Origin of the sequence: Bradyrhizobium sp. B039 (assembly GCF_038965675.1) — a bacterium.
In the GTDB taxonomy this organism is placed as follows: domain Bacteria; phylum Pseudomonadota; class Alphaproteobacteria; order Rhizobiales; family Xanthobacteraceae; genus Bradyrhizobium; species Bradyrhizobium diazoefficiens.
In genome coordinates this window covers 3518316-3749001 of record NZ_CP152416.1, presented here as the reverse complement: position 1 = coordinate 3749001, position 230686 = coordinate 3518316, and the positions used below count along the sequence as shown (strand labels likewise).

The window sequence follows — 230686 nt, the reverse complement described above, 5'->3', positions numbered from 1 at the left end:
TTCGACGGCGACGGCCACTGGGAGGTGCCCTCCGACGCCGCCACGCTGGCGACGCTTGCACTGATCCCCGGAGCCGACGCGCACCAGGACACGTTGGTGCTCAACGTCTCGGTCGCATCGATCGAAAACGGCCAACAGGCCTTCGCCTCGGGCCTGATGACGGTCAACGTCTCGGCAAGTCAGAGCGACTCCAGCGCCCGCGCGGTCGACGGCTACGTCGCCGGCGCGTTCGTGTTCGCAGACGCCAATGGCAACGGCACCTACGACACGGGTGAGGCTTCGGCCGTCACCAATGCCGATGGCAGCTTCACCCTGCACAACCCCCACGGCACCCTCATCATGTCCGGCGGGACCGACATTTCCACCGGGCTCGCCTTCTCGGGCACGCTCAAGGCGCCGGAGGGATCTACGGTCGTCACGCCGCTGACCACCCTGATCACGACCATCGCCGCGACCGGAGTCTCGACGGCCGATGCGACCAACCAGGTCGCAACCGCCTTCGGGATCGACCCGACCCATATCGACATCACGACCTACGATCCGGTCCCCGCCGCCGTCTCCGGCGACACGGCAGCGACCGCCGTGCTGTCGGCCGGCGTCCAGGTGCAGAGCACGATTGCGCAGATGTCCGCCGTCGGCGTTTCGTCGACGGATGTGGTCGCTGCGATCGCGGACGCCATCGCCAACCCCGGCAGCGTAACGCTCAATCCCGGCGAAACCATCCTGACCTCGAGCGCATCGGTCCAGTCGATCGCGACCAGCGCGGGCGTCAGCTCCGACGCCCTGACGACCGTGACCAGCGTAGTCCAGGCCGCCAACGCCAGCATCCAGGGCGCCCAGGACGTCACCACCATCGCCCAGGCGGCCCAGGTCGCCCAGGGCGACGCAACAGCCTCGCTCGCGGCCATCACCAACTTCGCCGACCCCAACCAAACCTCCGCGGTGACCCAGACCTATGTCGACAATCTGTCGACCCAGGTGAGCCAGGCGGTGGTCGCCAGTCCAGCCGGCCTCGTCCTCGGCACGTCGGGCAATGACGTCCTGACCGGAACGGCAGCCATCGACACCATCGACGGACGCGAAGGCAACGACCAGATCTCGGGCGGCGACGGTGCCGATCTGCTGTTCGGCGGAGCCGGCAACGACCGGATCGCCGGCAATGCCGGTAACGATCATATCGATGGCGGCGCTGGTTTCGATCGCGCGCTCTACACCGATGCGACCGGCGGCGTCACCATCAACATGGCCGCCGGCACCGCGTCGGGCGCGGGCGTCGACAGCGACACGCTCGTCAACATCGAAGGCATCGTCGGCAGTGCCTTCGCCGACACCTATGATGCGACCGGATTCACCGGGGTCTCCGGCATCCCGGGCTCCCCGATCGGCTACAACGAATTCGAGGGCGGCGGCGGCGACGATAGCATCACCGGCACCGTCAACGCCGAGGGCGCCTTCCTGACGCGGGTCTCCTATGTGAGCGCCACCGCCGGCGTGACCGTCGACCTCGCCGCCGGCACCGCCGACGGCGACGCGTCCGTCGGGCACGACACGTTCCACGGAGGCATCCAGTCGGTCTGGGGCTCGAGCCACGACGACATCTTGCGCGGCAGCAATAACGGCTTCGGCACCGTCGAAGTGTTCTCGGGCTTCGCCGGTAACGACACGTTCGACGGCCGCGGCGGCTTCGACCGCGCCGACTACAACCAGGATCCGACCACGACATCGGGCATCACGGTCCACCTGGCCGCCGGCACCGTCACGGGCGACGCCTCCGTCGGGACCGACACCCTGATCTCGATCGAAGCGGTCCGGGGTACCAATTTCGCCGACACCTATGACGCTACCGGGTTCTCCGGGACCAGCATCAATGCCGGATCGAACGGGACGTTCAACGAATTCACCGGTGGTGGCGGCAACGACACCATCATCGGCAACGGCAACACCCGCATCAGCTTCAACAATGCGACCGCCGGCGTGAGCGTGGACCTGCAAACCGGCGCGACGCCGGGCACGGGCACCGCCACCGGAGACGCCTCGGTCGGCACCGACACCTTCAGCGGCGTGAACGCTGTGCAGGGATCGATGTTCGACGACACGATCTACGGCAGCAACAACACGGCCGTGACCGAGACCTTCACCGGCAATGCCGGTAACGACTATATCGACGGCCGCGGCGGCTTCGACATCGCCAGCTACAACAACATCTACCTGTCGACCGGCAGCATCGCCGTCAACATGGCGGCCGGCATCGTCGTCGGCGATTCCTCGATCGGCACCGATACGCTGCGCTCGATCGAGGGCATCCAGGGCACGGTGAACGCCGACACCTACAACGCGACCGGGTACGGAGCGGCCGGCGCGTTCAACGTCGGCAACAACGGCACATTCAACCAGTTCGAGGGCCTGGGCGGCAACGACATCATCACCGGCAACGGCAATACCCGCGTGATCTACGCCAATGCCACGGCGGCGGTCACGGTGGACCTGTCGCTCGGCACGGCTCACGGGACCGCGGCGGGCGATCTGGCGGCGATCGGGACTGACAGCTTCACCGGCGTCTTCAGCGTAACCGGCTCGGCCTTCGCCGACACCCTGATCGGCAGCGCCGGCAGCGACATGTTCGTCGGCAACGGCGGCAACGACCAGATCAACGGCGGTGCCGGCGGCGACATCGCCATCTATTCCGGAACCAAGACTCAGTATTCGATTTCGACCGACGGCGCCGGCCACGCCACGGTGACCGACAACGTCGCCGGACGCGACGGCACGGATACGCTGACCAACGTCGAAGCGTTGCAATTCACCAACGGCACCGTCCTGATCACGTCGGGCAGCGCCGCGAACCCCGTCGACCTCTCCGACACCAGGCTGTACTTCAACGCGGCCACCAATCCGTTCACGTCGGCGACCGGATCGGCCGACGATTACGTCAAGATCAACCAGGGCCTGTCGGGCCACCTCATCGACCTCGGCGCCGGCGCGAACGACACCGTGATCCTCGGCGTCACCGGCGGCTACAACCTCAACCTCGCCAATGTCGAGTATCTCGTCGGTACCGCCGGCGACGATTTCGTCGGCTTCGCCTCCAACGTCAACGGCCTGACCATCGACATGGGTGGCGGCAACGACACCGTCAATCTGGCCAACGGCTCGAACTCCGTCAGCGCGAGCAATATCGAGAACCTGAACGGGAGCGACTTCGCGACCGGCAGCCTCTCCAACGACACGCTGAGCCTGCTCAACAACGTAACTGGACTGTCGGTCAACCTCGCCAACGGCATCAACACGCTGAACCTCGCCGCCGGCGCCAACGCCTTCGTCAACATCTTCAGCGTCGATACCATCAACGGTACGGCTTCCGACGATTCCTTGTCGATCGCCAATGGCCTATACTCGCCGAACAACGATGTATCGATCGATCTCGGCGCCGGCAACGACACGCTGACGGTCAGCTCGCAATTTGGAGGCTTCGCGCTCCACAATGTCGAGCATATGGTCGTCACGTCGGCCAATGCCTTCTACACCCTGACCAACGACCAGAGCGGCCTCGCCATCGACTTCGGCGGCGGCAATTCGGGCCTGCAAATCGCGGCTGGAAGCAACAGCCTCGCGCTGACCGGACTCCAGAACGTTGGCACCGGCGACTATATCGGCGGCACAGGCTCCGCCGCGTCCGACGACACGCTGACGCTGCTGAATGATGTCAGCAACCTGACCGTCAATCTGCAAGAGGGCAACAACACCCTGAACCTTGCGGCCGGGACCAATTCGATCACCGCCTTCAACGTCCAGCACATCTACGGCACGGCGTCGGACGACGTCCTGACCATGCTGAACGACGCCGGCGGCGACACCATCGACCTCGGTGCCGGCAACGACACGCTGAATCTGACCGGCTTCACCGGTGGTGTCACCGTCGCCAATGTCGAACACGTCAACGGCAGCAGCCAGACCGACTTCATCACCATCGCCAACGCGTCAGGCACCACGACCGTGACCGGCGGCGTCGGCAGCGACGTCATCACGGCGAGCGCCGCGACCGACATTATCCGCTACACCGATGCATCCGATTCCTCCACGATGACCGGCGAGGACACGATCAACAATTTCGATGCCGCGCACGACCAGTTCCTGCTGGACGGCGTCGCAGGTCTCGCAGGCTCGGTGCACTTCATGGCATCGGGCGTGCTCGACGGCTCGCCCGCGACACCGCATACCGAGGCGATCCTCGCCAATGTCGACGGCCAGACCCAGCTCCAGATCGACGTCGACGGCAACGGCACGATCGACGGCAGCGACATCGTGGTCGTCATGAACGGCCTCACCGGCTCGCTAAGCGATGCCAACTTCGCGGTGATCGCGCCGAACCACGCACCGACCGACATCGCGATTTCCAACGCGACCGTTGCGGAGAACAGCCCCGCCGGCACCGTCGTCGGCACGCTGTCGGACACCGACCCGGACGCCGGCGACGGCGCCGCCTTCACGCTGACGAACAGCGCGGGCGGCCTGTTCGCGATCTCGAACGGCAACCTCGTGACCACGGCACCGCTCGACTTCGAGCAGGCGGCCTCCTATCAGGTCGTCGTGCAGGTCGCCGATACCGCGGGTACCACCTTCAGCAAGACGCTTCAGATCGGCGTCACCAATGTGAACGAGGCTCCGACCGACGTCACCCTGACGAACGCGTCCGTTCTGGAGAATTCGCCCGCCGGCACCATCGTCGGTAGCCTCGCGGCAATCGATCCGGATGCGAACGATTCTGCCACCTTCACCCTGCCGAATGATGCCGGCGGCCTGTTCGCCATCGCCAACGGCAATATCGTCACCACTGCCCCGCTCGACTACGAACAGGCAGCCTCGCACCTGGTCACCGTCCGCGCCACCGATGCCGGTGGGCTGTCCTTCGACAAGACCTTCACCATCGCCACTGGCAACGTCAACGAGGCGCCGACCGCCGTGCTGCTGTCCAACGCCTCGGTTGCGGAGAACAGCGCGGCCGGCGCCGTCGTCGGCGCCCTGTCGGCGATCGATCCGGATGCGGGCGACAGCGCCACCTTCACGCTCACGGACAATGCCGGCGGCCTGTTCGCGATCTCGAACGGCAATCTGGTCACCACCGCCGTGCTCGACTTCGAGCAGGCGGCCTCCCACCAGGTCACGATCCGTGCCACCGATTCCGGCGGATTGTCCCACGACACGACGTTCACCATCGCGACGACCAACGTCAACGAGGCGCCGACCGCCATTTCACTGTCCAACGCCACCGTGCCGCAGGGAACGGCCAACGGCACGGTTGTCGGCACACTCTCGGCGGTCGACCCGGATGTGGGCGATAGTGCAACGTTCTCGCTGCTCGACAATGCCGGGGGCCAGTTTGCGGTCAGCGGCAACAGTCTGGTGGTTGCGGGCGCACTGTCCGCTGGCCCACAGCAGGTGGTCGTGCGCGACACCGATTCCGGAGGGCTCACCTTCGACAAAACCATCACGATCAGCGTCACGACGGGCGCACTCGTCGTCGGAGATGCCAGCAACAATAATCTGGTTGGCACGGCCGGCGACGACACCATCCAGGGCCTTGGCGGCAACGACAAGCTACAGGGGCTCGGCGGCAACGATACGCTGGACGGCGGCCAGGGCTTCGATCGGGCGATCTATACCGACGCCACCAGCGCCATCACCGTCAACCTTGCCGCGGGTACGGTGACCGGCGGATCAGGCTCGGACACGCTCGTCAACATCGAGGCCATCGTCGGCAGCGACTTCGCTGACACGATCAATACGTCCGGGTTCCTCGGCGACAGCGGTATTGCGGGAAATCCGCTCGGCCTCAACGAGATCGAAGGCCGCGGCGGCAACGACACCATTATCAGCGATGCCAACAGCCAGGGGGCGCCGATGACGCGCCTCTCCTATGTCAGCGCAGCCGCAGCCGTGACGGTCGACCTCGCGGCCGGAACCGCCCACGGCACCGCCGCAGGCGATACGGCGAATGTCGGCACCGATACCCTCGTCGGATCGGGCTTTGCTGCCGTGATCGGCTCCGCCTTCGCCGACACCCTCCTCGGCAGCAACAACGCCAGCGGCACGGTCGAGATATTCGACGGCCGCGGCGGCAACGACACGCTCAATGGGCGCGGTGGTTTCGACCGCGCCGACTATGCGCTCGACCCGGCAACGGCGTCCGGTATCACGGCCAACATGGCAGCCGGAACCGTGACCGGAGACTCCACGATCGGGACAGATACGCTCGTTTCCATCGAATCCATCCGCGGCACCAATTTCGTCGACACGTACAATGCCGTCGGCTTCTCGGGATCCGGTGTCAATCCCGGCTCCAACGGTACTTTCAACGAATTCAACGGCATGGGCGGCAACGACAGCATCACGGGCAACGGCAACACGCGCCTTGCCTTCGTCAACGCCACCGGCGGAGTGACGGTCGACATCGCGGCCGGAACCGACTCGGGTGACGCCTCGACCGGCAGCGACACCTTCTCCGGCGTCAACGCCATCCAGGCTTCGATGTTCGACGACACCCTGCTCGGCAGCAACAACGCCACCGGTACCGAAACCTTCACCGGTCTCGCCGGCAACGACTACATCGATGGCCGCGGCGGCTTCGACCTCGCGAGCTACAACAACATCTACTTCTCGACTGGTCCGGTGACCGTCAATATGGGCGCGGGAACAGCCACGGGCGATGCGTCCATCGGTAACGACACGCTGCGTTCGATCGAAGCGATCCAGGGCACCAATTTCAACGATTCATACGACGCCAGCACATTCGGCACCGCCGGAGCCCTCAATATCGGCAACAACGGCACGTTCAACCAGTTCGAAGGTCTCGGCGGTAACGACACCATCGTGGGTAACGGCAACACCCGGGTGATCTACAGCAGCGCTGCTGCCGGGGTGACGATCCACCTCGCCGCCGGCACTGCGACGGGAGATGCCTCCGTCGGAACCGATACCTTCTCCGGCGCCAACAGCGCGACCGGAAGCCAATTGGCCGACACCTACGACGCGACCGGATTCACCGATAGTGGCACCTTCAATAGCGGCACCTTCAACCTGTTCGAGGGCCTCGGCGGTAACGACACCATCACCGGCAACGGTAACACACGCATCGCCTATGCGCAGGCGGCGGCCGCCGTGACGGTCGACCTGTCGCTCGGGACCGCACATGGCACGGCCGGCGGCGATCTCGCCAATGTCGGTACCGACACCATCACCGGCGGCGTCAATTCCGTCCAGGGATCGAACTTCAACGACACCCTGATCGGCGGCGGCGGCAATGAGTTGTTCTTCGGCGGCGGCGGTAGCGACACGATCAATGCCGGCGGCGGCAACGACCAGATCACCGGCCAGGCCGGCGCCGACACGATCGATGGTGGTGCCGGAACCGACATGGCCATCTATACCGGTCCCTCCTCGGCCTACACCATCACGACCCTCGCAGGCGGACAGATCCAGGTCGCGGATTCCAATTCCGCCCGGGACGGCACCGACGTTCTCACCAATGTCGAGGTTCTCCAGTTTAGCGACGTCACCACCCTGCTCGCCTCGGGGACAGCAGCCAACCCGATCGACATCTCGAGCATGGGCCTCGGAGCCAACGGCAACGCCATCCACGGAACGGCAGGCGACGACTACCTTATGGTTGGAGGCAGCAGCTTCGGGCATCCGATCGATCTCGGCGCTGGCAACGACACCGTGATCCTGGCGACCGGTGGCGCCTCACTCACCTTGACCAACGTCGAAAACGTCCTCGGCAGCAGCGGCGACGACTTCATCAGCCTGACCAACAACGCCAACGGATTGTCGATCGATGGCGGCGCGGGCAACGACTTTGTCAGTCTCGCCAACGGCCTCAACTCACTCACCGTCCACAACGTAGAAAACGTGAACGGCAGCGATTTCTCCGGTAGCTCGGACGATACGCTGACGCTGCTGAACGACGTCACCGGCGTTTCGGTTAACCTGGGCAACGGCAACAACACGCTGAATCTCGCCGCAGGCGCCAACTCGCTGGTCGACATCTTCAATGTCCAGCACATCAACGGAACGTCATCCGATGACGTGCTGAAGGTGACTGACGGCGTCTTCGGGCCGAACAACAATTCGATCATCGATCTCGGTGCGGGTGACAATACTCTGAACTTCAGCTCTGGCGGCCTATCGCTGACCGTGTTGAACATCCAGCACATCAACGGCAACGCGCTGGACGACTTCGTGCAGCTCAACAACGATGTGTCGGGCATCGCCATCGATCTCGGCGGCGGTAACGACACGCTCATACTGGCCAGCGGCACCAACTCCGTTGCGGTCAGCAACGTCGAATCCATCAGCAGCAACGACTTATCGGGCGCGCCGTCCGACGACACACTGACATTGCTGAACGACGTCACCGGCGTCTCGGTTAACCTCGCACAGGGCAACAACACGCTGAACCTCGCCGCCGGCGTCAACTCGCTCGACAGCTTGTTCAATATGGCGCAGCTGAACGGAAGCGCTTCCGACGACACGCTGACCGTGACGCAACAGTCGTTCGGAACGGTGTTCGACATGGGCGCCGGCAACGACACCATCAACTTCCAATCGACCGCTGGCGGCGTCACGGTCGTCAATACCGAGACCGTCAACGGCAGCGCCGGCAACGACTTCATCACCATCGGCACCGGCGCGACCGCCACGACGATAACCGGCGGGGCCGGCGCCGACATGATCACCGTCGGGTCCTCGGCCGTGAACTTCAACTTCAACGCCGTCGGCGACTCGCAGACCGGCAATGGCGATACCATCGTCAATTTCGATGCAACCAGCGACACGTTCACGTTCAAGAACATGACCGGGCCGAATGGATTCACCGGAGCGGTTCACTTCGTCGGCACCGGGACGTTCGACGGAACGGCGCAAGCTCCGCAATCCGAGGCGCGCGTCGACAATGCAAGCGGGAATGCAACCCTTCAGATCGACGTCAATGGCGACGGCGTGTTGGATGCAAACGATGTCGAGATCCACCTGACCAACTACGTCGGAACGCTGCACGATTCGAACTTCATCCTGGCCTAGGGGACGCCGAACTTCCGCACCCTGCCCACACCTGATGTGCCTCGCCGAAATGCGGGCCGCGTAGAGATCGACGATGATCCGTCCTGCGGTTGCGCGGGAGGGTCAACGAACTCCGCGCTTCATTGATAAACTGCCTCCCTGCGCCCACCCATTGCGCAGCGGTTTCCAGCGCCTTAAGACGTCTGCGCTCATATGCTGTCGTAAGATTTTTCTAGATCTCCCGGTGCACGTCGTGCACACGCCGGCGTCTAACCAATTGTAAAACTTGAACTCTCGTTCCAATCCATCATCGGCGCGGTGGCAAATTTGCGGTCCAAGCTATTCATCTTATTGAGGTATTTTAACTCCGATCAGCCCTTTATGTGATTGGACCGACTGAGAATTCTCGTTTGACGAGGCTTCCGTAGATTGGCTCTTCTAGGACGATATCTGCATGAATTGGAAGCGGAAATCGCCTCTTCGGATTATCAGTGCACACGTCGCGTGCGCGGGAGCGGGAGTGCACACGTCACCCGAATGGCGTATGTCAGAGATCCTGGAGAGCGATGGCTTCGGTTATACTCATTCAGCGATGTGAGTATAAATCGCATGCATATGCTGCGCCCATTCAATCGCGGGCCATTCATTGACCGGCCAAACCCAGATTTTTGCCCCGATATTTGACCGCTGGCACGCTAATGCTAATGAAACACCGTTATGCGCCGAATGAATACGAACGAACTCGAAAGGCAGGCAAAGGGGGTGGCCGCCCTGATGCGCATGCTTGCCAATGAGCATCGTCTGCTCATCGTCTGCAAGCTCGTCGAATATGGCGAAATCAGCGCTACAAGTTCAACTGGGAGAGGCCGTTCCTCGACGGCGGCAAGAATTCCTATTTCGAGAACTCCTTCGTCAACATCGAGACCATCATGAAGCGGCTGGGCCAGGAGCACGGCGTGCGCTTCGCGTTCGAGTGCTACGACCTCGGAGCAGCGCTTTGAGGATGGCAAGCTGCACACCGTCAGAGAGGCCGGCATCGTTTGCGCATACGGTACCTGTCTCCCCGGCCACCGGCAATCTTTGGCCAAGCAGGGAGAGACGGCGCAGCAGCAAGTCTACCTGACCACGCCCGGTATCGGGCCGAGCGGGCCGCGGCATGCGCACGGCGCACCGGGAGGCGCCGGAGGAGCGCGGCAAACGATCGGAGGTGGTCCCGGAGGACCGGGAGGAAATGCCACGCAACGCAGGCGCATGGGCCTTGGCGGCGGTGGAGGCGGCGGCGATCCGAAGCCGGGCGGGCCAGGCGGCGGAGGCGGCGGCGGGAACGGTTGGGCCGAAACGCCGCTCGCCGCGCAGAACGCGATCATCAATGCCAAGGTCAGTCTACGCATGTCGTCACTCCTCGCGACTTCCGCCGCAGATTGCCACAAGCCTTCGTCCTCTCAAGCGTCCACACCTCTCGGGAAACATCGCGCAATGCTTTCGCAAGTACAGAAACATTTGCCCAGCCGAAGCCCGGCCGAACGCGACGATGTTGCAGCTTAGAACGACGTCCCTCCCCCGAATCTGAACTGCTGGACGGTGTCGTATTTTCCCTTGGTCAGCGGGATGGCGTAGTCGAAGCGCAGCGGACCGAAGGGCGATTGCCAGATCAACCCGACGCCGACGGAGCTTCTGATGACCTTGCTGTCGTCGTATTGCAGCCCGCAGGTGGGACACGCCGCCGAATTGACCTCGCCCGTGGCGCTCCAGGACGTCGGCCCCTGATAATCCCAAAGCGAGCCCGCATCGGCATAGACCGCGCCCTTCAGCCCCACCTCCTTCGGCAGGAACCAGAACGGCATTTGCAGTTCGGCCGATGCACCCCAGTATTTCGTTCCGCCGAGCGCATCGCCGGTCGCACCGAAACTGGCGTAGGAGATGTCGCGCGGGCCGATGCCATTGGACGCGAAGCCGCGGACGAGGTTCGGACCCATCTGGAAGTGATCCAGCATGCGGAGATCCTTGTCGCCGACTTTGTTGAGCACCCCGCCCTGCAGATGCAGGAGCCCGACGATCTCAGCCACCAGCGGCGCGTAGTATTTTCCGTCAACGGCGGTCTTGAGGTAGCTGACATTGCCGCCGACTCCAGCAAAATCCTGCCGCCAGTCGATCAGCAGTCCGTCCGTCGGGTTCTTGTTGTTGTCGAGCGTATTGTAAGTCAGCGTGTAGCCGACGGCCGATGTCCAGGACGCGCCGTCCGACAACTCCTTGCGCACGGGCAACGACGACTCGCCGTCGCCATAGCAGCCGTAGCCGTAATACGAGGAGTCGCTGGAATAGACGGGATCAACGCCGCCAAGCACGTTCTTGATGTAGGCGGGCGTCGGATTGTAGGCCAGCGAGGCATTCGACGCATTGTTGTTGCAGTTGTTGTAGGCGCTCGAAAGCTCGATGCGCTGCTGGTAGAGCGAGTAGCGCAACTGCAGCGACGTATCCTCGCGCAAGGCGAGGCCAACGCGCGGCGAGAGCCCCAGCGTGGTCACGCCGTAACTGGTGTAGCTGTTCGCCTTTTGCTGGCGATAGGACAAGTCGAGCCCAAGCGCGATCCTTTGCTCGAGCAAATAGGGCTCGACGAAGGAGAGCGTCACGCCCCGGGAATATTGGCCGTAGGTCACCGACGCCTTTCCGTAGAGCCCGCGCCCGAAAAGGTTACGTTCGGAGATGCTGACCTCCGCCAGCGCGCCGTCGGAGGTCGAGTAACCGCCCGAGATCGAGAAATCGCCGGTTGACTTCTCCTCGAGATCGACGATCAGGATCACGCGGTCGCTGGAGGAGCCCGGCTCCGTGGTGATCTTGACCGACTTGAAGAAGTCGAGGTTTTTCAGCCGCCGTTCAGCACGGTCGACCAGCGCGCGGTTGTAGGCATCGCCCTCGGAGAGGTCGAATTCGCGGCGGATGACATAGTCGCGCGTGCGGGTGTTGCCGCGAACGTTGATCCGCTCGATGTAGGTGCGCGGCCCTTCGTCGATGGAGAAGACAACGGACACTGTTTGGGCCTCGAAGTTGCGGTCGCCGGTCGGACGCACGACGGCAAAGGCAAAGCCTCTGCGCGACGCCTCGATCTGCATCTCCTCGACCGACTTCTCGAGCAGCTCGACATTGTAGAGCGAGCCTGCATTGACCCGGGAATAGGAGCGTAACGCGGCCGAATCGAAATTTGGCACGGTGGAACGAAACTCGACCGATCCGACGCGGTATTGCTGGCCCTCCTCGATCTTGAACGTGACGAGAAAACCCTTGCGCTCGGGATCGTATTCGGTGAGTGCAGCCACGACCTGTGCATCGGCAAAGCCGTTCTTCAAATAGAAGCGGCGGATCAGGTCGCGGTCGGCCTCCACCCTGTCCGGATCGAAAACGTCGTTGTTGCCGAGGAAGCTCAGGAGATTGCCCTCATGCGTCTTGATGACGTCACGCAGCCGTGCGGCTGAATAGCTGGTATTGCCGATGAACTCGATCGACTTGACGCCGGTCTTGCCGCCCTCCTGGACCGTGAAGATGAGATCGACGCGATTGTTCGGCTGCTCCACGATTTCGGGCGTGACGCGCACGTCATAGCGGCCGGAACGCCGATAGATCTCGGCGATCCGCAGCGTGTCCGACTGCACGATCGCGCGCGAGAACGTACCGCGCGGCTTGGATTGCACCTCCGCGGACAATTGCTCGTCCTTGATCTTCTTGTTGCCTTCGAAGGCAACGCGGCCGATGACAGCGTTCTCCACCACCGAAACCACGATCTGCATGCCCGCGCGCCTGATCTGGACGTCCTGGAAGAGCCCCGTGCCGATCAACGCCTTCAGGCCATCGTCGATCGCGGCCTGGTCGAGCCGGCCGTCCGGAGTGCTCTTGAAGTAGGAGCGAACGGTCTCGGCCTCCACGCGGCGATTGCCCTCGACGACGATACTCTGCGACACCTGAGCGCCCGCGGCTGTCGGCAACCCAACCATGACAACGCAGGCCGCCATCGCGATCCCGCAGATCGCGGCCGCGATCGCCCAATTTCGCCAAACCTTCATTCCACACCTCACGAGCAACTGACCGCTCTGAGACGAAAACGCTGTGGCGGTGGTGTGGCTCGAAAGTTGCTGGATCGTTGCTAACGATTTGGATTTATCGCCGCGACGGACACGCCCGAACAGGCCTGCACGAGGGCCCGCAGAACGCTCTTCAGCAGCAGAGGCGGCTGCAACGCGCGTCCTGCGCGATCGCTTGTCGGTTTGGGCGGGCAACGTCCCGCAACAAGTGAGCGATTTACTTGATCGCCCGCCGGTGCGAGAGGCCGCGAAGGCTTGGTCAATTCCGGAGAGACAAACGTGATCTCGATCGCACGCCCGACAAGAATTTCGGCCCTCATTGCTACGCTCGTCGCGTCGCTCGCGGCAATCGATGGTGCAACGGCAGCCGAGCGAAAGCAGCGGGAGAATGCCGATGTCTACGCCTACGGGCCTCGCGGCCCCAACCGCTCGTACCAGGCCGGACCGCACACGCGCATCTATGTCACCAAGAGATCCTGGCTGGACGGCGGGACCGAGGTGCTTCCCGGCGAGCGCAAGTTCACCGACTACGCATTTCCTCCGGGGATCTCATTTGCGCGCCAGAACAATAACCGGCCGCTCGACTGGCAGCCGCTCTATCCGGCTTTCGACCTCGGCGGCCTCTCCCCGGGATTTCCGTTCTAGGCAGCGGCGCAGAAGCAGCCGGCGAGGCCAGGCATGCGCCTCGTCTCGGCTCCGTACAAGTCGCAATCGCTGTTTACATTCAGCAACATTCCGCCTGCTGAAAGGCCATAGTGAGCGTGCTACTGGCCCTCATTCCGGTCCGGCAACAGGCCGACCTCGCTCTTCAAGCGCCAGAATGCGGTTCGATTTTCATCCGCATTCCCACGACATGGACGCCAGCCGTTTCGATGCCCTTTCAGCCGACCGCAACAGACTTGCCCTCGAGAAAGGAGCGGCATCAGCAGAGCGCCTGCCCGGGACTGACCTCGCCAACCAAGCGCTTGTGCGGCGCCGTCATCGTTACGAGCCTGCTCGCCGGCTGCGCCGTCGGGCCGGACTATATGGGGCCGCCTCGCGTGACGCTGCCGACCCAATGGGCCAACGCGCCCCGGCACCAAAGGGGCACCGGCGAATTCGGACGATGGTGGTTTCGTCTGCGCGACTCCCTGCTCACCCAGCTCATCGGCGAAGCAGTGGAAGCAAATCCGAGCCTCGCGAAGGCAAAGGCATCGGTCCGCGAGGCGCGAGCCACGGTTGCGCAAACCGCATCGGGCTTGTTCCCGTCGGTCACCGGGTCGGGTTCGGTGACTGACAACAAGACCAGCAGCGCAGGATCTTCTGGCGTCGCCATCGGAACGTCCCCCTACACCTTGTACCAGGCGGGTTTCGACGCGAGCTGGGAGCTCGATCTGTTGGGCGGCACACAGCGCAACATCGAGGCCGCGATTCGCTCCGAACAGTCGGCCGAAGACGAGCTGAGATATAGCCTCGTCACCCTGCTCGGCGACGTCGCCGCCTACTATGTCGATGCACGCGGCTATCAGGCGCGCATCGCGCTCGCGAGGCGAACGGCCGCTTCGCAGCGCGACACCGAGCGTTTAACGCGCACGAAATACGAGGCCGGCAGCGCCACCGCCGTCGATCTCGCCAAAGCCTCGGCCCAGGCGGCCAGCACGGAAGCCAACATTCCGACCTACGAGGCGGCCCTCGCCGCCGATACGCATCGCCTCGGCATCCTGCTCGGCCGCGCTCCGACTGCAGTATCGGGCCTCTTCGCAAAATCGGCGCCGGTCCCCGCGCCGCGCATGCCGCTACCGACGGGAGTTCCCGCTGATCTCCTGACCAACCGGTCGGACGTCGCGAGCGCCGAACGCAAGCTTGCGCAGGCCACCGCAAAAATCGGCGCCGCCGAGGCTGACCGCTATCCCAGCATCTCGCTGACGGGATCGGTGGGGACATCGGCGATTCGCGCCGGCGACCTCGCCAAATATTCCAGCGTGAGCTGGTCGGTCGGCCCCTCCATCACCGTGCCGGTGTTCGACGCCGGTAAGCGCTACGCGACCGTCAGGATCGCCGAGGCGCAGCGGGACCAGGCCTTTGCCACCTTCCATTCGACCCTGCTGTCCGCGCTCGAAGACGTCGAGAATGCGCTGGTGGCGCTCTCGCGCGAGAAGGCACGCGCCGGCAAGCTAGCGGAAGCGGCGAAAAACTATCGTGAGGCCGCACGGCTCTCGCGCTCGCTATTCGAGACCGGATCGTCGAACTTTTTGGATGTGCTTGACGCCGAACGCTCGCTCTATTCGGCCGAAGACTCGCTGATCCAAAGCCAGGTCGCCATCGCCAAGTACTATGTCACGCTGGCCAAGGCGCTCGGCGGCGGGTGGGTCGATCCGGTCGATGCCGCGACGCCGCTGATCGTCGACGCCAATACGGGGCCGCACGCCCGGGAGGCCCTGCGATGAACATCCTTGCCAGGGGATCGCGAACATGGCTCGCGCTGGCGTGCCTCCTCACCGCGATCGGCGTCGCCGCCGCCGTGCATTTCCGCAGCGGATCGGCGAAGACGACGGCGTATATCACCGCACCGGTGACGGTCAGCGACCTGCGGGAGGAAGTGCTCGGCAGCGGAACGCTGAAACCTCTGCGGCTCACGGCGGTCGGCGCCCAGGTGTCCGGTCGCATCACGTCCCTGAACGTGCGCGTCGGCGATACCGTGAAGGCGGGCGACGTCATCGCCCAGATCGACCCCGTCACCAAGCAGAACGACCTTCGCAATTCGGAGGCCTCGCTGAACAATTATCGCGCCCAGAAGGTCGAGAAGGAAGCGACGCTGGTCCTGGCCGAGGCCAATCTGGCGCGCCAGCAGGCCACCCTTGCGCAGCGCGCGACCTCCCGCAGCGATTACGACAACGCCGACGCCACCGCGAAGCAGACCCGCGCGCAGATCGCGGCGCTGGAGGCGCTGATCGCGGGCGCCCAGGCGGCGGTCGAGACCGCCAGGGTCAATCTCGACTACACCCGTATCACCGCCCCGATCGACGGAACGGTTCTTGCCGCCGTGGCTCAGGAAGGACAGACCGTCAACGCGGTGCAGTCGGCACCGACCATCGTCGTGCTCGGCCAGCTCGAGACCATGACCGTGCGCACGGAGATCTCGGAGGCCGACATCGTCAAGGTGCAGCCGGGACAGGCGGTGTATTTCACCATCCTCGGCGACCAGGACCACCGCTACGAGGCGACACTGGAGCAGATCGAGCCGGCGCCGGAATCGATCAAGAGCGATTCGAGCTTCTCCTCCAGCTCGACGAGTTCGACGTCGAGCTCGTCGTCGTCGAGTTCCACCAGCACCGCCATCTACTATATCGGCGTGTTCAAGGTGCCGAACCGCGAATTGCGGCTGCGCACCTATATGACCGCGGAGGTCCATATCGTCATCGGCGAGTCCAAGCGCACCAAGACGATCCCCGCGCTGGCGCTGACGCGGCAGCCTGACGGCCGTAACACCGTTCGCGTGCTGGACACATCCGGCGAGGTCCGCCAGCGCGATGTGAAGATCGGGCTCAACGATCGCACCACCGTGGAAGTCAAGTCCGGCCTCAGCGAGGGCGAGCACGTCATCACCGGAGAATCGTCGAACAGTGGGCCGACCTCCCGCGGCTTCCCGCAAGGTGGCCCGCCAGCGGGATCGTGACATGACCGAACCGATTCTGGCGCTCAGCCACATTTGCCGCGAGTTCATGACCGGCGACACCAAGGTCGCCGCGCTCGCGGACGTGACGCTGGACATCGATCGCGGCGAACTCGTCGCCGTCATCGGCTCCTCCGGATCGGGCAAGTCGACACTCTTGAATATCCTGGGCTGCCTGGATCACGCGACCTCCGGCAGTTATCGCGTCGCCGGCGAGGACGTCGCGGCGCTCGACGCCGACGCCTTGGCCGCGCTGCGCCGCGAGCACTTTGGCTTCATCTTCCAGCGCTACCATTTGCTCTCCGAACTGTCGGCGCTCGAAAATGTCGAGATCCCCGCGGTCTATGCCGGCGATACCGCGAGCGAACGGCAGGCGCGGGCCGAACGCCTGCTGGCCCGGCTCGGCATGGCCGAGCGGCGCGGTCATCGGCCCAACCAGCTCTCCGGCGGCCAGCAGCAGCGGGTCTCGATCGCGCGCGCCCTGATGAACGGGGCCGAGGTCGTACTCGCGGACGAACCAACCGGTGCACTCGATCGCCGCAGCGGCGAAGAGGTCCTGAAAATCCTGGTGGAGTTGCATCGCGAGGGAAAGACGATCATCATCGTCACGCACGATCCCGAGGTCGCCAAGCGTGCCAACCGCGTCATCGAGTTGCGCGACGGTCTTGTTGTTTCGGACAAGCGCACCGACGCCGCCGTGGCGACGGCGGCTGCCTCCCTCCCCGCTGACAAGCCTGACACAAGGTCCAGCCGTTGGTCCGGCCTCGCCTTCCGCTTCCGGGAGACGCTGCGGATGGCCCTACTCTCGATGGCGGCGCACCGGCTGCGCTCGTTCCTGACCATGCTCGGCATCATCATCGGCATCGCGGCCGTGTCCTCCGTCGTCGCGCTCGGCAACGCCTCGCAGAACAAGGTGCTGTCCGATATCTCGAACCTCGGGACCAACACGATCGAGGTGTTTCCCGGCAAGGACTTTGGCGACGCCCGAGCCGGCAAGATCAAGACGCTGGTCCTCGACGACGCCCGTGCGCTGGACCGCCAGACCTTCATCGCCGGCGTCACGCCGACCGTCTCGACCAGCACGACGGTGCGCTACCGCGACCGCGAATCCAACGTGCTGGTGAACGGCGTCGACCGCAGCTACTTCCAGGTCAAGGGCACCAAGATCGCGGCGGGTGCGCTGTTCGACGCTGTCGCCGTCCGCAACATCGAGCGTCAGGCCGTCATCGACGACAACACAAGAAGGACATTCTTCTCCGACGATCAGAACGCCGGCATCGGCCGCGTGATCTGGGTCGGCAAGGTGCCATGCCGCGTCGTCGGCGTGATCGCCCAGCAGCAGGGCGGTTTTGGCTCCAACCAGAACCTCTCCGTCTATCTTCCTTACACGACCGTGCAGGCCCAGTTCACCGGCGATCGCTCCCTTCGCAGCGTCCTGCTGCGCGTCAGCGACGAGGTCTCGACCGACCTTGCGCAGGAGGCGGTCACCACGCTGCTCACGCGGCGCCACAGCACCAAGGATTTTGTGATCCTCAATACCGACGACATCCGCCGCACGATCACCAGCACGACGCAGACCCTCGCCTTCCTCGTGGCGGCGATCGCCGTCATCTCGCTCGTCGTCGGGGGTATCGGTGTAATGAACATCATGCTGGTGTCCGTATCCGAACGGATCGGCGAGATCGGCGTGCGCATGGCCGTCGGCGCAAGACGGGAAGACATCCTCCAGCAGTTCCTCGTTGAGGCGACTCTGATCTCGTCGCTCGGCGGGATCGCAGGGATCCTGATCGCAGTCGCGCTGGGCGCGCTCCTCAACCTTCTCCTGCCGGGGTTCCAGGTCTCCTATTCGACCTTCTCCATTGGCGCCGCCTTCTTGACGTCGACGGCGATCGGGATCTTCTTCGGCTATTTCCCGGCGCGGCGCGCCGCATCCTTCGATCCGGTGGTAGCCCTCAGCCGTGAATGACCTTAAAACCCTCGCCGCGTGTGGTAGTTTGGCTCGAACGCGGTCTTCCGGCACCGACCGGCCGCCCGCATCGACGCCAAGCAACATCGCCATTCATGCCATGAGCACCCAGAGCATCCTCATAGTCGAAGACGACCAAGAGACACGAAATCTGGTCGCACGCTATCTGCGTGAGAACTCGTTCAACGTCGGCATGGCCGCGAACGGGCGTGAGATGGACCGCTACATCAGCCAGAACCGCGTCGACCTGATCGTGCTCGACCTCATGCTGCCGGGCGAGGACGGCCTGAGCCTGTGTCGACGCCTGCGCGTCGATACCACGACGCCCATCATCATTCTGACCGCCAAGGGCGACGACGTCGATCGGATCCTCGGTCTCGAAATGGGAGCCGACGACTATTTGCCAAAGCCGTTCAATCCGCGCGAACTTCTGGCGCGGATCAACGCCGTGCTCCGGCGGCAATTGGGCGGATCGGCGGGGCCCGCGGCAAAGACCTCGGCCCGCCTGAGATTCGAGGGCTGGATCATCGATTCCCGAATGCGGGAGTTGCGTGACCCGGAGGGCGCGCAGGTGCCGCTGACGAGCGCCGAATTCGACCTGCTGCAATCCTTCTGCGAGCGCCACGGCCGCATCCTGAGCCGGGACACGCTCCTGAACATGACGCGCGGGCGGCCGGGCGGCGCCTTCGGGCGCAGCATCGACGTGCTCGTGAGCCGATTGCGCGGCAAGCTCGACAGGACCGAAGGAACCTCGATGATCAAGACCGTCAGAACGGGCGGCTATATTTTCACGCCGCGGGTGGACGAAGCGTGAGCCGGCTCCGCAAGCTCGTAAGGCTCTTTACCCTGCGACGAATCAGCGGCCAGATCGCCGCGCTGATCCTGTCAACGCTCGTGCTGATTCACGCGCTGATCGCCGGCTATGTCCTGGTGAGCCGGCCCAAGCCCAGCCTGCTGACCGACGAGCCACTGCAGCAATTCGAGCTGATTGTGCGAATTCTCGACAAGACGCCGCGAAACGAACGTCGCGTTCTCGTTGAGAATATCGGTCGCGGCCTTCCTGACCTGCAACTTCGACTGACGGAGGGCGGGCCTCGCGCGTCCGCAACTCCGACGACGGCCATCCCCTCACCGTTCGATGGCCGCGTCCAGATCGTTCAGCGACGTCCGCCCGAACAGGACAGCGTCCTCTTCGATCTCGGGGACGGCGAAGTCCTCGATGCGACAGTGAGGACGCCGAGCATTCCCGGATTTATCACCGGCCTTTGGGCAAGCACGCTGTTGTTCCTGGTCATCAGCATTACGCTGCTCGGGGTATGGGCCGGCCGGGCGCTCAGCGCGCCCCTATCGGCCTTTGCCAGGGCAGCCGAGAGCTTCAGCCTGAGCCGGTCCTCGGCACCGCTCCCCGAGAGCGGGCCCGAGGAGATCAGGTCGGCGGCGAAGGCACTGAACCTGATGCGGAACCGGATCACGTCGCTAATGAACGACCGGACCCGGATGCTCGCCGCGATCAGCCACGATCTGCGCACACCCATCACGCGGCTACGGCTGCGCTCCGAATATATCGAGGACGACACCCAGCGCACACAGACGCTGCGCGACCTCGACCAGATGCAGGCGATGCTCGAATCCGTTCTCATCCTGCTGCGCGGCGGCAGCGGCGCCAGGCCCACGCTGGTGGACATCGCGGCACTCGTTCAGATGGTATGCGAGGAGTTTGCGGACTGCGGTCACGCGGTCCATTACCACGGCCCCTCGCGGCTCACGCTCACGGTCAAGCCGGATGAGATTAGGCGGGCGCTCGCCAATCTGATTGGAAACGCCATTCGCTTCGGCAGCGAAGTGAACGTCGCCCTGTCCGTCGCAGACGCGGTCACGACCATCGAGGTCTCGGACGATGGTCCCGGAATCCCGGACGACAAGAAGGCCGCGATGCTCGAGCCGTTCGTACGGGGTGACGACGCCCGCACGATGAACGAGACCAGCGGCTTCGGGCTCGGACTGTCGATTGCCAGCAGTATCGTCGAGGCACACGGCGGATCCCTGTCGCTGCAGGACAACCAGCCTCACGGCCTCAAGGTGGTTATTGTGCTGTCTGAACGCCGATGCCAAGCGTCTGCGAACGAGTAACAAGCTCATCACACTGCCGCAACTTTCGCGATCTCGGCTCACTCAGTTGGCGCAGGAAGCTGATTTCGGCTTGCTTCAACTATCTGAAATCCGCTGCCTTCAACCTTCCGCTTCGCAGCAACACACCTTTGGCCAGGCGCCAAATTGTTCGCTTCGTCAACTGCTGAAATATCTTGGATTGCTGCTCGCTAGTCACCCTGGAACGATAGCCGTCTGACACGCCCGCCTTCGTCGGACCCGCGCTCAGCGACTTTGCGCAACTATTTCAGATAGCTCGCGAGATTCATGCTCAGGATTTTTCCGAGCGCGGAATAGGAAGCGGTGAGCTGGGACTGATAGGTCGAAAGTTGCGCGGTGATCGCGGCAACGTCGACGCCGGTCAGGTCGCTCGACAGCGTCTCGGCAAAGCTCTTGTAGTCGCTCTGCCGCGTGCTCGCCGTTTCGATCTGCGAGGCCGCACCGGAGAGTCTGGCCTGCACCGCCACCGTGTCGTCCAGCGCCGTGCTCGCGAGGTCGAGCGCCTGGGTGATGTCAGAGGACGACAGCGAGGTGCTGTTGGCCACGAACTTCAGGACACGCATCACCTCCTCGAACGCCGAATTGTCGGCGGCGACGCCATAGGACACGGCCTGGTCGGCCGAGACGCGGACCGACGCGATTTCGCCGTCGCCGGAGTAATAGGAGGTGTCCGCGGTGGCGGTGGAGCCTGTGCCGGTGGCAAAACTCGTGATATCCACCGGCGCCGTCTCGGTCCTGCCGCCGGCAAAGACGTACTGGCCGTCATACTGCGTGTTCAGCAGCGACCCCATCTGCTCCAGATATTGCTGCGCGGTGGCGATCGCCGAATTCGCCTCGGTCGAGCTGCCGGTCGAGGCGGCGCTGAGCTGCGAGCGCAACTGCGTGACCATGTCGGTCATCGATCCCACCGCCGAATACATCACCTGCACCCGGCTGTCGGCGAGCGTCGCGGCGTCGACGTAGGATTGCGCCCGCGTCACCGAAACCTGCAGATTGACCACGTGCTGAGCAGTCGAGCCGTAGCCGCCGAAATCGCTCGAGATCTGGCCCGACGATTCCTGGATCTGCTCGTTGGCCATCACCGACTGAATGCGCAGCGCATCCGCGATCAAGGAGCTGGTCTGCGCGAAGGTCGCCACCCGCATTGCCATCGGTAACCTCCCGCCTCAGCCCGACTGCACGGCGTTGAGCAGCGCAGAGTACATCGTGTTGATGGCCTGGATCAGCGCCGAGGCCGCGGAATATTTGTTCTGCAGCGTGCTCAGCCGCGCCGATTCCTCGTCCAGGTTCACGCCCGACTGCGAGGAGAGCGAATCCGCATAGGTCGATTGCGCCGTCTCCTTCGCTGTATAGGTTGAGGAGGCCTGCGACGCCTTGCTCGCAACATCCGAGACGATCGTGGCGGCGTAGTCGGCGAACGAGCTGGTGGATGCGGCGAGGCCACCCGCGGATGCAAAGCTCCTCGAGCCCGTCAGGGTGTCGTAGAGATTGTTGACCACGGTGGCCGAGCCCGATGACAGCACCTGGCTGCCGACGGTCAACGTCGATGACGAATCCAGCGTGGCGAGCGGCAGCTCGTAGCTGCCTGAGAGGAAGCTGCTCTTGACCGCAATGTCGGCAGCGCTGGTTCCTGTGACGATGTCGTTCAGGCCGAAATAATCAGACAATCCCTCGCCCGAGCTGCCTACGGAGCTCGTCATCTCGTTGATCGCGACGCCATTGCCTGAACCGGTGGCTGAGACCATCAAATGGCCGTTCGCATCGACCGATGCCGACAGGCCGGAAATGCCGTTGATCGCGGTCACGAGATCACCGACCGTCGCGTAGGACGACAGGTCGAGATCGGCATAGGACACCAGATTGCCGCTCTGGTCGGTGGCGGCAATGCGCACCGTGCCGGTCGCCGAGAGCGCGTCCGTGCTCGCGACCGCCGTGGTCCCGGTCAGGCTGGTTGGCGGTGGCACCGACGAAGCGCTGTTGGATACGCTGTTCAGCGCGGAAGTGAGCTGCTGGGCCAGCTCGTCGAGCTGGGATTGCGCGGCCGGCAGCGTCTTGTCGCGCAGGGTGACGAGCGCGCCGATATCGCCGCTCGTGATCTGGGACGTGATGTCGACGCCGTTCACCGCGATGGCACTGAAACTCGTCGACGACGAGACGTTGGCCGCCGTCGTGTAGCTGATCGTATGCGCGGTGCTGTCGACCAGCGCCTGGCCGGAGGTGGTATAGACCTGAAGATCACCGTTCGACGCCGTGAAGTAGCTGACGTTCATCTTCGAGGCGAGATCCTGCAGCGCAGTGTTGCGCTGGTCCTCGAGATCCGCGGTCGACTGGCCGGACGCTGCGACCTGCTTGATCTCGGCATTGAGGTTGGCGATCTGCTTCAGATTCTTGTTCACGTCGTCGACCGAGGATGCGATGTCCTTGTCGGCATTGGAGCGGAGTTTCTGGATGCCGCTGGAGGTCTCCCGGAGCTGGCTCACCACATCGTCGAGCGCACTCACCGCGTTGGATTGCAGCGACGCGCTGCTCGGCGTGCTCGCGAGCGACGACAGCGCCGATTCCAGGTCGGCCAGCGTATTGGCAAGCGACGTACCGGTCGACGAGCTGTCCGAGGTGCTGGTTGAGCCATAGAGGCTTTGCAGCGAGGTCAGATAAGTGTTGGTGGTATCGGCCGCGCCAAGTTCAGAGGTTGCGCCGATCAGCGACTTCAGGAGCAGCTTGTCCACCGTCGAGGTGATGCCGGTCACCGTGACGCCGGTGCCGACGCCGTTGGTGACGCTGCTCGTCTGGTTCGCGGTCTTGGTCGTGTAACCGGTCGTGTCGGCGTTCGAGATGTTCGACGACGTCACGCTGATCTGGACCTGCGTGGCCGAGAGCCCGCTGAAGGCGATCAGTCGTGCAATATCGAGCGACACGGCGGCGACCTCCTCGTTGCGTCAGGCGCGCCGGCTGGTGCCGCTGGAGACGGTCCGCGCGGCGGCGACGTGGCCCGAGGCGCCATAGGGCGACACCGCCGCAATCTGCTCGCGGATCGCCTGCATCACCGCCTCGATCCGGCGGTTGCTGGCCTCGATCGCCGCGCGCAACCGCACCAGGTTCTCGTCCATCGCGGCACGCAGCTTCAGGATCCGCTCCATCAACTGCTCGCGCAGGATCATGTCCCTGACGTGCAGGCTGGTGCTGCCCCCGGCACATTCGGCGACCGTCCGCTCGAACAACTCGGCCAGCCGGTTCTTCTCGTCCACCTGCCTCAGGCGCGAGGCGGGCAAGCCCTTGGCGAGCTCCGCATTCTCCTCGGCAACCAGGGTGGTCAGGACGTCAATCAGCGCGATCAGCGACTTGATCCTGAGATCGCCGCCGGCGGCACTGGTCCTGGTAGGCTCTGCCTGTTTCATGTTCGTTGCCTTCACATCGCTCTTCTAATTCTGCGGCCGGCCGCGGCCGGCCTGCGAGCCGCGCAGATAGGCGCCGATCGCCGTGGTTCGCGCCGCCGTGCGCCGCATCTCGTCCTCGATATCCGCGCATTCGCGCAGCAGCGCGCGGCGCGTGCTCTCGACATCGTCGACCAGCGCAAGCAGCCGACCAGGATTCGCGCGGTCCACTGCACCGGCGCGCGACACCAGCCGCTTCAGGCGCAGCAGCAACCCCTCGCCGACGGCATGATCCCTGGCATCACGCATCACTCACCTCATCGCCGAGATCAGCGTGTCGTACATCTTGTTGACGGTCGAGATGACCTGCGAGGCCGCGGAATAGGCCTGCTGCGCCGAGATCATGCTGGAGAACTGGCTGCTGGTGTCTGTGGTCGAGGATTCCAGCTCGCTGCCGTAGATCGTGCCCGCGCCGTTCTCGCCCGAGGCCTGGAGAGCGGCGTTGCCCGACGTCACGGTTGCCGAATAGATGCCGTCGCTGCTTGCCGACAGACCGTTGGGATCGGCGAAGGTCGCCACCGCTATCTTGTAGATCGCAATCGTCTGGCCGTTCGAGTAGGTGGCATCGACCACGCCGTCCTTGCCGATCGAGACACTGGAGAGCTTGCCGTAAGACAGCCCGTCGGAATCGATGCTGGTGACGTTGACGGAGGGCGTGGTTTCGCCCGAGGCGTATTGCGTCAATCCATCGGTCTTGCCGACGGTGCCGAGATTGAGCGTGATCGAGCTGTCGGCGGCCCCATCGGTCCAGCCGGTCACCACGACGGTCGCCGGGCTCGGACTGGTGCTGGCGAGCGAGCCGTCGCTGTTGAAGGTGATGGCGATCGTGCCCGAGGCCGTCCCCGTCGCCGTCGTCGTGTCCGACGTGGAGGTCGGATTGGCAAAGCTCGCGCTCCAGGTGTTGGTGCCGGTCTTCGTCCAGGTGACCTGCATCGAGTTCGCCGCCCCCAGCGAATCGTAGACCGTCACCGAGCTGGTGTAGGTGTCCCCGGTCGCGGCGTCCGACGGCAAATTGGCCGCGACCGTCGTCTTGGTGGTGGCGCTGCCGCTGGTGGACGCGACCTGCGTGTTGATGGCCGTGAGGTTGCTCGCCGATTCATTGCCGACGACGTTGCCGTCGGCGTCCGTGCGCCAGCCTTCGAGATAGTTACCGTTGTTCTCCAGATAGCCCGCATTGTTGATGGTGAACGCACCGTTGCGGGTATAGGAGATCGTGCCGCCGGACGTGGAATTCGACACCGCGAAGAATCCGCTGCCCTGGATCGCGACGTCGGTGGCGTTCGAGGTCGCTGCAAGCAGACCCTGCTGGGTGATGTTGGCGCGGCCGGAGACGGTGACGCCGCCCGAGGCGTAGGAGGTCGCGTTGCTCGACGCGGTGACGAGCGCGTCGAACATCGCCGACGTCGTCTTGTAACCGGTGGTGTCGGAGTTGGCGATGTTGTCCGAGATCATCGACAGCGACTGGCTCTGCGCGCTGAGCGCCGAGATCGCCGAGGAAAGTGCGCCGGTGAGACTCATGATAAAACTCCGGATGAGATCAGGACGTGACGCCGATGATGTTGGCGGCGCTGACGGAGACGCCGCCGACCGTGAGCGACGGCGTCGAGGTCGAGGTGTCGATGCCGGTCACCGTGCCGGTGACGGTCGTGTAGTTGAGGACGGAGTTGCCGGCGCTATCGGTCGCGTTGACCGAGATCGTGTACTGGCCGCCGTCCGAGAGCTGGTTGCCGCTGGAGTCCTTGCCGTCCCAGGTGAAGCTGTTGGATCCGGAGTTGCCGGTGCCGGTGCCGGTCCACACCGTGTTGCCCGAGGAATCCTTGACGCTGATCGAGACGTTCGAGGCTGCAGAGGACAGCGAGTAACCGAACGTCGCGGAGCCATTGCTCAGCGACGCCGTATCGGTCTTGGCCTCGACGGTGTGGCCGATGTAGTTGACCGAATTCAGCGTCACGAGGCTGGAGAATGAGCTCGCCAGCGACGTCAGATTGCTGTTGATCGACTGCTGCGACGTGAAATTCGCGTAGGAGGTGAGCTGATTGATGAAGTCGGTCGTCGAAGTCGCGTTCAGCGGATCCTGGTTTTGCAGCTCGCTGACGAGCAGGCTCAGGAAGTCGCTCGACGTCAACGACGACGCGGAAGACGAGCTCGACGACGATGATGTCGTCGTCGTTGCAGTTGAGACGGAACTCGTCGCGGAAACGGTCATCGCACACCCCGGTTCTGGGCGACCGGCGCGCTCGCATTACGGAGCAGTTGCGCGCTGATCTCTGTGCAGATGAAACGGGACCGGACGGGAATTCAGGCGCGGATTTGCACACGCGCGATCACTGTTCGACTCGGCAAAATCTGCCGTGTGAAGACGTCAGGCAGAGATGAAGAACTGTGGGACGATCTCGATGCCGATGCGACGACGCGAGCGATCAGCCCCTCGCCGTCTCGCCCTCGGTAAGCGCCTCGGTGGCATCCGTGCCGCGCTTGGTCGCCGCGGCAACGATGCGGTCGGCGAGCCCCGCCGGCGCGCGCACCGGCGGCGCGGCCAGCGCCGCGCGGAGTGCCTGCGCCTGCGCGAGCAGGGCCTGCGCTTCAGCGGACCGGGACAGCAACTGTTCGGCGGACAGGCGGCGATCATCGGGCCAGCGCGAGACGTCCTCGCCCAGCCGATCGATCAGATCCTCAAACTCGGTGACGTCCATCGTCCGGATATCCGCCTCGCCAAGCCCGTCATAAAGCATTGCTGGCGCGCCGGAAACCGAATTCGCGCTGTGATCCGCGCCAAGCCGCGCCAGCACGGCCGGAACGGCCGCGAAAACAGCCGCCCGGACCCCCTCGCCCTGGTTATTCACGGGATCTATGAAACCGCCCGGCCGCTACCGCGACGGAGCCGAATCGGCCTTGCCGCCCCGGCTCGCCGCATCGACGAATTCCCACGCCTCGCGCATCTCGGCCAGGCCGGCGATGATCCGCCGAAAGCTCTCGCGGGCGTCCGGCCGACCATAGGCCCTCAGGCTCGCCAGGATGAGCGCGTTGTAGGTCTGGTAGAGCCGCTCGGCGACGTCCCGGCCATTGGTGAAATCGAGATTGTGGCTGAGCCCGCGCAGGATGGCGGTCGCCTTCATCAGGTGCTCATGTCCTTCCTCGAAGCGCCGCGACTCCTGGGCCACGAGTGCCTTCTGCAGGAAGATGGCGGCCCCGCCGAGCAGCATCGACACCGCCTTCAGCGGCGGCACCGTGGTCGCCGCTCCCCGATAGGCCTGGTTGGCCAAGTACGCCATCTGGTTATGCATCATCACTCACTCGGTTCCACGCTATCAATTGCTCGACGAGTTCAGCAGCGCCTTCAGATAGGTCAGCGTGCTGTTGGCGCTCTCGATCGCCGCCTGATACTTCGCATATTGGGTCTGGAGCTGGGACTGCAGCGTCGACGCCGCGCTGTTGATGTCGTCGACCTTCTGCTGCAGATCGTCGTCGCGTGTCGTCAGATTGGTGATCAGGGTTTGCAACGCACCGCTCGACGAGGAATAGTTCTTTGCGAGCTGATAGAGCTGCGTGGCGAGACCTGACGTCGACGTCACCGTGATCGACTGCGAGGTCGAGCCGCTATAGGTGAAGGCCATGCCAGCATAGATCGATCCGGACGCGCCGATGATCGTGGTGCCGCTGACCGTGAATAGCGAGGAATCGCCGCCGACCGAGGCCGAGGTCAGATTGCCGTCGGAATCCACCGTCAGATCCAGGGTGAAGGATTGCGGCGACGTCCCGGTGTTGACGACGCTGAGCTGGCTAGACGACGTCGTGGTCTGCGCCGACAGCAGCTTTGTCACGCCGCTCAGATTGGTGCTCAGGACATCCGACAGTGTCGAGGTGTCGAGCTCGAGCTCGTTGTTCTCGTTGAACGACAGACCGAGATCGGCCATCGTCAGTCCGCGGACGGTGCTGTTCAGGCTGTTCTGAAGCGCGTCCATGATGTTGCGCATGGTGCCGTCGCCGAACAGCACTGCACTCGAGGATGCCGTGCCGTCAGTGCCCGTCGCCTGCTGGGCGATGACCTCGTCACGAAACGCATTGTAGTTGGTGACGAAGGTCTCGAGCGCCGACTGGATCTGGCTGGTATCGGTCTCGATGCTGATGTTCAGCGACGTCCCGTCCGGCGTGGCCTGGAGCAGGTTGAAGGTGACCCCGGTCAGCACGTCGGAAATGTCGTTGGTGTCGCGGGTCATCGCGATGCCGTCGAGGGTGAATTCGGCCGACTGCGCCGCCTGGAGCACGTCGGTGAAGGCCCCTGAGCTGTCGGTTACGCCCAGCTTGCTGAGGATATCGTCGCCTGACGTGCTGGAATAGGTGATGTCGGCGGCGTCCGCCGTGCCCGTCAGCACCATCTCATAGGAGCCGCTCGACACCTGGACGATCGAGGCCTGTACATTGGTCGTCGAGGTCTGGGCATTGACGGCATCGACGACGTCCTGCAGCGACATCGTGCTGGTCACAGTGATATCGGATGTCGAACCGCCCGCGAGGCCGAGCGAGAAGGTGCCGGAATAGCCGAGCTCGGCGGTCTGGCTCGACTGCGAGGTGCCCACCACCTTGTGCGCGACCGCGAGCTGGCTGATGGTCAGCGTATGGTCGCCAGTGGCGGCCCCGCTCTTGATGCTCATGGACAGCGTCGACGATGCGCTGACGTCGCCGGTTGAGCTGATGCTTGCGGAACGGGTCGAGAAAGCGTTGGTGGCGAGTGAATTGACCACCGACGTCGCGAGCGACGCCAGCCCGGAATACAGCGTCTTCAGGTCGCTCTGCAGCGTCTGATAGGCCGAGATCTTGGCTTGGTTGCTGGTGATCGACGTCGAGATCGTCGTCGCCTGCGCCGTCTTGGCGTCAACGGCGGACTGGATCAGCGCCGACCAGTCGACGCTGCTCGAATTGGTCGTGCCGCTCGTGGTGATCGAGACCCCCGAGCTGGTCGTGCTGGTGCTGCTGGTGCTCGAACTGACGCTGGTCACGTTGCCTGGCGATCCCTGGAAGGCGCCGGGCCGGCCTCATGCCGGCCCGGTCAGATCATGATCAACGCGAACGCTTAGCCGAGCAGCTTGAGCAGGTACTGCGGCATCTGGTTCGCGGCCGCCAGCGCCGACACAGCAGCCTGGGTCTTCACTTCGGCCGACGACAGCTTCGACTGCTCGGACGCGATGTCCACGTCCTTGATCGCGGAGTTGGCGTTCTGCAGGTTCTGGGTCTGGGTCGAGATCGAGTCGGCGCTGAAGTTGAAGCGCGACTCCTGGGCGCCGATGCTGGCGCGCGCGGCCGAGACGGTGTCGATGGCGGTGTCCAGCGCAGTCAGCGCCGAGGTCGCGCCCGACTGGGTGCTGACGTCGAGCGAGGTGACGCTGAGCGAGGACGCCGTCAGGCTCGACAGCGTGATGGTGATGGTGTCGGAGCCGGACGAGCCGACCAGCACGGAGACTCCGGAGGCGAACACGCTGGAGCCATCGAGCAGGCTCTGGCTGGAATAGCGGGTGCCGCTGGCGATGGAATCGATTTCGCCCGTGAGCTGCGAGAATTCCGAGTTGATGTAGGCGCGGCTGGAGTCCGTGGTGGTGCCTGAGGCGGATTCGGAGGCCAGCGACTTCATGCGCGCGAGAATGTCGGAGATGTTGGAGGCGCCGCCATCCGCGGTCTGCAGGATCGCCGTCGCCTGCGAGGCGTTGGTTGCCGCCTGCTGCAGCGTGGTGACGTCCGACGAGATGCGCGTGGAGATCGCGAGACCGGCGGCGTCGTCGGAGGCGGATGTGATGCGCGAGCCGCTCGACAGTTTTGAGAGCGAGCTGGTTTCCTGCGCGGAATTGACGTTGAGATAGCGGACCGCGGCATTGGCGGCGGTATTGGTGTTGATCGCGGGCATTGGAAGCTCCTGTGCTGATGGGCATGACGTGCCGCATCGTGGAAAGACTTACGACGAAGCGGGCGCAGCCCCGTCCACCCGCTCAAACGAAGAGCGTCGGACGATCAGGCGAGAAATCTTTCGAGAGCCGAATTTTATGGTTACCAGTCGGTAAACGCGGTGCGGATGTCGCGTTCGTGCCGCCGCAGGAGCTGGCGCAGTTGCTGACGTCCGCGCTTGAGGAGCGATTCCACCGCGGCCACGGTAGAGTCCATGACCTCTGCGATCTCGCCGTTGCTCATGTCCTCATGATATGACAGGATCACCGCGATCCGCTGCTGCTCCGGCAGCCGCTGCATCGCCTCTTCCAGCATGCCGTTCAGCTCGTTGCGCTCGATCACGCGCGATGCATCCGGCTGTCCGTCGGCGACCTCGGGCACGGTATCGACATTCTCGGTGCGCGGCTTGCGACGGAGGTCGATGCAGCGGTTGGAGATGACGCGATAGAGCCAGGTCGAGAACTTTGCGCGGCCATGCTGCCAGCGGCCGCGATGACTCCAGATCTTCAGCATGGTGTCCTGCACCACGTCCTCGGCGTCCGCCGCGTTGCCGACGATGCGCAGCGCGATCGCATAGGCACGATCGATGTGCCGCTCGACAAGCATACGGAAGGCGGTCTCATCGTCAGCGGCAAGCCGATCGAGAAGCTCGCTGTCCTCGTCGAACACGACATCGGCCGCGACCAGCTCGCCGTCAGGCGCGATCGAAGCCGACGCGATCACCGGTGCGTTCGCTTCGCTCGCGATCGTCGTCGCGATCTCGGCTTCGGCGCGAGCAAAATCGTCCACCGCAAAACTCATCCCGCAATCTCCAACCCGCAATGCCGGCGGCGCATCTTCCGCACGGCTTCCAGGCGTTGAACGCGAGGCGAAAACAATCCAGGCGCATAATTTTTGTTATTTTTCAAGATGTTAGTTGGAAGCTTTTGCCGGCCGGCCGGCAAAGATTGCCGACGGCGTGCGGCGAAGCGCGCACTCGTTCTGCAATCATCGACATCGTCTCGCATCATCGCGGATCATTCATCTCGAACAGAGCTGCACAAAAACGCTGTGATTACGCGGCACTGAACTGATCGCACCCATCACGCGACACGCGTGCGAATGATCGATTGTTTCCGAGTGGAAACGAACGCGAGACAACTTTTTCACTCGGCAGTTTTTGCCGAATCACAATTCGAACCTAGCGGATTTTTCTATTCTGTCAGGCGCGAGATGCGCGATTTCGAATCGCACATCGATTATTTTCGCCATCGCACGCCTGAATTCGTCCGCACGCACGTTGATCGCTTCGATTGGCGGAGAATTTCGGGATGAACGTCGCAACGGTCGACGCACAGCGTCGCGCGCAAATTGTTTCTGCTTGGTCGTTCGATGTTTTCGATACGTTTCTGATGCGCGCCTGCACGACGCCGGATGGTGTGTTTGAAAGGACTTACGAGCTATCGGGCATTTCAAGAACTTGTCCGAATGTTTCCGCCAGTTTCGTTCAGCATCGCATGCAGGCCGAATCACGTGCACGCCGGACCGCGAAGGAGACGCGGGGGACCAGCGAAGTGCACATCGACGACATCTATTCCTTCTTTCCGTTCAGGCTGTTCGGCCTGAAGCGCGCACATCTGCGCGATCTCGTCGACGCCGAGTTCGAGGCCGAGCTCGAGCTCTGCCGCGTCAACCCGGACATGCTCCGGCAATATCTGGACATGAAGCATTTGGGCCATCGGGTCGGGTTCATCTCCGACACCTATTGGAACTCGGACCAGCTCGCGCGCCTGTTGCGCGCCTGCCGTCCGGGATTGTCCTGGGACTTCCTCTATGCGTCCTGCGACCACGGCAGCAGCAAGAGCGAAACGTTGTTCGCAACATACCTCACTGAGCAGAACGTTGATCCGGCAGCATCCTTTCATATCGGCGACAATGACCGCGCCGACATCAATGGCGCGAAGCGCCACGGCATCCGCCCGCGCTATTATCCGCAGGCCGGTCAGCAACTCGCGTCAAGATTCCAGCGCGAGACCGCGATATTCGAGCTGCTGTGCCCGGGGCAGCCTGCGCGGCTTGACCATGGAGCGCGTACGCTGCGGCGCATGGTGGCGGCGCGCAGCGCGGAGAGGCCGCCGGCCTATCACTTGGGGTTGACGGTCCTCGGCCCGATCATGACGGCGTTCGACGTCTTCGTTGCTGATCGCTGCGCGGAGCTCGAGGAGCCCGGCCGGCGGGTCGCCGTCGGCTTCCTCGGGCGCGACGGCTTTCTGTCGCACCGGATTTGGCACAGCGGTCGTGACGCCGCATCCGCCTATGTCGAAATCAACCGCCGCGTCAGCCTGATCGCCTCGGCTGACACCATGCAGCCGCTGCTCGACCTGCTCGGAAACGTCTTGAAGATCGACGCGCCGACCTTTCGCGACATGCTGAAAGTGCTGCCATCAGCAGTCGCGGACTTCTTCGCACAATGTCCCAACGGGATCGCGACCGGCGCTGCGCTGGCGGATGCCCTGCCCGAGCTGATGGACGCGCGGGAGATCACCAAGCTTGCCGCAGGCCAGCGCGCCCGGCTGCTTGCTTATCTCCGGCATGTCATCCCGGATTTCGATCGCTGCACCGATCTCGTGCTGGCCGATCTCGGCTATTCCGGCAGCGTCCAGAAGGCGCTGCGCCGCATCTTCGACCAGGAGGGCATCGCGATCCGCCTGCACGGCGCCTATTTGATCTCGCTTGACGACACTCTTGACGATCTTGCCGACTGCGATACCGCTAAAGGCTTCATCTCCGATCTCGTGGTCACCCCGCACGTCAAGCGCATGCTGATCCGCAACGTGGCCCTACTCGAGCAGATCTGCTGCTCTGCCGACGGCTCGGTGCGCGATTACGACGGCGCGCAGGTGCTGCGCGAGATCAATCCGCGACCGGGAGTCCAGATTGCTCTGGCCTCGGAGATCCAGGCGGGCGCGCTCGCCTATGCGGCAAACGCTGGCAAAATTGCTGCCGCCATCGGGCTCGAGCCCCATGCGGCGCCCGATATCGCAGCGCGCTGGAGCGCGGCGACGTTGGCGCGGCTCCTGCTGCTCCCGGACGACGACGAACTGGCGTTGCTCGGCGAGCTCAAGCACGACGTCAACCTCGGGACGCACGCGCTGGCGCCGATGCTCGACACGGGCTTCATCCGCGATCAACTCACCGCGCGAGGCCTAACCGCCGCGTGCACCTCGGCCGCGCCGCCGATGTGGATTGCGGGCAGCTTTGCTGGCTTGTCCCCGTCGCACGCCTATCTCTACGCCTTGTTCGGAGCGAACCGCTTGCCTGCCGATGTCTTCGAGGAGACACCTTGCGGCGCGTTGCAGGTGGGACTGTTCCAGGCGAATGGTGACGCCGCGGTCGAAACCGTCACCATGTTCCGCACCGGACTTGGCGAACTGCGCCTGCGCATCCCGGTATCGCGCGCCATGGCCATCGCCATGATCGCGCTGCCGCTGGCAAAGGCCGCGCGCGACGGTCAGCTTCACGGCGTGACCATGCAGCTCGGCGACAGCGTTCGCGACGCCGCCGAGAGCCAGGACGTGGCGGGCGTCCCGGCGGAACGGTTGACCTATGCGGGGCTGACGCTGACCGGCGCCTCCTATCACGCTACGGACGACGAAGGTTGCCTGCTGATCCCGGTCGGCCCGCTGGCACGCGAGATCGCGATCTATTCGGTGGCCATCACCCCACTCGGTCACGCGGACCATCGCGATTAGTGCGCCCGGATTAACCCCCTCGGCCGTTGGAGTGTACGGGCCGGCATGACGCAAGGGGGCACGGGAATTGACCGACGACACGCACGCAAAGCTCGACAACCTCCTGCGGTCGGCGAACATCCGGCTCGGCCGGATCCAGCGGAACCGCCTCGCCTGGCCGGTGGACCGCTACGGCGCTCCGACGCTCGGCGGCCATTATGAGGGGCTGCGTCACGGCGGGGTCATCGTCCTGACGGAGCCGCCGAGCGGTGCCGCGGCCGAGCTGTTCTATCGCTCGCTGCATTCCGGCTGCGCCGTCGTCATTCCCTTCGGCGAAAATCCCGGCTTCGACTTCCTCAAGTCGAAACTCACCGAGTTTGGCACGGTCAGCCCGAGCGCCGAGGGCCCGCACGAATTGTGGTGGGGCGGCATCGGCTGGTCAAAGCTGTCAGCGAGCGCCGATGGCGCCACGATCCGGCCGCGCATCGTCTCCTATTATCCATTCGGCAGCGATCCCGACGACATTCGCAGCCTGCGCCGATCGCTCGACGAGTTGGAGCTCGATTCGCATATCGAGCCGGTCGCGGCCGAGCTCGGCGAACAAGTGCTCTGTTTCGAGAAGGCCGAGTTCCTGGCCCGGATGTGGCAACGCTACAGCGAGCCGCTACTGTTCGTCGAAGCCGGCGCAACCCTGTGCGAGGCGCCCTTGCTGCCGTCGGCGCTCGGCTGCGACGTCGCGCTCCACAAATGGAACCGCTGGGAAATGTCGGCGCGCACGCTTTATCTCGGCCGCACCGCGCGCGCCGGGCAGTTGCTGCGGAGTTGGCACCATCTCGCGGCGTCATATCCGTCAATCTGGGACGGCTATCTGCTCGACCAGGCCTGGGGCCTCACCTCCTCGGAAGGGCCGCTCGACACGGTGTGGCTGCCGCGCTCCTACCACGCCATGAAAGGCGACCTCGCCGCCGCACGCGCCACCATCCTGCACAGCGAGCAGACCACGACGACCAGCCTCGGCCCCGATCCGGGCTTCGCCGGCCTCGTCCGCGCAGCGCGCCGTGCGGGCCGAACCGGCGCGCGCGACGCCTTCATGGTCATGACGTCGGAAGCCGCCAACGAGAACGGCGTCGCCGTGATCCTGCGCGACATCGAGGCCAATGACGCCCGCGCGGTGGCCGCCACGGTGGAGGCCGTAACCGGCGCCTTTGCAGCCGATTGCGGCGGATACAAGCGTTTCGAGCTATCGTTGTGCGCCCTGAAGGACGATCTCGGTGCTGCCCAGGCGGCGGCACAGCAGGCGCGCTATTGCATCCTTGAGATTGCGCCGGGCCAGTCGATCCCGCGCGATTTCTTCGCCGCGCATGCACATCACCCCGCCGATCACGCGGTCATGACCGCCCGCCATCCCTTTCCCTGACGGACATCAGCGCCATGCTCAAGACCATCATCCTGCTTACCCAGACCGTCCAGCAGCAGCGCCCGCTCGCAAATCTGCTGCGCGAGTTTAATCCGGATCTCGCCTTCTGCTCCGCGCTCTCCGCCCAGGATCTTGCCGCCATCGCACCCGACATCCTGCGTGACGCCCGCCTGGTCTCCTTTGCCAATGACATTCCCGTGTCCCAGAAATTCCTGCTTCGGCTCGGCCACGGCGCCTACAAATTCCATGTCGCGCCGGTGCAGTATCCCGGTCTTCCGGCGTCGCACGACGACAGCGAGGACCCGCGCTGCTTTTCGGCGATCGCGCAATCGATCGCGATCTGGCCGGACTGCCGCCACGTGGTCGGGCTCGAGACCGTGACCGTCCCTGACGACGCCACGCCCGCGGAGCGCGAGCGGTTGATCTTCACCCGGCTCGCGCATCTGTTCTGGCGGATGTCGAGCCTGATCGCGACGGACGCAGAACTTCGCGGTATCATCGACAGCACAAAGAGCAAGCCTACGTTTGCACAGATGAACTAAGTAGGGATCCAAGAGCTGAACCGATTGATCGGAGAAGCCTTGATCGTGGATGTGATGACGGAAAGATCTACGCAACTCGCGGCACGCCTATAACTGGGGCGCACACCGTCTCTTCATCCGCCAGCAGACTGCCGTCATCAACTTGATCCGCGCCTATTGTGTCGAGTTCGGGATTGTCGCCCGGTCGGTCACGGGGTTGTCGAGCAACTACTGGAAGTCGTCGCCAATATAGCGAGAGTCTTCTTGAAGGTGCCCTAGGCCTGATCACGTTAGCTGTGAAGAGATTTTTCTTGATCTCCCGGTGCACACATCGTGCACATGCCGCCCTCTAACCAACTGAAAATATTGAACTCTCGCTCCGATCCATCATGGGCAAGTTTGAGCTAGCTCCAGCAAATAAGGCCCGAGCCCGCCATATCGACAATCGTACCTCCGCACCTTCGGCTGCAAACTGCGCCGCCCGGGAATCGGTGGTTGTGAGAGCGCGCGACACCCGGCTCTTGTGCTTGCTTGAACGCGCCATTCCAACGCTGGCCGCGAAGAGTGACAATTGCCTCCGAAGGCAAAGGTCACACGTTCGACCCGTGTCCGGCGCGCCGGTAAAATCAGCTATTTACGTAATAGAACGCTTTCTAAGAATAACTCCGGGTAAGCGCCAACTGAGCCTCCGTGATAGATCCAGCCGCGATGCAGGGCAGCTGTAGCCCGAGGATCGAAACCCCCAATGCTAGAGGACCTGCCCCTGGCCGCCATGGCCGAGGCATTGGCCAAATCCTCCGACCATCGTGTGCTTCGGCGCTTGGTGCGTCGGGAAGCTTTCACTCCATCCGACGAGCAAGTGACCAAAACTGGCATCCTGATTGATGTCGAGACGACTGGCCTAGATCAACATGAAGACGAAGTCATCGAGCTGGGAATGGTCAAGTTCGACTACGTGCCCCGGAAAAGCCGGGGCACTAGAGGGGCACGTCCGCTCGGCGTGTTTGACGAAAATAGCTCCGCCGTGACCTACCGCACCCGCCGCTGCCGCGATCGTATGCAGTAAGACGACACGTCACTGTGTTGCTGCGCTTCGCTCGAACGCCCTATTTTCGACGATGAACCTCGCCGCCAGCACCAAGGCGCCCATCGAGAACTCTTTTCCGTGCGCGGCGATCATGCGCTCCGATAGTTCCGCCAGCTCTTTGAAGAACTGATCCTTACTTTCGGCTTCATTTAGCAATCGTGCTACTGTCATGGATTTCCTCCTGGTGCTCGCAAGGCTCTCCGCCCCGGTTCGCTGTTACTTGAAGATTTGCGGCGGAAACGTCACGATCGCCGCTTCTCCGCCGCACGTTCCGACTGCAAGATGCTGGCCATCGGCGGACCATCGAAGGGCCTGGACGGCGCCCCCACCGGGCGGTTTGACAACCAATTCGTCGGGATGTCCGATCCTCGCGACGACGACCCTGCCGTCGCTGTACCCTGCCGCGACCAGGGGACGCCCGGGGTGCATATCTACCGCCTTGACGAGGATGAATCCGCCACGACCGGTGCTGAGGCTCGTCGGCTGCTCGCTTCCGTCGTCGAGGCTGGAAACGTCCCACGCGATCAAGCGGTAGGCCCCGCTCGTAACAAGAACGCGCGAGTCTGCACTCCACGAAAGAGACGTAACGCCCGCAGGATAGCCGGACATCCGGACGGTCCGCGCATCGGCAAGGCGCAACAGCACGATGCCAACTTCTGCGACGGACATCGCCAACCAGCTTCCGTCGGGACTCCACGACAAGCTCGAGATTGAGCCCAAGGCCATTGAGACGGTGGGCTCAGGCCGCGGTCCGAAGGCACGCACGAGCAGGCAACCGTCAGCTCCTATCGCGAAGCTCCGACCGTCTGGCGAGACGGCCATCGCGGATGAACGGCCTCCCGCACGCTTCTGAAGCCATCCGACCTCGCCGTTGGAATCGCAGTATATGACCGACTCGCCGGAAGCAGCCAGAATGCCGCCGGCATGCACCGGGGCGACGAGATCAATCGGTGCCCCGAGCTTCGCGGCTTGTCGGGTGACACCGGATGCCGACACATGCAATAACTGGCTGCCATCGCTTGCGATGAAGCCCGAAGGCTCGATCGAGGCGAGATGAAGCGAAGCATCACTGATGACGACTTTCGTCAACGGCGGGACCGGATTCCGCCGCGGGGAGATCGTCGACCGGCCGCCGTCCAAGGCCATACGATAGCGATCTTTCGGCGGATCGCTATCGGCCAGCGGAGCGATGGCTAGAGAGCCGTCTGCAAGCGCGAACGCCACTGCCTGTCCCGCAGCGTCGAACGTCGCGTTCGTAACGAGCGCCCCCATGGTCCAATGCCGACCAAGCAGTTCATAGAGCGTAGCGGTCTCAGCTTCCATCGTGTCCATCGGTCGTCTCACCTGCCGGTCGCAATACACCTGTCGAGTTCTTCAAGGCGTCGTTCCAGCGCGGCGCATTGGGCGTCGCATGTTGCCATTCCGGCCTTTGCTTCTTTCAAGCGCTCGTGCGCTTCCTCGATAGCGTAGGCGAACGCATGCGAACCGCCTGTCGCCGCAATCTCCTGCTCAATCCTCTGAATCTCGAATTCTGCTCCACCAGCAAGCTGACGGTTCAGAAGGTTCCACGATTGAGCGGCCGATATCTGCTGAACGACGAACAACCGCTCCTTCAGCATTTCGACAAGGACTTCCGGATCGACACTCATGCGCTCGATTCGATTTGATCCAGGATCCGCTGGAGGCCCCGGGCATCGGATACGAAGTGTTGCTGCGCGTCATTAACGTGAGATTGCAGCGAGTCCCACAAATCGACCCTCAGCAACCGCGCAGGATCGCCCGCCATCGTCTCGATGGTCTGGAGGCCGAACTGATGCCGCAAGCCGATACCCTGCAATACGAAATCCGACAGCTCGCGTGCATGCGTTTCGACGAAAGGGCGCAGTAGCGGATGTACGCTGTAGCTCATGCCGCGCTTTGCGAGCTCGGTCTCGATGAACATGATGAAATGTCGCACCAGCAAGCTTTGGCTTTCGCCAACCAGGCGCATCACGAAAGTGACGTCGCGGTCGGCGCGCGCAAGGATCTGCGAGGCCAGCGTCGCCGCGGGGGCCGGACCTTCCCCGCCCTTTTGTTCATCCCAGACAGCCGCCATGCCAGCCCCCGATCGCTAGGTCCGGGAACGGTATTGGTGCAACTTGCGGTACAGCGTAGCGCGCGAAAGCCCCAGCTTTTCCGCGGCAGCGGCAATATTGCCGCCGGCGTTTGCGACGGCTCTCTCGATGGCACGACGTTCCATCTCGTCAAAGCGCGCGATCTCGTCACTCTCCGATCCCGTCGCGCTTTTCTCCGACTGCACGGAGATTGAGGGAGGTTGAGCCGGCGCCACCTCCACGAAATCCTCTGGCAGGTCCCTGGGAGTGACGATGCCGGTGATCGTCATCAGCACGAGGTTCTCAATCAGATTACGCAGCTCGCGAACGTTTCCCGGCCAGGAATAGCGGCGCAGCAACTCCATAGTGGCCGCCTCGAACCGCAGCGGCTGGGTGCTGTAGATCGTGGCGAATTGCCTGTTGAAGTGATCGATCAGGATCTCGACATCGCCCAGCCGATCGCGGAGCGGCGGGATGGTGAACTTGACGACGCCGATCCGGAAGTACAGATCCTTGCGGAAACGTCCCTCGGCCACTTCCTGCTTCAAATTCCGATTGGTCGACGCCACCAGCCGAACGTCCACCGGGCGCGCCTTGCTGTCACCCAGTCTGTACACCGCGCGCTCTTCCAGCACACGGAGCAGGTAGGGTTGCAGGTCCATCGGCATCTCGCCGATCTCGTCTAAGCTGAGCACGCCGCCATTGGCAAATTCGAACCGCCCGGGCCTTCCCTCGCGCGTAGCGCCGGTATAAGCGCCCGGCGCATGCCCGAACAATTCGCCGCCGAGCAACTCTTTCGACACCGCACCGCAATTGAAGGCAACGAACGGCTCCTTGCCCGTCTTCAGACTGGCGGCATGAACCAGGCGGGCGAACAGTTCCTTGCCGACGCCCGTCTCGCCCTCGAGCAGGATCGCGGTCCGGCCGAGGGCCGCCCGCTCAACTTTCTGCACCACGTCCAGCAGTGCCTCGCTGCATCCGACGATCGCTTCCTTTGCCGACATCAGGGCAGTGCGGGCTGTCGGCGACATCTCGGATGCAGCAGGATGGGTTCGCGGCTTCGAAGCAAGCACGAGCATTGCGCCCTTCACGACCCCGTCAACGATCAGTGGCTCGATCCGCTGCTCGCGCAGCTCCTCGGGCAACCCCTCGGCCAAGTCTTCGCCCAACAGGCCTTCGCGACTTGGAAGGATCTGTGACCCAATGCTCAACTCACGAGACTGCGTGATCCGCCGCCAGCGAGCCGACGCCATATCGTTGTGATGGACGACCCGACCAAACCGATCCAGGATCACCACGCCGTCGGCACTGCCCATCCCTGGCATTCGACAAATGCTTGCCTCGAGCAGGCGTATTCTTTCGAGCCGGATCTTCTCCGAGAGCGCAAGCTCAATATGATTGGCCGCGATCACCGCCAGCGCGACATTGTGACGATGAAAGATCGCCTGGGGGCCGGAAAAATCGATGATGCCTATGATGCTGCCGTCGATCGGGCTACGAATGGGGCTACCGACGCAGGTCCAGGCCTTGATGCCCTCGGAAAAATGCTCCGCGGCGTGGACATGAACCGGCTTTCCTGTGACGAGCGCCGTGCCAATGCCGTTGGTGCCGGTCACCGTCTCTCCCCAGGCGGCGCCGACTTCGAGGCGAATATCGTGCCCGGCATCGATCGTCCTCTGATCGCCCCCGACATCAAGCACGACACCATTCCTGTCGGTGATGACCAGCATTGTGGCCGCATCGCCAAGTACTTCCGCAACGCGGCGGAAAGTCTGGGCGCTGGAGCCTAGCAGATCATCGTTCTTCAGACGCAGCTCATAGAGATCGTCCGGCGAAGTCACGAAGCTGCTGCCCCTGCAATGGGCGTTGACCCCCGACTTGATGCTGCGCTGCCATGATTCTTCGATGATGCCTCGCACCAGAGCGCTCTCGCGCTTTGCATCTCCGAATGTCAGGAAGTTTTCCCACGCCTTGTTGGTCTCCCGTTCATCGTACGGCCGTCCCTGCTCCGCATCCGCGGCCTCCGGGATTTTGTAGCCTTCCAGGGAAAACGGCGGCTTAGCCATGAAGGTTTCCGTCAGCATTGGAGCACCAAACCTATATTGGCAAACAGCAGCTTGATCAGCAGAAACGACATGAGCCGGGCCAATGAGATCGTGCTCTCACCGGCTCGGCTTACGCAGATCATTCGACCGTTCTGGCGATCGCATCCAAACCGAGACGGCCTGAGATGATCTGCTCCAGGCGCGCTTCCGACGCCTCATCGGGTACGCTCACTCCCTCAAGGTCTATCAGGACCCTGCGCAATTCGACATCGAGCGGCTCGAAGATCCCATTCTCTCGCGTCGCCAGAGCGAAGTGTCGCGATTGCCCGCCGCCGCGCAATTCACCGACAAAATGGAGTTGCCGCCCTGACGCGAGATCGGCAATCACGACGCGGCCGTTATAGCTGATCCGAACATAGGGCTCGATCTCCCTCGGGCGAGCCCGAGGCGTGGACCAAAGCTTGCCCGACGGCTGAGGCTCAGAGGGAGGCGTCGGATTGCGCAACTCCTGCCAGCGCCCGAGCGTCAGATGATTGGCGAGCGAATTGATCTTCGTGCGGTTCTTCTGAAGGAAGTCCTTCGCCTTGAGCTCTTCGCGGTGCGGACCGTCGCGCTTGGAGATGATGTAGGCCATGTCCCGGTTCCTCCTGCCCCGGCTGGTCGGATGACCGTGGAGGCTTATGATTTGCCTCCTTCGGGCTCATGCCGAAGCTCGCAAGATTGTAGCTGTTTCCAGATCGTTGTCACCGTCCATTCATTCGATCGTGACGGTCAAGCCATCGCCGTATTTGGCGCGCCACGTCGGCCATTGACGCCCTGGCGGAACGCGAACCGCGTTCATCTGCTTCAGGCCCGCCCAAGCTTTTCTGCCCCGCCGCCCAACGCAGGACCCTGCGTCGGATCGACATACTCTGGCACATCGGCAACCAGCGTGTTGGTCGTCAGCACCAGCGTGGCCACGGAAGCGGCATTTCGAAGCGCGGTATACGTCACCCTGACCGGGTCGACGATGCCGGCAGATACCATGTCGATGAACACGCCGTTTGCAGCGTCGAACCCGACCCCGGCCCGCGAACTTTGCAGCTCGGCCACAACCTTCGCCGCATCATGGCCGGCATTTCGGGCGATGAAAGCGGCAGGACGCGACAGGGTCTCGCGCACCAGCTTGATGCCTTCACCCAGGTCTCCGTTGATGTTGCCGAGGGCGCGCACCACCACCGGCGCGCACTGCGCCAATGCCGTCCCGCCCCCCGGCACGATGCCCTCCTCGGCCGCAGCACGCGCCGCGCTGAGCGCATCGTCGATCAACTGGATCGTACGCTTCTGCTCGACCGGCGTGACGCCGCCCGCAAAGATCACGGCGGTCCCACCCGAGAGCTTAGCCAGGCGTTCCTTGAGCTTGTCCTGCTCGATGTTCGGCGGCGCCAGATCGTGCTGCTTGGCCACCTGCTGTCGGCGCGCGGCGATCGCCGCATCGTCCCCGCCGCCCCGGATGATCACCGTTTCGCGCGCACTGGCCCGAACCTGCCGCGCAGTGCCGAGGTCGGCAAGGCTCGCCTCTTCCAGCATGCCCCCGAGTTCGCGGGCGATGACCCGCCCCCCGGTGATGATGGCGAGGTCATCCATCATGGCCTTGCGCCAGTGGCCGTAGTCGGGCGGATTGACCACCAGAACCTTGCCGCGGTTGCCTTCGCCGAGCAGCGTGACAACCACTTCCGGGGCGATCTCTTCGGCGACAATGACAAGCGGCTTCCCGGTCTCCGCGACCCTCGCGCGCACCGCCACCAACTCGCCCGGCGCCTTGATTTTCAGGTCCGTCAGGAGAATGTAGGGCTGTTCCAGCACCACCTCCATCTTCTCCACGTCCGTTACCATGTGATGCGAAATGTAGCCACGGTCGAACGACATGCCCTCGACCACCTCGAGCGTCGTACTCGTGGTCAACCCGTAGTCGGAACTGATGATACCATCCTTGCCGACGCGCTCGACCGCCTCGGCGATTAGATCGCCCAGATGAGAGTCGGTCGACGCAATCGTTGCCACCGCCTGTAGCGTCCTGCGGTCCGAGACCGGAATTGCCGCACTCTTCAGGCTCTCGACGACGACTTCGACGGCGCGGTCGATCCCCTTGCAGAGGTCGACCGCCTTGGCGCCGCGCTCGAGGGCCGCGACGCCGCCTTGAATGAGACCGTTCGCGAGTACCATCGCCGTCGTCGTACCGTCGCCAGCGACTTCGTTGGTCTGCATCGAGACTTCGCGTACCACCTGGGCGCCCATGTTCTCGAAGCGATCCGGCAATTCGATCTCGGAGGCGATGGTAACGCCATCGCGCGACACGATGGGCGTGCCGATCGGCCTGTCGACCATCGCGTTCATGCCCTTGGGACCGAGCGTCGATTCGATCGCGGCGGCCAGCTTCTGGACTCCACGCGCAAGAGCGCGGCGAGCTTCTATGTCATGCAGCAAGACTTTTGGCATTGCGTTTCACTCCCACGTGATCGTTTCTCGGTCGTCAGGCCGGGCGAACTTGATGTCCGCTCCGTTTTGTCGGCACCCACAGGTCGCACGCGTATCAGCGCGACCTCACGCAAGCGCCGCGGAATGCTTGTTCATTGCAGGCGATCCGGAAGACCGCACGGCGCAGCCACTGCCGCAACCTCCGCACGGAGCTGGCGTCTGCTCCGCGCGATCCGCGTCCAGCTCGAGATAGCGCACCGCAAGAAGGCCCCGGCATAACGAGCTGTTGAACTCCATGTTGATGCGTACGCCTCGCAAGCGCTGCAAATACGACGCCATTTCGTGGCGCTTGATGGGGGCCCCATCGTAGGTAACAAAGGCCGGATCGGCCGGGAGATCGGCGAGGCGCCGCTCAACCAGAAGCTCGCGATAGCGCGGCTTCTGGCGCGCAACTTCTTCCGAGTCGAAGTTGATCGCGTCAAACGCGCTCAGACTCATGCGGCAAATCGCGGGATCCTCATAACCCAGCCCGCGCAATGCCAGGATCATGACCTCCTGGCGCCGCTCGAACGCCTTGCGGCGGAATTTCTCCCGCAGATCGTCAAGTGAACCGCCGCTTGCGAAATCCTTGAGCGCCTCGCCAAACGACCTACCCTCGCGGACGCCCCGGTTGATCTCCTCGGCGACCATATGGTCCCGAAGCTGCGGGCGGGCTTCGCGAACCCAAGGCAGCGAGGACACCGCCCGACGCATATCGTCGGCCATAAGGAACGCGAAGTTCGCCGAACACCAGTAGGTCGGCAGGCGAAAGACGATGTCGACTCCATCAACATGATCGACCGTGACCCGCTCGACGAATCCAAGCTCGGTGACCGGTTCGTCCAGCTCGGGATCCGTGACCAGCGCGAGGCGCTCCCACACCTCATTGGTCTTGCGATCATGCTGATGGAGCGCGTTCATCGGCTCTACTCCGCTGCCGTCGCGTGGATTTTCTGCCCGAGCTTCGCCTTCTGCGCCTCGACGTCGACTCCATAGAGACGTGCGGCGTTGAGGCCCAGAATCTTCCTCTTTGCCTGCGGGGTGAGGTCGACGCCGTGCTCCTGCTTCAAATCTTCCGGCAGCTCGAAATTCCAGAACTTCTCGACCAGCCAGCGCGGCGTCCAGATCGCGTAGTCGCTCCCGAAAAGCAGCTTGTCCTCGCCGACCCAGAACAGCAGTTCGCTGATCACTTCGGCAAAATAGCGCGGCCGTCCATGGATGAACGGCAACGCCACCGCGAGGCCGCCGTAGACGTTCGTCTCCTGCACCGCGATCCAGCAAAAATCATCGAGGCGCGGCAGACCGCAATGCTCAATGATGAAATTCAAGCCCTGGAAGTCCGTCGCGGCATGGTCGACGTCGTGAACATCGAACGCATCCTTGTCCAACGGAATGATCGTCGGCCCCTTATGGACATGGATGTTGGTGATGCCGAGCTTCTGGCAGAGCTCGAGGCAGCGATAGGCGTTGGGATCCGTGAGCTTCCACCCACGCGAGTCACCCTTCCACTCGGCGGTATAGAGCTTGACACCCTTGATGCCGAACGTCTCCTTCATGTAGTGGATGTACTCGAGCGCCCTCTCGCCATCCCGTGGATCGAAGGCGCCGTTGACGATGAAGCGGTCCTTGTACTTCTTCGCCATCTCGGCGTTGCGATCGATAGTGTTGAACCCGTTCTTGTAGAACTCTGTGAGGTAGGTCGACTGAACGACGGCCATGTCGTCAGGACCGTCGACGAACAGATCGTGGTACATCTGGTCGGCGCTGTATTTCTCGAACTGCTCCTTCGGCCAGAGCTTGTCCTTCGGGCTGAGCGAGGTGTGGTAGGCGTAGAAGCAGTCGATGAACTGCTTGCCGTGGACGTTGAGCTGATTCGCCGGACTTCCGTCCCAAAAATGGGTATGGCCGTCGATAACGAACACTTCCTCGCCGCTGGGAGTTATGAACATGTTGCTCTCCGGAAATTCCTGGTTGGCTCTAGTCGATCAAACGAAGCGCGGTGGTCGGGCGAGACTACTTCGAGAAGCGGCGGGGCCATAGCCGCTGGGGATGCGGCCCCGCCCAGTCAGGGAGGCGATGGAGACTCACTCGATGTATTCGAAGACCTCGTCCATGTTTCCGAACAGCGTCACCGTGTTGTCGTCGATACGCACCATCCGTCCGTAGTGGGTCGAGGTGTTAACTTCGAAGATCTCGGCCGTCATTTCCTTCCCGAGAATTTCGCTGATTTCATCCATCTTGAAAGTCAGCTTTCCCTCGCCGTCGATGCGGATCAGGGCCGGCTGATAGGTCACTGTCACGTTCGGCTTCTTCGCCATGAACTCGGCGATGGCGCGCGCCTCGACGCTGTCATTCATGGTGACGCCGCACTGATGGGAAATCGTTTGCTCGAAACGAAGGTCCCCCATCTTCTGGAAGATATTCTGGTTGGTCGCAGATCTGGAAACGACGGACATTGCAATTTACTCCTTGGGAAGGGTGAGGCCGAGCTCGCCGAGAATCTTCTTGATGCGTTCGACCGACTGCGCACGCGCATCGGCGTACTGCACCGGCTTCGAATGCGGCTGCGACCAGATCGGCTGCAGGCCGGCGGCCGCCTTGTTGGCGAGCGCAACATGCTTGTTCACCCACCCCTGGAACAGCTTCTTGTTGTGGGCGCCATGCTGATTATCGGTCACCAGAAGGTGCATCAGGTCGATCGTGTTCGCGAGATTGCGCTCATAGTCCGCTTCCGCGGACGAAATCACCGGCGGCGTGATGAAGTCGCCGTTAGACGAGGCTACCTGCATCAGGAAGCCGCTGCGAAACAGTTCGCCGACCAGCGGCTCGAACACGATGTTGGTGGCGAAGTACTGCTCGAGATAGTCGGCCGAGCCCATGATCGACTCGATCGCTTCCCGCGTTCCCTGCCAGCCCTTGTCTTCCAACCAGACGCGCTTGCCGGCCGTGTCGTCGAAGCCCGGAATGTCCATTCCGATCTCGGCGAGATACAGCGTAATATCCTGTGAAAGGCGAAGCTTGTAGGACGAGTTCGTCAGCGTCGCATTGTTGATCATCTGGGTGTAGCCGTAACGCTGAGCCTGCATCAGCGACGTGCCGAGACCGAACTCGGCGTGCTTCCACGCACCGAGATGGTTCTGCAAGATCTTGATCCAGGCCTTGTCGAAGCTCTTCGGTGCCCCGGACTTGCGACCGTTGGCAATCACGGCCTGGACCATGGCTTCGATCTTGGACTGGCGCTGGTAGTGAGTGCGCTCCCATTCCTGGTCGGGAGCACGGAACGCATGCCAATTCGAGCTGAGGGCCCCCGTGTTGTCCTTGGTGTATGCACCCTTGCCGTTGGGGAAAGAGATGATCCAGTCCTGCAACAGGTATCGTTCCGGATCCGGCTGCACGTCGACCGTCACGTCTTCGTAGTGCGTGGCTCGCTTGCTGCGGGGCTCGAAATAGCGGTATCTGCGGCTATCCGAATCCGGAAACACCGCAGAACCTGCTGCACCGGATTTGGCTGATACGGTTTGAACGGCAGTCATGGTCGTCTTCCTCCTCCTGTTGTTGGGCTCTAGCTCGTTGGGCGGTCGAGGCGTCTTAGTTGTTCGCCGGCGTGAACTTGTCGAAGAAGATGCGGTCCGACTCGACATCGCTCATCTGCAACACTGGCGTCAGCGCCTCGATCATTGGCGATGGTCCGCAGGCATAGACGTCGACGTCTTCACGATAGTCCGCACCGCGAAGGTGCTCTCCGACTGCCTCATGCACGAAGCCCTTTGCTCCGCACCAGGCCGTGTCGTCGGCCGCATGGGAGAGAACCGGGACGAAGGTGAACTCCGGATGCTTGGCGGCGAGCTCCGCGAAATGGTCGAGATAGAAGAGATCGTTCTGCGTCCTGGCTCCGTAGAAGAAGCGCACCGGACGAACTTCCCCGGAGCTGATGTGATCATGCAGGATAGACCACAGCGGCGACATTCCGGATCCGCCACCGACCAGGATCATGGCTCCCGTTTTGTTTTCTCGTCGGAAGCAGGTCCCGTAGGGTCCTTTGATTCCGACTTCGGTTCCGACGGCGAGATCTCCGTCGAGTCGTGAGGAGAAGCGCCCATTGGGGTACTTCTTGATGATGAACGCGAGATTTTGGCTTTCGCCCGGCGAATTTGCCATGGAAAACGAGCGCGTAATCGTCTCTGGTCCCGGGAGCGTGATGTCGACATATTGACCCGCCCAGAACTTCAGAGGTTGCTCCAGTGTGATTTCGAGGCGGCGGATGTCATGGGTCAGCGCAGAGACGCTCGTAACGGTGCCCGTGAAATCCTTGACGGGAATCGATTTCGACAGCACTTCCTCGTCATAGTTGAGGAGCTCCACCTCCAGATCCGAGTATGCCAAGGTCCGACAGAGCAGGATGTAATCCTGGCCTCGCTCCATCTCGTTCAGGGCAAACGTCGAGTATTTCTTCAACTCGACATCGCCTCCGGTAAGGACGCATTTGCACGCCGAGCACTGCCCCTCCTTGCAGCCATGCGGCAGCGCGATCCCTTGGCGAAACGCTGCGTCGAGAACAGTTTCGTTCTCCTCGACCTCGAACTCTATGCCTACCGGTTGCAGGCGAACGACATTAGCGGGCGCGCCCATAGGGGCCTCCTCAAACGAACGCTTTCATATCTTCCGGGGAGCGATCGGGAAGGAGCCGGCCGCAGCCGGCCCCTTCCGTCTCACTTAGTTGCAGGGATTGATAGTGAATCCCTTGCGATACTCGGCGAGATGCTTCTCGCGGTCGGCCGGGCTCATCTCCCGCAGCGTCTGTAGCGGGCTCTTGAGGATGTGGCCGCGGACATCGTCGAGCGTCCACATTTCCTTCTGGTCGAAGCGCAAATGCGGCTGCGCGACCAAGGTCTTGCCGTCCGTGCGCACGAAGCCGAGATCCTTGATGGCGTCGGCAATATCCACATTGTGGTAGACGCTTTCCCACTCGCGACGGCCGCTGAACCGCCCCATCGCCGGGGTCGGACGACCCTGGTACTCGCCGGCGAACGCTTCGACGGCCGTCCACCGATCGAGCTCATGGGCGAAGGTGTGCAGCTTGCCGTCGATCTCGTCGGTGACGATGTCCTCACGGATGAGGCACGGAACGAGGCACGACCAGCAACGATGCGGATAGACGTAGCCGACGTCGCTGTTGAACAGGATGTTGGTTTGACCCCGATGCGACAGCTTCTCGTACCATTTCCAGAACTCGCCGAACTGCGCATACCAGCCCGGATACTTGTGCTCGAACCACTCGAAGTCCTTTTCAGTCTGCGCCTCGATACGCCAGAAGTTCGCCGACCAGCCGACGGCAAAGAACTGGGCGACCTTGTGGACGTAGTGCTTCTCGGTCAGCCGCTTCCAGGCGGCCTGCACGTCGTCATGATGGATCTTGATGCCGTACTTCTCGAGCGGCAGCATATAGGTCCGGTAATAGTCCTCGAAGATCCAGCGGTGCCACATCTCCGCGTAGGACTCCTTGTTCTTGTCGCGGTTCGTGGTGCCGTATTCGATGAACGTCCCGATCGCCGCGTCGACGATGGCATGGTTCTGCCAGAAGGCATAGCGCATGTCGCGCTCGAGCAGCAGGTGATTCTCCGGCTCCTTCAGCATCGACATCAGCATCGAGTGGCCGTTGCCGATGTGGCGGCTCTCGTCCGACTGAACCGAGAGGAACACGGTTGGCAGCGCATAGTCGCCGTTGCGCGCCGCCTCCGACGGCATGGCGACGAACAGCGTGTTGGTGAACGCCGTCTCGGCGACGACGGTCAGGTAGACGTTCGCCGACGTGATGGCGTCACCGGTGATGAATCCTTCACCGAACTGGCGACCGATCGTGGTGGCGTAGCACTTGCCGAACGCCTCCTCCGTGATGTCGAAGCCGGCCGGGTCGATGTAGTTCTCCATGTACCATTTCTTCAGGTTCATCTGGATGGTCGAGTGACGGAATTCGTCGACCATCTGCATGGTGAAGCCAGTACGGAGATCTTCGCCAGGTGCGAGGCGCCCGACCATCGCCATGGAACGTGCCGCCGAGATTTCCGGGAACGGGATGATCGCCAGGAACAGCTTCATCCACTCGACCCAACGTGGCTCGACGTTGCGGAACATGTCGCCGCGAAGCGCGGCATCGAGGGCGCCGTAGACGCGGTTGTCCTTTTCCTCCTGCATCGGGAAATAGGAGCGAAGGACCTGCTTCATCGGATCCTTGGGCGCCTTCGTGATCTTGTAGTCGGTGGGGAAGGTCATCGCTTCCTGGACGTAGGACGGATTCCATCCGAGATCTGCAATCTTCTTTGCAGCCTCACCGACGGAAATGCCGCGCTGGGCGGTGATCCTGTTGAGTGTTAGCGTTCCAGACATCTCGTCTTTCCTCCTGATCGGGTCAGAAACCACATCGATATTCCGCCTGCCTGGACCTTCGCGGACCGAGCAGTGCTTACCCGTGCGTTACGGGCCACCTCGCGACCGTTTGCGCGGCCGGACGTTTGATATCGGCAAGGGTCTCAGGATGACTGTGGAACACCTCAGGGATGATCAGGAGCGATCTTCGGACCCAGCCGTCCTCCGACGCAATTGAGTGACCCCGCGCAAGGTTCGCCCTCAGCTCGACATCCCCTTCCCTCGTTCTTTTCGCGGCTCGCCCCGGACGGAGCAGTCAGCGTTGTTGTGCCAAACAGCTTTGCAATGGGCGTGCCAGCGCTCTCTTGCCCCGCCAAATTGATTTCTGATTGCCGGAGGTGAGGATCGGCGCTGACGGAGACTTCGCGGCTCCCAGTTAGCGACCTGCGGAAATGCAAACTGCGACAAGAGTTGCAAAATGAGAATCGGCGCAACGCGGAGACCGCTACTTCGCGGCGCAATGTTTGCGCTGCAACAGTGCCAGAAATTGCCCCGGGCAATACGTCGAGCGCTTTCGGAATCGAACGCGGTCTGCTCGATGCGACAGGCGTCTTTCACGTTGAAGGCCGCGCATACGAGACTGGTTCGTTGCCCGGTCCATTCGGACTAGCGATAGTCCTCGAAACCGGCCGACCGTTTTGATTGCCGAACCTTCTCGATCCAGCGCTCGGTGTACTGGGCGTAGCAATCGTGATCGCAGAAAGGGAGACCGGTACTGAATTCTCTCAGATAGTGAGCGTGAATGGGCTCGCAGCATGACATGCAGAACGTCTTCAGCCACGGTGTTCTGCCATTGACGAGGACGAACCTCATGCAGCGTTCCTAAGCGGTCTTGTCGATATGAGATTGACAACGATGCAAATTGAGACGATGGCGTACAATGAGACTCCGGAGATCAGACCACTCCTCCACCCTTGCGGTGTTTGCACTGCGATATGAGCTTGTGTGAAACCGATCTGATTGAACTGTTGCAGCGCGTGACCAGCATATGATCTCACGCAGCTGGGCTCCGGTGACGGCGTCAGACGACACCACACGGGCATGACGACGGCCGCTCGCTCGATCCATCGCGAGGAAATGCATGCTCGCGATGGATGATGCAGCTATCCTTCAAGGGATTAACACGGCCCGCCCATGAATTTCGCCTGCATTGAGATCGTGCAAGGCCTTGTTGGCGTCCGCAAGGCGATACTCGGTCGTGGCAAGTTCAACCAGATCTCGGTCCGCAAGGGCCATCAACTCGGTTAGTTCGGCCCACGTGCCGACCAGATTGCCGATAATGTTTTTCTCGGTTATCACCATGTCGACTGTCGGCACCCGAATGTCTTCGCCGTAACCGACGACGTAGTAGCTGCCCATCGGACGAGTCATCGCCAGGCCCTTCGACGTCGTGCCCTTCTCGCCGACGAAATCGATCACCGCTTCCGCACCGTTTCCGCCGGTCAGACCCAGAACGGCTTCCACTTCGTTGCCGTCAGCTTTCATGAGATGATTGGCGCCCGATTTTTCGGCTAGTTTCAGCGATGCTTCGGACTTGTCGACGACAATAATGTCGGCCGCACACATCGCTTTGAGGCACTGGATTCCGATGTGGCCCAATCCTCCCGCACCGATAACAACGCAAGATTCGCCTGGCAAAAGGTGACGCGTGGCCTTCTTGACAGCGCGATAGGCGGTGAGGCCTGCATCGGCGTATGGCGCGACATCCTTTGGCGCCAAAGTCCGTGGCAGCGGGACGATGTTGCGTTCTGAGGTGCAAAGGAACTCTGCATAGCCGCCGTTGCAATCGAGGCCTGGGAACGTTCCAGGACCGTGCATGTCGAATCCTCGGCGACAGGCGAGACACGTCCCGCCGCTGATCTTCGGATGGACGATGACAGGATCGCCCTTCTTTAGTCCCTCGACTTCCTTGCCAACTTCTTCGATCCAGCCTGCATTTTCGTGCCCCATAATGAGGGGAAGCAGCTTGTCACCGCTCGGATCCATGTGCGGCTTCCACACGCCTTCGACGATGTGAAGGTCGGTTCGGCATACGCCCGCACCACCTATGCGGACAATGACGTCGGTTGATTTCGTCAACTTCGGATCAGGCACCTTCTCTTCCCCGACCCAAAGGTCGTTGGAAAGTTTCTCGTCGTAGGCTCTCAATACTTGGGCTCTCATCATTTCCTCCGTCTCCCCGGCGAACTTCGGTGCGCCATCGGCGATTTCAGCCTCAGCATTTTTTGTGCCAGCGGATTTGTGTCGCGGCGCCAACAGCCACTGTTGGATACGCGCCAACAGTCCTGCTGCGGCGCAGCGCGAAGATGATAGATCACCGTGCTGAAACAGCCCGATACTACCAGGCACGGATCAGCGTTATCTAAAGTCCTCCACCATTGGGAGGATCGATGGTCAAGCTAAGCACGACAAAAAGGAGAGCAGCTGGACTTTGCTGCGCATTGCTTGCCGCGCAAGGAGGTTAACTGGATGGCCAAACCGGTCCACTCGATGATCCGCGTGGCCCACGAGGCGACTTCCACCGGCGCGCCTTCGATCTCGAGATCCCCAACCATCTGAGTGTGCCAATTTCGCCCTGATCTATTTGCGTCTCCGTCCTCGCCTTTCGAGCTGGAGCTGACGGTCATCGCAAGAAGCCGTATGCGCTCGACGTCCCGATCTTCTTACTGGATCTGTTCTCGAAAGGAGATGTCGTGAACCTGACCAAAGCAGAGCGGCAGCATGCCAAAGACGGGGCAAATCTTGACTTCAGCTTTGTCCATCTCACGCAAGGTCAGAACTGAGTCCTAGTATTCTCGCGCGCAGATCTACAATTCGCAGCAAGCCGGCATTATTGCTTATTCGTATCTGGCGTATGGGCTTCCTTGGTTGAGCGGGTGACGCTTCTGCCCGACGGGAACGAGCTAGGAATCGTGCTCAATGGCGATCTGGCCGCGATCTTGAGCTTTGCTGCGGGCAAAACGAAGCCCGACCTCCTTCCGGAGGCCGGGCTTCTTGGCGACTTAGTATCGATCGTTGGTTGCCGGGACAGGATTTGAACCTACCCAGACGTCTTGAACGCGACAGTCTGCGGGACTGCCGCAGACAAACCAGTCGTCACCAGCCCAGAAATTGGAGCGCTGTTGGCTCCCCAAATTGGGTGTCGGTAGATTTTTGTTGATCTCTCCGTGCACACATCGTGCACACGCCGCCTTCTAACTTATTGAAGAACTTGAACTCTCGGTCCAATCCATCATGGGCCAAGTTGAGCTAACTCAGGCTAGCCTAATCCAAGCTGATCCAAAATCGTCAGCTCTGCGCCATAGCCACGCCGGCGCGACGCGATCAATTAGATTGCCGTGTAGCCGCCGTCGGCATTGACACACGCGCCCGTGATGATCGAGGCCTTGTCGCTCGCAAGAAAGGCCACAACCTCAGCAATCTCCCAAGGCCGCGCCAAGCGCCCGATCGGCTGCCGCACCAGCATCGCCTGGCGGGTCGCCTCCGGCAACTTGGCCAGCAACGGCGTATCGACATAGCCCGGAGAAACGCAGTTCGCGCGAATACCCTGAAGCGCATAGGTCAACGCAACTGAGCGCGTGAGATTGACCACCGCGGCTTTCGCGGCCGAATAGGCGTTGCTGTTCTCCTGACCGACGTGAGCAAGGATCGACGCCATGTTGACGATCGCGCCACCACCGGTCGCACGCATGATGCCTGCGGCGAACTTGTTGCAGATCGCCACCCCGGTGAGATCGACGTCGATCACGCGGCGCCAGTCGACGAGATCGAGCTCGTGGATCGGCGACTTGCGCTCGGGAATGCCGGCATTGGCGACGAGGATGTCGAGCCGGCCGAACAGCGTGACGGCTGCCTGCATCAGCTCGGCAACTGAGGCCTCATCGGTGACGTCGACATGCTGGAAGCCCGCCGCGTGACCATCGGCGGCAAGCCCGGCCGCAAGCGCGGCTCCGCCTTCGGCGAGATCACCGAGCAAGACTTTCGCCCCCTCGACGGCAAACAGTCGCGCAATCGCGGCTCCAATCCCGGAGCCGGCGCCGGTGATGACGGCAACCTTTCCCTCGAGCAGCACCACACCCTCCCGTTCGACCCGATTTGCCGAGCTCAGCTCTTCTCGAAGCCCGGGCGCGGAATCGTGCCCATCAGCGTCCGGGTGAAGCCACCGTCCACGACGATCTCCTCACCGGTGATGTAGCTCGCGCGCCCGCTCGCGAGGAAGACTACCGCATCGGCGATGTCCTCGGGGCGGCCGATGCGCCGTGCCGGCACCAACGCCCGCCGCGCCTCGTACACGCCCTGGGTCTGATAGATGGCCTCGGTCATCGGCGTGCGGATCATGCCCGGGCTGACGACGTTGCTGCGTACGCCGCGCGGTCCCCATTCGACCGCGAGCTGGCGGGACAGCACGGCCACGCCGGCCTTGCTCACGCTGTAGGCGCCGCTGTAGCTCTGCGGAAATGAGGCCGAGATCGATGCGACATGGACGATGGCGCCTGCGCCGCGCGCCAGCATCGGCTCTCCGAAGGCCCGCGCGCAGCGCAGGTAACCGGTCAGGTTCAATGACAGAATGCGGTCCCAATCCGCCATGCTCGTGGTGTCGAGCCCGCCCGGCAACATCGTGCCAGCATTGTTGACGAGGATTGTGGCTTCGCCGACTTTCGCCGCCACCTCGCCGGCGGCGCGCGCGACGCTGTCATCGCGGGTGACATCGCAGGCTAGGAACTCCGCGCGGCCACCGCTTGCGCTAATCTCCGCCGCGACAGCCGCGCCGGCCTCGTCGCGGTCGAGCACGACGACGGTCGCGCCAACCGCCGAAAGGCCGAGCGCAATGCCGCGCCCGATGCCCGCACCACCGCCCGTGACGACGGCAACTTTCGCGGAAAGATTGATCCATGCCATGCGGGGCTTCCAAGGTTGGAAAGGCGATTGGCGCCTCAGGTGGCGAGGCCGGACAAGGACAGCAGCTCGATCCTGCGGATCAGCCGGTTCTCCTGCGCGACGATGAGATGCTCTGAGGCTTGCAAGTAAGCCGGCCAGTCGGGATCCTTGTCGCGCTCGGCGTGCCGGCGCTCGAACTCTCCCATGTCGGGGAAACCCCAGAGATGAACGATCTGGTTGAGCGGCCCGACCGCGCTCGTGAACATGCCAAGCGGACGCCCCAGATATTTGAGCTGGACCGGTATCGCGAGCCGGTCGAACACCTCGATGAACTCCGCCATCTTCCGCAGGCGGATGGTGTAGACACGCAGGTCGACAATGGCTTGCTCGGTCATCGGAGGATCTCCCGGTTGGCTCTCTCAGCTGCGCGCGAGCGCGCAGCTACCCTCGTCGAGGGGCCGGAACGCTTCGGTTGCGCTCAGCGTCGAGACCAGCTTGTAGACGTCGCCGGTCGACGTGCTCTCCGCGGGCTTCTTCACCTCGAAGAGATAGGCCGGATGGATCTTGCGCCCGTCGGCGCGGATCATGCCCTGACCGAAGCAGTCGTCGTCGGTCGGCATCTTCTTCATCAGCTCGACGACCTCGCGCCCGTTGCGCTTGGCCTGCTCGGCGCCGAGCTCCTTCACCGCCTTGAGGTAGTGCAGCACGCAAGCGTAGTCGCCGGCCTGGCTCATGTTGGGATAGACGTTTGCTGCCAGGCGCGGCTTCACCCGGTTCATGAAGGCGCGCGTTCGCTCGTTGAGATCCCAGTAGAAGGTCTCGGTGAGCGACAGGCCCTTGGCCGTCGACAGGCCCATGCCGATGACGTCGGTAACATAGCCGACCAGCGCCGCCATGCGCGCGCCGCCCTGGTCCAGACCGAACTCCTGGGCCTGCTTCAGACAGTTGATCAGCTCATTGCCGGAATTGGCAAAGGCGATCACATTCGCGCCGCTCGACTGAGCCTGCAGCAGGAAGGACGAGAAGTCCGAGGTCGACCCGAAGGGATAGCGGACCGAGCCGAGCACGGTGCCGCCGGCCGCCTTAACGAATTTCGCCGCGTCCGCCTCGGCCGCATGGCCGAACGCATAGTCGGCGGTGAGGAAAAACCATTTCGAGCCGCCGGTGCGCACGAGCGAGGTCGCCGTCGAATGGGCGAGGCACCAGGAATCCCAGGACCAGTGCACGAGGTTGGCGCTGCAGCTCTTGCCGGTCAGGTCCGACGATCCGGCGGTGGTGATCAAGGCAACCTTGTTCTTGTCCTCGATCAAGTATTTGGCGCCGAGCGCGATCGAGGAGTTGCCGACATTCTCGATCACGTCGACGCCATCCTGATCGAACCATTTGCGGATGATCGCAAGGCCGACGTCGGCCTTGTTCTGATGGTCGGCGACCAGGATCTCGACCTTGATGGAAGGGTTGGCCGCCATGAATTCGGCAGCCGCCTGCTGTGCGCAGGCGACTGTCGTGGGCCCCGACACGTCGCGATAGATGCCGGACATGTCGGTGATCACGCCGATGCGGATCGTGTTGTCGGACTGCGCCCGGGCGAGGCGCGGCGCCAACGCCGTGGCGAGGCCGGCACCGACGAAACTGCGGCGTGTCATGGTCATGTCGTTTCTTCCTCACCTGCCCTGCCTTCCGGCATGGACCGTTGTTGATCCCGTTTGGATGGTGTCGATCAGGCTTGCTGGCCAGCCAGATGACGGCCGGTGATGTAACCGAAGGTCATGATCGGCCCGAGCGTGATGCCAGCGCCGGGATAGTTGCCACCCATGATCGAGGCGCGATCATTGCCGACGGCATAGAGTCCGGCGATCGCCGTACCGTCGTGGCGCACCACGCGACCGACCAGGTCGGTAGTCAGACCGTCGAATGTGCCGAGATCGCCCATGATGAGCTTCAGCGCGTAGTACGGCCCGGTGCCGATCGGGGCCACGTTCGGGTTTGGCTTGTGCTCGGCGTCGCCGAGATAGCGGTTGAAGGCCGTCGAGCCGCGCTTGAACGCGCGGTCAATGCCATGGACCGCGCCTTCATTGTACTCGCGCACCGTTGCTTCCAGGCCGCCGGCATCGATGCCCGCGGCCGCGGCAAGCTCGCGCAATGTCGCGCCGCGGTTCAGATAGCCGTTGCGCACAAAAGTGCCGACCGGCACTGGCGCCGGCTTGGCATAGCCGAGGCCGTATTTGCGGATCGTGGCGTGATCGCAGATCAGCCAGGCCGCGGTCTCCCTACCGCCGGCGCCATCGGCAATCATCGCGGCGCCGACGTCGTGGTAGGACTCGGACTCGTTGGTGAAGCGCCGCCCTTGCCTGTTCACCGCGATCACACCGGGCTTGTAGCGGTCCACGAGATGCGGAAACACGCCGGTGCGATTGCCGAGCGGCACGCGCGACACCGGCATCCACGCCGCCGCACTCGGAAAGCGGATGTCGCAGCTGCCGCCGGCCACCTCTGCCATGCGGATGCCGTCGCCGGTGTTGGCCGCAGGTGTCGGCGACAAATGTTCGCCACCTCGGGCAAGATGCGGATAGGCGCGCGCAATGCGCGCCTGATCGTGCGGAAAACCGCCGCTCGCCAGCACTACTGCGCGGCGCGCCGTGATCGCGTACTCGCCCTGCGTATCGCCGACGATCGCGCCCGCGATGGCGCCGTTCCGGCTGATCAGCCGTTGCGCGGGCGTTGCCGTGAGCAGCGGAATCCCGAGATCGAAGACGGTCCTCGCAAGCCGCGCCGCCAGCGCATTGCCGCTGGTGATCTTGACCCCGCGGCGATAGCGGGCGAGATCCCAGAGGTGGCTGGCAAGCCGCCGGGCCACGTAGATTGCCGAAGCGAGCGAACTCGTGACGCGGAAGAAATGCTTCAGCTCGTCATTGGACGAGTTGAACATCATGCCGATGAAGGTGATGGTCTCGAGCGGCGGCCGCAGCCGGCGGATCTCCGTGCCGAGCCCGCGGGCGTCGTAGGGCGCCGCGGTCACCGAGCGGCCGAGCTTGGTGCCGCCCTCGACGTCCGGATGATAGTCGGGATAGGCCGACAGCACGAATTTCGCTTCGGTCTCCTTCTCGAAGAAATCGAGCATGCGCGGGCCGACATCGAGAAAGGCATCGATCGCCGCATCGTCGAAATGATGGCCGGTCTCGTGCTTGAGATAGGTGCGCGCCGCGTCGCGGCTGTCCGTGACGCCCGCATCGCGCGCATGGCGATTTCCGGGAATCCACAGCACGCCGCCGGAAAAAGCCGTGGTGCCGCCGAAGTACTCGTCCTTCTCGACGATGATCACGTCGAGCCCGCACTTCCGGGCCGTGATCGCGGCGGACAATCCGCCGGCGCCCGAGCCCACGACCAGCACGTCGCACGACAAATCACGCGCTTGTCCTGACATTGCCGTTTCCTCCCGTGGTCTCGCCGCGCCGTTGCTTTGTTTGGGTCTGACGACGGCTCGTATTCTCGATAGGCGCGACCGCGGGCGCCGCCAATGGACGAAACTCTTTTTGTATTGTACTTTTCATAAGTGCAGTGCAGCGACCGGAACTAACCGCCACTGCCGCGGAGGGAACCGCAAGCATGATTCCGCACTATTTTTTGTACGAGGAAGCGGCTTCGAAGGTCGAACCGTCGTTCCTCCATATCGAGCCGATCCCGGTGCGCAGCGGCAGGCACAATTGGACAATCCGGACGCACACGCATCCCGACCATCACCAGGTCCTGGTGATCAGCAAGGGCGGCGGCGCCGTCGAGGTCGAGGGCGTGAGCTGGGAGGTCTCGCCGCCGGCGCTGGTCATCATCCCGGCGCTGACGATCCATGCCATCCGCTTCAGACCCGGCACCGACGGCTATGTCATCACCGTGGCGCTGCCCTTCCTGCAATCCGCGCTCGATGACGATGCCGACCTCATCGACGGCTTTCGCGTACCGGTCCGCTTCCTGTCGCAACAGATCGGCCGCGACATCGACCTCGTCGGCCTGTTCGCCTCGCTCGAGCACGAATTCGTCTGGTCGGCACCTAGCCGCCGCACCGCCATCAAGGCCTATCTGCAACTGCTCGCAGTAACGGTTCGCCGGCTGCTCGAGCAGGAGCGTGTCCGTCCGATCTCCAGCGCACGGGAGGCGGAGACCGTGATGCACTTTCGCGAGCTGGTCGAGAAGCACTATCGCGATCACCCCTCGCTCGATGTCTACGCGCGCAAGCTCGGCGTCACGGCCGCGCGCCTCAACGCCTGCTGCCGGATGACGACAGGCAAGTCCTCGCTGGCGCTGATCAATGATCGGCTGCTCACGGAGGCCAAGCGCAACCTGCTCTACTCCGACATGACCGTGAACGAGATCGGCGCAGCACTCGGCTACGCCGATCCGGCCTATTTCAACCGCTTCTTCTCCCGCAATGTCGGCCTGTCGCCGGGCCGCTTCCGCGAGCGGCTGTTCTCCGACGAGACCCGCGCGGCTGCCAGCTGAAGCGGCATTGCGCGATCAGCCGGCGAGAGAAAAGGCCAGGCCCTGCCGCTTGAGTATCGCGGCGCCTTCGTCGATGTCCTTGAGCGGCTGGTCCGACAGGATCTCGAGCACGATCCTGCCCTCATAGGCTCGCTGCCTCAGCAGCGCAGCGATGGCCGCAAAATCGATCTCGCCCGAGCCGATCGGATCGTGTCGCCACTGCCCCTTCGGACTGTCCGATAGATGAACGATGCCGAGACGGGGCCACAGCGCCCTAAGACCCTCGACCGGATCCTCGCCAATCGCAACGGCATTGGCGACATCGTAGATCACCGGCATCCCGGCATAGCCTTCGGCATCGAGAAAGCGAGTGATGTCCGCGGCGCTGGCGAGCAGCCCCTGCGGATGGTTTTCGAGGATGACCGGCACGCCGGCGCGCTCCGCCTTGTCGTAAATGCGGGCGAAGGCGTCGCGAAAACTCACCATCAATCGGTCGTTGGCCTTGGCAAGCAGCGCGTGCCGGCGGCCGGAGCCGACGCAGATCCAGCGCGCGCCGAGCTCGGCGGCGCGGTCGATCGTGGCCACATAAGACGAAACCGCAAAATCGACCACGTGTTGCGACGGGCTTGCGAGATTGATGTCGCTGCTGGCGAGGTCGAGCGCCAGGAGCGACAGGCAATGCCGCTCGATCAGCGCGCGAATTCGCCGCGTGCGCGCGGCGTCCTGTACCCAGGGATCGAAGTGCGGCGGCGTCGCCATCAACTGGATGGTGCGATAGCCCGCAGCGGCGAGCCGCTCGATGGCGTCCTCCGCGACGCAGTCCCACGCGAAGCCGAAAGTGTGGGCGCCGAGCACCGGAAGCGTCATGGGGCCGCCCGGTAAAGCTCGATGGTGCGACGAATGCCGTCGCGCAACGAGGTCAAGGGCAAGCCGGGAAGCGCGCGCCGCAAGTCGCCCTCGCCGATGTCCTCCGCGAATGGAAGCACGGGACCATCGATCCCAATCTTCGCACCGGGGACGACGTCACGCACGGCCGCGACGACTTCGTCGTTCGAAACCACCTCGCCCGGCAAGTTGAAGACGTGCGCCCCATGAGGCTCGCGGCGAAGCGCGGCGTAATAGGCCGCGACGACATCGTCGACGAACACAAGGCCAGCCGTGCCGATATAGGGAATGATATAGGTCTCGCCACGCGCGGCCGCGCGGCAGGCCAGCGATGGGCCCGCAGTCAACCCGGTTTCGCGGCCATAGCCATAGACGATATAGGGCCGGAAGCCGATGCTGGCGATGCCATGGTCCTCCCAATAGGCCCGCGCGCTGCCTTCGCAGGCGAGCTTGAATGCCCCGTAATGGGTAATGGGCCGCGGCGTCGTCTCGTCGTCAGGGCCGTAGACGCCGGCGCTGCTCGTATAGACGATGCGGCGGATACCGAGCGCTTGCGCGGCGTTGAAGACGTTCAACGTGCCGACGAGGTTGATCATCGCGCCGCGCACGGGATCGGCCTTGCAGGCCGGCGTCAGCACGCCGGCGAGATGGACAATTCCGTCGCAGCCTTCGGCTGCGGCACGCACCGCCTGCCCATCCGCGATATCGCCGATGCGCCACTCCACGGACGCTGCGGCAGCTCCGACAATCCCGTTGAACTGCGCCGAGCGCTCGACCGACTCGAACACGCGCAGCCGATGACCATCGCCCGCGAGCCGTCGCGCCAGCCACGCTCCGATGAAACCGCCGCCGCCAGTGATCAGAATCTGCATAATGTCAGGTCTCCGCGCCGATCAGCTGCCAGCGCCGAAGAAGCTTTCGCCCGGCCGCGCGGCACGGCCGTAGAGACCGGGCGAGGCGAGCGTCGCCATCGACAGCTCCTGCGCCGTCTGCAGCAGCGCCGGCGCCAACTCGAGCATGCGCTCCTCGGTCAGCCGGATATGGGGACCGGCGATTACCACGGCCCCGGTCACCTCCTTGGACTTGGGATGACGGATGGGGGCCGCGGACGCGCTCATCCAGGGCGTATAGGTCTGCACGCAGATGCTGACGCCGCGCTTGCGGGACTGGCGCAGATATTTCAGCAGCGCCGGCCAACTCTCGGGCGCGCGCGGGCCATAATCCTTGCGCAGCCCATAGCCCTGCTTCTCGACCAGCGCGCGCGCGTCCTCGTCCGACAGGCACGACAGCCAGGCGTGACCGCTCGCCGAGCAGGACAGCCGTCCCACTTGGCCCATGTCCGGATCGTAGCGCAGGCCGGCGGGCGAGCCCTGCGCCTTAGCCACCCATACGAGCTCGCGACCATCGATCATGGCGAGACGTACCAGCTCGCCGCTCTCGCGCGCCAGGTGATCCAGCAGCGGCTGGGCGAAATCGGTGATGCCGCTGCCGGCGAGGAAGGTGAAGGCAAGCGAGGCGATCTTGGCGGTGAGCTGGTAGGCGCCCTGCTCGCGTTCCTGCTTGACATAGCCATGCTCGATCAGGCTCGTCAGCACGCGGTGCGTGGCACTGCGCGGAATGTGCAGCGAGTCGGCGATCTCGAATAACTGCATGCCACGGGCATTCGTCGCGAGCAGCTCGAGCACGCCGAGCGTGCGCTCCAAAAGGCCGCTGGGCGCATCGACGGGATCCGGGTTCTTCAGCATCAAGGCAGCATCCTGATTCACAATTCCATCTCCTGATCAGGCCGCACTATCTGACCGGTTTTGGCCGCTTTGTGAACTGCCATCGTGGCTCGCAGGGTCAGCATGCCGTCGCGGGCGGTAATCAGTGGCGCCTCGCTGCCACGGACCACCCGCGCCAGATGATCGATCTGCGCAAGGTAGGGATCGCCGCGTTCGACGCCAACCGAGTCGCGCGAGATCGGGGCAAACCAGCTCTTCGCCGACGAATAGTGCCAATAGTCGAGCGTCGGCAGCGCCAGCGCGCCTTCGGTGCCGCTGAGGAAATGCGTCTGCACCGCGGCCGGCTGCGGCGGATAGTTCAGGCTCTCGCCGCTGGCGAGATCCCAGCTCCAGGGGCTTGCCGCGGTGTCGCTGAGGCTCAGCGTCACCAGCGCACCACCAGCGAGCCGGAGCAGGATCGCCGCACTGTCCTCGACGTCGAAGCCTCGCACCGCGTTGGAGACGACAGCCTGCACGGAGGCGATCTCGCCGCAGAGGTGGCGCACCAGATCGATCTCGTGAATGAGGTTGATCAGCACCGACCCGCCGCCGGGCTCTCGTCGCCATGCCACCTCGAAATAATCGGCGGGCTTATAGAAGGTCGCAAGCACGGTCGCGCTGGTCAGGCGGCCGAGCGCGCCTTCGGCGATCATGGAACGGGCTCGCCGCGTGATCGGATTGTGCCGCCGATGGTGCCCGACCAGAACGGCCACGCCCGCGCGCTCCGAGGCAGCCGCGATCGCCGCCGCATCAGCGAGCGTGCTCGCGATCGGCTTTTCGACCAGTGCCACAATGCCGCGCTCGATGCAGGCGATCGCGAACTCGCGATGGGTCGCATTCGGCGTGGCGATGATCGCCGCATCCGGCTTCATTGCACCCAGCAGATCGCGCGCATCCGCATACCAGGGCACGCCGAGGCTCTCCGCGTAAGTCTTTCCCGCTGCGGCAGGTTCGGCGATCGCCGCGAGCCTGCAGCTCTCCGATCGGCGGATCGTCTCGCAATGGGCCCGTCCGATTGCGCCGGCCCCAATCACCGCCACGGCGACCCTGCTCATTCCGCATCCTCTTTGATTTGCGTTGCGCCCGGCGAGGCTTCTAGCACGAGCTGATCAGAATTGGAATTGGATTCCATTTTTCGATTTTTGATATTGGAATCCAATTCCAGTCATGGTAGGGCAAGCCCCAAGAGCCGCATGCACGGCCCGCCGGCAATGACCGGCGCAATGTCAGAAGGGGAGGTGAGACAATGACGGACCTGAAGAAGACACGAGCGGCAACCGGCCTGCGCATCGGCCGGCGCGGCCTGCTCTTGGGCGCAACGTCGCTCGCGGCATCGCGCCTCGGTATGCCGTATATCGGCAACGCGGCAGCCGCCGAGCCGATCAAGATCGGAATGATCTGGGCCAAGACGGGCTCGATCGTCGATCAGGCGGAATATCTCGCCCAGGGCGGCATGCTCGCACTGGAACAGCGCAACAACACGCTCCTGGGGCGGCCCGCGGAGATCGTCTGGCTCGACGAGCCCAATCCGCAGGGTGCTCAGCAGAGCGCGGAGCGCCTCGTCGGCGAGCAGAAGGTCGTCGGCATGGTCGGCGGTGCGCTCTCCTCCTTCGCGCTCGCGATCTCATCGGTCGCCAAGAAGGCCAAGATCCCTTACGTCGCGGCCAATGCCGCCACCGGCGACCTCACTGGCAAGTCCTGCAACAAGTACACCTTCCGCCTGCAGCCGCCGGTCGATGTTCATGCCCGCGTTCTCGCCCCCTACTGCGCTGCGATCGGCAAGAAGTGGTACCTCCTGACCGCGTCCTACGCTTTCGGTCAAGACATCAAGCGCGCCTTCACCGACTACATCACGGCCAATGGCGGCACCGTGGTCGGCGCCGACGAGGTGCCGGTCGGCACACCGGACTATTCGTCTTTCATCCTGAAGATTCGCGCCGCCAAGCCCGACGTCGTGATCGGCGGCATTGCTGCCAGCGACCTCACCACTTTCCTGAAGCAGTGGAACGAGCTCGGCATGAAGGGCAAGATTCCATTCGCCGAGATCTCTGTCGGCAACACCGACCTGTGGGGCGTCGGCCCCGAAGCCGCCGATGGGCTCTACACCATCACCTGGTGGTACAAGAATCCGAACAACTCGCCTGAAGAACAGGCGATGGCCGCGGCCTATGAGAAGAAATACCACAGGCCAGCGGCGGACAAGGCCTGGATGGGCTGGCTGGGCATGAAGAGCCTGCTCGATTCAATCGAGATGGCGAAGTCGACCGAGCCCGGCGCGATGGTGCGGGCGCTGGAGAACTGGAAGTATCGCCGCGGCAACCTGGATATCGGCTATCGCGACTTCGATCACCAGATGACGAGCCGCCTCCTGGTTGCCGGCATTCAGCCCAGGATATCAGACAAGTGGGACTATTTCGACGTCAAGGCCGAATTGCCGAAGACGCCGGACGACATCGCCAAGGCCTTCGGTTCGGCGGGCGACAGCGCCTGCAAGATGGACACGCTCTGAGGTTTGACCCCGGGTGAAACGCGATGACGCGGGCAAATCCGCTTGCGCCATCGCGCGGCCCAAATCCGAAAACGGATGACGCCATGCTCGACATGATCCTGTCGCAGGCCGTCAATGGCCTTGTGCTCGGCTTTCTCTACGTTCTGATCGCGATCGGCCTGTCGATCATCTTCGGCATGCTCGGCATCGTCAATTTCGCGCATGGCGCCTTCTTCGCCGTCGGCGCCTATCTCGCTTATGCCCTGGCCAAGGAGTTCGGCTGGTGGGGGGCGCTTGCCGCGCCGCTGTTGACCGGCGCGATCGGCGTCGTCGTCGAGATGGTCCTGATCCGGCACCTCTATGGCAAGGAACCGCTGCTCGGGCTGATCCTGACCTTCGCGCTCGCACTGCTGGCGGAGGCGGTGTTGCGGCTGATCTTCGGCGGCGCGCCCGTGCCCTTCGCTGCGCCGAAATTCCTGGCCGGCTTCGTCGAATACGGCCCGATCCTGATCACCAAATACAGGATGTTCGTGCTGCTCACGACCGCGCTGACGCTGGTCGCGTTCTGGGCCTTTCTCGCCTACACGCCTTACGGCCGGATCATCCGCGCCGGGTCGCGTGATCCGGAGATGGTCGGCCTACTCGGCATCAACCTGCCGATCGTCTTTAGCGGCGTGTTCGGCATGGGTTGCCTGCTCGCCGGCCTCGGCGGGCTCTTGGCGGCACCGCTCTGGACCATCACGCCGTCGATGGCGGCGGGCGCCATCATGCCGGCTTTCGTGATCGTCACCATCGGCGGCCTCGGCTCCTTCCTGGGTGCCGTCGTGGCCGGCCTCCTGGTCGGCATCACCACGGCGATGACCATCCAGTTCCAGCCGGAATGGTCGGGCGCAGCCATGTACATCCTGATGGCCGCCATTCTCCTCGTCCGCCCGCGCGGACTGTTCGGCGAACGCTGGGAGAGATTCGAGTGAAAAGTCTCGCTCTGTTGCGCCATCCGGCGTTTGTCGCCGCGCTCGTTCTCACCGCGCTCACCGCAGCCTGGGCGCTGCTCGGCGCGCCCATCTCGCTGATCACGCAGATCGCGATCTACACGCTCTATGGCGCCGGCGTGAATCTTCTCGTCGGCTACACCGGGCTCGTCCCCTTCGGCGCCTCGGTGTTCTTCGGCTGCGCGAGCTATGCGGCCGCCTTCTTCATCCTCGGCCGCTACGGCAACGATCTCGTCTCGCTGCTGCTGGCGACGGTGTTCTCCGCGCTGCTGGCGCTCGTGGTCGGCGCCATCATCCTGCGCCGCAGGGGACTGTACTTCTCGCTGTTGACGCTCGCGTTCTCGCAGATTGCCTTCGAGATCGCCTTCAAATGGACCGGCGTCACCGGCGGCGAGAACGGGCTGCAGGGCGTCTATCGCACGAGCTTTGCCGGACCGTGGTCGTTCCACGTCTTCGTGGTCGCTGTCACCGTGATCTGCATCTGGCTGATGTGGCGGATCGCCCACTCCCCGTTCGGCCGCGTTCTCCAGGCGGTGCGCGACAACGAGCAGCGGGCGAGCAGCCTCGGCTACAACGTCCATCGTTTTCGGCATGGCGCGCTGATCCTTACCGGCACCTTCGTCGGTTTCGGCGGCGGCCTGCTCACCCTTATGCTCGAGGGCGTCTATGCCAACAATCTGAGCTGGCAGCACGCCGGCGACTCCCTGCTGATGACCGTGCTCGGCGGCGTGCATCACGTGCTCGGGCCGCTATGGGGCGCCATCGCCTTCATTCTGCTGGAAGACCGCCTGTCAGCCATCACGGAGAACTGGTGGCTGGTTTTCGCACCCATCCTGATGCTGTTCGCGCTGACCTCTCCGGAAGGAATGCAGGGCCTGTGGCAGCGGCTCTTCGGCCGGCAGCGCTGGACGCTCGTGCGTCTCGACATCCCGCCCCGACCTGCCGCCATCGTTCCATTCGCAAGCAGCGCCGCCAAGGTCGACCGCGGCAAGCCGCTGCTGCAGACTATCGGCTTGAGCAAGAACTTTGGCAGCCTGGTGACGGCGAAAAGCCTCGACATCGAGATCCACAGCGGCGTGCTTCACAGCATCATCGGGCCGAACGGCGCCGGCAAGACCACGTTCTTCAACATGCTGTCCGGCGCACTGAAGCCTAGCGGCGGGCGCATTCTGTTCGACGGCAGCGACGTCACCCGGACGCCGATGCATGTTCGGGCCCGGCTCGGCATCGGGCGCTCGTTCCAGATCCTGTCGATATTCCAGAACCTGACCGTGTTTGAGAATGTCCGCGTGGCCGTGCAGGCTCAGCGCACGGGATCGGCCAAGATGCTCGCCGATGCCTATGCGATGGAGGAGGTCAACGCCAAGACCTGGTCGATCCTCGATGCCGTCGGCCTTGCCGACGTCGCGGCCGAACCATGCATCAATCTACCCCACGGCGCCAAGCGTCTCCTCGAGATCGGCATTACGCTCGCGATCGATTCCAAGCTGCTGCTGCTCGACGAGCCGCTGGCCGGGCTCGCCGAGGCCGACCGCGTCGTCGTGGCCGATCTCATCGGGAAGCTCGCGCAGACCCACGGCGTCCTCCTGATCGAGCACGACATCGATCGCGTCCTTGCGATCTCCGACCGCATCTCGGTCCTGCACCAGGGCCGGATAATCGCCGACGGCAAGCCGGCCGACATAGCCGCCAATCCCGACGTGGTCGCGGCCTATCTCGGGGCCGCCAAGGACGGCACGCAGTCGCCGCCGCCGTCGGTCGAGCGGATGGCCCATGCGAAAGCGCCGGTATTGCTTGCGGCCAACGCCGTGTCGGCAGGCTACGGCGGCAGCACGGTCCTTGAAGCGGTTGATCTTGCGGTTCACGCCGGCGAAGCCGTCGCCCTGCTCGGCCGCAACGGCGTCGGCAAGACGACGTTGCTGCGCGGTCTCAGCGGCACGCTTGCCATAAGTAACGGCAGCATCGCGTTCGAGGACAAGCCACTCGCGCGCCTCAAGCCCTACGAAATCAACCGCCTCGGCATCTCGCTCGTTCCCGAAGGACGCCGGCTCTTCCCCAACCTCACCGTCGTCGAGAACCTGCAGCTCGCCACGCGTCCCGGCGGTATCGCCCTGGACGAGGTGTTCGAACTGTTCCCGCGCCTGCGCGAGCGTCGTGCCGCCAAGGCCGAGAGTCTGTCCGGCGGCGAGCGGCAGATGGTCGCGATCGCGCGCGCCCTCGTGGTGCCGAGCAAGCTGATCCTGCTCGACGAGCCGTTCGAGGGCCTCGCGCCGGCCGTCGTCAAGGAAGTCATGGACGCCCTCGTCAAGCTGCGCGGCAAGGTCGCCATGGTGATCGTCGAGCATCACGCCGAGACCGTGCTGCCGATCGTCGACCGCGCCTATGTGCTGGTGAACGGCCAAATTGCCTTTGCCGGCGATGCAGCGATCCTCGAACGCGACCATGACCTGCAGGCCCGCCTGCTCGGCGTGGTCCAGGCCGAAGCGGCGCAGGCCCGCGGGGCGGCCTAGCCAAGAAGAGAAGAAGAATGATCAACCTCAACCTGACCGGCGCCACGCGCCTCAACATCATCGTCGGCGACCCCATCGCCCAGGTGAAATCGCCGGCCGGCGTCACGCAGGCCTTCATCGACCGCGGCTATGACGGCATCCTGGTGCCGGTGCAGATCAACGGCGCCCGTCTCAAGACGTTCCTGGCGGCCGCGACCGATGTCCGCAATCTCGACGGCATCATCGTCACGGTCCCGCACAAATTTGCCTGCTACGAATTCTGCGCAACCTCGACCGACCGCGCCCGTCTACTCGGCTCGGTCAATATCATGCGCCGACGCCGCGAAGGCGGCTGGCATGGCGACCACGTCGACGGGCTCGGCTTTGTCGGAGCTGTACGCGCCAACGGCTACGACCCGACCGGTAAGTGCGCGCTGCTGGTCGGCGCGGGTGGCGCCGGATCGGCGATCGCCATGGCGCTGGTCGAAGCCGGCGTTCGCTCGCTGGCCATTCACGACAATGAAGCTGCCCGCCGGGACCAGCTGATCGCGAAGCTGGCCACACTCGGCAAGGCTGGGATCGGGCCAGGCTCGGCCGATCCGTCCGGCTTCGAACTCGTCGCCAACGCAACGCCGCTCGGCATGAAGGCCGGAGACCCGCTTCCGCTCGACGCATCGAAGCTCAAAGCCAGCACGTTCGTCGGCTGCGTCATCACCAGCCCGGCGGTCTCGCCGCTCGTCGAGGCGGCGCGGCGCCTCGGCTGCAAGACGTCGACGGGCACTGAAATGTACAACGCACTGCAGAGCTCGATGGTCGACTTCCTGCTCGCGCACGACGGATCGAGGTGACGGCCATGTTCAAGAACATCGAAGCGATTTCCGACGATGCCCGCTACGATCTTATCGCGATCGGCTCGGGTGCGGCCGGCATGGCGGCTGCGCTGTTCGCAGCGATCGAGGGCCGCAAGGTCCTGCTGGTCGAGCGCACCGAATATGTCGGAGGCACCAGCGCGCTTTCGGCGGCGACCACCTGGATCCCCAACTCGCACCATTCGAAGAGCGTCAATCCCGATGACAGCCGGGAGAAGGTCCGCAAGTTCCTCGACGGCGTGGTCGGCAATCATTCTGCCCCGTCGATGCGCGAGGCCTTTCTCGACAGCGCGCCGGACGCGGTCGCAACGCTCGAAGCCAACAGCATCGTCAAGTTCCGCCCCTATGCGACCCATCCAGATTACGAACAGCAGTTCGAGGGCGCTACGATGCGCGGCCGCGCTCTCGAACCTGTGCCGTTCGACGGCCGCGACCTTGGCGCCGATCTCGGCAATATCCGTCCACCGATCCCGGAGTTCACGATTTTTGGCGGCATGATGGTCGACCGCACCGATATCGGCCACCTGCTCGCCCTCAAGAAGTCCGCGCGCTCGTTTGCCCATGCCATCAAGATCCTCGCTCATTATGCCGGCGATCGGCTTAAGGGCCGACGCGGGTCCCGCCTGGTGATGGGCAATGCGCTGATCGGCCGCTTCCTGGCCTCGCTCAATGCGCGCGGCGTCGATATCCTGATCCGCACCGAGGTGCAGGATCTCGTCACCGAGAACGGCACTGTGACCGGTGCGGTGCTCAAGTCCGGCACAACGAGCCGCCGCGTAGCGGCCACGCACGGCGTCGTGCTCGCCGCCGGCGGCTTCAATCGGCATCCGCAACGCCGCGGCGAGCTGCTGCCCAAGGGCGAGACATACAGCCCTTCCGCTCCCGGGCACACCGGCACCATGCAGGACATCGCCTTGCGGCTCGGCGCGCGCCTCGGCGAAGGCAATCTCGACAATGCGTTCTGGGCGCCGGTCTCGATCCGACGGCGCGCCGACGGCAGCACCGCGAGCTTCCCCCATTTCGTCATGGACCGCAGCAAGCCGGGCACGGTTTGCGTTGATCAGACCGGCCGTCGTTTCGTCAACGAATCCGTCTCCTATCACCTGTTCGGTCGCGCGATGTTCGAGCACGACAAGCAGGTGCCCTGCATTCCCTGCTTCATCATCACCGACGCCACGGGCCTCAAGAAATACGGCCTCGGCATGGTACGGATGGGCACGCGCAACCTCGCTCCCTACCTCGCCGACAGCTATCTGACCGAGGGCGCGACCATCAGTGAGCTCGCCGGCAAGATCGGCGTGCCCGCGACCAACCTCGAAGGCACGATCGCGGCGATGAACCGCTATGCCGCTGATGGCATCGATCCGGACTTCGGGCGCGGCACCACGCCCTATCACCGCGTCAACGGCGATGCGTCGATCGGACCCAACCCGACGCTCGGTCCGATTGCGACCGCGCCCTATTATGCCGTGCGACTCTATCCCGGCGACATCGGCGCGGCCACCGGTCTCGTCGTCAACGAATGGGCACAGGTCATGCGCGCCGATGGCAGCGCGATCGCGGGACTCTATGCCTGCGGCAACGAGGCGAATTCGATCATGGGCGGCACCTATCCGGGCCCGGGCATCACCATCGGTCCGGCGATCGCGTTTGCCTATCGCGCGGCGCGACATGCGCTCGGGGTGTCCCAGGCGCGTCGCGCCGCGTGAACCGGAGGTTGACGTGAGAAGCGACGAACATCTCGACTGCGATCTGCTCGTGATCGGCTCGGGCGCGGGCGGCTTGGCTGCAGCGGTTACGGGCGCCTCGCTCGGTCTCGACGTCATCGTGGTCGAGAAGGAGGCGCAGCTTGGCGGCACCACAGCGTGGTCCGGCGGCTGGATGTGGATCCCGCGCAATCCGCTGGCGAGAGCGGCAGGCATCGTGGAAGCCCCCGAGCAGCCCAAGCTCTATCTGCGGCACGAGCTCGCCGATGGTTACGACACAGCCCGCGTCGACATGTTCCTCGATCAAGGCCCGCGCATGATCGAGTTCTTCCAGCGCGAGACTCATCTTGCCTTCATCGATGGCAACCAGATCCCGGATTTTCACGGCAAGAGCCCGGGCGCGGTCACGGGTGGCCGCTCGCTCTGCGCGGCGCCGATCGATGGCCGTGAGCTCGGTCCACGCCTCCGCGATCTCAAGCCGCCGCTGGATGAAGTCGCCCCGTTCGGGATGGCCATCGCGTCGGGCGCGGATCTCCGGTACTTTCTCAACGCCCGTTCCTCGCTGGCCTCCTTCCGGCATGTCGCGCGCCGGCTCGCGCGGCATCTGGTCGACATGCTGCGCTTCGGTCGCGGCATGCATCTCGTCAACGGCAACGCGCTTGTGGCCCGACTGTTGAAATCCGCCGACGCGCTTGGCGTTCGCATCATGCCGGCGGCGCCGGCCCGATCGCTCCTGAGCGAAGGAGCCCGCATCACGGGCGCGCGCGTCGTTCATGACGGCGCGACGCTTGAGATTCGCGCCCGCCGCGGTGTCGTGCTCGCCTGCGGCGGCTTCCCGCACGATACGGCGCGGAAGGCAGCGCTCTTTGCCCACGCTCCAAGCGGCCACGAGCATTGGTCGGCGGCGCCGGCCGGCAACACCGGCGACGGCATCCGCCTCGGAGAGAGTGTCGGCGGAGAGCTGCGGACGGATCTCTCCGACCCGGGAGCCTGGGCGCCGGTCTCACTGGTCCCGCATCGCGACGGCTCGGTTGGCCACTTTCCGCATCTGATCGAGCGCGCCAAGCCGGGGCTGATCATGGTGCGCAGCGACGGCACGCGCTTTGCCAACGAGGCCAATTCCTATCACGACGTGATGAAGGCGCTGTTCGCCGCCACGCCCGCGGGCGCGCCCGCCGAGGCCTGGGCGATCTGCGACGCAAAATTCCTCAAGCGCTACGGCCTTGGCCGCGTCCGCCCGCCGCCCTTCCCAATCACGCCATGGATTCGCAACGGCTACCTGAAGCGAGGCGCGAGCATCGAGGCGCTGGCGCGCGCCTGCGACATCTCCGCCGAAGGGCTCAAGGCGACGATCGGGCACTACAACCGATTTGCCGCGCACGGCGAGGATCCCGCCTTCGGACGCGGTGACACGCCCTATAATCGCGTGCAGGGGGATACGGCTCATCTGCCGAACCCCTGCGTCGCGCCGGTCGATGCCGGCCCGTTCTATGCGGTGAAGATCGTCGCCGGCAGCCTCGGCACCTTCGCAGGTCTCAACACCGACGAACATGCCCGCGTGCTTGATGCGCAGGAGCGGCCCATCGACGGCCTCTACGCCGTCGGAAACGACATGTCGAGCATCATGGCCGGCCGCTATCCGTCCGGCGGCATCACGCTCGGTCCAGCCATGACCTTCGGCTACATCGCCGCGCACCACGCTGGCGGAATTCCGCTCAAGAACAACCGGTCGGCCGCCGCCTGACCGCAAGGAGAAGAAATATGCTCTATGAGATCGCAACGCTGACGGTGAAGCTCGGTACCGCCGCCAAGGCCGTGGCCGGGATCGGCGATTATGTCGGGGCGCCGGAGGCCAAGGGCACGCTGCTCGGCTGCTGGGCAAACGAGATCGGCGAGCTCAACCAGCTCCTGGTGCTGCGCTCGTTTGGCGATCACGAGGCATACCGCGGCGAGCGCGAGCGCGCGCTCCGCACCGCCAATCCCTTCAATGCCGGCGAGGCCATCACGCAGATGAGCTTCGACACCTATGTGCCGTTTCCATTCCTGCCGCCGGTCGTGCCGGGCAAGTACGGAAGCGTCTACGAGATCCGCACCTATCGCCTCAAGCATGGCGGCGTTCCTCCCACGATCGCCGCGTGGGAAGCCGCGATGCCCGAGCGCGGCAAGCTGTCGCCGCTCTCGATTGCGATGTATGCGCTGGACGGGCCGCCGCGCTTCACCCATATCTGGCCCTTCGCGAGCCTCGATGCCCGCGCCGCTGTGCGCGCGGAATCCGTCGCCAGGGGCGTGTGGCCGCCGAAGGGCGGGCCGGATTGGCTGACCGGCGAGATGCGCTCGATCATCGCGCTGCCGACCGCCATCTCTCCGCTGGCGTGAGGCGATCGCCATGACGCACATCTATTCGCTCGCCTATCTCACCTCGGCGCCGATGGCGCCTCCGGACGCGCTGGTCCTGGCCGAAAAGCTCGGCTACCAGGCGATAGGGGTCCGCATCGCGCCCGCCGCCCCCGGCGGCGACTTCTCGCCGCTCGCCACGGATCCCGCCCTGTTGCGCGAAACCATCCGGTGCATCGAGAACACCGGCGTGCCGGTGTTCGACGTCGAAATTGCACGGCTTGGCGCGTATTTCAAAGCGGACCACTTCGCAGCCTTCCTCGAAACCGCGGGCAGGCTGAAGGCGCGCGCGATCCTCGTCGCCGGTGACGATCCGGACGAAGCCCGACTGACGGAGTCATTCGCCGCATTCTGTCGCGCCGCGGCACCCTACGACCTCACCGCGGATATCGAATTCATGCCGTGGACCGCGGTGAAGAACGCCAGGGCCGCCCTTCGTATCGTGACCAACGCCGGCGAGCCGAACGGCCGCGTGCTGGTCGACGCGCTGCATGCCGCGCGCTCGGCTACCACCCTTGACGATATCGTAGGCCTGCCGCGGGAATTGCTGAGCTACGCCCAGCTCTGTGACGCGCCCGCAGGGATCCCCGCCAGCAACGACGAACTGATCCACACGGCACGGTGCGCCCGGCTTCTCCCGGGCGACGGCGGCATCGATCTCGCCGGGGTCGTCCGCGCCTTGCCGGACGACCTTCCGCTGAGCCTCGAGATTCCGAACGATGAGTGGCTGCCCAAGCTCGGCGCCGAGGAATGGGGACGACGCGCGCTGGCGGCGGCACGCAGCATCGTCGCGCGCGCCGCAGATAGACGAGCGACGACATGAGCGGCCTCGATCTCTCCGGGCGCATCGCCGTCATTTCCGGCGGCTGCGGCGGCATCGGCCAGGCCGTTCGCGAGCGGCTTGCCGCCTCGGGCGCGAAAGTCGTCGTCTGGGACGTCGCAGATGGCGCCGACCAGCGGATCGATCTCACCGACGAGGCCGCCGTCAATGACGTGATGACGGGCCACCTCGCGCGCTTCGGCCGCATCGACATCCTCGTCAATGCCGCGGGAATCACGGGCCCTACGGTCAACATCGAGCAGTACAGCCTTGCCGAATGGCGGCGCGTGCTCGATGTGAACCTCACCAGCACGTTCCTCTGCTGCAAGGCGGCCGTCGCACCGATGCGACGGAAGAACGCCGGACGCATCGTCAACCTGGCCTCGATCGCCGGCAAGGAAGGCAATGCCGGCATGACCGGCTATTCCGCTGCCAAGGCGGGCGTGATCGCGCTGACGAAATCTCTCGGCAAGGAGCTGGCCGGCACCGATATCCGGGTCAACGCCATCGCACCCGCCGTGATCGCCACCGATCTCGTCAAGCAGATGTCGGACGAAGCCTATCGAAACGTGCTGGCAAAGATACCGCTCGGACGTGCGGGACGACCGGACGAGGTAGCGGCGCTGGTCACTTGGCTCGCCTCCGACGAATGCTCATTTTCGACTGGCGCGGTTTTCGACCTGTCTGGTGGGCGAGCGACGTACTGAGCCACCTGCCGAAGTTCCCTCTCGAACTCATCGCCATTTGATGAGGGGCAAGCTGTCACAGCTTGGCAAGCCGGTGAAATAATTACGCGCGGCAAACCGCGTCTGTCGACGTGTGAAATCGTGTAAAATCATAGATTGGTGCACAAAATCGTGGCCCCTGGTAGTCGGGGAGCGACTCGCCCCCCGACATCAGCATTTTTCATTATTACGCCCTGACCAGCAGCCCCTGCCCCACCCAGCGACCCAACACTGGCCTGCTCACCATGCCGGCGAACAAGATCCGCTTCTCGGTCGAAGCCACCTGCACTGCTGGCTTGCGTCGAAGCTCGACTGCTCAAACTCGCTATCACTAGATTTTTCTTGATCTCCCGGTGCACACGTCGTGCACACGCCGCCTTCTAACCGACTGAAAGACTTGAACATTGACTTGATTCTCTGTCGCTTCGCTCATTGACGATCGCGTGACGCCGTCCGAGGAAGGGCCGCATACGTCGCCCGCTGCCATTTCGCGGCAGCTGCAGATCTCGCATGCCGAGAGCCCCATCGGCGCACGTGACTTGATATCGAGCGAAAAGTCGCGATCCGAGGCGAGATCTCATCATCTGCCGTCTGCTACTGTTCGTGGGTGCGTGGCGATCACGTGTACCTCGCCATCCCGACCCTCTTTGGTGAGGACGCCAGCACCCAAGCCCACGCCTAGGACGTACATCCATCCCTCTTGAAAGTCGAACAAGTGGGAATTGAGCAGTGAGCTGAAGATATTCTGTGTAACAACAAGAAACCCGAGCCAGCTTGCAAAGCCCCTCCCACGAAAGAGGAGCAGGTGACAAATCCAGGTTGCATATAGCACGGCAATGCCCAGCACGCCCCACTGAACCGCCATGTTCAGCGTTTGATTGTGAGGATTGCGCGTCACTTCGGCCTCCAGGCCCATTTTTCCCTGTGCCTTCTGGCTAAACAAAATCTCCGTGGATCCGGTACCGTGCCCAATGATCGGCGCTGCCGCAAAGAACGTCAGTGATTCCTGCCAGTAGTAGAGGCGCTGCCCTGTCGAGCGCGGGACATTCTCAAGATAAAGCTGATATTCACGCGAAACATCCGCGATTCTTGTTCGCAAGAACGATGGGGTTGTCCATAAGGCCGCGGCGGCCGTAAGGGCGGCAAGCAGCAGCGTCATCGATTGTCGGCGGGTTAGAAATTTAAGTGCGAGAACGCCCAACATAGCAGGGATATAGATTAGCGCTGTGCGAGCCGAGACGACAAAAATCATATTGGTGAAGAAGGCGGCTATCAAGGTCACAAGCCCGCCGAATATGGCGATCCGCCCTTGTTTGAATAACTCCATCGCGAGCGGCGCCGCTGCGATCATGCAAAGCGCAAATTCCTGACTTTGGTCGATGTAGTTCTTGACTGGTACGCCGGCATTCTTTGACGCCTCAAGTCTGATCGACGGCTCGACATACGACATCCATGAAAGCGCCATCAACAGAGAACAGGAGATGAAGAAAGCAGCAGGTGCCCAAGTCGCCCGTTGCGATCGCTCGAAATGGTAGGCGATCAAAGGCAGGGCGATAACCTTGGCGGTCGATTTGATGGTGTAGAGCGCCGTCAGCCAGGGTGCTTCGCTCCAAGCGGTGCCGGCGAGGGCAAGCACGAATATCAGCAGTGGAAACATGCAGTGAGGGCGACGCAAGTGCAGCAGGATCGCAGCGCCATCCTCTCGCAATGAGACCCCCAAGATCCCGGTCAGCCAGATGAGCAAGATGATCTGGAAGCCTGTAGTCGACCAAGGCAGCATCGTAAAAGTTGCCGTTCCGAGGAGATCATTGGTAAATTGCGTGCGGACTGGATATGACCACCAGCTCGGCTGCGAGTTTGTCGACGTTGTTTCAAGTGTATCCATTGGGCCCACAGGGTCGAGCGTATTCAGGTGCTTTGCCGCAGAAGTCACCATTTGTCTTCAGGATCTAGCGCGCGCCATCTCGCATGTTCTGTATCGGTTTATGGGCATATACGACGCGGGTCGGGCTGCTGGCAACGATGGAGCGCTCGCGCGACCTGATCGAAAGGTCATAGCCATCGCCAACAGGGGGCGAGCTCAAGTCTGCAGCTGGCCAGCGTATGCCAAGGCTGCCACCGGCCATGCACCAACGTTCACTGCCGACCATTAAGGATCGTTTATTTGCCAGGAACAGGACGTGCCCTCTCACTAGCTTGGTTACCAAGGCGCACTGTTTCCCGATGAGGCCAGACAGTCAGATCACGATAATCAGACCGCTCCGCCCGGTGCCTTGTGCCGCGCTGAGTGCGGCCGATACCGTCGGGCCTCGACTTTAGAAACATCGGGCGCCACGTGGCCCCGTCCGTCAATCGGCTTGCACAATTCGCAAGCCGATTGACAGCGAAAACGCAGCGCGCCGCATTTCAGGCGAGTGCATGAACGCCGATTGGCTCGACCTTGACGCCCTAGACGCGCCCGACGGCGATGCCGATCTCGATGCCGCGGACTTCTCGTCATTCAACGTGCCGTCCTGCTCGTCCTGCGACGGCATCCTCAAGCCCGACGTCGAGTTCTTCAGCCGACAGGTTACCGTAGCGGCCGCTGCTGATCACCGGCACCACGGCCTTGCCATCGGCCATAGCCGGGGTCTACTGCCGTTCCTCTCGAAAGCTTTGATTTGGCCGCATGAACCTGCTTAATCGCGGCCGCGCATCATTTTGGAGATATCGGGCATGGCCCGCGGCACCATCCAGGGGGCACTGCGAAGCGGTTCGGTCGTGCGAAGCACCGATCGCTCCGCCTTGGCCGCCGCGCGCGCTGATATCGTATGCGGGCTGTTACTCTGGCGGCTGTGGGGCCGTCTCGGCTGGAACGACATCCGGCAACGCTATCAGCGTTCGATCTTGGGGCCGCTCTGGCTCACGGTCAGCATGGGCATCCTGATCGGCTCCCTGGGTCTGCTCTATGCCAGGTTGTTCCAGCAGCCCGTCGAGGAGTTCCTGCCCTATTGCGGCATCGGGCTTCTGATCTGGGGCTTCATGTCGAGCTATTTGACGGAGAGTGGTACGCTGTTTTCGGGGGCCGAAGCCTATATCAAGCAAATCAGCCTGCCGTTCTCGCTGTATGTCTACCGGGCAAGCTGGGCCAAGCTCATCATGCTGGCCCACAATTTCATCATATATTTCGGCATCATCCTGTATTTTCGTATCTGGCCGGGCGCAGCTGCGCTTCTGGCGATACCCGCGCTCTGCATCGTCGCCTTCAACGGGATGGCCATCAGCCTGACGATCGGGATGATTTCGGCGCGCTTTCGCGATATCCCACAAGTGATCAACTCCGTCGTGCAGATCCTGTTCTTCGTGACGCCCTTAATGTGGAAGCCCGATGCGGTGAAGATTCCGGCCTATGTGACGGAATTGAATCCGGTCTATCACCTGCTGCAAATCGTTCGCGCGCCGCTGCTCGGGGAGGTTCCGACAGCCTCCAACTACGCGGCGGTCGGACTGGTCACGCTGATCAACGTTGCCTTGTCGGGACTGTTGTTCTCCCGTTATCGGGCGCGGATCGCGTATTGGGTTTGAGGGACAGCAATGCTTGACGGCCTTCGGGGCAAGCCGCTCGTGACGCTGGAGAAGGTCAGCGTGTCCTTCCCGATCTACCAGGGTGGATCTCGTTCGCTGAAGAAGCACCTGCTGTTCCACGGAACCGGCGGGCAGCTCGCCAGCGATGCGAACGAGCGGATCGTCGTCGAGGCGTTGAGAGACGTCTCCCTGTCGATCGCCGCAGGCGAACGCATTGCGCTCGTCGGCGCCAACGGCGCCGGCAAGACCACCCTGTTACGCGTGATGGCCGGCGTCTATGAGCCGACGCTGGGGATCGCGACGTCGTGCGGTCGCATATCGCCGATCTTCGATATCGCTGTCGGAATCGACGGCGATCTGAGCGGCTACGATAACATCCGCCTGCGCGGCATGCTGCTGGGGCTGAGTGCCGGCGAGATCGAATCCTATATCCCCGATATCGCCGATTTCACCGAGCTCGGAGACTATCTGGACGTTCCCGTGCGAACCTATTCCTCGGGCATGATGACGCGCCTGACCTTCGCCGTCGCCACCTGCTTCTCGCCCGAAATCCTCCTGATGGATGAGTGGATTATGGCGGGAGATGCGAGCTTTCTCGCGAAGGCGCAACGCCGGATCGAATCCTTTGTCGAGCGTGCCAACATCCTGGTGCTGGCCTCCCACAATCTCGACATCTGCCGGAAATGGTGCACCAAAGCCGTGTGGATGGAGCGGGGCCGTATTCGAGCGGCGGGTGAGATCGACGCTGTGCTGCAAGAGATGCAGCTCGACCTTGCGCGGCAGTCCTCCTAGGCTGAACGACGGGTTTCCTGGTCGATCGCCATTTGAAGCGCGCGACAGACGTGGTCGACCGCCTGCTCCGGCATGTTGGTGTGGAAGGGGAGAGCCAGCGTGCTGGCGGCGACCCGCTCGGTCACAGGAAACTGGCCGCGTTGGTAGCCGTAACGCTCGGCGAAGTACGGCTGAAGATGGATCGGCGGGAAATAATTTCGCGTCGGAATCCCGCGTTCCGCAAGCCGCGACGCGATATTGTCGCGCGACAGGCGAGCATCCAACCGCACGATGTACACGAACCAACTCATCCGCGTGGTGTTCGCAGCCGCACTGAGTGGCTTGACGCTCGCGATGCGCGCCAGGCGATCGTTGTAAGCCGCTGCCACCGCAGCTCGCCGGTCCAAGAGGTCGTCGAGGCGCGAGATCTGCGAGAGACCCAGCGCGGCACTGAGTTCATTGAGGCGGTAGTTGAACCCCAACTGATGATGTTGCAGCCATTCGTCGCCGGCGCGTCCGTGATTGCGCAAGGCTCGCAGCTCGCGATCCCATTGCGGATCGTCGGTGGTTACGATGCCGCCCTCGCCGGTGGTCATCTGCTTGTTGGGATAGAAAGCGAAGACGGATGCGCGCCCAAACGCGCCGACCTTGCGGCCGTCGAACTCCGCGCCGATCGCTTCGCAGGCGTCTTCGATCACGGCAAGCCCGCGCCGGTCGGCGGTGCGGCAGATCTGGTCCATGCGCGCGGGACGGCCGAAGACATGAATCGGAAGGATTGCGACCGTCCGGTCGTTCACCGCCGCGTCGATCGCATCCGCATCGATATTGAAACTGTCTTCGTCGATGTCGACAAACACCGGCGTTCCGTGCTCGTAGAGGATGCAATTGGCTGAGGCGACGAAGCTGAAGGGTGACGTGACGACTTCCGAGCCCTCCTTCACGCCGGCAAGCCGCATGCACAGGTGCAGGCCAGCCGTGCCGCTGGCGACCGCGACGGCATATCGCGTGCCAACATAGTCGCGTACGCGCTTCTCGAACTCTTCGATATAGGCTCCGATGCTGAGCCGGCCGCTTCGCAGCACCTGTGCGACGAGATCGATATCGCCCTCGGTGATATCGGGCTGCGACATCGGCGTGCTGATAATGCCTTTCTCATTCATCGCACTCTCCGTGCTGGCACTCCGACGACCGTCGCATGATCGGCGACATCCTCAGTTACGACTGCGCCGGCCCCGATGACGCACCAATTTCCGATGCTCACTCCCGGCAGGACGCGGCTGCCCAGCCCGAGAAGACTTCCCTCGCCGATTTTCACCTCGCCGCCCAGATAGCACCCCGGCGCCACATGAGCGTGATCGCCGATCTCGCAATCATGCTCGACAATCGCACCTGTGTTGATGATGACGTTCTGCCCGATTTTTGCATACGCATTGACGATGGCACCGGCGAACGCGACGATGCCGGCCTTCAACTCCGCCCAGGTGCTCACCGTCGCACGGGGGTGAACGATCGTGATCGCCTTTGCGTTTCGCGACGTCTCGCGCTGCATGATGTCGCGCCGAGCGCGATTAGCTCCGATCGCCGGGATGAGGCCATCGATATTGTGATCACGCCAGGCCGAAATCGGCCCCAGCACGGGAAGTCCCATGATCGAACGACCCGATAGCGACGGATTGTCGTCCAGGAATCCGACGATCTTATGCCCCGCAAGCGATAGAGCGGCGTCTGCAACCACCTTTCCGTGCCCGCCGGCGCCTACGCAAGCGATCCTAGGTACCGCGCCATTTGCGTTCAAATTTTCACTTGCTCCCCGGAGTCGGGCCGGAGCTGTACCCGAGCCAGTTGGAAACTTTTGGATGAATATTGTAGTGCTGAGTAATGGAAAATGACACAGTTGGCAACATGCCGCTTGTTCGCACGACGACTCTTGGTTCCGCTCGGCAAGCCGTCGAGATCGCGCATGGCCCGTCGGTCAAAGGCACGATGCCGGCTCCGACGACGAGGCAGCTCCGCGTCTGTCACATCGCGGCGACGACTGAAGGCGCGGCATGGGTGTTTGAGCAGGTGCGGGATCTCAGGGATCGTTTCGGGTACGACGTCAGCGTCATCTTGAACGGAACCAGCGGGGCGCTCGTCGACCGCTTCAATGCTGCCGGTATTCGCGTCCTTGCGAGCGATTTCCAGTTTCTCGGCGGTGGCGATTTGTTCGCACTGCCCAAGCGGATCCTGGACCTAGGGCGTATTCTGGAGCGCGAGCGCTTCGACATCATCCAGACGCACCTGTTCCATTCCATGGTGATCGGTCGCATCGCGGCCTGGCTCGCCGATGTCCCGGTACGCTTGTCGATGATCGCAGGCCCATTCCATCTCGAGGCTTATACGCCGAGCTGGATCGATGGCTCGACGCAGTGGATGGATACCGCGCTCATCCCGTCCTGCGAGTTCAGCCGTTCACTGTATCTGTCAATGGGCGTGCGCAAGCAGCGCCTCGAGGTCATCTATTACGGGCCGGACGAGACCAGGTTCGAGCCGTCGCGTGAGGTCGCCGCGGATTTGCGCGCCGAGCATGGCTGGGCAGCAGATACGCCGCTGATCGGGATGGTCGCTTATTTTTATCCCGAACTCGGCGTCAACCGATGGACGCCGCCGGCCGCGCAGGGGCGCCCGGTCAAGAGCCACGTCGACCTTATCAGGGCAATGCCTGCGGTGCTCGCCGAGTTTCCCAATGCCAAACTGTTGTTGGTCGGGTCGGGCTGGGAGGAAGGCGGCCGGCAATATATGACCAAGATGCAGGCTTTGGTCGCCGAACTCGGTCTTTCCGATAGCGTCGTCTTCACCGGCTACCGCACGGACATTCCCGCCGTGCTCAAATCGCTCGATGTCGCCGTTCAGGCCTCGGTTAGCGAAAACCTCGGAGGTTCGATCGAGGGCCTCTTGATGGAATGTCCGATGGTCGCGACGCGAGTTGGCGGCCTCGTCGATAGTGTCATCGACGGCCATACCGGCGTGTTGGTCGGCCCAGCCGATCCGGCCGAGCTTGCAAGGGGGATTCTCGAACTATTGCGCGCCCCCTCGCGCGCAAGGGAGTTCGGCCGTCACGGCCGGGCGCGCATGCTCGAGAGGTTTACGCTGCGAACGACGGTGGAGGACGAGCACCGGCTTTATCAGCGGCTGTATGCACGGGCACCGGCCGGCTACCGCTCCGTTCGCCGCGCATTTCGGTTGTTTTGTGGGGCCCTCGTCGGTGGTTACCTGGCGTTCCGCTATACGGTGTTCGACAGCAATCTGCTGCCAGCCTGGGATGCCGGTTGGCGGCCGTGGCACTTCCTCGCGTTGCGCCGGTTGATGCTGCGCCTGATCAACGCGGTGCTGCGATCCAGGACTGCATCTGCTCCTGCGCCTTACGCGGCCGCACCCGCGAACGAGCAGTTCATCTCTGTGACGATCGAGCCTCCAGCGCCGATTGCTCCGCGACTGAGGCTTGCCGGGCGGATGATGCTCTACCGCTTCTATGCATTCGTCGGTCGACAAAAGCTCGGCTGGGGTCTTCGCAGGCGTCTGCGTGCCAAGTTCCGTCGCCTGCTCGGCTCTGCTGCCGAGCCAGACAGCGAGGCGCGGGACCGATGACCATGCGAACAATCAATCGCGCATCTGGCGGTGGAGACAAGGTCGGGTCGTTGAGAGTCTGTCACCTCGTCTCGGCGACCAACGGCGCTCGCTGGGCCGTGGAGCAGTTGTCGTGGCTGCGAGACCGTTATGGACATGATGTCACGGCGGTCGTGGGCGGTTCGAACGGCTCCTTGATCGACATGCTGAAGGAAGCCGGTATCCGGGTTCACGCCGAGGAGGGCTTCGGCGCCTATGATAGCGTCGCTTCGGTTCTGCGGCTGCCGGCGGCGGTCTGGCGGCTTGCATGGTGGCTGCGCCGGGAACGCTTCGATGTCGTGCAGTCGCATCTGCTGTTTGCGATGATTGCGACGCGGTTCGCGGCCTGGTTTGCCGACGTCCCGGTGCGGCTTGCGATGTATGCCTCGCCTTTCCATCTCGAAGTGCCCCGGACGTTCTGGATGGACCGATTGACGTGGTGGACGGAGACGCGTCTCATCGCATCATGCAAGTACACCGACGACATCCTCGCCCGTCTCGGTGTCGCCTCGGCGCGCCGCGCGGTGATCTACTACGGCGCGGACAACGATCAGTACGATCCGGACAAAACCCCGGCCGTCGACCTGCGGGCGGAGTATGGCTGGCCATCGTCGACCAAGATCGTCGTGAAGGTCGCCTATTTCTATGCGAAAATGTCGGATAACGACTGGGTGCCCGCCGTCCTACGCGGAAAGAACCCGAAGGGTTTTGTCGACCTCGTTCGGGCCACGCCGGCTATTCTCGCCAAGCATCCGGAAACCAAGGTCGTGCTCGTGGGCAATGGCTGGGGGGAGCCTGGGACCGCCTACATGGAGGAGGTGCGGCACCTGGTGCAGGATCTCGGCCTTTCCGAGAGCATCATCTTTACCGGCTTTCGTCGCGACACGGCCGGAATCCTTCGCGGCGCCGATGTGGCGGTTCAGGCCTCACTCTATGAGAATGTGGGCGGGGTGATCGAATCCCTCATGGTAGAATGCCCGACAGTTGCAACTGCGGTCTGCGGCATGGTCGATTGCGTGATCGACGGCGAGACGGGCATTCTCGTGCGTCCCTCCGACCCTGCGGACCTGGCGCGCGGTATCAACGACATGCTGTGTGACCGGCCGCGCGCTCGCGCGCTTGCCGCGAGCGGTGGCCTTCTTGCCCGGGAGCGCTTCAGCCTGGCGCGCACATGCGCCGATCTCGATCAATTGTACCGGTCGGAACGATCGGTCCTACGCCGTCGCTTCTACAATCCGCTGGTGAGCCTTGCACGCTGTGCGATCGGCGTCCCGATCCTTGCCTGGTTCGTACTACGCGTCGCGCACAGGGATTTTTACATGACCTCGCACTGGCCGACGCATCGCAACCGCCTGAAGAGCATTCTCGATACGACCTTCAGCTTCGATACGTATTGGCGGTCAATCGCGAACCAGCTTCCGTACGGGCCTCCTCCCGGGACGTTGCTGCCGCTGCGAATCCGATGGGCCAATCGTCGCGTGACCGCTGGCTTGCACCTTGCGCGCTGGCACATCGAATTGCCGATGCATCTGCGAATGTACCGGCAACGGCTGACCTCATGGGTCAGAAGTCATCTTTCGACTCTCAGAGGTCAACTTGTCACCGCTGGCCTGCACGCGTCGCGTCGATGGGTCGAAGCGCCGATGTATTTGCGCATGTATCGCCAGCAGACGGTGTCCTGGCTCGGCAAACATTCCCCCGGTTGGGGCTTGATGCGGAAGCTTGCGGAACTGCGGCGCGGGTTGCAGCCGAATGGACCCGGACAAGCGGCGCTGCAGCAGACACCGATTGAGCCGCCCGTTTGCGACAGTGCCGAGTGAGGTTGATGCCGTGACTTCCGTGCGTCCGGCCTCCCTGCCCCCCTTCGCGCCCGACAGAAGCGAGAGCACTTCGTTTGCACGGCTGCCGGCACGCGGGTTGGCTGGTATCCCTCCCGATTGGCTTCCGCCGGGCAAGAAGGCTGCCGTCGTGTTCACCATCGACGACGTCCATCCCGGTACCTCTCGCGACAGCTATGAGGCTGGCGGCGACCTCGACCATGGGCAGCTTCGTTTTCTGATCCGCCTGCTGACCGCTCATTCGAAGCTGCGCGCTACTCTGTTCGTGACGGCCGATTGGCGCGCAAAACACCCATCCGTTTCGCACCCGCTGCTGATGCACATTCCCGGTGTGCGGCGTCTTTGGTGCGAATGGAATACGTTGCCCGAAGGCACGATGCGCATCGACAGGTTTCCGCGCTTCATCGAATTCCTCAAGAACCTGCCAAGGGTTGAAATCGGGCTGCACGGCCTCACGCACAACCGCGGACGGCACCCCACGCATCTCGAATATCTGGATGCGAGCGAGGAGGAATGCCGGCGCAGTTTGGCGGGGATCTTCCAAATCTTTCACGCCGCCAACCTGGCGTTCGTGCCGGGAATGTCGCCGCCCGGCTGGTACCTGAGCCATGGACTTGCGAGGGCAATGCGGGACGCCGGCCTGACCTTCGTCGGCTCCTCGCGCGACCTCGTGAGCGCCGTGCATCGTGAAGCGCGGAGCGGTATGAGCGGGCTCACCGGTACGTCACTGATCGCGCCACAATGGATATCCGGTGGATTGTTGAACTTCACGACCAACTATCAGGCGACGTCGACCATCGACCGGGCAAGGTCAATTATCGATCACGGTGGTCTGCTTGCGATCAAGGCGCATGTCATCAAGAGGGCCGGATCCTATGTTGCGCTGGATGGGCTCGGCGAAGAATATTGCGATCACCTGCATGCGGTGTTTGATTACCTGGAGACAGTCGGCGAGGACCTCTGGTGGACCAGCATGGGCGAGATTGCCGCGCGCTGCGTTGCGGCGCTGCCGCAGGCATCCATTGGCAAGGCGAATGATCTGTGAAGGTCAGCATCAACCCCGCAGGCTTTGAAGCCGAGCATCTCGCCGCCCTGAACCGATCGTTCGGCGATTGGGGCGACGGGCGCCGCTGGCGGTGGTGTTTTGCGCGGTCATCCTTGTCCGAGCCGGCCGATATCGTCGTCGCCGAGGTGAACGGTGCTGCGATTGCTGGAACGGGCATCTCCTATCGGCGAATGATCACGCCCGACGGCGGAACTCTGCTGGCCGGAATCCTGACGGCGGCGTGGTCGCTTCCGGTCAAGTCCGCCCGCGGCGCCTACATGCACGTGATATCGGAAGCGATGCGGCGGATTGCCGAGCGCGGCGGCGCCGTCGCGCTCGGCTTCATGCCGCAGAATAAGTCGAGCGGCCTTCAGCTCCTGCGCGCAGGCGCGATGGCGGCAACCACCGCCTATGTGTCCACGCCCGCTGGCTGGAATGACGGATTGCCGGGCGAATTGAAACCTTGCGTCCTGACGAGCAGTCTCATCGAAGAGCTGTTTCGTCGCGTGAACCGTCGCGCACAACGCGGTCTACGATTCACCTACCCGGATATCGGTGAGTTCGGTGGACAGTTTCTCGAGCGGCCGCATCCCGTCGAGGTGCTCGCGGATGCCAAGGGCGGCTATTTCATTCTCGAACGCTTGTCGCAAGCGATGAACCTGCTTGCGGTCCTTCCGGCCGATGGCGACGCGCGCGCGCCTGGACAGCATCTCATTGATGCGGCCCAGCTTGCCGCCGACCAGAACTCTAAGCTCCTTTCCTATGCATCGAACGAGCATGCTATCGCGGAGGCCGTCGCAGCGGGTCTGGTTGCCAAGCCCGGTTTCATCACCGTGACGATCGCAAACGTGCAAGCACTGTCGGCCGCCGTATCCAACGCGTTGGAAGTGGGCGCTGCAACGAGCGCCTGTCTTGCGATGCTGAGGGCTTTCCACGTCGAGAACGGCGATCGGATGTAGCCAGGCGACATTTGCCCGGTCAACGTCGTCCCCGCCTGCTCGGCAGTGCGTTGTCCGCAAGAAAGAACCGTTTGAAAAATCAGCTGCTCAAACGGTTTTGCTCGCCAAGCTATTGATTTGGTGGGCTCGAACCTGGGACCCTCTGATTAAGAGTCAGCCGCTCCAATCCCAGGTTTCCGCATCATTGATCTATTAAGCTGCAAGTTCTGCTGCGCGAATGCGGCGCCAGAAAGGGGCGCCCTACGCCCGCACTTCAGCACGCTTGCTCAGGTTAGATGTCGTAAGATTTTTCTTGATCTCTCGGTGCACACGCCGCGCTCTAACCGATTGAAAAACTTGAACTCTCGCTCCAATCCATCATGGGGACCGTGGCGAATTTTCGATCTAATTCATTCATTTCATTGATATATTTTGACTTCGACCGATCCTAAGCGTGATTGAAAAATCTGCTTTGATCAAGCTGTCGCCGATCGGTTCTTGTAGGACGATATGCACAAAATGGAAGCGGAAATCGGCTTTCGGAGTCTCGGTGCACACGGCCTTGCACACACATGCGAAATTGCACGCGACGCTCGCATAACGTGCATCCTGGATCTTCCTGGCATACCGGTTGACGAGATCGGCTCGGTTATACTCATCGAGCGATGTGAGTATAATTCGCGTTCTTATGCCGCACTTATGCGTCGGCCGTCTGCCTCCAATCGAACCTTCCCCAGCGATGATCGGCTAGCCAGATCGCCCTCTAGCGAGGCACCTCCGCCACGCGCTGCAGCTTCTGCAAGCAGCGCGTGGTGCGAACCACGGTCGGCATGTCCTCGTCAGGAAAATTAGTCTTCCAGTCGGTCACGCCGACCTCGCCGACATACATGTCGCCTTTGGAATCCAGCGCAATGCCATGCGGCGCGAGGAATTTGCCGCTCGCAAGACCGGGGCCATCCTCGCCGCCGAGGCGCGCGATACGCTTGCCCTTGGCGTCCACGATCGACAACCGCGGGCCGAGATTGGGTACCTTGCGGTTGACCGGCATGGCAGGGCCGAGCTCGCCGATCACGAAGGTCGGGCTCTTGCCGCCACCGCAACAGCACAGCGCGCACGGCCGGTGCAGATTGTTCCACTGCGCCTCGTATTTACCGTTGCCGTCGAACACCTGCACGCGATGGTTCTCGCGGTCGGCGACATAGACCCAACCATCGGCGTCGGTGACGATATTATGCACGATGTTGAACTGGCCGGGATCGGTGCCGGGCGCGCCCCAGCTCTTGATCAGTCTGCCGTCCGGCGTGAATTTGTGGATGCGGGCATTGCCGTAGCCGTCGGAGACGTAGATCTCTCCCTTAGGGGACAGCGCGGTGTGGGTGCAGCGATGGAACGGCTCGCCGCTCATGAACGGCGCGGGCTTTTCGGGAACACCGATCGTCAGTAGCACCTTGCCGTCAGTGGTGCACTTTCGCACGGTGTGGTCGCCGTCATCGGTGCAATAGAGGTTGTCGTCGGCGTCGATGTGCAGGCCGTGCGCGCGGGAGAACAGCCCCTCACCCCAGCTGCGCAGGAAATTTCCGTCGCGGTCGAGCACCACCATCGGATGGGCGCCGCGGTTGAAGACGTAGATGCGGTCGCGGCTGTCGACCGCGACGGAAGCGACGTCGGTGAGCTGCCAGCCATCCGGCAGTTTCGCCCAATTGTCGACGACGCGGTAGCGGTGCTCGCCCGAGCCGAGAATGGCTGACACTCGTTTTCCTGTTGTTACGCGCCTGCGTCGCCTGATCGCTCAGGCGAAGGTGCAGCCCTTGGATTCCAGCACCTTGCCGATGCCGGACAGCTCGAGGATGTTCCCGCCGGCCTTCAGCGCTTTCATCACGTCGGCTTCTTTGTCCTCGCGCGCCGCCGACTTGACGCAGACGTCGGCGATGTTCTCCTTCGGCACGATGACGACGCCATCGTCATCGGCGCTCACGATGTCGCCGGGGCGGACGGCGATCCCGCCGATGACGATCGGCTGATTGATAGTGCCGAGGGTCTCCTTGACGGTGCCCTTCATGCACAGGCCGTAGGAGAAGACGTTGAAGCCGGTGTCGCGCACGGCAAGGCCATCGCGAACGCCCGCATCCGTGACCAGGCCGACGATGCCCTTGGCGACGCAGGCCGTCGCCAGCACCTCGCCGAAGCCGCCCTGCTCGGGATGTTCGCCCGCGCTCACCACGAGCACGTCGCCCGGCTTTGCCAACGAAATCGCCGTGATCAACATCATATTGTCGCCGGGATGGCAGCTCACCGTGAGCGCCGGTCCGCAAGCGCGCATCCCGGAATAGATCGGCTTGATGCGGAAGGTCAGCGCACCCGATCGTCCCTGCGCTTCGTGAAGGGTGGACGGAGGAAACTTCTTGATGCGCTCGACAAGCTCGGCGGCGGGCCGATCGAATGTCCTGATTACATGCACCATGGTAACCTCCTTGCGGTCGCGATCTCCGTTACACCTCCATAACCAACCGCCTTTGGGCGGAAAATTCAGATTTTAGGATTGCCGCATCGTGTTTCGTTATGGCTCGTCCTTCGGCTCATCCGGAGGCGACGCTGGGCCACCCGAGGCGATGGCAACCGAGCCGAGCTGGGCCTCGAACGGCCCCCAGGTCTTGACGATGATCTCGAGCAGGATCTTGTAGACGGCGAATGCGGCGTCGGACAACGCGGCATTGTCGGAAATGCATAGCGACATCTGTTGCGAGGCCGACGGCGCGTTGATCCGCCGAATGCAGAGTTCGTCGAGGTTCGGCAACTCCTTTGCGATCGACATGGGCAGCACAGCCGCCCCCACTCCGGCTGCAATCGCCGAAGACAGGGTCGACTGGGAGTGGATCTCGGCGACGATGCGCGGGCGGAGGCCCACCTCGGCGCAGACGCGCTCCACGGTCTGTCGCAGGAAGGATTCCCGATATGGCAGAAGCAGGTCGAATTGTGCGACCTCCGCCGCCGAGACCTCCTCCGGCGGCATCTGCTCCGGATACATGCCGCGGGGCGCGACAAGATAGAAGTATTCGCGCATCAGCGGCTTGTAATCGAGGCCGGTCACCGGGCGCTCGCCGTAAAGGACAGCCATGTCCATGCTCCCCTTCAGCATCATCTCGCTGAGCATGACCCCGGAGCTGTCATAAATGTGCGGCACGATGCCGGGATAGCGTTCGCGGATCTGCGTGAGCAATGGGGTCGCCAGCAACGCCGCCGAACTGAGCGGGGCCAGACCGATCGTGACGTTGCCGGTCAGCTCCGGCTTGTTGTCCAGAATGGTGCGCCTGGCTTCTTCAATCTGCCGCTGGATCGACTTGGAATAGCGGTAGAGGATTCGTCCGGCCTCGGTGGGCTTGACCCCGCGGGCGCTGCGGTCGAGCAGCTTGCACTTGAAATCCGCCTCCAGGCTCGCAATGTGCTGACTCAGTGCCGGCTGCGCAACATTCAGCACCTTCGCCGCGCTCGTCATGCTGCCGAGATCCACGACCTTGATGAAGGCCTCCAAACGTTTCGTATCCAATACGGCCTCTCCGGATATCCAGGCAGGGAGCAATGCAGCAGCAATAGGCTGAAGCTATGGGATCAGAAGGAATTGTTCTTACCACTGGGAACCTGAGGGGCCTATAGCTAGTGCTGAACTCGTCCGCCGCTCGCGTTGCAGCCGACGCCACCAGCGGGTTGGACGGTAGCAGAGGAGCCCTCGCGGATGGGATTTTCGGACTATCGGACGGCCCTGGTGACGGGCGCATCCTCCGGAATAGGGGCTGCGACGGTTCGCCGCCTGAGTGCAGAAGGGCTCGAGGTCTACGCTGTGGCCCGCGACGCCGCTCGCCTCAGCGCCTTATCTGCGGAGACCGGTTGCCGCCCCTGCGCCGTGGACATCAGCGACCTCAATGCGCTTGCGGCATTGGCGAAGTCGGCTGAGTTCGACGTCCTGGTCAACAACGCCGGCCAGTCCCGCCGCGGCAATATTCTGGACACGACGGCAGAGGATGTCGACGCCCTCATCGACGTCAATTTGCGCGCGGTCCTGCATCTGACGCGGCTGATCGTGCCGGGCATGGCGCGCCGCGACCGCGGCCATGTCGTCAACATCTCCTCGATCGCAGGTCACTACGCTTTCGGTGGCGGAAACACCGTGTATCACGCCACGAAGGCTGGCATTCACTCGCTGTCGCAGCAACTGCGCGTCGACCTCTACGGGACCAGGGTTCGCGTCACCGAGATATCGCCGGCCCGGGTCGAGACGGAAGTGTTCGGACGGCTGCTGGGTGATCTGGCCGAAGCCAAGCGCCGCTTCTTTGACGATTATGATGCTCTCCAGCCCGAGGACATCGCCAATTCGATCGCGTTCGCGGTTGGGTCCCCGGCACGCATGAATGTTGCCTTCATGGAAGTCCTGCCGACCCAGCAGGTCGTCGGCGGCCTCAATTTTGCACAGAAGAGCCGGCCGCCGGCCGAGTGACGCATGAACGCCCCGAACTCGACAGGCCGTCAACGCGGAGCGTGACCGTGGACCTCTCCAAAATCGAACAACTGGTCGATCTCGTTACGCGTTCCTCCATCGCCGAGCTGGACCTCACGCAGAACGGCACCCGCATCCGCATCCTCAAGCGCGCGCCTGCGGCCCTGGGTCCGCCTGCAAACCGGGCAGCGGTCGAGGCCCCTGCTCTCGATCATCCGGACAGCCCAGCTCCCGAGGCTGCCGCCGACATCGTGGTGCCGGCGCCGATGCATGGCATCTTCTACCGGGCTGCGGCGCCGGACGAGCCGCCGCTGGTCGAGGTCGGCACGCGGATCGAGGCCGGGCAGAAGATCTGCATCATCGAAGCGATGAAGACCTTCATCGACATCGCCGCCGAGGCGCCCGGCGTCGTGCTTGCGATCCTCGCAGAGGATGGTCAGGAGATCGAGGCCGGGTGGGCTCTGTTCCGGATTGGGCCGGCGGGTTCATCCTGATGTTCGACAAGGTCCTGATCGCCAACCGGGGCGAGATCGCGCTTCGCATCCAGCGCGCCTGTCGGGCGATGGGTCTCAAGACGGTCGTCATTCACTCGGAGGCGGATCGCGACGCACGCTATGTCGCACTCGCCGATGAGGCACTCTGCATCGGGCCGGCGCCGGCAAGCAGCACCTATCTCAACGTTGCGGCGATCCTGCTCGCAGTCGAGGTCAGCGGCGCCCAGGCGATCCACCCGGGTTACGGATTCCTCTCGGAGAGTGCGGAGTTCGCCGATCGGGTCGCGCGCGCCGGCCTCGCCTTCATCGGCCCGCCGGCGGATTGTATTCGGACCATGGGCGACAAGGTCGCGGCCAAGCGCGCGATGCGGCTGGCGGGCGTGCCTTGCGTGCCCGGGCCGGACAGCGCCCTGCCGGAGGATCCGTCCGAGGTGCACGCGATCGCGCGGGACATCGGATACCCCGTCATCATCAAGGCCGCCGGAGGCGGCGGCGGACGCGGCATGCGGATCGTGCGCAGCGAAGGCGCGCTGGACGACGCGCTGGCGCTGACCCGCGCGGAAGCCAGCAAGGCCTTCAAGAACGCTGCGGTCTACATCGAGAAATTCCTCGAAAAGCCCCGCCATATCGAGATTCAAGTGTTGTGCGATCAGCATGACAATCATCTCTGGCTCGGCGACCGCGACTGCTCGCTTCAGCGCAGGAACCAGAAGGTGGTCGAGGAAGCCCCCGCGCCCGGCATCGATCGCGCTCTGATCGAGCGGGTGGGCGCAAGCTGCGTCGAAGCCTGCCGGCGGATCGGCTATCGCGGCGCCGGCACATTCGAATTCCTCTACGAGAACGGCCAATTCTTCTTCATCGAAATGAACACGCGCGTCCAGGTGGAGCATCCCGTCACCGAGGCCACGACGGGGATCGACATCGTCAAGGCGCAGATCCGCATCGCGCAAGGCGAGCCGTTGGGCATCGCGCAAGGCGACATCGCACGTGTAGGCCATGCCATTGAATTCCGCATCAATGCCGAAGACCCCACCACCTTCGCTCCCTCGCCCGGCATGGTGACGCGCTGGGATGTTCCCGGCGGCATCGGCATCCGCGTCGATTCGCATATCACCGCCGGCGCCACCGTTCCCCGGCACTATGACTCGCTGATCGGCAAGCTCATCGCTCATGGTGGCAGCCGCGAGGAAGCTATGGCGCGTGCGCGCGTCGCCTTGTCCGAGCTACGCGCCGAAGGCATCCGAACCAATGTGCCGTTGCATCAGGCGATCCTCGCCGATCCCGCGTTTTGCCGTGGCGGCTACGACATCCACCATCTCGAGCACTGGATGAATGCGCGGGCGGCCGCGCCATGACGGCCCCGGACCGACCGCGGATCAGCCTGCTCGGGACATCGGCCCTCCTGTTCGAGGCACCGGGCGCATTCGACCTGCCGCACCAGCGGCGCATCTGGTCGCTGGCGGCCACTGCATCGAAATGGCCAGGGATCCGCGAGGCCATTCCCGGCATCACCAATTTGATGCTGACCTTCGCTACCCCTCCGCGCGAGCTGGACGCCTTGATCGCCGCTCTCAACGACGGTTGGGACGCGGCGGAAGGCCTCACGATCAGCGGGCGCGAGATCAGGTTGCCGGTCACCTATGGCGGCGAGATCGGATCGTCTCTTCAGTCCGTCGCCGATCATTGCGGCCTGTCTGTCGACGACGTGGTCTCGATCCACGCCGCCCCGCTCTACACGGTGTTCGCGCTCGGCAGCCATCCCGGCTATTGCTATCTGGGCGGCATGGATCGACGCATCACCATGCCGCGCCGTCAGACGCCGCTGCAACGCTCCGCGGGCGGCTGGGTCTCGATCGGCGGATCGCAGACCGGTGTCTCCGCCTCCCCCGGGCCGAGCGGCTGGCACGCCATCGGGCATACGAGCTGGACCTTCTTCGATCCGTCCTGGCCGACGCCAGCCGCACTCGCGCCGGGCGATACGATCCGCTTCGAGATCGAACGGGTGATCCGGTGATCGAGATTGTGTCAGTCACGGGGCCCGCCAGCGTCCAGGATCTCGGCCGCTTCGATCAGTATCGCTTTGGGGTCGGCACGTCGGGTGCGATGGACGATGTCGCCCTGCGGGCCGGCAACATCCTTCTCGGCAACGACGAGAACTCCGCCGGCATCGAAATCCCGATGCTGCCGTTCAAGCTTCGTTTCGGCCGGGACATGGCCTTTGCGCTCACGGGCGCCGATGTCGAGGCGGAGATCGCCGGACGCGTGATCCCGCCATGGTGGCGGTCGCACGCCCGTACCGGCGATATCCTGACCGTCAAGGCAATGCCCCGCGGTGCGCGAAGCTATCTGACATTCGGCGGCGGCATCGACGTGCCCATGGTGCTGGGCTCACGCAGCACGCAGTTTCGCGGCGAGTTCGGCGGCTGGCACGGACGGCCGCTCCAGGCCGGCGACATCCTGTCCTGTACGGCATCCACCGCTACGATCGGTGAGCTCGGGGTCGAGCCCGCCGAGATCACGCTGGTGCGGCCGAACGCTACGCCGGACGAGACCGTCGTCAGGGTCGTGATTGCCGGCGAATATGACGGGTTCGACGCCACCACGCAGGCGCTGTTCTGGTCCAGCAGCTGGAAGATCACGCCGCAGAGCAACCGTTACGGCTACCGCCTGCAAGGCCCCACCGTGAAGCCGGAGGTGCCGATCGAGAAGCGCTCGCACGGCATCGTCCCTGGCGTCATCCAGATTCCACCGAACGGACAGCCGATCATCCAGATGCGCGACGCGCAGACGTCTGGCGGCTACCCGAAGATCGCAACCGTGATCCGGGCCGACTTGTGGCGTGTCGGGCAGGCGCGGCTCGGCGGCAAGCTGCGGTTCGAACAAACGGCTTACACCGATGCGCTGGCAGCCGAGGCCGAGATGTCGGCCTATCTCGATCGGCTCAGGACCAATGTTCACCTTGTCGAGGAGACCAGAACATGCCGATCGAGCTGACTGACATCGCGCGTCTGGCGCAAATCCTCGAAAAATCCGGCGTCGACACCATCGAAATCGAGGAGCCCGGCCAGTCCCTGAAGCTGGTCGTCGACACGGGTCCGCGGATGGCCGCGTCACCGACGCTTGCTGCCCCCGCTGCAGACCATTCCGTCATCGCCAAAGCCGACGTCGCAGGGCATTTCCTTGCGGCTCATCCCTGGCGGGACAAGCCGTTCGTCGCACAGGGTCAACGCATCGAGGCCGGCGCGGTCGTCGGCCTCGTCAAGATCGGGCTCTTGTATGCGCCCATCGTGGCACCGGCCGCCGGCACCGTCGATGCCGTGATCGCGGAGCCTGGCGCAACGGTCGGCTACGGCACGCCGATTGTGCGCATCCGCCCGCTGGCCGGGAGCAGCCCTATCAATTGAGCAGGACAGTTGCGGGCGTGACTTCGCCGCCGCCCTGCTCGATCACGCGGCGCACCGTGCCGGCGAGGTTGACCGATCCGGGCGTGTCGCTGTGGATCAGGATCGAGCGCGCCTCGACCTTGATCGACTTGCCTTCGATGGTCTGCACCGTCCCGCTGTCCAGGAACCGCTTGACCCGCTCCGCCACGGCTTCAGTCGAGGTGACGACCGAGTTGGGAAGCTTGCGGGACACCAGATGGCCGTTCTCGTCATATGCGCGATCAGCCAGGAACAGAGTCAGGATGCGCAGGCCTACCTTGCGCGCGGCGCGCACGATCTCGGCATCAGGCTGCGAGAACACGATGAAATCGCGATTGATGGTCGCGATCGCGCGGGCGACGACATCAGCCATATCGGGGTCCGCATTGACCATGTTGCCCATCGCAGCATGGAAGCTGACATGGGTCACGCGGTGGCCGGCATTGGCCGCGATCGCCTGCAACGCACCGATCTGATAGACCATGTGCTTCTCGAGCTCGGCGGCGTCCATCTGAATCACGCGGCGGCCAAATCCGAGAAGGTCGGGCAGGCCCGGATGGGCGCCGACCTCGACCCCCTTCTGCTTCGCCAGGCGAACCATGCGATCCATGATGATGGGATCGCCGGCGTGGAAACCGCACGCCACGTTGGCCGATGAGACGATGCTCATCAGCGCCTCGTCGTCGCAGATGCGATAATTGCCGAATCCTTCACCCATGTCCGAATTGATGCCGATTTTCATGTTCGTACCCTGCTCTTGTTATTGTTGACGTCCACTCAAAGCTCTCGATAGAGATCCGCGGTCGCACGCAACTTCGCGAGGTAGTCGTTGACCGGAGCCATGGCCGCGACCGCGTCCTGGTAGCTCACCTCGCTGAAGGCAATGAACGATCCCGGCGCCGCCTGGCCGAGGCGCCAGAGATCGGCCTGGATCACGGCCGCCATCTTCGGATAGCCACCGGCCGTATTGGCGTCGCTCATCTGGATGATCGGCTCGCCGGCCGGCGGCACCTGCACGACGCCAGCCACCACGCCGTGCGAGCGCATCTCGACCGGCGCATCCAATGTCAGCTTGCCGCCGGTGAGACGGTAGCCGCCCCGGTCGCTCTGGCCGCTGATCTTCCATCGCGTCGACCAGAACCTCGCCCGCATCTCCTCCGAGAACAGGTCGAACTCGCCGGCCCGCATGACGCGTAACCGCAGCCCACGGTCATCCGCCGGAGCGGCGCCTGGAATCGCGACATCCGGCGGCGCCACACCGAAGTCGAAGCGGCCCACGCTGCCGCGCGACGAACTCCCGATCGGCACGACGTCGCCCGCCTGCAAGGTACGGCCCTCGAGCCCGCCGAAGCCGCCGCGCAGATGAGTGCTACGCGAGCCCAGCACGCGCGGAACATCGATGCCGCCGCCGAACGCCGTGTAGACCCGCGCGCCACGTCGCGGCGCGGTGATCGCGAGAACGTCGCCCGCCCTTGCCTGCGTGCACCACCACGGCCGGACGGTTGATCCCGCCAGCGTCGAGTCGTGATCGGCGCCAGTGAGCGCAAACGTAGTATCTGTCTGGAAGCGCAGGCGGAACGGAAAGGTCTGAATCTCGATGCCGGCCGCACCATCTTCATTGCCGAGCAGCGCATTGCCGGCGGCGAGCGCGACGGGATCCATGGCGCCGGACGTGCTCACGCCGAAACGACGCGCGCCGTGGCGGCCAATATCCTGGATGGTGTTAAAGGCGGGGCTGGTCAATATCTCGATCACAGCTCGACTCGATCGATTATGAATCTGACGCGATCGCCCGGAAGCATCAGGGACGGTTGCTCACTCTGTGGATCGAACATGGTGACCGATGCCCATCCGATCGCGTTCCATCCATTCGGACTTGTCAGCACCGCGACGCCCGTCTGCATCCCGCCGATCGTCACCGAGCCCGCCCGCATGTTGAGCGACGGCACGGATTTGCGCGGCATGTGAATGCGCGGATCGAGACCGTGGAGATATCCGAAACCCGGCGAACTCGCGACGGCGCACACGGTGTATTCGCCTTCGCTGTGAATCCTGATGACGTCACGCTCGGACAATCCGGCGCGTCTCGCAACCGCCGGCAGGTCGAAGCCGAGCTCCCCGCCGTAGATCACGGGAATTTCGATGAGCTGGCCGTCGGCCTTTCGGCTCGGCACGCGATGCCACAGTTCGACGATCGAGGCGCCGAGCATGCCGATATCCGCCGGCGGCTGCTCGAATACGAGCATCACATTGGTGACGCCGATGACGGCCTCCTGGACGTTGGGCCAGGTAGAAACCGCATCCGCAAGGGCCCAGATGCGGCCCTGCTGGACCAGGTCGAAGTCACCCGGTGCCTCAACCAGCATTGCAAGTGTGCCGATCAGGCTGATCTTCGGACTTTTCTCGATCGTGCCGACAAAAGGGGCGTTGGGCTGATTAATCGACAAAAGGGCCTCGCTGATCGAACGCACGTGGCGCTGCCACCCCTAGATCTAGCCAAGCGGCGCAAGCCGATCCAAGACGATGTTCGTCTGCGGGTATAAGGGATGTCGATTGCCCGCGAGACGTCGCGTTCGTTCCGAGCTTCAGTGACGGGCAATGACGTGATTGCTCGGGGACTCCCATCGCGCGACAACCTCCTCGCCCACGGCGTATCGAAGTCCCGCTTGCTGCGATTGATTCTGCTCGAACACGATGATCTGGCCGCCGCTCGGCGTCTTGAGGTAGTAGTGACTGACAAACCCGCGATAAATGGCCTGGTCGACACGCGCCGTCACGCTATTGGCGCGTTGCGCCGTCGTGCTCTGGCCAACGCGCTCGACCACGATTGCCTCGGGCCTGATCGAGACCATCACGTCGCTTGCCGATTGCGGAATCTGGTCGACCTGGAGGCTCAATTCGGGCGAGACACGAATGACCGCTCCGCTTCCGTTTCGCTGCTCGATGAGACCCTTAAACAGATTTGACGCGCCGATGAACTGCGCGACGAATTTCGAGGCCGGACGCTGGTAGATTTCGGTCGCCGAGCCGACCTGCTCGAGCTTGCCATCGCGCATCACCACGATCTTGTCGGCCATCGTCAGGGCTTCGTCCTGGTCGTGGGTCACCATGATGGTGGTCAACCCGAGCCTGCGCTGAAGGGCACGCAGCTCGACCTGCATGCTTTCGCGAAGTCCCTTGTCGAGCGCCCCGAGCGGCTCGTCCAGCAGCAGCATCGCCGGCTCGATCACCAGGGCGCGCCCCAGTGCGACGCGCTGCTGCTGACCACCGGAGAGCTGCGCCGGATAGCGCTTCCCGAAGCTCGACAGCTGGACCAGATTGAGGGCTTCGCCCACCTTCCTTGCGGCAGCGGCCTTGGATATCCCGCGCATCTCGAGACCGAATGCGATGTTCTCCTCGACGGTCAGGTGAGGAAACAGCGCGTAGTTCTGGAACAACATCCCGACGTTGCGGCGGTGCACCGGAACGTCCGTCATCTTCTTGTCGTTCACGAAGACGTCGCCGGATGTCGGACGGATCAGCCCCGCGATCATGCGCAGGCAGGTCGTCTTGCCGCATCCGCTCGGACCGAGCAGCGCAACCATGTGGCCCGGCTCGATCGTGAGCGAGACATCGTCGACCGCGACGGTGCGGTTGTATTCCTTGCTGAGGCGGTCAAGCCTGACTTCGGAAGACCTCATGGCACCCTGCCTTAGCTCGTGAACACCTGATTGTAGCGTTCGAGCCACGGACCGCGGCGCGGAACGATGAACTTCCAGTCCGGCGTGAACAGCCCGAGATCGGTTGCCTTGGTGTCGGGATAGGCAAGGAACTTGGCCGTCTCCGGCTTGAAGTCGATACCGCCCACCGAGGGCGCGCTGAGAGTCTGCTCGGACAGCATCTTGGCGACCGAGGGCTCCAGAATGCGGTTGATCAGGGCACAGGCGAGCTCCGGCTCAGGCGCATTCTTGACCAGCGTCATACTGTTGATGCCGGTGAACGCGCCTTCCTTGGGGAAGGTCATGTCGATCGGCATGCCCTTCGCCGTGTGCGGATAGATCGCCTTCGAATATTCGATGCCGCCGATGGTCGCCTGCCCCTGCGCCACCTGAAGCACCTGCGCCTCGCTGTCGTAGATCGTCAGGACGTTGGGCTTGAGCATTGCGAGCTTGTCCCAGCCGCTATCGACCAGGTATTGCGCCTCCTTCAGCGGCTTGCCCGTCGTGAGCGCCGTCGCCACGATGAGCATCAGCACGCTCTGGGTGTTCTTGGGCGTATTCAGCAGGATCTGCTTGCGATACTTGGCGTCGAAGATCTGCTCGTAGCTCTCGAGCGGCTTCGTCACCTGCGGATTGATGAACATGGCCGCGCTCGAAATCGAGAAGCCGACGCCATAATCCTCCTCGAACAGATAGCGCGGATAGACCTTCGCAAGATTGGGAATCTTGCTCGCGTCGAGCTTGTCGATCAGCCCTTCCTGCTTGGCCTGGGGAATGCCGACGTCGTCCATCATCATCATGCTGAAGCGCGGCGTGTCGCGGGTCGCGCGAAGAGCGGCGATGTTGGAGAGCGTCGCACCTTCGATCGTGAAGACGCGGCACTTGAACTCGGCCTCGAACTTGGGAATGACCTCTTTCTGGATAAGCTTGCCGAGCGCCGAATTGTAGACGCCGACATGCAGTTGCTTGGCATCCTGCGCCGACGCCCGGCTGATGATCGTCGGGAAGGCGATCGCAGATGCACCGGCTTTAATGAGAGTCCTACGTGTCAGCTTCATGGGTCCAATCTCCATCTACCAATGCACATCAGGCGGCCAGCGCGCGGCGAAGGCCAACCAGCTTTTCAAGCAGCAGGACACCGACCATCGCCATGAGGATGATGATCGTCGACATTGCAGGCACGGAAGGGTCAAAGACGTTGACCAGTTGCCGCATCAGAACGAGCGGTACGGGCGAGTATTCGGAGTTCGCTAGCCACATCGTGACCGGGTAGTTGTCGAAGGACACCATGAAGGCGAACAACCCGCCGGCGGCGACGCCGGAGGCGATCTGCGGCAACGTCACCCGCCAAAAGGTCGTCAGCCGGTTTGCGCCGAGGGTGCGCGCGGCATCCTCCAGGTTCTCATCCACCAGCTGAAGGCTGGTGACGACGGTGCGGATGACATAGGGCGACGTCACGACCACGTGCCCAATCAGGAGATTGAGCCGCGCATCCTGCGAGCCAAGCTTGGTCAGGACCTGAAGCAGCGCCAGGCCCGTGACCAGCGCCGGGAAAATCAGCGGCGACAGCAAGAACCCCTTGATCGCCGCCAAGCCGAACAACCTGCCCCGCACCAGTGCAAAGGCCGCGGGCACACCGAACAGGAGCGAGCCCGCCGTCGTGCCGAGGGCGAGCAGAATGCTCAGCCTCATCGCCTCGAGGAAGTCGCGGTCCTGGAGAACCTTGGCGTACCATTTCAGCGTGAAGCCTTGCGGGGGGAAGGTCACGAAATAGGAATCGGAGACCGACACCGCCATGACGAGGAGCAGCGGCGCCAGGATGAACAGCATCATGCCGGCGGTGATGGTGTAGAGGATGAAGGCGCCGAAGCCTGAAAACCGCTCGTCCATCAGTCGGGCCTCCTGAGACGCCGGCCTTCCAGAAGCCACATCGAGACGCCATTCACCGCGAGGACGAGGCCGACGAGAACGACGGCAATCGCAGCGCCGAACGGCCAGTCGTAGACGACGAAGATCTGCTGTTCGATCAGATTGCCGAGCATCACCGCCGAGGCACCGCCCAGGATCGCGGGGATGACGAAGGAGCCGGCCGTGAGCGAGAATACGAGGGTAAAGCCCGCCACGAAGCCGGGCATGCTCAGCGGCAACGTCACCCGGAGGAACACCCTCCACCACGGAGCGCCAAGCATGCGGGCGGCATCTTCGAGATTGGGATCGATCTTGCCGAGCGCCGACGCCAATGGCAGCACCATCATCGGGAAGAACACGTGCAGCGATCCGATGACGACGGCCACTTCGGTGTAGAGAACCGATATCGGTGCGTCGACAACGTGCAGCGTCATCAAGATCCAGTTCAACATCCCTTTCGGGCCGTTCTGGAGCACCAGCTGCCAGCCGTATCCACGAACGACGACGCTGACGATCAAAGGCGCAATGACGATCAGCGTGATGATCCGCGTGACCATCGGACGGCTCTTGACCATCACCAGCGCAACCGGATAGGCGAGCACGGTCGCGAGCGCCGAGGTGATGATGCTGATCCGCAGCGTCGTCCAAAGCACGCGCGCATAGAGCTCGACGTTGATCAGACGCGCGTAGTGCGCGAGCGTGAACGGGCGCCCGATGATGCCGCGGCTGTCCTGCGTCTGGATGCTCGAGAGCAGCAGCCCCAGCGCCGGATAGAAGAAGAAGTATGTGAGAAATGCCAGCATCGGGACGGCAAGGAGCCCGACCGGCAAAGCCAGGCGCCACCGCGGTCGCCGCCGGGCTGCCGGAGGAGCTTCAACGCTCAAAATCGCCACCGCATCGTCGCTGGTGGTCATCGCTGGCCGTCCTCGACTGCGCGATACCAAGGCAATACCCCTCTTTGCACAAAGCTTATGCGTCGGCACCCTACAGGACCAAGAACATCTTCGTTTAGGGGCATCAGGAAGGATTATGACAATTGGTTCGGCAGACTGCTCCGATCTTGGTCGACGAATGCCGCTGGCTGCATCTTTGGTTCTCCGCCGAGGGCCGAGCCCCCTGACATATCGACGCGTCAGCGCAGGCTTTCGCAGAAGTTCGCGATACGCCGGCAGCCTTCCTTGAGCGATTCGGTATCGGTCGCGTAGGAAATGCGGAAGTACGGGCTCATGCCATAGGCGCCGCCCGGCACGGCCGCGACATGCTGCTCTTCCAGCAAAGCCGAGATGAAGTCGGCATCGGTGTCCAACCGCCGCCCGGCCTTGGTGGTCTTGCCGATACAGCCGGCGATGTTCGGGAACACGTAGAAGGCCCCTTCCGGCTTGTGGCAGGTGATGCCGGGGATCTGATTGAGCAGCTTGACCACCAGATCGCGCCGGTCGCGATAGATGTCCGCGCGCTCCTTCAGGAACTCCTGCGGCCCATCCAGGACCGCAACCGCCGCCGCCTGGCTCAGGGTGCAGATTCCACCGGTCGCCTGACCGTGGACATTGTTCATCGCAGCGATCAGGTCCTTGGGGCCGCCGCAATAGCCGACCCGCCAGCCAGTCATGGCGTAGGCCTTTGACGCGCCGTTCACGGTCACGACACGGTTCTTCAGTCTCGGTTCAACCTCCGCGATGGTGCAGAATTCGAAACCATCATAAGTGAGGTGCTCGTAGATATCGTCGGTGAGAATCCAGACGTCGGGATACTTCAGCATGACGTCGGCGATCGCGCGCATCTCGTCGCGCGTGCACGCCGCGCCGGTCGGATTGTTGGGAAAGTTCAGGATCAGCCACTTCGTCCGCGGCGTGATCGCCGCATCCAGGTCCGTCGGGCGGAGCTTGAACTGGTTGTTCTCCGGGCACGGCACGGCGACGGGCGTCGCCTCTGCAAGGAGAACGATGTCCGCATAGGTGATCCAGCCGGGCGCGGGAATGACGACCTCGTCGCCGGGATTACAGGTGGCAAACAGCGCGTTGAAGATGATCTGCTTGCCGCCGTTGGCGATCAGGATCTCGTCGAGGGCGTAGTCGAGATTGTTCTCGCGCTTGAACTTGCGCTGGACCGCGGTCCGCAACGCGACAGTCCCCGGCTGCGCCGGGTACTTGGTATCGCCGGCCAGGGCGGCCCGATGTGCGGCCTCGATCGCATGCGGCGGCGTCGGAAAATCGGGCTCGCCGGACGACAGGCCGACGATCTTGACACCTGCGTCGCGGAGCTCGCGCGCCTTGTCCGTCATCGCCGCCGAGGCCGACACCTTCACAGTCTTGAGGCGGTTTGCGAGTTCAGGCATTGTCAGCTCCACTTCTCATTTCTTTCAAACGCGCGGCCTCGGATCGGCTCGCAAATCGCAATTCGCCAACGACCTGGAACGTGGGTACGACCTCGATCATCGCGACGTTCATCCGCGCCGGCGATCCCACCGCGAACGCAATGGCATCGGCGATGTCTTCGGACTGGAGCGTCTCGAAGCCGCCGACGAACCGGGCATCCGGATTGTCGGTGGCGTTCTGGTTCTGGAAGATCCTCGTCGCCACACGCCCGGGCGAGACTTCGGTGACGCGAACGCCGGTGCCGTAGAGGTCGACGCGCAATTGCTGCGAGAGCGAATGAATGCCCGCCTTCGTCGCGTGATAGGCCACGGATGAGTTGAAGGTCGTGGCGTTTTCGCCGAAGGCGTAATGGCCCGCGATCGAGGAGACGTTGACCACGTGGCCACGGTTGCGCCTCGCCATGCCAGGTGCGATCAATCGCGTCAGGTGCAGGACCGCGCGCAGATTGACGTCGACCAGCGTGTCGACATCATCCGATGCCATCTCCAGGATATTGCCGCGCCGCGACTGGCCGGCATTGTTGACGAGAACATCGAATTCGGCCGAACCGGCAAGGCGCATCAAGGCGTCGTGGTCGTTCACGTCGACTGCACCGGCGCGGCATCCGGTCTCGGCCGACAGGCTGGCTAGCCGGCGAACATCCCGCGCCAGCGCGTGGACCTCGAGCCCCTCGGCACGGAGACGACGAACCGTCGCAGCCCCGATTCCCGAGGACGCGCCCGTCACCAACGCCGTTCGGTAGTCCGAAAATCCCATCCGCAGGGCTCTCTTGCAGTCAGGCCGAGCGGCGGGAAGTTACGTGCGGAGATCGACGCAGGCATACAGCGGATTTGTTCTGCCCTCATAAGGACATCCAATATCCCGGCCTTAACTCGTCGGGTGCACGAGCCATAAGCCCACCCGATGCAGGCAGAGTGAATTTCTCTTACTCGTCCTCGCGCGTATCGCCCTACATTTTGCAACGCTATTCTCACCCACGGGAAACGGACCAGAATGTTGGAAGTCGGCAATCGGATCGTCATGGTCTCCGGAGCTTCGCGCGGCATTGGGCGTGCGGTCGTCGACCGGCTACTGGCGTCGGGCTTCCGCGTATCGGCGGGGCTTCGCGATCCGAGCCGCCTCGCCGAGAGCGAGAGGCTCATGACGTACCGCTATGATGCCGAAGACGCCAGGAGCCCGATCTCCTGGGTCAACGCGACAGTCGCACGGTGGGGCGGGATCGACGCCATCGTCAACGCGGCCGGCATCAATCCGAAGGTCCGGGTCTCCGACGAGGGCGAGAACGAGCTCGATGAAATGTGGCGCGTGAACGTCAAGGGGCCCCTGCGCCTCGTCAGGGCGACCCTGCCCCATCTGGCCGTGTGCGGACATGGCCGGGTCATCAATCTGGGGTCCCTCGCCGGCAAGCGCGTGGGAAGCAATGTCGGCTATGCCATGACCAAGTTCGCTGTCGTTGCGCTCACCCACGGCATTCGCCGGGAGGGACGTGCGGCCGGCATCCGGGCGACGGTGATCTGCCCGGGCTATGTTGCCACCGACATGACGCTGAACGACGACGAGATTCCCCGCCACGAGATGAGCCAGCCGGGCGACATCGCCCGCCTGGTGGAAACCGCACTCATGCTGCCGAACAACGCGTCGGTCTCCGAGATGCTCGTGCACTGCCAGTTCGAACCGATGCTTTAAAACCCGGGCGCGACGATGACATTCGCAGCGGGTGAGCAAATCGCCGGCAACCCGGACAAGTCCGGCCCTGGGCCCTATCACCGCCCAAGCAATGTCTTGATGCCGGCCAAACCGATCCGCAGGAAGGGGTCTGAATGGATGTAGAAATATTTGACGCCCCGGTCGCGCCAGAACGGTAGTTCGTCAGACGTCACAAGTGTCCCGGCGATCTTGCCGGCGGCGCGGATCTTCCTGACCGCAAGATCGACCCGCTCGACGACGGCTTGGGGTCTCGGCTCTCCGAAGGGCGGAGCCGGCGGATAACCCATGTTCTGGGACAGGTCGCCAGGCCCGATGAAGAAAACATCAATGCCTTCCATCGCGAGCAAGGAATCGATGTCGTCAATCGCCCTCGGCGTTTCGATCATTGCAACGATCAACCGCTTTTCGTGGTCGGCAGGGCACGCGTAGCGCACGGCGTCGACGATCGCACGCGCCTGGTCGGCAGTATCGACCATTGGCACCATCAGGCCGTCGGCGCCGGCATTGAGATAACGGATCAGAACCGGCCGTTCATGCGAATGCGGACGGACGATGGCGGCGCCGCCCGCGCCGCGAATGGCCTGGGCCGTCACACGCACGTCCTCAAAGCTCCAGGTCCCGTGCTCGCAATCGACGAAGATTGCATCGGCACCGAGTTCGACCAGACGGACGGCCAGGCCCGACGAAGCGTGATGCGGTGTAAGCATCGTGACCGCCTCGCCCTTGGCAAGGCGCTCGCGCAGTTTGGCTCCATTCATGGGAGATCCTTCCCTGTCAGATCTTTGGCTTGTCGCTCAGCCCTTCTGGCGCACCGACCCACCGGGCCATCTCGATATCGGCCGAGGTGTCGCGCATGAAGGTTGGGCAGATGTGCAACTCGGGGATCACTGCGCCCTTCTGCAGGCTGGCGCAGAGCAGCACGGCGCGTGCAACGTCGTGCGGGTGAAGCATCACGGCCCGCTCGCCTTCGAGCGGCGGCCGGGCGCGATTGTCCATGATCGGGGTATCGGTCTCGCCGGGCAAGATCGTCGTCGCGCGAATGCCCTGGTTGCGATAGGTGTTGTGCAGGAAGGTCATGAAATTCTTCACGCCGGCCTTGGCCGCGCCATAGGCCGCGCCGCCGAGCAGGTTCGGATTGACGACCGCGAGCGACGACACCGTGATCACCGTGCCTTCCTTCCTCGCGATCATGTCCTCCAGCACGGCCTGGGTGAGATTGAACACGGCGGTGAGGTTGACGTTCACCGTGGCGTTCCACTCGGCCTCGCTGATGAAGCGCGCGTTCAGCACCTTGCTGGCACTGCCGGCATTGTTGACGAGAATGTCGATCGGTCCGACATTGCTCTTCACCCAGGCAACCGCCTCCAGGATCGCGTCCCGGGAACCGACATCGAACGCGCGGGCGATGGCCTTGCCGCCCGCCTTCTCGATCGACGTGACGACCTCCTCGAGCGGGCCGATCCGGCGTCCTGTCAGGATAACCCTCGCACCTTCCTGGGCGAGCAGGATCGCGGTCTCGCGTCCGATCCCCGTTCCCGCGCCGGTGACGAGCGCGATCTTTCCGTCGAGCAGACTCATGATTCTCCTATTCGGCGGCCGTCGCCGCCAGGCTTGAGCGCTGATGGCCGTAAATCTGCCTCGCGGCCTGCGGCGTGATCAACCCTTCCGCGAGATCGAGCTCGATCGCGGCCGCGGAGCGCTCCGACGTCTTGCCCCAGCCGCCGCCTCCCGGCGTCTCGACCTCCAGGCGGTCACCCGTCTTCAGGACGACCTTGCCCTTGGGAAATTGCGGCTCGCCGTTCTTGTGCACCTTGCCGGCGCTGCCGGGCCGGCCTCCGACGACCCCGAAGCAGGGATGACGCACCCGCTCGGAGGCAAGATAGATGTTCATCGGATTACGCCCGAGATTGCGCAAGATGACGCGCTGGCCAAGCCCGCCCCGGCTTTTGCCGGCGCCGCCGGAATCCGGAATCAGCTCCTTGCACTCGGTGAGCGCGGGGACGGCGATCTCGAACATCTCGATCGCGGTGACCCTGCAATTGGACGGGAAGCTCAGCGTGTCCAGACCGTCGAACTCGGCGCGGGCGCCCTGCCCGCCGTGAAAATTCTGCACCGAGCCGTATTGCGAACCGTCGTCGCGCCGGCCGACGCAGTTGGCGGCCCAGATCGGCGCGCCGCCGCTGTCGCCCATCACCTTGACCGGCACCACGCCTTCCAGCGCCTTGAAGATCAGCGAGGGAATGACGTGGCCGATCAGATTACGCGAATTGCCTGCCGTCCATTGCTCCGGATTGAGGATCGAGCCAAGCGGCGCCTCGTCGGTGATCGGGGTGATGCAGCCCTCGTTGTTCGGCGTATCCGGGTCGAGCAGGCATTTCAGTGCGTAGACCGAATGGGCGTAGCGGTAATTGGTCCGGCAGTTGATGGAATGGAGCACCTGGTCTGACGTGCCGGCATAGTCGACGTGGATGGAATCGTCGCGGACGATGACGGAGGCCTTCAAGGTCACATCCGTGTCGTAGCCGTCGAGCAGCACCTCGGCGGAATAGGTCCCATTAGGCCATTGCCGGATCGCCCGCCGCGTCTGCGCCTCGGATCGCGTATGGATGGCGTCGGCCAGTTCGTCGATGCTGTCGAGGTCGTATTCGTCGAGGAATTTCACCAGTTCGCGGCCCATCACATTGTTGGCTGCAACCATGGATTCGAGATCGCCCATCACCTCGGTCGGCAGGCGAACCGAGGCGGCGATGATGTAGAGCACGTCCTTGTTCGGAACGCCTGCCTTGTGCAGCTTCACGATCGGGAAGCGGATTCCCTCCTCGAAGATGTCGCTGGCTTCGGAATGCAGGGGAGCGCCGCCAATATCAGGCAGATGCGCGATCGAACCGGCATAGGCCACGACCTTGCCGTTCTTGAAGATCGGCGTGATCATCGTCACATCAGGCAGATGCCCGGTGCCGATCTCCGGATCGTTGGTGGCGAGCACATCGCCTTCTTCCAGAGTCTCAGCCGGAAACCTGGGCAGGAAATATTTTTGCGCGGCCACCGGCAGCGAGGTGATGAACACCGGAATCGACCAGGTGCATTGCGCAAGCGCGCGGCCGCGGCTGTCGAGCAGCACGGTCACATAGTCGTGGTTCTCGCGCACGATCGGCGAGAACGCGGTGCGGCCGAGCACGATGTCGGCCTGGTCAGCGATGAAGATCAATCGATTCCACATCACCTGGAGATTGATCGGATCGTTGAAATCGGCAGCGTTCACGGACATGGTGCGTCGTCCTCAGGCGATATTGATCACGAGATTGCCGTTGATGTCGACGTGAGCCGTGCCGCTCGGTCCGATGACCGCGGTGGACTCCCGCTGCTCGACGATCGCGGGCCCCTGGATCTCTTCGCCGACCGGCAGCTTGTAGTGGTCATAGACTGGCGTTTCGACGAAACCGCCGCGCTCGCTGAGATAGACAGAGCGCGTGCCCTTCCTGGCCTCGGCGGCATGTCGTGTGTGCGGGCGGGTCACCTGATCCTTTTGGCCGCTGGATCGCAGCCGCCAGGTGATCACCTCGACCGATGAGCCCGCAACGGTGCGGCCGAACAGCTCGCGATAGAGCTTGTAGAAATTGCCGAGCAATTCCTCGTGGAACTGCTTTGGCGGCAAGCTGCGATCCGGCAGCGCGACCGTGATCTCGTGCCCCTGGCCGACGTGGCGCATGTCGACCGTGTAGGTGTTGGTGATCGTCTCCGGCGCAACGCCAGCGGCACGGACCACCTCGGCGCCCTGGACCGCGAGATCGCCGAGCAGGCGATCCATCGCCGCGAAATCCCAATTGTCGACCTGCATCGGGAAGCTCGCGGACAGATCGACCGCGACCGGCGCGATCAGCAGGCCGATCGCCGAGGTGACGCCGGCGCCCGTCGGGCAGATGATGCGCTTGATGCCGAGCTTGCGAGCGATTCCATAGGCATGCACCGGACCTGCGCCGCCGAAGGCGACCATCGGCAGGCTGCGCGGATCGACGCCGAGGTCGGTCGCGTGCACCGCCGCCGCCTTGCTCATGGATTCGTTGACGAGATCGTGGATACCCCAGGCGCAGCGGGGAACGCTGACGTCAAGCGAGGATGCAAGCTTCGTCATGGCCGTGAGCGCGGCATCTTTCGACACCTTGAACGAGCCACCGACGAAGGACTCGGTGCCCATATAGCCGAGCAGGATATCCGCGTCCGTCACCGTCGGCTCGGTGCCGCCGCGCTGATAGGCGGCCGGTCCCGGCAGCGCGCCCGCCGAACGCGGTCCGACATCGAGCAGGCCGAGCGGGTTCTTCGCGGCGATCGAGCCACCGCCAGCGCCGATCTCGATCATGCGGATCGACTGGATCTTCAGCGGGAAGCCCGAGCCTTTGCGGAAGCGATGATAGTGCGCGACCTCCAGATCGGTGCCGACTGTCGGCTCGCCGTTCGGGATCAGGCACAGTTTTGCAGTGGTGCCGCCCATATCGAAGGACAGCACGCTGCCCTCGCCGGCGATGCGGCCGAATTCGGCGGCCGCGACCGCGCCCGCGGCTGGCCCCGATTCAATCAGGCGCACCGGCAGCTCAGCGGCGCGGATGCTCGGCACGAGACCGCCCGACGAGGTCATCCAGAGCACCTGGCGATTGATACCCCTGGCCGCAAACTCCCGTTCGAGATGGGCGACGTGTCCGGACATCTGCGGCCGCGTATAGGCGTTGACGACAGTGGTCGAGGCGCGGTCGAACTCGCGCACCTCCGGGCAAACCTCCGATGACAGCGACACGAAGACGTCCGGGTCTTCCTCACGAAGCAGCGCAGCGATTCGCTGCTCGTGATCAGGATATTTGTAGGCGTGCAGCAGGCAGACGGCGACGGATTTGATGCCCTCCTCGCGCAGCCGGCCGGCGATCTCGCGGACCGTCTCCTCCTCCAGCGCGGTGATGACCTCGCCATCGGCCGCGATACGCTCGACCGCGCCAAAGCTGTTGGCACGCGTCACCAGCGGATCCGGATATTTCAAGTTCAGATCGTAGAGGTCGTAGCGGCCTTCGTTGCGAATGCGCAGCATGTCCTGGAAGCCGGCTGTCGAGATGAAGCCGGTCTTGACACCCTTGCGCTCCAGCACCGCATTGGTGACGACGGTGGTGGCGCCAAGCACCTGCAGCCCGTTGAGATCGACGGCACTACCGAATTGTTCGAGCAGCTCGGACGCACCGCGAACCACGGCCTCGGCAGGGTTAGTTGGCGTGCTCAGCACCTTGTGGAGATGCAATTCGCCCTTGTCGTCGAGCAGCGCGAAATCGGTGAAGGTTCCCCCGGTATCGAATGCGAGCTGGGCCATCTGTTTCCTCGAAGCGATTGTCTTCGAGCGTAGAAAATGCGGTTGCGGCCGACCACCACAACTCCCGTCTGCCGCCATAGGTTTTGTTTATGGCCTGGCGAAACCGACGCGCTGCGGCTACTGCGCATGCAGGCGCGCGGCTTTGACGTTCGGCCGTGGCGCCTAGACCGATCGAATGCCCTGCGGATGGCTGCGCATTAGCTTCTCGACCACGGTTAGAAGCACCGATCGCGTGGCGAGCGCAGGCTCCGACAAGGGCAGATGGTCGGAGATGCACAGCGAGACGGTTGCCTCGATCGCAGGGCGAACCAGCCGCCGCACCTCGACACCGCCAAAGCTCGACGCGCTCGCGGCCACCGAGGCCGGCAGGATGGTCGAGCCGAGACCCTCGGTCACGGCCGCACCGAGCGCGGAGACGGATTCGATCTCGGAGACGACGTTCGGCGCCACCCGGGCCCGCGCCAGCGATTCGTCGATCAGCCGACGCAGGAAGTGCCCCTGGCTCGGCAGCAACAGCTTGACGTTGGCCAGCGCCGACAGTGGCAGCGGCTCGTCCGCCGGCTTCTTCGCGCCCGACCCAGCAGGCGAAACAAGAAACCGCTCCTCGCGGAACAGCGGCTGCAGCTTGACACCCTTGATCGGGCCGGAGCCATAGATCATGGCCATGTCCATTCTGCCGGTCATGATCAGCTCGCTCAGCACATGGCCGAAACTGTCGTTGATATGGACGATGATCTGGGGATGCAGCGTCGACATCTCCTTCAGGATCGGCAGCGACAGAATGCTTGACGCCGAGTAGGTCGCAAGGCCGATCGAGACGCGGCCGGCCAACGCCTTGTTCGATTGATCAATGTCGATCTGGGCCTGCTCGATCTGCTTCAGCAGCAATTGCGCATGACGGTAGAGGATGAGGCCAGCCTCGGTCGGGACGATGCCGTGATTGCTGCGCAGGAGCAGCTTGTGCTTGAAATGGCTCTCGAGCGCTGCGATCTGCTGCGACAGCGCCGGCTGCGCCGTGCGCAATAGGCCGGCGGCGCGCGAGACGCTGCCGGCGTCGACCACCTTGACGAAGCTCTTGAGCTTCCTGAAATCGACGCTCATCTGTGTCGAACGCTGGTCCTCAACCGAACGGGCAGCGCCCGCTCGGCCGTTCATGGAAACACGGTCTGGATCGATACTATCCTTTATCTAGCCTATTGATTTCAATCGGTTTCTTCGCTTGCGCGCCGATTTGGCAGGCAAGTCCGGCCTCGCACTCAGCGCAGCGCTCTGCAGGCCTTCTCGATGCGGTCGCAGGCGGCCTTGATCGCCTCCATCGAAGTTGCAATCGAGAGGCGGAAATAAGGTGAGAGCCCGTAGGCCGCGCCCTGCACGGCGGCGACACCGACATCATCGAGCAGATAGAGTACGAAATCGAGATCGCTCTCGATGACCTTGCCGCCCGGGGTGGTCTTGCCGATCACGCCGGCGCAGCCGGGATAGAGATAGAAGGCACCGTCAGGCACCAGACAGGACAGGCCGGGGATCGCATTGAGCCGTGCGCAGGCATAGTCGCGGCGCTCCTTGTAGAGCTTGACGCTGTCGCGAACGAACGACTGGTCGCTGGTCAGCGCATGGGCGGCCGCGGCCTGGCTGATCGACGATGGGCACGACGACATCTGCGATTGCAGCTTGTTGATGGCGGCGACCAGCGGCGCGGGACCGGCGGCATAGCCGATCCGCCAGCCGGTCATCGCATAGGTCTTCGACACCCCGTTGGCGAGCAGGACGCGGTCCTTGAGCTCGGGCACCGCGGCGGCAAGCGTCGTCGCCGGCTCGTCGCGGTACCAGATCTGGTCATAGATGTCGTCCGAGAGCACGAGGACGTCGGGATGACGCAGCAGCACGTCGCCGATCGCCTTGAGGTCTGCGCGGGAATAGGCCGCGCCGGTCGGGTTCGAGGGCGCATTCAGGATCAGCCAGCGCGTCTTCGGCGTGATCGCGGCTTCCAGCGCCTCCGCCGTTAGCTTGAACCCCTGGTTCTCGGAGCAGCGGACAATGACGGGCTTGCCGTCATTGGCGATCACCATGTCGGGATAGGAGACCCAATAGGGCGCGGGAACGATGACCTCGGCGCCCTCCTCCACGCTCGCCATCAGCGCGAGGAACAGGATCTGCTTGGCGCCGCCCCCAACGCAGATCTCGTTGTCGGCATAGTCGAGGCCAAGGCGGCGCTTGTAGTCGGCGATGATCGCCTTGCGCAGGGCGACAGTGCCGTTGACGGCGGTATATTTGGTCTCGCCGCGATCGATCGCCTCGTGCGCGGCCGCCTTGACGTGATCCGGCGTGTCGAAATCAGGCTCGCCGATCGCCATGTCGACGATGTCGCGGCCGGCGGCCTTCAGCTCGCGCACGCGGGCGGACGCCGCCGTGGTCGGAGATATCTTGATGCGCGAGACGCGCGCGGCCGGCACGAAGATCGTCACTGTTGTCGTCCTTTGCGTTGCGAATGCCGTCCACCTGCCGGGCGGACGCCTAGATCATTGTTCGACGTCGGTCTCACCGCGCATGCGGCCGGTGAGGAAGAGCTCGCCCAGCTCGTCATGGGTGATGTCGGCGGGACGCCCGTCCCAGATCACCTTGCCGAGCCGCAGGATGACGGCGCGCTGCGCCACGGCCATGGCCTTCTTGGTGTTCTGCTCGACCAACAGAATGGTCTGGCCGGCCGCGTTGATGCGCAGCAGCTCATCGAACACGATGCCGATCGCGGTCGGCGACAGACCGACCGAGGGCTCGTCGACGAGCAGGATCTTTGGCCGCTGCAGCACCGCCATCGCGACTTCGAGCAGCTGCTGCTCGCCGCCCGACATGTTACCGGCCAGCGTGTTGCGGCGCGTCTTCAGGATGGGGAAGAGGTCGTAGACATAATCCCGCTCCGCTTTCACCTTGCTGTCGCGCAGCGTATAGGCGGCCATCTGGAGGTTCTCGTCGACCGTCATGACAGGGAAATTGCAGCGCCCCTGTGGCACCCAGGAGATCCCTTCGGCGAGAATCGCGCGCGACTTGAGTGCGCTGATGTCCTTGCCCTGCCAGTTGATGCTGCCGCCCTTGACCGTGGTCATGCCATAGAGCGTCTTCAGAAGCGTCGACTTGCCGGCCCCGTTCGGCCCCATCAGCGCGACGAACTGTCCCTGCGGCACGTCGAGATCGACGCCGTTGAGGATGTCGAGCGAGCCGTAGCCGGCCCGCAGGCCCTTGATCGAGAGAGAGGGTTCAACCACCGAGATAGGCCTCCCGCACCGCCTGGTTCCGGACGATCTCGTCGGGCGTTCCTTCCGCGAGCTTGCGGCCCTGGTCGAGCACGACCACGCGCTTGCACAGGCTCGTGACGACGTCGATGTTGTGCTCGATGATGAGGAAGCTGACGCCGAACGAGATGTTGGCGAGGCGGATGCTCTCGACCACACGCTCGATCAGCTTGGGATTGATGCCGGCCATGGGCTCGTCGAGCAGAATGAGCTTCGGCTCTGGCATCAGCATCGAGGCGAACTGGATCAGCTTCTGCTGGCCGCCCGAGAGCTTGCCGGCCGGCTGGAAACGCACGTCCCAGAGACCGGCGATCCTGATCAGCTCGCGTGCCCGTTCCCTGAGCGCCGCGACGCGATTGCGCGCGGCGGCGCCGATCCCGAACGTCGACCAGATGCCGGGAAAGGTGAACATCTGGCCGGCGATCACGAGGTTTTCCTCGATGTCCAGCGCGGAGAAAACCACGGTCTTCTGGAACGAGCGCAGCATGCGGCCTTCACGGGCGATATCGTTGAGCGACCAGCCCGTGATGTCCTGACCGTCGAGCTTCACAGCTCCCGCGCTCGGTCTTGCGAGCCCGGTCACGCAATCGAAGAAGGTGGACTTTCCGGAGCCGTTGGGGCCGATCAAGCCGCAGATCTCGCCGCGGTCGACATGCAGATCCACCCAGTCCACGGCGCGCACGGCGCCGTAGGACTTGCAGAGGCCGGAGATATCGAGGATCGGCAGCCCGTTCATTTGCGCTTCTCCAGGAATGACCAGAAGCGGCCGATCAGCGGCGCGAATCCGCTGGGGAACCAGAACACCAGGCCGAGCAGGAAGAAGCCATAGGCGATCATGCGCAGCTCCGGGGCGACGCGCAGCGCTTCGGTGAGCCCGACGAACAGCAGGCTGCCGAAGATGACGCCCGAGATGGTCCCCGCCCCGCCGCCGAGCACGATGATCAGCATCGTCGTCGAATAGTACATCTGGAAGGTCAGCGGGCTGACCACGGTCAGATAATGCGCATAGAGACTGCCGCCGAGCCCCGCAAAGGCAGCGCTGATCATGAAGACGACGAGCTTGTAGTGCCAGGTCGGAATGCCAACGGATTCGGCAAGCGTCTCGTTCTCGCGAATGGCGATCATGTTGCGGCCCGCCGGCGACCGAACGATCAGGTAGACGGCCAGCGTTGCCAGCGCAGCGATGACGAGCGTCAAATAGTAGAAGGCGACGGTTCCGGAGACCGTGAACGAGGCGGGCCCCAGCGCGAAATAGGGTTTTGGGATCCCCGCCAACCCCATGTCGCCGCGCGTCAGGCTGATCCAGTTCTTAGCGATGGCTTGACCGATGATGACGAAGCCAAGCGTGCACATCACGAACGACGTCGTACGCAGCCTCAGAGCGGGAATTCCGAGCGGCGCCGCAATTGCGCCCGTCACAAGGCCGGCGGCGAGGAAATTCAGATAGAACGGCGTGCCGAAATGGACTGCCAGCAGCGCCGACGTATAGGCCCCAATGCCGAAGAACGCTGCCTGCGCCAGCGACAGCAACCCGGTGTATCCCAGCAGCAGGTTGAGACCATGGGCCGGCAGCAGGAAGATCAGCGCGATGATAATCGCGTGCAGCGGGTAATTGCCGAGGAATAGCGGTGCGACGCATGCCAGCGCGCCGAGCGCGAGGCCAAACGGAACGCGAAAATCCCGTCCCGTCGCCGCAACAGGGAGTTCGGCTGGTGCCATGGTCTGGTCTCGGACGATCTCAGTCATGTCACATCCATGGTAGTCAGAAGCGGGCCTGCGCGGAGAAGAGCCCGTGCGGACGCCACATCAGCACCAGCATGAGGGTCGCAAATCCCACGGTGTCGCGGAACTGCAGCCCGACATAGGTGGCAACCAGGCTCTCCGCGATACCGAGGATCATCGCCGCGACGAACGTGCCCCGGACGTTGCCGAGTCCGCCCATGATGATGATGGGCAGCGTCTTGAAGGTGATGAGCTCGCCCATGCCGCCGTAGACGCTGACGTTCACGGGCGCAGTCAACACGCCCGAGAGCGCCGCCAACCCAGCCCCGAGGATGAAGGTCCAGAGCGCGATGTGACGGACGTCGATACCGACCACAGCGCAGCACTCGATGTTCTGCGACACCGCGCGCATCGCCTTGCCCATCCGGCTGTAGGTGACCATCAGCTCGAGGCCGACGAACACGATGAGGCTGACGATGATGATCAGGATGCGCTGCTCGGCCAGTGTGAAACCGAACAGCGTCACCGGCTCGATATAGCCGCCGGAGAAGAACTTGTAGCTGCCACCGAACACCAGGATGACGGTGTTCTGCAGGATCAGCGCGACGCCGAGGGTCGCGAGCACGCCGGCCTCGGCCGGCGCTCCGACGATCCGCTGCATCACGAAATTGCCGACCACGACGGCGATGACGGCGGTGGCGACCACACCGATCACGACTGCTACCGGATAAGGCAGGTCGAAATATTCGATGGCGAACCAGGCCCCGAAGGTGCCGAGCATATAGTATTCGCCATGCGCGAAGTTGATGGCGCGCAGCACGCCAAAAATCATCGTCATGCCGACCGCAACGATCGCATAGACCGATCCTGATACGATGCCGTTAACGACCTGCTCTATGATCGTGTAGAACATGTGCGTGGCGCCCTATTTGGGATAATCGATCTCGGCCGAATAGGCTCCCTTGATGGCCGGCTTGCCGTTCTCGATCTCGAGCAGGATCATCGGCAGGCGCGCCTGATTGTGATCGTCGAAGGTCACCTCGCCGACCGCGCTCGCATAATGGATCTTGGACAGCGCGGTGCGGACCTTCTCGCGGTCGATGCTCTGGGCCTGCTCGATCGCCTCGGCCAGAAGATGCGTCGTCTCCCAGTGCACATAGGCGTGGTTGTTGGGGGCTTCACGGAACTCGGCAGTGAACTTGTCGACGAACGCCTTGCTTTTCTCCGACTCGTAGGCGGGAAGCCAGGCCGCCGCCTCGATCGCACCTTCGAGCGCCTTCGGCGCCGCCTTGATGGTCTTCTCGGTATTGAACTCGGCATTGCCGATCAGCGGAATCTTCCCTGCGATCCCGACCTCCATCATCTGACGCCCGACGATGGGCGTGGAATCGGCGTTGCCGTACATGATGATGGCCTGGGCGCCGGAATCGCGGATCTTGGACAGCACGCTGCGGAAATCCACCTCGCCCTCCTTGTAATAGTCTTCCGTCAGGATCTGGCTTTTGAAACGAGGAAGGTACTTCTTGGTGAACTCGATGGCCGCGCGCCCATAATCGCTGTCGACCGAGAGCACGGCGTATTTGGTAAAGCCCTTCTTCTCGGCGGCGTATTGCAGCACGATCAGGGCACGGTTTTCGTCGGTCGGATAGTTACGGTAGGTCCATTTGAAGCCGCCGACGCCCGCCTTGTAGGTGATCTTCGGATTCGACGACGCGGCATTGAGGAGAAGCACACCGGCATCCTCCACGACCGGCTGCATCGCGAGCGTCACCGAGCTCGATACGTCGCCGATGATGAAATCAACCTGGTCCTGGTCGATGAGACGGCGGGTTGCGGAGACACCCTCGACCGGCGTGCCCTGGCTGTCACCGGCCAGGACGTTGATCTTGCGCCCGCCGATGCCGCCGGCGCCGTTGATCTCCTTGGCCGCCATCTGGGCGCCACGCAGCGAGAACGCGCCATAGCGGGCATTCGGCCCGCTCATCGGCGCGACGAGGCCGAGCTTGACGGTGCCGTCCTCGGTTCGGGCGAAGGCACTGGAGGAGACGGCCTGAAGGCCGATCAGTGCGGTTCCCATGCAAAATCCGCGTCGGCTCAATTCGATTGTCATGTGACCGCTCCGTTGCCGCTACAAAATGATGCGCCCGCGATCTCCGCCACTTCCGTGGTCTTGCTCTTGGAATTTTCTTCTGCGGCCGACGGTAAAAAATAGATTTACGTTCGATGACAGGGGAAGCATGACTGCGGTCTGCCGCCATAGCGAATTCTTATGGCGCCCCTGCGCTTTCGATTTGTCGCTCGATGCAGCTAGCGCTGCGCGCGCGAGAGCGGCTGCCAACAAATCCCCGCTTGAATCGCGTTCGCCCTGCGCTCAGTTCCAAACGGCCTCTTGCGGGCCCGCGCAGACCGGCGCGGACGCCGCATCTGCTACCCCGCGCCTCGACCGAAACTGTCGAAAAGTGCAGGCGGACGACCAGTCGATCGCACCGAGGCGGCGCCATCTACATCGGAAGGCCCGATCACGTTAGCTGTGAGGAGATTTTTCTTGATCTCCCGGTGCACACGTAGTGCACATGCCGCCCTCTAACTATCTGAAAGATCTGAACTCTCGCTCCAATCCATCATGGGGAAGTTTGAACTAGGTCCAGCCAACAAAAGCTAGCTCGGGACATGAACCACTGTATGCGGGCTTTGTCGGCCTCGGCATGCTCACGGCCCGCCAAACGGCTTTGGTCTCTCCAGCGGGATGAAAGCGCTCAGATGGGCTGGGTATGTCGACGCGCCGCCGCCTATGGTCGTGCCGGTGCTGATGCTCAAGTAGACGTCCTTCACCCCCTTGGGCGTTTCCAGCAGGATCCAGTTCTTGCTCACATCGCCTATGCCGATTGTCGTAAAGCGCATCGACTTGCCGAACTGCGAACAGGAGATTGGCTTTTCAGTCGTAAACGAATTCCACGGGCCATGCAGGGTACCCGATCTACCGCCAGTTTTCGGAAGGCTTAAGCCAAAGCCCAGGCCGACCGCCGCATAGACGTAGGTGCACTTCAAATTGTTTTCCGTGTCCCATATGGAGAACAAGGCGCTGGCAAACGCAATCCCGGCTCCAGCCCTGCCCTTCACGATGCGCTTGATGGCCGCTCTCGCGGCGAACGAGATCGAACCGTCGACCTCAAGCAGCATGGCTATCTTGAAATTTCGACTGACTTTTGGCTTCGGCGGAACGGGTCGCGGCAAGTCTGGCTTTATGATCGGTTCGAAATAGACCTTCGGGAGCACCCAAAGGACCACTGATCTATCGCTGTCTTCGTCCAGCCTGTGATTTGCCGTCTGCGTATTGCCGATGGCGTGCGTCTGCATTTGCTCCGGGTGGATGCCCATCTCGGACAGAGACCGCGCGACTGTAATCACGCGGTTGGCCGACGTCGTCATATTCCAATCGGCCGCACCGATCCGGCTCGCGGAGCCCGTCATCCAGATCTGACCGGCGTCATCCTCGAGTAGGGGTACCACTTTGTTCTTCAGAAATTCGGAATGCTCTTTCTTCAAGCCCCGAAACTGGTAGCCGGCAAAGTCATCGAAATCGAAATTCCAGAGCCGCGCGTGCAGAACCCCCACTCCTGAAAAATCCAGATCGACGTCAACCCTGCCCGGACCAGTTTTGTGAAACATGTCTCTTCGACCTGCAGTGAACAGATAGCAACTCGTCGGCGATCGGCCGGACGGCGCAGGACCGCCTTGTTTTTAGTGCGGGCAAGAGAAGAGAAGTTCATGAAATCGGTAGCTACAACGAAGGTTGTGATCTTCTTCCCATTTCGATCTGGCGCCGAAGCAGTGTGCGCTGTGCAACGCGACATCATTGTCGCGATCGGAGCAGTGACGACCTAGGAGGGGTCGCGGTAGGACAGGCCGTGGAACTCGTACAGCACGACGACTTCGCGGAATTTCCCTAGACCTCGAAGCCCCTACCCGACCGCTGTCAAAGCGACAGCGCATCTAGATAGTACTTTTGCCGGCTTGCTCTGCGTCTGCCTGATCCCCAACAAAAACAAAGCGAAACGGTAGGCGTCGCCCAGCAGCCGCAGCGCAATATCGCGGAAGCACTTGGTGTGCTCGTTGGTGATTTGGCATTGCGTGTCAATTGCGGATGGCTTTGCGCAAAGCAGGCGAAGTGGTCACCGGTTCTGTGATCGCAATCATGGACTCTCGCGCTAAACGTCTGAGCTGGAGCGACGAGGTTCTCGCGAACAGGAACCTGGCGTCGTCTGCTCGATCTACTCTCACTAAGGCTGTCGCTGCCATGCGCGAAACGCAGTCATTCAGTTGCTTTTCGATTTCCGACAAGGGGCTCGCCAAGGGCTCCGCCTACGAGGCCCGGCGCGATGGAACTTGCCGCCTCGACGTCGGGCCGGGAGCACACGACTGCGTCGATTGCCACAATGTGATCGTTTGGCTGAATTCAGTGGAGACCGCCTCGCGCAGAGGACGTTCGGACCGTTTCGCGCGGACGCGCGACCTGCAGGACGACGGAGGCGACGACTTCTGCGGTCGGCCAACGACTTATCCACCAAATCGCTTGACCAGCTTTGAGCCCTTGGCTGCATCGATCTGCTGGCCAGTCAAGTCGGAGCCGGCGCTCAATCCTATCGTCATGAGGTTCTTGACGCGCTGCGCCGCCTGCTTCTCATTGGAATAATCGATCTCGACGTGATCAAGGCTCATCAGATGACCAAGCTCGTGAGCCCAGGCGCGTCCATTGGCGTGGTCATTGCCATACCACTGGACGAAGCTTGCCGGCTCGGGTTCGCTATTGGGGTATGAGCCTCCGCCAGCGGACAGATTTTCGATCGAATTGACGAGGTAGATGTGGATGGCATTGTCCGGATCGTGCCGAGAGGTAAGAACACCCAGCAATCGCTGATCATTGCTGCGTGCGCTCTTTGCCATGTCGAGCGGCTTCTCCATCAAGCAATCGCTGATCACGAACGCGATCTTGGCCTTTGACCAGATCGTATTGACCACGTCGAGCGCCTTCTTGGCCGTGTCGCTGCTCCATTGCCTGGGCTCAACGACCCCTCTCTCGGCAAATGGCGTGATGTAAATCCTCAAGGGAATAGGCATTAGCTTCTCCGAAGTTCGGAATTTGCGATTGTATCTCCGCGTGCTGTCCTCCGCAATTCGGAGGACTGATTTCATTTCGACTCTACCGAAGGAACAATGTCCGGGGGACATGACCCCGATGGAGATTCACCGCACCGGTTACACCGACATCCAAGAAGACGCCGATCTCGTGTTTCACCGTCGGGCACTGGCAGTATAGATAGGGCGAGCCGGCTATTTGCCGCGGGCTACCGCGTCTGTTTGCTTATCGACGCCCAGTCTGCTCGACGCGTCGGATCAGGCGACGTCGGGCTCGATGTGGCTCAAGCTCGTCATTGGATCGTGCTGCGCTCGGGAACTTGAAAATGACGGTCTTCATTTGGGGAGATGAAGAGTACAAAGGCCACAAGAACGTCCTCTCTCACGGAGGATCAGCTCCTGGAGAACTTCTACGGCTTCGTGGTCGCCAAGCCATAGCTCGATGGACGAGTCGAATTCTTCGCAAAGTCCATCACTGCCCGAAGCCGAACTGACGGCCTTGCTCCGCGCTGTTGACCTGATTGCAAGCTGCGACCAAGACGGTCGATCCGCGAGCCCGTCCTTGGACTTCACGTCCGCTCGATCGCCGTCAGCGGAACTTTCGTTTGAACCACGTCAGAGCCTTCTGGTGCGCTGCCGCGTGCAGGCCAGCAAGAATTAATAACTGTTTTACATCAACATCTTATACCGAGGTCGCACGACAGCACAACATTGGCGGGCGCCCATCATCCACATGAATCGGCGCACAACGCCCGGCCGCAATAATCCTCCGCACCTTTTGAACGCCTCCGCATTTCAAAACAACACATAGGAATGGATCGGGCTCGAGATCGGTACTGTATGCAGACAGGCAGCCGCCAGTAGCGTACGAATTCAGGAATTATTTCTTACGCGGCCGTCCTCGCGACGTCACCATTCTACGGGCATAGGTTGGGTGTTCGCCATGAGATTGTACAGGCACCTCCGGGTTTGTCTCCTTCTCGCCGCTTCGCTGTTCCTGGCCTCTCAGCCAGCCTGGGCGACAAAGCGCGTGGCTTTGGTGGTCGGCAATTCCAGCTATCAAAACGCCCCACTGCTTCCAAACCCGGCCAATGACGCTGCGGCCATCGCCGCGACCTTGAAGGGCGCAGGTTTCGATGTGGTTGACTCAAGGCTCAACCTCGCCGCGACCGACATGCGGCGGGCCCTGAGAGAATTCGCCGATCAGGCCCGCAATGCCGACATTGCCTTGGTGTACTATGCTGGCCACGGTATCGAGATCGACGGGACGAACTATCTGATCCCGACAGACGCCAGACTCGAGCGTGACACGGATATCTATGACGAAGCATTCTCGCTCGACCGTGTCCTGCTGGCGATCGAGCCTGCGAGGCAGCTGCGCGTTGTGATCGTCGACGCGTGCCGCAACAATCCGTTTGCCGACTCAATGAAGCGTACAGTTGCCTCGCGATCAATCAGCCGCGGGCTGGCCAGGGTCGAACCCGCCGTCTCCAACACACTGATCGCGTTTGCGGCGAAAGCCGGACTAACCGCACTCGATGGCAACAGCAAGAATAGTCCGTACGCGACGGCTCTCGTGAAGTATATTGCAAAGCCGGGGCTCGACTTGCGCAGGGCTTTCGGCTTCGTCCGAGACGATGTCTTGCAAGCCACGGGCAACCGACAGGAGCCCTATGTCTACGGCTCACTGGGCGGCGAGGACGTTGCACTTGTTCCGGCTGCCAAGGCCGAGGAACCGATACAAGCAGCCAACCCCCAGTCGGAAATTCGTCGCGATTACGAATTGGCCTTGCAGCTCCGCAACAAGCCCGCTCTGAACGCGTTCCTGACCCAGCATCCAGACGGATACTACTCAAATCTGGCGAAGCTGCAGCTTAATCAGCTCGAGGCCGAGGACGCACGCGTCGCGGCGACAGCGAAAGCGCAGCAGGCCGAGCAGCAACAAGCTCGCCTGATGTCCCAGGGCGCCCAGCGTGCCGAACAGGAGAAGGCGGCCGCGGATCTGAAGGCTGCGGAAGAGGCCCGGATTGCCGCCGAGAGGACGAAGCAAGCGGCGCAGGAGCAGGCCACCGAGGCGGAACGGAAACGGACTGCATCCGAATCTACAATCGTCGCTGCAATCTCCGGGAATAAGCCGGCTGTTGAGAGTACCGTCGCGGATAACCCTACGGCCGCTGCGCCCGGTGAGGACAGCAAGACGCCCAAGCTTGCGGCACTGAGCGACGAGCCGCGCCAGACCGATATCGCAAGAGCCGATATCGCCAAGTCCGTACAAGGCGAATTGAGCCGCGTCGGCTGCTTCGCCGGCCCCGTCGATGGCCAATGGAATGCGGCCTCGCAGCGCTCGTTGGCTCTCTTCAACCGGCACGCAGGCACCAAACTGGACGTCAAGCTTGCAAGTCTGGATGCTCTTGACGCGATCAAGCTTAGGCCATCGCGGGTCTGCCCGCTGATCTGCGATCGCGGCTACAGGCCCGACGGCGAGCAGTGCAGTAGGATCACCTGTGCCGAGGGTTCGTTCCTCAACGACGACAATGAATGCGAGAAGCGACGCGGGAAGAAACCGGTTGCGAAGCGCAACACGGACGAGCGTCCGTCACGTGCGGATCGTTCGGCCCGCGAGAGACCGGAGCCAACAGCCGACGTTCCGCGGCGGCAAGCAACTGTGAAGAACAGCGGCGGCGGCAGTGGTCAGATCGTTTGTGATCAATCTCTGTGCCGTCAGGTCAGTCGCGGCTGCCACCTCGAATACCGCGGCGGGGGCGGCCCCGGGGGCAACGTAGGTAATGTCGAGTCCTGCCGCTAGCAACGCGCAAGGCTGCCACGGCGTCATGGAAGGCCAGGAGGCCGCGCGGATTTTGGTGTCGAGAATGTGTGACGGGCAGCAGAGCTTAACACCAGGTCAGCCAGGTCCTTGCCTGGATTGGCCGAAGCGGAGCGACCTGTGTGGTTGCGTGTGAGCTTGAGCAAAAGGACGCCAACGCCTTTCCGGGGGTGACGCTCTTCACGAAGCGGCAGGCACCCGGCATGAAGCCGACGGCGGTTTATCTTCCGCCAAAGCACCCAACAGCTGCTACCAAGTTCGATGTCGTGATCTGGCTTCACGGCTTCTATGTCAAAAACCATGAATTCCTATTCCACAACGATCCAGCGCGGCTGCGCGAACAGGTCCGGGATTCCGGCAAGGACGTGGTGCTTATCGCGCCGTTCCTGGGCTACGAATATGCCGTTGGCGACACCTTTGCCGGAAACTACAACGTGTCTGACCTGGCAACCGCGAGCTGGGGCGAACGCTATCTCGAGGAGGTCCTTGGAGCTCTTGCCAGGTTCCTGGGTCTCTCCTCGACGTCCATTCCTCAGCTCCAGATCGGCAAGCTCATCATCGCATGCCACTCCGGCGGCGGTAACGGCATGCGCAATCTCGTCGGGAACCTTGGAAAGTATCAGGGCAAGCTGACGGCCTGTTGGGGATTTGACTGCCTCTACGGCGCCAATGCGCGGCCCGACGATGCGACCTTCTGGTATCAGTGGTTGTCTGGACAGAGCGGCCGCGCGCTCGAGATCGTGTATGGTCCATCAACTCTCCCGCAATCGGTGAAGCTGGACCTGATCGGGCGCGGGCTGGCGACGGCCGATGGCAATCAAGCGCAGCCACAACGCCCTGCTCTCAAGAACCTTAGCGTAAGGGTCGGTCATTACGACCTGTTCCCGGCATTTGGCCAGATGGTCAGGGTCAACGACCTGGACCCGGCTTACGTGGATCGCTTCATGATACCGCAGGTCGCTGACCAGCCGCGTCTGCACCACAAGCCGGCGCCACAGCACGGGGAATTCCTTCAGGGCGCGATTTCCAACGTTCGCAGCGCCTTTCCCTTTCCAAAGGACATTCATTACATGATCGCCCGGGGTGGCTTCTTCAGTCGGCTGAGCAAGCTTTAGCCTTCACAGGCCTTGGCCTTGCCGGGCTCACTTGATGGAATAGGATTTGACGTCGAACGACCAATTATTCGTCACCAGCTTTCCGCTGCCGTTGTCCGGCACGCGCAGCTCACTGGTCCAGGCCGTTAGATAGCTCAACGCCTCGGCCTGATCTTGTAGCTTGCGCGGCAAGTCCGGCAAATCGAGCAACTGCACCCGCCGCTCGCTCAGGATGGCGATCATCACTGCTGACCCAGTCGGCGGTGAGACGACATATTCAAAACCACGCTGCCGAGCCGCCGGGGTTGGAACGACAAATTCGACGCCGGGCCTGACGAGATTGATGTCGCGTCCGTCCGACTGCGCCAATAGCTCGGGAGTCGGAAAGATCTGGGACATTCGCCCTTCCGCGTCGACGTCGACGAGAATGAGATATCCCGGCTTCCTCGCGGTGACGCCGAACGTGACCTTGCCGCCGAGGTTAACGGTCTGACCCGGCAGGATCTGAAGGGACACACTCGCGGTATTGGCCTGCCTGCGCGCCGCTTGTACGGGCCAAAGCCAGGGTGCATACGTCGTGCCGACATTCAGCGATGCCGACGGCAACGGCGCTGCGGACGAAGCTCCGCTACCCGCCAGCAGCAGCAGGAATGCGAGCCATGGTCGCTCCCGGCGGATCGGCTGCGATGACGGCATGGCCTGCTCTCCCTAAAAGTCAGGGAGCACTGAAGAAGCCGATCGAGGCGATCCGCGCGTCCGCAGGCAAGTACCGCTCGAGGCTCTTGATCACCTGCCCCGAAGCGCGGCGCCGGTTGAGCTGCATCAGGACTGTCTCAAGATCGACCATGCGTTGCTGCGAGGTCACTGCAACGATCTGTTCCGCGCCGAACGGCTCGCCGACCCTGAGCGGTAGGCGCAAACTCGCCGATCGGGCCAGTGCCGCATCGGAACCCACCGGATACAACAATTGGATGGTGCCATCGCCAGACACATTGAACAGCAACACCGCTCTTGACCCCACATCAGACAGATCAACTTCGACAGTCTGGCCAGCACGCTGTTGGCGATCGTCCGGCCAGATGCGCATGATCTGCGGCGACCGGGTCGCAATGCGCTTCAGTTCACGAATTGCCGCTGTCCGGTCAACGACCGTCGGCAGGCTGGCAACGTCGATCCCGTAGGCGACTACGTCGCCCCACGCGATCACGTCGTGCGACACGGGATCCCAGATCAGGTCGGGATTGTCCGTCGGTTGAACAGCCTGCACGGGAACATCCTTTGGCACCACGCTCGCAAAATAGTTCGTCTTGCCGTCGAGCGCCGCCAGCCGGATTGGCGCAGCGAGACGGAGGGGGGCCGGCGCGTCGCCGGTCGGAAGTTCCTTGGTCGCCGCCGCGGCAAGGGTGGGAATGTTTGGTGCCTTGGCCGTGACAGCCGGCGGCGCGGGCGCTTGTCCCTCGACGGGCGCCCCGGATACGGCCGGGCCGGAGGCCGCTCTCGCGGCCGGCCCCTGAATCAGCACGACACCGCGCGTCAATTCGAAGGCGATGTCGGTATCCGGCGTCTGAGGCGGCGATGATATGGTCACGATGTTCTGGCGCTGGTCCGAGAGCTGATAGACCACCTGTCGAACATTGCTGAAGAGCTCCTTGAGCGTCACCTTCCCATCGTGATTGATGTCCGCGCTACCCTCCACCGCCCGTGCGACCGCATAGCTGAGAGCCCCGCGCAAGCCATCGATGCCAGGGATGCGGACTTCCGGCGCCTTGGTGTAGCGGTCCACCGCAGCCAGGAACGCCGTGTGGTCAAGATCGAGTTCTGACTTCGGATCGTTGCTGTCCGACACCGGCTTCAGTTCGTCAACCAGCAATGTGTAACGCGGCACCTGCCGGAAGCTCATCTCAGCGGCACGCGGATCGATATCGCGCACCATACCGCCGCCGTGGCAGGTATCAGCCACGAAGATCACCTTCGCTCCGCGAAGCTCGAACTGCCGGATGAAATGGTTGAACTCACTGCCCAGAACACGTTCAATGGACCCGGTTGGCGTGGTTTCAAAGCCTGGCAGCAGGAACACGTTTTCCATCCCGTCCGGCTCCGAGCCCTTGACGCGCTCCGGCTCCTGGGTTCCATGACCTGCGATCGACAGAAAGATGAGGTCGTTGTTCTTGGTCCGCTCCACCAGTGAACTGATCTCGCGCAAGATGCTTGCCCTGTCGGCCTGTGCGTTAGTCAGGACGACGACGTCGCCAACCCCCATGCTCTTCAAGCTGGTCACGATGTCAGTGGCGTCGGCGACCGCGCCCTTCAATTTCCGCACGTGCTGATAGTCATCGATCCCGATCACGAGCGCGCGCACCGCCGCCCCGTCCGGATTGCTGATCGACAATCCTCCTGTCGCATGCGCGTCCGGGGATATCAGCCCGATCAACGCAGCGAGCCCGATGGTGGCGCATAGCCGCTTGATCCCGCAATCAAGTTCCCTGGGCATCCGCATCGTGATCCACCTCGACATCCTTCCTATCCATTCTGTAGCGCCAGCGACACACCGGGTTCAGCGCCTTTTGCTCGCCGTCTTGCGGCCCGGCTGCGGTTCGGCCTCTTGATAGGCGCTCGCTGAGACTGTCGCCTGGTCATCCGCGAACGCCCGAAAGCGGACCGGAACGTAGCCACGCGAAAGCAGGCTCGCCAACGGGTAGACGTTGCGGCAGACGCGACCGTTGCAGCCACCGGTCGAGGATTCCATCACCTCGGCCTTGCGATCGGGCGTGAACCGCAGGAACAACATCACGTGCGAGCCCGGCTTGTTCAGCGCATCGCCGGGCCTCAGGTCCCAGGGATTTGCCACGGGGGCTGCGATCGCAGGAATAGCGGCAGTCGTGTAGTGGACAGAAAGTCCCCACGCGGCGCTGACGAATGCCGAACAGTCGACGCCAGCCACATCCGGCCTTGGCGCGTTGCGAGTGCACACATTGCCAGCCAGCGCTCCGCTGTCGATCCGCTGCCGGAAGTTCGCGAGCGAACCGTGGCAGCCCCAGCAATAGGGCACACCGCGCACCTCCTGGTTCACTTTGCCCTGCAGATACCACGGCCGCCGAATACGACTGAAGCCGCTGCATTGGCTGTCGGGATCGCTGCCGTAGTTCGACTGCGTCAGCTTCCACTGGATGCCCTCGAATGCAAACGCGGTCTCGATAGCCTGCTGGCGATTGGAAGGTCTCACAGCGGCCGATGCGTCGAATTTGACGCCGGATTGCGGTGCTGGCGCGGCTGCCGTTCGCGACGGCCGCACGTCGATAATGGAAGCGTTGGTCAGCGGCCGGAAGCCGACGCCAACCACTTCAATTCCGTCCGGCTTGGTCCGGAGGAAATAGACATCGCCATCGCCCGAAACCGTGACGAACCGCCGGGTCAGCGGCGTATTTTCCAAAGGAAGCTCATAGATTCCCTCGAGACGGCCGTTCGCAGCATAGCGTGCGACGAACGTGGAGGCGTTCTTTCCCGATGGCGGAACGTCCTCGGCAAGCACGTAGAAGCGGTCGCCGTTGTCGATCTCAAGAAACTCCACCGTTCCGAGCCGGTTGCGCACCCGCAGGCTTAGCTGTCCGATCGTCTCGTTGGTGACCATGGTCTGGATCTCGACCCTTACGCTGGCATTGCCCTTGTCCGGAACGATATCGGCGATCACCGAGCCCTTACTTCGAGAAGCCACATATTGCCGGTCGGGCTGCCGCGTCGTCTTGACGATGGCCGCGCGGGTATTCTGGTCGAGCAAGTCGGCCGCGCTGCCGGGCGCCTGCGATCCCATCTGGGCGAAAGCGGAGACGGCGACCTGATCGTCCGCGCTACGGCTCGAGACCTCCTCAAGCTGGATCACGTCACCACCGATTCCGCGCGTGGACTGCCCTGGCGCCGCCTTCAGCGTCCGTACGCCGCCGTCCCAAACCATGATGTCGTCGTTGTGGACCACGAGATCGGTCGGCTGGACGTCTTTCGGCATCTTGAGGACGTCAGGATCTGAGTTCGGCTGTTTCGGGTCAAACTGCAGGATGCGACCGTTGACCTGATCGAGCACAAACAGGTTGCCCTGCCCGTCGGCGCTGAGTGCTTGTGGTCCCGCGAGTTCCACGTCCTCGCTAGCCGGAACGATGCCGACCATGGAAGCAGCCAAACCGCTGGCAAAGCTGCGGACGACAGTATCGTCGGCATGCGCATTGGTTCCGAAAATGCCAGCGCCAACGATGAAGACCCAGATCCAACGATTTGGACGAAGCATGTTCGCCTCAATGTACCCCGAACCGATCGCCGCGTCGGATCGACTAATCCGAGATGCCGTTAATGCTGCGCGTCAATTAGTGGTGCGCAATCTCAATCACGTTCAATTCCATCACTTGACGGTGATAGTCCGAATTCTCTTCAGCTTGCGGTGCAAAACATGGCCCGGAATAGATTTGAGAAGGTGAGCGAAGTTCAGCCCGACGCGATCACGCTGCTCCTGAAACGCGACAATGACGGCGCCTCCGGATCAATCGTGCTGCCGGCCGCCGCGAGCCGGGGACGGCTGACCACCGACCAGATCAGCGCGCAATTGCCGGCGCAGGATGCTTTTCGCGGCGCGATCCGGCTGGCAAACGACGTAAAGCTGGCGCTGGTGGTGTGCGATCCAGACGGGGTCTGGAAGTGCGAGTGGGGCGATCTTTATCAGCCGATCGATTGACCCGCATCGGATGGAACCAGCATATGTTGCGACGCCGCATGGAGACTAGCTTGCCGAACGGAGCCTGCATCCGACCGTCGTTCCGGATACGGGCCTTGATGGCCGCGCTGCTGGTTGCGACGGGCTGGCCGGCACGCGCCAACGACTCGGCTGCGGAATTGTCGATCGGCGGGCTCCAGTTCGTACGCACCAATGACGTGGCCATGGAGAGCGAGAACCTTAGTATCGGGCTCGACAGAATCAGTGTTCGCTACCAATTCGCCAACGTCACTGCCAAGCCGGTCACGCTTACTGTTGCCTTTCCGCTGCCCGACATCGACCTGTCGGAGGCTGAGAACATTGCGCTACCTTCAAATGATCCGATCAACTTCGTCGACTTCGAGACCAGGGTCGACGGCAGCCCGGCGCCGCTGACCGTCGATCAGCGCGCCATGGTTGGCAACAGGGATGTCAGTGCCCTGCTCCGCGAACTCAAGCTACCGCTGCTGCCGATTGGTGGCCGCGAGATCCGGCTGAGCGACCTGCCCGCGGCGACTCGGACCCGGCTCGTGGACGACGGACTTATGATGCCTGCCGGAATGAGCGACAACGGTCGCCAGCAGTATGCGCCAGGCTGGGTTATCAAGACCTCGGCTGTGCGCCAGCAGGTGTTTCCGCCCATGCGCACCGTCACGGTCGAACACCGGTACCGGCCGAGCGTCGGCTCCAGTCCTGACACCATCCTGCGCCCGAGCCTACGCCGCAGCAGCGCACTGGGTCAGCAAGTCGCCCGTTACCGGAAAGAATACTGCGTCCAGGATACGTTCCTCGCCGAGATCGACAAGCGCGCGGGCAGTAACCAGATCAACAGCGCGAACCTGCAGGAGAGGCGCATATCATACGTGCTCAAGACCGGCGCGAATTGGGCCGGGCCGATCCGGTCGTTCAAGCTGACTATCGACCCAGGCGGCAACGACCGCTTGGTGAGCTTCTGTCCTGGGCGGCTCAAGGCATCGTCTGCTACCGGAAATACGCTTGAATATACGGCAAACGACTTCAAGCCGGATGCCGACCTGAAAATCCTGGTGATCGGAACATTCTGAGCGTGCCGGTCAATTGGTGAGCAGCACGTAACGCGCGGCCGCGATGATGGTCACCTTGTTGCGCTGAGCCTCGCTCAGCGCCTGGAGGAAGAACGTATCGGCAGCTATCGGTCGCGGCTGGCGCAATGAGTCCAGAACCTGCGGAACCGCCACGACCAACAGCAATTGCGGACCGCTCGCGCGCGCTGTCGGGAGCGTAAACGAAAGCGAGTCGATGCCCGGCTTCAGAAGATAAGACAGGCTCTGGACTTCGCCGCGATCCGACACCATGAGCAGCTCGACCACGCGGTTGGCAAAGTTCTCAATGGTCCCATTGAGGGCTTCACCACCCTTCAGCTCTGTCGCTGACAGGGTGATGCGTGGCATTCGCGCCTGATCGCTCCCGACCTGACTCAAGAACTTGACGGCTGGGCATTGCGCCTGGGTCACTTGCCTGACGCCGATCGAAGCCTCGAAACCCTGCTCACGCCGAAACGCTTTGTCGAAGGTGTCGAATGGGGCGGTCGAGGCACCGAACCCTTCGATGACAGCGGCATTTGGGCTCACGGCAATCGGCAAGACAAAGAAGCAGTCACCGCCAGAATACTGGGCCACGTATTTGCGGATGCGCTCAGCTCGCCCCGCCCCATCGAGTGCCGGAGACGGCGTCGCCGTCGGCTGCGCAGACAACTTCTCCGGCTCTTGGCGCCCGGGCTGTGGTCCAGCGGGCTCGACCTTCGGCGGCGCCATTGTTCCGGCGAGTTTTGGAGGTGGTGGCAAGACCGCGGTGCCGGGCGCTGACCAGACCAGCTTGTAGAAGGCATATCCACCACCGCCGACCAGCAGTAACAGAGCCGCCACGCCGGCCCCCAGCCAGCGGCCGCGCGGACTCCGCGCGGTCGACGGCATCCTGTCCTGCGGCACCGGCGCCGCGCCTTCCGGCCGCCGCAGCGGATCGAAACCATATAACGGCGCGGCCGGCGTCTGCACCAAACCGGTCGGCTTCCAGCGGGCGACCTCTCCCATGGTCGGGCGCAATGCCGGATCAGGCTGCAGCATCCGCTCCAGCAAAGGCCGGATGCGCATATCCACCGCACCGAGATCGGGAACACGCCGGCGCTTCTCCACCAGTTGAAACTGGCTGCCACCCATGTCGAGCTTCTGTCCGGTCAGCGCGTGAAACAGCACAAGACCGAGGCTGTAGACATCGGATTTCGCGGTCACGTCATTGCCGTACAACCCTACCTGTTCCGGCGATGCGTAGTTGTCCTTGCCAGCGAAGCCCGAGCCGATGATGGTCTTGTCACCCATCTGGGTCGACCGGGCTATGCCGAAGTCGATGATCTTAGCCCGCCTGACGTCGTCGAGCGGAACAATGATGTTGTCCGGAGAAACGTCGCGATGGATGATGCCGTGCTCATGGGCAGCCTCCAGTCCCGATGCGACGCGCAGCATCAGCTTGATCAGCGCCTCGAAAGTCAACGGTCCATCGTCGAGCATGTTCGAGAGCGAGCGGCCATTCACGAACTCCATCGCGAGATACGGTCGCTGCAGCACCGGCTCCACCGTAAACAGGAAGTAGCGAACGATCGCGTCATGCGGAAGATTGTGGAGCGCCGCGGCCTCTCGACGGAACAGCGCGAGCGCCGCCTCGTTATCGACCATGTCGGGCAATAGCATTTTCACGGCAACAGGCGATCCAGTTTGGATCTCTCGGCATTTGTAGACCTCACCCATGCCGCCCGCGCCGATCACCGCTTCGATCTCGTAGATACCGTTGAGACGGGTGCCGGGGGGCACGCCCTGATAGGACGGTCGGAACGGATCGTTCGGGGTCATGGTTGCGGCTCGCGATCAAGCGGAGATCTTGTCGCCTCCTGAGATCGTGGCGTCAGCAGTCGCACGATCACAATCGTTACGTTGTCAAGCCCGCCACGATCAAGAGCCAGCGCGAGCATGTCATCGCAAGCTGCCTGGGCGCGTCGCGTAGCCGCGTGCTGCAGGATCTCGTCGTCCCGCACGTGCCTCGTCAGGCCATCGCTGCAGATCACGAAGACATCCTCCGGCTCGGCCGGGCCTGTTACCACCTCAAATTCCGGATCATCGGCGACACCGACGGCGCGAGTAATGGCATTGCTCAGCCAATCATTCACGTCTTCGCGCGACAGCGCACCTTCGGCGATCAGTTCCTCCAGTTCGCTGTGATCATGCGACACTTGGCTAATTGCGCCGCGACTGATCAAGTAAACCCGGCTGTCACCCGCCCATATGCAGGCATAGTAGCTATCGCGAACGAGCAGAACCGCCGCTGTAGTCCCGACGGTGGCACCCTGTCGTTCACGACTAAGCGCCAGTATCTGCCGGTTTGCGCTGAATAGCCGCTCCTCGCATTCCGCCAGCAGGTCTGCGGCTGATTCTGGCGTGCCGATCGCGTCAAGCGACTGCACTACAATGCGACTGGCGAGATCGCCGGCCTCGTGACCACCCATACCGTCGGCGACGGCCCACAGGCCAACGTCGGTTCGTACCAAACATGAATCCTCGTTCCGCTCCCGCACCCTTCCGGCATGGGTAATGCTACCAACATCGAACAAGGATGGGGTATGCACCATCGTGCGTCATCCATTCCCGGATGCCGCGAGGCCGGGATCACCGGTCAGCAGCGTAATGTAGTGAAACGGATCTGGTAATCCTCGGCAACTCAGCGCCATTGGCGGAAAGCCTTCCCCTCCGGCGGTCCACCAGAAGCTAGCCGCGGCGTAGACCTGTGGGTTGGCGGCGCAAAGTGCTGCAAACGCCCCCGCGAAGGCGTCGACCGCCGAAGCCCTCCCCATTGCCGCAGTACCAAGCGACGTGATCGGCGGACCGCTGGCGATGGTCTCCTGCAGTCGTGGCACCGCAAGCCGGTCCAGTCCATCGGAGATCTGCTCGAAGGTCGCGGCCCGATCCAGGGTCGAAAGCAGGAACGCCTCCACTTGCCCGAACCATTCGTCCTGCGGATCAATGCTCGGCGGCGGCAGCGAGACGGCCTCGCCGGTCACCGCATGCAGGGTCAAGGGATAGTATCGCCCCACCCCGTCGAGCGAGGGCATAATCGCCCCCGCCACCGTCGTTCCGCAGATTGCGGCACCGAGCCAAAACCGCCAGACCGGCGCGGTCAGAAAGGCCTGCTGCCATCCTGGGCCAAGCTGGTGGCGACTTGCTGACAGCGCAGCCTGTACCCACGGCTCCCAAGCTTCCAGGAAGCTGCGCGGAGTTGCGATCGCGATGAAGTCACGCTTCGCGCCGATTTTGCCGAATAACCCGCAACGCATGGTCATATCCCGGTCGGGCAACGAAACTCACGCAGCACTGACAGATTCAGCGGGTTGCGCAACGATCCAGTCGAAATTTGATAGCTGAGCTCGCGCCCGGCGACGATGAAAGTCGCGCTGGCCGTTTCCGCTTTCACCACTAACGAGCCAGCCTCCAGCATCCGAAACAACGACCAGGGACCAATGCGCTCAAGCACGGATGGCGGGCCGGTGTCGTTGCTGACTGAAATTGCAGTTCGCGGCGCGGGGCCCGGCCATAGGACGGTCGTTGGCGAGTTGCTCTGTGGCTGTGGCGGTGGCGGTGGCGTAGGTTGCGGACCGCCGAACAAGGATGAGGTCGCTGGACCAGGTGTGGTTGGGCTTGTAATTGTGGTGCCGCCGATCTCGGTCTTGACGGTCACGCCTGGCCCGGCTGCCCCAGGCGGCCGGATCGCGAACGATACCGCCGGCAAACCGCCGCCGGTCTGGAAGAAGGCGTCGCGGATATAGGCCGCATTTTGGAATTGCTTGAGCGTATCCGGCGAGAACGACCGACCAACGGGGCTCTCCTTTCGCCAAACCCAGTCCGATCGCGACGTGTCGGCATAAGGTGCCAGATACTGGGTGAAGAACTTGTCCATAACGCCGTTCGGACTGAACAATTTGGCAAAATCCGCCAGCGGGACTTCCTGGCTGCTGCTGCGGATAAACGGGTAGCGGTTGGTCACGGTCTGTTGGCAGACCGGCGTGACCTGATCGCGCAACGTTTGAAGGATTTGCCCGGCGGTTGAAGCCGCAATGCTGCCTTCGAACTCCGCGGCTGCTGCTCGCAGCATGTCGGAGAATGGCGGCGGCATGCGCGAGGCATTGTTGCGGAGCGCTGCGACCTGGGTCTGAAGCGCAGCTGTGGCCTGTGCGGTCAGTTGGGGATTCTCGATGATCAGCGTCAGGTTCTGCGCGATGTCGTTCAGGTTCGCGACGGTCGAGTCGATCGGCCGGCGGGTGCTCTCGCCTTCGAGCGCCGCGTGGTAAGGTTTGAACTGCGCCTCGATCATCGCGCCAGGCGGTCCATCCTGGGCATTCGTGAAGAGTGCTGGCGCCGGTGCGGCGGCGGCTGCCGAAGCGCTCGCCGGCTTCGCCCGTTCCTTGGTTAGCACCGTCTCGTCGCGCACCGATTCCAGAATTTGCCGCATCGGCGAGGTCGGCGCCGAAAGCGCCCGCAGCACCTCATATTTCGGCTTGTCGGCGAGCAGCTTCTTCAGGCGCAGGCTCCCGAGCGCCGTTCGCCAGGTCGTCACGAAATCGTTGGAATAGATGCTGAGCAGATCGCCGGCCAGATTGTCGTACTGCTGGTCGATGGCCGACTGCTGGCCGGCATCCCCTAGAACCCATCGCTCCCGCTTCATCCGCTCAGACAATCCGGACAGCCGGGCAACGAACTTCTGATGGAAGCCATTATACGTGAAGAACTCGGGTACCCGCACGGCGTCCAAAGGCTGCCCCGTCGTGGTTTCGAACACGACACCCATGTCGGGTCCGCCATGGCGGCTGGCGATCCAGTCGCCAGCGGTCGATGCGCGAGCCTCCGACTTCAGAAACTCGTAGGCACGTTGCGACACGCTCAGGCGCGCCAAGGAGCTCTGGGCCTGCTTCATCAACCGGCCGTCGAGTTCGACCAGCGGCTGCTGTTCGGTCTCGAGGTCGAACATTGCCACGAGGTTCTCGTCGAGCAGACGCCGCCCTTCCGCGTTGGTGGCGCCAGGATAGAGGTTGTCCGCCCAGTCACGTTGCATCCAGGAGCGGATCAACTCGCGGTCCGGCGACTGCAGGCCGCCGACCATCAGATAGACCTTGAGCGCCTCGTAGACAAAGGCAGGCTCGTTTATGCGCGCATTGAGCTGCTCCTCCAGGCGATACAGCAGCCGCGGCCGGAACATGCGCTCAAGCGCCGTATGATAGGCCGCCTTCGAGGGCGACAACAGCCGGGCGTGCTGACTGAGCCCGTAGCGAGCCGACAGAGGCACCGACTCGCCGCGCGATCCGTAGCCTGCCGGGGCGTTGCGCAGCCGGTAGAGTAGCGGCAGCACCTTGTCTAGATCATGATCAGCAATCAGCGTCTGTTTGATAATTGGTGCGCCGGCGGCTGCATACTCGCTATCGGCCTGCAGGCTTTGCTCAATCAAATCGGAGTTCTGCTTGTAGCTCGTCAGCCAGGCTGCGATCAGTCCGATCGAGACCAGGCCGATCAATGACAGGGCCGCGGTTTTCAGGATTAGCGCGCGGCGCACCGCGGCACGGTCGGTCGAGACCCAGTCGGCTTCGCCGATGATGACTTTGGAAATCAGATCGGCGAGGAAAAAGCTCTTGCCCGTGCCCGAATAGGATCCGGAACCGACCTCCTCAGCGCCGAACGTACGTGCCAGCGACCCGATCAATTGGTCGATCGGCGTGCCCTGCTGCGTACCCGAGGTAAAGTAGAAACCGCGCAGGTTCGCGTTCACGTGATAGCGCGTCGGCTCGAAGATCAGGTTGAGGAAATCGTGGATCTGCGGCTTGAGCCGCGCCATCTGTGCCGGAAAGCCGAACAACTGCACGCGGTGCTGGGGCGTCGGCTCGTCCTGCAGACGGTCGAGCGTCTCCTCGCTCAGGCGCTCCAGCAGACGGTCGAACTCGACCGGGATCTGCCCCACCAGATTCTGGGTCTTGTCGGCGGTCTGGAACGTGGCCCCCCAGACCTGGCGGCGGCCGGCATCCCCGAGATAGGCGAAATACTCGGTGAAGCCGGCAACGAGATCGGCTTTGGTAAATAGCGCGTAGACCGGGAAGCTGACCTTGAGCCTCTGATGCAGCTCGAGCAGGCGCATCCTGATGGCATCGGCGTGAAGTGCGAGCTCCTGCTTCGGCAGCGTTAGAATGTCTTCGATACTGATGGCGACAAGGACGCCGTTGATCGGCTGGCGTGATCGACTTTTCTTCAGGATGTCCAGGAACGCCAGCCAGCTGTCCTTGTCGGCCTTGCTATTGGAGTCCTGGGTGGTGTAGCGGCCGGCGGTATCGATCAGCACCGCCTCCTCGGTAAACCACCAATCGCAGTAGCGGGTACCGCCGACCCCCGCGATCGCCGCGGGCGTCGCCCCGCGCGCGAGCGGAAATTTGAGCCCGGAATTGACCAGCGCCGTGGTCTTGCCGGCGCCGGGCGGACCGATGATGACGTACCACGGCAGATCGTAGAGAAAGCCCGATTTGTTGCCGCTGGCGGTCTTCAGCGTCGCGAGCGCATCCTTCATGCGCTCCTTGAGCACCGGTTCATCGCTGACGGGCTGGTCCGCACCAGCGATGCCATCGGCAATCTCCTTGGCACCCTTGCGCCGCTTGAACAGATTGAGGCCAACGATGCCTGCGACGATCGTGGTGAGCAGCAGAATAGCGATCTGCCGGACGATATGGTTCTCCAGCGGCCGCCAATCGCCGAACGCAATGAAGGGACCGGCGAAATAGATCACCGCTCCGAGCGAGCTGAGCCCGACCCCGTAGAGAACGATGCGAAGAATGTCCTTGGCAAGCATCTAACCGTACCTGTCGCAAACCACCTGACCCGGTGGAATCTGCCTATTCGCTGCGTTCGATAAAGATCTCGACGCGCCGGTTCTTGGCGCGTCCCTCGGGTGTCGTGTTGCTGGCGATTGGCGCATCTGCTCCTTTGCCCTCGACGTCGACGCGCGAACCATCGGTCAAGCCAGGCTTCAGTGCCGCGGCAACCGCCTTGGCGCGCTCGACCGACAACTCGAAATTTGTCGGGAAGCGGACTGTGCGGATCGGCGAACTGTCGGTATGGCCGACGACCCGGATCCGTCCCGGCTCCTTGTCGAGGGTTGCTGCGACGCGGAGTGCGATCGGCTTGAAACCGTCGAGGATGGTCGCCTGGCCCGATGCAAACAAGGCCAGATCGCAGACCCTGATCACGATGAAACTGGGGGTCTGGTCCGCGGTCATGGCACAGGCTGTGTTCTCCTTCGCGAGCGCGTTGCGGATGCGTTGCAACTGGGTGATGCTATCCGGTGGCGGCGGAGGCGGAGGTGGCGGCGGTGGTGCAACGACCTGGCGCTTGAGCTCGATCGGGCCGGCCGGATGGAGCGCGAGCGCCACCTCGGCAGCATTCTCTGCCCGGCCAGCGAGGAGCGTCCGCAGGACGAAATAGGACCCGGTCAGCAGCGCGGCGACGACGGCCGCCACGAGCCAGACCGGAACACGCAAACGCTGCCGGCGCCCCGCCAGCGCCTGCCCGCGCCAGTTGGGCGACAGGTCGGTCATCGTCTTCGGCCGGACCCGGCGCAGCAATTCATAGAGGTTACGCTGGATCAGCTGCAGGTTCGCAAGTCCGCCCCCTGACGTCCGGTGAATGCCCTGAAAACCAAGCGCCAAGCAGGCGTGCTGAAGTTCGAGGACCGGATAATTGACCAGTGGATCAATCTTCAAATGGTCGAGGATCTCAAAGAAACGGACGCCGCCGACACGCTCGCCGAAGAAGCGGCTCAGCATCGAGTATTGCGTCCAGACGTGACGCTCCTCGGTCGGGATGTGCTGCACGATATCGTCGGCAGTGGCACACAGGATATATTTCGCTGTGTTGGCCTGGTGCTCGGAAATGCCCGCTGAACGGATGTCCTTCTCAAAGAATTTGATAGCGTCTGCGACCTGCTCCATCAGGCTCGCGAATGACGCGCGCATGAGCGCCACCCGCAACCGACCGAGCAGTTGCAGCAATGGGCCCGCAGCGCGCATCACTGGATTGGCATTTGGCGCGACGAGATCGTCGACGCGCAACGGCGGCCCTGCCGGCAGCATGGGTTGCGGCACCTGGCCTTGCGCGGGTGTCGAGATCCATTCCTCGGTTGGATGGCTGGCCGGCGCGGAGGCGTAGTTCGAGCCCTGTGGAACGGGCGAAAAGGATGATGGTGGCGTTGGCGCGCCGGGAGAAGGTACGGGTGACGGCGAATAGGCCGGACGTGCTGCAGGCCCCTCGCCCGGCGGAGGCTGAGAGGTCGGCGCCGGCGGCAACTTCCCGCCGGGGTTGGGACGGATGATCGTCCGTTCGCCCCGACCGAAAGGATTGACCGGCTTGTCCCTGTCGCTCATGGCCTGTCTTCCAGGATAGCCCAAAGATACAGCTCAAGCTCCGGCCAGTCGCCGGAGAAGTGCATTCCGATCGAGGCCGCCGTGCTGAACTCGGGCCACAGCGGCGACTTGCGGTCGAGATAGAAATAGACGTGATCCGTGATGGCCCGGATATGCGGCGGTGGCGTCGGCAAATGCACCAAGGTCAGGCCCGGCAAGTTTGCGTGCACGATCTCGTTCATCTTGGTGTTCGGCCCAACCTTGAACAGGTGCGGGAAATCGTTCTGGATCTCCACGAGTGGCCGCCGTGCGGCAACCTCCAGCACCAGGGTCGCATTTCGGAATAGCGCTCGATCGCGGATCGGCGATACGAACGCATTCTGCGCGCGCTCGATGATCTCCAGACGGATCGCCCGCCGGCCCAGCCGCGCGCTCAAGAAGTCCTGGATGTCGCTTACCAATGGTGTGAAGACGCTCTCGAGATCGTCATGATCGTACGCCGGATAGTTGCGCGCCCGCCGTTCCGCCGTGGAAAAAGTCGCAAGTTCACCCGCGAACCTCAACAATTCCTCGTACAGGCGCTCGGGGTGCACGCTGCCGGAGCGTTGGAAATGAGTCAGCACGGGAATGGTACGGTTCAGCACTTGCAGGACCAGATAGTCGACGCTCTGCAACCCACCGCCGGATGACGGATCGACCGCGTAACGCGCCAGCTCGTCGAGTTTGGTCTCAACCCAGCCGATGATGCGGCTGAGCCAACCATCGATGATCGGATGCGCGGCGCAGACCAGCATCGGCGGCACGAACTTGTCGTCGAACAGGATGTTCTTGTCGCGCACTTCCAGAATGCGCGCGATGCCGAGGCCCATGTATCCGGGCTTGCTGGTCTTGCGCAGTTCGAACGACAAGCGCGGATAAGCGATGTCGATCTCTTCCTCGATGCGTAGCGCCGAGGTCGAGTCAATGAAGGTTTCCGAAGTACGAACATAACGACTGGCGCTGTCGGCGCGGTCCTCGTCGACCTCGCGGGTGTTTGGTGCCGCGACAGGCATCATCAGCCAGACGATCTGGCCTGCGGCCGTCTCCGGCACATCGATCGCTTCGGGAATTGGGCTGTCCGCAGGGATATCGAACGGCGTACCGTCCGGCATAACGCCGGACGCATTGCGCACCGCGAACTTGCTTTGTTCGGTAAGATCCTTATCGATCTCCAGCTGGGCAAAGCCCCAGGGGTATGGTGTCGTGTAGCGAACGCGCTTTTCCAGCAAGTGTTCGATGTAGCGGTCGTTCTGCTGCAGATGATGCGGCCGCAGAAACAGACCTTCCGACCAGAAAACCTTGCTGTACCAAGACATTCCTACATCCACTTAGAAAATGTCGGCGACCGCATGGTCGCCGACAGCTTACTTTGAACCGGGCTTGTCGCCGCGGTCGTAATAGTCCGAGAAGTGCAACATAAAGATTTCGATCGGCGCGCTGTTATCGCGGCCAAGATGCGCCTTCCAGCGCGTCAAGAACTCGTCCCAGAGTTTGCCCTTGTTCGTGCCGAGCCAGGAGCTTGCGCCACGCTGAAGCTCGAGCTCGCGCGCCATCAGCGTCGGATCTATGTCCGCAATCAGCTCATGGACAGCGTGCTGCATCGCCATATAGGTCTTCAACTGATGTGATTTGAGATCACTGAAGCCCTGTGCAAAGGCGCGCTGTGCGTCGAGGTAGCTACGCGTCGGCGGCCCAAAGAGAATGCGCATCGCCTCTTCCGCGGTCGGCGAGAATTTCAGCGGATTATTTTCGAGGGCTTGGACGGTGGTCTGGCTGGTGCTGCGGGTCAGCTGTTTGGCTTGGGTTCGCGCTTGCAGCAGCGCCATGAGATTATCCACGGTCATACGCAAGATGATGCCAAGCTGTTCGGCGAGTTCGGCGTCGGACTTGTTAGCAAAGAAATTGTCCGGCAATCCTGCAGCGCGCGCCACCAGTCGCGCGAACTCGGTACCGCCGACTGGCTTGGCCGTGACAGACCCCTCGCCTGCTGCTTGCGTTTGGCGCGGCGTCGCAACCTCTTGGTGTGATAGCGATGCCGGCGGCTGTGCACCGACTGGTTCATCATCGATCCACACCGACGGCCGGCGTGGGGTCGGCTTGACTGGGGGGCGCTCGACTTGCGGTTTCGGCGCGGTGACCGGACCCGCTGCCCAGTTCATGTCGTCGTCCTGCACGGACGGTTGGTACGGAGACGTCGGCGATGACGGCCGAAATGGGTCTACACCCGGCGCCGGGACGCTCGCCGCCCAATCCAGGAACCCCGGATTGACGGGCCGCGCAGCCTCGCGTGGCTTCTTCAACAGGTGCGGATCGATCGGCGGCGGAACGTCACGATCGGCCGTCCAAAGCTCTCCGTAATCGGCATGCTGCTGGACCGAGGGTTCGTGCAGTTGCGCCTCATGGTTTGGGCTGCGCCCGCCAGCCTCATCCTCCAGCGAAACTCCGATGATGTAGTGACCGATCGTCAGTCGGTCGCCGTCGCGCAAGCGGTGGGGCCCCCGCATGCGCTGGTCGGCACCATTGAGAAAGGTGCCGTTGGTCGAGACGTCGTGCAGCCAATAGCCGCCGTCGCGAAAGTGCACCTCGCAGTGCTTTCCGGAAATCGTCCGCGCCGGATCCGGCAGCGTCCAGTCGAGGTGACGATCCCGGCCAATATCGACCGAGCGCCTGCCGGTGACCGTAAACGACACAGGTCCGCCGTCCGGAAGGTTCGGTTCGTTCTCGATATTAAAGCGAAGCACCATCACATCGTCTCGTTAGCGCGGAGGGCGCGGTTCGCCGCGTGCCAATTGAATACCATCCTCCAGGCATGACGTCATTATCTGGTCCCGGGAGTCACGGGGGAGCCGGCAGAGGCCAATCAGCAGCGCTGCACGCACCGCCCGTGCGGCCTGATCTGGCTTGGCTTCCACGGGCGCAAATTCCGGGGGAACCACGCTTCCACCGGACCAGCCGGCCGCCAGCGCCAGCCATGTCGCTGGCTGCTCAGGATCGTTGGCATTGCCGACGGCCAGCGCCTTGTTCCGGGACTGCTCGTCCGGTTGCCGGACCCAGGTCTCCACAACATTCAGCGACCTGCTGTCGTAGGCGTCGAAATGGTCGAACATCCGTCGCAGAGAGCGGCATCCCCAGGCGATCGCCACGCGCCTGGGAAGCAGATAGGCGCAGTAAGATACGGCCTGGTACCAGTTGCGGGCATCGGCGGCCTCCTGAAGGAAATCCAGCGAAGGCTTGTCGGCATCGGCTTTGCCGACATCATAACGCGCCAAGGGATAGGCTTGAAACAGATCCCGTACCGTGCCGAACCGAACCTGCCCCATGACCGTCAGCCGACAAGAGTTGGAGTGCCGTGCGCGACCAGCGGACCGCCGGCTGCAAGCGCCATGCCGGCCTGCGCTGTCATGGCGATCGTCGGCGCGTTGATGACGATGCCCGCCGGGCTCAGGATAATCTGGCTGGGACCAACCTGTAGGGTGATATTGGCATTGGCCGTGAGCGTGATGCTGATGCCCGCTTTGACAGACTGGTCCATGGCCAGCGTGATGTGCTGACCGCCCAATTCGATATCGAGCTTATCATTGCCTTTCTTGAGCGTGGTCTTGCGGGTGTCGCCGCCGAATGCAGCTTCGCCGATGGTCCGTGTCTCGGTGTCGCGGACCGTCACGTCGTGGTCCTTCTCAGCATGCACCGTGATCTTCTCGGATCCCTTCTTGTCCTCGAAGTTCCACTCGTTGAAGCCGCCACCACCTTTGGTGGAGTCGGACTTCAATCCTGCAACCGTCTTCTTCGACGGCAAATCATAGGGCAGCTTGTATTCGTCGTTGTACACGGTGCCGATCACCAGGGGCCGGTCCGGATCCCCCTCCAGGAATTCGACAACCACTTCCTGTCCGACGCGCGGGATGATCTGACCGCCCCAGCGCTTGCCAGACCAAACCTGAGCCACGCGCAACCGGCACGACCGCTTCTTCTTCCGATCCCAGAAAAAGCGGACATAGATTTCGCCCAGCGATTCAACGTCGATTTCCTCGTTCGAATTATCGTCTTTGGTCACCACCTTGGCCGTTTGGATGCCGTTAATCCTTGGCTTCGGCGTCATCATCAGCGCTCGAAACGGCCGATCGCTTGGCAGAAACTCATAGCTACCGAAATAGACATGTTGCCCGGCGTCGCCGGGACCGCCGGTGCGGTAAGATTCGAGCGAGAACGAGTGCGTGGCTCGCACCACGAGATATTCCACGTTCTGCGAGTCCTTGGAGTGCTTTTCGAGCTTCGTCAGCCCACCGGGGAACAGGTTGACCGCGTCACCATTGCCGCGACGCCGCCGGTCCATCGCCTGCTCCGCCTGGAGCTGGATCTTCGCGTAGCGCTCGCCGTCGGACTTTTCCTTGAACTTCCCGGGATAGTCGTAATACTCCATCTCCGACCGAGTGTAATGCTCGGAGCCCTTGGCATCGCTGATCAACTGAGCGTTTGGCTTCTGGTAGTTGTAGTCGTTGAGTTCGATCTTGCCGGTGCGAAACCGGCGCTCCGACACCCATTCATAGATGTGTTGCTCGCCTCGACGATCGGCACCCGTCAGCGGGATGTAGGGAATCGTAGCAAGACCTTTGATCGGGCTGTGCGACGATTTGGAGTCCGCCAACACCAGCGTGTGTTTGCCGCCCTCATGCTTGAAGAAGTAGGAGATGCCGTGCTGCTCCATCAGCCGGCACACGAAATTCATGTCGGTCTCGCGGTACTGAACGCAGTATTCGAGCTTCGGACAGGAACCCTCTTCGGTCAGTTTGGATTCATAGTCGGTGAAGCCACGTTCGTTGAATACTTCCTTGATGATGTCGGGCGCCTTCTTGTCCTGAAAGATCCGGCAATCAGTTGTCCGCGACAACAGCCATAGCCAGGGCCTCAGAACGATCCGGTAGCTGAAATAGTCGTTCTTCACCCCGAGCCATTGGGCCTCCGTCAGAATGCCACTGAACTCGCGCTCCTTTTCATGCAGCTTTATGGTCAGCGTACACTGCTGACCGATGGCACGATCGAAGTCGAGGTCGGCATCCTCACTGAGACACTCGATGCGATACTCGAACAGTTCGCTGAGACCTTCCGAGCCTTCGAACCCGGCAAAAACCAGAACGTCCTTGCCAAGAGGCGTCTTGAGTTCGCAGAGGCGGGTATCCTGAGTAAGCTGGCCCATGTGGGCTTAAACTCCCTCCTTCGATCGAATGACCCGCTGCGAAGAGCTGATCAGACGCTATGCAAGAACCACGGAAATCCTGCCCGCCCCCGGCAGTGCCGGCAGGTCCGCCCCAGGGCTGGTCCGGACGTTCCACAACAGCGGTCCAAGGAACCGCCCCGGTCATCAAGTAGTCGGCTCCAAGAGCTTGCCGGTTCACGCGAAAATGGCATGATCTTCGGGAATGAACCAACACCAGCAGGCATCTGACCCATGGATATAGACTCGGATCATGGATCCCCCCGCGATCCGGCAGTCGCCACGGGCTCGGCAGCGGGGCCGTGACCGAGCAGATGGACGATCGTCGTATGCTTGATGTCGCCTCCCTGACGCACCCCATTGCCGCTGACGATCCCTGCGGGCCGGATCTCGACGCCATCGGAGACATCCAGTATCTGAACTTCTTCGCAGGTGCGGAATCGCTGCTGCCGATGTCGTTCTTCGAGGTCGTCAATGCCAACGGAGAGCGTGGACGCTTCGATCCAAAGGCAGTCGATTTTGCCGGCCAATTCGCCGCCGCGCAGCCCCTCCTGGAGCGTACCCGCGATCTGCGCCTAAACCTGCTGCTGGCCAAGTTTTCAATCCTCAACCGCGATCTCGACGGCTTTCTCTGCTGCCTGAAGGCGACCAACTTGCTGCTGCGCGAGCAGTGGGAGGCGGTGCATCCGAAGGGCGAGGACGGCGACTACGCACTTCGCGCCGTCACGGTCGAGGCAATCGACGTGTTCCCGACCGTGATCAACCCGCTCCAGTTCCTTCCCCTGATCGAGAACCGCAGACACGGCAACCTCAACTACCGTGCTTATCAGGTTGCCATGGGCGAAATTCCCGCCGGCGACGCCGACGCCGACGGACCTGATCTGGCGGCTATCGAGCGCATCGTCAGCGAGACGGATCTCGACACTCTCAAGGCAACCAGCGCGCGGTGCTCCGCGGTCGCGGCTGAAATCGCGGGTATCAAACAAACCTGGCACGAGAAGTTGAACGCGGGGCAACCGATCAGCCTCGACAGGCTCTCCGGCCTGGTTAACGGCATGGCTGCCTGGCTTGCGGGCCTTGTCGCGTTGCGCGATCCGGCCGCGATCGCTGCAACCGCGGAAGATGTCGGTCGTGTCGATACACAGGCGCCGTCAGACACGAGCGGGGTGGTGACTTCATCCGCACAGGCATCTGCAGCGCTTGCAGCGGCGGCCGACTATTTTGCCCGAATGGAACCATCCAGCCCGGCACTGTTGCTGGTGCGTCAAGCGCAGGAGATGGTGGGCAAGTCATTCATTGAAGTTATGCGGATGCTGGTGCCTGCGCACGTGGAGAGCGCTGCGATCAACATCGGGCGCGACAAGGTCTTCGACCTGCCGATCGAACGGATGGCGGAACTCGCTACCTCGCTCTCATCGACGGCAGAGAGCAGCGCTCAAGATATTGTATTTTCAATAGAAAACAGGGCGCAGGCCTTAGGCCTGCTGACGAAGGTGGCGTCGTTTTTCCGAACCGCGGAGCCGTCCAGCCCCATCCCCTTTTTGGTCGATCGCGCGCGCGACCTCGCGCAACGAGATTTTCTCAGCCTTTTGAATGATGTTCTTCCTGAGGGAGCCCTTAAAACAATCGACAGATCGCATTGAACCCAGCTTTCGCTCGAGGGCACTAATTGGACACAAGGATGTTTGCCGACCGCAGCAACTTGAAGCGCTCTAGCCAATCTGCGTCGCGCAAATTCGATGTCTTTTTCGATGTCTAATGCGATTTCGTAGTGAGGGAACCATGGCTACAGACAGCGGTCAAAAATTCATTCGGCGAAACCGCGCACCACGCGTGCACATCACATACGAAGATCCTTACGACGCCGAGCGGCTGATCGAACTGCCGTTCGTCATGGGCGTCCTCTCCGACCTCTCCGGCAATAACCCTGGCGTCGAGAAGACGAAGGTCGAGGAGCGCAAGTTCCTCGAGTTCGACATGGACAATTTCGACAACCGCATGGCGGCAATCCAGCCCGGCGTGACGGCGCGTGTCGCCAATCGCCTCAGCGATGGATCCGACGAAAAGATCTCGGTCAACTTGCGCTTCAACAAGATGGCAGACTTCACGCCGGTGGCCGTCGCCCGCCAGGTGCCGGCTACTGCCAAGCTGCTCGAGGCGCGCGAACAACTCGCCAACCTGCTGCGCTACATGGATGGCAAGGTGGCCGCCGAGGACCAACTCAAGAAACTTCTCGCCGATCCTCAACTGATGGCGGCGCTTCGGGAACGCGCGACAAGCCAGTCGACCGAACCTGGCACCGAGAGCTAAGGAAGGAATGGGGACCATGGCAAAAGAAGCTGTTCACAAAGAGAGCACCACCCAGGTCAAGACCGTCGAAGCTGACGAGTTTGCCACTCTGCTGAAGCAAAGCTTCAAACCGCGCACTGAACGCGCAGCGACCGAAGTCGAAAACGCGGTATCCACGCTCGTTCAAGAGGCGTTGAAGGACTCGAGCGTCATCAAGTCGGACGTCCTCGACACCATCGAGGAGATGATCGCGCGGATCGACCAGAAGCTGACCGCGCAAATGAACGAAATTCTTCACACACCTGAGTTCCAGTCAATCGAAAGTGCTTGGCGCGGCCTCCACTACCTCGTCTTCAATTCCGAGACCGACGCCAACCTCAAGATCCGGGTGATGAACGTCTCTAAGAACGAGTTGTATCGGAATCTGCGGCTTTACCCCGATGCGCGCTGGGACCAGAGTCCCCTGTTCAAGCAGATCTACGAGTATGAATTCGGCCAGCTGGGCGGCGAGCCGTTTGGCTGCCTGATCGGCGACTACTATTTCAGCCACCTCCCAACCGACGTACAGTTGCTCCGCGACCTCAGCAAGATCGCCGGCGCCGCGCACGCTCCCTTCTTCAGCGGCGCCGAGCCGACGCTGATGGGAATGGACTCTTGGACCGAGCTGTCCAACCCTCGCGACATCGGTAAGGTGTTCGACACGCCGGAGTATGCCGCATGGAAGGGGCTGCGCGATCAGGACGATTCGCGCTATCTCGGCCTGTGCATGCCCCGCGCGCTCGGCCGCCTCCCCTACGGCGCGAAATCGGAGCCCGTGGAAGAGTTCGCCTTCGAAGAGGAGACGGACGGACACACCGGCGATAAATACGGCTGGATCAACGCCGCCTACGCAATGGCGGTCAACATCAACCGCGCCTTCAAGGAATTTGGCTGGTGCACGCGGATCCGCGGCGTGCAGTCCGGTGGCGAAGTCATCAACCTGCCGACGCACACATTCCCGACCGATGACGGCGGCGTCGACCTGAAATGCCCGACCGAGATCGCCATCAGTGATCGCCGCGAGCACGAACTTGCAAAGGCGGGCCTCATCCCGCTGATCCATCGCAAGAACACCGACAAGGCCGCCTTCATCGGCGCCCAGTCACTCTACAAGCCGAAGAAGTACTTCGGCGAAAAGGGCGTGGATGCCACCGCGTCCGACAACTTGTCGTCACGACTACCTTACATGTTCGCAGTGTCCCGCTTTGCCCACTATCTGAAGTGCATGGTTCGCGACAAGATCGGATCCATGAAGGAGAAGGATGAGCTGACGATCTGGCTGCAAACCTGGATCAACGAATACGTTGATGCCAACCCAGCCCTCTCGTCAGAAGCTCAGAAAGCGCGCAAGCCACTGGCCGCTGCGAAGGTTGAAGTCATCGCAAACGAGGAGAATCCGGGATATTACAACGCGCGCTTCTTTCTTCGTCCACACTTTCAGTTGGAGGCGATGGACGTCGGCCTCAGCCTGGTTTCACGCCTACCCGGCCCCGCTTCCTGATGCCGCAACATCGCAACCGTAACCACGCAGAAATTTGAGAGGACTACGCTATGGCTGTCGACATCTTCTTGAAACTCGATCCGATCAAGGGCGAGTCGCTGGACGACAAGCACAAGGACGAAATCGATATTTTGAGCTGGTCTTTCGGCGAAAGCCAGTCAGGCACTTTCCACAGCGGTTCGGGCGGCGGCGCCGGCAAGGTCAGCGTCCAGGATCTCCACTTTACGCACTTCGTCGACAAGGCCACGCCGGAGCTTTTCAAGGTCTGCGCGAACGGCAAGCACATTGATACAGCGATCCTCACGGTCCGCAAGGCGGGCGAAAATCCGCTGGAGTATCTCAAGATCGAGATGAAGCACATCCTAGTCACCAGCGTATCGACGGGCGGATCGCACGGTGAAGATCGCCTCACCGAAAACGTGAGTCTGAACTTCGCGAAGGTCAAGATGACCTACAAGACCCAGACAGAAAAAGGCGGCGCTGGAGCTGCGCCGGTGTTTGGCTGGGACGTTCCCGCCAACAAGGAATGGGCCTGATTGTCGGCCCTACCTGGCGCCGGTTGCGATAAGCGCGAACCGGCGCCAGGCGATGCGATTGCGGTCGCAAGTCTCGACTTGACCGGTTGCGGGCCCGACCGCCTGCTGAGGCGACATCATCCCGGAGACCAGCTATTGCTCCGCGAAACAGCATAGCGAGCCGGACATCTTGGGGACAGTCAATGACCATTGCTCCAAAGAGGGATCGGCTCTCTCCCCCATTAATGCTGGCCTTTCGCTCCGCTCATGAAGCACGCGATGCGCGCAAGAAGCTCAATCTGCGCGATGAGTTCGGTGAGCGGATCATTGCCGGGCGGCGCAGCGCAGGCCGCTTTCCGATCTCGGAAACGTTGTTGCGGCGGGAGGTCTCCCATGACCTTGAAACGCTCCTCAATACCATTGCTCTGGAATCGACCTTGGATCTGAGCGGGCGGGATAGCGTTCGAACCTCGATCCTGAACTACGGCTTCCCCGATATCGCCCACCGTTCGATCGACGAGGTCACGGACGACGAACTCACCGGCGCCCTGCGCGAGACTCTGACGACGTACGAGCCAAGACTCGATCGCAAGACGATCCGGGTCCGTCGCGACGGCTCGGTCGGTCCTGAGCAGCTGAAGCTGCGCTTCATCGTTCACGCCGACCTCAAGGCTGAGCCGCTCAACGTCCCCGTGGAATTTGTCGCCGACGTCGACCTCGACAGCGGCGACATCCAAATCAATCGACTTTAGCATGAATCGCGAATTCCTCGATTTCTACAATCGTGAACTGTCATTGCTATACGAGCAGGCAGGAGATTTCGCCGAAGAATATCCTGGCATCGCAGAGCGCCTCGGCGGCCTCATCCGGGACCGCTCGGACCCGATGATCACGGGACTATTGGAAGGCGCCGCGTTTCTTGCCGCCCGCGTTCAGCTCAAGCTCAAGCACGAATTCCCGGAATTCACTGCAAACCTGCTTGAGCAGCTGGTACCCAACTATCTTGCGCCCACACCGTCGGCGATGCTCGTCGCGGCACGGCCACCTTACGCTGACCCAGCGCTGCGCGACGGCAAGAAGATTGTACGCGGCGCCTATTTCGACGCGACCTACCGCGAGAGAGAACGAAGTCTTTCCTGCCGATTTCGACTTTGCCGCGACATCGTGCTCTGGCCGTTCGACGTCACCAGCGCAGAGTATTTCTCCACAGCGGGCACTCTGCAGGCGCTCGGGATCCCGGTCGGAGGCGACGTTATCGCGGGGCTGAAGCTGTCGCTGACCCATCGTACCGCAGCCCGGCTCGACGAGGAACTACCGGACGCAGAGGCCCGAGCCAAGCCGGAAACCTGGTTCGCAGGCTGCCGCGTGAGCGAACTTCCGATCTACCTCTCAGGCGCTGAATCCGACGCCATCGCGCTCTACGAGCAATTGATCTCGAATTGCAAGGGAGTCTACTTCCGGCATCTCGACGACTTCGGCGATCCGGTGGTGACTCGTGCGCCCCATGATTGCGTGCAGCAAATTGGCTTCGACGAAAACGAGTCGCTGTTCCCTAACGACAATCGGATATTTCGCGGCTCGGAGCTGCTGCGAGAATATTTCATGTTTCCACGCAAGTTCCTCGGCATAAACCTAACGGGACTACGCAGCGTGATGTCGCGACTGCGCAGCAAATCGATCGATATTGTCTTCGCTTTCGATGAACACAATTCGCGGCTGGCTGCCTCGGTGCGCCCCGAGACCTTCAGGCTCTATACTGCACCGGCGATCAATCTGTTCGAGAAAACGAGCGATCGCATTCCTGTCAAGTCGAATACTTACGAGTACCATGTGGTGCCAGATCGCAGCCGCTATCTGGAATACGAACCGCACCAGGTGCTCGAGGTCTACGCGCACCTGCCGGCAGAGAAGGATAAGCGGCCCGTGCGCCCGCTCTATTCGGCCGCCGTCGACCGGACCAGCGGATCGGTCGACGGGCTCTATTTCACCGTCCGCCGCTTACCCCGGCGCCGCACAGTAGAGGAGAAGACATACGGTACTTCCTCAGACTACACCGGAACGGACATGTTCCTGTCGCTGCTTGAGCCCGGCGAATTGAGTGGCGGAGGCTCCGTCGCCGAACTGAGCGTCCGGGCTCTGTGCTCCAATCGCCATCTCACCGAGCACTTGCCGGTCGGCCAGGGCGGCGCCGACTTTCGGCTGCTGGACGATACCTCCCTTGATCTGATGTGTGTCGCTGGTCCCACGCCACCGCGTGAGCCGGTGGTTGCCCAACTGCGCAGCCGCAGCGAAATCGCCAACAGTGGGATTGTCAGCTGGCGGCTGATCAACATGCTCAGCCTCAACTATCTTGGCCTCGTCGAACGCGGTGGCGGCAAGAACGCCGGAGCGCTGCGCGAGATGCTGGCCTTGTTCGCCGATCAGTTCGACGACGCCACGGAGCGCAAGATCCGCGGCGTGCGCAGCATAGAAAGCCGACCTGTCGTACGGCGCGTGCGCGAGCGCACGGGTAGCGGCGCAGCACGGGGCCTGGAGATTACCGTTACGCTCGACGAGAAGGCATTTGAGGGCAGCGGCGTGTTTTTGCTCGGGGCAATACTGGAGCGCTTCTTCGCCGACTATTCGGGCTTCAACACCTTCACTCAGACGGTCATCTCGACGCCGGAGCGCGGCGAGATCATGCGGTGGCCACCGCGCATGGGCACGCGGAGACCGCTATGACGCTGATCGACCAGATGAAGGCCGAGCCCTGGCGCTTCGATTTCTTCCATACGTTACGCCAGTTCGAGCGCGCCAACCCGGATCGACCGCGGATCGGCGACAGTGCCGCGCGTCGCGACGAATATATCGACCTCGGCCAGGTGCCTTATCTGGAGTTCCCCGCCTCGAACCTCGCGGCGGTGGACGACCAGGGTGCCCGGCTCAGGATACTCGTCAAATTTCTCGGCCTCCTGGGCCCGCAGGGCGCCCTGCCCCTTGCCACCACCGATGAAAGCCTCAGCTGGTGGCTGATGCGGGATGACGCCTTCCCCCGCTTTCTCGACCTCCTCAACGGACGCTTCCTGCAACTCTTCTTTCGTGCCTGGGCCGACGCGCGCCCGATCGCGCAGCATGACCGCCCGGCGGACGATCGCTTCATTGCCTATGTCGGCTCCTTCGCCGGCTTGGGCTCTGATGTTTTCGCCGATCGCGATGCGGTTCCGGACATGGCGAAGCTCAGCTTCGCTGGACTGGTCGCGCCCAGGGCGAAGTGTGCATCACGGTTGACGCGGTTCCTGCAAGGACTGTTCGACGTCAAAGTCGAGATCGACGAATTCGTCGGCACCTGGCTCTCATTCGACCCAAGTCACTGCAGCCGGCTCGGCGGAACGCATGCGAGGCTCGGCCAGGACGCCCTTCTCGGCTCGCGTGTGTTCAGCGTCGAGGACAAGATCAGAGTTCGGGTCTTTGTCAGAACTTTTGCTCAGTACGAACAATTCCTGCCGACCGAAACACCCAACCTGTCGGCGCCGCTGGCCGACGCCGTTTTCTTCTATATCGGCGACGAATTGGAATGGGAGGTCGAGCTCGCCATTCCGGCGGGAGAGGTCGTCCCGGTCAGGCTTGGACAGAGTGGGCGACTTGGATGGACCACCTGGGTCTCGCCGAACTGGGCCTCCACGGAAGAATATCGCCGCGATGCCCGCTTTCAGCTCGGCGAACGATTGAGAGCCCGCCGGAGTGCCACAGCGAATGCCGCGGCGATTTGAACCTATCCATCGCGCTGATCGCCTAATGCTATGGAATTTGAGGCAATTTCCGCATGATGGCACGCATCCGCGGAGGAATTGAGCAGGAGGAGCCGCCGTGACCGACATCAGCATTGAAGCTGTAACGGGCAAGCTGAACCGGGCCGGCTATGATGCCTTCTTACAGGCCCTGCGCCACGCAAAGAGCGCCGGCAATCGCAACGTCGAGCTTGCGCACTGGCTGTTTCATATCCTGCAGCAGGAACGCAACGATCTCAGCCTCTCGGTCGATCATTACAAGCTCGACCGCGCACGCTTGTTGTCGGACCTTGCCGGCGTGATCAATGGCTTTCGTAAGAACGAAACCGACATGCCGGGCGTCGCCAATTCGGTCATCGATCTGCTCGATCGGGGCTGGCATTATGCCACGCTCTTCTTTGGCGAGACCCAGATCCGCACCGGTCATCTGCTTGTGGCAGGCCTGAAATCGAACGATATTCGTCGCACGCTGAACAACCTCTCGCAGGAATTTTCCAAGGTCAACGTCGACGCACTGGCCGCGGAGCGTCGCGCCGTCTGGGCCGGCTCCGACGAGGAGACCATGCGACCGATGGACGGTTCGGGCCTGGTCGGCGCCGTCACGGAAGGCGCGGCCCAAGCGGGTCCCAAGGGGACGACGCCGCTCGACCGGTTCTCCCAGGATCTCACCGCCAAGGCCAAATCGGGCGAGATGGATCCGATCCTTGGTCGGGACGAAGAAATCCGCCAACTGATCGACGTGTTGATGCGTCGGCGGCAGAACAATCCAATCCTCACCGGCGAGGCTGGCGTCGGCAAGACCGCAGTTGTCGAGGGCTTCGCCCAGCGTATCGCCGCCGGCGACGTGCCGCCACCGCTCCGCGGTGTAAGGCTTTGTGCGCTCGACATCGGCCTGATGCAGGCCGGTGCCTCCATGAAGGGCGAGTTTGAGCAGCGCTTGCGGTCGGTGATCGACGAGGTCCAGAGCTCACCCACCCCCATCATCCTGTTCATCGATGAAGCCCACACACTGATCGGCGCCGGCGGCGCGGCCGGCACCGGTGATGCAGCCAATCTCCTGAAACCTCCCCTTGCGCGTGGCACGCTGCGCACGATCGCCGCCACCACGTGGGCAGAATATCGCCAGTATATCGAGAAAGATCCCGCGCTCACACGACGCTTCCAGCCGATCCAGATCGATGAACCCGATGTGGAAACCTGCTGCATCATGCTGCGCGGACTCCTCGGTCCGATGGAGAAGCACCACGGCGTTCGCATCTCGGATGCCGCGATCGTCGCAGCGGTCAACCTGTCCCACCGCTACATTCCTTCACGGCAGTTGCCCGACAAGGCGGTCAGCCTGCTTGATACCGCCTCGGCGCGCGTGGCGATCAGCCAGAGCGCGACTCCGGCCCTGATCGAGGATGCACGCGTTGCGATTGCCGCCCGTGAAGCTGAGCGATCAGCACTCGTCAGCGACAGCGATCTTGGGATTGAGGACGACGAGCGCATCGTAGCGATCGACAACGACATCGCAGCATTGAAGGACAAGCTGACGAACCTCGAAGCCGATTGGGCCGCAGAGCAGGAGCTCGTCAAGGACATCCGGAGCATTCGGGAGATCCTGTCCGAACCCATGGAAGGCGACGATCCGGCTGCCAGGCGCGCGGAGCTGCGCGGCAAGTTCGACACGCTTGAGAGCATCAATCCGGAAAAGCGGATGGTCTATGCCTATGTGGACCAGCAGTCGGTGGCGTCCGTTGTCTCTGACTGGACTGGCATCCCGGTCGGCCGGATGATGCGCGACGAGATCGAAACCGTGCTGAAACTACCGGAGATCCTCAACCGCCGCGTCGTCGGCCAGTCCCATGGGCTGACGATGATCGCCAAGCGAATCGAGACCAGCCGCGCCAAACTGGACAACCCGTCGAAGCCGATCGGCGTGTTCATGCTGGCTGGTCCATCCGGCGTGGGCAAGACTGAAACCGCCCTGGCGCTTGCCGAGACCCTCTACGGCGGCGAGCAGAACATGATCACGATCAACATGTCGGAGTTCCAGGAAGCGCACACCGTCTCGACCTTGAAGGGAGCGCCTCCCGGCTATGTCGGCTATGGAGAAGGTGGACGCCTCACCGAGGCTGTCCGGCGCAAGCCCTATAGCGTCATCCTGCTCGACGAGGTCGAGAAAGCTCATCCCGACGTCCACGAGATCTTCTTCCAGGTGTTCGACAAGGGAACCATGGAGGACGGCAACGGGCGGCGGATCGACTTCAAGAACACGTTGATCATCCTGACCACCAACGTCGGCACCGATCTGATCATGGGCCTCTCGCGAGATCCAAAGTATCGCAGCGAACCGGAAGAGCTCGCCAAGATGCTGAGGCCGGAATTGCTGAAGGTGTTTCCGGCAGCGCTGCTCGGACGCATCGTCTCGATACCGTACTTCCCGCTATCCGACGAAATGCTCGCCGGGATCGCTCGGTTGCAGCTCGACCGGATCGGACGACGCCTCCGTGACAACCATAACGCGGCATTCAGCTACGATGACGCGGTCGTGGAGCACATTGTGTCACGTTGCAACGACCCGGACTCTGGCGGGCGAATGATTGACAACATCATCACCAACACCCTGCTCCCGGAGCTGTCACGCGAATTCCTCAGCAAGTCGCTTGCCAAGGAAGAAGTCAAGCAAGCGCGGGTCTCGATCGAGAACGACAAGTTCGCATATTCGTGGAATTGAGGACGATGAACATTCAAACCGAGCATCGCCACCCGAGCACCGGTCCCACGCCATACGACGAGGTCTACTACCCTGGCCACGTCTACGGGCTCACTCATCCGAACCATCTCGCTACCATTGCTGCCGTCTACGGCATGCAGGCGGCTCCGGTCGAGCGTTGCCGGGTGCTCGAGCTTGGCTGCGGCGTTGGCGGCAACCTGTTGCCGATGGCCTTTCAATATCCAAACAGCGAATTCGTCGGTGTCGACCTGAGCGGCGTGACGATCGAGCGCGGCCAGCGAAATATCGCCACATTGGGCCTCAGCAATATCAAGCTCCTGCACTGCGACATCATGAATGTCGACGAAAGCTTCGGGCAATACGACTACATCATAGCGCACGGCGTGTATTCCTGGGTTCCGCCGGCGGTGCGCGAGAAGATGATGATGATCTTCAAGCAGAACATGGCTCCGCGCGGGGTCTGCTACGTCAGCTACAACGCGCACCCGTTCTCGCATCTTCGCGACCTGGTCCGCGACATGATGCGGTATCACACCCGCCGTCTCACCGACATGAGGGAGAAGGTAGGACAGGCCCGCGCGATCTTGAAGTTCCTGAGCGACGGCTCGAAGGCCAACTCGGTGCACGGCGCAGTTATGCGCGACCAGTACAACCGCGTCCTCAAGTCCCCCGACGAGCTCTTATTTCACGACGATCTCGATGATGGCGCCGAGGCCTTCCTGCTGCATGAGGTTGCCGAAGACGCAAGCCGCCACGGCTTGCAATATCTGAGCGACGCTGATTTCTCACGACGCTATCTTGCCGGCTATTCCGAGGAGGTTCGCGCGACGCTGCAGCGCTTCCCGGAGAGCGAGTTCATGGCGCGCGATCAATATCAGGACTTCATCGACGGCAACGGCTTTCGGCGCACATTGCTCTGCCACGACAGCATTTCGCTATCCCGCCAGATCGACCTCGATTTCATCACCAGGTTCCATTTGCTGAGCACGACCAACCCGGTTGACCCCGACGCCTGCGTGACCGACGATTCCGCGATGGAATTCGAGAACCAGGACGGCAGCAGGGTCACGGTAACCAATCCGCTCTTGAAGGCTGCGTATCTATGTCTCGGCCGGGCCTGGCCGCGCGCATTATCATTTGGCGAGCTGCTCGATGGCGCCCGCGCGCTGCTGGGCGGCCGGCACACGGATGATGCCGAAAAGGTGCTGACGGAGGCAATGTTCATCCTGGCTTGCAGCGGCGAGGTCTCTTTCCTGCTGTCGCGCCCATTTCTGTTGAAGGAAGCTACCGAGCATCCGCAGGCGAGCCTGCTCGCACGAAGACAAGCGCAAACAGGTCCGCTCGTCACCAACCTCCTCCACCAGACGGTACAGTTGGAGGACGACCGGACCAGGGATTTCCTGCAATTGCTCGACGGTGCGCGGACCATCGACCAGATCACGGCCGAAATGACCGAAAAATTCGGCCCGACCATCCAGGTAGACCAGAAGGATAGTGCCGGGAAGCCTGCCGATCCGTTGTTGCTGTCAACGCGAGAAAGTGTTCAACGCTCGCTTGCGATGGTCGGCAAGCTGGGCCTGCTGGTCGCATGACGCGCTCAAGTGCGTCGGCTCCGTTGGCGATGCACGGCAGGGGTTGGAAGCTCCTGCCATTTCCTGAAGCGGATGCGGCCCCCGTCACTCTAGCCGTCGTGGGTATATTGTTGGCCGAGGAGCCATCCCGTGAGAATACCGCCGGGTCCGCTGGCATAGACCGGATCGAGGCCAACACCTGCACGCAGCATCTTCCATTCATGCTCGCCGACCCAGGGAATCCCGGGATCGCCCTTCTGATACTGGGACAGCAGCGTTCGGGCGACCTCTGCGGCATTGGCGTAGATCGGCCCGTTGGCCCAGCGCGGGCGGGGCAGGCCTGTCATGCGGCAATAGAGCGCCGTGCAGACGTACGCAGACGCCTCTTCCGCATTGGCATCAAGGCCGGTACGCAACAGATCATATGCCGCATGCAGGCTTTCGTGGACGATATAGGCCTCGTCCAGCCGCCCCGTCGCCGACACGACCTCCAGCGTGTTCGCCGCAACCGCTGTGCCGTCCGCCCTGGTTCTCGCGACATCGTTGTATTGTGCAGCAACGCCTGCCGCGAGATCCGTCGGAGGTCTGACGGTAACCTGCCCCAACCGGATAGCGCGGGCGACGTGATGGAACGTTTGCGGCGCAATCGTCACATGGCTGCCGCGGATCGGAAACCGGAACCGCATGCGTGCGACGGCCGGGCCACTGAGTACGTCTAACACCCTGCTCCGCAGTGACATTTGATCGTCCTCGTTGTTCACACTACCCCACGGATGGTGGTCGCCATCTCCGATCGGCAGGTTCAAACAGTCACTGCGCTGGCGCGCCAGGAATTCGAATGACCTGGGCCGGGCGGCAGCTTGATCGAGCGAGCCGGCATTGAACCCGAGCCCGTTCGGGTGAGACCAATCTGAGGCAAGGATTGGCTCGGAGGGCGTTCCATGACGACGACTGATCCGACGACGACCGACACGTACCGGAAGATCGCGGCGCGACTGACCATGCTTCGGCCGCAGATCGATTTGAAGAATTACTTTGCCGGCCCCAACCCGGATGTGCGCCTTTATGACGAGAAGCCCTACATCCGACACCAACTCGAGAAGTATGGTGTCGCTGCCGCGACGACCACGCTCGATGGCGTCACCTTCCTGCCCAAGGACTGGGAAGAGTTGATCAAGAAGCTGCGCATTGCCAAGACGACGGACGGATTCGACGCATTCGCCGAAGGGCAAAGCCCGGAGAAGGCGTCGCATTGGGCCCTCGATCTGTCGATGGCGGCAACGATCGGCAAGGGGTTTCGGGAGATCTGGCGCCCAAAGCTGTCCGACAAGCCACTCTCAACGCGGGATCTCCCGGGCCGCCACGGCTTCGGGCTCGGGCGCGACCGCGGACAATGGAGCGACGCTTACAGCTCGCAATTCGGCAAGGACCCGCAGCCCCAGGACATCACCTCGCTGCATTTCGCCGTAGCACCCGATCGGGTGAACGTGCACATCGACGAAACAGGCTTCGTGTTCGAGGGCGTGGACGGTGCGCTTACGGTCGGGCCGAACTTCGTGCATCACGCCGGCAATGAACTGTTCTGGAAGAGCAACAAGCATATACCGCAATGGGCCGCGGAGCACATCGATCTGATCCTGCCGAACAGCGCGAACGACTTTTCGCGCGTGGGCATTTCGGTCGACATGTACCAACGCAAAGACTTGCGCGTTACGGTCACCGGCTCCTGCGGAATTTTCGGTGGTTTCGAGTGCTCGGGAACGGTGAGCATCAGCGGAACGCATGATCTGCTCGGTTCGAAGTCGAAAGGCAGGCGCTAAAGCGGACATTGCTCGTTCGGCATTGCTCCGTGTCTACGCCTCCAAGCTACGAATGAGGCTCCTCGATTTGCCACTGCCAGTTCGTGGCTCGGATGAATGGAACTATCGAACCGCCTCGAGGTAGCGGCGACCACGATATTGGTGGCGAGACCGCGTAGTTCCGCAGGAACCAGCAGGGGGGAGATCTCACATTGCCGAACCAGGAAAGGCCCTTGAAGCCTATCGTCGAAAGCTATGTACCGCCAGCAGGAATCCGGCATGCGGTGACGGCAGGCGAGACCTGGATATCCCTCGCCAAGCGGATCGGCATCGACCCTTGGGACCTCATCGAGTTCAATTTTCCGGGCATCAAGCTCGTCAAACAGCGCGATTTCCAACAAGCCACACGGCAGGTGAACTGGTACCTGGCCGAGTATGTAGGCTGCCGCGCGATGTCGCCCGACCGCCAGAATTTTGCGTTTTCATCCGGTACGACCGGCGGGAAAGGTGGATGGCGAGGGGGATTCATCTATCTGCCGCCAGGTACGCCGCCTCCCCCACCGATTGCGCCCACTCCACCGGTTGCGCCCACCCCAGCGGCTCCGACCCCGCCGGAATGTGGAGGAAGCCGACCCGACTTCGCGCGCGTCCTAGACGTCAGCGAACGGGATTTCGCGCGCAACGTCTTTGGCCCGACGTTGCCGCCATGGGAGACCATCGCGATTACCAATGGCCTGGGAGCAGGCGGAAGACCGTGGACGAACGATGGACCATTCTTTAGAGGAAGCAATCCCATGGTGCCGAGCATGCGGTATGCCATCAATCTTGGCAATGTCGCGTTCAGTAACCTGGCATCGCCTAGCCCCACCTTCGGCCTCTTGTGCGACGACTTCGGTCGCATTTGCGACCTCTTCGTGCACGAAATGACCCACGTGTGGCAGGCGTTCAACGATTCAAACTGGACAATGGCACGCTCCTTCTGGGCGCAGACGGTCGGTGCCGGCTACGACTACACGCCCGGGGATAGCTGGGACTCATACAACGTCGAACAACAGGCACACATCGTCGAAGATTGGCACAAGTACAAGATTAGTTCTCCGATGCTTGCCGAAGAACGGTATCCGTATGTCCGGCTCGTGATCCGCTCTGGACGCCTCACTTTTCCTCGCGGGCTGGATCTGGTGGCATTGAAAAAGGACCTTCAAGATCTGCGCACAAGGCACCTGGACTAGAATCCGCAGCAACGGCGTGGTCGGGAGTCTACTTAATGATGCACCAACACACCGAGAATTCGACGCGGTGCGGTAGCGCATTCTTCCTCTCGAGAGCGCTTTTCCGTCCAGCGTGCTGGTCAGCTTCGCAGCGCAAGCACACGGAGAAGAATTGCGCGGCCGCCATGCGACAGGCGATCGTGAAACAGTTCGGAGAGCCGGTCTCCACGCTTCCGCACCGAGAACCTCTTCCGGAGCTCATGGGCGCGAGACAGCGAGCAATAGAGACAATCACGACGTAGCCGGCGCAGGCGGCTGCCATAACCTCTAACATCGGTGCTCGCGTAGGCCTCCATCAGGGTGCGTATCAAATAGTCATCGCTCGGATCAACGTAAGCTTCGTGGGAAACGCTCGATGATCGCATGGATACAGGTTCATCGCTCGACAGAAATAAGTTCCTGCGGATCAGCCCATCCGACACGCCGGTCGCCTCTTTAGCGAACTTTCCATAGTTCACAAAAGGCAGCGCAGCGAGTTGCCGGCGCAGACTTTCGAGCGTCGCCGACGGGATCCGGACGCCATTGCCCGCGCTGGTGTCGAGCTTGTTGGCGCGCACCGTGGCGTAGAGGTCGCACCAGAATTTGTCCCAGGGGGCGGTGCCGTTGCGGTTAGACGACGGATTCCTGCGAACGCTATATGTCGTTTGAGTGAGGTAGGCCGCCAGTTCGCCCATGTGGCGCGTAACAGCGCCGTCAGGATCATAGACGTCGATCATGGCGTGGACGCATTCATGCAGGAGTAGCGCCCGATCGCTATCATTTGCGGGAGGCGACTTCTTCTGCGTCAAGAGAATATCCGTGGCCTGATCGTAGAAGGCGAGATCCTGAGTGCCGCCCTTCACCAATATATTACCGACACGAATGTGATCGCGAACTGTCGTCAAGTATTCGCCCTTGATATGGATCTTGTCGACGTAAAACTCGATGCCAAGCGCAACCGAGTCGCTGAGTGTGTCCAGGACGTCGCCTTCGGTCAGTGGCATGACCTACCTTCCTTGCGTGGTTGAGCAATAGTCGTCCGACTACGCTCCGGCAAAAGAAACGGCAGGTTACTCCTAACTGGACTTCGGCCGGTGTAGTCGGGAAGATTTGCCGGGATTCTCCTTCACGTGCGGCCCGCATCCAGCCGGGAGCGTATGATGTTCCCCGATGAAAATCGGCAGTTGTGTTGCTGCGTTTCCATGTGTCGCCAACGCCAGGCATGGTTCCGTCGAAGAGCAGGCGGCTCGCATCGCCAGTATACCTAATGAACCGCAACTCGTCATCGGTGGTCTTCAAGATGCGCCCGCCGTGGCTCGCAATCGTTGAGTCTACGACGTCTTGGCAGACGGTTTTCTGCGTCGCTAGCGCGCCGCGCCCGTCACCGCCATAAGGCGTGAATAGCTAACGGCATCCGCAGTCAGAATAGCTTCCACTCCACGTACAACTCGCTCGCCCTCGCAACCACCAACGAAGTCCAGACCGCAAAATCGACGCCAGCGCATTGCCCCGCATGGCTAATTTCCAGTATGTTGCTGGCTCAACCGGCGAGCAATGGTCACGGATAGTTATCCCCGGCGCGGTGGTCCGGGCTCGACACTATCGTGATCTAAGGTTTGGGAAAGCTATGGCAAGCTTCGCTCAGTTCTTGCAGGATTCTGGTGTGTACGCGGCGCAAAGCTTCATGATCGTTCCTCGGGGAGGCTTCAACTTGGTCTGCCTGCGCGACAGCAAGGACGTTCACCTATCGTATGATCGCGACCGGTTACAGGTTGAGGATGTGCGCTTCGAGCAAGTCGAACGCGTCGCTCAGGAATACATCAACAGTCGCTATGGAGAGCAAAAAGGTCAGGAGCGCGATGATCAATTGCTGCGCCTGCGTACAGCGCTGTATGGCACCGCGCGACTGGATGGCAGTGCGCGCGGCCTCAAGGTCGTTGCCAAAGGTGTAGGTATTCCGGAACTCAAAGCCGCGCGCGGCAACACGGCCATCAAGTTGGAGGTCGCCATTCTGCAGCGCAAAGACTTCACGATCGCGTTCAGATTTCTCAAGCACCTCGATCAGTCAGGCAAAGTCATCAACGCCACGAAATGGACGCCGGATGACGTGCCCTGGTTCCTCACCAGGCTGAACTGGGTCTTCGGGGCTCAGACGAACATCTTTTTCACGCTGGTCGATGCCAAATGGATTACGGTCCAGAAAGCCTTAGGACCAAAAATCTCGCGGGATGTTTTTCGAAAGGATATCGCACCATTGAAGAGGCACGGCGCCGATCTCACCTGCTTTCTGGTCGGTGATTATGCTGCAATGGATACTGAGGCGGCTGGGGAGTATCTACCTGATGAGCAGGTATTCGTGGTTGTTGACCAAGGTAATCCACCCGTGTTCGATCTTGGCGAAGCGTTCATTGGTGTAATGGCGCACGAGATCGGGCACTTCTTGCACCACAAACGAACCATGCCCGGGAGTGGACACCATAACCGAAGCGGTATTTTGCTTGCCAGTGGCATGGAAAGCTTGTCCTTGGATAAGCAACTCGTCACCAACTTCAACGCATGGTGAGAACAATCATTCTCGGCATCCCTTCAGCACGTTGAGGCCGCGCGGGCCTCGCGGTCGTAATCCGTCGGTAATGTCCGCCTGCGATGCGCGTTACTGCAACATCGTCTAGGCCACCAATATCGCTGCACGGAGCCTGATGCGAGTACTGATCGTCGACGATCATCCCATCATCATAGCTGCTTGCCAGGCCTTGTTTGCCGACGAGGCAGGCTTCATCGTCACAGGAGCGGCAGATGCGGCCAGTGGATTGGCGTCCTTTATTGCCGGACCTCCTGAGGTCTGCGCCATAGACATCAACCTGCCATCTGTCTCCGGCATGGAGCTCGCTCGACAGATCTTTGGAAGAGATGCCGAAGCGCGCATCGTGATGTTTAGCGTCAACGACGATCCTGTATTCGTGGCAACCGCGATCGACATCGGCGTCAAGGGGTACGTTTCCAAATCGCTGCGTTTTCTTTGAGGCAACACACTTTGCATCGACGCTTCCCAGTCAATGCGAAAGAGACGCCGTGTCCGCGAGACGCGGCAAGTTTCAGTGAGGGAAGACTGGCACAATCCGAAGCGGGAGTGGGCCGTCGCCGCTGATCCTTCGCCGGCGCGAAAGCGATCACCTGCCGCTCACAACCGCGATTACCATTTCAATGCCGCCGTGCGCACGGGATGGTCCCAGAGCGCGGTCGTCTCAGCATCGAGCAGGCTGACGGTGAGCGAGCACCCGGCCATGTCCAGCGAGGTGACGAAGCTGCCGACCAGCGAGCGAGCGATGCGCAAGCCGCGCTTCTCGAGCATCCGGCGCGCCGCGTTGTACATCAGATAGAGCTCGATCGTTGGCGTTCCGCCAAATCCGTTGACGAGCAGGAGGGCCTCGGCCCCGTCGCGCGCGTCGAGATCCTGCGCGATCGCCGTCGTCATCTCGTCCGCGATCGCGTCTGCCCGCTCCAGCTTGACGCGGCGGCGTCCAGGCTCGCCGTGAATGCCGACCCCCATCTCCATCTCGTCCTGGCCGAGCGAGAAGGTCGGCGTGCCCGCAGCCGGGACCGTGCAGCTCGTCAGCGCCACGCCCATCGAACGCGTGCGCACGTTGACGCGCTCGCCGAGCGCAACGCAGCCTTTGAGGTCGGCGCCCTTCTCGGCCGCCGCGCCGACGATCTTCTCCACGATGAGCGTGCCAGCCACGCCGCGACGCCCGATGCTGTGGGTCGAGTTCTCGACCGCGACGTCATCGTCGGTGACGATGGTCGCTGTGAGCCCCTCGGCGATCTCGGCCGCCATCTCGAAATTCATTCGGTCACCCGCGTAGTTCTTCACGATAAACAGCACGCCGGCCTCACCCGAAACCGCCTGAGCGGCCTCGACGATCTGGTCCGGCGTCGGCGACGTGAAGACCTGTCCCGGGCAGGCGGCGTCGAGCATGCCATAGCCGACGAAGCCCGCATGCAGCGGCTCATGCCCGCTGCCGCCGCCCGAGACGAGTGCGACCTTCTTCGGGTTCAGCTCACGGCGCCGCACGAATTTCCGCTCCGGCCCAAGCGCGACGAGATCGGCATGCGCGGCCGCAAGTCCGTCGAGGCTCTCCGCAAGCACGCCGTCGACCGAATTGATGAACTTCTTCATTGTCTCCTCCCCGCTTCTTCCCTTTGGCCTCACGCCTTATTTTTCCCGCATGATGGCAATCAAGCGCCGCGCGAATTCCTGGAGCAGCGCATCGAGCTCGGCGTTCCGCTTCGCACTGCCGAGATCTGGCAAATGCAGCGTCAAGGTCCGCTCATGCGATCCTTCGGTCAGTCGGCCGATCCGGCGCGGATGCGCGCGTGCATATGCGCGAAGAAAGGCGGTCTTCGCCTGCGGAGGGAAGTGGCAGACATCGAAGATCGTATTGAGATGTTGCACGGGTATCGGCACCGGATAGGCGGGATTGCTGATCTGGCTGACGAAGCTGCGGTTCTTCCCAATGGCATGCGCCAGACGCAGCCGCATGCCCGAGGGGCGGCTCTCCAGCACTTCCTTGAAGATGCGCTTGTAAACTGCAACAGCGCCGGCTTCTGCCGGCTCATCGATCGCCGTGTCAGTCAAGGCCCCCTCCGCTGCTCAGCCGGTCGATCGTCTGCTTGATCTGCGCGAGCGCCGATGCATTCACAGATAGCTCGCGCAAGCCGCAATTCAGCAATGCGGGAAGGCAGCGCGGATCGCTTGCCATGTCGCCGCATAGGCTGACGCTGATCGCGGCGCGCCGCCCATGCTCGGCGGTCCGCGCGATCAATTCGAGCACCGCCGGATGCAGCGGGTCCATCAAGGGGGCAAGCGCTCCATTGGAACGATCGCAGGCGAGGACATATTGCGCGAGATCGTTCGAGCCGATCGAGAAGAAGGACGTCTTGAAGCTCGTAATAGCCAGGGCCGCCGCCGGGACTTCGACCATGATTCCCAGCTCGGGAAGCATCGCGGCAATGCCGTCCGCCTGCAAGCGCTGCACGACATCGGCAAACAGCTTCCGCCCCGCCTCGAGCTCAGCCGCAGACGTGACCATCGGAAACATGACCTTGAGGTTTCCGCGCACGGCGGCCCGTGCCAGCGCGCGGAGCTGAATGGCAAAGATCTCGGGCCGGGCCAGGCAAAGCCGCAAGCCCCGAACTCCGAGGAACGGATTGGCTTCGCCGTCCAGCGTAAAGCCGGCGACCGGCTTGTCGCCGCCCGCGTCAAACGTGCGAATGGTGACCGGGCGCTGGTCGGCCCAACGCAGCACCGCATCGTAAGCCTGAAACTGTGTCTCCTCATCGGGCAAACTGCCCCTCTCCGTCAGCAGAAACTCGGTGCGCATCAGGCCGATCCCATCGGCATATTGCGCGTCGGGATGCTCGAGATCGTCGACGCGCTGGATGTTGATAAACAGCTTGATCCGCTCGCCGCGCCATGATGCGGTGGGCCGCCGCAGGATCGCACGGGCGGACGCCCTGCTCTTGCGATGGCTTTCGCGCCGCTTCTCGAACAGGCGAACCTGCTCCGCGCTGGGATCGAGCTCGAGCGTCGCGCCTTCACCATCGAGCAGCGCGTTGGCTCCGACGTCCGGAATGGCGCCGAGTTGCACGACCATGGGAATGCCCCGCGCGCGCGCCAGCATCGCGACGTGGCTCGTGGGACTGCCACGCAAGAGCGCCAGACCGCCGCCGCCGGACCAGTCGATCTCCAGGAATCGCGAGGGCGGCAGATCGTCGGCGCAGACGACGGCGCCGCTCGGAATCTCCAGCGCCGGGCCCCCATCGCCCCGCAAAATGTTGATCACGCGGTCGCGCAGGTCCGCGAGGTCCGAAGAGCGCGCCTTCAGATATTCGTCCGCGGCTGAATTGTAGTCCGCGATCTGCGCGTCGAGCGCCGAACGCCATGCGACATCCGCCGGATCGCCATCGCCAATCGATGCGAAGATCGCTTGGATGAAATCCTCATCCTCCAGCAGCGCGACCTGGAATTCGAGAATCTGTGCAGCCTCGCCGCCGGCGATCCCGGCGAGATCCGCGATCTGCCCGCTTGCCGCCTCAATCGCAGCACGAAGAGCAAGCGCCTCTTCAGCCAGGTTGCCCGCGACACGCTCGCCGTTGGTGTCCGCGCCGACCCGGACGAGCGGGCCATGGGCAAAGCCGATCGAGGCGGTTCTGCCGCGGTAGGCCAGTCCCGTCGCGCTACCCTGCATGCTGCTAAGCCCCGTCCGGAAAATCGGTTGCGATCAGGTCGACCAGCGCCGCAACGGCGGCTTCCGCATCACTGCCGGACGCCCTGATCTCGATCGTGCTGCCGTGGGCCGCACGCATCGCCATGATCTTGACCACGCTCTTGGCATTGATCCACTCGGCCGCGCCTGCGACCCGCACGGAAATCTGGGCCTGGAACTTCTTGGCGAGCTTGGTCAGCTTGACCGCGGGGCGCGCGTGCATGCCAACCGCGTGCACCAGCCGCACATTTCCGGTGAAAATCTGTCCGTCCGCTTTGTCCAGCATGCTCATCTTCCATCATCGCTTCGCCGACGTCTCAGTCGGCAGAGAGTTCCTCGGCCACGGCCTTGACCTGGGCCAGTGAGCTGCCGCCTGCGGCCTCGGTTGCCGCCATCACGGCGCCCTCGACGATCGGCGCGTTGCATACGACAACGAGATCGCGCCGCGCAGGCTCCAGCATCTCGACCGCCATTTCGCTGTTGGTTTCGGCACCGCCGAGGTCGACGAGGATTGCGACGCCCTTGGCAGACCAGGCATCATTAATGGCGTCGATGATCAGGGAGACGCTGGTGCCCAATCCGCCGTCGGGATTGCCGCCGCAAAAAGCCACCTTGACCTCGCTGCCGACCATCTGCCGCACCATGTCGGCGGTGCCCTTGGCGATGTCCTTCGAGTGCGAGACGATCACAATACCCACAGTGTCGGTCATTGCTGTCCCTCCAGGCTCGCGCAGACCGCCTGCACGAGTACGCAGCTCGAGCGGGCGCCGGGGTCGACGTGCCCGACGCTGCGTGGCCCGAGGAACGACGCCCGCCCCTTGGTGGCCTGCATCGGCGCGGTCCGCTCGACCGCCTCGGCAGCGGTGGTCCGGACGCGCGCGATTAGATCCGGCTGGCCGGCCGCCGTCTTCAGCGTTTCCAGGACGGGAACAAGCACGTCGAGCATCGTCTTCTCACCGGCCTGCGAGCGGCCACGCGCGCTCACCGCGTTCACGCCACTGCCGAAAACGTCCGCGAGGTCGTCCGGCAAGTGTTTGTCGTGCGAGAGCGCTTCGCCGGCGGCGAGGAAGAAGCTCCCGTAAAGCGGCCCGGACGCGCCGCCGACCGTCATCACCAGGGTCTTGCCGATCATCTTCAGCGCCTCGTCGAGCGGTTGCGCGGAGATCGCATCGAGCTTGCCCAGAACCGCTTCGAATCCGCGCTTCATGTTGATTCCGTGGTCACCATCGCCGATCGCCTGATCCAGGCTCGTCAGCTCCGGCGCACTGGCGATGACCTGCTCTGCGGCCACCTTGATCAACGACTTGAACGTCCCAGGTTGCAGCGACATCGACATGATCCTCTAGAGAATCATCGCGGGGATGCGTCGCCCCGCGCGATCGAAACAGAGCGGATGTACCACGTGCAATTCGACCTCCTGACCGGCCTTTAGCGGCTGCTGATGCGGATCCGCAAGCGTCACCAGCATTTCGCCCTTATAGTCCAGATGAACGTGATTCTGTTCGCCGAGGTGCTCGACCCGGTGGACGCGGCCGACCATCCGTCCGCCATTGCGCGCACCGACCTTCAGATGCTCGGTACGGATGCCGACGGTCTCCGTTTCCGGCGGCACCGACACGTCGGACAAGAGACGTGCCGGAAGGAAATTGATCTGCGGCGTACCGAGACGCGAGGCGACATAGGAGCTGGAGGGGCTTTCGTAGATCTCCCGCGGCGTGCCGAGCTGAAGGAGCTGGCCATCCTTGATCACGCCGATCCGGGAGGCCATGGTCATAGCCTCGACCTGGTCGTGGGTCACGTAAAGGATAGTCGCGCCAAGCTCGAGCTGGATCCGCTTGAGCTCGAGACGCAGCTCCGAACGGAGCTTCGCATCCAGCGACGAGAGCGGCTCGTCCATCAGGTAGATCGCGGGATCTCGAACCAATGCGCGGCCGATCGCCACCCGCTGCATCTCACCGCCGGACAGGCGGGTTGCACGGTTGTTCAGCTTGCTTGCGATATGCAGCAGCTCCGCCGTCTGTTCGACACGCTTGCGGATGATGGGCTCGGGCACGCGCCGCGCGGGCGAGCGTAGCGGGAATGCCAGATTGTCATAGACAGTGAGATGCGGATACAGCGAGTACTGCTGGAAGACGAAGGCGATATCGCGCGATCCCGGCGGATCATGCGTCACGTCATGGCCGTTAATCATGACCGAACCGGTGTCGGGGCTCTCGAGCCCGGTGATCAGCCGCAGCGTCGTGGTCTTGCCGGCGCCGCTCGGCCCAAGCAGGACCAGGAATTCCCCGTCATTGATCGCCAGCGAGAGCTCGCGCACCGCCTCTATTGTGCCGAAGCGCTTGCTGATGTTGCGCAGACTGACGTCAGCCATGGCGCGGGCTCCCCTCATTGGCGGTCCGGATCGCCATGCCACTGCCAACATCGAACAACGCCAGTCGTTCGGAATGGAATTCGAGACCGACCGTCTCGCCGATCCGCACCGACGCGCTGGAGGGCAGCCGGGCAGCGACGCGTCCATGCGCCGTGTCGACCGTGACGATCTGCGTCGTGCCGAGATATTCTGCGCCGAACACCTCGCCGCGGACGGGTGCTGCATCGGCGAAACGGATATGCTCCGGGCGTATCCCGAGCGCCAGCGGGGCGCTCGCGCGATCCTCGCGGATCTCAGGGACCGCGATGCTGGCATCATGGAAGGCGATGGCCCGATCTCCGGATCGTAGGCCGCCCTCAAAGCGCAAGAAGTTCATCGACGGCGAGCCGATGAAATCGGCCACGAACATGCTCGCGGGCCGGTCATAGATCTCCTGCGGCGAGCCGATCTGTTCGACGCGCCCCTTGTTCATGACGGCAATCCGGTCCGCCATTGACATCGCCTCGAGCTGGTCATGTGTCACGTAGACCGTAGTTGCACCAATGCGATCATGGAGGTCGCGAAGCTCGCCGCACATCAGATGCCGAAACTCGGCGTCGAGCGCCCCGAGCGGCTCGTCCATCAGGAAGGCCTTGGGCCGCCGGACCATAGCGCGCCCCAGCGCCACGCGCTGGCGGTCGCCACCCGACAGCTTTGACGTCTTGCTCGACAGGAGACGCTCGATCCGCAGGAGCCGCGCCGTCTCCTGCACGCGCTCGCGGACCGCACGCCGGCCCATGCCCTGGCACCTCAGGGGAAAGCCGATATTGTCGGCAACATTCATGTGCGGATAGAGCGCGAAAAGCTGGAAGACGAAGGCGATGTCGCGGGCCGCGGCACGGCGGAACGTCACGTCCTCGCCGTCGAGCAGGACCTTGCCCTCGGTCGGCAGCTCGAGGCCCGCAATCATGCGCAGCGTGGTCGTCTTGCCACAGCCGGAGGGCCCGAGCATCGCGAAAAAGGTGCCGTCGTCGATCGTGAAGTTCGAGCCTTGCACGGCCGTGAACTGATCGAACGACTTGCGCAGGTTTTCGACGCGAATTTGTGCCATGTTGACCGCCCTATTCCGGAAAATGGCTCACGATCACGTAGCCGACCGTGCCGATGAGGATCGTCACGAAGGAATAGCTGTACAGATCAATCGTCCAGGGCTGCACCAGCATGATGATGCCGCCTCCGATCAGGGTCATCGCGCCGGCCTCCCAAGGCCCACGACGGAACCAGCGAGACACTCCGCCCTTGGCAACCGCAGAACCGCTCATTTGCGCACAGCTCCGAATGTGATGCCGCGCAACAGGTGTTTGCGCAACAACACGGTGAACAGGACGATCGGGACAACGAACAGCGTGGTCGCGGCAGCCACCGCCGGCCAATCCTGCCCGCCCTCGCCGATGATGAATGGGATGAATGGCGGCATGGTCTGCGCTTCGCCGCTCGTCAGGAGAACCGCGAAGGCGTATTCGTTCCACGAGAAGATCAGGCAGAAGATCGCGGTTGCCGCAATTCCCGTGACGGCCTGCGGCAATACCACCTTGCGCAGGGCCTGGAGTCGCGTGTAGCCGTCGACGAGAGCGGCCTCCTCATACTCGCGCGGGATCTCGTCGATGAACCCCTTGAGCAGCCAGACCGCGAGCGAGACGTTCACGGCGGTGTAGAGCAGGATCATTCCGAGCCTGGTGTCGGTCAGATTGAGCTGGCGGTACATCAAATAGATCGGGATCGCGACCGCGACCGGCGGCATCATTCGCGTCGAGAGGATGAAGAACAGCAGGTCGTCAGCCAGGGGAATGCGAAAGCGCGAAAAAGCGTAGGCCGCGAGCGTGCCCAGAAACACGGCCAGGAACGTCGAGCCGAACCCGATGATCAGCGAGTTCACGAAGCGCGGCACGACCTTCGATGGTCCGGCAACGACCATGTCCCGCTGGCGCACGAGCTTGTCATACCACGTCTCCGGCGGCGGCAGCTTGGCGATGAAGTCCGGCGTCTGGCGGGTGCGCACGGTGAAAAGGTTGACATAGCCTTCGAGGGTCGGCTCGAAGAGCACCTTGGGCGGATAGGCGATGGCGTCGCTCTGCGACTTGAATGCGGTAGCGACGATCCAGAGTAGCGGCAGGATCGTGATCACGGCATAGAGAATGACGAGGCCACCTGCCACGGCCTTCGAACGCGGCGAGGCTTCGACGATGGAATGAGCGGTGGACTTGGCCAGGACTGACTTGGCGAGTGCAGCGGTCATCGTTGCTTCACCTTGTTGAGCGCTTTGACGTAGATGTTGGCGGCACCGAACACGGTCACGAACAGGATGATGGCGAGCGCAGAGGAATAGCCGGTGCGCCATTTCTCGAATGCCGCGCGCTTCAGCGTGATCGACACGAGCTCCGTGGTCGATCCCGGGCCTCCCGACGTCAGGAGGTTGACCATGTCGAACATCTTGAAGTTCTCGATTGCGCGGAACAGCACGGCGAGCATCAGGAACGGCACCGTCATCGGCAGCGTGATCGACCAGAATTGCCGCCACGGCGAGGCGCGATCGACCTCGGCCGCCTCATAGATGTAGTGGGGAATGGAGCGAAGCCCGGCGAGGCAGATCAGCATGACGTAAGGCGCCCACATCCAGGTGTCGACCAGTACGATGGTCCAGGACGCGAGCGAGACCTGTCCAGTCATGCTGAACGAGCTCGGCGGCACCCCCGTGAACAGGCTGATCACGTAGTTGAAGGGCCCGATCTGCGGCTGCAGCAGCAGCGTCCAGAAGTTGCCGACCACCGCCGGCGACAACATCATCGGCAGCAGGATGATCGTGGTCCAGAAGCTGTGACCGCGAAACTGGCGGTTGATCAACAGCGCCAGGCCATAGCCGATGACCACCTGTAGTGCCACAGACCAAATCACGAATTGCGCCGTGGTCTGGAGCCGGAACCAGACGTCCTCGTCGGTGAGGATGTCGGTGAAATTGTCGAGCCCGACGAACCGCAGCGGCAGATAGGACATGCTGAGGTTGAGGCTGGTGAAGGACAGCCGGATCATCCACACCAGCGGAAAGATGTTGATCGCCAGCAACAGCGCGATCGTCGGCGCAACGAACAGCCACGCAATGCTGCGGTCGGAAAGGCCGCGCACGCGCCGTGCGTCGCGAGATTTGGCGGGCTCGCTCATGCCGGCAATCGTAGCATCATCAGGTTGAAGGATCGTCGTCATCTGGTCCATCGGCTGGCTGGTTCGGTTTCCCCGGGGGACACCCCCGGGGAAACCGGTTCAGTTGATGCGAGCGCCGCGCCTATTGCGACGCGACCTGCTTGCCCTGCTCCTTGAAGACCTTGGTCCAATCCTTGACCAGGAGATCGAGCGCCTGCTGCGCGGTACCCTTGTCGGCGACGACGTAATCGTGCACCCGCTTCTGCATGTCGAGTAGCAGTTGCGCGTAGGACGGCTCGGCCCAGAAGTCCTTCACGATTCCCATCGACTCCAAGAATTGCGGCGCGAACGCCGCGCTCTTCGGGAAGTCGGGCGCATCGACCACCGCTTTCAGGGCCGAGTAGCCGCCGAGCTGCCACCATTTCTGCTGCACAGCGGGCTGCGCGAACCATTTGATATAGGCGAGCGCGTCGTCCTTGCGGTCGGAGGTCGCCACCACGGAGATGCCCTGTCCACCAAGCTGCGTGAAGTGTCCATTCGGGCCGGCTGGATTGACGAAGAATCCGATCTTGTCGCCGCCGACATTCGGATCCTTGTAGAGGCCGGGGAAGAAGGCGAACCAGTTCATCTGCATCGCCACCTGGCCGGACTTGAAGGCATCGAGCCCCTCCTGCATGTAGGCGTTGGTCATGCCCGGCGCGGTGCAGCACTTGTAAAGTTCCTTGTAGAACTCGAGCCCCTTGGCCGCCTCGGGTGAATTGACGACGCCCTGCATCTGATACGGCTTCTTTGGATTGTCGTAGCTGAAGCCGTAATTGTAGAGCACGTTGGTCACGCCCATGGTGATGCCTTCCGAGCCGCGCTCGGTGAAGATATAGGCGCCATAGACCTTCTTGCCGTCGATCTCGCGGCCCTGGAAGAACTCCGCAATCTGCTTCAACTCGTCATAAGTTTTCGGCGGCGCCAGGTCGCGGCCGTACTTTGCCGTAAAGGCGGACTGAATCTCGGGCCGCGAGAACCAATCCTTGCGGTAGGTCCAGCCTACCGCATCGGCCATAGCCGGCAGCGCCCAATAGTTCGGCGAGTTCTTCGGCCACTGCGAGTAGCCGACGACCGTCGCCGGGACGAAGTCGTCCATCGATATCTTCTCCTTGTCGAAGAAATCGTTGAGCTTGACGTACCACTTGTTCTCGGCGGAGCCGCCGATCCACTGGCTATCGCCGATGATCAGGTCGCAGAGCTTGCCTTGGGAGTTGAGCTCGTTGAGGAAGCGATCGGCATAGCTCGTCCACGGGACGAACTCGTATTTCATCTCAATGCCGGATTGCTTGGTAAAGTCCTTGCCGAGCTCGACCAGCGCATTGGCCGGATCCCATGCCGCCCAGCACAGCGTAAGCTGCTTGCCCTGAGCTGCGGCTTCGCCTCCGCCAAATATCCCCAGCAGCGCCGTCCCGAGGACCGTGGTTGCCGCCGAGCTTCTTAGCCAATTGAATGTCCGCATATCCGTTTCCTCTCTCGTTGAAGCATCCAACCCGCTCGGCGCTCCCTGCCGGAACGACGCCAAGATCCTGAAACCGAGTTTGAGGAGCGATGAGTGGAGAACGAGACGAACCATTTCCGGAAACGGGTCCGGAAGGGCTTGGGCTCCTCCCACACATCGGCTCGATGCGTGATGTTTAGTTTTTTTGTAGGACTAAACGTATTACTAAATTTTGGAAGCCGTCAAGCCGGTTTGTCGCTAGCCTGGCGAAAAGATTCGCGACGTTCGCGCGCGCAAGCGGGATGTTCGCAGCGCAGCAAAATTCCTGGATTTTGTCAAAAGCTTCGATTGCCGATCTGGCGCCGCGGAGCAATCCAGCCCGCCTGGATAACCGGCGAGCCAGAAGTTGGCCATCGCCAAGCATGTTTAGCAAATGGCTTTACTGAACGTTCAACAAAGCGATTAAGAGCGTGAGCAGTCTCCTCATCGGCCGAAGTCTGCCATCGCCGCGGACCACACCTGTTTCGCCCCAGAAACGACCTCGCCAAAGCGCAGCTAACGCGATCGAACTCAAGCATGGGTGCAGCGAGTTCGACCAGCGGGGCTGCACGGAGCGAGATGAGAGGGTGGCGCCTCATGTTTCCAGCAACTGGTGCTGATCGTCAGCACTCACCTATCTCCCCTGCCCTCGGAAACAATGGGCATGCTCTTCCGCCGACCCGAGGCAGCCCAATCTCATCTCACGAGGTCTGCTCACATTGGCTGTGTCGAGATTTTTCTTGATCTCCCGGTGCATACGCCGCCTTCCAAGCAATTGAAGAACTTGAACTCTCGCTCCAATCGATCATGGGCCGATTTGAGCTAGGTACAGCAACACACTAGCAACTTGTCAGGCTTGGCTCGATTTGTGCCAAGTTAGGCAACTGATCGCATGACGGCCTGTTTCGGCCGCGGTGCGACGGACCGAGTGGCGAATGAAGCCGGCGCATGAAGTCGGCCGTTGCCGTCCTCGGGAGACACCGGCGCGTCGCTGTGCCTCGCCGAGATGTTGACGATCTCCAGCGAGGTGTCGCGGTACATATCGGCGAAAACCGACAGCGTAGTTTCGACCTTGAGCCAGCGGTCCTGCCGCACCGCGCCTGCTGCGGCCCTGCTGCGCCTCGATGACGCCGTCGGCTGAAAGCAGCTCGACGGCCTGCCGGATCGTGACGCGTGACACGCCGAACTCCGCGGCCAGCTCCTCGTTGACCGGGAAGCGAAAGCCTTGGGGCCGGATGCCATGCTTAGACCGAGCAAGACTAAGAAGCCGGCACTTAGTCTTGCTGACCCCGGGCGGCAAAGAAGCGCCAATTAACGATCTGCGAAGTCATCGATAATGTGCCGCAGGTGCGGTCGATCAGCATGCGCAACCGTAGTGTTACGTGGTCCCGACGGAGTACCCCTCTTGGGCCGTTGCCCCGACCGAGATTCCTAGCGAGCATCGCGATGTACGAGAAGCAGGAGCTGCGCGATTGCTCGTCTCACATTTCAAACGAATCGCCGACGCGGGGATGCGCACAGCGTTTTCCAGCCGGATTGGGATTCTTACGCTGATCCATACTGCGAACGCCCCTGTGCCGCGGGCGACTGTCGGGTTCGATCTCTGAAGGGACCTTACTAAAGCAAGAAACGTTATTGGAAAATCATAAGCCGTGCGCGGTCGTCAGGAGGCCGAGCACGAACGGGGCAGGAGTTAATGGCGTCGGGATCTTTTCACAACAGGCCAGAGTTTCTTCTGGCGGCGGCGCGTAGGCGCTGAACGGGCGCTCATTGCCGGCGCTCTCCTGTGAGTTGCTCTTCGAATGCGATTGCACCTGCTCTGCATCGGCAGAGTGGAGTGTGTTGTGAGCAGCGCCTTATTCACCTCGACGTCTTTACGAGCCGCCGGCTGGTCTGAAACTAATTCTCGCCTCAAGGACAATTCGAGTTCATCTCGACCATCGGATCTTTCGGTCGAGCTGTCTATGGCAGTTGCGATTGCCTCCCGGGTGACGGCGGCTCCGGTGATCGATTCAACCGATCTGCAGACCTCGTCGAGCGACGGCGCACCTTCGCTATCTCCTCGTCAGGACACGACTGCAGAGTTCTGGGCCGCTTCAAGGTCGCCCGAATCCGTCACGTTGCTCACCCGTGTTCGGGTTGCTCCCAAATGACTTTCATATTCTACGCGTTTTGAGGTCGAAGACATGGCTACTCAGGCAACCGGCGGCGGCAGCACCACTTCATTCTCCAACACACCTCAAGCGACGAACGATATTTTTACGAGTGGCCTGACCGCCGCCGGTGTATCCATTTCGCTGACGGAGGATAACCTTCAGCCTGTCTTTTTCGATGTCATGGGAAATGACCTTGGGGGCAATGCCAAGACCCTCTTTTCCATCGACAACGGCATTAATAACAGCGGCGCCATGAGCGGCTATAGTGCGGCTGATTTGCTGACTCAGGATACCGCACGCGTCGAAGCCACCAGCAGCGATACAAGCTTGAATGGCGCAAAAATCTGGATCACGGCGGATGGTAAAGTCGGGTATGACGCGTCAGCATTAAGCGCTCAAGTCGCTGCCCTGTCAGCAGGGGATTTTTTTACAGATTCATTCATTTACGCTATCCGACTTGGCAATGGGACGCTGAGCTGGGCGACCGCCACAGTGAGAATTGCCGGGGTCAACGATGGCCCCGTTGCAGCGGCCGACACAAGTGCGGTGAAGGAAGACACCGCGCCGAATTCAGTCAGCGGCAACGTACTCATCAACGATACCGACGCCGATACGCACGACAGTCATAGCGTCACGGCCATCAACGGCTCTGCCACCAAGGTCGGTGCTGATGTGGTCGGCACCTACGGCACGCTGCACCTCAACTCCGATGGCACGTACACCTATACGCTCAACAATGCCCAGGCCAATGTGCAAGCGTTAGCGGCAGACCAGCTGGTTTACGACACTTTCAGCTACACCAATTCCGACAATCATGGCGGCTCGTGCACTGCCAACCTGACCATCACGGTTACCGGCACCAATGATGCGCCGGTGATCACCTCGTCGGCGCAGAGCGGCCTGGCGGCGGAGTGGGCGGATCTGTCGGCGGCCGAAGGGTCCAACACGCCGCATACCGCCTCCGGCGCGGTGACCTTCACCGACGTCGACACGCTCGACAGCCACACTGCGAGCTTCGCTCCCCAGGGCGGCGGCTATCTCGGCAGCTTCACGCTCAATACCACCAACCACGATACCGGCAATGGCGGCTCGATCGGCTGGAGCTTCTCGGTTGCCGACGGCGCCATCGATTATCTGCAGGCCGGCCAAACCCTGACCCAGAAATACGACGTGACGATCTCGGATGGCCACGGTGGCACCGCGGTGCAGACCGTGACAGTGACGATTGTCGGCACCAACGATGCGCCGGCGATTATCTCGTCGGCGCAGAGCGGCCTGGCGACGGAGTGTGCGGATATGTCGGCGGCCGAGGCGGCCAACACACCGCATACCGCCTCCGGCGCCGTGGCCTTCACCGACGTCGACACGCTCGACAGCCATACCGCGAGCTTCGCGCCGCAGGGCGGCGGCTACCTCGGCAGTTTCACGCTCGATACCACCAACCACGACACCGGCAATGGCGGCGCGATCGGCTGGAGCTTCTCGATCGCCGACGGCGCCGTCGATTATCTGCAGGCTGGCCAAACGCTGACTCAGAAGTACGACGTGACGATCTCGGACGGCCACGGTGGCACCGCGGTGCAGACCGTGACAGTGACGATTGTCGGCACCAATGACGCCCCGGTGATCACCAGCGCCACGCAGTCCGGCACCGTGTCGGAAGGCGACGACCTCCCGGCCGCAGCGCACACCGCAACCGGCCACGTCACCTTCTCCGACGTCGATGCCAGCGACACCCACACCCACTCGGTCAGCGTCGCTGCCGCCCACGGCACCGCCACCGTCGATCCCGACGGCACCTGGCATTACACCGTGCTCGACAGCGGCGCCGTCGACGCGCTCGCCGCCGGCGAGCATCTCGCCGACAGCTTTACGGTCGAGGTCGACGACCACCATGGCGGTCTCGCCACCCAGGTCGTGTCGATCGACATCACCGGCACCAATGACGCGCCGATGATCACCAGGGCTGCGCAGTCCGGCACCGTGTCCGAAGGCGACGACCTCCCGGCCGCAGCGCAGACCGCCACCGGCCAGGTCAGCTTCTCCGACGTCGATGCCAGCGACACCCACACGCTCTCGGTCAGCGTCGCCGCCGCCCATGGCACCGCCACCGTCGACCCCGATGGCACCTGGCATTACACCGTGCTCGACAGCGGCGCCGTCGACGCGCTCGCCGCCGGCGAGCATCTCGCCGACAGCTTTACGGTCGAGGTCGACGACCACCATGGCGGTCTCGCCACCCAGGTCGTGTCGATCGACATCACCGGCACCAATGACGCGCCGATGATCACCAGCGCTGCGCAGTCCGGCACCATGTCCGAAGGCGACGACCTCCCGGCCGTGGCCCAGACCGCCACCGGCCAGGTCAGCTTCTCCGACGTCGATGCTAGCGACACCCACACGCTGTCGGTCAGCGTCGCCGCCGCCCACGGCACCGCCACCGTCGATCCCGACGGCACCTGGCATTACACTGTGCTCGACAGCGGCGCGGTCGATGCGCTCGCCGTCGGCGAGCATCTCGCCGACAGTTTTACGGTCGAGGTCGACGACCACCATGGCGGTCTCGCCACGCAGCAGGTCACGATCGACATCACCGGCACCAACGATGCGCCGGTCATCACCTCGTCGGCGCAGTCCGGCACTGTGTCGGAAGGCGACGACCTCCCGGCCGCGGCCCAGACCGCCATCGGCCAGGTCAGCTTCTCCGACGTCGATGCCAGCGACACCCACACGCTCTCGGTCAGCGTCGCCGCCGCCCATGGCACCGCCACCGTCGACCCCGATGGCACCTGGCATTACACCGTGCTCGACAGCGGCGCCGTCGACGCGCTCGCCGCAGGCGAGCATCTCGCCGACAGCTTTACGGTCGAGGTCGACGACCACCATGGCGGCCTCGCCACCCAGCAGGTCACGATCGACATCACCGGCACCAACGATGCGCCGGTCGCGGTGGCCGACACCAACAGCGGTCTGGAAGACAGCACCATCACCGGCACCGTCGCGAGCAACGACAGCGACGTCGATGACGGCGCCACTCTGAGCTACAGCCTCGATGCGGCGGTCGCCGGCCTGGCACTGAACCCGGACGGCAGCTACAGCCTCGATGCCGGCAATGCGGCCTACCAGCACCTGGCGCAGGGCGCCACCACCGACGTGGTGGCGAACTACACCGTCACCGACGAGCACGGCGCGACCTCGAACTCGACGCTGACGATCACGCTGACCGGCACCAACGACGCCCCGGTCGCGGTGGCGGACACCGACAGCGGCCTGGAAGACAGCACCATCACCGGCACGGTCGCGAGCAACGACAGCGACGTCGATGACGGCGCCACTCTGAGCTACAGCCTCGATGCGGCGGTGACCGGGCTGACGCTGAACCCGGACGGCAGCTACAGCCTCGATGCCGGCAATGCCGCCTACCAGCACCTGGCGCAGGGCGCCACCACCGACGTGGTGGCGAACTACACCGTCACCGACGAGCATGGCGCGACCTCGAGCGCGACGCTGACCATCACGCTGACCGGCACCAACGACGCCCCGGTCGCGGTGGCGGACACCGACAGCGGCCTGGAAGACAGCACCATCACCGGCACGGTCGCGAGCAACGACAGCGACGTCGATGACGGCGCCACTCTGAGCTACAGCCTCGATGCGGCAGTCGCCGGCCTGACGCTGAACCCGGACGGCAGCTACAGCCTCGATGCCGGCAATGCGGCCTACCAGCACCTGGCGCAGGGCGCCACCACCGACGTGGTGGCGAACTACACCGTCACCGACGAGCACGGCGCGACCTCGAGCTCGACGCTGACCATCACGCTGACCGGCACCAACGATGCTCCGGTTGCGGTAGCCGATACCAACAGCGGCAGTGAGGACAGCACCATCACCGGCACCGTCGCGAGCAATGACAGCGACATCGATGACGGCGCGGTCCTGACCTACGCGCAGACCAGCGCGGTCGCCGGCCTGGCACTGAACCCGGACGGCAGCTACAGCCTCGATGCCGGCAACGCCGCCTACCAGCATCTGGCGCAGGGCGCCACCACCGACGTGGTGGCGAACTACACCGTCACCGACGAGCACGGCGCGACCTCGAACTCGTCGCTGACGATCACGCTGAGCGGCACCAACGACGCCCCGGTCGCGGTGGCGGACACCGACAGCGGCCTGGAAGACAGCACCATCACCGGCACCGTCGCGAGCAATGACAGCGACGTCGATGACGGCGCGGTCCTGACCTACGCGCAGACCAGCGCGGTCGCCGGCCTGGCACTGAACCCGGACGGCAGCTACAGCCTCGATGCCGGCAATGCCGCCTACCAGCATCTGGCGCAGGGCGCCACCACCGACGTGGTGGCGAACTACACCGTCACCGACGAGCACGGCGCGACCTCGAACTCGACGCTGACCATCACGCTGAGCGGCACCAACGACGCCCCGGTCGCGGTGGCGGACACCGACAGCGGCCTGGAAGACAGCACCATCACCGGCACGGTCGCGAGCAACGACAGCGACGTCGATGACGGCGCGATCCTGACCTACGCGCAGACCAGCGCAGTCGCCGGCCTGGCACTGAACCCGGACGGCAGCTACAGCCTCGATGCCGGCAATGCCGCCTACCAGCATCTGGCGCAGGGCGCCACCACCGACGTGGTGGCGAACTACACCGTCACCGACGAGCACGGCGCGACCTCGAACTCGACGCTGACCATCACGCTGAGCGGCACCAACGACGCCCCGGTCGCGGTGGCGGACACCGACAGCGGCCTGGAAGACAGCACCATCACCGGCACGGTCGCGAGCAATGACAGCGACGTCGATGACGGCGCCATTCTGAGCTACAGCCTCGATGCGGCGGTGACCGGGCTGACGCTGAACCCGGACGGCAGCTACAGCCTCGATGCCGGCAATGCCGCCTACCAGCATCTGGCGCAGGGCGCCACCACCGACGTGGTGGCGAACTACACCGTCACCGACGAGCACGGCGCGACCTCGAACTCGACGCTGACGATCACGCTGACCGGCACCAACGACGCCCCGGTCGCGGTAGCCGATACCAACAGCGGCCTGGAAGACAGCACCATCACCGGCACCGTCGCGAGCAACGACAGCGACGTCGATGACGGCGCCACTCTGAGCTACAGCCTCGATGCGGCGGTCGCCGGCCTGGCACTGAACCCGGACGGCAGCTACAGCCTCGATGCCGGCAATGCGGCCTACCAGCACCTGGCGCAGGGCGCCACCACCGACGTGGTGGCGAACTACACCGTCACCGACGAGCACGGCGCGACCTCGAACTCGACGCTGACGATCACGCTGACCGGCACCAACGACGCCCCGGTCGCGGTGGCGGACACCGACAGCGGCCTGGAAGACAGCACCATCACCGGCACGGTCGCGAGCAACGACAGCGACGTCGATGACGGCGCCACTCTGAGCTACAGCCTCGATGCGGCAGTCGCCGGCCTGACGCTGAACCCGGACGGCAGCTACAGCCTCGATGCCGGCAATGCGGCCTACCAGCACCTGGCGCAGGGCGCCACCACCGACGTGGTGGCGAACTACACCGTCACCGACGAGCACGGCGCCAGCGCCCCCTCGACGCTGACCATCACGCTGACCGGCACCAACGACGCCCCGGTTGCGGTGGCGGACACCGACAGCGGCCTGGAAGACAGCACCATCACCGGCACGGTCGCGAGCAATGACAGCGACGTCGATGACGGCGCCATTCTGAGCTACAGCCTCGATGCGGCGGTCGCCGGCCTGGCACTGAACCCGGACGGCAGCTACAGCCTCGATGCCGGCAATGCCGCCTACCAGCATCTGGCGCAGGGCGCCACCACCGACGTGGTGGCGAACTACACCGTCACCGACGAGCACGGCGCGACCTCGAGCTCGACGCTGACCATCACGCTGACCGGCACCAACGATGCTCCGGTTGCGGTAGCCGATACCAACAGCGGCAGTGAGGACAGCACCATCACCGGCACCGTCGCGAGCAACGACAGCGACGTCGATGACGGCGCCACTCTGAGCTACAGCCTCGATGCGGCAGTCGCCGGCCTGACGCTGAACCCGGACGGCAGCTACAGCCTCGATGCCGGCAATGCGGCCTACCAGCACCTGGCGCAGGGCGCCACCACCGACGTGGTGGCGAACTACACCGTCACCGACGAGCACGGCGCGACCTCGAGCTCGACGCTGACCATCACGCTGACCGGCACCAACGATGCTCCGGTTGCGGTAGCCGATACCAACAGCGGCAGTGAGGACAGCACCATCACCGGCACCGTCGCGAGCAATGACAGCGACGTCGATGACGGCGCGGTCCTGACCTACGCGCAGACCAGCGCGGTCGCCGGCCTGGCACTGAACCCGGACGGCAGCTACAGCCTCGATGCCGGCAACGCGGCCTACCAGCACCTGGCGCAGGGCGCCACCACCGACGTGGTGGCGAACTACACCGTCACCGACGAGCATGGCGCGACCTCGAGCGCGACGCTGACCATCACCCTGACCGGCACCAACGACGCCCCGGTTGCGGTGGCGGACACCGACAGCGGCCTGGAAGACAGCACCATCACCGGCACGGTCGCGAGCAATGACAGCGACGTCGATGATGGCGCCACTCTGAGCTACAGCCTCGATGCGGCAGTCGCCGGCCTGACGCTGAACCCGGACGGCAGCTACAGCCTTGACGCGGCCAATGCCGCCTACCAGCACCTGGCGCAGGGCGCCACCACCGACGTGGTGGCGAACTACACCGTCACCGACGAGCACGGCGCCAGCGCCCCCTCGACGCTGACCATCACGCTGACCGGCACCAACGACGCCCCGGTGCTGAACGCCAATGGTGGATCGCTGCCTTACACCGAGAACCAGGCGGCGACGGCGATCAACACCGTACTAACGGCGTCGGATGTCGATAGTGCGAATCTGACCGGGGCGACGGTGTCGATCACGGCCAACTTCACGTCCGGCCAGGATGTGCTCGGCTTCAGCAATCAGAACGGCATCACAGGCAGCTACAACGCATCGACCGGCGTGCTGACGCTGACCGGTTCTGCGACTGTCGCCCAGTACCAGGCGGCGCTGGAGTCGGTGACATACTTCAATTCGAGCGACAACCCGTCGGGTACGACCCGCACCATCAGCTATCAGGTTGATGACGGCCAGACGGCAAACCACGCCAGCAACAGTGTGACTTCGACAGTGGCGGTGACGCCGGTCAACGATGCGCCAGTGGTCGTCGCTGGTCATACGCTGAACTACACCGAAAACCAGGCCGCCACCGCGATCGACCCGGCGCTGACGCTGTCCGACGTCGACAGTGCCAATCTGTCCTCGGCGACGGTGCAGATCACCGGCAACTACGTCACCGGCCAGGACGTGCTGGGCTTCACCAACCAGAACGGCATCACCGGATCGTTCAACGCGGCGACCGGGACGCTCACCTTGACCGGTTCATCCAGCGTCGCGAACTACCAGACCGCGCTGGACTCGGTGACCTACCTCAACACCAGTGACAACCCGTCGGGCGTGGCCCGCACGGTCACCATCATCACCAATGACGGGACTGCCAACAGCGTCGCCGTGACCGACACGATCAACGTGACACCGGTCAACGATGCGCCGGTGGTCGTCGCTGGTCATACGCTGAGCTACACGGAAAACCAGGCCGCCACCGCGATCGACCCTGCGCTGACGGTGTCCGACGTCGACAGTGCCAATCTGGCCTCGGCGACGGTGCAGATCACCGGCGACTACGTCACCGGCCAGGACGTGCTGGGCTTCACCAACCAGAACGGCATCACCGGATCGTTCAACGCGGCGACCGGGACGCTCACCTTGACCGGTTCATCCAGCGTCGCGAACTACCAGACCGCGCTGGACTCGGTGACCTACCTCAACACCAGTGACAACCCGTCGGGCGTGGCCCGCACGGTCACCATCATCACCAATGACGGGACTGCCAACAGCGTGGCCGTGACCGACACGATCAATGTGACGCCGGTCAACGATGCGCCGGTGGGCGTCAACGACACCGGCTCGGCCACCGAGGCGGGCGGCACCGGCAATGGCACCGCGGGCTCGAACGCGACCGGCAACGTGCTGACCAACGATACAGACGTCGACAACACCAACGCATCTCTGGTGGTATCGGCGATCCGCACTGGGGCGGTCGAAGGCTCCGACACGGCCGGCACGCTAGGCTCCAGCCTAGTGGGTGCACACGGCACGCTGACGCTCAACGCCAACGGCTCCTACACCTATGTTGTGAATGACAGCGACTCGGCGGTGCAGGCGCTCAACAGCGGCCAGACCATTACCGACAGCTTCAATTATGCCGTAAAGGACCCGGGCAATCTCACCGACACCGCGGTGCTCACGGTCACCATCAACGGCGCCAACGATGCGCCGGTGAATACGGTGCCCGGTACGCAGGAGGTGGTACAAAATACCAACGTGACATTCAATGGCGCCAAACTCATCTCAATCTCGGACGTTGACGTAGGCGCTGGGACCGAGACAGTGACGCTGTCGGTCGCGCACGGCACGCTGACGCTATCGGGCACCACCGGCCTCTCGTTCACCACCGGCGACGGTACGACCGACGCGACCATGACCTTCTCCGGCACGGCGGCGAACATCAACAACGCCTTGAATGGTCTTCTCTACAATCCAACCGACACTTTCGTCGGCGCCGATACTTTGACGATCACGACGACGGATCAGGGTGGATTGAGCGATAGCGACACCGTTACCATCAATCAGGACAGCCCTAACCCGGGTACGCTGACGACGAGTTCGACCGACGTCATCTTCTACGCCAGCGGCACGAACACGGTAAATGCAACCAATCTGACCTTGAACGGTACAGATAGCATCACCGGCGGAACCGGCACGGACACGCTCATCGTCACCGGCGGCTCCCCTGGACCATTCACATTTGGGAATGGCGTGGGAAACCTCTTTCTCACAAATTTTGAAGTTTTCAAACTGGTCGACACCAACAGCGGAAATCATACCGACAACGTAACGTTCCTTTCGACTTTCCAAAATAATGGGGCACTGACCGTCGACGCGACTGGTATCGGTGGCAATGGAAAGCTCAATTTGGATGCAAGCGCAGTCACGTCCGGAGCTTTCATTGTTATCGGCGGAGACAGTGACGACACTCTCAAGACTGGTTCCGGCGACGACACCCTCACCGGCGGCTTGGGTAACGACACCCTTACCGGTGGTGCTGGCAACGACACGTTCAACGTCAATTCTGGCACTGACAGCGTCACCGATCTTTCAGGGAATGATGTCCTTGTCATAAGCGCAGGGGCCACGGCCAACGCTACCGTCACTGCAGCCTTTACGGCCACGTCATCGACCAGCAACGCTGGTACGGCAAACCTGAGCAGCAACGGCTTTGCCGTTGACTTGAGCGCGGCGACCGGCGCCAACGGCTTTACAGTCACCAACACCGGCGCAGCGGCGGCCATCACCGGTTCAGCACAGAATGACGCGCTGATCGGCGGCTCCGGAAATGACACGCTTGCCGGCGGCTCCGGCGCCGACAGCATTACTGGAGGCAGCGGCGCTGATACAATGACCGGCGGAGCCGGTAGCGACACGTTTGTCATTAACAGCGGACAATCTCTCGGCACCGTTGGGGGCTCCGGGGATGCCGGCACGATTTCCGGCTATGACGCGATCAACGACTTCGCCACGACCGGCACCAACGACATCCTTGATCTGCCGGTCACCAACGTGACGGCCAATACTGCCGGCACTAACGGTACTGACTCCACGTTGACCATTTCCGGTCAGACGGTGAAATCGCATGCCATCACGAACGGCGTCATCACATTCGATGATGCCAATGCCTTTGCGTCAGCACTAACCCTGACGTCCACCGCTAACGTCGCAGCCGTCGTGCAGTACCTTCACAACAACGATATAGCCACCGGCGCCGGCGCAGCGGTTGCTTTTGTCGCGAACATCGCCGGAACTGCCCATAGCTATGTCTTTGAGCAGGTCGGCACAACTCCGAACGCCGCTAACGACATCCTGGTCGATCTCGTAGGGGTCACCCTGACCAACATCAGTCAGGCACATCTCGCTCCCGCAGGCATTGCCGGCGAAGCCATCAACCTTGGACTGACAAACCCGGTGGATCACGTTGGCACGGTCAGCGTCAGCGTCAGTGGCATTCCGGCGGGTTGGACGCTGAGCGAGGGCACCGACAACGGCGATGGGACCTGGTCGGTGCAGACAAACGATGTCACCGCACTCACTATCACCACGCTTGATGATTACGCGGGCGCGGTGTCGCTGCATATATCGCAAACTTGGACGGATTCTACGGGCGGCACCGGGTTGGCCATGATCGCCGACAACGTCGAAGCCTATGGACAAGGCTCCCCAATCTTCGCGCTCTCAGGCGACGACAACCTGACCGGCTCCACCGGCGACGACTTGTTCGTGTTCTCCCAGCCGATCGGGCATGACGTGATCTACAGCTTCGACGCTGCCTCGGATCAGATCGATCTGATCGGCTACGCCAACTTCACCGGTTTTGGCGACATCCAGGCGCACATGGCCAACGATGCTGCCGGGGATGCAGTGATCACGCTCGCCGATGGCCAGTCGATCACACTGAACGGGGTCGATGCGTCTTCGCTCACTGCTGATGACTTCGTCTTCGATCACACGCCGGTCACCGAGAATCCAGGCCACATGGTGATCAGCGACGGGGCGATCCTGCCGCTATCCGGCATCATCGACAACACCGGCACCATTGAGTTGAACTCAACCGGAAACGAGGCCGATCTGCAGTTGATCGAGCTTGGCATCACCCTGCAGGGCGGCGGCCATGTTGAACTTACCGACAGCAGCGAGAACGTGATCACCGGAACGGTCGCGGACGTCACGCTCACGAACGTCGACAACACCATCGCCGGCGCGGGACACCTTGGGGATGGAGTGATGACCCTCGTCAATGAGGGTACCATTATCGCTACCGGCACCAATTCTCTCGACATTGATACCGGGACCAACGCCATCACCAACTCCGGAACCTTCGAGGCAACCGGCGCCGGCGGGCTTGTCATCCACAGCGATGTCATCAATACGGGCGTGTTGTGGGCCAACGACGGCGACGTCACGATCGACGGCAACGTCAGCGGCAACGGTTCAGCGCTGATCAGTGGGACCGCGACGTTGGCGTTTGCACATGCTTCGGCGGAAAATACCACGTTTGCTGCAGGCGCAACCGGAACCCTCATCCTTGGCGATTCCTTCAACTTCTCAGGGACCGTGTCCGGGATGACCGCAGACGATCATATTGATCTTCTCGACTTCAACTTCGCTAGCGCGCCGACGCTGAACTACACCCCCAACGCGGACATCAGCGGCGGGACTCTGAGCATCACCGACGGAGCCCATACCGCCAACATCGCTTTGTTGGGTACGTTTGATCCCACCGGCTTCCAGATCGAGGCGGACAAGACGACCGGAACGTTGGTCAGCTACCACGATTTCCATCTGGCCTAAAGGCGGGTTAATCGCGATCTTCGATGGAGCGCATCCTCATCGCGTATATTCGGAGCGTAATGCCAACTATTCGCCCCGGCAGTAAGTCCGCTGCTTACTTCAACCAGTTCCGCACGGTGTCCACGTCCAAGACAATGCCGTGCTTGGCGAGGTCGTCGGCAATTTCCTGCGGCACGGTGCGGCGGCCTAGTTTTGGATCAAGTTTGTAGCTAGGACGGAGAAGAATGGCCGCTCGAAATGGAGCGCAATATCGATCGCAACGGAGCGTCCAAGCCACGCGTGGTCCGGAACGTTCGCACGGGCGCGCCTCACGAAGGCAACGTCTTTCTTCCTTCCGGTGCGGCGCTGGCCGCTCTAAAAGTCGTCGAAATCTCGCCCTTTGTCGTCGTGCAGCATCGGACCGTAGATGCTTTCTTCGGAGCCCGGGATATCGATCGCGTCGAGGTGCTTTCGGTAAAATGCCACGGGCCCAACGCCACCGATGACCGCGTAGGCATATTCCGCTTCACGCATGCCGCGCAGGGTGGTGAAGAGGAGCGCCTCGCCAATGCCCTTCCCACGAGCAGCCTTCGCTACTCCCGTCGGACCAAAGAAGCCGCGCATCGAGCAGTCGGCGCAGGCGAAGCCCAGCAACTCGTTATGCCGCACAGCGATCCAGACCATGACCGGGGAGCGCGTGAAGGCGCGTGTCGCTTCGCTCACCCAGGGATTGTAGAAATGCCTCTCAATCCAGGGAAGCACGACATGCGCCTCCGCAGCCATCGCGCGACGAACCGTGATCCCGTGGGAAGCGATCTTCTCCTCGGTCCGAACGTCGGGAAGATCGTAGAGGCGGACGAGGAGATCACTCATGGATGGGCCTTTCATTGAATGAATGACGGGTGGTTGCACGCCGATGAGACCCAGGAGATCGATCAGTTACGGACATACCTTCCGGTCCGATTCATGAGTACGCGCTCCAGATGACGATGATGGGCGTATCGAGCCGCCTAGTCGTTGTCCGGCGCGGGCTTATTTTCGGGGTCGACATGGTCATCATCCCAATTGTCGCGCCAACCGGGCGGATTGCCGTCGTCCTCCCAGCGATGGTCGTTCCAACGGTCGGCTTCGCCGTGGAAGCCATAGTCACGATAGTAGTCACGCCAATAGCTGCTGAGATTAAACGTTACGACGGAGATTTCCGCCTGCGCCGCGTAGGCAGGAACGTAGACGCGGCGCGCTTCGTGAACGAACTGAACATGCGCTCCCGACACCCAGCCGCGAACACCAGATGCGCTCACGTCGCACCAAGTATAGCGTGCCAGGCATCCGTGAATCGTCAGCGATGAACCGGCCATCAACCTCCCGACCGCGGGAAATCGAACACTCGGTCCGGACCGCACGTTGAGATTCACGCCGGAATATCCGTCGTTTGTTCCAGCATGGCCCTCGCCAGCAAAGGCGATCAGGAGCAGCGTGGTTGCATAGACAATGGGGCGATTCTTCATAGTTCTCCAATGGAAAGTATCGAAGTGGCCCGCCAGGTGGGCTGCGGCCGGCCACCGTCTCCCTCCCTGCGCATTGCCTCGCGGCTGTTGACGCAGAGTCGAGGCCAAGTTGGGATTTGGTGGAGGACTTCACGCTGAAGCCACTGTTGTGGAAGACGTCGCAGGCGATGATGCGACCTCACATCTAAATGCCAGGGCTATCGCGCAGCCCGAGTCCATATTTCGCTCCCACACAACGAACCGACGCCCCCCCGCACTTCCAGTCGTGCTGCATCAAGCAGGGTAACTGTGCTGGCGTAGCTCTTGCCGTCATCCGCGTTATAGACTCGCCCCGACCATGAGTTCGATGTGGAGGGCAGCATATCGAGGAAGAGCTGAAGCCCCACGATGCGATGCGTTCTGAGAGACGGATCCGGGTTCTTGTCGTCTGTCTGAGGTTTGCCTGTTGCGCTATCGATCGGCTGCTTCAGCCACACGACCTTGCCGCATATTGCCGCGCCGCAGGGCTTCACCACCACCTTGGCGTCGCCCGCCTGAGTCAGCCAGGCTCCAAAGGGACCGGTTCTCGGCATGGTGCGTCCTGCCGCGACGTCGCGCGCGAAAACGAGCGCAATAGCGAAGACGAGCGTAATAGCCAAAACCACCGGAAGTCCGTAAATGGCGGTGCGAACAGGGTCGATGCGCATGCGAAATGGTCCTTACAGAGCGTCGCGGCGATCCAAGAGCGGCTTCGGCTTCCACCAGCCCGCCGGCAGGGCCGGTATGCCGCGTCATCGCTGGCAACGGTCGATCGAACATGGAGAATTGATGGAGACTTGGTGGAGAAGGCCTGTAATAGGTCGACGGGACTCTCACCCTATGCCAAGAGACCCCATCCAGTGACGCCTGACCTCGTGTTCCGATGAACGCCCTTATCCTCATTGCCGAAGATGAACCGCAGATCTGCGAAATTCTCGACGCCTATCTAACGCGTGAGGGCTTCCGCACGGTCCGCGCCGGCGATGGCCGAGCCGCACTCGACCTGCACCTTGCGCTGAAACCGGACCTCATCCTTCTCGACGTGACGATGCCCCGCCTCGACGGATGGGAGGTGTTGGCCGAGATCCGCCGCCGGGGCGATACACCCGTCATTATGATCACTGCGCTCGACCAGGATATCGATCGATTGCAGGGACTGCGCATCGGGGCTGACGACTATGTCGTGAAGCCGTTCAATCCGGTCGAAGTGGTTGCTCGCACCAAAGCGGTATTGCGGCGGGCTGGCCGGTCAAGCGCCGGCGGCATGCTGCGCGTCGATTGCGTTGCTATTGATCTCGATGGCCACTTGGTAAAGGTCGAAGTGGATGGAACGGCACAACCACTGCCGGTCACACTGACCGAATTTCGTCTCCTGGCTCACATGGCGCGAACACCGACCAAAGCCTTCACGCGAAGTGAACTGGTCGATGCTTGCCTGCCCGGCAGCGACGCCCTCGAGCGGACGGTGGACAGCCATATCAGCAATCTTCGCAAAAAGCTGGACGCGGCCGGCGCGCCTGGCATGCTGTCCGGTGTTCGCGGCATCGGCTATCGTTTGGCCGCGATATGAAGCGGTATCGCCTAAGTCAGCAGATCATCGTCTCAATGAGCGTCGTGGCGACCATCGCGATGCTGATCGTCTTCGTCGGTTCATTCGTCTTCTATGGAATTTATCTAAGCTATTTTCCGCCACCACCCGGGCCGCCTCCCCTTTTGCCAGAAGCGCCGGACTTGGTGATGATCGCAGTCTTCCTTCTTGTCGGACTGGCCCTTGCGATCGTTGTCGCGCTCCGGCTGACGAAACGAATCCTAGCTCCGCTGAACTCCTTGGCGGAAACCGCGCGCAAAATAGCTGCAGGAGACCTGTCAGCGCGCGCGTCCCCCGGCGATCGGTCGCTCGGCGAGACGGCTCATCTGGTAGCCGATTTCAACGCGATGGCACAGAGGCTGCAAGATAACGCAGACGACATGATCGCTTGGAATGCCGCGATCGCACACGAGCTCAGAACGCCCCTCACGATCCTGAAGGGCCGGCTACAGGGCATCGCCGACGGCGTTTTCACGCCCGATGAAGCGTCAATCGGAAATCTGCTGCTGCAGATCGACGGGCTGTCGCGGCTCGTCGACGATTTGCGTACAGTCACGCTGGCCGATAGCGGGCGCCTGGATCTTGGGAGAGGGCCGGTCGCGCTCGCCGCGGAAATTCAAAACGTCGCCGACCTGCTGGAGCCCGTGCTCGCAAACGCCGGATTCTCGCTCGAACTCACGCTGGCAGATTTGGTCGCTCTCGGCGACGGGATTCGCATTCGCCAGGCGTTGCTCGCCCTTCTCGATAATGTTCAACGCTACGCGAAGCCCGGCCGTATCGAACTCTCGACTCTGAAGTCTGGCAACTCCGCCATCATTCGCGTCGAGGATGACGGTCCCGGAATGCCGCCGGAGTTTGCCAAGCGGGCATTCGATCCGTTCGCACGTGGCGCCCTATCGCGCTCGCCACGTTATGGCGGATCTGGGCTGGGCCTATCCATCGTTCGCGCCATCGCCGAGGCACATGGCGGACGTGTCGCGTATCGGACATCCTCACGCGGAGGCGCCATTTTTGAGATCACACTTCCGCTTGAGGACCATGAATCCAATGTTGCACCCGACGCGTCGATTCAAACCTAACATGTCTCGCGCACCAAGCGGGAAGAACCGACTTCACGGATGTTCACCCCCCTACCGACATTACCTGAACCGCACCTTCGTGGATGCCCGTTGCCCGATGTGCATTCTAGACCGTTCCCGGCAAGGAGTCTAAAGCATGATTCACGACGTTGACCCAACGAACGATAAGTATCCGGCGGCACTGCGGATCCTGCACTGGGTGCGCGCCCTGCTGACCTTGGGCCTCATCGCGGCCGGCTGGATGATGACCGTGCTGGCTGATACCGTCACGGAGAAATTCACCCTGCTTTATCCCTGGCACAAATCCTTCGGCGTGCTGGTGTTCCTGATCGTTCTTGCGCAGCTTGCGATCCGCGCGATGTCACGCCTGCCCGGACCGGCGCCGCTCCCCGCCCAGGAGAGACTCCTGTCGCAGGCCGTGCACGTCGCGATGTACGCGCTGCTGCTGCTTGTCCCGCTAATGGGCTATGCGATGTCCAGCTCTTTCACCGACAGCGACGGGGTGTTCTTCTTCGGCATCCACCTTCCTGAACTTCTGCCGAAGGATGATGATCGATTCAGACTGTTCCAGTTTTTGCACAAGACCCTCGCCTACAGCCTGCTGGCTCTGGTCATATTGCACGTCGCCGGTGCGTTGAAGCACCGCTATTTCGACAAGGACCGGCGCACCGACGTTCTCCCACGCATCATCTAATCCGGTTGCCGACACTGCGCCGAAATTACATCTTCAAACCCGCTTTCGGTCCTTCACAGTCGGCAGTTCATCGCGGATGTCGGCAACGCTCCGCGGACCAGTGACCGGACGGTGATCTTGGTCCGCCGCCCGGATCGCCGACCTCATCGCCCGCAGGCGTTCCCGTGCCCGACTGGTAGGTCCAAGAGAACCACTGGCACCAGCGGCAGTCGCAGACGGTGCGCGACTGTTAGCCGGTGAAGACTGTCCATCACGCACAGGGCGTCCTTCGAATTTGCGCGTGGAGCTCCGCTACCCTGTCGGGATCTACCTCTTCGGTCGGGACAGAGCACGTTGGCGGAAGAAGGCACACTTGCACATCGACCAGCCTGCTTTTTGTCAGCAGGATCCGAAGCGTCTCACCGCTCTGTGAGAGCAGCGATTACATGTCGACGGTCATCGACACCAGATACGTGCGCGGTGCTCCCAGGAAGAACGTTCCGAATGAGGCCACGCTGGACCAATAAGTCGTACCGGTCACGTTCTGGATGTTAGCGCGGAACACCGTCTTCCTGCCGTTGATCGCCGTCGTGTAGCGGGCGCCGAGATCGAGCCGCGTCCAATCCGGGATCGGCTGCTTATTGTCCGCATCGACGAACTGCCGGCCTGTATAGATGACGGCGCCATTCATGGTGAGCCCTCTCGCCCACGGGAGATCCCACTCGGCTCCGACATTGGCCTGCACGTTCGGAACGCCGATCGGCGTATTGCCCACACGTGACGTGATGGCTGACTTCGTCAGGGTACCATCCAGCAGCGAACCGCCCCCGAGGACGCGAACATCGGGCCTGAGCTCGCCGAAGACGTTGAATTCGAGCCCGCGCACCTGCGTTTCGGCAGTCGCCCCGAAGCGCCCGGCCAACGTTTCGCCGCTCGCCTTCGATATTTCGAAGGCGCTGAAGGTGGTTGCGACCCGCCCGAAATCCACCTTGACGCCGGCCTCGTACTGTTTGGCGATGTAGGGCGGGAGTATCTCGCCGCCATTGGAAACACCCGTCTGCTGCGGCGCTATATCGCCCTTGCTTAGACCTTCGATGTAGTTCGCATACAGGGAGACGTTGTCTCGGGGCCGGACGACGAGGCCGACCACGGGAGTGGTCGCGCTCTTGTCGTAGGAGTTCGCCAGCGTTCCGACATTGGAAACATAGTTGTTCGCCTCGACGCCCTGGCGCCGGACACCCAACGCCAACAGGACACGCTCGTCGAGAACGGACAAGGTGTCGGCAATCGATAGCCCTGTGAGCTGACTGTCCGAAAGCCGAGGGCGTCCTGCGATCTCGTTTGCGAACTGAGTTGGCGCGACTGTCGGACTATAGATGTTCGACGTAACCAGCGTGCCATTGGTAAGCCGCCGGTACAGTTCGTCGTGATAGACCGAGGCCTGGAAGGTGACGGCATGACGAACGAACCCGGTATCGAAGCGGGCCCGGACGCCGCCATCATATGTATGTCGATCGATGCTGAGCCCGAAGAATTGGGGCGTCGAGGTCGTGTCGCCCCTGGTGTTGGTGATCGTCGGAAGACCGAAGAATCGCTCGACATTGGTCCGCGAGCCGCCCACGTCGGCGAACAGCGTAACCTGATCGGTTACATCGTATTCGTTGCGCCACAAGACCGATTGGTCGTTGATGCGCGACCATTCCCAGGGCTGCGTCACGTTCAGCCGGCCGTCCGGCGCCTTTGGCACCGGCACGCCGGCAGCCATAAGGAACGGACGTGACGGAGCATCGAACCGATCGGTCTGGGCGATGAGGTAGAGCCAGGACCTGTACCGTTCGCCCTGATAGTCGAGGGCCAGCGACCCGACCCCGGTCGTTTCGGACTGGCGATCGATGGGCGTGTCGCCGTCGCGCAGGCTACCGCTGGCGCGTACGCCCCATTCCTTGCTGTCGCCGTAACGCCTCGCAACATCCCAGTGACCGCCAAACCGTGCAGCCGAGCCGTAATCCACGGTGAAGCGCGTCAAATCCTCTCCCGCGCGTTTAGGCACGACATTGATAACGCCGCCGACGCCGCCATTGGGCGCGATGCCCGAGAGCGCGGCTGAGGGACCCTTGAGCACTTCGATGCGCTCGACGTAATCCGTAAAGATGCGGTATGTCGGCGCGATCCCGTACAGGCCCTCGAAGGCAAATTCACCGTTATTGCCTTCGTTGACCGGGAAGCCACGGATGTAAAACGAATCGAGCACACCGCCCGTTGGATGGGAACTTCGTACGGAAGGATCGAGGATCAAGGCGTCCGCCCCCGTCGCTGCCTGCTGATCGCGAATGAATTTGTCCGTGTAACTCGTCACGTTGAACGGTGACTTCATCGTGCCGGTGTTTCCGAGCAGTCCTAGTCGCGCGCCTTGAGCGACCTGGCCGCCTGCGAAGGGGGGCACGACACCCGACCGCGACGGCTGCGACTGCGCAGCGACAGCTTCGGCTTGCAGGGCACCAGGCGCCGTGACGCGCCGTGAAGTTGATCGAACCCGAGACGCATCTCGTTTGCTCGGCGTGCGATGGATCGTCTGTTGCGTTGGAGCATCGACAGTAACGGGTGGAAGCGAGTTGGCGCCTTGCGAGGTTTGGGATTGAGCGGGCGATTCGAACCACGCCAGCAACATCACTCCACCTAGCAGTGTCGCACCAAAGCGAGCTGCCGTCCCAACCTCAACTGCACGTCGCATTTCCAGAAAGTCCCTCAACAGCAACACGTCGCCCAACGTGAAATGGCTCCACGCTCGACCTGCAACGATCATGGATCCAAGATCGGCTCGCCGCGTCCGCGCGCGGCCGACGCTTATCGCTTGTGATTCAGCTCCTCCGCAGACTCGCATTCAGATCAGTTGCCTGCGTTTATATCGGCAACGTCCGATTGCTCACTATCTGCATCGCTTCTCTAGTGAGACGCTATCGTCACCGCAACGCAAATGCGTGCGGTGCGACTTAGAATGCCTCGATCATTGACGAATCGAGCCAGTTGGCCTGCGTTTGGAAAACTTCCAAAGGCGCTTTGACGATCCCCAGCTCATTAATGCGCCTCCGATCCCACGATTTCTTTGCGCAGCATGCGCACCGATCTGGATCTCCCAGACCCGACGGACTGTTATTCGCGCGACCGAAAAGCCTGCCACCTCGGCACTTGCCTCGGAAACGAGGAATGTGATCGATGCTGGATTCGACTCCAATAGATCAAGGAAAGAAACAACCGTTGCTGCTATCGGATCACGATTGAGGCGCGATGGCGCAAAATCGAAGAAGGCATTTGAGCAATAGACCTCTATAAGACCAATGTGTGTCGGAGCGTTGCGCTTTCAAGGGCTTCACGACTGTGCAAGGAGGTAGGCGAGAAGCGTGCGAATACGTCATCATGATCGCTCACGACGCGAGGAGTTTTGTTGACGCCGTCCGTGATCATCCGGACGGCGTCAGGCGCGACGCCGAACCAGCCGGCGATGAGTACGGCAAAGGGTGACACGCTAGACGTTCCATCCTATGAATTTTTCGGTTGCATAGAGATTCGATAGAATCGGAGAGTATGGAGTTCTTATGTCCGCCAGGTTGCCTACTGTCTCCGTACGAATGGCATCTGCCCTGAGGACACCAATGTCGATCAGCTTTGAGGTCGACAATGTCTGGGTCACGTCGTGAGCACTCTGCCGAAGTGATCGGTCAGAGGCGTCCTCCAGAGTCTCCTTGTCGTAGGCGCCGAAGATATCGCGCTCACCGAGCAGTAACCGGATCGCCTCCTGGAGTGCAGATTTTTCGCGTCGCTCGTCGGCCGCCGCGGTCAGCAACGCCGCCGCAAGCGCTTCGTCGACTAGGGAAATACTGGCCAGAACCCACACGAAAGCAGTAGCGGCGCTCGGTTGATGACTGCCAGCCGCGCGGAGCTACCGAGGCATCCGGTATCGAGCTCGCCAATGAACACATCCGTGCGGGACGAGAATCTACAGAAGCCGGATCGGTATTAACGGTGCCGTCAATAAGCTTCCAAGTCTGGCCCTGACGCCATTTGGGCGCAGGTCCGATGATTCTGCACCGACCAATCTGGCTTGAAGCAGATTGATTCCGGAAGCCAACGGGAGCTGATCGAACACCCGATCCGAATAGGCGAGGATGGCCTTAAAGGCCCGCATCGGCACGGCTGACTAAACCTGGAAACGGCAAGCAGAGCAAGGAATCACAGCCCTGCTACCACAGCAAAGCCATGTTCGGCGGCTTGGAGCGCCTCAGCGATGTCCGCCTCGGTGTGCGCGGCGCAGAGGAACATGTTGTGCTTGGGATGGAAGTAAACGCCTCGCCCCAACATCGCGCTGCAGAAGGCCGAACCCTTCCGGTAAGCCGGATCCTGGTCGAACAGGAGAGTCGGCATCTGCGCAGGCCCCGATTGGCGAATTGACACGCCGAACTGGCGCGAACGTGTCTCAAGGCCCTCACGCAGCATTTGCCCGAGCTGTGCAAGACGGCTCGGCACATTGTCCCTGCGCACGATCTTCAACGTCGCCACGGCGGCAGCCATCGCGACAGCGCCGGCCCAGAATGACCCGGTGACAAAGACCTGGGACGCGGCACCGCGGAGCCAATTGGCTCCGGTGACAGCCGCCAGGGCATAGCCGTTGGCGATCGCCTTGCTCCAGGCGGACAGGTCGGGGCGGACACCAAGCCCTTCCCAGCTCCCGGCAGCGTTCAGGCGCAAGCCTGCGCGGACTTCATCAATGATCAGCGCAGCCCCTCTGTCGTCGCAGATGCGGCGTGCCGCATGCGCGAACTCCACGGTGGGAAGTTCCTGGTCGAGCCCGAGATCGTGGCGGTATGCCGAGATCAGGATGCCGGCGAGATCGTCGCCGGCCGCCTTTGCCGCCACCTCGAGACTCTCGACATCATTGAAAGTGAAATATGCGAGATGGGCGCGATCCTCTGCAGTCACACCGAGCAACGACGGTGAGCACCACGGCACAGCACCATGATAGGCGCCCTTGGCGACCAAAATCTTTCGCCGGCCCGTTGCTGCCCTCGCGATGGTGACGCAGGTCGTAGTCGCGTCGGTGCCGTTCTTCTGGAATTGCGTCCAGTCGGCGTGACCCACCATATCCACGACGAGCTCGGCCAGCTCGACCATGACTTCCGCCGGGCCGTTCAGACAATCCCCCTCACGGCGCTGACGCTCGGCAGCCTCCTCCACTTCGGGATGATGGTGGCCGAGCAGATTGGGTCCCCAACTGCACATGAAATCCACGTACCGGTAACCATCCACATCCCAGAGCACCCCGCCCTCGCCGCGCCGGAAGAATTGCGGATAGCCGTCCGGCAGCTTGGCCGCGTGGAGGTGCCCCCACATCCCGCCCGGCACGACCTTCTCCGCGCGTGCGCGCAGCGTGGTGTCCCTTGTTCGGTTCAATCCCGGCATGACGGCCCTCTCCAACTCTAAGATGATATATCATATATTATCAGGTGAATTGCAAGTGGCTGTCTCCCTATGCCGATGTGCAGCAACCCGACCACAAGGAGTGACCTCCTTTCGGCAGAATCGGCGCCAGCGGCTAATGATTTCGGCAAATCTGCCTGCCTATATTATATATAAAGTGGATTCGAGCAGGTGGTGGGGTTGGCACAAACGGCCAAACCCTTGCGAGGGACCGAAATGAACGACGTGGAACAGAAGCCTGGCGAGAGCGGAGTTGGTCCCGTCGCCCGCGATAGCCTGACAAGCCTTGTCTACAACAACCTGCGACAGGCGCTGATGGAGGGCCGGTTCTGGCCGGGCCACCGCTTCAAGATCCGCGAGCTCGCTGCGACGATGAACGTGTCGGAGACACCCATTCGCGAGGCATTGATGCAACTCGTGCGCGGGCGCGCCCTCGAGATGCAGGCTGGCCGTTCGATCATGGTCGCTCACATGACAGCCAAGCAGTATATCGAGCTCAGGACCGTGAGGCTGTTTCTCGAAGGCCTCGCCGCGGAGCACGCCACGACGCGCATTTCCGAAGCAGGCATCGACAAGATGGAAGCAATCCATCACGAGTTGATCAGCGCCGAAAAAGAGCGTCGGTGGTCGGACGCGGTTCGCGCCAACTGGCAATTCCATCGCGGCCTGTACGATGGATCTGGACTTCCCGAGGTGCTTGCCATTCTCGACGATATCTGGATGCGCAACGGTCCCTTGCTGAATTTTCACTATCCGCACGCGCCACCAATTTATCCGAACGAGCATCAGCACTTGTCCGTGCTCAACTATTTGCGACAACGCCGTCCCGATAAGGTGCGGGAAGCGATCCAGGCCGACATGATGGAGGGCGGCCAAAACCTCGTGCGGCTCCTGGAAAAGCATGGCGGCACCCGCAACATGACGCCTGGGGAGGATTGACCTCAGCGGCGCATCTTTCGCGCCTCCGTCACAGCGTCGATGATCGCGCGATGGGTTCAAACTCCGCGATGTCGGTTGTGCATGGCGCCGGCTGTCGTTCACGCGTGGCTTGCCCGATCACGCCCTCTCCTCTCGCGGCACAGCAGGCGTCGACGACGTAAACCGGTCGAGAATGTTTCGGGTGATCCGCTGCGTGAACGGGTCGCCGCGCTTTAGCCCCATCACCCATTCGCAGGTCGCGGCGGTCAGAACCTCGCCCTTTCCACGGGTCATGTGCACCATCATGCCAGATCCGTATTTGTAGCGGGCAAGTCCCTCCGGCGTGATTTCGCCGGTAAGACATTCCACCAGGCCCTCGTGATCGCTGCTGCGCACGTAGTAGCGAAAGCCCTCGCCTTGCGGCTCGTCCTCGGCGAGGACGGCAGGTGCCATGGCCAATATCTCGATGGTTTCGGGCTGCCCGTCGGCGGGAACGGGAAACGGAAGGCCGTTGCGGAAAGTGTAGTCGAGTCCGTCGACCTCGTAGGCAAAGATGTGCTGCTTGTCGCCGAAGATGTCGGCATAGTGCAGCCCGGTGCCGGCGAAGGCCCAATGTTCGGGGCGATAGACCGTAAAGCCCTTTTGGCCGTTCGGTGCAAAACCTCCCCAGGACGCATAGAGGCCGTGTGCGCCGTTCACACCCACTGTCGAGGCGCCGGGCCAACGCACGTTACGGTCTTCCCAGGCCGACGTCATGAGATGCGTCCTGCCCGTGCCGGCGATGGGATCCTTGTGGATCGCCTTGAACTTGTGGCAGACCTGCCGCTTGCCATCCTCTTCAAGTCGTATCTGCCACAGGAAGTTGGCACCGAAACGCGCGAGCCGTCCGCCGCTTTCCACATAGCGCTCGATCGCCTCACGCATCTCCCATGTCCAGTACTCGTCATGGCCGATGATCGTCACGCAAGGATAGCCGTCGAGCAATTCAGGCTGGTAGTGGAGATCGGTCTGGGTGATCATGTCGAGGGCATAGCCTTCCTTCTCCGCCCACAACACGAAATGACGATCGTACTGGGCCCAGCCAGCCGCCGCGTAATACTGGCCAAAGCCATTGGCAAAGGCCCACTCCTTCATCGGATAGCGCGGGGCATCGCCCATCTCGGGCGCAGGATCGGCGCAGATGCGGGGCGCACCTGCGGGGAGCCAGACCATGCCGCGGGTCCATGGTCGCTCGAGCGACAACACCGGCGACGGCTCGTCCCGGCCCGGACCTTCGACGCCGAAGTAGTGATTGGCACCACCGAAATCGTTGTAGGCAGTCCAGGTACCCGTCGGCAGGATCATCAGGATCTTCGCACGCCGTGTCCTTTCCAATGGGCGCACGACGAAAAAGTGATGCTGGACGAATCGGCCGCCATTCGCCCGCTCGCAGGACGAGATCACGCGATAGAACCCGGAGCGCAGATCGGACGGCAATCTCCACCGGTGCGTGACCGGCCAGTTACATCCATTGCGGTAGGCGTCCGGTGGCGTGGGCGCGAACACACCGTCCAGTGCATCGACCTCATGCACCATTTCCGGCTCAAGGCCATCGCGATAGACCTGCAACCGCCAGGTTTTCGCCGTCGCGCTGGAATGGAAGGCAACCTCCCCTCCCGGATCGTAAGACATCGCGTCGGTATAGGTGTACACCTCCGGCACTTCGGGGTCTTCGCGCGGCGCTTCGTACCAGGGCTGGCTACCCCAATGCTCGTCCGCATGCATCGGGCGCACCTTTCGCGGCGCGACGTTGATGGCTCCCAATTCCGGAGATTGGAAATGGCGCTTGTCAGTCATGGGAGATCTCTTCTGATCGAAGCCGTGTCCGTGCCCTAAGCCTGGGCGGGGATGACGAACGGCGCCGGATCAAGGAACCGTGTCACGACATTCAGGGTGATAGCGCTGATGTTGTTGTCGTAGTTGTTGTGGCCCAGCGACATGCCATAGGTGATCGAGCCAGTGGCAAATACCGCACCGCCATTGGCGGTTTCGAAGAACACCATGTCGGCGCGGACCAAGGCGTTCTGGGTGCCGTCAAGCCCGTCAACCACGGTACGAAACTCTTCCGGCGTCGGGAGCGCGCCTGCCCCCAGACCTTCGGAGGTCGCAATCCGTAACGCGTGCCGCGGCGTTCCCAGATCGAGATCGTAGCGGTCGATCTCGCTACCGACCGCACCATTGTAGCGAAAGCCGAAGTCACCGAGCTTCTCGTCGCGGTCCACGCCCTCGAAGATGAAGGCGGCGCGCGCGTCCTCGCTCTCGGCCGTGCGCAAATAGTAGCCGCAGGTGTCGTTGATCATCGCCGAAAAGCCGACGCCCACGAGCTTCTGCGGTGCAAAGCCGGAGTGCCGCCACAACGAGCCCGGCTCGCCGGTGCCGGCAAGATGAACCTCGCCCGGCTCCGACTCCCAGGTCCGCGTTCCGGCCATGCCGCGGCGGACCTCCAGCGCCGCGGGCGCGGCCGGATGAAAGCCGCAGCGCCAGTAGAACGCATTGCCTCCCATCGAGATGTGCCGCCCCCCGGCGTTTTGGTGCGCCATGATCGCGTTCATCATGCTGAAACTGTAGTATTCGGGATGGGTCGGCGTCATCACGACCCGATAAGGCGCGAGCGCCCGTGCCCCTTCGCGATCGAGCTCGACATCCGTGATCAGATCGTAGGAAATCCCTTTCTCCTCGAGCCAATCGAGGATGTGGGTGTCGTTGATCAGATTGAACCAGTAGCCCCGCGGGCGCATGTTGAGGATGGGCCGCAGCCAGGAGCTGTAGGCGCGCCCCGATCCGTCGACATGGCAATCATAGGTCGATTGCCCGATCTCCGGGTTCTCCTGCATAAAGACGTCGTCCTGCGGCAGCCACAGGACGTGCTCCATCAGAGTCTCGAAGTGAACCTGATAGAGCCGCAATGCACTGTTGGCATAAGCCAGATAAGTCGCCACCGAAGCGACGATGACGAAATCGGCTCGCCTGGACTTCCTGCCGGGGGTCACGAAGAAAGTGACATAGCTTTCGCAGTTCGCCTCAGGGTCATTCCCGCCAGGCGTCAACCGCAGCGCATAGACGCCCGATCGCCAATCGGCCGGCACATCGAGCGCGCACGTGGTCTGCCACCCGCAATCGTAGATGTCATCGCTGTGGAAATGGATCGCCGCATATTCGCGCGGCGAGAGCCGCCAGTCATGGACGCTCCCCGACCAATGAAAGCCGGTGACGCCCCTGCGGGGCAGCTGGCGCAGGCTGCCGTGCAGACCGTTGGGCGACAGGTCCTTGACAGACAGCGTCGAGATCCCGTCCGCAAAATCCCAGAAAGCGACAAGGCCGGCCTCGGTCGCACCTGTCCGCGGCTGGCAATCGAACACGCGCAGCGCCTCCGCCTCCAGCGGACGCGAGAAGATCCGCGGCGCCTCGATCTTGCCGTCGAAATGAGACGCGTATTGCTGCTCCCCGTTCAGATGATGGGCCGCAATCAGGAACGGCAATCCCGAGTCGAGCGCAAGCGCCAGCGGCAGAGCGAATGATTTCGCGTGGGCGACCGTCGGCTGAACGCCATTCGCCGGAACGATCAACGACAGCGTTGCCGATCGCCGTACGAGATCGATCGCGACCGATACGAACGCCCAGACGCGCTGTCGCAGTTTCACGTCGAGGGTAAAACGGGCCGACGCTCCGGTTAACTGGCCGAGGACCAGAACCGGGCATCCTTCCTCATCAAGCTCGAGAGCGTAGCCGCGCCCCGAGGCCTCGCACCAATTGCCCATCACGGCCTTGGCATTGTCGGCGATGCGCGTCGGACAGACGTAGGCGCCGAAGCACCAGTGTCCCCCGGTCGGAGCGAGAGCGCCATCGTGCTCGACGATCGCGTTGGATCCCGGCCGGATTGGCTGATCGAGACAGGCGTGCTCGCCGTCGACGTTGCTCGTCATCACCTCGTATTTGAAGCCCGGACCGTTGACATCGACATCGCCGCAGCGCAACCGCAGCACCTCGACCTTCACGTTCGGCCGCTTGCTGCTCAACTGGAAGCGGACCGTCTCGCCTGCTGGAACGCTGATGCGGTCCGGATAGCCGAGATACTCGTTCGTCCTATAAATCACCCGAAACCTCCGCAGGCAGCGTCGCGCCAGTCATTTCCTGCCAACGCAGCTTGAAAACATGCCACTCCGCTTCAGCGAGAGAGGTGAAGACGCGATCATCGACGAAAGGCATGGGATCGCCCCGCCGCTTGGGGATACACGACAGCCGCCAGGCCCTGCCCGGCTCGAGCACGATCAGGACAAGTCGCCCTTCCGGCCTGCCCCATCGCATCCGCGCCAGCAGCTTGCGGAGCTCCGGACTGTGCACACCGAGCGGGCTCGCGCGGAATTCCTCTACGAGATCGAGCCTGCTCGGATCGATGACGTAGCGCATCGCACTGGGGTCACTGGTGTGATCCATGGTCCGTCCTCATCTTGCGAACGCGAAGCCGCGGGAGACGCTGTCGCGGCTCAGCGCGTCAGCCAGGCCATCCACCGCTCGCGCAATTCGTTGCGGTGCTCGCCGATCCAGGCGAAATCGGGTTTGACCAGCTTTTCGTAGTTTTCCGGCGAGGTCGCATAGAGATTGCGCTCTTCCGGCTTCAGCAACTCGATGGCCGACTTGCTGGCAGTTGCATAGTTGACGGCCCGCATGAACGGTACGTGGGCGTCGGGGCTCGCATAGAAGAAGTCGAGATAGGCCATGGCCGCGTTGAGGTCCGGCGCGCCCTTGAGAACAGCCATATAGCCGGTGTCGCGAATGGCCTGATCCCAGGACATGGCGACCGGAGCGCCCTCTTTCACGACGGCGAGCGCGCGTCCCGAATAGCTCATGGCCAAGACCACCTCGCGGCTGCGCATGATCTGCTGCACCTGATCGCCTGTTTTCCACCAGACGGAGACATTGGGACGAATCTCGTCAAGCTTCTTGTAGGCGCGATTGAGATCGAGCGGAAAGAGCTGGTCCGCCTTGACGCCGTCGGCGAGGAGCGCGGCCACGGGCACCCACCAGTCGCTGTCGCCGGTATCAGGCAGGCCACGAGGTCCGGGGAATTGCTTGACGTCCCAGAAATCGGCCCAGGTCTTCGGTGCCTTCTCCTTGAACGCCTCGGTATTGTAGGTGATCAGCATGCCTCCGGTCGTGCGAGCGACACCGTAGGGCTGGCAGGCATCGGAGACGCCGAACTTCTGGACGCTCGGCAGCTTGGCGCAGTCGATCTTCTCGAGCATGTCGGTGCGCCCGACCAGATCTGGACCGGTTGCCGTGACGATGTCGAACTCCATCTTGCCGGTTCGTTGCATTGCCTTGGCGCGCGCCCACTGGTCGGGAACTTCGACCGCGACCGGGACGACCTCGACATTCCTGGCCTTGTTGAAGGGCTCGTAGAAGTATTTCGCCAGCGTGTTGCCCATCAGACCACCGGTCGTGGCAATCACCAGCTGATCTTCGAGCTTCTGAGCGGCAGCCGGCAACGTTACAGAAAGAGCGGAAGCCAGCGCAAGCAGTGCTGAGGTCCGCTTCCAGGTCTTCTTCGACATCGACGTTCTCCTCTTTGAGCTCTCATCCGGCGCTTGACTGAGTCTTGCTGCGGGACCTGAGTGCATGGCCTCCCAGCAAGATCGCGATGGACAGGACGATCAGCAGCGTCGCGATCGCAGGAATTATCGGTGTCAGATTCTGCTCGATGTCCTCGAACATACGACGCGGCAGCGTCTTCTGGCGTATGCCGGACAGGAAGAACGACACGACGGGTTCGTCGAAGGAGATGATGAAGGCAAACAGCGCGCCGCTCGCAAGACTCGGCAGGACCAGCGGCAGCGTCACGAAGCGAAAGGCCTGAAAGCGCGTCGCACCGCAGCTCATCGCCGCCGCTTCGAGATTGGCGTCGACGCTGCCCAGGGCCGCCGCCATCGTGAACACGACGAACGGCAGGGTCAGAACCGTATGTGCAAGCACAAAGCCGGGAACGGTTCCCGAGAGACCGATCGTCTGGAAAAACAGGTAGAGACCGACGGCGAGCGCGATATGCGGCACGATGATCGGCCCTATCAGGAGGATCTGGAACAGGGTCACGAGCCGGCTGCGACCACGGACCATGGCATAGGTGGCTGCGGTTCCGATCAGCGAAGCACAGGCTGCCGTCAGAAGCGCCACTTGCACGCTGAGCCAGGTGGCCGCACGCCACTGCCTGCTGTCGAAATACTCGGCGTACCATTTCAAGGTGAAACCGGTCGGCGGGAATGCCAGGTAGTCGTTCTGGCTGAACGACATTGGAATGACGATGACGAGCGGCACAATGATGAATGCCAGCACAGCATAAACATAGGCGCCCAGCACGAGGGAACCTCGGTCGGTCGGCGGTTTCACGAGGCGCTCCCCATCAGCCGGTCGAAACGCAACGTCTTGCTGAACACGATCGCGAGCAAGGTCACGAAGAACGTCAGCCCCCCCACCAATGCGGCGGCGAAGGGCCAGTCAAGGACCTCGCGGATCTGCTTTGACACGAGGGTCGAGATCATCATCTCCTGCGGTGAGCCGAGAAGCGCGGGCGTGATGAAGAAGCCAAGCGCCGTGAGAAACACCAGCAGCGATCCGGAAACGACGCCCGGCAGGCTCAATGGAAGAATGACTTCGAGAAAGGTCCGCAGGCGCGTCGCGCCGAGCACGGCGGCCGCCCGCGCATAGTCGTTCGGAATGCTGCGCAAGGCGCCGTAGATCGGTAGGATCATGAACGGCAGCAACACGTGAGTCATGGCGATGACCACCGCGCTCTGGGTGTAGAGCAGCTTGAACGGCTGCGAGGTCAGGCCGAGGGCCATCAGCGCCGAGTTGATCAGCCCATTGCGCTGGAACAGGAAAGACCAGGCGGCGGTGCGCACCAGTACGCTCGACCAGAGCGGCAGGATCACGCAGACCGCGACAAGGGCGGCGGGCGCCCCCTTCGTCCGGCTCATATAGTAGGCCACCGGGAAGCCGAGAACCGCGGATAGGGCTGTCACGAGCGCAGCAGTCCAGAGCGTGCGCATCAGGACGCGCGCGTGAACCGGGTTGTCGACGACGCGGGCGTAGTTGTCCAAAGTCGGATGCGGCTCCAAGAAGCTGATCAGGAGGAGCTGCGCAATCGGATAGATGAAGACGAAGGCGATGACGGCGAAGAACGGTAGCAACAGCAGCAGCGTCGACAGGCCGCTCAGCCTGCGGCCATCGGAGTACCAGAACTGCGATCGCACCTCCTTCGTCATCACCGCTTCCCTCGGTAGAGCAGGATCGCCGCCGCAGGCACGGTGAAGGACGCAACGTCTCCGGGAGCCAGGGAGCTGAGCTGCGATTCGCCCGGAATGCGCGCACGCATCTCGGTGCCATCCGGCAGGCGGCCAATCAGGAGCATGGCTGACCCCGCATAGACGATGTCGCTCAGCGTGACGTTGACGATTTGGCCTGCCGCACTCGCGCCGAGCCGTAGCCGCTCGGGCCTCACGGCCATCACCGCGGCTTCGCCGGCCTTCACTGCATCGACCGCCGCGGTCGCCGGCAGTTGCCACGTCTCACCCCATGGCAGCCCCACCGAGACAACGTCGCCGACGCTTTCGACCGTGACGTCAACGAAATTCATCTCGCCGATGAAGCCGGCGGTGAAGAGATTTGCGGGCCTCTCGTAGAGTTCGCGTGCCGGCCCGATCTGCTTGATCTTACCATCCTTCAGGACGGCGATCCGGTCGGCCATGGTCAGGGCCTCACTCTGATCGTGAGTGACGAAGATGACGGTAATGCCGAGCTCGGCATGCAGGCGCTTGATCTCGAGCTGCATGTCCTCACGCAGATTCTTGTCGAGTGCGCTGAGTGGCTCGTCCATCAACAGGACGCGCGGCTGATAGACGATGGCACGCGCGAGCGCCACGCGTTGCTGCTGGCCGCCGGAGAGCTCGTTGGGACGACGGTTGCCGTAACCGCCCAGACGCACCGTTTCGAGCGCAGCTTCGGCGCGCGCATGACGCTCGGCCTTCGGCAGTCCACGCATCTTCAGAGGAAAGGCGACGTTGTCCAAGATCGTCATGTGCGGGAACAGCGTGTAGTTCTGAAAGACCATTCCCAGGTTGCGCCTGTTCGAGGGCACATAGGTGAGGTCTTCGGAATCCACCTGGATGGTGCCGCTTGTCGGAAACTCGAACCCCGCAACGCTCATCAGGATGGTGGTCTTGCCGGAGCCGGAAGGTCCAAGCAAAGCGATGAATTCGCCGGCGGCAATATCGAGATCCACGCCATCGACGGCAAAAACCGGGCCGAAACGTTTTTCCAGACGGCTGATGCGGATGGATGCGCCGGCTGTTGCCGGTGTAGTCGATGCAGCCTTCACGAAGATCTCGTTTCCCATCTGTCCGCCTGGTACGACGCGGGAGGCAAATGCCCCTTACACTGATGCCGGGGACCTCGATCCACGGCGGCTACTCTCGATATAATATTTGATATATCAGGCTATCGCGCAATAAAGCGCGCGACAAGGGCCATTTGCGCGTCGAGCATCGGCTTGCCGCCGATGGTTCTCGCGCCCTGAGCTGCGGCCCGTTCCAGAAGCCGGGTCACCTCGGGGGTGACGATGATGTCGCTGACGGCGGTCGCGGGACCCACTCCCTCGATATCGAGCGGCAGAGGGTCATCCGTCTTCATGCCGAGCGACGTCGTATTGACGATGAGGTCGAACGCGCGTGCCTCAGCGCGCCCGGCATTGACCTTCGTCTCCGGATAGCGCCGTGACACCGCCTCGGCGAGCGCATGCGCCTTCGCTCCATCCCGATTCATGATGGTCAGCTCGCGTGCGCCGGCCTCGGCCAGGCCGAATGCGGTTGCGCGCCCCGCACCGCCTGCTCCGACCTGGAGCACTTTCCGGCCACGAACCGCAATCTGATGCTGCGCAAGGCTGGCGACAAAACCCCGCGCGTCCAGATTGTCGCCGATGAGGCGTCCGTCAGCCGTTCGCTTGACGAAATTGACGGCGCCGATGAGCGCCGCCGTCGGCGTCGTCTCATCCAGATGTTCGATCACGCCTGTCTTGTGCGGGATCGTGACACCAAAGCCGACGACATTGCGCATCAGCCTGACGCTCGCGAGAACTGCCCCCAGATCGGCCGGCAGCACATGAAGCGGCGATACCGCCACGTCGTCGTCGATGGACTGAAAATAGGTGTTCAAGACAGCGCTTGCGCGAACATGGTCGACCGGGTGCGCCAGCACGAACATGATCTTGGTCTTGCCGGTGATCTCCATGGGCCCTCCTTCGATCAGGCTGGTAAAGCAACTCGGCCGTAGCTCGCATAGCGTTCGAGCACCCGCGCCATTTCATCATCGGGAAGGATCGTCGGCGCGCCGGCCTGACAGGCGAGCAGATACTGCCTGGCAAGAGTCTCAAGCTTTACGGTGAGATCGAAAGCCGCCTGCAGGCTTGCGCCCGCGGCGATCATCCCGTGGTTGGCCAGCAGGCAGGCCTTGCGCTTCCGAAGCGCGGCGACCGCGCCTTCGGCGAGCGCTCGTGTTCCAAATGTCGCGTAGGGAACGCACGGCACGTCGTTCCCGCCAAAACCGGCGACCATGTAGTGGAACGCCGGAATTGGCTTCGCAAGACATGCCAGCGCGACACAGCAGTCGGCATGTGTATGTACGACCGCATTCACGTGCGGATAGGCCTTGAGGATGGCGAGGTGCATATGCCATTCGCTGGACGGCAGGCCGCCGCCGAGCACGGTTCCGTCGTGCTTCAGCCGCACCAGGCGATCGGGCGTCGTGTTGCCGCTGTTGCCACCACTCGGCGTGATGAGAATGTCCTCCCCGAGGCGGCAGCTTACATTGCCGCTGCTGCCGTGATTGAACCCCTTCTTTTCAAGCGTCTCGACGATGTTTAGCAGCGATTGCCTGGTTTCGAGCTCGTTCAATTGGCATCCTCCGGATTCAGCATCGATTTCAGCGTCGTCATGAACAGGTCGACCGGCCCGAGCTTGCCGGACTTGAGGCAAAGGGCGATCGGATCCGCGTCGTCGGTCGTGGCCGTGCCGATGCCCGGGCCGCCATAGGGGCCAACCCGCAGGCTTCGAATGCCAAGGTGATCAACGATCGAACCCGAGGTCTCGCCGCCGGCGACGACGAAGCGGCGGACTCCGGCACCACGAAGAGAAACAGCGAGACGGCCGAGGATGGTCTCGGCAAGTTGCGCAGCACCTTCGCGCCCATATCGCTCCTGGACCATTTTGACGACTTCGGGAGACTCCGAGGTTGAGATGGCGATAGGCCCGTCCTTCAGCCGCGGTCGCGCCCAGTCGAGCGCCACCCCGACTGCTGACCCGACATCGTCGGCCGCCAGGAGATTCATCCGAAGCACTGGGCGGTGTCGTTCGAATTCGGCGAGTTGCTCGAGCGTGCGTTCCGCGCAACTGCCGGCAAGAACCACCCCGCTGCCATCCACTGCGGGCAAGCGCGCCCGGTTGCTCGTTGGGGCGACGAGCCCCTGCGCCTTCCAGATCGCAGGGTAGTGCTGAACGATAGTTGCGTTGCCCGTCATCAACTTCCAGTCGGAAGTCAGCTCGGCGAGCACATCGAGATCGCGATCATAGATCGCATCCGTAATGAAGTAGCGAACACCCTGCCCGGTCGCGGACGCGATAGCCTGCTCCAAATGTGCAGGGCCGGCACTGACCAAAGGATGGGCAAGAAGGCCAACCCTGGTTGGCGTCTGCCTCTGCAACACGCGAACGAGATCGGGATCCGTCATCGGCGTCAGCGGATCGTTGCGCTTCGGCGAGTCCGAGATCAGCTCGGTCCCGAGAAAGAGATGGCCGTTGTAGACGGTGCGACGAAGCGAGGGAGAGGCGGGGCAAAACGCAGTGTGGTCCGCGCCCGTGAGCTGCATCAGCATCTCCGCCACGGGACCGATATTGCCGCGGTCGGTGGAATCGAATGTCGCACAATACTTGAAGAAGATCTGACGCGCGCCACGCGCGAGCAAAGCCCGCGCCGCCTTCCCGCTCCTGGCAACAGCTTCGTCAGCCGGGATGACGCGCGTTTTTTGCGCAACCACGATGGCGGGGATGTCGCCGATCGTCGCAACAAGTTCGGGGTCGGTGACAAACGCGCAGTCGATACCGGCAGCGATGAGCATGGCGGCGGTCTCCATACCGCCGGTTAGATCGTCCGCCACCACCCCAAAAACTGGTTTCATGATGCCCTTACACGATTTCACGCCACCGCCTCAGCTTTGATACATGATATATCAAATATTACAATAGAGCTTGGCGCCGCGATATTGGTCCGAGCGGACGCTCGGCGTTCCTTCGTCCGGCATTCGACCGGCGGGAAGATACCGTCTTCGAATTAGCCGTTCTGGTCCTCTCGGAACGGCAGGCCCGTCGCCGACAACGCCTCGCCGACGGCGCGGCCAAACGGCGGCATCGCCTCGTGCGCGATGCGGCGGACCGGGATCGGGCCGCTTCGGCCGTGCAACGGGCCGTCGAAATCCAGATCGGTCTCGAGCTTGAGAAAGTACGGCAGCACGTCCGCCCAGCCCCAGCCTCGCGCTCCGAGATCGCGCCATTCGTCATAGTCGCGCGGCAAGCCACGATTGGCCGACTGCGCATTGATACTGGAGCCGCCGCCCATCACCGGCCCTGCTCATAGACACGGGCGACCGGCTTGCTCCCGGCGGCATGTCCATTCCGGCTTCGATCAGGAGAACGCGGCGGTGCCCATCGGCGGAAAGCCGGTTAGCGAGCACGCGGCCCGCCGCCCCGCCGCCGACGATCAGGTCGTCTGATGCAGTCCATCCATACCCGTCTCGTTGCGCAATTCGATGGATCGGCGCGGCCGCGGGTGCAGCCGCGCCGATTTGGCCTAGCGGAAATTGCCCTTGGTCTCCGGGATCACGATCGCGCCGATCAGATAAATCACGAACACGCCGACCGCGAAATAGGCCAACGACATCGGAATCTCTGCGGGGCTGCCGCTCACCAGCGAGACGAAGGTCGGCATCATGCCGCCCAGCGCAAAGCCAATGTTCCAGGACAAGCCCGTGCCGCTCGCGCGCAGCGCAGTCGGAAAGCGCTCGTTCAGGAAGATCAGCACCGGCGCATAGCCGGCATTGCCGATGAAGGCGATTGCCAGCGCGTAGACCGTGATCTGCGTCGTGTCCTTTGTCGCAGCGAGATTGAGATAGCACAGTGGCAGCAGCACTGCCGCCAGTGCGCCGATCAGAAGGAACGTCTTCTTGCGGCCGATGCGGTCGCTCAGCGCGCCGACCAGCACCGCAGAGAAGAACGCCGACACGCTCGCGCCCATCAGGATCAGCGACGAAGTCTGGTTCGGGACCGCGTTGATGACCTTCAGGAAGCTCGGCAGGTAGCCCGAGGTCAGGTAATAGCCGGCTCCACCGCCGAAGGTGATGAGCAAATTGACCAGCAGCACGCCGCGATACTGGCCGGAGAACACGTCCTTCACCGGCGCCTTCGAGACCTTCGCCTGCTTGTTGCCCTGCTGGCGCTTCAGCTCCTTGAAGTACGGGGATTCCTCGAGGTTCCGGAAGATGAACCAGCCCAGCAGCGAGCTCAGCAGGCCCGAGAAGAACATGAAACGCCAGCCCCAGACCGCGAAGGCATCGCCGGGGAAGACCGAGGACGTGATCAGGAAGATGAAGGATGCGAGCAGCGCACCGATGCCCGCGCCGCCGCCGCCGACCAGGCCCGACATCGCGCCGCGCCATTGCGGCGGCACGGACTCGGTGCCGATGGTATGGGTGGACGCCACGACGCCGCCGACGAAGATGCCCTGGACCAGCCTCAGGATCAGGAACATGATCGGCGCGATCACGCCGACCTGCGCGATGGTCGGCAGCAGGCCGAACGCCGCCGTGCTGAGGCCGACGCCCACAATGGCGATCAGCATCGCCTGCTTGCGGCCGTGCACGTCGGCATAATGGCCGAACACCGCCGAGCCGAGCGGCCGCATCAAAAGCGTGACCGCGAACGAGCCATAGACCGCGGCCAGCGAAAGCGCGGCATTGCTCGACGGAAAGAACAGCGCGCCGACGACCGGCGCCACGTAGAGCAGAATGAACAAATCGAACAGATCGAGCGCCCATCCGAGCACCGATGCGATGATCGCATTGACCATCTGCTTGTTGTCAGCCGATGCCTGTGCACCGGCGACCGGCATATCCATCTCAGCCATGTTGTTTTACCTCCCCCGTTTGAACGGCGCCGCGGTCCGCGCCATTGCGAACCGCGGCATTGCGCTTGCGTCGCGTCTCAGCGGCCGACGAATCTCGGCGGGCGCTTGGCGTTGAAGGCCTCGACGCCCTCCTTGAAGTCTTCCGACTGGCGCAGGCGGCTGTAGCAATGGCCTTCGAGCTCGATGGCGATGGCGAGCGTCGAGTCCTCGGTGTCGTTGAGGAGCTTCTTGGCGGTGCGCTGCGCCAGCGGCGAGAAGGTACGAAGCTCGTCGACGAGCTTGTCGGTCGCCTTCTCCAGCTCGGCATCCGGCACGCATTCGGTGGCGATGCCCCATTCATAGGCCTGCTTGGCCGAGATGCGTTTGGAGCGCATCACGATGTCCTTGGTGCGGGTGATGCCGACCATCTTCTGCAGGCGGGCCGAGCCGCCCGAGCCCGGGATCTGGCCGAGCTTCTGCTCCGGGAGCGCATATTGCGTGGTCTCGGATGCGATGCGGAAGTCGCAGGCCAGCGACAACTCGAAGCCGACGCCGAAGCAATAGCCGCGGTTGGCGACGATCACGGGCTTGGCGCAGCGCGCGGGCGCGGCGATGTTCCAGGCGAGCCTGGAGACATGCTCCGGGCTTGCCTCCATGAAGCCGCCGATATTGCCGCCGCTAGAAAAATGCTCGCCCTCGCCGCGCACCACGATGACGCGCACGCGCGGATCCTCATCCAGCGTCTCGAAGGTCAGGCGCAGCTGGTCGCGCTGCGGCATCGACACGACATTGTAGGGCGGCCTCCCTAAGATGATGTCGGCGCGCTCATGCGCCTCGTCGATTTCGACCTTGAACGCGTCGAGCTTGGCGAGCCGAGGATCGGAAAATGTATAGGGTGACGGCATTTTGGCTTCCTTCTGTTGATGGCCGATTTTTCAGGCCGCGTCCGACGGCGGCAGGCGCTCGGCCTCGTATTCTCCGGCGACGAGCAGCCGCCGCAGCAGCTTGCCGACGGGTGATTTCGGGATCGCGTCGACGAAGACGTAGCGGCGCGGCCGCTTGAAATTGGCAAGGCCCGAGGTGCGGCAGAACTGCTCCAGCTCTCCTTCCGACACCGCGCGATTGCGCTTGACGAAGGCGGCGACGATTTTGCCCCATTTTTCGTCGGCGACACCGACCACGGCGACCTCGTCGACATCAGGATGCAGCGACAGGCAGCTCTCGATCTCGACCGGCGAGACGTTCTCGCCGCCGGTGATGATCATGTCGTCGACGCGGCCGGTGACGAACAGGTCGCCGTCGGGATCGACGTAGCCGGTGTCGCCCGTAAAGTACCAGCCCTCGCGCAGCGACTTGGCGTCGGCTTCGGGACGGCGCCAATAGCCTTCGAAGGCCTCGTCGCCTTTGAGCGTGGCGATGATCTCGCCCTCCTCGCCGACCGCGGCGATATCCGCGACCGACTTCGCGCCGATGCGCACGACCTTGACGTGCTGGTTCAATCCCGCCTTGCCAGCCGAGCCGGGCTTTGCGGCCGCGTTCTGGTCGATCGAAAACGTGTAGATCTCGGAGCTGCCGTAGTGATTGACGAACAGGTCTGGCTTGAACGCCTCGTTCAGCTTCTTCAGCAGGCCATCGGTCATCGAGGCGCCGGCGAAACCGAGCTTGCGCACGCTGGAGACGTTGGTCCCGGCAAACGTCTCGTGATGGACGAGGTCGTGATAGAGCGTCGGCACCAGATAGAGGTTGGTGACCTCCTCCTTCTCGATCAGCGCCAGCGCCTGGCGGCTGTCATAGCGCGGCAGGCAGATGAACGTGCCGCCGATCAGCGACATCGCCAGCAGCGAGCGGACGCCCATGGTGTGGTAGAGCGGCATGACGCCGAGCGTGCGCTCCCCGCGGCCGTAGAGATTCTGCGCGACATGGGCGATCGCTGCGGCCCGCTCGGCGCGGTGCCGGCGCGGCACGCCCTTTGGCCGAGACGTCGTGCCCGAGGTGTAGAGCATGATCGACCAGGCATCGGCACCGACACGCGGCTCCGCGTCGGGCGCGCGGTCCTTGATCAGGTCAGAAAAGCTGGTGGCCTCACCGGTCCCGGGATCGACGGACACGCGCAGCAGCCTGCCTGCCAGCGCCGAACCCTGCACGGCCTCGGCAGAGATGTCCTGATGGAAGACCGCGCAGGCCTCGGCGTTCTCGATGCAATAATCGAGCTCGTCGGCCTTGGCGCGCCAGTTGATCGGCGTGATCACGAGGCCCGCGATCTGGCAGGCCCAGTGCAGCGTCGCCGCCTGCCAGCGGTTCTGCAGCAGCGTGACGACGTGATCGCCGGGCTTGAGGCCGAGGCGGTCGAACGACGCCACCAGCGCGGAAATCTTGTCGTACCATTGCCGATAGGTCAGACGAAGGTCGCCGTCGACCAAGGCAATCGCATTGGGATCGCGCGCGGCGCTGGCCATGAAGCTGCTGGCGAGATCAAGCATCGGACGTCTCATTTTTGGATGAAGCGAGTTCGGCGGCGGCTTCGAGCGCCGCCTGGATGATTGGGGTGTAGCCGGTGCAGCGGCAGATATGCCCGCTGAGAAGATCCCGGATCTCCGCCTCGGTCGGCGCCGGGTTATTCGCGAGATAATGGTCCAGCGACATCAAGATGCCGGCGGTGCAGAAGCCGCACTGGAGCGCGTGGTTGCGGCGGAAGGCCTGCTGCAGCACGCCAAGCCGATCGGCCGACGGCGCGAGCCCTTCGACCGTCTTCAGTTCGCAGCCATCGACTTGCGCCGCGAGCGTCAGGCACGACCGCGTCAGCATGCCGTCGACGACGATTGTGCAGGCGCCGCAGACACCGTGCTCGCAGCCGACATGGGTGCCGGTCGCCCCCAGCTGGTGGCGCAGAAAATCCGAGAGCAGCATCCGCGGCTCGGCCTCGCCCTCGACGGGATTGCCGTTGAGCGCGAAACGGACGGCATGGCGGCGGTCCGCCTTGAGACGGGTCATTGCAGCACCTCGCCGATCAGGTCGCGGCCTATCATGCGCACGAGGTCGCGGCGGTAGCGCGCGGTCGCGTGGACGTCGTCGTGGGCGCCAAGCTCGTAAGCGAAGGCGTTGAGGGCGTCGTCGAGCGCGGTCCCATCGAGCCGCGGCCAATCGCGCGCGGTCGGCACATCCGCGACGCCCCCGACAGCGAGGCGCACACCCGTTGGCGTCTTCATGGCTGCGCAGGCGACGATCGCGAAATCACCGTGCCGGCGCGCGACCTCGCGGAAAGCGACGCGCGATCCCTTGATGACAGGCAGCGATATGCTTTCGATCAGCTCATCATCAGCGCGCGCGGTCAGCATCATGCCGGAGAAGAAGTCCTTTGCCGCCACGCGGCGGCGTCGTTTAGCGTTGCGCAAGAACACCTCACCGCCAAGCGCGACCAGCGTCAGCGGAATCTCGGCGCTGGGATCGGCATGCGCGAGCGAACCGCAGATGGTGCCACGGCTGCGGGTCTGCATGTGCCCGACCCAGGGCAGCGCCAGCGCCACCAGCGGCAGGGTCTCGGCAAGATCTGGCCAGGCCAGGAGATCGGCCTGGCGTACACCGGCGCCGATGACGACGGCGTCGCCCTTCCGCTCGATCTGGCGCAGCTCCCTGAGGCGCATGATGTCGATCAACAGTTTTGGCTTGGCAAGGCGCATGTTGAGCATCGCCATCAGTGACTGCCCGCCCGCGAGCACGCGGGCATCGCCGCCCTGCTGTGCCAGTCCATCAAGGACATCACTGATGCTCTCGGCGCGGAGATAGTCGAATGCGGGCGGCTTCATCGGCGCCCCCCGAACAGGCTGGCCAGCAACGCGAACAGCGAGAAACCTCCGCCCTCCGCGCCACCACCGCCGGCCTTGCGGGCCAGCGCGGTGAAGAACTGGCCGATGATGACGCGCGTCGCGCCATCGAGCAGCCGCCCGCCGATGCTGGCGACCTTGCCGCCGATGGCAGCGTCATAGCTGTAGATGAGCTTCGTTCCGCCGTTGCCGTCGGGCGCGAGCGTGATGCGTCCATCGGCGCTGCCAAAACCCAGCGCGCCGCTGGCACCGCCGCGCAAGGTCACTGCATGCGGCGGATCGAGATCGAACAATTCCACATCGGCACGATAGCGGCCGGTGACGGGGCCGATGCCGAGCGTCACGTCGGCGCGAAAATGCGTCTCGGTGACCTTGTCGACGCTCTGGCAACCGGGAATGACCGATCGCAGCGTCGCGGGATCGAGCAGCATGGCCCAGACCTGCTCCGGCGCGCCCTTCACCGAAGCCTGCCCCTCGCCGCGTAGCCGCCGGTCCCCTTCGCGCACGGGCGCCGCGGTCGCGCCGCCTGCCGGAGGCGGCGGTTCGGCACCGCGCACCATCTCCGCAAGGCGCGCCGGCACCAGCGGCAAGGTGATGTCGGCAACGCCCAGCGCATCCGCGACCGCATTGGCAAGGCACACCGGCGTCGACATGCAATTGCCTTCGCCGACGCCCTTGGCGCCGAGCGGGGTGAACGGCGACGGCGTCTCCATGTGGATGATTTCGGGCTCCGGCACCTCGGTCGTGGTCGGCAGCAGATAGTCGGCGAGCGTTCCCGTCAGGAAGCTGCCGTCCTCGGCGTAGGCATATTCCTCAAAGATTGCGGCGCCGAGCGCCTGAGTGAAGCCGCCGCGGATCTGGCCGTTGACCATGCCGGGATGCAAAATGGTGCCGCAATCGTGCATGGTGACGTAGCGGTCGATGCGCGTCTCCAGCGTCGTGCGGTCGATCTCGACGCCGCAGAAGTCGAAGATGAAACCGTGGCAAAGCGAGGAATTGATGCGGTCCTCATCGTCCGGCGGTGTCAGCGCCGGCGGCGTCCAGAACACAGTCTCGCGGATGGTCTGGCCTGCGTCGTCGGGTAGCGAACCCGGCGACCAGTGGCTGAGCGCGGCGACGCGCGAGAACGCGATCCGGTTCTCGGGATTGTGTTTTGATGCGACGAATCCCCGCGCGAACACGATGTCCGACGCCTCGACGTTCAACTGGCTGGCGGCGATGCGCGCGAGCTTGCCGGCGACGCGCTCGGCCGCAATCTTCGCGGTGCCGGCCACCGCCGCCGCAAAGCGGCTCGCATAGTTGCCCGATGCGATCGACCAGGCGTCCTTGGCGGTGTCGATCTCGGTGTTGACGCGGATATCCCTGGGCTGGAGGCCAAACACGTCGGCAACGACCTGCGACAGCACAGTACGATGGCCTTGCCCCTGCGGCACGGACGCCACATGCACCGTGACGCTGCCGACCGGATCGAGCCCGACGGTCGCGGTCGCCTGCGCGCCGTTCTTCGGTCCGGCCTTGCGGCGCTCGGCCGCCGTCAGCACGGTGGTGATGTAGCCCATGTTGGAAACGCTGGGCTCGACTACCGCGGTGAAGCCGATGCCGTAGAGACGCCCCTCCGCCCGCGCCTCGTCGCGCCGTGCTTTCAGTTCGGCAAGCCGGCCCTGCTCGACCGCGCGCGCGATCGCTTCCTGGTAGTTGCCGGAATCCAGGAGCGCGCCCATCGCTGTTCGATAGGGAAACGCGTTCGCCTCGATCAGATTGCGCTTGATGACGTCGAGCGGATCGAGCCCGAGGCCGATCGCGATGCGCTGCACCAGCCGTTCGAGCGCGAAATAGACCTGCGGACCACCAAAACCGCGGTTGAGGCCGGTCGGCGTCTTGTTGGTGACGACGACGCGGTTGCGGACCTTGACGTGGCTTATGTCGTAGGCGCCGGTCAGATTGCCGTGCATGCGATAAAGCGTCGCCGGCTCGGGCGCGCGCAGATGAGCGCCGCAATCCTCGACCTGGTCCCAGTCGAGCGCGAGGATCTTTCCATCGACGCCAACCGCCGCCGACAGCGTCGTCGCGCGATTGGTCGCCGACACCGAAGCGGTAAGATGCTCGAGCCGGTCCTCGATCCATTTGACCGGCCGCCCCGTGACGCGCGCCGCCGCGGCGATCAGCACGATATAGGGAAACACGCCCTGCTTGACGCCAAAGCTGCCACCGGAATCCGGCGGCGTGCGCAGCCGTAAGCGATTGCCCGGCACTTTCAGCGCACGCGCGATCACCGTGTGGATGCTGAACGGGCCCTGGAAATTGGCGAGCACCTCGAACGCGTCCTCGCCCGCATCGTGCGAGGCGACGACGCCATAGGTCTCGATCGGCGTGCAGGAGTTGCGGGGATATCGGATGTCGATGGAGAAGCGATGCGGCGCATCCGCGAAGGCTTCTTCAGGATCGCCGTAGCGAAATGAGCGGTCGCTGGCGAGATTGCCGGGAAAGCCGTCATGCAGCACCGGCGCCCCCGGTGCGATTGCACCAAGCGGATCGACGACGGCGCCGCGCGGGCGATATTCGACGTTGATCAGCTCGGCCGCATCCTCGGCTCGGGCGCGGTCGGTGGCCACGACCACAGCAACCGGCTCTCCGACATAGCGCACACGGTCCGTCGCGATCGGCCAGCATTCGACCGGCGCCTTCACGCCGACGACCAGGCTTGTCGTGACGGCCTTGACGTCGCTGCCGGTCAGAACCGCGGCAACGCCCGGCAGGCGTTTTGCAGCTTCAGCATCGATGGAGAGAATGTCGGCATGTGCGTGCGGCGAGCGCAGGATGGTCGCGTGCAGCGTGCCGGGCTGGACACCGAGATCGTCGATGAAGCGACCGCGGCCAGAGAGCAGCGCGGCGTCCTCGACGCGCTCGATCGAGCGCCCAACCCACGGCTCATCGCTACTTCCCGGATTTGCGGATATGACCGCCTGCAACATGTCCCGGCATACCTCCCGACGCGTTCTCTGACGCGACGGTGACACTTGTCAGGACAGGGGCTGCGCGGGCCATACCGCCCGCTCTCACGACTTACCAAATCGTCTCATTCGAGCGCGTGCAGCGCAAAATTAGCCGCTAGACTCAGCCCGCAAGACGCGAGACGTTGCGAAACTCGCGCGGGCTGACGCCGGCATGGTCGCGGAAGAAGCGCGTGAAATGCGCCGGCTCCGGAAAGCCGAAGCGCTCGCTGAGCTCTCCGAGCGGCGTGTCCTCGCGCATGACGGCATCGAGCGCGCGCTCCATGCGGACGACGTTGAGATAGATTTTTGGCGAGACGCCGAGCGAGGTCTCGAACAGGCGGAAGAACTGCGCGCGCGAGAGCCCTGCGCCCTTCACGAACTGATCGACGCTGCCATAGGAATCCTGCACACGCATCGCGTCCATCGCGCGGCGGATGCGCCAGTCGCAGCTCACCGCCCTCATGCCGCGGATCGAGGTCGGGAAGCTGCGCCAGGGCGTGAAGCGTTCGATCACCGCGATCATGAGATCCGACAGCGTCTGCTCGTGGGTCCGCACCGCGTCCGGATTCGCCATCATTTCGGCTGCGAGATGCAGCGTGAGCTGGCGGATGCGCGGCGACACCTCGCCCGAGGGGCGTTCGAAAAAGCCCGGCGCGCCGCTCGCGGCCCATCCGGGTCGGAACTCCTTCAGCCATTCGGGCTCGATATAGAGCGCCATGATGAGCGTGCGCGGACGGCTGGCGTCGTGCACATAGGCGTGCGGCTTCCAGCCGTCGACCAGCACGGCGGCCATGTCCGTGAGCGGCGTGACCTGATCGCCAACCAGAAACTGGGTGTCGGCGCCCTCGACCTTGAGCAGGACGTGGCAATGATGATGGGCGTGACGGACCAGCGAACGATCCATGTCGAGCAGAGCGACCCTGCCGAAAGCGCCGTGAGCGATGCGCAGGGCCGTCGACATCAGTTCCTTCCTCCCAGCGTTGCGCTGCAAAACGATTGGCTAGCTGGCGCGGCACTATAAGCGGCGTCAGCTACATATTCCAACCGCGCAAACGGACGCAAGTTGCCTTCTCGCGGTAATCGGCTCATGCGCGCGCCCCCGCAAGCAACCGCGCGACCGCGGCGCTGGGATCGGCCTGCAAGGCCGTGGCGAGATCAACCTCCTCCTCGCCCTTGACGCGAATGCGCTTGAAGGCGAGCTCGGGGGCGCTGACCGGCGCGGTCGCGTCCAGGCCCATCTTCGCGCTGATGCCATTATCGGTGGTCGGATCGAGCTTCGAGCCGAGCGCGCCCGAAACGACCATGAGATCGCGATCGGCCTGGAAGCGCGTCGCCACCGCCCATTCGATCTCCTCGGACGAGGAGATGTCGACGTCCTTGTCCACCACGATGACCTGCTTGATGTCGTAATGCGCACCGAAGGCACACATCATGACGTTCTTGGGCTCGCCGTCATTGGCCTTGTCGATCTTGATCGCGAGATGATAGCGGCAGGTGCCGCCGCGAGTCAGGCGGACGTCGATCACGCCAGGAAAGCTGCGGCGCAGATGCTGCAGCAGCGTCGCTTCGCGCGGCACGCCGCCAAGGATGAGATGCTCGAAACCGCCGCCGACGATGGTGTGGAAGATCGGCGCCTTGCGATGCGTGATCGCATCGACCTCGATCACCTCGCGATTGGCGCGCGGACCGTAATATTGGGGGAATTCGCCGAACGGGCCTTCCGGCTCGCGCACGCCCTGCAAGATCCGTCCCTCGATCACGATCTCCGCATGCGCGGGCACGCGGACCGAATTGGTGCGGCATTTGACGACGTCCACCGGCTCGCCCAGCAGAGCACCGGCAATCGCCATTTCGTCCTCGTCGAGCGCAGCGATGGCTTGGGATGCAAGCAGCAAGGCTGGATGCGCGCCGATGACGATCGCGATCTCCAGCGCCTGGCCCAACTCTTCCGCGAGGCGGTAATAGGAGAATGTATGCCGCGGCAGCAGCAGCACGCCGATGCGGTTCTTGCCAGATATCTGGCAGCGGTGGATCGAGACGTTCTGCACGCCGGTCTTGGGATTGCGGGCGATCAAGAGGCCCGCGGTGATGTAGGGGCCGCTGTCGCGCTCATTGTGCTTGGGGACCGGAAGCTGGCGCAGCAGATCGATATCCTCATGCACGACCTCCTGCACTGGCCCGCTCGCCACTTCATGTGTCGGCAGCGGATGGCTCGCGGCAGCGAGGAGCCGCGGCAGCAGCTGGTCCTCGGTGACGCCGATGGACTCTGCGACCCAGTCGCGGCCGGCAAAGAGGTTGGCGACGACCGGGATCGCGTGCCCGTCGGGGCGCGGAAACAGCACGGCGCTGTCGCGCTCCAGCCGCTTGGCGATGGCGGCGAGCTCGTCCGCTAGCGCAACGCCCTCGTGCGCGATCGCGAGCTTGCCGCGCTCGGCGAGATAAGCGAGCCAGGCGCGCAGATCGGCGGGCGAACCCTTCCTCGCAACATCTTCCATTCGCATACGGGTCTTTCCTTGAGGTCTCAGGTCAGGGCGCGATCTTGCGCAGCGACGGCGAGCGGCGCTTGAGCGCCTCGTCCTCGCCCCAGCGGCGCACGACGCCAATATCGATGTCGTAGAGGTCGAGCACGCGGCCGACCGTGTGCTCGACCATGTCGTCGAGGCTTTCGGGCTTGGCGTAGAAGGCCGGCACGGGCGGCGCGATGATCGCGCCCATCTCCGAGAGTGCCGTCATCGTCCGGAGATGCCCGGTGTGCAGCGGCGTCTCGCGCACCATCAGCACCAGGCGCCGGCGCTCCTTGAGCACGACGTCGGCAGCCCGTGTCAGCAGTGTCGTGGTCACACCCGACGCGATCTCGGACATCGAGCGCATCGAGCACGGCGCCACGATCATGCCCGCGGTGCGGAACGAGCCGCTGGAGATGGCGGAGGCCATGTCGTCGATCGCATGGTTGACATTGGCGAGCGCCCTCACCTCCGCGATCTTCAGGTCGGTCTCATAGGCAAACGTCTGCTCGGCGGTCTTCGACATCACCAGATGCGTCTCGACGCCGGCATTGCGCAGGAGCTGGAGCAGGCGCACACCATAGGTGACGCCCGAAGCGCCGGAAATGCCGATGATCATCCGCTTGGGGCTGACGTCCTGCATATCTTTGGTCTCGCTCCCTGGGGCACGCGCCCCTCGATCAGCAAGACTAGGCAATCACAACCATCATCACAAATAATGATTGATTATATACTCGATCATCTGAGATGATGGCTCGCGAGCAGGATCAGCGACCGAAGGATAGCCCCGTGGAACTCAGGCAGATGCAATATTTCCTGTGCCTGGCCGAGGAAAAGAACGTCACCCGGGCCGCGCGCCAGCTCAATATCGTGCAGCCGGCGCTGAGCATGCAGATCGCCAAGCTCGAGGCCGAGCTCGGGCAAAAACTGTTCGACCGCAGCGTCCAGGGCATGACGCTGACCAGCGCCGGCGAAGCGCTGGTGCGGCTGACGGCGCCGATCGTGCGCGATGCCGAATATGCCCGGCAGGAGATGGCACAGCTCGGCGGGCGCATCTCGGGCCGCGTCTCGGTCGGCCTCATCACGTCGGTGGCGCAAAGCACGATGGCGAGGTCGTCGGCGACCGTCGCCAGCCGCTATCCCGAGATCACGCTGTCGGTCTGCGAGGGCTACACCGAGACGCTGGTCGACTGGGTCAACACCGGCCAGCTCGATTTCGCGTTGATCAACGTGCCGCGCCGCAGGACTCCGCTGGCCGCGCATCACGTCATGGACGAGGAGATGGTGTTCGCCTGCCGTAAGGACGGCCCGATCAAGCCGCCGGCAAAACTGCGTTTCGACCACATCGCCAATGTCGACCTCGTGCTGCCCTCGAAACGGCACGGCCTGCGGCTAATCCTGGACGAGCACGCCGCCGCCGTCGGCATCGACCTGAGGCCGCGTCTCGAACTCGACACCCTGCCTGCGCTCTGCGATGTGATCGCCACCACGGATTTCGCAACCGTGCTGCCGACCATCGCACTCCGGCAATCGCTCGCGAGCGGAGCCATCCGGGCGCATCGCTTCAACGAGCAACGGATCGTGCGCTCGATTGCCTGGGTGCATCACCCGCGGCGAACGGTGTCGGTCGCGGCGAAGGCCGTGCTCGACGTCATCAGCCGCGACCTCGCGCAGGCCGCCGCCGTGGCAAAGGAGTTCGTGGAGCCTACCTCCGGTGGCACAAGCTCGTCCTCCCGAAAAAGGCGCAGAAAGCCGCGGCGGAAAACGATCTCTTGGATGCAGGATTTCGGCTCGGACAAGATGTCGCGCCCGCCGCAAAATGAGACGGGTTGGTAAGTTTTGAGACCAGCCGGCATGGCAGTCGCATCAAGCCGCTAACTACGGTCCAGGCGCAATAATCGCGACCTGGCGCTTATCCCCGACGGCTCTTGTCACGGACGCTCCCTGGCCTCGCAGAACAAGACACAGTCGGGAGATTCAGTCCGAGATGACAAAGTTCGGTCGCAGCAAGATCACGGACATTTCTCAGCGGCAGAGCGAGGGATTTCATCCTCACCGGAGGTCGCTGCTCGCACTCGGCGGTGGTGCCCTGCTCGCAGCCGCGGGGATGCAGGCTGCGAACGCCCAAGACTATCCCGCCCGACCGATCCAGGTGCTCGTGCCCTTCGCCGGCGGCAGCGCCAGCGACGTGATCACCCGTATCCTGCTCAACCGCATGTCCACGTCACTTGGACAGGCCTTCGTGGTCGACAATCGTCCCGGCGCTGGCGGCAATATCGGCACCGCTGCCGCGGCGCATGCCGCACCTGACGGCTACACCTTGCTGATGAGCACCTCCGGCCCGCTGGCTGCGAACAAGGCGCTCTACAAGGACCTCCCCTACGATCCGCTGAAGGACCTCGCCCCGATCGGCCTGTTCGCGACGCTGCCGAATGTCATCGTGATCAATTCGAAGCTGCCGCCGAAATCGCTGCGCGAGCTGATCGACTACGCGAAAGGACATCCTCGCGAGCTGAACTACGGGACGGTCGGGGTCGGCTCCTCGCAGCATCTGGCGGCCGCCTATTTCGAGCAGCTCACAGGCACCGAGCTCACGCACGTTCCCTACCGCAACATCGCAGCTTACACGCCGGACTTCATCGCAGGGCAGGTCCCGCTCGGATTCCAGCTCCTGCCGAACGTCCTCGGCCTGATCAAAAGCGGCGATGCGCGCCCGCTCGCGGTGGCCAGTGACAAGCGCATGACGGCGGTGCCTGATGTCCCGACTGCGGCCGAAGCCGGCCTGAAGAATTACGAGAGCGCCGCCTGGCTTGCGCTTCTTGCGCCGGCGAACACCGATAGGGCCGTCGTCGACAAGCTCTACAAAGCGATGGTCGAAGCCGTAAACGATCCGAAGGTGCGCGCTCTCTTCGTCGAGCAGGGCGCCGAGCCGCTGGTGATGGATCCCCAGGGCCTGAAGAATTTCATGACCTCGGAAACGACGAAATGGATCGGGGTCATCAAGAAGATCGGCATCGAGCCGATGTGAGCCAAGCTCTTGTGTAGAAGACCTGCCCGCATTGGCTGTCGTCAGGTTTTTCTTGATCTCCAGGTGCACACGTCGTGCACATGCCGCCCTCTAACCAGTTGAAAAACACCATCGCTCCAGTCCATCATGCGCGCCGCGGCAAATTTTCGGTCTAACGTATTCATTTTATTGATGTATTTTAACTCAGATCAGTCCTTCATGTGATTGGACCGGGAGCGGGAGTGCACACGTCACTCGTATGGCGTATGTCAGAGATCCTTGAGAACGATGGGCTTCGGTTATACTCATTCAGCGATGTGAGTATAATTCGCATGCTTATGCCGCGCCGATTCAATCGCGGGCCATTCATTAACCGGCCAAACCCGGATTTCGCTCTCATATTTAACGGCTGGCACGCAAGTGCTAACGAAACACCGTCATGCGCCGAATGAATACGAACGAACTCGAAAGGCAGGCAAAGGGGGTGGCCGCCCTGATGCGCATGCTTGCCAATGAGCATCGTCTGCTCATCGTCTGCAAGCTCGTCGAATATGGCGAAATCAGCGCGAGCGCGCTTGCCGAGGATGTCGGCCTTTCCGCTTCGGCCCTATCGCAGCACCTTGCAAAGCTGAAGACACAGCGCATCGTCGCCTGTCGGCGCGATGGTCAGACGATGTGGTACCGTGTCGCAGACCGGAGGATCGAAGAGCTGTTTTCAACGCTGCACAGGCTCTTCTGCAAGACACCAAAACGGTGACCTGTGATCTGCTACATCCGCTTCTGCTCAGCTTCCACAGATTCGATCCACCAGAAGAACAGTCCGGCGCCGACTGCAAGAGCGGCGAACCAAATGATGTCCGGGATGTTCGTCACGTCCGGAAGGCGGACTTTGCCGAGCGCCCAGACGTTGAGCACGTGCGCTTTCAGCCAATCGAAACTCAGCGCGTAAAGGATAGCACCGGCAACCATGCCGAGCGCGCCGACCAAGGCATGGATGCTGCCGGTGGCGATGGCGCCGAGCGCCGTTCCCGGGCAATAGCCATAGACCACCATGCCGATACCGAACAAAGCGGCGCCGAGCGCGATCGCCAGCATGTTGGCATCCTTCACGTAGTACTTCGTGTTGCCGGTATCGACGAGCAGCAGCACGCCGATGCCGCCGACGACGATCGCCGTGCCCATCACCTTCAGCACAGTAAAATCGCGCAGGCGAAACTGGTTCTCGATCACATTACAGTTCGTCACCTTGCCACGCTGCAGCAGGAAGCCGAAGGCAGCGCCCATTAGCACGGGGCCAAGGATTGTCATCATCGCGGCCATCTTGATTCCCTTCACCGTTTGCGGAACATGAGCGCGGAGATACCGAGTCCTGTGGCGAACATCACCGCCAGGAATAGCCAGCTCGACACCGCGAGCTGCAAACCGCCGGAAATGCCGTGTCCGCTGGTACAGCCGCCAGCAAGCCGTGCGCCGTACATGATCACGATGCCGCCGAGGAACGCGCCGACAAAGCGCTTGGCGATCGATGGTCCGAACCGCTCCTTCCAGACTTCCGGCACGAGCTCGAGCCGCCACGTGCCCGACATCACTGCGGAGAGGAATGCGCCGAGCGGGATGCCGACGAGGAACCAGACGCCGTAGTCCCACTTCAGCGGCATGCTCTTCCAGTAGGAATTCTGCGCCACAGCCTCCGGCCCGATCACCGGAACGGCGAACAGCGAGGCGACGCGCGAATAGGCGGTGGTGACGCCGAGCGGATCGCCGAACACTGCGAAGGCGATCCAGCTCAACAGCCCGATCCCGGCGCCGACGAGATAGGGCGACCAGTCGATGCGCGCAGTGCGCGGCGCTTCGCGAACGTAGCTTTCTGTGATGGTGGTCATGTGCGTTTCCCCGAGGGCGGCGCGCCCGCATTGTTGCGGCGCAATCGGCCCGCATTTGCGAAAATCATATTCAGAAAATGTCATTTAGCAAACCATAAAATATCTGATCACGCGCCCGCTGCGGGCGAGCCAGCGGCCTGCTGCGGTTGTGGCGTACCGGCACGGTCGACGAAGAGGTCGGTGAGCCCAGCCCCGAGCCACATGCCGCCGAGCACGAGCCAGGCGGTGAGCGCGAATATCGAGGCGCCGGTCACGCCCGCGCCGACCGCGCAGCCGCCGGCGAGCATCGCGCCGAAACCCATCAGCACCGCGCCGAGCAGATAGCGCCGCATGCCGAGCCCGTCGAAAAACCCCTCGAGCTTCAGCTCATGCGCGCTTGCCGCAGCGACGAACGAGCCGAGAAACACGCCGGGAATGATGCCGAGGTCGAAGCCGAGCCGGATCTGCGAGCTGTTCAAGACCAGCATCAGCAATTCGGCCGACGGTCCGCTGAAGGTGAGGCTTTTCAGCGTCACCGGTGCGAAGGAGGCCTGCGACAGCTGGTAGGTGAAGAGCCAGCCGGCGACGACGGCTACGCCCGTCGCCAGCGCGGCGAAGATCAGCCGGCGCGGCAAATGGCTGCGAAAGGCGAAGGTGAGCCCCGCGATCAGCCATAGTCCACCGAAAGCGAGCTTCTCGGGCGTACCGCCGCCGAACGCCGCCATGATGTCGCGCGACGGCCCGCCGTCGACAAGCCACAGATTGGTCACCCACTCGCGCGCAGGCGACAGCAGGCCGCGATAAGAAGCCTGCGCCGTCACCGCAAACACCAGGCCCGACAGCAGCGCCCTGAGATTGCCATTGGCCGAGAGCACGAGCAGCCGGCTGGCACAGCCGCGGGCCAGGATCATGCCGCAGCCGAACATCATGCCGCCCACGAGCGCACCGGAGATGCTGCCCTGCTGCGCGAGCTGGCGCGCCTCGGAGGCGTCGAGCAGACCGAGCGCGACAAAGGCCTGCGTGCCCACCAGCGCCGCGGCAAAGGTCAGGAGCCAGACCGCAAGGCGCGGGCCGCCCTCGCCGCGGGAGAACTCGACGGCGGCGGCGCGCAGGCAGAAGCGGCTGCGCTGGGCGAAGAATCCAAAGACGCCGCCGACCAGAAGGCCGCCGAGCCATGACAGGCGGTCTTCCCCCAGGAGATCGATGAGTGTCGTCAGCACGGCCGCCTCAGTGTTCCTTTGAGGTCTGCCAAGTCTATCGCTCGCTGCGGTCGCGCCGTATGAGCCAAATCAAGGCCCGGCCGCATCGGCGCCACGCCTGCTCAGGGCCGCAGATAGGCATATCCCTGCTGTTGCAGCTCGGCGAGCCGCACCACGCCGCCCTTCTCGGCTACCACGAAGCCGGGCGTGAGGTCGTCGAGCTTGACCCCCTGCGCCTTCATGGTGTTGGCGCAGGCATCAAATCCGACGCCAGCGTCGGCGAGCTTCTTCATCATCGCAACGGTGTAATCTTCGGCGGCGAGGGCGTGGAAGGCGCGAAGCGCGGGCCCATGCACGACCAGCCTGATATCGGCCTTGCCGGGGCCACCAACGCCATCGACATGGTTCTGGAGGTTGCCCAGAACGAAGACGACGCGGTCGGCATCGGCGAGGTGATAGACGACGCGCTGTCGCGCCGGTGTTTCCGTCGCCGCTGCCGCTTCGCGCACGGCAAGAGCACCAAATAGTCCGGCAAGGCTCGCGCCAAGCATGGATCGACGCTGCATGGTCCCTCCTAACGTGTCCGCTTGATGAATTCGGCGATACGATCGGCAGCATCTTCCGCGAACAGGTCGCGGAAGAAGTGATCGGCGTCCTCGATTCTATCGAGCTGCACCCTGCCGCCGCTCGAATCGGCAAGCGGTGCAAAGGACGCTACCACGTCGGGCACGACCGTATCCTTGGTCGCGGCGAGCACCAGCACAGGGAGCTTGAGCCGCGCCACGAGCGCCGCGGCGTCCTGGCCGGTGTCGGCGGCATAGAAGGAGGCAAAGGCGCGCGCCGTCACCACCGCGTTGCGGCAATAGATGAAGCCCGGCACGTCCATCCACTCGCCACCGCGGCCCGCCGCGACGGTCCTCGTTGCCTGCTTCAGGAACGGTTCGAGCGGCTTGCCGTAGGTCTGGGCATAGGAGGCGCGCAAGTCGGCCTCGGCTTTCGCCGTCACCGGCGCCAGCAGCACGGCACCCGCGACCGGCGGGGGTTCGCCCGCCGCCAGATAGCGCGCGACCTGGTTGCCGCCGCGCGAGTGACCGAGGGTGAAGACGAACCGCGACATGCCCCTCGCCTTGGTCACCCAGGCACCGATCTCAGCAACCGCATCGTCAACGACATAGTCGTGCCGCGCCGCGCAGTCATACATGCCCTTGCGGCGGTCGAGCCCCAGCGACAGGGTATGGGCGAGCGAAGCGATGCCGCGCTGCTCAAGCGCCTTCGCGACGCCCTGAATGACTTCCATGTCCTTGTGGGCGAGCGTGCCGTGGGTCATCACGACCAGCGGCGTATCCGGTCCCATCGAGGCAGGTGTGCGCAGTGTCGCGAGGGTCGTGCGGCCGCCGGCCGACAGTTCGAGCTCCTGCTCGGCCGCGCCGGCGGGCGGCGCGAGAAGGAGCAAGACAGCCAATCCCATCAACCATCGCATCGGCGGCTCTCTCCTTACGGCCGGACAATCGTCCAGTTCTTTTCCGCGAGATCCATCAGTGCGGCAACACCAACCCGGGTGACGCTGATGCCCTCGATCAGCGGCGGTCGCCTGCCTTCCTTCACCGCAAGCGTCTCCAGGGTATTGCCGCAGGCGATGAAGCTCACATTGGGCATCGATTTCAGGAAATTCAACAGGCGCTCCTTCACCGGCGAGCGGTCGTCGAGCAGCATGTCGAGGCCGCCATTGAAGGCAACCACCACGATCTCGACGTCGTCGCCCTGCCCGGAATAATGCCGCGAGACGTTCGCCGCAACATCGAGGACGGCGCGCATCTTGGCCGGGTCGTCGTCGCTGATCTGCAGCGCGAGCCGGTGCGGTTCGGTCGCCCGGGACGGAGCGGCGGGACTTGTCATGATGAAGGCGGCAGCGAACAAACTGCGAAGCAACCCACGGCGGCTCGCCCGGCCGCGGATCATTCCACGCCCCGCGACTTTCCGTCCCTGGTATCCTCAGGGGTCACGTCGATGACGGCAGCGCGCGCGGTGATCTTCACCGGCTCGATGCAATCCCTCATGCAGGGGTCCTTCTGCCAGAACGATTTCTCGCTCGTCGCCCGATCGTCCATCACAAAGCCCTGCTCGTTCGGCATCTTGATCGTGGCAAGGTTCTTGTTGGTCAGCTCGAAATTCTGGTCGGTGACAACGTCGTTCAAGTACAGGACGTAGGCGACCAGCGCATAATACTCGTTGACCGAGAGCGACTCCGCATTGCCGTAAGGCATGGCGTGACGGACGTAGTCGAACACGGTCGAAGCGTAGGGCCAGTACGAGCCCACCGTCTTGACCGGATTGTCTGATGTCAGCGAACCCTTGCCGCCCGCCAGCACTGGCCAGCGGCCGTTACCCTCGCCGAACTCGCCGTGGCAGGTCGAGCAGTTGTCCATGAAGAGCTTCTCGCCCTGGGCGACCGTGCCCTTGCCCTCCGGCAGGCCCTGACCATCGGGCCGCACGTCGATATCCCAGCCGCGGATTTCCGCCGCGGTCGGCGCGCGGCCGACGTGATAGCGCGGACCGGCTTTGGGATCGGTCTTCTGCTGCGCGGGCGCGGGCGCGCACATTGCGCAAATGAGCAGTGCCGCGGCAGCAAACTTAAGCGACTTCGACATTCTCGACCTCACCATTGGCCTGCACATGCCAGGTCTGGATGCCATTGTTGTGATAGATGGAGTTGACGCCACGGATCTTGCGCAACTCGGCCTTGCTCGGTTGCACGTAGCCGGTCTCGTCCTGCACGCGCGATTGCAGCAGCAGCGGCTCGCCGTTCCAGTCGAACTCGTAGTAGAAGCGCGTCAGTGCCTTGTCGAGCACGGGGCCGTCGAGCCGTGCCGGCCACCAGTTGCGGCCGCCATCGAGCGACACGTCGACGCGCCTGACCTTGCCGTTTCCGCTCCAGGCCAGCCCGGAGACGATGGTGAAGCCCTTGCCGTGCCTGATCGGCGCCTGCGGACTAGGGCTCGTGATCACCGACTTGGCGTCCATCGACCAGGTGAACCGACGTGCCTTTCCGTTGGGCATCAAGTCGGTATATTTCGACGTCTCCTCGCGGGTGTGCCAGGGCTGATCGCCGACCTTGATGCGGCGCAGCCACTTGACCCAGAGATTGCCCTGCCAACCCGGCACCACGAGCCGCATCGGATAGCCCTGTTCGGGATAGAGCGCCTCGCCGTTCATCTTGTAGGCGATGATGCAGTCGTCGAGCGCCTTCTCGATCGGCAAGCTGCGATCCATCGCGGCCGCATCGGCGCCCTCGACCAGCAGCCACTTACCGTTGGTCTTGACCCCTGCTTCTTCGAGCAGCGTACGCAGCGACACGCCGGTGTACTGCACGCAATGGATCATGCCGTGGGTGAACTGACAGCCATTGAGCTGCGCGCCGCGCCACTCCATGCCGGAATTTGCTGCGCATTCCATGAAGTGAATGCGGTTGACGCGCGGATAGCGCTTCAACTCCTCCAGCGTGAGGATCAGCGGACGCTCGACGAGCCCATGGATCATCAGGCGATGATCGGCCGGATCAACCTCGGCGATGCCGCCATGATGCCGCTCGAAGCAGAGGCCGTTCGGCGTGATGATGCCTTCGAGCTCGTGCAGCGGGGTGAAGCTCACCGAGGACTCGCGCGAGGCGGTCAGCCATTCGACGTCGCGCCGGACGACATCCTTCTCGAACTTCGAAGGCTTGCCGTAGGGGCGCACGGCGACGCCCTCGCCGAGCGACTTGGTCCATTCCGGGACGTTGGGAGGCTGGTTCGCCGGATTGCCGCCGCCGGCCAAGGCGGGCTTCGCGAGCACCGACGCCGCAACGCCGGCGCCAGCGGCCAGGAAACTGCGTCGGGATTGCTGGGGACTGTCCATCTTCGACATCGCTTCTCACGCTCCCGTCACTTTGACAGCTCTGTTGGGTTCGAGGCGAACCGTCTTCTGTCGGGTCAGATAATTGGCCACGACCTCCCAGATCGGCGGCCCTTCGGTCCCTTCGTTGACGCTGGCCCAACCTGCGACCTGATATTCCCTCGCGGGATCGATCGGCGCACCGGTCTTGAGTAGCTGCATATCGGAGATGCGGCTGCCTTGCGGCTTCGCGATATCGATCGCATAGGACAGACCGCCGATGCGCACCATGTCGCCACCCTGCTGATAGTAGGGATCGACGTTGAAGAGATTGTCCGCGACGTCCTCGATGATCTCCTTCAACCGCGAACCCGTCATGCCCATGCGATAGACCGCCGGATAGGTGATCGCGGTCGCGTTGGTGACGTCCTCGAAGGTGATGTCCTGTCCCGGCAGCACGCTTGTGCCCCAGCGGAAGCCCGGCGAGAGCGCGATCTCGGCGTCGCGCTCCTGCAACAGGGCCTGGCAGATCAGGTCGTCGAAGGTGCCGTTGAAATTGCCTCGCCTGTAAAGCAGCGAATCCGTCTTGCCGAGCACCTTCGATAGCTCGGGCGCGAAGAGCTTTCGTACCTCGGCGATCTTCGCGGCCATCTCGGCATCCGCCGCGATCACATCGGAGAACAGCGGAATGAGCTTGAAGCTGTAGGCCTTGACCTCGCCGTCGCGGACGTCGAGGTCGAGCCGCGACACGAACTTGCCGGACGAGCCCGACGCGATCAGCAGGGTCTTGCCGACCTTGACCGCTTCGGGCAGCGCGTCATGGGTGTGGCCGGTCAGGATGACGTCGATGCCCTTGACGCGGGAGGCCAGCTTGCGGTCGACGTCGAAGCCGTTGTGCGAGAGCAGCACGACGAGCTGCGCCCCGTCCTTGCGCGCTTTGTCGACCTGGGCCTGCACGTCCTCCTCGCGGACTCCGAACGACCAGTTCGGGATCATCCAGCGCGGATTGGCGACCGGGGTGTAAGGGAACGCCTGGCCCAGCACCGCGATCTTGACGCCACCGCGCTCGATCATAGTCGAAGGCTCGAACGCCGCCTCGTTCCACTCGGTATCGCGGATGTTGAGGCCGAGGAAGGGGAAGCCGAGCCCCTCGATCGCCTGCTTGACCCGCTCGGTGCCGTAGGTGAATTCCCAATG

Annotated in this window: 185 protein-coding genes and 2 pseudogenes (2 of these 187 only partly in view); 62 read left to right on the top strand and 125 right to left on the bottom strand. The window is 62.9% G+C overall.

Annotation, left to right across the window (positions count from 1 at the left end; translation table 11 throughout):
• On the top strand, window positions 1-9075 hold the 3' portion of the coding sequence (locus AAFG50_RS17335; RefSeq protein ID WP_028170790.1) for a VCBS domain-containing protein. 3312 nt of this gene lie to the left of the window's left edge; the window shows 9075 of its 12387 coding nt (coding positions 3313-12387); its start codon lies off the left edge, out of view; the stop codon is at window positions 9073-9075.
• 561 nt (window positions 9076-9636) lie between these two features.
• Here AAFG50_RS17335 and AAFG50_RS17330 read toward each other — a convergent pair.
• Both AAFG50_RS17330 and bamA read right to left on the bottom strand, forming a co-directional pair.
• Window positions 9637-9852, bottom strand: coding sequence for a hypothetical protein (locus AAFG50_RS17330; RefSeq protein ID WP_162185832.1), 216 nt, complete (start codon window positions 9850-9852; stop codon window positions 9637-9639).
• 743 nt (window positions 9853-10595) lie between these two features.
• A complete protein-coding gene (gene bamA, locus AAFG50_RS17325) occupies window positions 10596-13058 on the bottom strand; it encodes an outer membrane protein assembly factor BamA (protein ID WP_231166729.1) in 2463 nt (820 codons plus the stop codon).
• A 348-nt stretch (window positions 13059-13406) separates the two neighbouring features.
• Between bamA and AAFG50_RS17320 the strand changes: the two genes are divergently transcribed.
• The 6 genes from AAFG50_RS17320 (at window position 13407) to AAFG50_RS17295 (ending at window position 20875) form a co-directional block, all read left to right on the top strand.
• Window positions 13407-13772 carry a hypothetical protein gene (locus tag AAFG50_RS17320; RefSeq protein WP_049832366.1) on the top strand — a complete coding sequence of 122 codons (366 nt, stop codon included), beginning with the start codon at window positions 13407-13409 and terminating at the stop codon, window positions 13770-13772.
• Between the two features lie 254 nt (window positions 13773-14026).
• A complete protein-coding gene (locus AAFG50_RS17315; RefSeq protein WP_311995518.1) occupies window positions 14027-15553 on the top strand; it encodes an efflux transporter outer membrane subunit in 1527 nt (508 codons plus the stop codon).
• Window positions 15550-16782 carry an efflux RND transporter periplasmic adaptor subunit gene (locus AAFG50_RS17310; protein WP_028170786.1) on the top strand — a complete coding sequence of 411 codons (1233 nt, stop codon included), beginning with the start codon at window positions 15550-15552 and terminating at the stop codon, window positions 16780-16782. The genes AAFG50_RS17315 and AAFG50_RS17310 overlap by 4 nt, the downstream gene beginning before the upstream one ends.
• 1 nt (window position 16783) lies before the next feature.
• Complete coding sequence (locus AAFG50_RS17305) at window positions 16784-18745, top strand: MacB family efflux pump subunit (RefSeq protein ID WP_028170785.1); 1962 nt, start codon at window positions 16784-16786, stop codon at window positions 18743-18745.
• Window positions 18746-18845: 100 nt separating this feature from the next.
• Window positions 18846-19559, top strand: coding sequence for a response regulator (locus AAFG50_RS17300; protein WP_038966216.1), 714 nt, complete (start codon window positions 18846-18848; stop codon window positions 19557-19559).
• Entirely contained in the window at window positions 19556-20875 is a 1320-nt protein-coding gene (locus AAFG50_RS17295; RefSeq protein WP_028170783.1) for an ATP-binding protein, read from the top strand. Before AAFG50_RS17300 ends, AAFG50_RS17295 begins: the two co-directional genes overlap by 4 nt.
• 260 nt (window positions 20876-21135) lie before the next feature.
• Here the strand turns inward: AAFG50_RS17295 and AAFG50_RS17290 are convergent, their stop codons facing one another.
• The 9 genes from AAFG50_RS17290 to fliD form a co-directional block, all read right to left on the bottom strand.
• Window positions 21136-22044, bottom strand: a complete 909-nt coding sequence (locus AAFG50_RS17290; RefSeq protein WP_028170782.1) for a flagellin — start codon at window positions 22042-22044, stop codon at window positions 21136-21138.
• 15 nt (window positions 22045-22059) lie between these two features.
• Window positions 22060-23808, bottom strand: coding sequence for a flagellar hook-associated protein FlgK (gene flgK / locus AAFG50_RS17285; protein WP_028170781.1), 1749 nt, complete (start codon window positions 23806-23808; stop codon window positions 22060-22062).
• 21 nt (window positions 23809-23829) lie between these two features.
• Window positions 23830-24288, bottom strand: a complete 459-nt coding sequence (locus AAFG50_RS17280) for a hypothetical protein (RefSeq protein ID WP_028170780.1) — start codon at window positions 24286-24288, stop codon at window positions 23830-23832.
• Between the two features lie 24 nt (window positions 24289-24312).
• Entirely contained in the window at window positions 24313-24573 is a 261-nt protein-coding gene (locus AAFG50_RS17275) for a hypothetical protein (RefSeq protein WP_028170779.1), read from the bottom strand.
• Window positions 24574-24576: 3 nt separating this feature from the next.
• Window positions 24577-25842: a flagellar hook protein FlgE gene (flgE, locus tag AAFG50_RS17270; protein ID WP_028170778.1), complete on the bottom strand. Its 1266-nt coding sequence runs from the start codon at window positions 25840-25842 to the stop codon at window positions 24577-24579.
• 19 nt (window positions 25843-25861) lie between these two features.
• Window positions 25862-26530 (bottom strand): FlgD immunoglobulin-like domain containing protein, encoded by a 669-nt coding sequence (locus AAFG50_RS17265; RefSeq protein WP_028170777.1) that lies wholly within the window; start codon window positions 26528-26530, stop codon window positions 25862-25864.
• Between the two features lie 214 nt (window positions 26531-26744).
• A complete protein-coding gene (locus AAFG50_RS17260; protein WP_028170776.1) occupies window positions 26745-27017 on the bottom strand; it encodes a hypothetical protein in 273 nt (90 codons plus the stop codon).
• A 174-nt stretch (window positions 27018-27191) separates the two neighbouring features.
• A complete protein-coding gene (locus tag AAFG50_RS17255; protein ID WP_028170775.1) occupies window positions 27192-27611 on the bottom strand; it encodes a flagellar export chaperone FliS in 420 nt (139 codons plus the stop codon).
• Between the two features lie 21 nt (window positions 27612-27632).
• Window positions 27633-29216, bottom strand: coding sequence for a flagellar filament capping protein FliD (gene fliD, locus AAFG50_RS17250; RefSeq protein WP_231166728.1), 1584 nt, complete (start codon window positions 29214-29216; stop codon window positions 27633-27635).
• Here fliD and AAFG50_RS17245 point away from each other — a divergent pair.
• Window positions 29140-29382, top strand: a complete 243-nt coding sequence (locus tag AAFG50_RS17245; protein ID WP_231166763.1) for a hypothetical protein — start codon at window positions 29140-29142, stop codon at window positions 29380-29382. The two genes, fliD and AAFG50_RS17245, sit on opposite strands and share 77 nt — an antisense overlap.
• Before the next feature lie 13 nt (window positions 29383-29395).
• Here the strand turns inward: AAFG50_RS17245 and AAFG50_RS17240 are convergent, their stop codons facing one another.
• Together AAFG50_RS17240 and AAFG50_RS17235 are read right to left on the bottom strand one after the other, a co-directional pair.
• Complete coding sequence (locus AAFG50_RS17240) at window positions 29396-30220, bottom strand: flagellin (protein ID WP_028170773.1); 825 nt, start codon at window positions 30218-30220, stop codon at window positions 29396-29398.
• A 140-nt stretch (window positions 30221-30360) separates the two neighbouring features.
• Window positions 30361-31059: an RNA polymerase sigma factor gene (locus tag AAFG50_RS17235; protein WP_028170772.1), complete on the bottom strand. Its 699-nt coding sequence runs from the start codon at window positions 31057-31059 to the stop codon at window positions 30361-30363.
• Window positions 31060-31568: 509 nt separating this feature from the next.
• On the opposite strand from AAFG50_RS17235, the gene AAFG50_RS17230 reads away from it, so the two are divergent.
• From AAFG50_RS17230 to AAFG50_RS17215, 4 genes are all read left to right on the top strand, one after another.
• On the top strand, window positions 31569-33989 hold the full coding sequence (locus AAFG50_RS17230) for a hypothetical protein (RefSeq protein WP_028170771.1): 2421 nt from the start codon (window positions 31569-31571) through the stop codon (window positions 33987-33989).
• A 67-nt stretch (window positions 33990-34056) separates the two neighbouring features.
• Window positions 34057-35385, top strand: coding sequence for a hypothetical protein (locus AAFG50_RS17225; RefSeq protein WP_342714203.1), 1329 nt, complete (start codon window positions 34057-34059; stop codon window positions 35383-35385).
• A gap of 14 nt (window positions 35386-35399) precedes the next feature.
• Window positions 35400-35927: a hypothetical protein gene (locus AAFG50_RS17220; RefSeq protein WP_028170769.1), complete on the top strand. Its 528-nt coding sequence runs from the start codon at window positions 35400-35402 to the stop codon at window positions 35925-35927.
• 724 nt (window positions 35928-36651) lie between these two features.
• Window positions 36652-36972: an exonuclease domain-containing protein gene (locus AAFG50_RS17215; RefSeq protein WP_028170768.1), complete on the top strand. Its 321-nt coding sequence runs from the start codon at window positions 36652-36654 to the stop codon at window positions 36970-36972.
• 9 nt (window positions 36973-36981) lie between these two features.
• On the opposite strand, the gene AAFG50_RS17210 is transcribed toward AAFG50_RS17215, so the two are convergent.
• From AAFG50_RS17210 to AAFG50_RS17120, 19 genes are all read right to left on the bottom strand, one after another.
• Window positions 36982-37164 carry a hypothetical protein gene (locus AAFG50_RS17210; RefSeq protein ID WP_028170767.1) on the bottom strand — a complete coding sequence of 61 codons (183 nt, stop codon included), beginning with the start codon at window positions 37162-37164 and terminating at the stop codon, window positions 36982-36984.
• Between the two features lie 45 nt (window positions 37165-37209).
• A complete protein-coding gene (locus tag AAFG50_RS17205; protein ID WP_028170766.1) occupies window positions 37210-38325 on the bottom strand; it encodes a WD40 repeat domain-containing protein in 1116 nt (371 codons plus the stop codon).
• An 8-nt stretch (window positions 38326-38333) separates the two neighbouring features.
• A complete protein-coding gene (locus AAFG50_RS17200; protein ID WP_028170765.1) occupies window positions 38334-38642 on the bottom strand; it encodes a hypothetical protein in 309 nt (102 codons plus the stop codon).
• Window positions 38639-39088: a hypothetical protein gene (locus AAFG50_RS17195; protein ID WP_028170764.1), complete on the bottom strand. Its 450-nt coding sequence runs from the start codon at window positions 39086-39088 to the stop codon at window positions 38639-38641. The genes AAFG50_RS17200 and AAFG50_RS17195 overlap by 4 nt, the downstream gene beginning before the upstream one ends.
• Window positions 39089-39103: 15 nt before the next feature.
• Window positions 39104-41170: a sigma-54-dependent Fis family transcriptional regulator gene (locus tag AAFG50_RS17190; RefSeq protein ID WP_028170763.1), complete on the bottom strand. Its 2067-nt coding sequence runs from the start codon at window positions 41168-41170 to the stop codon at window positions 39104-39106.
• Window positions 41171-41270: 100 nt separating this feature from the next.
• Window positions 41271-41765: a hypothetical protein gene (locus AAFG50_RS17185; protein WP_028170762.1), complete on the bottom strand. Its 495-nt coding sequence runs from the start codon at window positions 41763-41765 to the stop codon at window positions 41271-41273.
• Between the two features lie 212 nt (window positions 41766-41977).
• Window positions 41978-43609: a molecular chaperone GroEL gene (locus AAFG50_RS17180; RefSeq protein ID WP_028170761.1), complete on the bottom strand. Its 1632-nt coding sequence runs from the start codon at window positions 43607-43609 to the stop codon at window positions 41978-41980.
• Between the two features lie 105 nt (window positions 43610-43714).
• A complete protein-coding gene (locus tag AAFG50_RS17175; protein WP_028170760.1) occupies window positions 43715-44548 on the bottom strand; it encodes an iron-sulfur cluster assembly protein in 834 nt (277 codons plus the stop codon).
• A gap of 5 nt (window positions 44549-44553) precedes the next feature.
• Window positions 44554-45576: an amidohydrolase family protein gene (locus tag AAFG50_RS17170; RefSeq protein ID WP_011086462.1), complete on the bottom strand. Its 1023-nt coding sequence runs from the start codon at window positions 45574-45576 to the stop codon at window positions 44554-44556.
• A gap of 135 nt (window positions 45577-45711) precedes the next feature.
• Window positions 45712-46083 (bottom strand): MmoB/DmpM family protein, encoded by a 372-nt coding sequence (locus AAFG50_RS17165; RefSeq protein WP_011086461.1) that lies wholly within the window; start codon window positions 46081-46083, stop codon window positions 45712-45714.
• Between the two features lie 6 nt (window positions 46084-46089).
• Window positions 46090-47160, bottom strand: coding sequence for an aromatic/alkene monooxygenase hydroxylase subunit beta (locus tag AAFG50_RS17160; RefSeq protein WP_028170759.1), 1071 nt, complete (start codon window positions 47158-47160; stop codon window positions 46090-46092).
• 55 nt (window positions 47161-47215) lie between these two features.
• Window positions 47216-48256 (bottom strand): 2Fe-2S iron-sulfur cluster-binding protein, encoded by a 1041-nt coding sequence (locus AAFG50_RS17155; protein ID WP_028170758.1) that lies wholly within the window; start codon window positions 48254-48256, stop codon window positions 47216-47218.
• An 84-nt stretch (window positions 48257-48340) separates the two neighbouring features.
• Window positions 48341-50011 (bottom strand): aromatic/alkene/methane monooxygenase hydroxylase/oxygenase subunit alpha, encoded by a 1671-nt coding sequence (locus AAFG50_RS17150; RefSeq protein WP_028170757.1) that lies wholly within the window; start codon window positions 50009-50011, stop codon window positions 48341-48343.
• A 1149-nt stretch (window positions 50012-51160) separates the two neighbouring features.
• A complete protein-coding gene (locus tag AAFG50_RS17145) occupies window positions 51161-52213 on the bottom strand; it encodes an NAD(P)-dependent alcohol dehydrogenase (RefSeq protein ID WP_028170756.1) in 1053 nt (350 codons plus the stop codon).
• Window positions 52214-53378: 1165 nt separating this feature from the next.
• The gene (locus AAFG50_RS17140) at window positions 53379-54122 is read right to left on the bottom strand and encodes a glucose 1-dehydrogenase (RefSeq protein ID WP_028170755.1); all 744 of its coding nucleotides are present in this window, start codon (window positions 54120-54122) and stop codon (window positions 53379-53381) included.
• Window positions 54123-54154: 32 nt separating this feature from the next.
• Window positions 54155-54949, bottom strand: coding sequence for an SDR family oxidoreductase (locus AAFG50_RS17135; RefSeq protein WP_028170754.1), 795 nt, complete (start codon window positions 54947-54949; stop codon window positions 54155-54157).
• 35 nt (window positions 54950-54984) lie between these two features.
• Window positions 54985-55323, bottom strand: a complete 339-nt coding sequence (locus tag AAFG50_RS17130; RefSeq protein WP_011086452.1) for an NIPSNAP family protein — start codon at window positions 55321-55323, stop codon at window positions 54985-54987.
• Window positions 55324-55347: 24 nt separating this feature from the next.
• The gene (locus AAFG50_RS17125; protein ID WP_028170753.1) at window positions 55348-56580 is read right to left on the bottom strand and encodes an ABC transporter substrate-binding protein; all 1233 of its coding nucleotides are present in this window, start codon (window positions 56578-56580) and stop codon (window positions 55348-55350) included.
• Window positions 56581-56648: 68 nt separating this feature from the next.
• Entirely contained in the window at window positions 56649-58352 is a 1704-nt protein-coding gene (locus tag AAFG50_RS17120) for an FAD-dependent oxidoreductase (protein ID WP_028170752.1), read from the bottom strand.
• A 182-nt stretch (window positions 58353-58534) separates the two neighbouring features.
• On the opposite strand from AAFG50_RS17120, the gene AAFG50_RS17115 reads away from it, so the two are divergent.
• Window positions 58535-59422, top strand: coding sequence for a helix-turn-helix domain-containing protein (locus AAFG50_RS17115; protein ID WP_028170751.1), 888 nt, complete (start codon window positions 58535-58537; stop codon window positions 59420-59422).
• 15 nt (window positions 59423-59437) lie between these two features.
• On the opposite strand, the gene AAFG50_RS17110 is transcribed toward AAFG50_RS17115, so the two are convergent.
• The 4 genes from AAFG50_RS17110 to AAFG50_RS17095 are packed head-to-tail and all read right to left on the bottom strand — an operon-like array spanning window position 59438 to window position 63104.
• The gene (locus AAFG50_RS17110; RefSeq protein WP_011086448.1) at window positions 59438-60268 is read right to left on the bottom strand and encodes a sugar phosphate isomerase/epimerase family protein; all 831 of its coding nucleotides are present in this window, start codon (window positions 60266-60268) and stop codon (window positions 59438-59440) included.
• Complete coding sequence (locus AAFG50_RS17105) at window positions 60265-61158, bottom strand: SDR family oxidoreductase (protein WP_028170750.1); 894 nt, start codon at window positions 61156-61158, stop codon at window positions 60265-60267. The genes AAFG50_RS17110 and AAFG50_RS17105 overlap by 4 nt, the downstream gene beginning before the upstream one ends.
• 21 nt (window positions 61159-61179) lie before the next feature.
• Window positions 61180-62052 carry an IclR family transcriptional regulator gene (locus AAFG50_RS17100; protein WP_011086446.1) on the bottom strand — a complete coding sequence of 291 codons (873 nt, stop codon included), beginning with the start codon at window positions 62050-62052 and terminating at the stop codon, window positions 61180-61182.
• Window positions 62049-63104 carry a Gfo/Idh/MocA family oxidoreductase gene (locus tag AAFG50_RS17095; protein ID WP_028170749.1) on the bottom strand — a complete coding sequence of 352 codons (1056 nt, stop codon included), beginning with the start codon at window positions 63102-63104 and terminating at the stop codon, window positions 62049-62051. Before AAFG50_RS17095 ends, AAFG50_RS17100 begins: the two co-directional genes overlap by 4 nt.
• A gap of 191 nt (window positions 63105-63295) precedes the next feature.
• Here AAFG50_RS17095 and AAFG50_RS17090 point away from each other — a divergent pair, with 191 nt between their 5' ends.
• The 9 genes from AAFG50_RS17090 (at window position 63296) to AAFG50_RS17050 (ending at window position 74514) form a co-directional block, all read left to right on the top strand.
• Window positions 63296-64558: an ABC transporter substrate-binding protein gene (locus AAFG50_RS17090; protein ID WP_028170748.1), complete on the top strand. Its 1263-nt coding sequence runs from the start codon at window positions 63296-63298 to the stop codon at window positions 64556-64558.
• Between the two features lie 83 nt (window positions 64559-64641).
• Window positions 64642-65511, top strand: coding sequence for a branched-chain amino acid ABC transporter permease (locus tag AAFG50_RS17085; protein ID WP_028170747.1), 870 nt, complete (start codon window positions 64642-64644; stop codon window positions 65509-65511).
• Complete coding sequence (locus AAFG50_RS17080) at window positions 65508-68039, top strand: branched-chain amino acid ABC transporter ATP-binding protein/permease (protein ID WP_311995517.1); 2532 nt, start codon at window positions 65508-65510, stop codon at window positions 68037-68039. Before AAFG50_RS17085 ends, AAFG50_RS17080 begins: the two co-directional genes overlap by 4 nt.
• A 17-nt stretch (window positions 68040-68056) precedes the next feature.
• Window positions 68057-68866: a shikimate dehydrogenase gene (locus AAFG50_RS17075; RefSeq protein ID WP_011086441.1), complete on the top strand. Its 810-nt coding sequence runs from the start codon at window positions 68057-68059 to the stop codon at window positions 68864-68866.
• A 5-nt stretch (window positions 68867-68871) separates the two neighbouring features.
• A complete protein-coding gene (locus AAFG50_RS17070; protein WP_039184229.1) occupies window positions 68872-70596 on the top strand; it encodes an FAD-dependent oxidoreductase in 1725 nt (574 codons plus the stop codon).
• A 13-nt stretch (window positions 70597-70609) separates the two neighbouring features.
• A complete protein-coding gene (locus AAFG50_RS17065) occupies window positions 70610-72337 on the top strand; it encodes an FAD-dependent oxidoreductase (protein WP_028170744.1) in 1728 nt (575 codons plus the stop codon).
• Between the two features lie 17 nt (window positions 72338-72354).
• A complete protein-coding gene (locus AAFG50_RS17060) occupies window positions 72355-72969 on the top strand; it encodes an NIPSNAP family protein (protein WP_028170743.1) in 615 nt (204 codons plus the stop codon).
• A gap of 10 nt (window positions 72970-72979) precedes the next feature.
• Window positions 72980-73810, top strand: coding sequence for a sugar phosphate isomerase/epimerase (locus AAFG50_RS17055; protein WP_028170742.1), 831 nt, complete (start codon window positions 72980-72982; stop codon window positions 73808-73810).
• Window positions 73807-74514: an SDR family NAD(P)-dependent oxidoreductase gene (locus AAFG50_RS17050; RefSeq protein ID WP_011086436.1), complete on the top strand. Its 708-nt coding sequence runs from the start codon at window positions 73807-73809 to the stop codon at window positions 74512-74514. The genes AAFG50_RS17055 and AAFG50_RS17050 overlap by 4 nt, the downstream gene beginning before the upstream one ends.
• A gap of 598 nt (window positions 74515-75112) precedes the next feature.
• On the opposite strand, the gene AAFG50_RS17045 is transcribed toward AAFG50_RS17050, so the two are convergent.
• Window positions 75113-76417 (bottom strand): O-antigen ligase family protein, encoded by a 1305-nt coding sequence (locus AAFG50_RS17045; protein WP_231166691.1) that lies wholly within the window; start codon window positions 76415-76417, stop codon window positions 75113-75115.
• A gap of 536 nt (window positions 76418-76953) precedes the next feature.
• Between AAFG50_RS17045 and AAFG50_RS17040 the strand changes: the two are divergent.
• The 3 genes and pseudogenes from AAFG50_RS17040 to AAFG50_RS17030 form a co-directional block, all read left to right on the top strand.
• Window positions 76954-77091: pseudogene (locus AAFG50_RS17040) on the top strand (NAD-dependent deacetylase); the annotation flags it as partial.
• A 156-nt stretch (window positions 77092-77247) separates the two neighbouring features.
• A complete protein-coding gene (locus AAFG50_RS17035) occupies window positions 77248-78096 on the top strand; it encodes an ABC transporter permease (RefSeq protein WP_011086433.1) in 849 nt (282 codons plus the stop codon).
• Window positions 78097-78105: 9 nt separating this feature from the next.
• A complete protein-coding gene (locus AAFG50_RS17030; RefSeq protein WP_011086432.1) occupies window positions 78106-78888 on the top strand; it encodes an ABC transporter ATP-binding protein in 783 nt (260 codons plus the stop codon).
• Here the strand turns inward: AAFG50_RS17030 and AAFG50_RS17025 are convergent.
• Window positions 78885-80027 (bottom strand): DegT/DnrJ/EryC1/StrS family aminotransferase, encoded by a 1143-nt coding sequence (locus AAFG50_RS17025; protein ID WP_028170738.1) that lies wholly within the window; start codon window positions 80025-80027, stop codon window positions 78885-78887. The genes AAFG50_RS17030 and AAFG50_RS17025 overlap by 4 nt on opposite strands.
• Entirely contained in the window at window positions 80024-80602 is a 579-nt protein-coding gene (locus AAFG50_RS17020) for an acetyltransferase (RefSeq protein WP_162185831.1), read from the bottom strand. Before AAFG50_RS17020 ends, AAFG50_RS17025 begins: the two co-directional genes overlap by 4 nt.
• Window positions 80603-80769: 167 nt before the next feature.
• Here AAFG50_RS17020 and AAFG50_RS17015 point away from each other — a divergent pair, with 167 nt between their 5' ends.
• The 4 genes from AAFG50_RS17015 (at window position 80770) to AAFG50_RS17000 (ending at window position 86354) form a co-directional block, all read left to right on the top strand.
• A complete protein-coding gene (locus AAFG50_RS17015; RefSeq protein WP_232675184.1) occupies window positions 80770-82494 on the top strand; it encodes a glycosyltransferase in 1725 nt (574 codons plus the stop codon).
• Window positions 82491-84332, top strand: coding sequence for a glycosyltransferase family 4 protein (locus AAFG50_RS17010; protein ID WP_080667987.1), 1842 nt, complete (start codon window positions 82491-82493; stop codon window positions 84330-84332). The genes AAFG50_RS17015 and AAFG50_RS17010 overlap by 4 nt, the downstream gene beginning before the upstream one ends.
• Before the next feature lie 148 nt (window positions 84333-84480).
• Window positions 84481-85395, top strand: a complete 915-nt coding sequence (locus AAFG50_RS17005; RefSeq protein ID WP_161535470.1) for a hypothetical protein — start codon at window positions 84481-84483, stop codon at window positions 85393-85395.
• Entirely contained in the window at window positions 85392-86354 is a 963-nt protein-coding gene (locus tag AAFG50_RS17000) for a hypothetical protein (protein WP_028170734.1), read from the top strand. The genes AAFG50_RS17005 and AAFG50_RS17000 overlap by 4 nt, the downstream gene beginning before the upstream one ends.
• A gap of 742 nt (window positions 86355-87096) precedes the next feature.
• Here the strand turns inward: AAFG50_RS17000 and AAFG50_RS16995 are convergent.
• The 3 genes from AAFG50_RS16995 to AAFG50_RS16985 all read right to left on the bottom strand — a co-directional run bounded on the left by AAFG50_RS16995 (window position 87097) and on the right by AAFG50_RS16985 (window position 89877).
• On the bottom strand, window positions 87097-88083 hold the full coding sequence (locus AAFG50_RS16995; RefSeq protein WP_028170733.1) for a peptidyl-alpha-hydroxyglycine alpha-amidating lyase family protein: 987 nt from the start codon (window positions 88081-88083) through the stop codon (window positions 87097-87099).
• A 39-nt stretch (window positions 88084-88122) separates the two neighbouring features.
• A complete protein-coding gene (locus tag AAFG50_RS16990; protein ID WP_011086423.1) occupies window positions 88123-88794 on the bottom strand; it encodes a 4-carboxy-4-hydroxy-2-oxoadipate aldolase/oxaloacetate decarboxylase in 672 nt (223 codons plus the stop codon).
• A 96-nt stretch (window positions 88795-88890) separates the two neighbouring features.
• On the bottom strand, window positions 88891-89877 hold the full coding sequence (locus tag AAFG50_RS16985) for a LysR substrate-binding domain-containing protein (protein ID WP_051000296.1): 987 nt from the start codon (window positions 89875-89877) through the stop codon (window positions 88891-88893).
• A gap of 186 nt (window positions 89878-90063) precedes the next feature.
• On the opposite strand from AAFG50_RS16985, the gene AAFG50_RS16980 reads away from it, so the two are divergent.
• From AAFG50_RS16980 to AAFG50_RS16955, 6 genes are read left to right on the top strand one after another with little or no spacing between them, the layout of a single operon-like run.
• Window positions 90064-90822 carry an SDR family oxidoreductase gene (locus AAFG50_RS16980; protein WP_011086421.1) on the top strand — a complete coding sequence of 253 codons (759 nt, stop codon included), beginning with the start codon at window positions 90064-90066 and terminating at the stop codon, window positions 90820-90822.
• Between the two features lie 47 nt (window positions 90823-90869).
• Window positions 90870-91316 (top strand): biotin/lipoyl-containing protein, encoded by a 447-nt coding sequence (locus tag AAFG50_RS16975; protein ID WP_342714202.1) that lies wholly within the window; start codon window positions 90870-90872, stop codon window positions 91314-91316.
• Window positions 91316-92671: an acetyl-CoA carboxylase biotin carboxylase subunit gene (accC, locus tag AAFG50_RS16970; protein WP_011086419.1), complete on the top strand. Its 1356-nt coding sequence runs from the start codon at window positions 91316-91318 to the stop codon at window positions 92669-92671. The genes AAFG50_RS16975 and accC overlap by 1 nt, the downstream gene beginning before the upstream one ends.
• Entirely contained in the window at window positions 92668-93330 is a 663-nt protein-coding gene (pxpB, locus tag AAFG50_RS16965; protein ID WP_028170731.1) for a 5-oxoprolinase subunit PxpB, read from the top strand. Before accC ends, pxpB (AAFG50_RS16965) begins: the two co-directional genes overlap by 4 nt.
• Window positions 93327-94310 (top strand): biotin-dependent carboxyltransferase family protein, encoded by a 984-nt coding sequence (locus AAFG50_RS16960; protein WP_011086417.1) that lies wholly within the window; start codon window positions 93327-93329, stop codon window positions 94308-94310. The genes pxpB (AAFG50_RS16965) and AAFG50_RS16960 overlap by 4 nt, the downstream gene beginning before the upstream one ends.
• Entirely contained in the window at window positions 94295-94720 is a 426-nt protein-coding gene (locus AAFG50_RS16955) for an acetyl-CoA carboxylase biotin carboxyl carrier protein subunit (protein ID WP_011086416.1), read from the top strand. Before AAFG50_RS16960 ends, AAFG50_RS16955 begins: the two co-directional genes overlap by 16 nt.
• Here AAFG50_RS16955 and AAFG50_RS16950 read toward each other — a convergent pair.
• The 9 genes from AAFG50_RS16950 to AAFG50_RS16910 form a co-directional block, all read right to left on the bottom strand.
• On the bottom strand, window positions 94713-95480 hold the full coding sequence (locus AAFG50_RS16950) for a 5-oxoprolinase subunit PxpA (RefSeq protein ID WP_028170730.1): 768 nt from the start codon (window positions 95478-95480) through the stop codon (window positions 94713-94715). The genes AAFG50_RS16955 and AAFG50_RS16950 overlap by 8 nt on opposite strands.
• Before the next feature lie 35 nt (window positions 95481-95515).
• Window positions 95516-96493 carry a biotin-dependent carboxyltransferase family protein gene (locus AAFG50_RS16945; RefSeq protein ID WP_028170729.1) on the bottom strand — a complete coding sequence of 326 codons (978 nt, stop codon included), beginning with the start codon at window positions 96491-96493 and terminating at the stop codon, window positions 95516-95518.
• Complete coding sequence (gene pxpB / locus AAFG50_RS16940) at window positions 96490-97209, bottom strand: 5-oxoprolinase subunit PxpB (protein WP_074077062.1); 720 nt, start codon at window positions 97207-97209, stop codon at window positions 96490-96492. The genes AAFG50_RS16945 and pxpB (AAFG50_RS16940) overlap by 4 nt, the downstream gene beginning before the upstream one ends.
• A gap of 114 nt (window positions 97210-97323) precedes the next feature.
• Complete coding sequence (locus tag AAFG50_RS16935; protein ID WP_028170727.1) at window positions 97324-98418, bottom strand: ABC transporter ATP-binding protein; 1095 nt, start codon at window positions 98416-98418, stop codon at window positions 97324-97326.
• An 11-nt stretch (window positions 98419-98429) separates the two neighbouring features.
• Window positions 98430-99494, bottom strand: coding sequence for an extracellular solute-binding protein (locus AAFG50_RS16930; RefSeq protein WP_231166689.1), 1065 nt, complete (start codon window positions 99492-99494; stop codon window positions 98430-98432).
• A gap of 28 nt (window positions 99495-99522) precedes the next feature.
• Window positions 99523-100326 (bottom strand): ABC transporter permease, encoded by an 804-nt coding sequence (locus AAFG50_RS16925; RefSeq protein ID WP_028170726.1) that lies wholly within the window; start codon window positions 100324-100326, stop codon window positions 99523-99525.
• Window positions 100326-101258 (bottom strand): ABC transporter permease, encoded by a 933-nt coding sequence (locus tag AAFG50_RS16920; protein ID WP_039184219.1) that lies wholly within the window; start codon window positions 101256-101258, stop codon window positions 100326-100328. The genes AAFG50_RS16925 and AAFG50_RS16920 overlap by 1 nt, the downstream gene beginning before the upstream one ends.
• A 218-nt stretch (window positions 101259-101476) precedes the next feature.
• On the bottom strand, window positions 101477-102679 hold the full coding sequence (locus AAFG50_RS16915) for a pyridoxal phosphate-dependent aminotransferase (RefSeq protein ID WP_028170724.1): 1203 nt from the start codon (window positions 102677-102679) through the stop codon (window positions 101477-101479).
• A complete protein-coding gene (locus AAFG50_RS16910; RefSeq protein WP_028170723.1) occupies window positions 102672-103475 on the bottom strand; it encodes an SDR family oxidoreductase in 804 nt (267 codons plus the stop codon). Before AAFG50_RS16910 ends, AAFG50_RS16915 begins: the two co-directional genes overlap by 8 nt.
• Window positions 103476-103712: 237 nt before the next feature.
• Here AAFG50_RS16910 and AAFG50_RS16905 point away from each other — a divergent pair, with 237 nt between their 5' ends.
• Window positions 103713-104405: an SDR family NAD(P)-dependent oxidoreductase gene (locus tag AAFG50_RS16905; protein ID WP_011086406.1), complete on the top strand. Its 693-nt coding sequence runs from the start codon at window positions 103713-103715 to the stop codon at window positions 104403-104405.
• 77 nt (window positions 104406-104482) lie between these two features.
• On the opposite strand, the gene AAFG50_RS16900 is transcribed toward AAFG50_RS16905, so the two are convergent.
• From AAFG50_RS16900 to AAFG50_RS16840, 13 genes are all read right to left on the bottom strand, one after another.
• The gene (locus tag AAFG50_RS16900) at window positions 104483-105184 is read right to left on the bottom strand and encodes an aldolase/citrate lyase family protein (RefSeq protein ID WP_028170722.1); all 702 of its coding nucleotides are present in this window, start codon (window positions 105182-105184) and stop codon (window positions 104483-104485) included.
• Between the two features lie 16 nt (window positions 105185-105200).
• Window positions 105201-106004, bottom strand: coding sequence for an SDR family oxidoreductase (locus AAFG50_RS16895; protein WP_028170721.1), 804 nt, complete (start codon window positions 106002-106004; stop codon window positions 105201-105203).
• A gap of 7 nt (window positions 106005-106011) precedes the next feature.
• On the bottom strand, window positions 106012-107694 hold the full coding sequence (locus AAFG50_RS16890; RefSeq protein ID WP_028170720.1) for a hydantoinase B/oxoprolinase family protein: 1683 nt from the start codon (window positions 107692-107694) through the stop codon (window positions 106012-106014).
• Window positions 107695-107706: 12 nt separating this feature from the next.
• Window positions 107707-109773, bottom strand: coding sequence for a hydantoinase/oxoprolinase family protein (locus tag AAFG50_RS16885; RefSeq protein WP_028170719.1), 2067 nt, complete (start codon window positions 109771-109773; stop codon window positions 107707-107709).
• Window positions 109774-109935: 162 nt separating this feature from the next.
• The gene (gene nac / locus AAFG50_RS16880) at window positions 109936-110874 is read right to left on the bottom strand and encodes a nitrogen assimilation transcriptional regulator NAC (RefSeq protein WP_028170718.1); all 939 of its coding nucleotides are present in this window, start codon (window positions 110872-110874) and stop codon (window positions 109936-109938) included.
• 155 nt (window positions 110875-111029) lie between these two features.
• On the bottom strand, window positions 111030-112238 hold the full coding sequence (locus tag AAFG50_RS16875) for an aspartate transaminase (protein ID WP_028170717.1): 1209 nt from the start codon (window positions 112236-112238) through the stop codon (window positions 111030-111032).
• Between the two features lie 54 nt (window positions 112239-112292).
• Window positions 112293-113033, bottom strand: coding sequence for an ABC transporter ATP-binding protein (locus tag AAFG50_RS16870; RefSeq protein ID WP_028170716.1), 741 nt, complete (start codon window positions 113031-113033; stop codon window positions 112293-112295).
• Window positions 113026-113796: an ABC transporter ATP-binding protein gene (locus tag AAFG50_RS16865; protein ID WP_028170715.1), complete on the bottom strand. Its 771-nt coding sequence runs from the start codon at window positions 113794-113796 to the stop codon at window positions 113026-113028. The genes AAFG50_RS16870 and AAFG50_RS16865 overlap by 8 nt, the downstream gene beginning before the upstream one ends.
• The gene (locus AAFG50_RS16860; protein WP_028170714.1) at window positions 113793-114779 is read right to left on the bottom strand and encodes a branched-chain amino acid ABC transporter permease; all 987 of its coding nucleotides are present in this window, start codon (window positions 114777-114779) and stop codon (window positions 113793-113795) included. Before AAFG50_RS16860 ends, AAFG50_RS16865 begins: the two co-directional genes overlap by 4 nt.
• Before the next feature lie 43 nt (window positions 114780-114822).
• On the bottom strand, window positions 114823-115695 hold the full coding sequence (locus AAFG50_RS16855) for a branched-chain amino acid ABC transporter permease (RefSeq protein ID WP_011086396.1): 873 nt from the start codon (window positions 115693-115695) through the stop codon (window positions 114823-114825).
• A gap of 12 nt (window positions 115696-115707) precedes the next feature.
• Window positions 115708-116892 carry an ABC transporter substrate-binding protein gene (locus AAFG50_RS16850; protein WP_028170713.1) on the bottom strand — a complete coding sequence of 395 codons (1185 nt, stop codon included), beginning with the start codon at window positions 116890-116892 and terminating at the stop codon, window positions 115708-115710.
• A gap of 599 nt (window positions 116893-117491) precedes the next feature.
• Entirely contained in the window at window positions 117492-118451 is a 960-nt protein-coding gene (locus AAFG50_RS16845) for an OmpA family protein (RefSeq protein WP_011086394.1), read from the bottom strand.
• 888 nt (window positions 118452-119339) lie between these two features.
• The gene (locus tag AAFG50_RS16840; protein WP_028170712.1) at window positions 119340-119900 is read right to left on the bottom strand and encodes a hypothetical protein; all 561 of its coding nucleotides are present in this window, start codon (window positions 119898-119900) and stop codon (window positions 119340-119342) included.
• Between the two features lie 961 nt (window positions 119901-120861).
• Between AAFG50_RS16840 and AAFG50_RS16835 the strand changes: the two genes are divergently transcribed.
• Window positions 120862-122724, top strand: coding sequence for a caspase family protein (locus tag AAFG50_RS16835; RefSeq protein ID WP_231166688.1), 1863 nt, complete (start codon window positions 120862-120864; stop codon window positions 122722-122724).
• Between the two features lie 140 nt (window positions 122725-122864).
• Complete coding sequence (locus AAFG50_RS16830; protein WP_028170710.1) at window positions 122865-123857, top strand: hypothetical protein; 993 nt, start codon at window positions 122865-122867, stop codon at window positions 123855-123857.
• Between the two features lie 27 nt (window positions 123858-123884).
• On the opposite strand, the gene AAFG50_RS16825 is transcribed toward AAFG50_RS16830, so the two are convergent.
• The 3 genes from AAFG50_RS16825 to AAFG50_RS16815 all read right to left on the bottom strand — a co-directional run bounded on the left by AAFG50_RS16825 (window position 123885) and on the right by AAFG50_RS16815 (window position 128112).
• Window positions 123885-124442, bottom strand: coding sequence for a DUF4384 domain-containing protein (locus AAFG50_RS16825; protein ID WP_231166687.1), 558 nt, complete (start codon window positions 124440-124442; stop codon window positions 123885-123887).
• Window positions 124443-124551: 109 nt separating this feature from the next.
• Window positions 124552-126351: a caspase family protein gene (locus AAFG50_RS16820; protein ID WP_074077067.1), complete on the bottom strand. Its 1800-nt coding sequence runs from the start codon at window positions 126349-126351 to the stop codon at window positions 124552-124554.
• 39 nt (window positions 126352-126390) lie between these two features.
• Window positions 126391-128112 carry a hypothetical protein gene (locus tag AAFG50_RS16815; protein WP_028170707.1) on the bottom strand — a complete coding sequence of 574 codons (1722 nt, stop codon included), beginning with the start codon at window positions 128110-128112 and terminating at the stop codon, window positions 126391-126393.
• A gap of 183 nt (window positions 128113-128295) precedes the next feature.
• On the opposite strand from AAFG50_RS16815, the gene AAFG50_RS16810 reads away from it, so the two are divergent.
• Window positions 128296-128553, top strand: coding sequence for a hypothetical protein (locus tag AAFG50_RS16810; protein ID WP_231166686.1), 258 nt, complete (start codon window positions 128296-128298; stop codon window positions 128551-128553).
• A gap of 98 nt (window positions 128554-128651) precedes the next feature.
• On the top strand, window positions 128652-129635 hold the full coding sequence (locus AAFG50_RS16805) for a DUF4424 domain-containing protein (RefSeq protein WP_028170705.1): 984 nt from the start codon (window positions 128652-128654) through the stop codon (window positions 129633-129635).
• A 9-nt stretch (window positions 129636-129644) separates the two neighbouring features.
• Here the strand turns inward: AAFG50_RS16805 and AAFG50_RS16800 are convergent, their stop codons facing one another.
• From AAFG50_RS16800 to tssI, 9 genes are all read right to left on the bottom strand, one after another.
• Window positions 129645-131453: a serine/threonine-protein kinase gene (locus tag AAFG50_RS16800; protein WP_028170704.1), complete on the bottom strand. Its 1809-nt coding sequence runs from the start codon at window positions 131451-131453 to the stop codon at window positions 129645-129647.
• Complete coding sequence (locus AAFG50_RS16795; RefSeq protein WP_028170703.1) at window positions 131450-132226, bottom strand: protein phosphatase 2C domain-containing protein; 777 nt, start codon at window positions 132224-132226, stop codon at window positions 131450-131452. The genes AAFG50_RS16800 and AAFG50_RS16795 overlap by 4 nt, the downstream gene beginning before the upstream one ends.
• A gap of 6 nt (window positions 132227-132232) precedes the next feature.
• Window positions 132233-132934, bottom strand: a complete 702-nt coding sequence (tagF, locus tag AAFG50_RS16790) for a type VI secretion system-associated protein TagF (RefSeq protein WP_011086383.1) — start codon at window positions 132932-132934, stop codon at window positions 132233-132235.
• Window positions 132931-136473 (bottom strand): type VI secretion system membrane subunit TssM, encoded by a 3543-nt coding sequence (gene tssM / locus AAFG50_RS16785; protein WP_028170702.1) that lies wholly within the window; start codon window positions 136471-136473, stop codon window positions 132931-132933. The genes tagF and tssM overlap by 4 nt, the downstream gene beginning before the upstream one ends.
• 43 nt (window positions 136474-136516) lie before the next feature.
• Window positions 136517-137752, bottom strand: coding sequence for a type VI secretion system protein TssL, long form (tssL, locus tag AAFG50_RS16780; RefSeq protein WP_283805744.1), 1236 nt, complete (start codon window positions 137750-137752; stop codon window positions 136517-136519).
• Between the two features lie 287 nt (window positions 137753-138039).
• Window positions 138040-139377: a type VI secretion system baseplate subunit TssK gene (gene tssK / locus AAFG50_RS16775; protein WP_028170700.1), complete on the bottom strand. Its 1338-nt coding sequence runs from the start codon at window positions 139375-139377 to the stop codon at window positions 138040-138042.
• A 48-nt stretch (window positions 139378-139425) separates the two neighbouring features.
• Complete coding sequence (gene tagH / locus AAFG50_RS16770) at window positions 139426-140805, bottom strand: type VI secretion system-associated FHA domain protein TagH (protein ID WP_028170699.1); 1380 nt, start codon at window positions 140803-140805, stop codon at window positions 139426-139428.
• 12 nt (window positions 140806-140817) lie between these two features.
• Complete coding sequence (locus AAFG50_RS16765) at window positions 140818-141381, bottom strand: hypothetical protein (RefSeq protein ID WP_011086378.1); 564 nt, start codon at window positions 141379-141381, stop codon at window positions 140818-140820.
• Window positions 141382-141386: 5 nt separating this feature from the next.
• Complete coding sequence (gene tssI, locus AAFG50_RS16760; RefSeq protein ID WP_011086377.1) at window positions 141387-143255, bottom strand: type VI secretion system tip protein TssI/VgrG; 1869 nt, start codon at window positions 143253-143255, stop codon at window positions 141387-141389.
• Between the two features lie 347 nt (window positions 143256-143602).
• On the opposite strand from tssI, the gene AAFG50_RS16755 reads away from it, so the two are divergent.
• From AAFG50_RS16755 to AAFG50_RS16715, 9 genes are all read left to right on the top strand, one after another.
• Entirely contained in the window at window positions 143603-144916 is a 1314-nt protein-coding gene (locus AAFG50_RS16755) for a type VI secretion system ImpA family N-terminal domain-containing protein (protein ID WP_028170698.1), read from the top strand.
• Between the two features lie 139 nt (window positions 144917-145055).
• A complete protein-coding gene (gene tssB, locus AAFG50_RS16750) occupies window positions 145056-145583 on the top strand; it encodes a type VI secretion system contractile sheath small subunit (RefSeq protein WP_027548753.1) in 528 nt (175 codons plus the stop codon).
• A gap of 16 nt (window positions 145584-145599) precedes the next feature.
• Window positions 145600-147102 (top strand): type VI secretion system contractile sheath large subunit, encoded by a 1503-nt coding sequence (gene tssC / locus AAFG50_RS16745; RefSeq protein ID WP_028170697.1) that lies wholly within the window; start codon window positions 145600-145602, stop codon window positions 147100-147102.
• 50 nt (window positions 147103-147152) lie between these two features.
• The gene (locus AAFG50_RS16740; RefSeq protein WP_011086373.1) at window positions 147153-147638 is read left to right on the top strand and encodes a type VI secretion system tube protein Hcp; all 486 of its coding nucleotides are present in this window, start codon (window positions 147153-147155) and stop codon (window positions 147636-147638) included.
• A gap of 182 nt (window positions 147639-147820) precedes the next feature.
• Window positions 147821-148369 carry a type VI secretion system baseplate subunit TssE gene (gene tssE, locus AAFG50_RS16735; RefSeq protein ID WP_011086372.1) on the top strand — a complete coding sequence of 183 codons (549 nt, stop codon included), beginning with the start codon at window positions 147821-147823 and terminating at the stop codon, window positions 148367-148369.
• A 1-nt stretch (window position 148370) separates the two neighbouring features.
• On the top strand, window positions 148371-150338 hold the full coding sequence (gene tssF / locus AAFG50_RS16730) for a type VI secretion system baseplate subunit TssF (protein WP_028170696.1): 1968 nt from the start codon (window positions 148371-148373) through the stop codon (window positions 150336-150338).
• Window positions 150302-151366 (top strand): type VI secretion system baseplate subunit TssG, encoded by a 1065-nt coding sequence (gene tssG, locus AAFG50_RS16725; RefSeq protein WP_011086369.1) that lies wholly within the window; start codon window positions 150302-150304, stop codon window positions 151364-151366. Before tssF ends, tssG begins: the two co-directional genes overlap by 37 nt.
• 97 nt (window positions 151367-151463) lie before the next feature.
• Window positions 151464-154103: a type VI secretion system ATPase TssH gene (tssH, locus tag AAFG50_RS16720; protein ID WP_028170695.1), complete on the top strand. Its 2640-nt coding sequence runs from the start codon at window positions 151464-151466 to the stop codon at window positions 154101-154103.
• Window positions 154104-154108: 5 nt separating this feature from the next.
• On the top strand, window positions 154109-155695 hold the full coding sequence (locus AAFG50_RS16715) for a methyltransferase regulatory domain-containing protein (protein WP_039184207.1): 1587 nt from the start codon (window positions 154109-154111) through the stop codon (window positions 155693-155695).
• An 89-nt stretch (window positions 155696-155784) separates the two neighbouring features.
• On the opposite strand, the gene AAFG50_RS16710 is transcribed toward AAFG50_RS16715, so the two are convergent.
• Window positions 155785-156480, bottom strand: a complete 696-nt coding sequence (locus tag AAFG50_RS16710; RefSeq protein WP_231166684.1) for a hypothetical protein — start codon at window positions 156478-156480, stop codon at window positions 155785-155787.
• Window positions 156481-156615: 135 nt separating this feature from the next.
• Between AAFG50_RS16710 and AAFG50_RS16705 the strand changes: the two genes are divergently transcribed.
• Window positions 156616-157494 (top strand): hypothetical protein, encoded by an 879-nt coding sequence (locus AAFG50_RS16705; protein WP_028170692.1) that lies wholly within the window; start codon window positions 156616-156618, stop codon window positions 157492-157494.
• 212 nt (window positions 157495-157706) lie between these two features.
• Window positions 157707-158705 carry a hypothetical protein gene (locus AAFG50_RS16700; protein WP_231166683.1) on the top strand — a complete coding sequence of 333 codons (999 nt, stop codon included), beginning with the start codon at window positions 157707-157709 and terminating at the stop codon, window positions 158703-158705.
• 119 nt (window positions 158706-158824) lie between these two features.
• On the opposite strand, the gene AAFG50_RS16695 is transcribed toward AAFG50_RS16700, so the two are convergent.
• Window positions 158825-159727: a hypothetical protein gene (locus AAFG50_RS16695; RefSeq protein ID WP_028170690.1), complete on the bottom strand. Its 903-nt coding sequence runs from the start codon at window positions 159725-159727 to the stop codon at window positions 158825-158827.
• A 509-nt stretch (window positions 159728-160236) separates the two neighbouring features.
• On the opposite strand from AAFG50_RS16695, the gene AAFG50_RS16690 reads away from it, so the two are divergent.
• Together AAFG50_RS16690 and AAFG50_RS16685 are read left to right on the top strand one after the other, a co-directional pair.
• On the top strand, window positions 160237-161286 hold the full coding sequence (locus tag AAFG50_RS16690; RefSeq protein ID WP_162185829.1) for a hypothetical protein: 1050 nt from the start codon (window positions 160237-160239) through the stop codon (window positions 161284-161286).
• A 136-nt stretch (window positions 161287-161422) separates the two neighbouring features.
• Entirely contained in the window at window positions 161423-161746 is a 324-nt protein-coding gene (locus tag AAFG50_RS16685; protein WP_011086360.1) for a response regulator transcription factor, read from the top strand.
• Window positions 161747-161916: 170 nt separating this feature from the next.
• Here AAFG50_RS16685 and dhaK read toward each other — a convergent pair whose 3' ends face one another.
• The 12 genes from dhaK to AAFG50_RS16625 form a co-directional block, all read right to left on the bottom strand.
• Complete coding sequence (gene dhaK / locus AAFG50_RS16680) at window positions 161917-162900, bottom strand: dihydroxyacetone kinase subunit DhaK (protein ID WP_028170688.1); 984 nt, start codon at window positions 162898-162900, stop codon at window positions 161917-161919.
• A 36-nt stretch (window positions 162901-162936) separates the two neighbouring features.
• The gene (locus AAFG50_RS16675) at window positions 162937-163359 is read right to left on the bottom strand and encodes a hypothetical protein (RefSeq protein WP_049832361.1); all 423 of its coding nucleotides are present in this window, start codon (window positions 163357-163359) and stop codon (window positions 162937-162939) included.
• Window positions 163352-164971, bottom strand: a complete 1620-nt coding sequence (ptsP, locus tag AAFG50_RS16670; protein ID WP_028170686.1) for a phosphoenolpyruvate--protein phosphotransferase — start codon at window positions 164969-164971, stop codon at window positions 163352-163354. The genes AAFG50_RS16675 and ptsP overlap by 8 nt, the downstream gene beginning before the upstream one ends.
• 4 nt (window positions 164972-164975) lie before the next feature.
• Window positions 164976-165281, bottom strand: coding sequence for an HPr family phosphocarrier protein (locus AAFG50_RS16665; RefSeq protein WP_049832360.1), 306 nt, complete (start codon window positions 165279-165281; stop codon window positions 164976-164978).
• A 25-nt stretch (window positions 165282-165306) separates the two neighbouring features.
• Window positions 165307-165699, bottom strand: a complete 393-nt coding sequence (gene dhaM, locus AAFG50_RS16660; protein ID WP_011086355.1) for a dihydroxyacetone kinase phosphoryl donor subunit DhaM — start codon at window positions 165697-165699, stop codon at window positions 165307-165309.
• The gene (gene dhaL / locus AAFG50_RS16655) at window positions 165696-166319 is read right to left on the bottom strand and encodes a dihydroxyacetone kinase subunit DhaL (RefSeq protein WP_028170684.1); all 624 of its coding nucleotides are present in this window, start codon (window positions 166317-166319) and stop codon (window positions 165696-165698) included. The genes dhaM and dhaL overlap by 4 nt, the downstream gene beginning before the upstream one ends.
• A gap of 12 nt (window positions 166320-166331) precedes the next feature.
• Complete coding sequence (locus AAFG50_RS16650; protein ID WP_028170683.1) at window positions 166332-167360, bottom strand: ABC transporter ATP-binding protein; 1029 nt, start codon at window positions 167358-167360, stop codon at window positions 166332-166334.
• The gene (locus AAFG50_RS16645) at window positions 167353-168450 is read right to left on the bottom strand and encodes an ABC transporter ATP-binding protein (protein WP_028170682.1); all 1098 of its coding nucleotides are present in this window, start codon (window positions 168448-168450) and stop codon (window positions 167353-167355) included. Before AAFG50_RS16645 ends, AAFG50_RS16650 begins: the two co-directional genes overlap by 8 nt.
• A gap of 10 nt (window positions 168451-168460) precedes the next feature.
• A complete protein-coding gene (locus AAFG50_RS16640; protein ID WP_011086351.1) occupies window positions 168461-168661 on the bottom strand; it encodes a hypothetical protein in 201 nt (66 codons plus the stop codon).
• Window positions 168658-169635, bottom strand: coding sequence for a carbohydrate ABC transporter permease (locus AAFG50_RS16635; protein ID WP_049832359.1), 978 nt, complete (start codon window positions 169633-169635; stop codon window positions 168658-168660). Before AAFG50_RS16635 ends, AAFG50_RS16640 begins: the two co-directional genes overlap by 4 nt.
• Window positions 169632-170555, bottom strand: coding sequence for a sugar ABC transporter permease (locus AAFG50_RS16630; protein ID WP_039185067.1), 924 nt, complete (start codon window positions 170553-170555; stop codon window positions 169632-169634). The genes AAFG50_RS16635 and AAFG50_RS16630 overlap by 4 nt, the downstream gene beginning before the upstream one ends.
• A 121-nt stretch (window positions 170556-170676) precedes the next feature.
• A complete protein-coding gene (locus AAFG50_RS16625; protein WP_028170679.1) occupies window positions 170677-172035 on the bottom strand; it encodes an extracellular solute-binding protein in 1359 nt (452 codons plus the stop codon).
• A gap of 979 nt (window positions 172036-173014) precedes the next feature.
• Between AAFG50_RS16625 and AAFG50_RS16620 the strand changes: the two genes are divergently transcribed.
• Together AAFG50_RS16620 and AAFG50_RS16615 are read left to right on the top strand one after the other, a co-directional pair.
• Window positions 173015-173194, top strand: a complete 180-nt coding sequence (locus tag AAFG50_RS16620) for a hypothetical protein (protein WP_231166762.1) — start codon at window positions 173015-173017, stop codon at window positions 173192-173194.
• A 1045-nt stretch (window positions 173195-174239) separates the two neighbouring features.
• Window positions 174240-185762, top strand: coding sequence for a VCBS domain-containing protein (locus AAFG50_RS16615; RefSeq protein WP_342714199.1), 11523 nt, complete (start codon window positions 174240-174242; stop codon window positions 185760-185762).
• A gap of 354 nt (window positions 185763-186116) precedes the next feature.
• Here the strand turns inward: AAFG50_RS16615 and AAFG50_RS16610 are convergent, their stop codons facing one another.
• From AAFG50_RS16610 to AAFG50_RS16600, 3 genes are all read right to left on the bottom strand, one after another.
• Entirely contained in the window at window positions 186117-186614 is a 498-nt protein-coding gene (locus AAFG50_RS16610; protein WP_039184201.1) for a GNAT family N-acetyltransferase, read from the bottom strand.
• A 137-nt stretch (window positions 186615-186751) separates the two neighbouring features.
• Window positions 186752-187249, bottom strand: coding sequence for an SH3 domain-containing protein (locus AAFG50_RS16605; protein WP_028171899.1), 498 nt, complete (start codon window positions 187247-187249; stop codon window positions 186752-186754).
• Between the two features lie 197 nt (window positions 187250-187446).
• Window positions 187447-187935: a DUF2147 domain-containing protein gene (locus AAFG50_RS16600; protein ID WP_028171900.1), complete on the bottom strand. Its 489-nt coding sequence runs from the start codon at window positions 187933-187935 to the stop codon at window positions 187447-187449.
• A 215-nt stretch (window positions 187936-188150) separates the two neighbouring features.
• Between AAFG50_RS16600 and AAFG50_RS16595 the strand changes: the two genes are divergently transcribed.
• The 3 genes from AAFG50_RS16595 to AAFG50_RS16585 all read left to right on the top strand — a co-directional run bounded on the left by AAFG50_RS16595 (window position 188151) and on the right by AAFG50_RS16585 (window position 190628).
• A complete protein-coding gene (locus tag AAFG50_RS16595) occupies window positions 188151-188837 on the top strand; it encodes a response regulator (RefSeq protein ID WP_028171901.1) in 687 nt (228 codons plus the stop codon).
• The gene (locus tag AAFG50_RS16590) at window positions 188834-189934 is read left to right on the top strand and encodes an ATP-binding protein (RefSeq protein WP_011086340.1); all 1101 of its coding nucleotides are present in this window, start codon (window positions 188834-188836) and stop codon (window positions 189932-189934) included. Before AAFG50_RS16595 ends, AAFG50_RS16590 begins: the two co-directional genes overlap by 4 nt.
• 136 nt (window positions 189935-190070) lie before the next feature.
• Window positions 190071-190628 (top strand): cytochrome b, encoded by a 558-nt coding sequence (locus tag AAFG50_RS16585; RefSeq protein ID WP_011086339.1) that lies wholly within the window; start codon window positions 190071-190073, stop codon window positions 190626-190628.
• Between the two features lie 421 nt (window positions 190629-191049).
• Here AAFG50_RS16585 and AAFG50_RS16580 read toward each other — a convergent pair whose 3' ends face one another.
• The 3 genes from AAFG50_RS16580 to AAFG50_RS16570 form a co-directional block, all read right to left on the bottom strand.
• Window positions 191050-193410 carry a TonB-dependent siderophore receptor gene (locus tag AAFG50_RS16580; RefSeq protein ID WP_342714198.1) on the bottom strand — a complete coding sequence of 787 codons (2361 nt, stop codon included), beginning with the start codon at window positions 193408-193410 and terminating at the stop codon, window positions 191050-191052.
• Between the two features lie 720 nt (window positions 193411-194130).
• Entirely contained in the window at window positions 194131-194499 is a 369-nt protein-coding gene (locus AAFG50_RS16575; RefSeq protein ID WP_028171903.1) for a hypothetical protein, read from the bottom strand.
• Window positions 194500-194834: 335 nt separating this feature from the next.
• Complete coding sequence (locus AAFG50_RS16570) at window positions 194835-196061, bottom strand: aminotransferase class III-fold pyridoxal phosphate-dependent enzyme (RefSeq protein WP_074077724.1); 1227 nt, start codon at window positions 196059-196061, stop codon at window positions 194835-194837.
• A 234-nt stretch (window positions 196062-196295) separates the two neighbouring features.
• Between AAFG50_RS16570 and AAFG50_RS16565 the strand changes: the two genes are divergently transcribed.
• Complete coding sequence (locus AAFG50_RS16565; RefSeq protein WP_028171905.1) at window positions 196296-197018, top strand: GntR family transcriptional regulator; 723 nt, start codon at window positions 196296-196298, stop codon at window positions 197016-197018.
• A gap of 117 nt (window positions 197019-197135) precedes the next feature.
• Here the strand turns inward: AAFG50_RS16565 and AAFG50_RS16560 are convergent, their stop codons facing one another.
• The 20 genes and pseudogenes from AAFG50_RS16560 to AAFG50_RS16465 all read right to left on the bottom strand — a co-directional run bounded on the left by AAFG50_RS16560 (window position 197136) and on the right by AAFG50_RS16465 (window position 220194).
• Window positions 197136-198833, bottom strand: a complete 1698-nt coding sequence (locus AAFG50_RS16560; RefSeq protein WP_028171906.1) for a N,N-dimethylformamidase beta subunit family domain-containing protein — start codon at window positions 198831-198833, stop codon at window positions 197136-197138.
• Window positions 198834-198868: 35 nt separating this feature from the next.
• Entirely contained in the window at window positions 198869-201130 is a 2262-nt protein-coding gene (locus AAFG50_RS16555; protein ID WP_342714197.1) for a N,N-dimethylformamidase beta subunit family domain-containing protein, read from the bottom strand.
• Window positions 201120-201470, bottom strand: a complete 351-nt coding sequence (locus AAFG50_RS16550; RefSeq protein ID WP_028171908.1) for a hypothetical protein — start codon at window positions 201468-201470, stop codon at window positions 201120-201122. The genes AAFG50_RS16555 and AAFG50_RS16550 overlap by 11 nt, the downstream gene beginning before the upstream one ends.
• 50 nt (window positions 201471-201520) lie before the next feature.
• Entirely contained in the window at window positions 201521-202588 is a 1068-nt protein-coding gene (locus AAFG50_RS16545) for an extracellular solute-binding protein (protein WP_028171909.1), read from the bottom strand.
• A 22-nt stretch (window positions 202589-202610) separates the two neighbouring features.
• On the bottom strand, window positions 202611-203417 hold the full coding sequence (locus tag AAFG50_RS16540) for an ABC transporter permease (RefSeq protein ID WP_011086328.1): 807 nt from the start codon (window positions 203415-203417) through the stop codon (window positions 202611-202613).
• Window positions 203414-204292 carry an ABC transporter permease gene (locus AAFG50_RS16535; RefSeq protein WP_039184197.1) on the bottom strand — a complete coding sequence of 293 codons (879 nt, stop codon included), beginning with the start codon at window positions 204290-204292 and terminating at the stop codon, window positions 203414-203416. The genes AAFG50_RS16540 and AAFG50_RS16535 overlap by 4 nt, the downstream gene beginning before the upstream one ends.
• Entirely contained in the window at window positions 204292-205422 is a 1131-nt protein-coding gene (locus AAFG50_RS16530) for an ABC transporter ATP-binding protein (protein ID WP_049832416.1), read from the bottom strand. The genes AAFG50_RS16535 and AAFG50_RS16530 overlap by 1 nt, the downstream gene beginning before the upstream one ends.
• A gap of 101 nt (window positions 205423-205523) precedes the next feature.
• A complete protein-coding gene (locus tag AAFG50_RS16525; protein ID WP_028171911.1) occupies window positions 205524-206312 on the bottom strand; it encodes a shikimate dehydrogenase in 789 nt (262 codons plus the stop codon).
• 14 nt (window positions 206313-206326) lie between these two features.
• Window positions 206327-206974, bottom strand: a complete 648-nt coding sequence (locus tag AAFG50_RS16520) for a class II aldolase/adducin family protein (protein WP_011086324.1) — start codon at window positions 206972-206974, stop codon at window positions 206327-206329.
• Complete coding sequence (gene otnK, locus AAFG50_RS16515) at window positions 206971-208254, bottom strand: 3-oxo-tetronate kinase (RefSeq protein WP_039184195.1); 1284 nt, start codon at window positions 208252-208254, stop codon at window positions 206971-206973. Before otnK ends, AAFG50_RS16520 begins: the two co-directional genes overlap by 4 nt.
• 155 nt (window positions 208255-208409) lie before the next feature.
• Window positions 208410-208878 (bottom strand): annotated as a pseudogene (locus AAFG50_RS16510) (GMC family oxidoreductase N-terminal domain-containing protein); the annotation flags it as partial.
• Between the two features lie 44 nt (window positions 208879-208922).
• On the bottom strand, window positions 208923-210254 hold the full coding sequence (locus AAFG50_RS16505) for an MFS transporter (RefSeq protein WP_028171914.1): 1332 nt from the start codon (window positions 210252-210254) through the stop codon (window positions 208923-208925).
• A 77-nt stretch (window positions 210255-210331) separates the two neighbouring features.
• Entirely contained in the window at window positions 210332-211138 is an 807-nt protein-coding gene (locus AAFG50_RS16500; protein WP_028171915.1) for an enoyl-CoA hydratase-related protein, read from the bottom strand.
• Window positions 211139-211168: 30 nt separating this feature from the next.
• A complete protein-coding gene (locus AAFG50_RS16495) occupies window positions 211169-212713 on the bottom strand; it encodes an AMP-binding protein (RefSeq protein ID WP_028171916.1) in 1545 nt (514 codons plus the stop codon).
• Window positions 212706-213224, bottom strand: a complete 519-nt coding sequence (locus AAFG50_RS16490; RefSeq protein WP_011086317.1) for a (2Fe-2S)-binding protein — start codon at window positions 213222-213224, stop codon at window positions 212706-212708. The genes AAFG50_RS16495 and AAFG50_RS16490 overlap by 8 nt, the downstream gene beginning before the upstream one ends.
• Entirely contained in the window at window positions 213221-214036 is an 816-nt protein-coding gene (locus tag AAFG50_RS16485; RefSeq protein WP_011086316.1) for an FAD binding domain-containing protein, read from the bottom strand. Before AAFG50_RS16485 ends, AAFG50_RS16490 begins: the two co-directional genes overlap by 4 nt.
• Window positions 214033-217026 carry a molybdopterin cofactor-binding domain-containing protein gene (locus AAFG50_RS16480; protein ID WP_028171917.1) on the bottom strand — a complete coding sequence of 998 codons (2994 nt, stop codon included), beginning with the start codon at window positions 217024-217026 and terminating at the stop codon, window positions 214033-214035. Before AAFG50_RS16480 ends, AAFG50_RS16485 begins: the two co-directional genes overlap by 4 nt.
• Before the next feature lie 142 nt (window positions 217027-217168).
• Window positions 217169-218008 carry a helix-turn-helix domain-containing protein gene (locus tag AAFG50_RS16475; protein WP_011086314.1) on the bottom strand — a complete coding sequence of 280 codons (840 nt, stop codon included), beginning with the start codon at window positions 218006-218008 and terminating at the stop codon, window positions 217169-217171.
• 124 nt (window positions 218009-218132) lie between these two features.
• Window positions 218133-219548, bottom strand: a complete 1416-nt coding sequence (locus tag AAFG50_RS16470; RefSeq protein ID WP_028171918.1) for a UbiD family decarboxylase — start codon at window positions 219546-219548, stop codon at window positions 218133-218135.
• 25 nt (window positions 219549-219573) lie between these two features.
• On the bottom strand, window positions 219574-220194 hold the full coding sequence (locus AAFG50_RS16465; RefSeq protein ID WP_028171919.1) for a UbiX family flavin prenyltransferase: 621 nt from the start codon (window positions 220192-220194) through the stop codon (window positions 219574-219576).
• A 161-nt stretch (window positions 220195-220355) separates the two neighbouring features.
• Between AAFG50_RS16465 and AAFG50_RS16460 the strand changes: the two genes are divergently transcribed.
• From AAFG50_RS16460 to AAFG50_RS16450, 3 genes are all read left to right on the top strand, one after another.
• A complete protein-coding gene (locus tag AAFG50_RS16460; RefSeq protein WP_231166727.1) occupies window positions 220356-221387 on the top strand; it encodes a LysR family transcriptional regulator in 1032 nt (343 codons plus the stop codon).
• A 151-nt stretch (window positions 221388-221538) separates the two neighbouring features.
• Window positions 221539-222579: a tripartite tricarboxylate transporter substrate binding protein gene (locus AAFG50_RS16455; protein WP_028171920.1), complete on the top strand. Its 1041-nt coding sequence runs from the start codon at window positions 221539-221541 to the stop codon at window positions 222577-222579.
• A gap of 418 nt (window positions 222580-222997) precedes the next feature.
• Window positions 222998-223315, top strand: coding sequence for a metalloregulator ArsR/SmtB family transcription factor (locus tag AAFG50_RS16450; protein ID WP_011086308.1), 318 nt, complete (start codon window positions 222998-223000; stop codon window positions 223313-223315).
• Window positions 223316-223326: 11 nt separating this feature from the next.
• On the opposite strand, the gene AAFG50_RS16445 is transcribed toward AAFG50_RS16450, so the two are convergent.
• The 9 genes from AAFG50_RS16445 to soxB form a co-directional block, all read right to left on the bottom strand.
• Complete coding sequence (locus AAFG50_RS16445) at window positions 223327-223878, bottom strand: YeeE/YedE thiosulfate transporter family protein (protein WP_028171921.1); 552 nt, start codon at window positions 223876-223878, stop codon at window positions 223327-223329.
• Between the two features lie 11 nt (window positions 223879-223889).
• Window positions 223890-224441 carry a YeeE/YedE thiosulfate transporter family protein gene (locus AAFG50_RS16440; RefSeq protein WP_011086306.1) on the bottom strand — a complete coding sequence of 184 codons (552 nt, stop codon included), beginning with the start codon at window positions 224439-224441 and terminating at the stop codon, window positions 223890-223892.
• Window positions 224442-224548: 107 nt separating this feature from the next.
• Window positions 224549-225640: a YeeE/YedE family protein gene (locus AAFG50_RS16435; RefSeq protein ID WP_028171923.1), complete on the bottom strand. Its 1092-nt coding sequence runs from the start codon at window positions 225638-225640 to the stop codon at window positions 224549-224551.
• Between the two features lie 101 nt (window positions 225641-225741).
• Entirely contained in the window at window positions 225742-226185 is a 444-nt protein-coding gene (locus AAFG50_RS16430; protein WP_028171924.1) for a DsrE family protein, read from the bottom strand.
• Between the two features lie 8 nt (window positions 226186-226193).
• Window positions 226194-227099 carry an alpha/beta fold hydrolase gene (locus AAFG50_RS16425; protein ID WP_028171925.1) on the bottom strand — a complete coding sequence of 302 codons (906 nt, stop codon included), beginning with the start codon at window positions 227097-227099 and terminating at the stop codon, window positions 226194-226196.
• A gap of 14 nt (window positions 227100-227113) precedes the next feature.
• Window positions 227114-227515: a DsrE family protein gene (locus AAFG50_RS16420; protein ID WP_231166726.1), complete on the bottom strand. Its 402-nt coding sequence runs from the start codon at window positions 227513-227515 to the stop codon at window positions 227114-227116.
• Between the two features lie 59 nt (window positions 227516-227574).
• Window positions 227575-228312 carry a cytochrome c gene (locus tag AAFG50_RS16415; RefSeq protein WP_162185828.1) on the bottom strand — a complete coding sequence of 246 codons (738 nt, stop codon included), beginning with the start codon at window positions 228310-228312 and terminating at the stop codon, window positions 227575-227577.
• A complete protein-coding gene (gene soxC, locus AAFG50_RS16410; RefSeq protein ID WP_011086300.1) occupies window positions 228251-229522 on the bottom strand; it encodes a sulfite dehydrogenase in 1272 nt (423 codons plus the stop codon). Before soxC ends, AAFG50_RS16415 begins: the two co-directional genes overlap by 62 nt.
• Window positions 229523-229528: 6 nt before the next feature.
• Window positions 229529-230686, bottom strand: partial view of a thiosulfohydrolase SoxB gene (gene soxB / locus AAFG50_RS16405; protein WP_028171927.1) — the 3' portion only. 534 nt of this gene lie beyond the right edge of the window; only the last 1158 of its 1692 coding nucleotides appear in the window; its start codon lies off the right edge, out of view; the stop codon is at window positions 229529-229531.

Bases quoted from the DNA above. Each gene is read 5' to 3' on its own strand.
- AAFG50_RS17330 (WP_162185832.1), bottom strand. From the start codon at position 9,852: ATGCTCATTGGCAAGCATGCGCATCAGGGCGGCCACCCCCTTTGCCTG.
- bamA (WP_231166729.1), bottom strand. From the start codon at position 13,058: ATGGCGGCCTGCGTTGTCATGGTTGGGTTGCCGACAGCCGCGGGCGCT.
- AAFG50_RS17310 (WP_028170786.1), top strand. From the start codon at position 15,550: ATGAACATCCTTGCCAGGGGATCGCGAACATGGCTCGCGCTGGCGTGC.
- AAFG50_RS17305 (WP_028170785.1), top strand. From the start codon at position 16,784: ATGACCGAACCGATTCTGGCGCTCAGCCACATTTGCCGCGAGTTCATG.
- AAFG50_RS17300 (WP_038966216.1), top strand. From the start codon at position 18,846: ATGAGCACCCAGAGCATCCTCATAGTCGAAGACGACCAAGAGACACGA.
- AAFG50_RS17290 (WP_028170782.1), bottom strand. From the start codon at position 22,044: ATGGCAATGCGGGTGGCGACCTTCGCGCAGACCAGCTCCTTGATCGCG.
- AAFG50_RS17280 (WP_028170780.1), bottom strand. From the start codon at position 24,288: ATGAAACAGGCAGAGCCTACCAGGACCAGTGCCGCCGGCGGCGATCTC.
- AAFG50_RS17275 (WP_028170779.1), bottom strand. From the start codon at position 24,573: ATGCGTGATGCCAGGGATCATGCCGTCGGCGAGGGGTTGCTGCTGCGC.
- flgE (WP_028170778.1), bottom strand. From the start codon at position 25,842: ATGAGTCTCACCGGCGCACTTTCCTCGGCGATCTCGGCGCTCAGCGCG.
- AAFG50_RS17265 (WP_028170777.1), bottom strand. From the start codon at position 26,530: ATGACCGTTTCCGCGACGAGTTCCGTCTCAACTGCAACGACGACGACA.
- AAFG50_RS17260 (WP_028170776.1), bottom strand. From the start codon at position 27,017: ATGGACGTCACCGAGTTTGAGGATCTGATCGATCGGCTGGGCGAGGAC.
- AAFG50_RS17255 (WP_028170775.1), bottom strand. From the start codon at position 27,611: ATGATGCATAACCAGATGGCGTACTTGGCCAACCAGGCCTATCGGGGA.
- AAFG50_RS17240 (WP_028170773.1), bottom strand. From the start codon at position 30,220: ATGCCCGCGATCAACACCAATACCGCCGCCAATGCCGCGGTCCGCTAT.
- AAFG50_RS17235 (WP_028170772.1), bottom strand. From the start codon at position 31,059: ATGAGTTTTGCGGTGGACGATTTTGCTCGCGCCGAAGCCGAGATCGCG.
- AAFG50_RS17230 (WP_028170771.1), top strand. From the start codon at position 31,569: ATGAACGTCGCAACGGTCGACGCACAGCGTCGCGCGCAAATTGTTTCT.
- AAFG50_RS17220 (WP_028170769.1), top strand. From the start codon at position 35,400: ATGCTCAAGACCATCATCCTGCTTACCCAGACCGTCCAGCAGCAGCGC.
- AAFG50_RS17215 (WP_028170768.1), top strand. From the start codon at position 36,652: ATGCTAGAGGACCTGCCCCTGGCCGCCATGGCCGAGGCATTGGCCAAA.
- AAFG50_RS17210 (WP_028170767.1), bottom strand. From the start codon at position 37,164: ATGACAGTAGCACGATTGCTAAATGAAGCCGAAAGTAAGGATCAGTTC.
- AAFG50_RS17205 (WP_028170766.1), bottom strand. From the start codon at position 38,325: ATGGACACGATGGAAGCTGAGACCGCTACGCTCTATGAACTGCTTGGT.
- AAFG50_RS17200 (WP_028170765.1), bottom strand. From the start codon at position 38,642: ATGAGTGTCGATCCGGAAGTCCTTGTCGAAATGCTGAAGGAGCGGTTG.
- AAFG50_RS17195 (WP_028170764.1), bottom strand. From the start codon at position 39,088: ATGGCGGCTGTCTGGGATGAACAAAAGGGCGGGGAAGGTCCGGCCCCC.
- AAFG50_RS17190 (WP_028170763.1), bottom strand. From the start codon at position 41,170: ATGCTGACGGAAACCTTCATGGCTAAGCCGCCGTTTTCCCTGGAAGGC.
- AAFG50_RS17185 (WP_028170762.1), bottom strand. From the start codon at position 41,765: ATGGCCTACATCATCTCCAAGCGCGACGGTCCGCACCGCGAAGAGCTC.
- AAFG50_RS17180 (WP_028170761.1), bottom strand. From the start codon at position 43,609: ATGCCAAAAGTCTTGCTGCATGACATAGAAGCTCGCCGCGCTCTTGCG.
- AAFG50_RS17175 (WP_028170760.1), bottom strand. From the start codon at position 44,548: ATGAACGCGCTCCATCAGCATGATCGCAAGACCAATGAGGTGTGGGAG.
- AAFG50_RS17170 (WP_011086462.1), bottom strand. From the start codon at position 45,576: ATGTTCATAACTCCCAGCGGCGAGGAAGTGTTCGTTATCGACGGCCAT.
- AAFG50_RS17165 (WP_011086461.1), bottom strand. From the start codon at position 46,083: ATGTCCGTCGTTTCCAGATCTGCGACCAACCAGAATATCTTCCAGAAG.
- AAFG50_RS17160 (WP_028170759.1), bottom strand. From the start codon at position 47,160: ATGACTGCCGTTCAAACCGTATCAGCCAAATCCGGTGCAGCAGGTTCT.
- AAFG50_RS17155 (WP_028170758.1), bottom strand. From the start codon at position 48,256: ATGGGCGCGCCCGCTAATGTCGTTCGCCTGCAACCGGTAGGCATAGAG.
- AAFG50_RS17150 (WP_028170757.1), bottom strand. From the start codon at position 50,011: ATGTCTGGAACGCTAACACTCAACAGGATCACCGCCCAGCGCGGCATT.
- AAFG50_RS17145 (WP_028170756.1), bottom strand. From the start codon at position 52,213: ATGAGAGCCCAAGTATTGAGAGCCTACGACGAGAAACTTTCCAACGAC.
- AAFG50_RS17135 (WP_028170754.1), bottom strand. From the start codon at position 54,949: ATGGCATGGATCAATCTTTCCGCGAAAGTTGCCGTCGTCACGGGCGGT.
- AAFG50_RS17130 (WP_011086452.1), bottom strand. From the start codon at position 55,323: ATGACCGAGCAAGCCATTGTCGACCTGCGTGTCTACACCATCCGCCTG.
- AAFG50_RS17125 (WP_028170753.1), bottom strand. From the start codon at position 56,580: ATGACCATGACACGCCGCAGTTTCGTCGGTGCCGGCCTCGCCACGGCG.
- AAFG50_RS17120 (WP_028170752.1), bottom strand. From the start codon at position 58,352: ATGTCAGGACAAGCGCGTGATTTGTCGTGCGACGTGCTGGTCGTGGGC.
- AAFG50_RS17115 (WP_028170751.1), top strand. From the start codon at position 58,535: ATGATTCCGCACTATTTTTTGTACGAGGAAGCGGCTTCGAAGGTCGAA.
- AAFG50_RS17110 (WP_011086448.1), bottom strand. From the start codon at position 60,268: ATGACGCTTCCGGTGCTCGGCGCCCACACTTTCGGCTTCGCGTGGGAC.
- AAFG50_RS17105 (WP_028170750.1), bottom strand. From the start codon at position 61,158: ATGCAGATTCTGATCACTGGCGGCGGCGGTTTCATCGGAGCGTGGCTG.
- AAFG50_RS17095 (WP_028170749.1), bottom strand. From the start codon at position 63,104: ATGAGCAGGGTCGCCGTGGCGGTGATTGGGGCCGGCGCAATCGGACGG.
- AAFG50_RS17090 (WP_028170748.1), top strand. From the start codon at position 63,296: ATGACGGACCTGAAGAAGACACGAGCGGCAACCGGCCTGCGCATCGGC.
- AAFG50_RS17085 (WP_028170747.1), top strand. From the start codon at position 64,642: ATGCTCGACATGATCCTGTCGCAGGCCGTCAATGGCCTTGTGCTCGGC.
- AAFG50_RS17075 (WP_011086441.1), top strand. From the start codon at position 68,057: ATGATCAACCTCAACCTGACCGGCGCCACGCGCCTCAACATCATCGTC.
- AAFG50_RS17070 (WP_039184229.1), top strand. From the start codon at position 68,872: ATGTTCAAGAACATCGAAGCGATTTCCGACGATGCCCGCTACGATCTT.
- AAFG50_RS17060 (WP_028170743.1), top strand. From the start codon at position 72,355: ATGCTCTATGAGATCGCAACGCTGACGGTGAAGCTCGGTACCGCCGCC.
- AAFG50_RS17055 (WP_028170742.1), top strand. From the start codon at position 72,980: ATGACGCACATCTATTCGCTCGCCTATCTCACCTCGGCGCCGATGGCG.
- AAFG50_RS17050 (WP_011086436.1), top strand. From the start codon at position 73,807: ATGAGCGGCCTCGATCTCTCCGGGCGCATCGCCGTCATTTCCGGCGGC.
- AAFG50_RS17045 (WP_231166691.1), bottom strand. From the start codon at position 76,417: ATGGATACACTTGAAACAACGTCGACAAACTCGCAGCCGAGCTGGTGG.
- AAFG50_RS17035 (WP_011086433.1), top strand. From the start codon at position 77,248: ATGGCCCGCGGCACCATCCAGGGGGCACTGCGAAGCGGTTCGGTCGTG.
- AAFG50_RS17030 (WP_011086432.1), top strand. From the start codon at position 78,106: ATGCTTGACGGCCTTCGGGGCAAGCCGCTCGTGACGCTGGAGAAGGTC.
- AAFG50_RS17025 (WP_028170738.1), bottom strand. From the start codon at position 80,027: ATGAATGAGAAAGGCATTATCAGCACGCCGATGTCGCAGCCCGATATC.
- AAFG50_RS17015 (WP_232675184.1), top strand. From the start codon at position 80,770: ATGCCGCTTGTTCGCACGACGACTCTTGGTTCCGCTCGGCAAGCCGTC.
- AAFG50_RS17010 (WP_080667987.1), top strand. From the start codon at position 82,491: ATGACCATGCGAACAATCAATCGCGCATCTGGCGGTGGAGACAAGGTC.
- AAFG50_RS16990 (WP_011086423.1), bottom strand. From the start codon at position 88,794: ATGGTGCATGTAATCAGGACATTCGATCGGCCCGCCGCCGAGCTTGTC.
- AAFG50_RS16980 (WP_011086421.1), top strand. From the start codon at position 90,064: ATGGGATTTTCGGACTATCGGACGGCCCTGGTGACGGGCGCATCCTCC.
- accC (WP_011086419.1), top strand. From the start codon at position 91,316: ATGTTCGACAAGGTCCTGATCGCCAACCGGGGCGAGATCGCGCTTCGC.
- pxpB (WP_028170731.1), top strand. From the start codon at position 92,668: ATGACGGCCCCGGACCGACCGCGGATCAGCCTGCTCGGGACATCGGCC.
- AAFG50_RS16955 (WP_011086416.1), top strand. From the start codon at position 94,295: ATGCCGATCGAGCTGACTGACATCGCGCGTCTGGCGCAAATCCTCGAA.
- AAFG50_RS16950 (WP_028170730.1), bottom strand. From the start codon at position 95,480: ATGAAAATCGGCATCAATTCGGACATGGGTGAAGGATTCGGCAATTAT.
- AAFG50_RS16935 (WP_028170727.1), bottom strand. From the start codon at position 98,418: ATGAGGTCTTCCGAAGTCAGGCTTGACCGCCTCAGCAAGGAATACAAC.
- AAFG50_RS16930 (WP_231166689.1), bottom strand. From the start codon at position 99,494: ATGAAGCTGACACGTAGGACTCTCATTAAAGCCGGTGCATCTGCGATC.
- AAFG50_RS16925 (WP_028170726.1), bottom strand. From the start codon at position 100,326: ATGGACGAGCGGTTTTCAGGCTTCGGCGCCTTCATCCTCTACACCATC.
- AAFG50_RS16920 (WP_039184219.1), bottom strand. From the start codon at position 101,258: ATGACCACCAGCGACGATGCGGTGGCGATTTTGAGCGTTGAAGCTCCT.
- AAFG50_RS16915 (WP_028170724.1), bottom strand. From the start codon at position 102,679: ATGCCTGAACTCGCAAACCGCCTCAAGACTGTGAAGGTGTCGGCCTCG.
- AAFG50_RS16910 (WP_028170723.1), bottom strand. From the start codon at position 103,475: ATGGGATTTTCGGACTACCGAACGGCGTTGGTGACGGGCGCGTCCTCG.
- AAFG50_RS16905 (WP_011086406.1), top strand. From the start codon at position 103,713: ATGTTGGAAGTCGGCAATCGGATCGTCATGGTCTCCGGAGCTTCGCGC.
- AAFG50_RS16900 (WP_028170722.1), bottom strand. From the start codon at position 105,184: ATGAATGGAGCCAAACTGCGCGAGCGCCTTGCCAAGGGCGAGGCGGTC.
- AAFG50_RS16895 (WP_028170721.1), bottom strand. From the start codon at position 106,004: ATGAGTCTGCTCGACGGAAAGATCGCGCTCGTCACCGGCGCGGGAACG.
- AAFG50_RS16890 (WP_028170720.1), bottom strand. From the start codon at position 107,694: ATGTCCGTGAACGCTGCCGATTTCAACGATCCGATCAATCTCCAGGTG.
- AAFG50_RS16885 (WP_028170719.1), bottom strand. From the start codon at position 109,773: ATGGCCCAGCTCGCATTCGATACCGGGGGAACCTTCACCGATTTCGCG.
- nac (WP_028170718.1), bottom strand. From the start codon at position 110,874: ATGAGCGTCGATTTCAGGAAGCTCAAGAGCTTCGTCAAGGTGGTCGAC.
- AAFG50_RS16865 (WP_028170715.1), bottom strand. From the start codon at position 113,796: ATGAACGGGCTGCCGATCCTCGATATCTCCGGCCTCTGCAAGTCCTAC.
- AAFG50_RS16860 (WP_028170714.1), bottom strand. From the start codon at position 114,779: ATGGCACCAGCCGAACTCCCTGTTGCGGCGACGGGACGGGATTTTCGC.
- AAFG50_RS16855 (WP_011086396.1), bottom strand. From the start codon at position 115,695: ATGTTCTACACGATCATAGAGCAGGTCGTTAACGGCATCGTATCAGGA.
- AAFG50_RS16850 (WP_028170713.1), bottom strand. From the start codon at position 116,892: ATGACAATCGAATTGAGCCGACGCGGATTTTGCATGGGAACCGCACTG.
- AAFG50_RS16845 (WP_011086394.1), bottom strand. From the start codon at position 118,451: ATGTTTCACAAAACTGGTCCGGGCAGGGTTGACGTCGATCTGGATTTT.
- AAFG50_RS16840 (WP_028170712.1), bottom strand. From the start codon at position 119,900: ATGCCTATTCCCTTGAGGATTTACATCACGCCATTTGCCGAGAGAGGG.
- AAFG50_RS16835 (WP_231166688.1), top strand. From the start codon at position 120,862: ATGAGATTGTACAGGCACCTCCGGGTTTGTCTCCTTCTCGCCGCTTCG.
- AAFG50_RS16820 (WP_074077067.1), bottom strand. From the start codon at position 126,351: ATGTCGAGGTGGATCACGATGCGGATGCCCAGGGAACTTGATTGCGGG.
- AAFG50_RS16815 (WP_028170707.1), bottom strand. From the start codon at position 128,112: ATGCTTCGTCCAAATCGTTGGATCTGGGTCTTCATCGTTGGCGCTGGC.
- AAFG50_RS16805 (WP_028170705.1), top strand. From the start codon at position 128,652: ATGGCCGCGCTGCTGGTTGCGACGGGCTGGCCGGCACGCGCCAACGAC.
- AAFG50_RS16800 (WP_028170704.1), bottom strand. From the start codon at position 131,453: ATGACCCCGAACGATCCGTTCCGACCGTCCTATCAGGGCGTGCCCCCC.
- AAFG50_RS16795 (WP_028170703.1), bottom strand. From the start codon at position 132,226: ATGGTGCATACCCCATCCTTGTTCGATGTTGGTAGCATTACCCATGCC.
- tagF (WP_011086383.1), bottom strand. From the start codon at position 132,934: ATGACCATGCGTTGCGGGTTATTCGGCAAAATCGGCGCGAAGCGTGAC.
- tssM (WP_028170702.1), bottom strand. From the start codon at position 136,473: ATGCTTGCCAAGGACATTCTTCGCATCGTTCTCTACGGGGTCGGGCTC.
- tssL (WP_283805744.1), bottom strand. From the start codon at position 137,752: ATGCTGCCGGCAGGGCCGCCGTTGCGCGTCGACGATCTCGTCGCGCCA.
- tssK (WP_028170700.1), bottom strand. From the start codon at position 139,377: ATGTCTTGGTACAGCAAGGTTTTCTGGTCGGAAGGTCTGTTTCTGCGG.
- tagH (WP_028170699.1), bottom strand. From the start codon at position 140,805: ATGGTGCTTCGCTTTAATATCGAGAACGAACCGAACCTTCCGGACGGC.
- AAFG50_RS16765 (WP_011086378.1), bottom strand. From the start codon at position 141,381: ATGGGGCAGGTTCGGTTCGGCACGGTACGGGATCTGTTTCAAGCCTAT.
- tssI (WP_011086377.1), bottom strand. From the start codon at position 143,255: ATGGGCCAGCTTACTCAGGATACCCGCCTCTGCGAACTCAAGACGCCT.
- AAFG50_RS16755 (WP_028170698.1), top strand. From the start codon at position 143,603: ATGCTTGATGTCGCCTCCCTGACGCACCCCATTGCCGCTGACGATCCC.
- tssB (WP_027548753.1), top strand. From the start codon at position 145,056: ATGGCTACAGACAGCGGTCAAAAATTCATTCGGCGAAACCGCGCACCA.
- tssC (WP_028170697.1), top strand. From the start codon at position 145,600: ATGGCAAAAGAAGCTGTTCACAAAGAGAGCACCACCCAGGTCAAGACC.
- AAFG50_RS16740 (WP_011086373.1), top strand. From the start codon at position 147,153: ATGGCTGTCGACATCTTCTTGAAACTCGATCCGATCAAGGGCGAGTCG.
- tssE (WP_011086372.1), top strand. From the start codon at position 147,821: ATGACCATTGCTCCAAAGAGGGATCGGCTCTCTCCCCCATTAATGCTG.
- tssF (WP_028170696.1), top strand. From the start codon at position 148,371: ATGAATCGCGAATTCCTCGATTTCTACAATCGTGAACTGTCATTGCTA.
- AAFG50_RS16715 (WP_039184207.1), top strand. From the start codon at position 154,109: ATGAACATTCAAACCGAGCATCGCCACCCGAGCACCGGTCCCACGCCA.
- AAFG50_RS16705 (WP_028170692.1), top strand. From the start codon at position 156,616: ATGACGACGACTGATCCGACGACGACCGACACGTACCGGAAGATCGCG.
- AAFG50_RS16695 (WP_028170690.1), bottom strand. From the start codon at position 159,727: ATGCCACTGACCGAAGGCGACGTCCTGGACACACTCAGCGACTCGGTT.
- AAFG50_RS16690 (WP_162185829.1), top strand. From the start codon at position 160,237: ATGGCTAATTTCCAGTATGTTGCTGGCTCAACCGGCGAGCAATGGTCA.
- AAFG50_RS16685 (WP_011086360.1), top strand. From the start codon at position 161,423: ATGCGAGTACTGATCGTCGACGATCATCCCATCATCATAGCTGCTTGC.
- dhaK (WP_028170688.1), bottom strand. From the start codon at position 162,900: ATGAAGAAGTTCATCAATTCGGTCGACGGCGTGCTTGCGGAGAGCCTC.
- ptsP (WP_028170686.1), bottom strand. From the start codon at position 164,971: ATGCAGGGTAGCGCGACGGGACTGGCCTACCGCGGCAGAACCGCCTCG.
- AAFG50_RS16665 (WP_049832360.1), bottom strand. From the start codon at position 165,281: ATGAGCATGCTGGACAAAGCGGACGGACAGATTTTCACCGGAAATGTG.
- dhaM (WP_011086355.1), bottom strand. From the start codon at position 165,699: ATGACCGACACTGTGGGTATTGTGATCGTCTCGCACTCGAAGGACATC.
- dhaL (WP_028170684.1), bottom strand. From the start codon at position 166,319: ATGTCGCTGCAACCTGGGACGTTCAAGTCGTTGATCAAGGTGGCCGCA.
- AAFG50_RS16650 (WP_028170683.1), bottom strand. From the start codon at position 167,360: ATGGCTGACGTCAGTCTGCGCAACATCAGCAAGCGCTTCGGCACAATA.
- AAFG50_RS16645 (WP_028170682.1), bottom strand. From the start codon at position 168,450: ATGGCACAAATTCGCGTCGAAAACCTGCGCAAGTCGTTCGATCAGTTC.
- AAFG50_RS16640 (WP_011086351.1), bottom strand. From the start codon at position 168,661: ATGAGCGGTTCTGCGGTTGCCAAGGGCGGAGTGTCTCGCTGGTTCCGT.
- AAFG50_RS16635 (WP_049832359.1), bottom strand. From the start codon at position 169,635: ATGACCGCTGCACTCGCCAAGTCAGTCCTGGCCAAGTCCACCGCTCAT.
- AAFG50_RS16630 (WP_039185067.1), bottom strand. From the start codon at position 170,555: ATGAGCGAGCCCGCCAAATCTCGCGACGCACGGCGCGTGCGCGGCCTT.
- AAFG50_RS16625 (WP_028170679.1), bottom strand. From the start codon at position 172,035: ATGCGGACATTCAATTGGCTAAGAAGCTCGGCGGCAACCACGGTCCTC.
- AAFG50_RS16615 (WP_342714199.1), top strand. From the start codon at position 174,240: ATGGCTACTCAGGCAACCGGCGGCGGCAGCACCACTTCATTCTCCAAC.
- AAFG50_RS16610 (WP_039184201.1), bottom strand. From the start codon at position 186,614: ATGAGTGATCTCCTCGTCCGCCTCTACGATCTTCCCGACGTTCGGACC.
- AAFG50_RS16605 (WP_028171899.1), bottom strand. From the start codon at position 187,249: ATGAAGAATCGCCCCATTGTCTATGCAACCACGCTGCTCCTGATCGCC.
- AAFG50_RS16600 (WP_028171900.1), bottom strand. From the start codon at position 187,935: ATGCGCATCGACCCTGTTCGCACCGCCATTTACGGACTTCCGGTGGTT.
- AAFG50_RS16595 (WP_028171901.1), top strand. From the start codon at position 188,151: ATGAACGCCCTTATCCTCATTGCCGAAGATGAACCGCAGATCTGCGAA.
- AAFG50_RS16590 (WP_011086340.1), top strand. From the start codon at position 188,834: ATGAAGCGGTATCGCCTAAGTCAGCAGATCATCGTCTCAATGAGCGTC.
- AAFG50_RS16585 (WP_011086339.1), top strand. From the start codon at position 190,071: ATGATTCACGACGTTGACCCAACGAACGATAAGTATCCGGCGGCACTG.
- AAFG50_RS16580 (WP_342714198.1), bottom strand. From the start codon at position 193,410: ATGATCGTTGCAGGTCGAGCGTGGAGCCATTTCACGTTGGGCGACGTG.
- AAFG50_RS16570 (WP_074077724.1), bottom strand. From the start codon at position 196,061: ATGCCGGGATTGAACCGAACAAGGGACACCACGCTGCGCGCACGCGCG.
- AAFG50_RS16565 (WP_028171905.1), top strand. From the start codon at position 196,296: ATGAACGACGTGGAACAGAAGCCTGGCGAGAGCGGAGTTGGTCCCGTC.
- AAFG50_RS16560 (WP_028171906.1), bottom strand. From the start codon at position 198,833: ATGACTGACAAGCGCCATTTCCAATCTCCGGAATTGGGAGCCATCAAC.
- AAFG50_RS16550 (WP_028171908.1), bottom strand. From the start codon at position 201,470: ATGGATCACACCAGTGACCCCAGTGCGATGCGCTACGTCATCGATCCG.
- AAFG50_RS16545 (WP_028171909.1), bottom strand. From the start codon at position 202,588: ATGTCGAAGAAGACCTGGAAGCGGACCTCAGCACTGCTTGCGCTGGCT.
- AAFG50_RS16535 (WP_039184197.1), bottom strand. From the start codon at position 204,292: ATGACGAAGGAGGTGCGATCGCAGTTCTGGTACTCCGATGGCCGCAGG.
- AAFG50_RS16530 (WP_049832416.1), bottom strand. From the start codon at position 205,422: ATGGGAAACGAGATCTTCGTGAAGGCTGCATCGACTACACCGGCAACA.
- AAFG50_RS16525 (WP_028171911.1), bottom strand. From the start codon at position 206,312: ATGGAGATCACCGGCAAGACCAAGATCATGTTCGTGCTGGCGCACCCG.
- otnK (WP_039184195.1), bottom strand. From the start codon at position 208,254: ATGAAACCAGTTTTTGGGGTGGTGGCGGACGATCTAACCGGCGGTATG.
- AAFG50_RS16505 (WP_028171914.1), bottom strand. From the start codon at position 210,254: ATGGCTGAGATGGATATGCCGGTCGCCGGTGCACAGGCATCGGCTGAC.
- AAFG50_RS16500 (WP_028171915.1), bottom strand. From the start codon at position 211,138: ATGCCGTCACCCTATACATTTTCCGATCCTCGGCTCGCCAAGCTCGAC.
- AAFG50_RS16495 (WP_028171916.1), bottom strand. From the start codon at position 212,713: ATGCTTGATCTCGCCAGCAGCTTCATGGCCAGCGCCGCGCGCGATCCC.
- AAFG50_RS16490 (WP_011086317.1), bottom strand. From the start codon at position 213,224: ATGACCCGTCTCAAGGCGGACCGCCGCCATGCCGTCCGTTTCGCGCTC.
- AAFG50_RS16485 (WP_011086316.1), bottom strand. From the start codon at position 214,036: ATGAAGCCGCCCGCATTCGACTATCTCCGCGCCGAGAGCATCAGTGAT.
- AAFG50_RS16480 (WP_028171917.1), bottom strand. From the start codon at position 217,026: ATGTTGCAGGCGGTCATATCCGCAAATCCGGGAAGTAGCGATGAGCCG.
- AAFG50_RS16475 (WP_011086314.1), bottom strand. From the start codon at position 218,008: ATGTCGACGGCCCTGCGCATCGCTCACGGCGCTTTCGGCAGGGTCGCT.
- AAFG50_RS16470 (WP_028171918.1), bottom strand. From the start codon at position 219,548: ATGCGAATGGAAGATGTTGCGAGGAAGGGTTCGCCCGCCGATCTGCGC.
- AAFG50_RS16465 (WP_028171919.1), bottom strand. From the start codon at position 220,194: ATGCAGGACGTCAGCCCCAAGCGGATGATCATCGGCATTTCCGGCGCT.
- AAFG50_RS16460 (WP_231166727.1), top strand. From the start codon at position 220,356: ATGCAATATTTCCTGTGCCTGGCCGAGGAAAAGAACGTCACCCGGGCC.
- AAFG50_RS16455 (WP_028171920.1), top strand. From the start codon at position 221,539: ATGACAAAGTTCGGTCGCAGCAAGATCACGGACATTTCTCAGCGGCAG.
- AAFG50_RS16450 (WP_011086308.1), top strand. From the start codon at position 222,998: ATGCGCCGAATGAATACGAACGAACTCGAAAGGCAGGCAAAGGGGGTG.
- AAFG50_RS16445 (WP_028171921.1), bottom strand. From the start codon at position 223,878: ATGGCCGCGATGATGACAATCCTTGGCCCCGTGCTAATGGGCGCTGCC.
- AAFG50_RS16440 (WP_011086306.1), bottom strand. From the start codon at position 224,441: ATGACCACCATCACAGAAAGCTACGTTCGCGAAGCGCCGCGCACTGCG.
- AAFG50_RS16430 (WP_028171924.1), bottom strand. From the start codon at position 226,185: ATGCAGCGTCGATCCATGCTTGGCGCGAGCCTTGCCGGACTATTTGGT.
- AAFG50_RS16425 (WP_028171925.1), bottom strand. From the start codon at position 227,099: ATGCGATGGTTGATGGGATTGGCTGTCTTGCTCCTTCTCGCGCCGCCC.
- AAFG50_RS16420 (WP_231166726.1), bottom strand. From the start codon at position 227,515: ATGACAAGTCCCGCCGCTCCGTCCCGGGCGACCGAACCGCACCGGCTC.
- AAFG50_RS16415 (WP_162185828.1), bottom strand. From the start codon at position 228,312: ATGGCATCCAGACCTGGCATGTGCAGGCCAATGGTGAGGTCGAGAATG.
- soxC (WP_011086300.1), bottom strand. From the start codon at position 229,522: ATGTCGAAGATGGACAGTCCCCAGCAATCCCGACGCAGTTTCCTGGCC.